This is a genomic window from Serratia sp. JSRIV002 (assembly GCF_019968725.1).
Taxonomy (GTDB): domain Bacteria; phylum Pseudomonadota; class Gammaproteobacteria; order Enterobacterales; family Enterobacteriaceae; genus Chania; species Chania fonticola_B.
Genome location: NZ_CP074143.1, coordinates 1896274 through 2126959, shown reverse-complemented (window position 1 = coordinate 2126959; position 230686 = coordinate 1896274). Strand labels below are relative to the sequence as shown.

Sequence of the window (230686 nt, the reverse complement as noted above, 5' to 3'; positions counted from 1 at the left end):
CGTTAACTCAGGATGACCAATGAGGGCGCAGATTGTACCACCCAACGCGGATAAAAACTTACTTACCAGGCAGTAGAAGATAAAACGCCGCCTGGTCAGGCGGCGCTTAAAGCTCGATTAATCTTCAGTAGTATCAGCCACGAGCGGCCCTTTGCAGCTCACGCGCACGCTGTTTTTCCGCCCGCGCCATAAACCACCAGGCAATAAACCCGAGGATCCCCACCACCAGCAGGATCAGCGTCGCCAAGGCGTTAATCTCCGGGTTAACCCCCATCCGCACGCTGGAGAATACCAGCATTGGCAAGGTGGTAGCCCCAGGCCCGGCCACGAAGCTGGCAATCACCAGATCGTCCAACGAGAGAGTAAATGCCAGCATCCAGCCCGAGATCAGCGCCGGGGCAATCATCGGCAAGGTGATCACGGAAAACACTTTCAGCGGTGTAGCACCCAGATCCATCGCTGCCTCTTCTATTGAACGATCCAGCTCACGCAAGCGCGAACTGATAACGACCGACACATAGGCAGTACAGAAGGTGACGTGCGCCAACCAGATGGTAAACATCCCACGCTCAGAAGGCCAACCAAAGGAATGCCCCATCGCCACAAACAGCAGCAGCAGCGACAAACCGGTGATCACGTCTGGCATCACCAGCGGTGCGGTGAGCATAAAGGCAAACCCGGTCGCCCCCCGGAAACGCCCAAAGCGCACCATCACCATCGCGGCAATGGTGCCGAGGATCACCGCCGCCGTGGCGGAAGCTGCCGCAATGGTCAAGCTCAGACCAACCGCGCTGATCATCGCCGAATCATGGAACAGTTCGATATACCAACGGAACGACCAACCCGCCCATACGGTAACCAGCTTGGAGCTGTTGAACGAGTAGATCACCAGCATCAGCATCGGTGCATACAGGAAGGTGAAACCAACCACCAGAATCGCTATGCGCCACGGTGAGCGCACTACCGGCAAGTTATTCATCCCTGCCCTCCCATTTCCTTGTTCTGGTGCTTGTGGAACCAGAGAATAGGTACAATCAGCAACAGCAGCATCACGGTAGCAACCGCCGAGGCGACCGGCCAGTCACGGTTATTGAAGAACTCCTGCCAGAGCACGCGGCCAATCATGATGCTGTCTGGCCCGCCGAGCAGTTCCGGGATCACAAACTCCCCCACCGCCGGGATAAACACCAGCATCGAGCCGGCAATAATACCGCCCCGCGTTAACGGCATGATCACGCTGAAGAAGGTTTTCAACGGCTTGGCCCCCAGATCCAGCGAGGCTTCAACCAGCGAGTAATCAAGGCGCGTCAGCGCGGTATAAATTGGCAACACCATAAACGGCAGATAGGAATAAACGATGCCGATATACACCGCCAGATTGGTATGCAGGATCACCAATGGCTGATCGATTACCCCCAGCCACATCAGGAAGTTGTTCAACACCCCGTTGTTCTTCAGTATCCCCATCCAGGCATACACGCGGATCAGGAATGACGTCCAGGAAGGCAGGATCACCAACAGCAGCAGGATGTTGCGGGTCGACGGTTTACTGTGCGCCACCGCCCACGCCAGCGGATAGCCGATCACCAGGCAGCACAGCGTTGAAACCGCCGCGATCTGCAAGGATTGCAGATAGGCATCGATGTATAACGGGTCATCGGTCAGTTGCAGGTAGTTGGCAAAATTCAGCGCAATATCGAGTTTGCCGTCTGCCCAACTCATCAGATCGGTATAAGGCGGTACCGCCAAAGCCAGCTCAGACAGACTGATCTTGAACACGATCAGGAACGGCAGCATAAACAACAGCAGCAGCCACAGCAGCGGTAGCGCGATCACCAGTTTGCGACCATGGGCCATCTGCAAACGTTGGATAAACGCCTTAATCGGGCCGGGTACTCTTGCCGGAGGCTCCGGCGAACGTTCAGAAAGCAATGTCATGACAGTTACTCCTCACTTTCTCAACTACACCGTCAGAACCACACAGCTGTCGGTGTCCCAACACAGGCGCACTTCATCACCCCAGGTCGGCATGCCTTTGCGGAAGCGATGGCCGTTCTGCAACTGCGCACTGATCATCTGCCCGCTGAGTAACTTCACATGGTAGATCGACAGATCGCCTAGATAGGCGATGTTCACCACCTCACCCACCGCAAAGTTGCAGCCGTCTTCCGGCACTTCCTCACACAGCATGATCTTTTCCGGGCGCAGAGCGACCTGAATAGGCACACCGTCTACCACCGATGAATCAGGATCGACCTTAAGCGCATGGCGTAAACCAGGGCTTTGCAGGATCAATGCATCGTCCCGTCGCTCCTGCAACACGCAATCGAACACGTTGACCGAACCGATAAACTCGGCGCTGAAACGGCTGTTCGGGTGCTCGTAGATCTCTTCCGGCTCACCGATTTGCACAAACTTGCCGCGGTTCATGATGGCGATACGGCCAGCCATGGTCATCGCTTCTTCCTGATCGTGGGTGACCATGACGCAGGTCGCGCCCACGCGCTCCAGAATATCGACCACTTCCAGCTGCATGCGATCGCGCAGTTTTTTATCCAACGCGCCCATCGGTTCGTCCAGGAGCAACAGCTTTGGTCGTTTTGCCAAACTACGTGCCAGTGCCACACGCTGGCGTTGCCCGCCGGAGAGCTGGTGCGGCTTACGCTTGGCGTATTCCTGCATATGCACTAGCGTAAGCATTTCGGTGACGCGCTCGTTGATTTCCGCGCGCGGCATTTTGTCCTGCTTGAGGCCAAACGCGATGTTCTGCTCCACCGTCATATGGGGGAACAGCGCATAGGACTGGAACATCATATTGACCGGGCGTTGGTATGGCGGCACGTGGGACATGTCCTGACCGTCGAGGACAATTTGCCCTTCCGTCGGCTGTTCAAAACCGGCCAACATGCGCAGCAACGTCGATTTTCCACAGCCAGAAGGCCCCAACAGCGCAAAGATTTCGCCCTTGTAGATCGTCAGGCTGACGTCTTCTACCGCATTCTGGCCGTCAAAGGTTTTGGTGAGGTTACGGATTTCCAGCAGAGGGGTGAACACCTTCTGCGATTTGGCTAGCGGACGAGGGATAACGTCGTTCAATCGGGGTGCTCTCCGGCTAAAGCAGTACGAACAACCACAGCAATTGCCATGGCCCAAAATGGCAATGCAGGCGGGTTAACCCCGCCAGCTTGTCAATACCCTATGGATTTCGAGCTGCAGCTAGGCAACAAGCTTACTCATCCCCAGGAGCTTACTTTTGGGTAAGTGACTGGGGTGAGTAAGTGCAGTTAACAACGCTGCAGCTTGAAAGACGACGGGTATTTACTTCCCGCTTTTAACTTTAGTCCATGCCCGCGTAACTACACGGTCAAGTTTTGGCGACTGTACGTTCAGCGTGTAAAGTTTGGCGCGAATATCTGCCGGTGGGTAAACGTTCGGGTTATCACGCACCTCGGCATTCACCAGCGGCGTGGCGTCTTTTACCGCGTTGGCATAAAACACGTGGTTGCTGATATCCGCGATCACTTCAGGCTTGAGCAGGAAGTTCAGGAATTGGTAAGCCGCATCTTTGTTTTTGGCATCGGCTGGCATCGCAAACATGTCAAAGTAGGTCAGCGCCCCTTCTTTTGGAATGGAGTAGGCCACATTGACGCCGTTTTTGGCTTCCTTGGCACGGTTGGCTGCCTGCATGATGTCGCCAGACCAGCCAATGGCCACGCAAATATCCCCGTTAGCCAGATCGTTAATGTACTGGGACGAGTGGAAATAGCGGATATTCGGGCGCAGCTTCATCAACAGATCGTTGGCCGCACCGGTGTAATCTTCCGCACTGGTGCTGTTAGGATCTTTGCCCAGATAGTGCAAAACGGTGGCATAGACTTCGCTTGGCGCATCCAGGAAGGAGACACCACAGCTTTTCAGCTTCTCCAGGTTTTCCGGTTTAAGGATCAGATCCCAGCTATCGACCGGGGCATCTTTACCCAGCACCGCTTTGACCTTATCGACGTTATAACCGATACCGGTGGTCACCATCATGTAAGGGATACCGTACTTGTTCTCCTTGTCATTATGCGCAACCAGTTGCAGCATCTCGGGATCAAGGTTTTTGTAATTAGGTATCTTGCTCTTGTCCAGCGCTTCAAAAATACCGGCTTTGGACTGGCGCTCAAGGAAGTTGGAGGAAGGAACCACCAAGTCATAACCGGTGCTGCCCGCCATCAGTTTGCCTTCCAGAACCTCGTTGGAATCAAAGACGTCATACACCACTTTGATGCCGGTTTCTTTCTGGAATTTGGCCAGGGTATCCGGCGCAATGTAGTCGGACCAATTGTAGATGTGCAGCGTATTGTCTGCGGCCGACGCGGTGAAGCAAGCCGTCATCAGCAAGCCGCCAACCACACCCGATAACCACTTTTTACGTTGGGTGACCATCCGTAACTTCCTCCAAAACAAGGGGTAAATTTGTATCCTGAAAGGATACAACGCCTTTGATTAGCCGAGCGCAATCGTTGCGATCGCGAGTGAATAGCTATGCAGTTGATTGCATGCGATTTTCTCACCTGCCAGCCCACGAGGTCACAAACAGGAGCGTGAGCCTTTAGCAAGATCAGCAGCATAACCGGAGTTGCCAGACGGTGCCAGCCTCCAGGGTAAAAAACGCCGTTTATCGATTAATTATGCACGGGGTCTGTATGTGATGCGGCAATAACGGCCTAAAAGACGAGAAATATCTGGCAATAAGGGGAGAAACGCAGAATATCTGGTTGTGGAGGAAAGTTCGGGCTGCGTGCCGCCAGATCTGCGGCACACATAATGTACAGCGAAGATTAATGCAGCATCGGTTGGCTGGCTACGGCAGCCGGGTTCTCTTCTTCCTCACCCATAAACAGCAGATCGTTCGCCCTGGCTTCCAGGATCACCATCGAGATCTGTTCTTCGCCCTGTTGCATAAAGTGGGCAAACTGCTCATGGGCCACGCCCACGGCAATGCTCAAAGACTGGCAAACGATCAGCTTTGGCAGATTATCGTCTTGAATATCAACAAAGGCCTTGATGGTCAGCGAACTGGCATTGATTTGACTGAGATCGGCCACCAGCGGGATCAGTGCGGTTGGCTTCACTTCGGCCAACGCGGAAAACAGGATCACATTATCCACCAGATCGAGCTTGGCATCGAATACGCCGTCAAAGTTTTGCATGTGCGGCAGGTGTAACGCCTGGCAAGAGTCACATTCAAAAAACGAGATCCCCAACTGATCCAACCAACGTCGTAATAACGCTAAATCGGGGACGATGAGTGAATCCATAAATTACCAGCCTCACAGGGTTCAAAGACATGAAAAGGCGCATAGCTTACGGAATATTCAATCGAGATGCCACGATCAAAGCCGCTTAATTCACTAATGCGGCAACATTGCACGGCATATCCGCACCCGCGATCCCCCGTATACGCTTGGCGCAACAGAGGAAAGCGCCATTTCTCATCCGCCAGATTTCAGACGAAAGCCAGGTCGGGCTCGTTGTTCAATGTACTCAATCATCATGCCGGCAATATCCAACCCGGTGGTGGTTTCAACGCCTTCCAACCCCGGTGACGCATTCACCTCCATCACCAGCGGGCCACGATCGGCACGGAGGATATCAACCCCGGCAACATCCAATCCCAGCGTCTCTACGGCCTTGATCGCCGTAGCGCGCTCCTTGCCGGTAATATGCACTTTACGAGCCGTGCCACCACGGTGCAGGTTCGAGCGAAACTCCCCAGGCTTTGCCTGACGTTCAATCGCGGCAACGACCCTGCCGCCGACGACCAGGCAGCGAATATCACAGCCATTGGCTTCACGGATATACTCCTGCACCAGGATATGGGCGTTCAGGCCACGAAAGGCGTCGATCACGCTCTCCGCCGCCTGGCGAGTTTCGGCCAATACCACGCCGATCCCCTGCGTCCCTTCAACCAGCTTCACCACCAGCGGTGCGCCGCCCACCAGTTCGATCAAATCACCGGTGTCATCCGGTGAATGCGCAAAGCCGGTAATGGGCAGATCAATCCCCTGGCGCGCCAGCAGTTGCAGCGAACGCAGTTTGTCACGCGCGCGGGTAATGGCCACTGACTCATTGAGTGGATAGCTGCCGAGCAGTTCAAACTGGCGCAGCACGGCAGTGCCATAAAAGGTAATAGCGGAACCAATACGCGGGATCACCGCATCGTAATGTTCCAACCGGCGGCCACGATAATGAATGCTCGGTGCCGCCGGGTTGATATTCATATAACAAGACTGCGGATCGATAACATCGATACGGTGCCCACGCTGCTCTGCAGCCTCACGCAGTCTTTTACATGAGTACAGCGAACCATCGCGCGAAAGAATGGCAATTTTCACTCGTCACCCCTAAAGGCGTTATCACCTGCATTGGCAGGCATTCCCCATAGCCGCGTTTAGTCTTGCGGTCCCTGGTCTTGTTTATCTTTTGGCGGGGTACGCCGATCGTTCTGCGGCGGCTGGCCACCGCGCAGTAGCGGGCCGAACCCTTGAACCACACGCCAGACCAAAAACGCGGCTGCAGGAACCATCATGAAGACGCCTAGAAAGATCATGCCAACCGCCGCCTGCTGCGAAGCCAGCATACCCGGTAAGCGGACGTAGTCATGAATACTCAGATAAGAGAGTATCAACAACACCATGCCCAATCCTTCAAGCACCAGCACAGAACGCGGTAAGTCACCGAATGAACGCATATTTTTTTCTCCAGACTCACTGTGTCCAGTGTAGTAAATTCGCCATCGCTGCAACAGCTCTAGTTGATTAATCGGTTCTATAAATCAGACCAAGAGGCAGATCCTGCTTTTTTTTAGCTCAGCCAACGGGCATAGTAAGCGCCATGACGTGAGTGATTGCGCAACTGAAGTCTTTTTATGACGGAAGGAATGTCGTTACAATAACGGTTAATGATTAATAACAGACTAGGAGTGTTACATGTTTGCTGTAATCTTCGGGCGTCCGGGCTGTCCTTACTGTGTCCGTGCTAAAGAGCTGGCAGAGAAATTGACTGAAGAGCGTGACGATTTCAACTTCCGTTATGTTGATATCCACGCCGAAGGCATCACCAAGGCCGATTTGGAAAAAACCGTGGGCAAACCGGTAGAAACCGTGCCGCAAATCTTTATCGATCAGACCCACATTGGCGGCTGCACCGATTTTGAAGCCTACGCCAAAGAAAACCTGAACCTGTTCCAGTAAGCTTCAAGCTCGAACAAAAAAGGCCACCGAACTCAGGTGGCCTTTTTTACGATTAGGGTTTTTGCTGCCGATAGAACTGTTGCCACGCATGGAACACCATGCGCATTAATAAATACAACATCCCACCCAACACACACCAGAATACGGCGCTGACCGCATAAGCTAACTCCTGCCAAAACGAATGGCCGGGGGTCAACCAAAAGTGGCGAATGAGTAAACACAGCGGTACCGCACACAGTGCGCCAAGCAAGGGACACAGAATACGCTGCTTGCTCGACAAATAGCTGGCGATAAAACCGGGAATAATAAACAACAGCAGGCCGGTTTCACCATGATGCTCGGATTCTGTCACGCCGACGGCACCGCTCTTCAGGCCCAGAAAAACCAGACTAAACAGTAGAAAACAGCTAAAAATGCCCACCCAGTATCGATAACTTACCATCCACCTCTCCCCTCCATACCCGAAAATGACGGATATCGCGATGTGACCGCTGACTACATCGTAAAACACAGCCTATCGCACCGACCCTGCGACACACAGCCGAAACCGACAGCGCTGGCTGAACTTTTTCCTTGGTCAAAAAGGGTTAAATACGTATGCCGACACAGCTTTATGCTGGCTGTCATACGTGATAGCGACTAGAATAAGCGCCGCCATTCGATGGTTCGGATCGCCTTCCGATGGTTGGTTGTTATCTAAGCTTTATCCATATACTCTATGGCTGAATCTAACTCTTATAGTGTTCTTTATCAAGAACTTACTGGTAAACAATAAGTTATCCCCCGTGAACATAAACGTCGCAAGTTTGTTAAACGGTAACTACATCCTGTTACTGTTTGTGGTACTCGCCCTGGGGCTCTGCCTCGGAAAGGTTCGTCTTGGCTCCGTTCAACTCGGTAATTCCATTGGCGTTTTAGTGGTCTCGCTGTTGCTTGGCCAGCAGCACTTTGCCATTAACACCGAAGCGTTAAGCCTCGGTTTCATGCTGTTTATTTTTTGCGTCGGCGTTGAAGCGGGTCCCAATTTCTTCTCAATTTTTTTCCGCGACGGCAAAAACTACTTCATGCTGGCGCTGGTGATGGTCGGTTCAGCGATGGTGATCGCCATCGGACTCGGTAAGCTGTTCCACTGGGATATCGGCCTTACCGCCGGTATGCTCGCCGGTTCGATGACCTCCACACCGGTATTGGTGGGTGCAGGCGATACGCTACGTAATACCATCACCAGCGGCCCGGCACTGCTTGCAGCCCAAGACCATCTGAGCCTGGGCTACGCCCTGACCTACCTGATTGGCCTGGTCAGCCTGATTTTCGGCGCTCGTTATCTGCCAAAACTGCAGCATCAGGATCTCTCTACCTCTGCCCAACAAATTGCCCGTGAGCGCGGCCTGGATACCGATAGCCAGCGCAAGGTTTATTTGCCGGTGATCCGCGCCTATCGCGTTGGCCAGGAACTGGTCGCCTGGGCAGACGGCAAGAACCTGCGCGAGCTCGGCATTTACCGCCAGACCGGTTGCTACATCGAACGGATTCGCCGCAACGGCATTCTGGCCAACCCGGACGGAGATGCGGTGTTACAGGTCGGGGATGAAATCTCACTGGTCGGCTACCCTGATGCTCACGCACGCCTGGACCCAAGCTTCCGTAACGGTAAGGAAGTGTTCGACCGGGATCTGCTGGATATGCGCATCGTAACCGAAGAGATCGTGGTCAAAAACAGCAATGCGGTAGGCAAGCGCCTGAGCCAGTTGAAGCTGACCGATCATGGCTGCTTCCTCAACCGCGTGATACGCAGCCAGATTGAAATGCCGATCGATGACAGCATCGTGTTGAACAAAGGCGATGTGCTGCAGGTTAGCGGCGATGCCCGCCGGGTAAAAAGCGTGGCAGAGAAGATCGGCTTTATCTCCATTCATAGCCAGGTTACCGATCTGCTGGCGTTCTGTGCCTTCTTTATCATCGGCCTGCTGATCGGCCAGATCACCATTCAGTTCACCAGCAGCTTCTCCTTTGGTATCGGCAACGCCGCAGGGCTATTGATGTCCGGCATCATGCTGGGCTTCCTGCGTGCCAACCACCCGACCTTTGGTTATATCCCTCAGGGCGCGTTGAATATGGTGAAAGAGTTCGGCCTGATGGTGTTTATGGCTGGTGTAGGGCTGAGCGCAGGGGCAGGTATCGGCAATACCCTTGGCGCAGTAGGTGGCCAGATGCTGATCGCAGGCTTGATCGTCAGCCTGGTACCGGTAGTGATCTGCTTCCTGTTCGGTGCCTACATTCTGCGCATGAACCGTGCCCTGCTATTTGGTGCCATTATGGGGGCACGTACCTGCGCCCCGGCGATGGAAATCATTAGTGACACTGCACGTAGTAATATTCCTGCGTTGGGATATGCAGGCACCTACGCCATCGCTAACGTGTTGTTAACCTTGGCAGGCTCGCTCATCGTGGTGATCTGGCCAGGACTAATGGGGTAGCAAGGCGATCTGAGAAGTGCCGCTACGGCGAAATATTTTTTTATTTTTCTAGCAACGGGTAGAACTTTTCGATCGGGACATAGTCTGAATTAGTGCCACTGCTTTTCTTTGATGTCCCCATTTTGTGGAGCCCGTTAGTCCCGCCTTTTTAGGTTCAAGATTAGCGGGTTTTTTGTTGCCTGAAATTTACGCCTGACCTTCCCCCATTGATTTACACATCGGGATGTTAGTAATGAGACGCTGAAGGCCATTTGGACGCTAGCTAGCACGATCCATGAGATTTGGTGACCCAAATAAGCGGGGAGAAAGTTCAAATGGCTCCAGCCCGAAGAGAGCATGCGCCCAAGCCGGTGCTACGCGTTATCGGGCTTGAACGTAGAGCTATCCGCCTTGATCACGGGCTTTCGGGACTGCGACGGTGCCACAATCAACTGAGGGGCACAGCCTAAAATCCGTCGCCACTCAGACTCTGATGTAAAATAACGGCCTTATTTGATGTTCTGAAGAATGCTTTTCGGTACCCAGCCAATATCTTGATCCGAGAGTCGCTGGCACCATACCCAGCCATTTAAGAATTTTATCGCCAGCAACTCATCTCCTTCATTAACATCAAGTTCTTTGGCCGTATAGTCATCTTTCGCTATACCATGGCCAGGTTTGTCGCTTCGTTCTATCAGCTGTTCTGGCACCCATCCACCGGAATGATTAGCTATGGTACAGAAATACCAATTATCCCAACCTTCATCGCCCTCATATATGTCCCCTATCGTAAGCGAAGTTCCAGTTGTGAACGTTATAGGATCTGGATACTCACTTCGATGTCGCCCAGTTGCGATAAATTTCATGTTGTTCCTCATAAAACATCACCTACCTTCTTCCGATGCTTTCAATTATCTGTATGCATATACAGTTTGCAACTATTAATTTCATTGCAAGCTGATCACGCGAAGCTTGCTTAAACCTTAAATAAATCAACTGATTGATATATATAAATTTAATTCATTCGACGCACTGACACTTCCAACACCGAACGTTAGGGTAAGGCAATCGCGGACTATTAGGTTATATTCTTTCCCAGGCCGACAACCTCCACTACACCGGCCTGTAAATCTTTCCATTCATGCATCAGCAAGCATCAACATTTAACCCAGCTTATATTGATGCTGGTTGGGCAGATGACATAGATGATGTGATACGCTCAGGTACGCCTTATACTCAACCCTGTCGGTACGACACATAAATGCCGATCAGCACGTTTACACCAGCAGCATATTACTCATTGAGCAAAGTATCCAAAAAGAAATTAACGCATTTCTATATTAATGCAATATAAAATACCGAATGCAGGAGTGCGTGAAAGCTGGAGGAGACTTCTGTTACAAATAACGTTATCCGTAACATCATATTTTACACTAACAAAATTTAACCTATCGAGGTTATTGACAACACTATTCTTTTAATGACAACGTAGTGAAACACCGAGGTATTGTCGCTCCATAAAGGGCGTCTGACATCGGTTATAAATATCATTTACACTATGGAGGTGAGCATGTAAAACCAACACAATAACAGCACCAGGAATAAAACACCGAATTTTGGCAGTTTAATGATTATTTATGTGTCATTTCACAATCCCAAAAGGATTTATAGGATTGCATCATGAAAATGAGTTTCTTAGCTTACCTTTTTCTAGTTTTAACCAGCTTCTTTTTTTGTGAGCACTTAAGTGCAGCCAGCACTGGCACGCTTACGGTGAAGTTTGGTCAGACAACGGAGGATACGTTCAAGATAACTCACCCTGAAGCGGTAAATGTGGGGTTTAACAGCGAACTGAAAGGGAATATCTATAAAGAAACACCCGATAACAATAAGGACAAACGAAGCGATATCGTTTTTGAAAGTACTAAAGATGTTTTTGTCTTGTTTGATGAGAATAAAAATTTAGCCGCATTACACTTACAACTGAAAACCGATCAGTTTAGCGTTATCAGTGCAATTCTAGCTAAAAAATACACCACCGCCGTAAAGAAAACCTCGTTTATCGGCAGTGACTATATGGAACTCTACAACGCCGGTGTTTTGATTTATTTGATGGATCCTTTCTTCTTTTCCAATACCTCACTCTTCTTTATACGAACCGATGTGAGAAATAAAATCCTAAAAAACATCCCCACTAACCTGCTTGATGATGAGCTCAAGGTACTGAACTACCTTGTGGAGAAAAGCTTTCAATCAACAAAGTAATCAGATAAGTGCCCCTGCTATAATGCTGAACAATACCCTAACAGAATAGCGGGCGGAGTTAAAATCAGCATCCAATCACCAGAAAAGCTAAAAAACACAATAAGATATGCTTGAACTTGGGTGTAGCAATAGCGTGCTGGCGAGAAGCAATGATTCGGCCTCTATATCCATGGGCGAATCACTGCTCTGACCTAATTATTGTGATGCCTTTCACTCTCAACGCCATTCAGATCCAACGTTTCCCCATCAATGTTTTTCGAGCGGCACTACGAGCATATCAACCGCAATATGGTTGATCGTGCGGCGCGTACTGGATACCAAACGGCTCCACATATCGTGGTGGTGACCAAAAATCACCAAATCAATCCCCTTCTCACGGATGGCACTATTCAGCGCTTCACTGAGTTCACCACGGCCAATGATCACTTCACTGATGGGATACTCCGCCTGCTGCTGGATAGCGTTAAGCATATTCTTAACTCGTTCGGAGAAGGTCTTATCGGCATAGTTGAATTCGCCACTACCAAACTCGCTGTAGTGGTTAGCTTGCTCATCGATATAAATCAACGACAGCTTGGCCTGCAGTGTGTCAGCCAATTCAGACCCCTTTCGCACTAACAGCTCGGCATCGTCACTCAGATCGGTTGCAATAACGATATGTTGATAAGTCATATTGTCGGCCCTCCGTATTACCTAATACCCAGCCTGATAACCTACCTATTAATTCTAGTCTAGCCTGAGAGTGGTTGCTTATCCTCTTGTCATTTTACTGCTGGAACAATCCATCTCGGCACCAGGCACTACTGCAAAATCTGTAGGCAGCGCCCCAACGTTGTGAGCCCACTGCGGTCTCGGTTAACCGATTCACCTCTATCTCCTCTGCCCCATCTTCCATTACAAAAAAGTTCAGAAAATAAAGAAAATATAAGATGGTGTGATATACCCGGGAACTCCTTATACTCGGCCCTGTCGATAAGAAAAATCACCTGACCACCAACGACCACCCCTTTCCCCTCACATTCGACGCTTACTCTCAGATTAATCCAAATTAAGGCTTAATCATTTACCCATGATTGGCCCTGAGTGCCGGAAACGCCACGCACCATCATCAGGATAACGCAATGTCAATTTCTCCCTCTGCCCGGGTCGCAAGCAATAGCTTGATTGAACCGGGGGCGATTATCGGTGCGCGCGTCAGCATTGGCCCTTCCTGCATCATCGCAGCCGGCGTCGAGATTGGTGATGACACGGTAATAGCCTCCCATGTAAGCATTAACGGCCTCACCCGGATTGGCTGCAATAACGTTATCGGGCAGTTTTCCATCATCGGCGAAGTGAATCAGGATTTGAAATATGCTGGTGAAGCTACGGACGTGGTGATCGGCGACAGAAACAGGATCGGCAAGAATGCGACCATTCATCGCGGCACCACTCAAGGCTATCGGCGGACAACCATCGGTAATGACAACCTGTTCTTAAACAACGTCCATATTGGCCATGATTGTATTGTCGGCAATACTACGGTTATCGGTGATAACTCGGGGCTGGCCGGGCATGTTGAGCTGGATGATTTTGTGCAGATCGGCAATATGTGCGCGATACATCAGTTTTGTCTGCTGGGTGCCCATGCGCATATCGCCCATCAGTCCGGCGTGGTGCAGGATGTTCCACCTTTTGTCAGTGCCAGTGGCAACCACGCGGCCCCCATCGGGGTAAACGATTCAGCGGCAGCTTTCCAATCACTTAGTGAGCAGCAACAGCAGGTGATCCAAACCCTGTATAACATGCTTTATCACAATGCGTTGGCGATCAATGAGGTGAAACAGGAAGTGCAGCGCTTGAGCGAAACCTATCCGCTACTGCAATGGTTTACTTCTTTCTTCTCACGCTCAGCGCGCGGTATTATCCGCTAGGCGCTGCCATTGAATATTCAGATGGGCGCCGCATGCGGCGCCCCTACGTAGCGGAGTCTACAGTCGTTTATTTCGTTACCGCACGGCCAGTATTTTCGCTGGCAGACCAGATGCGATAGCGCACCTCGACGTCCTTCGGCACGTAAACCACGATCGGCAAGCGGCTGTTATAGCGCTGCATCGCGGCATCCCCCAGATGAGCGGCAACGAACTCCTGACGCTTGGTATTATCCGGGCAAGCCATCATGGTAGAGGCCGGAGCCGAGAGCTTCGGCAGTACAAAATAGTCATAACCCCAGCCGGCCAGCGTTTTACTCTCCAGATTGCCGCCCATCATGTGGCGGTTGCAATCCACTTCCAGCGTTTGGCCAATCAGCAGCTCAACCTTAAAGTTTTCTTCATTCTCCTGCTTGGGTAAATAAATGACCTGCCGGCTCATGCCCGGCTCCGCTTTCGGGAACGGTGCTACTTTTTCCAACGGCTGCATATTGAGATCGTCAGTACTTGCGGTGGTTGCAGCAACGGCGTTGACAGACGCGGCCATCAGCAGGCTGGTCACTACCATAGAAAGCTTGTTCATTTTTTATCCTTACAATTCATAACCTAAATACCTAATTACGCTAGCATACTTTACGCCGTTAAATTATAGGTCAATTCTGGATATCGTCCCCAAGCCGCTCGCCATCCATTAAGGTTTTCTTAAGACGGGATGATTACAGTAGCCTGATCCATTACCGCCTATGAGCCTTCGTGTGAACCCATCAAACGCCAAACAATCGTCATTAAATCAATCCTCAACGGCTAGCAAAATTCAGACTGACGCCCTTTACTCCTTGCCCGCATCCTTTTACCGTTGGCAAGCCTTTGGGCTGGTGGTGGCTGCGCTGTTGTTTATCTGGTTGTCACGCAATGAACAGCTGGATTGGGTAGTCAGTAATTATTGGTATGACGCCGCCAGCCAGCGTTTTCCGTGGCAGAACAACTACTGGCTGGATCTGATCAACCATCGGTTGTTAAAGATTTCGGTGATCGCCGGAGCGGTACTGGCGCTGCTTTGGGGAATTTATCGCCGTAACGCGCGGCTGATCGTCGCCATGCTGTTGATCGGCATTGGGCCGTTAGTGGTGGGGATCCTGAAGGCCACCAGCGCACACTCATGCCCCTGGGATCTGCTGGAGTACGGTGGCAAAGCAATGTCATTTCCACTGTTTGGCACCACGCCAGCGTTTCCGGGGCCTGGCCGTTGCTTCCCCGGTGGCCACGCTTCCAGCGGCTTCGCCGTGATGGCACTGTTCTTTCTGTTTTATCCGCAACGCCCGCGCCTGGCTTACTGGTGCTGGCTGGCCGGCATCACGCTTGGCATGCTGATGGGCTTTGGCCAGATCATGCGGGGCGCACATTTTCTTTCCCATAACCTGTGGGCCGGGTGGTGGGTTTGGTTCAGCCAGTTGGCTGTTTATTGGTGTATCAGCGGCTATTTTCGCCGTAAGACGAGGTAATACTTAATGGAGCAGTTGAACTATCTTCTTTTCGCCTGGATCGATGCCACCCCGGCCAGCCCAGAATGGTTAATCGATCTTGCCACCTTCATCGCACGGGATCTGATCGCCATTATCCCCCTGCTGATTGTCGGCTTGTGGTTCTGGGGGGCACATAGCCAACTGGCAGCACAGCGAGAAGTGGTAGCCAAAACGACCATTGCGCTATTATTTGCCATGAGCGCTTCAGCCGCTATCGGAGCACTGTTACCTCATGAGCGCCCGTTTGTCACCGGTATCGGCTATACCTTCCTGGCGCATGCACCAGACAGTTCTTTCCCTAGCAATCATGGCACTGCCATCTTCACCTTTGCCCTGGCCTTCCTGTGCTGGCATCGTGTCTGGTCAGGTATTTTGCTGATGGTCGCGGCCGTCGCCATTGCCTGGTCCCGCGTATTCCTTGGTGTGCACTGGCCACTGGATATGGTGGGCGGTTTCCTGCTGGGTTGTGTGGGTTGTCTGTTTGCCCAATTGGTGTGGAATCTGTTTGGAGATGCCATCGCCCAACGTCTAACGCGCCTATACCATTTCCTGTTTGCCTTCCCGATCCGTAAAGGATGGGTCAAGGAGTAATACCTGCCCGCAGGGGGCAAGCCCCCTGCCAGCTAGAGTATGCCTGTCGTCACGCGGAACTCCCGCATCTCCCCTGCTTTTAACATCACCGCCATCGGTGTTGCTGTACTCTCTGGGCTGCAACTGGCCGGCTGGACGAACGCCGTCGCCCGTGAGTTGGCTCGTGGCCGCCGTAAGACGGCATAGCTGAATTGGCCGGTGGCAAAACGGGTTACATACCTTCTGCCGCACGGTGCCAGCATAAAGAACTCGGCCTGATCAACATATAGCGAGAGATCGTCAGAACAAATGACCTGCTGCGGATTATCACGGATATTGAGCGCACAGCCCGGCAGATTTTGGCGGAAAACGGCCCCTTCCTCACAGGCATAGTTCATATGGCACATATAACTTAATGGCTGAGCCTGCTCAGCCAGGTTGTCGATCACCATTTCAATACTGAACTGTGTGCTGTTGGCGGCTAACTGAACGGCCGGTTGGATGCGGCAAGGGCCATCGGCAGTGCGGGCTCGTATAGCGATCGCTTCCTCTTCGACTTCCAGCCAGACATCAATCACCGGACCATGATTAGCAGGCAATCCTTGGTGAGAGGCAAAACAGCCACGGGCATCATTACGTCGAGGCTGCAGCTGGCTGGCTTTTGCTTTGAGAGACTGGCCATCAAACACCGCATCCCAAATCATCAAATCCTGGTAGGGCAACAACGTTAAGGTACCCCGCTGATTTTGCAGCACCAACGCGGCGATATCACCAGGAAACATAAACGCGGTCACCGTAAAACCAGCGCCGCGATACACTTCATTCGGCTCTATGCCGAACAATCCAGGGCTCAGATTAATGATCGTCTTCATCTTCTTTCCTCAGGGGCAGCCGTTGCACAGTGAACGGATTTGTCAATATACAGTCTATGTTATTTAAATAACATTTTCCAGCAAACACTGTGTTAGACGTTGCTGTAAAACTCCAGCTCTCCCTAAAAATTACTTTTAATACAGCTTGAAACATCAATGTTAGAAATGTTAGGATTATAACATCACTGACACCACAGAACGTTTTTACCCCCATAGAGGAAATGACCATGACTACTGAACAGATTGATTACGCTCGCTATATCGACCATACCCTGCTGGCTATGGACACCACGGACAGCCAGATCAACCAACTGTGCGAAGAAGCGCGTCAGCATAATTTCTATGCCGTTTGCGTTAACTCGGGTTATGTCCCGTTGGCCGCTCACCTGTTGCAGGATAGCAACGTTAAAGTATGCTCGGTTATCGGCTTCCCTCTGGGGGCTGGTTTGACCGTCTCCAAGGCTTTCGAAGCCAAAGCTGCCATTGCCGCTGGCGCCCAGGAAATCGACATGGTGATCAACGTCGGTTGGCTGAAAAGCGGCCTGAATGACGAAGTGAAGGCCGATATCGCCGCGGTGCGTGAAGTTTGCGCGGCTATCCCGTTGAAGGTAATATTGGAAACCTGTCTGCTCAGCGATGAACAAATCGTTGTAGTTTGTGAAATGTGTCGTGAACTGGATGTCGCTTTCGTTAAAACCTCTACCGGTTTCAGCACAGGCGGCGCTCGTGAAGACCACGTCAAACTGATGCGTGCTACCGTAGGCAGCGAGATGGGTGTCAAAGCCTCTGGCGCAGTGCGCGATCGCGCTACCGCAGGGAAAATGATTGCCGCCGGTGCAACACGTATCGGCACCAGCTCGGGCGTTGCGATCGTTTCTGGCGATGCGGCTGACACCGGTAGCTACTGATTTTCGCTAGCTCTATCTAGGTATAGCGACATCTAATGCGGGGTTGTGCCCTCAGTGCGAACTGGGTCTGCACGACTCCGCATTATTGTGTTGGAGCGAACGAAAGAAACTTTTGGCTCCTTTATCCCTTTCGGCCACACTTGAGAAACTTGGGGTATAAACCTGTAGGAAAAACTGATGGAAACCCGGCGCGACGAACGTATCAACCGGCTAGTTCAGGCTCTAAAGCGTTCTGACAAGATCCACTTAAAAGAAGCAGCCGCACTGCTCGGCGTCTCGGAAATGACCATCCGGCGCGATCTCAGTGCCGAACCTGCTGCAGTGGTCTTGCTTGGGGGTTATGTCGTAGCCGATCCGCGTATCAACGGGGTCACCAATTATTTTGTCTCCGACCAGAAAGCCAAACAGGTGGCGGAAAAGCGCCGTATTGGCATGCTGGCGGCACCGCTGGTCAACGAAAACGACACGGTTTTCTTTGACTGTGGCACCACCACCCCGGCCATTATCGACGCCATTGCCGATGAACTCCCCTTTACCGCCATTTGCCACTCACTCAACACCTTTCTGGCGCTGCAGGACAAGCCCAACTGCAAGGTGATCCTGTGCGGCGGTGAATTCAAACCGAGCAACTACATTTTCACCGCTGTTGGCCAACATAATGAGTTGGACCACATCTGCCCTAACGTGGCCTTTATTTCAGCGGCAGGCATCACTTTGCAGCACGGCGCAACCTGCTTCAACCTTGATGAACTGGCGATGAAACACAAAGCGTTGGACAAGGCGCAGCAAAAGATCCTGGTCGCCGACCACAGCAAATTTGCCCAAACCAAGCCTGCCTGCATCGGGCCGCTGGCATTGTTCGATAAGGTGATTACCGATCGCCAGCCTGACCCCGAGTTCATCGAGTTTTTCGACCAACACGCGGTCACTTTGCGTTTCTAATCTTGGCCTCACTGCCGATTTTATGCCGTGTCCCTGGTGCTACTTGAGGGACGCGGTTGCAAATTCTTCGTTAAACTCAGGCTTTTTTTTAAGCAATTAAACTGAAAATATTCCTATTGGCCGATAATTACAGGTTAATGGATTGCAACAACTTGCTCGCGTTATTATTCTGCGCAGAACATTATTGCAGTAATTTGCATCAAATCCCCCCCGGATAAAATGGCTCCTTACCCTCAGCAGCCTCGTTATGCTGACTTTTGTTTAAAAATTATCAGCTATTTTTAATCAAATTATCAGGATTTATCCTTATTCATATGATGATTAAGATCGTCTTATTACGGTCATCCGTTTCTAGCCACAGAAACAATCAAAATCATTAAATAAGTTTAAAAACAATAAGATAAGTTTTCCCCTCACAATAACCAAACGTGATCTAAATCACTAAAATAGCTTAATCCGGCATTTTCGCTAGATCCAAACCAGCACATAAAATATATTGCTCGCCCTGCCACACAAGACAGGTTTTTATCCGGTTAAACATCATACAAACCGGATAAAGGTTTTGGGATTAGTGAGAGTGGTTGCAGCATGATGTTTTGCACAAACGCGTAACATTTGCATGAAAATTTACAATAACAGCCTTTAACCGCACACATCACGCATTTGGGAGCAAGATCACGGTTGTTTCTGCTGTAAATCGTTATCTTGCCGCCAACAAAATCGGTGGGCAGTTGCTCCTCCGACAGAAACATCGGCGTTGACCCCGTTAACAGCAGAAACCATTTGGACAGGTTAGCAACATCATTAGCCTGATAAACAATTCAGAGGCGTAATTCAACCTCTAGTTGTAACAACTGATTTTACCACTGGCGGGATAGCAACTTATTTCACCAGCGGATTTTAAACTTAAGTTTTTCTTTTTATTTTAAATTATCGTGTTCACCTCGGAGATATTTATGGACACTACACAGACCGGCACTATCGCCTCTGCAGCCTCAGGTTCCAGCACGGCCTGGCGTAAATCAGATACCATGTGGATGTTGGGCCTCTACGGCACTGCCATCGGCGCTGGCGTCTTGTTCTTGCCAATCAACGCCGGTATCGGTGGTTTGATCCCGCTGATCATCATGGCCATCATCGCCTTCCCGATGACCTTCTTCGCCCACCGTGGCCTGTGCCGTTTCGTTTTGTCCGGCAAAAACCCAGGTGAAGACATCACCGAAGTGGTAGAAGAACACTTTGGTATCAGCGCAGGTAAACTGATCACCCTGCTCTACTTCTTCGCCATTTACCCAATCCTGCTGGTTTATAGCGTTGCGATCACCAACACCGTGGACAGCTTCATCACCCACCAATTGGGTATGGCCTCGCCACCACGCGCCATCCTGTCGCTGATCCTGATCGTTGGCCTGATGGGCATCGTGCGTTTCGGTGAGCAGGCGATCGTGAAGACCATGAGTATCCTGGTATTCCCGTTTGTTGGGGTGCTGATGCTGCTGGCGCTTTATCTGATCCCTAACTGGAGCAGTGCCATCTTCGAAAACGTCTCACTGGCCGGTTCTGGCGGCAGCCTGGGCCACGGCCTGGTGATCACCCTGTGGCTGGCAATCCCGGTTATGGTGTTCTCGTTCAACCACTCACCGATCATCTCCGCCTTTGCTGTAGCAAAACGCGAAGAGTACGGCGTGGACGCTGAGAAGAAATGTTCCCGCATCCTGGGCTACGCACACATCATGATGGTGCTGACCGTGATGTTCTTTGTTTTCAGCTGCGTGCTGAGCCTGTCCCCGGCGGATCTGGCCGAAGCCAAAGCGCAAAACATCTCCATCCTGTCTTACCTGGCTAACCACTTTAACAACCCGGTTATCGAGTACATCGCACCAGTCATCGCCTTTATCGCCATCACCAAATCCTTCCTGGGCCACTACCTCGGCGCTCGTGAAGGCTTTAACGGCATGATTGCCAAATCGATGAGAAGCCGTGGCAAGACCATCACCACCCACAAGCTTAACCGCATCACTGCCATCTTCATGCTGGTGACCACCTGGATCGTTGCCACGCTGAACCCAAGCATTCTGGGCATGATCGAGAACCTGGGTGGCCCAATCATCGCGATGCTGCTGTTCCTGATGCCGATGTATGCGATCCGTAAAGTGCCTGCCATGCGCAAGTACAGCGGCCACATCAGCAACGTATTTGTGGTCGTGATGGGCCTGATTGCCATCTCTGCCATCCTGTACACACTGTTCGGTTAATAGCGCTCAGCCGGTGCCTTATGGCACCGGCTATCTCGAATCTCCCCTCCTACCCCGCCGCGAACTCAAGCATGACCCATATGCCCCCTAAACGGCAGGCTGAGGGAATTAACTTCAAGAAGGAAGCGAGACTATGGTCAGCGTTTTCGATATTTTCAAAATTGGCATCGGCCCTTCCAGTTCCCACACCGTCGGCCCGATGAAAGCCGGTAAACAGTTTATTGATGATTTGCAGGCTGCCGGGCAACTCCACGATACAACGCGGGTGGCGGTTGACGTCTACGGCTCACTGTCACTGACGGGTAAAGGGCACCATACCGACATCGCGATTATTATGGGCCTGGCGGGTAATCTGCCCCATGATGTGGACATCGACAGCATCGCCGGCTTTATTCGTGATGTAGAACAGCGTGGCCGCCTGTTGTTGGCAAAGGGTGAGCACGAGGTCGATTTTCCACAGCTTGGTGGCATGAACTTCCATAGCACTAACCTGCCGCTGCACGAAAACGGCATGTCGATCAGCGCCTATGCTGGCGATCGGTTACTGCACAGCAAAACCTATTACTCCATCGGCGGCGGATTTATCGTTGATGAAGAAAACTTCGGTCAATCGGCCAACAATAGCGTCGCAGTCCCCTACCCTTATCGCTCCGCAGTGGATTTGCAGCAGCACTGCAAAGATACCGGGCTTTCGCTTTCCGGGTTGGTGATGCAGAACGAACTGGCATTGCGCAGCAAAGAAGAGATCGAAGCGCATTTTGCCGACGTCTGGCAGGTGATGCGTGCAGGTATCGAACGCGGTATGAATACCGAAGGGTTGCTCCCTGGCCCAATGAAGGTACAACGCCGTGCTGCCGCCCTGCGCCGCATTCTGGTCACCGGTGACAAGAACAATATCGACCCGATGAACGTAGTAGATTGGATCAATATGTTCGCGTTTGCGGTTAACGAAGAGAACGCTGCGGGTGGCCGGGTGGTGACGGCGCCCACCAACGGTGCCTGCGGTATCATTCCAGCGGTGCTGGCATATTACGACCAGTTTATCCGCCCGGTGAACACCAACTCCTACAGCCGTTACTTCCTGACTGCCGGTGTGATCGGCACGTTGTACAAGATGAATGCTTCAATCTCCGGTGCCGAAGTGGGCTGCCAAGGGGAAGTCGGCGTGGCCTGCTCCATGGCGGCAGCGGGTCTGGCGGAGCTGATGGGCGGCAGCCCGGCGCAGGTTTGTATCGCCGCAGAGATTGCCATGGAGCACCATCTGGGGCTGACCTGTGATCCACTGGCAGGACAGGTTCAGGTGCCTTGTATCGAACGTAACGCGATTTCTGCCGTAAAGGCAGTCAATGCCGCACGTATGGCACTGCGTCGCACCAGCGAGCCGCGTGTTTGCCTGGATAAGGTGATCGAGACCATGTACGAAACCGGCAAGGACATGAACTCCAAATACCGCGAGACATCTCAGGGCGGGTTGGCCATCAAGGTTGTAGCGTGTAATTGATCTGGCAGAAGGGGCCACTGTTGGCCCCTTATCAAACAAAGATTAGCCGAAAATACCGCCAAACCACTGGGTCAGCTTCATCATCACAAAGTCCCACATGCGGCTAAAGAAGTTCCCTTCCTTCACTTCCTGCATCACCACCAGCGGGTGCTGATCGATAGTTTTGCCATCCAGTTGGAAATCGATGGTGCCCACCACCTGATTTTTCGCCAGCGGTGCTTCCAGCGTCGGTTGGTTAAGCTTATAGCTGGCCTTCAGGTTTTTCATCTGCCCTTTGGGAATAGTGACGGCGGCATCCTTCGCCACGCCCAACGGCACCTCGCCCACGTCGCCAAACCACACTTTCTGCGTTACAAAGGCTTTATCGGCCTTGATCGGCGTTGCGGTTTCATAGAAGCGGAAGCCCCAGGTCAGCAACTTCTCGCTTTCGCTAAAGCGCACACGGTCACTCGGAGCCCCTAGCACCACTGAAATCAGGCGCATTGGGCCATCGGTGGCCGAGGCGACCAGGTTATGCCCGGCCCCGCCGGTGTAACCGGTTTTGATACCATCCACGTTCAGGTTGGTACTCCACAGCAGGCGGTTACGGTTTATCTGGCGGATCTTGTTGAAGGTGAACTCTTTTTCTTTATGCAACGCGTACTCATCCGGCACGTCGCGGATCAGCGCCTGGCTCAGCAACGCCATATCACGTGCGGTGCTGTACTGTCCTTCGGCATCCAGACCATGCACGGTCAGGAAGTGGGTATTTTGCAGGCCGAGGGACTTGCCGTAATTGTTCATCAAGCCAACGAACGAATCCTGGCTACCCGCCACGAAATCCGCCAAGGCGATGCTGGCGTCGTTACCTGACTGGATGACGATGCCTTTATTGAGTTCCGATACCGGCACCTGATCGCCGGGTTTGATAAACATCAAAGAAGAACCCCGCAGCACCGGGTTGCCGGTTGCCCAGGCATCTTTGCCCACGGTGACCAGATCGTCCGGTTTGATTTTACCGGCCTTCATCGCCTGGCCAATCACATAGCTGGACATGATTTTAGTCAGGCTCGCGGGATCCAGGCGTGTATCCGCATTGCCTTCTGCCAGGATCTTGCCGCTGTTGTAATCCATCAATACATAGGCTTTCGCATCGACCTGCGGTGCGGCCGGAGCCTCTGCTGCCTGTACGGTAGGCACAACCAACAACATGACACCTACACTGAGGGCCAATTTACCAAGAGGAGTAGAACGGTTATTTTTCATCATGACGTCGCCAGAGTGTCCATTCAAACCATTGAAATAGCGTTAACTTTCAAACATGTTCACGTTTTCAGCCAACCAGCGAGAGTGGCACCAGGCCGCGCTGCCAACCGCGAAATACCCAGCGGCTCCCATTTGGGCCAACGCGGCACCGAAAGTGCCCTCGTTGTGAGTTTATTAGATTGCTCTTATTTTTGCAGGGTTTAGGCTGATTTTTCTGCATTTTTACATAACTGTACGTTACCGCAGAGAAATTGGTTGGAAATCAGGCTATGTGCCAGGTTATGCAAACTTTCAACAAACCGTCGCCGCACTGTCATCAAAGTTACTTATGCTCTGCGCATTTCACCGTGGCAACTGGCTCGACGCCGCGAGTATCCGTTATCCTGTAGCCGCAGCATTCCTTGCCGGAGAAATATTGATGGATTTAGCCCTGTTCGACCTGGATGAAACCCTGATTGATGATGACAGCGCCAGCCTGTGGGTTCGCTGGCTGGTGACCGAAGGGTTCGCTCCGGCAGAATTGGAACGCCAAGAACAGTTGTTGATGCAATCCTATTATCAGGGACAACTGTCGATGGAAGATTATATGCAGGCAACGTTGGTTCCGCTGGCGGGCCTGAGTACCCAGACCGTCGACGGTTGGGTGCAGCGCTATATTCGTCGGGATATCCTGCCTCGCGTCTACCCCGCGGCACGCGAACGCATGCAATGGCATCGCGAACGCGGCGACTGCATTCTGGTGATTTCAGCAACCGGTGAACATCTGGTTGCCCCCATCGCCGAACAACTGGGGGCCGATGGCGCGCTGGCTATCGGTGTCGAAGTGTCAGAGGGCCGTTTTACCGGCAAGACCTACGGCACCATGACCTATCAGCAGGGTAAGGTCATTCGCCTGCAACAGTGGTTACAGCAACACCCTGAACTGCAATTTGCCCATAGCCACGGCTATAGCGACTCCATTAACGATAAAGCCATGCTGGAATACGTCGACAGCGCCACCGTTATCAACCCGAATAGCGATCTTGGCGCGCTGGCAGAAAAGCACGGTTGGGAAGTCTGCCTCTGGGAACGCTGATTTCAAGGTGACAAAAACGGCTTTGTAGCGTAGGTATGAGAGTTACTTTTATCCGTCGATGAGGAGGTGCTTTGTGCTGACCATTTGGGGCCGTGAAAATTCTAACAACGTCAAAAAAGTGCGCTGGTGTGCCGCAGAGTTAGGGCTAAATTACACCCATATCAACGCCGGAGGTGCCTACGGTAAGGTTAACGAAGAGCCCTATCGTTCGCTTAATCCCAACGGCCTGGTGCCGCTGTTGCAAGATGGGGATTTCGTGTTGTGGGAATCCAATACCATTGTGCGTTATCTGGCGGCCAAGTTCGGCCAGACGCCATTTTACCCACAGGACCTCCAGGATCGCGCTGCGGCTGAAAAATGGATGGACTGGAATACCTCAACCATCGCCGCCCCCCTCCGCAACGTGTTCTGGGGCATGGTTCGCACTCCGCCCGAAAAGCGTGATATGGCGCTGATTGAGGCTGGCATTGCTGAACTGGAGCAACACTTTGCGATCATCGAACGTACGTTGGCGGAGCAGCCTTTCCTCTCAGGCCAAGAGTTCGGCATCGGCGATATTCCGCTCGGCAGCTTTGTTTACGCCTGGTTTTCCATGCCGATCGAACGCCAACCTAGCCCGCATATGGAACGCTGGTATCAACGGCTGTGCGCACGCCCTGCTTACCAGCACGCGGTGATGATACTACTCACTTGATTACCAAGGTGTCTCAGATGGGGCACTTCTTACAACGCAGGGACGCAAAAGCATGTCATTGTTTTATTTACAGGTACGCAGAAACCATCTGACCCTGAAAAGCCTCGATACTCAGAAGACCGCCTCTAGAGTTGGCCCTTTCAGCACTCAACGGCTGCTGGTCGGCCAGTTTTTTATTGCCGAATACTGCCTGTATAATCTGGTACCAGAGTTTTTCCCTGGCTTTCTCAATCAGCTTAAGCGCCGCCATTTACGTCATGACATAGTGATCCATGCAATGGAAATGCTGGAAGGCGGCGTAAGCCAGGTAGAGCAGCGGATCCTGCAGGAAATTACCGTTGCAAGCTTTCCCAAAGGATATCACTCAGTATATGCGGACCCGCATCCCCTGAGTGATGATACGGTAAAACGCATTTTATTAATGAATTCTGACCAAATGCTTACCGCCGCCGATCTTAAACTCACCTAAATTTCAATATGTTGCATTTTTCCTTTGCTGTGCTTAAGTTAGTTGAACCATCCAGGAGGCACCATGAAAATCACCGTAACAGACGCACTACAGCCAGAAGATACCGAAGAGATTCGCAATCATTTGAAGACTTATAACCGCCAATTTGTCGGCGATATCCTGAACAAAAACATCGGGGTTTTTGTCTTGGATGATCAGGGTAATAAACTCGCTGGGTTAACCGGCAGTACCGTAGGCTGTTGGTTAAGCATCGATCTGTTGTGGGTTTCTGAGACATTACGCGGCGAAGGTGTAGGCAGTAAGCTCATCAAGAAAGCAGAACAGCAGGCAATAGCGGATGGCTGCAAATTTGCGCGTGTAGATACTTTCAGTTTCCAGGCTCGGCCATTCTACGAAAAACAGGGTTACCAATTGCAAATGACATTGCACAATGCGCCGGTAGAGCATGAACGCTATTTCTTCACCAAAACCCTCACAGACTGACAGGTAACGCGATGGAAACCCAAGCAATGGTAATCAACTGCGTGGCGTACAAGGCCGGAAAACGGCTGACCGACGTGACGATTGAGGATATCAGTGAAGTGGTCAAGGAGCCGGACACTTTTATCTGGCTGGGCTTGTGGCAACCGGAAGACGCGTTTATGCGCAAGATCCAGGAGGAATTCGGCCTGCACGATCTGGCGATCGAAGACGCCTTATGTGCCCATCAACGGCCGAAAATAGAAACCTACGGTGACTCGCTGTTCATCGTGGTGAAAACCGCACAGTGGATGAAAGAAGAAGTCGAATACGGTGAGACCCACTTTTTCGTTGGTAAAAACTTCCTGATCAGCGTGCGCCACGGTGCTTCCTCCAGCTATGCCCCAATCCGCGCCAAGGCAGAGGAAAACCCCAAGCAGCTTTGCCATGGACCTGGCTTTGCGCTGTATTCGGTATTGGATTTTATCGTCGACAACTATCGCCATATCGTCGGCAAGTTCGAAACGATGATCGAAGACATCGAGTCCAACATGTTCAGGTCGGAGTTTGACGAAACCGCCATCGAAAACGTCTACAGCCTGCGCCGCCACCTGCTCGGCCTGCGGAATGCCGCCCTGCCGATGGATGAGATCTGCAACCAGCTGATCCATCTGCATGAGGATGTGATCCCTAAAGAATTACGGGCCTACGTTCGCGACGTGCAGGACCATACCCGGCAGGTCGCCAGCACGCTAGATGATATGCGCGAAATGCTGACCAACGCCATGCACGTCAATCTGGCATTGGTGACCGTCAAGCAAAACGAAGTGGTTAAGCGATTGGCAGGCTGGGGGGCGATCCTGGCCATTCCAACGGTGATCTTCAGCCTGTACGGCATGAACTTCGCCGATATGCCCGAGTTGAAGTTCCCCTGGGCTTACCACACCACGCTGGGCGTCACCGTCGCCGGTTGCTTCTTCCTGTACCAAAAACTCAAGCGTTCCGGCTGGTTATAGATCGCCATCAAAACGGCCTATACTGCCAGGGTCGAGACTGCTGCTGGCAACGTTACGTTGGGGCGCTGCATGCGCCCGTCTGGCTTTGTCATCAATCTGGGCCGTTTTTGTTTACGCCACCAACATATAACGGTGTAATTTCCCGTTGCCCAAGTGTAAAATCCGCCCGTTTCTATTTTGGATTGAGCTATGTCACAAACTATGACCCCAAAAGCCCCCCGTGTCGGCTTTGTCTCACTAGGTTGCCCGAAAAACCTGGTTGATTCTGAACGGATCCTGACTGAACTGCGTAACGAAGGTTACCAGGTAGTGCCCCGCTATGATGATGCTGAGCTGGTGATCGTGAACACCTGCGGCTTTATCGACAGCGCCGTTCAAGAGTCACTGGAAGCAATCGGTGAAGCCTTGAACGAGAATGGCAAGGTGATTGTGACCGGCTGCCTCGGTGCCAAGGAAAACCAAATTCGTGAGGTGCACCCGAAGGTCCTGGAAATTACCGGGCCGCACAGCTACGAACAGGTTTTGTCCCACGTTCACCAATATGTGCCGAAACCGGAGCATAACCCCTTTACCAGCCTGACTCCGGCGCAGGGCGTGAAGCTGACGCCAAAGCACTACGCCTACCTGAAGATTTCCGAAGGCTGCAACCATCGCTGCACCTTCTGCATCATCCCATCGATGCGCGGCGACTTGGACAGCCGTCCGATCGGCTCCGTGCTGGATGAAGCCAAACGCCTCGTGGAATCTGGGGTGAAAGAGCTGCTGGTGATCTCACAAGATACCTCGGCCTACGGCGTCGATGTCAAACACCGTACCGGTTTCTGGAACGGCCAGCCGGTAAAAACCAGCATGGTCAGCCTGTGTGAACAGCTTTCCAGCCTGGGTGCCTGGGTGCGTCTGCACTACGTTTACCCTTACCCGCACGTGGACGACGTGATCCCGCTGATGGCTGAAGGCAAGATCCTGCCTTATCTGGATATTCCACTGCAGCACGCCAGCCCGAAAATCCTCAAGCTGATGAAACGCCCTGGCGCGGTTGAACGCACGCTGGAGCGCATCAAGCGCTGGCGCGAAATCTGCCCGGACCTGACGCTGCGCTCCACCTTTATCGTTGGCTTCCCAGGGGAAACCGAAGAAGACTTCCAGATGCTGCTCGACTTCCTGACCGAAGCCAAGCTGGATCGCGTTGGCTGCTTCAAGTTCAGCCCGGTAGAAGGTGCTGCCGCTAATGAACTGGCCGACCCGGTGCCAGAAGAAGTGAAGGAAGAACGCTTCCATCGCTTTATGCAGCTGCAGCAACAAATCTCCGCCCAACGCTTGCAAGACAAGATTGGCCGCGAAGTGCTGGTGCTGATCGACGAAGTGGATGAGGAAGGTGCCATTGGCCGCAGCATGGCGGACGCACCGGAAATCGACGGCGCGGTATACCTTAACGGTGAAGCCAATGTCAAAGTCGGTGACATCGTCAAAGTGAAGATTGAGAACGCCGACGAGTACGATCTCTGGGGTTCCAAGGTCTGATTTCGACCACCGAGGAAAACCATAAAGGGGTTAGCAGTAATGCTAACCCCTTTATTTATTGGTGAACTACCAGCTAGTTACTTTTCGTCTGGCAGAGCATAAGCAATGACATAGTCACCCCGCTCTGCGGCCTGACGAGCACCACCAGCACTGATGATAATGTATTGCTTACCGTTCTTCGGCGAGACAAAGGTCATTGGACCGGACTGGCTGCCCACTGGCAGACGTTCTTTCCAGATCTCTTTCCCGGTTGCCGTATCGAAGGCACGCAGGTAGAAATCCTGAGTACCAGCAAAGAACAGCAGGCCGGATTGAGTAGACAGACTCGCCCCCAGCGTTGGCATGCCAACTTCCATCGGCATACGCATTTTGATGCCCAGCGGCCCCGTATCCTGCACCGTACCTACCGGAACCTGCCACACCAGCTTGCCAGACTTCAGGTCTACCGCTGACATGGTGCCAAACGGCGGCTTCTGGCATGGAATGCCCAGTGGGGAAAGGAAGCGTTCACGGATCGCACCAAACGGCGTACCGTCCATCGGAACCAGACCCATTTCGATGCCGCTGGCGCCGGTCGGCACCTTGCTGCGTGGCACCATCGAGTTGGCCAGCCCCAAACGCATGTCGTTAACAAACATGATGGCATTGTTCGGATCCACCGAAACGCTGCCCCAGTTCATCCCGCCCAACGAGCCAGGATATTGTAGAGCACGGTCGATACCCGGCGGTGTATAGACGCCCTGGTGACGCATCCCTTTGAACTCGATACGGCACAGCAGTTGATCGAGCGGCGTTGCGCCCCACATATCTGACTCGGTCAGCGTCTGGTTGCCAATATTCGGCATTCCCACCGAGAACGGCTGGGTCTTGGAGTAACGTTCGCCAGGCACATTGCCTTGCGGCACTTCACGCTCTTCCACTTTCGCCACCGGCTGACCGTTCTCACGGTTGAGCATAAAGATCATGCCCTGCTTACTGGTTTGCACCAGCACGGGTGTCGTACCACCCTTGCCATCTGGCAGATCGTACAGTAACGGTTGAGACGGCAGGTCAAAGTCCCACAGGTCATGGTGCGTGGTTTGGAAATGCCAACGCACTTTGCCGCTGGTAGCATCAACAGCCACGATGGAAGAGCTGTATTTATCATCCAGCGCGGTACGCTCGCCGCCGAAGAAATCAGGCGTGGCGTTACCGGTCGGCAGATAGATCAGATTCAGTTTGGCGTCGTAAGACATTGCGGACCATACGTTCGGCGTACCGCGCGTATAGGTTTCACCCGCTGGTGGCAGCTTGGTAATGGCCGGATTACCCGGATCCCACGCCCAGGCAAGTTCACCAGTATGCACATCATAAGCACGCACCACACCAGGAGGTTCGCCGGTAGAGAAGTTGTCCGCCACGCGGCCACCCACCACCACCAGGTTACCCGCCACCAATGGGGTTGAGGTTTGCTGGTAATAACCCGGTTTAACTTCGCCCATGCCCGCTTTCAGATCGACGGTGCCGTTATCACCAAAGTCGGCGCAAGGTTTGCCGGTCTCGGCATCAATGGCAATCAAACGCGCATCGATGGTTGGCAGGAACAGACGGCGTTCGCACATGGCTGGTGCCGTAGCGTTAGCGGCAACCACTGGCGATGAGGCAGGCTGAGCCGCATTGTCGTAATAACCCAGGCCACGGCAGCGCTGCCAGTTAGGTGCTGAGGCTTTAGGATCGAAGGACCACAGCTGTTTGCCAGTATCGGCCTCCAAAGACAGCACTTTGCCGTAGGCGGTACAGACATACAGGGTATTACCGATCTGCAGCGGAGTATTCTGGTCTTCAGCGCCGGAACCGTTGCTTTGTGGAATATCGCCGGTATGGGCAATCCACGCCACCTTCAGCTTGCTGACGTTAGACTTGTTGATCTGATCCAGCGCGGCAAAACGGTCACCGTGGGTGGTATTCCCCCAATGTTCCCAGTTTTTCTGCTCACTACCGGCAGCCACCGGTTTAACCGGAATATCTTCCTTGGCCGCCACCAGTGGCGTAGGCACAAAGGTGTAACCAAATCCGGCCACCAGCGCAACCGCCAGCAACCCAGCCAAAGAATAGCTGACGAAGCCGCGAACCGGATGACCGGCACGTTTCTTCAACCATGGATAGGCCAACGCGGCCAGGAAGGCCAGCACGCCGAACATAAACAAGCGTGAGAACAACGGCCAGAAATCCAGACCAACGTCCCACAACGCCCAAATCAGGGTGAACACAAAGGCCAGCGCATACACCCATATGCCCGCAGGTTTGAGCTTGATCACCAGTACCGCAGCGATCAGCATCACCACTCCCATCAGCCCAAAATAGAGGCTCCCTCCCAATGAAGCCAGGTAAACGCCGCCGATTGCCAGCGCGAGGCCGATGACGCCCATCAGCCCCCCCAGCAGCCACATCAAGTAATTCCCTATACTTCGTTTATTGCCTGTCTTTGCCATATTCACTTTCTCCCACCGCTAGCAACGCGCAAATGTTGGCGCACTCACTGGTGTAATAAATAACCATCCCAAGATAACAACTCAACGGGGGTTAGGTTCCCCGCTGTACTACTGCTTACTACTCAAATGAATAAGCAACACTCATGCCCCCACCCCAGTTTCTGCCTGGAGCGGGTTCGAAATAGCGGCCATTGCCTTCGTTGACAATCACCGAGCCGACGTACTGGCGATCAAACAGATTGTCCACCCGGCCAAAAACGGTAAATTGCCAGTTCCCTACCGGGTAGCGATATCCGGTATTCAGCGCTGCCACGGTGTAGGACGGTGCCTGCTGTGAATTCTGATCGTTGGTCTGGATATCGCTCATGTAGCGCACTTCAGCACCGGCGAACCAACCTTGCGGCGGCGACCAGGCCAGCGAGGCGTACCCCATATTGCGGGCAATCCCCGGCAGGCGGTTGCCCTTCGGCACCTGCTTTGCGGCAGAACAGATGTTGTCACCGCAGACATCATCACGGTAAGTGGCATCCAGCAGCGTCCAAGCCATTTGCAGACGCCAGTCGTAGCTGAACTGTTGATCCAGCGCTAACTCCAGCCCACGGCGACGGGTTTGCCCCGCATTCTTGTAGCTGGTGCGCCCGTTGCTGCTCTCATCAACGACAATTTCGTTTTTGGTATCGGTTTGGAACAGCGCCGCGCTGAACAGGCCGTTGCCTACACGGGTCTTGCTTCCCAGCTCAACGGTATCGCTGGTAGCAGGTTTTAGACCGAGATTGAGCCCCGCCACGCCACCTGGGCGATAAGAGAGTTCATTGATGGTAGGGGTTTCAAAACCACGCCCGGCGGAAGCATACACATTCCAGGCCTTGGTCAACGCATAGTTGAGCGAGCCTACTGGCAGCCACTGGTGATAGCGGGCATCGCCACTGTCATCACCATTACTGCCGGTAATATAGCGATCGTTGGAGTCGAAATTGACGGTGCTGAAGCGTACCCCAGCATCCAGCGTCAAACGTTGGGTCAGGTTCCAGGACGTTTGCAGATAAGGGTCCACATTCCACATTAGGTTGCGTTCATCCCGCCGTAGATTCCCCTTGGTCCCCAATTCGTTAATGCCGTTGACTACCGTGAAATTCTCATAGCCTTTGCGCTGCTCGGTCATGGTTTCGTAGTCGAGCCCGCCCGTCACGCTGAAGGGCAACGTGGCGATTTCACCGCGATGAGTCCAGCGAGTATCGATGCCCTGGTAATGACGCGCCAGAGAGATCACTCCGCCGGGATGTTGTTCACTACGCTGCTGTACGGCTACAGGAATTGACTGATACTGCGTGGTTTCCCGCTCACCGGCGTAAGTCATGATGCTCAGATCGTCATTGGCGCTCATCTGGCGTTCATAGCGTAACCCGGCCTGGGTCTGAGAAATGGTTTTACGCGTGTTGTATTGATCTGCTCTTGGTGCCTGGCGCGGATTGTCGTGCCATTCGGCTTCGGTTAAACCACCGGGATCGTCGGCATTAATATCCACCGAGTTAAACAACAGCGTCAGCGTACTGACATCATCAATGCGCACACCCAAACGCGCGTTACCCAGGTTCTTGCGTGCCCCACTGTGGTCACGGAACCCTTCGGTGGTAAAACGCGTCGCGGAGACGGCGTAGTTCACGTCACCTGCGTGCGTGCCATCGCCGGTTGCACCGCTGGCTTTCATACCGTAGCGCCAGGTGCCGTCACTACCGCTATACATGCCCGCTTCAATCTTGTCCGGCTGTTGGCCGGTTTCGGTCTCTACGTTGATGACGCCGCCGGAAGCGTTGCCATACAGAGCGGAAAACGGCCCACGCAGGACCTCCACCTTATCCACTGAATTGAGATCGATATTCGACGTTTGCCCTTGGCCATCCGGCATGGTGGCAGGAATACCATCCACATAAATACGTACGCCGCGTACGCCGTACATTGAGCGCGAGCCAAAACCACGGATTGACAGTTGCAAATCTTGCGCATAATTCTGGCGATTTTGAATTTGCAGCCCCGGCACGCTACCCAGCCCTTCGGAGAGATTAATCTGCGGCCTGGCCTGACGAAGTTCATCGCCATTAAGCACGCTAACCGCAGCCGGAGTACTCAATTCTGAAAGACCGCTGCGCTTGGCCGTAACCACCATGGAAGATGGGTCCACTGCCCGATCGCTGGCCTGTACGTTTACCGTCATACACAGAGCGCAAGGTAACAGCGCAGAAATGGCGATAGGTGAGATCGCTGTATTTTTTTTATTAATAAAATTCATGTAAAAACTGCCATTAGACGCTTGAGAGGATAGGTACCTTTTAGAAAAAACCGAGCGTATGTTAATACTTATCGCAACAGTTTGAAAATAGCGGAGAGAAACTCAAATTTCCGTTAACTCGAATTTTACACAAATGATAAATATAGATGATGTATACAAGGAGGGGGAATATGAAGGATTTAGATTATTACTTTCAATATCAATGCGTAAAATTAATTTCCTTGTAATTTAGTCGAGTTTAATAATCAAACTGACAGATTAAAAATAAGCAAAGTTATTTTAGAGGGATACTGCCCCGCAAGCTGCGGGACAGTTTGATTGGGTTAACCGATCGGCATGCGATTCGGGTCTGGGTATTGATATTCAAACCCCAGCTCGTTACAGATACGGCTACCGTCCACCAGCCGCCCTTCTTGTTCATCTTCTTGCGCAAACTGCGGAGGTTGCAGATGCAGTTGCTCGGCTAGCGCCGGGTAGAAATCACGTTTGAGCGGATGGCCTGGCGCACAAAGATTATAGGTGTGCCCGCCCTTCGGCAGCTTCAGTAGCAGTTGAATGGCCGCGATCACGTCATCCTGATGCACCAGATTGACCCCGTGCGAACCGCCCTTGACGTCAACCTTACCCGCCAGGAAACGCCCTGGATGCCGATCCCCACCCACCAGCCCTGCCAAGCGCAAAACGTCCACCGACGTGTTGGGTAATTGATGCAGCCAAAGCTCCAACTCTTCCAGCACCCGGCCAGCCGACGTCACCGGCTTGAGCGGCGAATCTTCCCGAACGGTGCCGGTGGTTTCACCGTAAACCGACGTGGAGCTGGTAAAGATAATATGCGGCACACCAAACGCTATCGCGCTGTCTACCAGCATACGTACGGCATCAAAGTAGCTTGCGCTCCCCTCGACGGTGCGGCTGGCTGGCAGAGTGATCACCAACGCATCCGTGTACAACAGTTGTTCCAGATCGTGAGCTTCGCAAATCAGCTCCGGCGTCAGTTCTAGGCGATAACATTCGATACCACTCATCCGCGCGGCTTCTACCCCATCCGGAGTAGTTTTACTGCCAACCACTTCATACCCGTGGCCCATTAACGATAAAGCCAGCGGCATCCCTAACCAACCCAGACCCACAATGGCGACTTTTTTCATCAGTATGCCCCTAAGAATCGACTAACAAGCCCAACTTCACCGTTGCAGAGGACCCCTGGCCACACCGCAGGCGATAGTCGGATACTCCCCTAGGCTACGCCACCGCGCTGGTGGTTACAATCGGTTAACCTTAAGGTTGAGTAAAGCTGCGTCCGGCTAATAACTCACTCGCTTTCAATAAATTAAATTCATAACCACAAAAAAGGGTTGCAAGTTATACAACGGATAGTTTAGCTTAATTAGCACCTCAGCACTGGCTGACCCAATTTTAAAGAGAAATGACATGACTCGCGTTCAGTTCAACCACCATCATCACCATCATCCTGACTAGTCTTTCAGGCGATGTGTGCTGGAAGACGATTCTCGAATCTTCCAGTGGCGCGTAGAACGAACTAAACGCAAGAAAGAGCCCTCGGAAGATATCTTCCGAGGGTTTTTTTTTGGCTCCGGACAGACAGAAAATATAAATTTAATAACAAATTCATAAAATTACAGATTAAACAGAGGTTACCATGTTGGACAAAACACGTTTACGTATCGCCATGCAGAAATCAGGCCGCCTGAGCGAAGAGTCTCAGGAATTGCTGGCCCGCTGCGGCATCAAGATCAACCTGCAGCAACAACGCCTGATTGCCTTCGCCGAGAATATGCCGATCGATATCCTGCGCGTTCGTGATGACGATATCCCAGGCCTGGTGATGGATGGCGTGGTGGATCTGGGCATCATCGGTGAGAACGTGCTGGAAGAGGAATTGCTCAACCGCCGTGCTCAGGGTGAAGATCCTCGCTACTTCACGCTGCGCCGCCTGGATTTTGGGGGGTGCCGCCTGTCGTTGGCCACCTCGCTGGATAGCGAATACTCCGGCCCGCAAAGCCTGCAAGACTCCCGCATTGCTACCTCTTACCCACACCTGCTCAAGCAATACCTCGATAAACAAGGCGTTCGTTTTAAATCCTGCCTGCTGAACGGCTCGGTGGAAGTGGCTCCGCGCGCAGGCTTGGCAGACGCGATCTGTGACCTGGTGTCTACCGGTGCCACCCTGGAAGCCAACGGCCTGCGTGAAGTGGAAGTGATTTACCGCTCGAAAGCCTGCCTGATCCAGCGTGACGGTGAAATGCCGGAAGCCAAACAACAGCTGATCGACCGCCTGATGACCCGCATCCAAGGCGTGATCCAGGCGCGCGAATCCAAATACATCATGCTGCACGCGCCAAGCGAACGCCTGGATGAAATCGTCGCGCTGCTGCCGGGTGCCGAACGCCCTACCATTCTGCCACTGGCAGGCTCTCAGAACCGCGTAGCGATGCACATGGTCAGCAGTGAGACTCTGTTCTGGGAAACCATGGAAAAACTCAAAGCCCTGGGTGCCAGCTCCATTCTGGTGCTGCCAATTGAGAAGATGATGGAGTAACGCCATGCCAAACTTCAATACCGTCGTCAATTGGGGCAGCTGCAGCGCGGAACAGCGCGCGGAGTTGCTGATGCGCCCGGCCATTTCGGCTTCGGACAGCATCACCCGCACGGTGCGCGAGATCCTCGATAACGTGAAGGCCAACGGGGACCGCGCGCTACGTGAGTACAGCGCCAAGTTTGATAAAACCGAAGTCGCGGCATTACGCTTAACGGCAGAGCAGATTGACCAGGCCTGCGCCCGTCTGGGTGACGAGATCAAACAGGCGATGGCCGTAGCCGTCGCCAACGTGGAAACCTTCCACAATGCACAACAACTGCCAGCGGTGGACGTAGAAACCCTGCCCGGCGTGCGTTGTCAGCAGTTGACCCGCCCAATCGATTCGGTGGGTCTGTATATCCCTGGCGGTTCCGCACCGCTGTTCTCCACGGTATTGATGTTGGCGACCCCGGCACGCATTGCCGGTTGCCGCCGCGTGGTGCTGTGTTCACCACCGCCGATCGCCGATGAGATCCTGTATGCCGCCAAACTCTGTGGCGTGCAGGAAGTGTTCCAGGTCGGTGGCGCGCAGGCGATTGCCGCCATGGCGTTTGGCACGGATTCGGTGCCACGGGTAGCGAAAATCTTCGGGCCGGGCAACGCCTTTGTCACCGAAGCCAAACGTCAGATCAGCCAACGGTTGGACGGTGCGGCCATCGATATGCCTGCTGGCCCTTCCGAAGTGCTGGTGATCGCAGACAGCGGCGCGACCCCGGCGTTTGTCGCTTCCGATCTGCTGTCTCAGGCCGAGCATGGCCCGGATTCACAGGTCATTCTGTTAACCCCAGACGCCGCAATGGCCGAAGCGGTCGCCATGGCGGTTGAGCAACAGCTAGCACAACTGCCACGAGCAGAAACCGCTCGCCAGGCTCTGGCCAGCAGCCGCCTGATTGTGGCGAAGGATTTGGCCGAGTGTGTCGCCATCAGCAACCAGTATGGCCCTGAGCACCTGATTATTCAGACCCGCAGCGCGCGCGATCTGGTAGACAGCATCACCAGCGCTGGTTCGGTGTTCCTAGGTGACTGGTCGCCGGAGTCCGCCGGAGATTATGCCTCCGGTACCAACCACGTGCTGCCAACCTATGGCTATACCGCCACCTGCTCTAGCCTGGGGCTGGCGGATTTCCAAAAGCGCATGACGGTACAGGAACTGACGCCACAGGGCTTTATGACCCTGGCCCCGACCATTGAGATCCTGGCTGCCGCCGAGCAACTGGTCGCCCACAAAAACGCCGTGACCCTACGCGTCGCCGCACTGAAGGAGCAAGCATGAGCATCGAAGAATTAGCACGTAAAAACGTGCGCGAGCTGACCCCGTATCAGTCGGCCCGCCGCCTTGGTGGCAAGGGTGACGTCTGGCTGAATGCCAACGAATACCCGGTTGCGCCAGAGTTCCAACTGACCGCCCAGACCTTCAACCGTTACCCGGAATGCCAACCCGCGCTGGTGATTGAGCGTTACGCTGCCTACGCCGGGGTGAATAAAGAACAGGTATTGGTCAGCCGTGGCGCAGATGAAGGTATCGAACTGCTGATCCGTGCCTTCTGCGAGCCAGGCCAGGACACTATCCTGTTCTGCCCACCAACTTACGGCATGTACGCCGTCAGCGCCGAGACGTTTGGCGTAGAGCGCCGTACGGTCGAAGCCAAACAAGATTGGCAGCTCGATCTGCCTGCCATTGCCGCCAGCCTGGATAACGTCAAGCTGATCTACGCCTGCAGCCCGAATAACCCGACCGGCAACCTGCTGGATCCCAACGATCTGCGTAACCTGCTGGAGCTGGCCAAAGGCAAAGCTATCGTCGCCATCGATGAAGCTTATATCGAATTCTGCCCGCAAGCTTCAGTTGCTAGCTGGCTGAGCGATTATCCGCACCTGGTAGTATTACGCACGCTGTCCAAAGCCTTCGCCCTGGCTGGCCTGCGCTGTGGCTTTACCCTGGCCAATGAGGACGTGATCGCCCTGCTGCTGAAAGTGATTGCCCCGTATCCGCTCTCAACCCCGGTGGCCGATATCGCCGCCCAGGCGCTGAGCACCGAGGGGATCCGCGTTATGCGCCAGCGCGTCACCGAGATTGCCGCCAACCGCAGCTGGCTACAGCAGGCGTTACAAGACTGCGCCTGTGTCGAGCAAGTCTTCACCAGTGACAGCAATTACCTGCTGGTTCGCTTTACCGCCTCAAGTCATGTCTTTAAAACCTTATGGGATCAGGGCATTATCTTGCGAGACCAAAATAAACAGCCTGGCCTGTCCGGTTGCCTGCGGATCACCATCGGCACCCGTAACGAATGCCAGCGCGTCGTTGACGCACTCAATACTCTGCCCGGCGCATAGGAGCCAATGTGAGCCAAAAATATCTCTTTATTGACCGTGACGGCACGCTGATTGCTGAACCCCCGGAAGATTTTCAGGTCGACCGCCTGGATAAACTGGCGCTGGAGCCGGAAGTGATCCCTGCCCTGCTGGCCTTGCAGCAAGCCGGTTTCACCCTGGTGATGATCACCAATCAGGACGGCCTCGGCACCGCCAGCTTCCCGCAGGAAACCTTCGATCCACCGCACAACCTGATGATGCAGATCCTCAGCTCACAGGGCATCAAATTTGACGATATCCTGATCTGCCCGCACAAGCCGGAAGACCATTGCGAATGTCGTAAACCGAAGGTCGCTATGGTCAAAGGCTATCTGGAGCCGGGCGTGATCGACGTGGCCAACAGCTATGTGATTGGCGATCGTCAAACCGATATCCAACTGGCGGCCAATATGGGTATTCAGGGGCTGCTGTATCAGCGTCAGGCGCTGGGCTGGCAGGCCATCACCCAACAACTGACCAAACGCGATCGCTATGCGCACGTTAACCGCGTGACCAAAGAGACGCAGATTGACGTTAAGGTCTGGCTGGATCGCGAAGGCGGCAGCAAGATCAAAACCGGCGTCGGCTTCTTCGACCACATGCTGGATCAGATTGCCACCCACGGCGGCTTCCGGATGGATATTCAGGTGAACGGCGATCTGTACATCGACGATCACCACACGGTAGAAGACACCGGATTGGCGCTGGGCGAAGCACTGAGTAAAGCCCTAGGCGACAAACGCGGCATCGCGCGCTTCGGCTTCGTGTTGCCGATGGATGAATGCCTGGCCCGTTGCGCGCTGGATATCTCCGGTCGCCCGCACCTGGAATATAAAGCCGAGTTCAACTACCAACGCGTAGGCGATCTTAGCACCGAGATGATCGAGCACTTCTTCCGCTCGCTGTCTTACACCATGGGCTGCACCCTGCACCTGCGGACCAAAGGCAAAAACGACCATCACCGCGTCGAAAGCCTGTTCAAGGTGTTTGGCCGCACGCTACGCCAGGCGATCCGCGTTGAGGGCAATACGCTGCCTAGCTCGAAAGGAGTGCTGTGATGAACGTGGTGATCCTGGACACCGGCTGCGCCAACCTCGCCTCGGTCAACTATGCGGTGCAACGCCTGGGCTATCAGCCACAGGTGAGCCGCGATCCAGAGATCGTGCTGCGCGCCGACAAACTGTTTCTGCCTGGTGTGGGTACTGCACAGGCGGCGATGGACCAGTTGGAACAGCGCGACCTGATCGATCTGATTAAAGCCTGTACCCAGCCTGTGCTGGGGATCTGCCTGGGCATGCAGTTGCTGGCAGCCAGCAGTGAAGAAAATGGGGGTATCAAAACGTTAGGGATTATCGATACTCCGGTAACACAGATGACCGATTTTGGCCTGCCTTTGCCCCATATGGGCTGGAATCAGGTTACGGCGCAGGCCGGCGATCATCTGTTCCGCGGCATCGAGGATGGTGCTTACTTTTACTTCGTTCACAGTTATGCGATGCCGATATGCTCAAGCACCATCGCTCAGGCGAACTACGGCGAGCCCTTCACCGCCGCCGTACAAAAAGACAACTTCTTTGGCGTGCAGTTTCATCCAGAGCGATCTGGCAACGCCGGGGCGCAACTGTTGAAGAACTTTCTGGAGATGTAGGCAGCATGATTATTCCCGCTTTGGATTTGATCGACGGTAACGTAGTGCGCCTGCATCAGGGCGATTACGGCCAACAGCGCGACTACGGCAACGATCCGCTGCTGCGTCTGCAAGACTATCAGCAGCAAGGGGCGCAAGTTTTACACCTGGTTGATTTGACCGGGGCCAAAGACCCGGCGGCTCGCCAGATCCCGCTGTTGCGTAAACTGCTGGCCGGGGTAAGCGTGCCAGTACAGGTTGGCGGCGGTATTCGTAACGAACAAGACGTTGCCGCGCTGCTGGAAGCCGGAGCCACGCGCGTGGTCATCGGCTCCACCGCAGTCAAGCAGCCAGAGCTGGTACAGGGCTGGTTTGAACGCTACGGTGCCGATGCCATGGTGCTGGCGCTGGACGTACGCATCGACGCCGCAGGCCGCAAGAACGTGGCTATCAGCGGCTGGCAGGAAGACTCGGAGGCCACGCTGGAACAGGTAGTTGAGCAATATCTGCCGTTTGGCCTGAAGCACGTGCTGTGCACCGATATCTCACGCGACGGTACGCTGAAAGGTTCTAACGTGGGGCTGTATCAGGAAGTGTGCCAACGCTATCCGCAGATCGCCTTCCAGGCTTCTGGCGGCATCGGCAACCTGGACGATATCGCCCAGTTGCGTGGCAGTGGTGTGGAAGGGGTGATCGTCGGACGCGCCCTGTTGGATGGTAAATTCAGCGTTGAGGAGGCTATCGCATGCTGGCAAAACGGATAATCCCTTGTCTGGACGTCAAGGACGGGCAAGTGGTCAAGGGCGTGCAGTTCCGTAACCACGAAATCATTGGCGATATCGTGCCGCTGGCCCAGCGCTACGCGCAGGAAGGTGCCGACGAACTGGTCTTTTACGATATCACCGCCTCCAGCGATGGCCGGGTGGTTGATAAAAGCTGGGTATCACGGGTTGCGGAAGTGATCGATATTCCGTTCTGCGTGGCCGGGGGCATCAAGAGTGCCGAAGACGCCAGCCAGATCCTTTCCTTTGGGGCGGACAAGATCTCCATCAACTCCCCTGCGCTGGCCGACCCAACGCTGATCAGCCGCCTGGCAGATCGCTTTGGCGTACAGTGCATCGTGGTCGGGATCGACACCTGGTATGAAGCCGCAACCGGCAAATACCACGTCAACCAATATACCGGCGATGAAAGCCGCACCCGAGTCACCGAGTGGCAAACCCTCGATTGGGTGCAGGAAGTGCAAAAGCGTGGCGCTGGGGAGATTGTGCTCAACATGATGAACCAGGATGGCGTACGCAACGGTTACGATCTGGAACAGCTGAAGCGGGTACGTGAAGTGTGCAAGGTGCCGCTGATCGCCTCCGGCGGTGCCGGTACCATGGAACACTTCCTGGAAGCCTTCCGCGATGCCGACGTTGACGGCGCGCTGGCGGCTTCGGTATTCCATAAGCAAATCATCAATATCGGCGAACTGAAACGGTTCCTGGCAGAGAAAGGCGTGGAGATACGCGTGTGTTAACAGAACAACAGAAAGCTAAGCTGGATTGGGCAAAAACCGACAACCTGATGCCGGCAATCGTACAACATGCCGTTTCCGGCGAAGTATTAATGCTGGGCTATATGGATCAGGCAGCTCTGGACGTGACCGAGCAAACCGGCAAGGTGACGTTCTTCTCACGCACCAAGCAGCGCCTGTGGACCAAAGGCGAAAGCTCAGGCAACTTCCTTAACGTGGTCAGCATTACGCCAGACTGCGATAACGATACCCTGCTGATCCTGGCCAACCCAATCGGCCCAACCTGCCATTTGGGCAACGACAGTTGCTTCCATCCGGCAAGCAGCGATTGGGGCTTCCTGTACCAGCTTGAACAATTGCTGGCTTCGCGTAAAACCGCCAGCCCGGATAGCTCTTACACTGCCAAGCTGTATGCCAGCGGTACCAAGCGCATAGCTCAGAAGGTGGGCGAAGAAGGCGTAGAAACCGCCCTGGCCGCCACGGTGAACGATCGCGAGGAACTGACCAACGAAGCTTCCGACCTGATTTACCACCTGCTGGTGCTGTTGCAGGATCAGGAGCTGGATTTGAGCAAGGTGATAGGCCGCCTGCGCGAGCGGCACGAGAAGTAAGCGATGAAAGTTTACTTATAAAGTTTATATACCCTTATTATTTAGCGTTTTAGGACACACCTACAACACTAGGTAATGAGGGTAAATCCAACTGCATCGCGCCTTCAACTCTAAATTAATGCCTACTTCGCTCTTATTGCATCCCGGTACTGCAAAACTTTTCGCTCAAATAAAGAATAAACTATGGCAGCGCTTGCTAAAGTGAAGAAAATAAATGCCAGCCATAACAGGATGCAATTAAACGCCGTAACAGGGGGTTGGGTAAAATAACGAATTGTCAATAATACAGGCAAATTAGTAAGATAAGCCGCATATGACCACCTAGCCACGTGCGACGTTAATTTATTAAGCAGACCGGTAATATTCAGACTGTAACCAGCAACAATCAAACATGCAAACCCGATATTTGACATGTTAAAAAGGAATATTTTCAATGCAGTGCTTCTATCTATAATATCATCAGGTTTTACAGCAATATAGGCCGAGATAGGTATGAGTATTAATCCAATGCTAGCAAATTTATTAATCTTCCCATGAATAAACAACCACGAAAATACGACACCCACCATGATCGAATCTACTCTATAGAGTGATATCGTTCTAATTTCGTTAAATGTCATGCTGGTATACAAGGCAGCATGAACACGCAGGATCAAGGGGGCTAGCAGCATGATAAACATTGCGATTATCACACCGGCATTTTTATTTTTAGTTAGCAGTATTGAGAGCGACATGACTAACGGAGTGATAAAATAAAATACTTCCTCTACGGCCAAACTCCATGCCTCACCAAAAAAAGTGGGATGCGGAGAAAGCAGACTTTGCGTAAAACTACCAAATTCTAATATATTAGGGAAGTTATCCTCTCTTATAGTGGTAATCAAAGCAATATTGATAAATAAGAAAAGGAGGTAGCTTGGGTAGGTTCTCATCCATCGTCTAAACCAAAAACCGCCAATCCAATCAAAGGGTTTCTGTGAGGCTTCGATCTTTGAAAAAACGATCCTCCCAATAAGAAACCCAGAAAGAACAAAAAAAAGCTCAACCCCCATGAAACCACCAAATTTAAATAATTGGCTATCGGGAAAAACAGGTATAAGAAAAATGCGTCCATGAGAAAGTAAGACAAGACATATTGCTAAAGCTCTGCAAAGATCTAACCAGGGATTAAGTTTATGATTCATTTACATCGCCTAAGCATATAGTACACAACCACCAACCTAATACCGTTATTATTTTAGGCTGTCGGGGTAATCGATATAATAAAACCGCCAGGTATTAACCATGGCGGTTTTATTTTACTCAAACGTCAGGATTACTCCATCCATTCGGTATGGAATACGCCTTCTTTGTCGGTACGCTTATAAGTGTGAGCACCGAAGTAGTCACGCTGCGCCTGGATCAGGTTGGCAGGCAGCACCGCAGAGCGGTAGCTGTCATAGTACGCGATCGCCGCAGAGAAGGTTGGCGTTGGGATGCCGTTCTGCACCGCATAGGAAACCACGTCACGCAGCGCCTGCTGATACTCATCGGCGATTTGTTTGAAGTAAGGTGCCAGCAGCAGGTTGGCTATGTCGGCATTCTCAGCGTAGGCATCGGTGATCTTCTGCAGGAACTGAGCACGGATGATACAACCGGCACGGAAGATCTTGGCAATTTCGCCGTAGTTCAGATCCCAGTTGTTTTCCTTGGAGGCCGCTTTAAGCTGAGAAAAGCCCTGCGCATAGGAAACAATTTTACCAAGGTACAGAGCGCGACGAACTTTCTCGACAAACTCGGCTTTCCCGCCGCTGAAGGCTGCAACTTTCGGGCCGGTCAGGACTTTAGAAGCCGCTACGCGCTGGTCTTTCAGAGAAGACAGGTAACGTGCAAACACAGACTCGGTGATCAATGACAGTGGTTCGCCCAGATCCAGAGAGCTCTGGCTGGTCCATTTGCCGGTGCCTTTGTTGGCCGCTTCATCCAGGATCACATCAACCAGGTATTTACCCTCTTCGTCTTTCTTGGTGAAGATGTCTTTGGTGATGTCGATCAGATAGCTGTTCAGTTCGCCCTTGTTCCACTCGGCGAAGGTTTCAGCCAACTGCTCGTTGTTCAAATTCAGCGCCTGCTTCAGCAAGGAGTAGGCTTCTGCGATCAACTGCATGTCGCCATATTCGATACCGTTGTGCACCATCTTCACGTAGTGGCCAGCACCGTCGGCACCGATATAGGCTACGCATGGCTCACCTTCGGCCACAGCGGCGATTTTCTTCAGGATTGGTGCCACCAGCTCGTAAGCTTCTTTCTGGCCACCAGGCATGATTGAAGGCCCTTTCAGCGCCCCTTCTTCGCCACCGGAAACGCCGGTGCCAATAAAGTTGAAGCCCTGAGCAGACAGCTCGCGGTTACGACGGATAGTGTCCTGATAGTAGGTGTTACCACCGTCGATCAGGATATCGCCTTTATCCAGGTGCGGAGTCAGCGAGGCAATGGTCTTGTCCGTAGCTTCGCCCGCTTTTACCATCAGCAAAATGCGGCGCGGTGTTTCCAGCGATGCAACAAACTCTTCGACGGTGTAGTGCGGCACCAGGTTTTTGCCCGGGTTCTCTGCGATAACTTCGTCAGTCTTGTCGCCTGAACGGTTAAAGATAGAAACGGTATAGCCACGGCTTTCGATGTTCAAAGCCAGATTGCGGCCCATCACCGCCATGCCGACAACGCCGATTTGCTGTTTGGACATTAGGAACTCCTGTCTGAGGATGACACCTGTATCACGGCTCTTGGCCAACAGGTTTTTGATGTGGCCAACATGTTAACTCAGGATTGTGTTCGCTGGGTAGTGATTGGTGCGATAGGTCACATAATGAGTGTCAGCAGGTTGAATTTTGAGCCAATTCATTTCACCAAATGGAAAAAGTGGTACTGGATTGTCTACGGTGAACCAGTACCACTTTTAGCAAAATCAGCTTAGGTTAAACCTCAGCCTCTTTAGCCTGCAGCTCTTTAAACGCCTTCACTTTCTCGGCCAACAGTTGCTCGCTGTTACGGATCATGTCAGTGTATTGAGTATTGACAAATCCCCATAAAGTTGAATGTTGATCCTCGGCATAACCCACCATAAACGGTAATGTCGTCACAACTGTCAGGCCAGGAGCAGCTTCAAGATAGCGATCGATGGTGTTATTCGCCGAGTCGATATTCTTTTCATCCCACTGACTGATAAGCTCTATGCCTTGACGCGAATAAATATTCATTACCATGCTGGTCATGCGGTTAATATAAACATATTCGATGCCGTCAATCTCTTTTACTGCAAGGATACGGGTATCTTCATGCAAATGCGCAATAATACCAGCAAAGACATGCCAGTCCCATTCAGTTGAACGCAGATGCTTGACGACTTTATCAAGTTTGATGTCAAAATCAGCCGGGAACAGTACATCATCTTCACATATCATCGCCATTTCAGTTTTACGATCGGCCAGTGTTGACAACATGTATTTATAGCTCATTCCACATCCAATCCAACCGATCCGATGACGAACGCCTTCTACAATCTGAAAACCATATGTTGGCTTGCTCAAGAATGCTTGTTTACGAACAGGCGTTTCTGTCAGTGATAAACATAGTTTAGGAATATCCGTTTCATTATGAGGAATAAAATCAGCGCTCTCTTTATATTTCTGGAAATCAATCAGATCGTTTGCCAGCATATAACGCTTGAAGTAGACATCAAACTGCTTGTCTGAACGCGTAAAATCGGCAATATCCTGGCGACGGCGAGCATAGAAGTTATTGTCAGCCAACAGTTGAGCAATCTTGTCAGCCATGGCATTGACATCACCAACCGGTGCAAAATCGATTACATTAGCCAACATATCATGTTGTTGAATATCAGAACTGGTCTCACTGACAATTGGCGTTCCCAATGACAATGTTTCATACAATCGGGTAGTTTCTAGCAAAGCATCTTCATAATAATGAATATTGATAATCAACTTAGCACGCTGAACCAACCGGGTCAGATCCTGACCAAAGACTTCTGAAGCAATATGTACATTAAAACGTTTACTCAACTGACGCAGATAACTCTGGCGACGCTCACAATTTGGGTCACCATAGAACAAAACATCAATATCTTTTTCATCTTGTGCCGGTTGTAAATTATAACCTGTATGAGATAAATGATCTGCATAGTTGTCATAAGATGAAATAGGCATATAAAACAGTTTTTGATACGGTATGCCTTGCTGCAAAAGGTACTCAATATTGGTCAACGAATAATCAAATACGGCAATTGCATTATTCAAAATAGCGAAATATTCTGCCGTGAACCAACGAGGATTAATCGACTGTTCCATTTGGAAAGCCACATAGTTTTTCGGCAGTTCTGGGAACATTTGAGGACAAATGACGATGTGCATCTGTCCGCTATCCGCAACAGCAGAATAAGCATGTACAATAGTCACACCCAGTCCGAGGTCAACGAGTGATTTTTCTACACGATGCGCGACATACAACGTATGTCGAGAGGCAAGGATCACAACGTGCTGTGTATCAATATGCGTAAGTGGCATTGGTGTATCTGCAGTATTTTTTGCCACGCGCCGCAAACTGGCAGTCAACTCTGAGATATTGCCTGTGGCCAAAAGGCGCAAAGCCGTCTTGACCTTTCTACCCAAGGCATTGTATGGATGCGGATGATTGCGGAATGCGTACCATATTTTTGATACCAGTGAACGACTGTTATCTGAACGATGAGTGAAATAATGACGAGTCAGATCACGCATAACACCGAACTCACCACGAATTGCCCGCCCCAACATACGCACTGGCATGGTTAATTTCCAAGAAAGACTCTTGCGCATCATTAACATATCAGCATGCTGCTGATGCAAAGCCTCTTCCTTTTGACGTATTACCCTGTTTAATTCGTCAACGAGCAACTCACGTTCTGTATCTTGACTATACTGTGCATGCGCTTGAACCTGTTGTAAGGTAAGATCTTTATGTAATAAAGATTCTTGCAGAGTGATATTCTCCTCTATTTTCAATTGCAATTGACGCTTCTGTTGTTGCAACTCTTCTTCTAGAGAAACAATCAGTTTCTGTTTATCATTTATACTCTGATCTTGCTCATCCATAACACGAAATATTTCCGCGCGTATATTATTCTCCCGTTTGATACGCTCAGATACCAATTCGCCAACGGTCATAGCCATGCTGTTCATCCCTACCAAAGCATCAGTTTCAGATAAATAATAATTTAAATGATAATTCACAATGTCAATTTCCGCCGGGTTCAGCAAACGAAAATTTAAATACTCTGAATCAAATATCAAATCAAATGGAACAAGATAAGAGAGTAAATAGAATGCCATACGATTGGCACGTTCAGACTCACTTTTAGCATCGGCAATGAAAGAGTAAGAACTATCTCCTAGCACCTGAACTGGCTTTTGTAGCAGCAATCCCTCAAGACCTACGCTCGAGTTTATCGTCAAAACCTGCTTACAGCGAAACAGAAATTCAAGGCTATTCGGAGAATCATCTACGTTTACATTTCCATCCTTCAGTTGAAAACGGCTCCCTGGGTGAGGACGAATAAGCAAATGCTCATCAGAACACAGCGTTTTTGCGTAAGAAATCATCGATAAATTATTAAAGCCATAACTATAGGCGATAATATTAGAATCATCTTCAACCTGCATCGCCAGACCGAGATCGAACTCCGCTTCTTTATCTTCTGGCAAGCGTACTTGAGCGAAAAATCGATGCAACTCCGGCATTGTCAACTGAACTTGGTAATCGTCAGCAACTTTCAAATAGCGTGAATAGGCTTCCGTATTGCCATTAACACCAGAAAAGTCGACATAGCCAGTTCCCAGGTACATAGGTGTTCGTAGTGGCCCCACCTCAATATGAATGACCGGAATTGAGAGTTTACGAGCCACATTCTCCAACGAAGGGCAATTACAGATACTGAGGATAGCATCAATCTGTGAGTTCTGTGGCGACAATAACACCGCCTCAAGCTCAGCTTCCAACTCTGGTATACCCTGAGTCAGAAACGTATTAAAAGCACTCATAGGGTTATGTCGGTTGGAGTCTAATAACCGGGGGAAAAATTCACCGTCAAGCATCTTGAAGTCGTGTTTATCGAACAACTCTTGGCTCGGCGCTACATACCCTAGATTAGCCATGGTAGGCCCATCCAACTCCCAACGGCCTTGCTCAATCCATTGATTTGGAGGAAGAAGGTAATCTGTTCCGGTAATAAACAGACTCTTATCTTTTAAAGAGCCTAGCAACCGATAGAAAACCCATAAATAGGGGGCCCTAACCCCTCGAAAAGGGTATGGAGGTAAAAATACGGCAAGCATACAGCTATTCGTCCTCTAATTGGATCTGAATAGGGGCATGAATAACCCCACCTAATTCCCGCGGCGACCAAAACTTTAATCGCATCATAGGCCGACGTTGATCAAGTTCTTCACGCGGACCTTTACCCACATGAGCTAAACCACAGTGGACAAGATAATCACCCGAGTTAATTGGCAATTTAACCTTATAGACCACATGTTGCTCACCCGGATTCAACGTAATAGGCACTCCTGCACCAATGTTGCTATCGCCCCAAATATCGCCACCCTGTGCTTTTGAAATAGAAACACCTAGAGCGATATCCTCAATACGTTCGGAAGACCATAAAGTATAGTCAAAGGTTAACTCTTCCCCTGCTCGTACCAAAGGTTTGTCCGATAATGGAGTACCATCAGATTTATATATTATGAGGTTTTCAATTATCGCTCTGGCGCTACCAAAACGTTTTTCGCCAATTTCTGTATTCGTTTGCTCTATCTGAATTTCTTTGAGAGTTTCAGCATCTCTGATGCCTGTGTTACTGGCTAATGGGCGTTTTTCTTTGGGTTGTACCTGTGTCAGTAGCATCCCTTTTTCATAGGCGAGCACGGCAGCCAATACATCATGAGTATCCCCAACCAGTTGGCCATCACTCATTACTAGACAACGGTCTGCATACTCAAGAATACTACCTGTGGAGTGGGTTACCATAATGATGGTCACACCTTTGGCTCTCAGTGCTTCCATACGTTTATAACATTTGTACTGGAAACCGATATCACCAACAGCCAATGCCTCATCAACAATCAGTATTTCCGGCTCAACACATGCCTGAACGGCAAACGCCAGGCGGACGTACATTCCGCTTGAATAGGTTTTAACCGGTTGGTCAATAAATTCACCAATATCAGCAAAGTCAATAATCTCTTGGAAACGAGAGTCAACCTGCTCCCGCGTGAATCCAAGAACAGCCCCGTTAAGATAAACATTATCCCGGCCGGTAAACTCGGGATTAAAACCCGCCCCAAGCTCTAGCAAAGCGGCAATTCTGCCGTGAACTTGAATATCCCCCTCTGTGGGGGTCAAAGTTCCGCAGATCATCTGCAACAGAGTGGATTTACCCGCTCCATTACGGCCAATAATACCAACGGTCTCGCCCTTTTTAATACTAAAAGAAACATTTCTTAGTGCCCAAAACTCACGGAAATAGCGTCTCGACTCGCGACGGATCGCACGCTGTAGTTTGGGGGCAAAGAACTGTTTCAGACGATCACGTGGACGATCGTAAATCTGGTAGCATTTGCTCAATCCTGTGACTTCGATCGCTATCTCGTTAGAGGACATCAGCAAACCCCTTTCTGGTTTTCTGGAAAAAGACAAAGCCCAGCCAGGCTACAACCGCTGCGGCCAGGGTATAGACCCCTAAGCCTAGCCAATCAGGGATACGCCCCCAGATCAAGACATTACGAGATTGCTCAATGATAAAAGTGAGAGGATTCAACATTATCCAAATCCTGTATTTCTCAGGTAAAGCTGTAATTGGGAAAAAAACGGGTGACAAAAACATCATTACAGTGGTGATAATGACCGTTGTCTGACCTACATCCCGGATAAAAACACCTAATGATGCCAAGATCCACGCCAAACCGAGGCAAAAAACCACAAGAGGCAAGAAGACCAGCGGCAGAAAAATGATCGTCCAATGCAAAAAACCATTAAACAAGAAAAAGGCACAAAGAAGTACAATAAGACTGATCAGCGTATGGAACATTGCAGCACAAAGACCGATCACCGGCAGGGTCTCCAAAGGGAAAACCACTTTCTTCACATAATTGGTATTACCCAGAATAATTTGAGGCGCCCTGTTGATGACCTCGGCAAAAAAACCGTGAACGATCATGCCAACAAACAAAATGACAGCAAACTGAGTACGGCTTTCGTCGCCACCAACAGACCAACGAGCCTTAAAAACCACAGAAAAAACAAATGTATAAACTATCAGCATAAACAGTGGGTTCAAAAATGACCATGCTAACCCCATGGTAGAACCCTTGTATCGGCCGACAACCTCACGCTTCGTCATCTGTAGAATAAGAGATTTGAATCCCCAAATATTGCGAATCAAGGCCAATGGTGACAGAGGCAACGTTTTATGCGGATTGCTCATCAGTCGCCCCCATCAAATGCGCTGCTCGTTTCCCCTCAAAACCACACTCAGTAAAAAAAAACATTAGCAATACCTTAGAGTTAATTAGGACCACAAAATCACTACTACTGCCAACCGATCATTTTACCGCTTCTCTGCAGGAGAAGTCATGGGGATCGTTTTTAAACACTTTTGGTTGGCAATGTCTCGTTCCCGGTCACAAAACCATCCCCATTTGTTAAAATACGAAATCGCTGATTTTATGTGATAACCAAACAAATTCATATTCTTATAAGAACCTTTACCAAAGACATGCGTGATGTTGGCCCCTGGATAAAACAGAATGTCGGTCAAAGGTAACGCCCGCCGGCAAAGATCGACATCCTCCAGATACATAAAATACCGTTCATCAAACCCACCCAGTTGCTTCATCAACGCCGAGTCCATCAGCATGAAACAGCCTGAAACCGATGGAACAGCAAACGATTGATTATAATCAGCATTTTGAACCTCATAGATGACATCCAATTTGGCTCCCAAGCGAGGGAAAAAGCGGCGTAGAAATAGGTTGGCAGGCTTTGGAAGCAAACGGCAACTGTACTGTAGACGGCCATCGTCATAATAAATACGCGGCGAGACAAACTGGTGCCTTCCATCACGGGCAAAATGGTAAAGGCGCTCAAGCTCACCTTGTGCAAAACTGACGTCAGGGTTGCAGATTAAAAAGTAATCGCTTTTTTCTAGATAGTGCTCCATAGCCAGATTATGGCCATAGCCAAAACCCTTGTTTTGCTCGGTCGCGATGTAGCAGATACGCGGATTGCTCAGCGAGGCAGCCCAAGCGGAGCCTCCATTGTCGACCAACACAATCTTTTCAACGCATGCCTCATTTAACAAGGATGACAGCGTATCTTCCAACTGAGCATGACTATGTTCGTACAATACGATTGATGCAACTATTTGAAATTTTTCTGATTCTAAAGACATGCCGTATGAAGTTCCTGAACCCATAATTCTGACCATGGCACGCTACCATGCAGATCGGGCGGTGGTTGTACTCATCATTTGCCAACGCAGGTTAAAAAATAATAACCCAATGAGTAAGATGCCAAGGGATAATCTTATCTCTTTAATTACGTGCAGTTAAAGGGGGCATTACTGAAAAATTTATGGGTAGTTACCCTGGTACTGACCTATCGTTCACTTGCATTAGACAACCTTGCTTGCAATGGCTCTCATACCAAAACCTGGGTAACTACCTCTGGGAAAATGAGTTGGAGCACTTCTCACTCCGCATCCCATATACTCAATCAAACATTAGTTATCTACTATAGAAATAATCTGATTTTCTCCCAAAACGGATGCCTCAGAGGGTAGCACAATTAATCAAAACATCCGATAACAGTCGTAAGAATTGTTACATTACAACCTGTGCCGCAACGCAGAGAAAATTACAAGCCATTGATATTAATTAACTTTAAATGATTCACTCTCAATTTAAATGGGCACTTATTGGTCAACCGTTAATTCAGCACAACGTTGAGAAGCTAGAACAGTAGCAATAATAAAACCCAGCCCACCCATATCACAATTAAATAAAAATAACAATGAGATAGCTCTCAAATTAAAGCGTACTAGTCATTCCATTATTATAGAAGAATTACTTGCACACTTATCACAAAACAAAAAAGCCACACAGAATCACATTGCTGAAACTAACCCATTTCAACGATGGTGAGCCTGCATGGCTATGTCGCGATGGCGGCGCTTACGAATTGTGGCAATGAGCAATAACGAATTGAAGCTGTTCTTGCCACAGAGATAGCGCTACCCCCTCATTCTGAATCTTTTCACAATTCAAAACAGAATACTTAGGCCTTTTTGCCGGGGTTGGATACTGCTCAGTGGTAATACCATCCACAATAGGCATTTGTGCCAAGACCCCTTGATTCAGGGCTGATGAGAAAATAATCTCAGCAAACTCATTCCAGGCGACTTCGCTGTCACCGCAGAAGTGATAAATGCCACCAGGTGCCTCTTTCTGTAGCAGTGTGATCACAGCAGAAGCAATGTCACCTGCGTAAGTGGGACAACCTCGCTGGTCGGCAACAATACCTAACCGATCCCGCCCTTGCGCTAGCCGTAGCATAGTTTTTACAAAATTATTGCCATACTCACTGAACACCCATGCGGTACGAATGATCAACGCCTCTGGCTGCACTTGGCTAACCGCAAGTTCACCATTCAGCTTAGTCTGGCCATACACACCTAACGGATTGGTTGGGGCATCTTCAATGTAGGGCACTGTTGCTTCACCATCAAAAACGTAATCCGTTGAAATATGGACCAAGCGGGCACCAAGTTCCTTGGCCACCATAGCCAGATTTTTGGGGCCAATGTCATTAATCAACGCGGCAATATCGTGTTCTACTTCAGCCTTGTCAACTGCAGTATAGGCCGCAGCATTAACGATAAAATCTGGTTGGTACGTTGCAGCAACTTTTTTTACCTGATCAAGATCGGTGATATCCAGTGTGTTAGAGTCGGTCGCTAAAATATTCCAACCAGCAGGACAACGATCGCTAAAGCAACGCCCTAACTGCCCTTTCGCACCGGTAAGTAAAACTTTCATTACGCCAACTCCTTCAGTAGCTTCCCAAGTTTGTCTTTTTCAGACAGCAGTGGGTTGGCAATCGGCCATTCGATCCCCACGGCAGGATCGTTCCACAGCAAGCAACCTTCCTCGGCAGGATTGTAATAATCGGTACACTTATATTCAAAATCCGCAGTGTCAGAAAGCACCACAAAACCGTGCGCCAAACCAGGCGGTATCCAAAATTGGGTTTTATTCTCTTCAGAAAGAATGACCCCTTCCCAAGTACCAAAGGTTGGTGAATCAGGGCGAATATCAACAACGACGTCAAAAACCTCCCCGCGAACAACACGAACCAGCTTTCCTTGTGGGTTAACTTTCTGAAAATGCAAGCCACGCAGCACGCCATATGAAGAGCGCGAATGGTTGTCCTGTACAAAATCCAGATCGATGTCCAACATTTCCTGATAGCGTTTCTTTTCGAACGTCTCCAGGAAAAAGCCCCGCGCATCGCCAAATACCTTGGGTTGAATAATTTTCACACCATGGATTTTGGTATCTGTGACTTGCATTCTATTTCTCCACTATCAGTTGCGATAAATATTGCCCATAAAGGGTCTTACTAAGCAATTTGGCTTCTGCTGCTACTTGCTCACGTGTCAACCAGCCTTTGCGGTAAGCAATCTCTTCCAGGCAAGCAATTTTGAACCCTTGGCGATTTTCGATCGTATGCACAAACTGAGAGGCTTCAATCAGGCTGTCGTGCGTACCGGTATCCAGCCACGCAAAACCGCGCCCAAGCAACTCAACGTTGAGCGCCCCTTTCTCCAGATACATCTGGTTGAGCGTAGTGATCTCTAATTCACCACGGGCGGACGGCTTGACCTGCTTCGCCATCTCAACAACGTGATGATCATAGAAGTAAAGCCCGGTAACGGCCCAATTGGATTTAGGTTGCGCTGGCTTTTCTTCCAAAGACAAAGCGCGGAAGTCATCAGCAAACTCCACCACGCCAAAGCGTTCAGGATCCATGACCTGGTAGCCGAATACGGTTGCCCCCTGGTTACGCTCAACGACAGACGTCAACTTTTTGCCAAAACTCTGGCCAAAGAAAATATTGTCCCCTAATACCAGAGCACAACTGTCCCCATTGATGAACTCTTCACCAATCAGGAATGCCTGCGCCAAACCATCCGGGCTAGGTTGAATGGCGTAGCTCAATGAAATGCCAAAACGACTCCCATCACCGAGTAACCGTCTGAATGACGGCAGATCCTCTGGCGTAGAAATAATCAGAATGTCGCGGATCCCCGCCAGCATCAATACCGAGAGCGGATAGTAAATCATCGGCTTATCGTAGATCGGCAATAACTGCTTTGAAACACCACGAGTAATAGGATAAAGACGTGTGCCTGACCCACCCGCTAAAACAATACCTTTCATTTTCACACCTTAAATTAGCGGGCTAGACCCAGACGTTCGCCGGCATATGAACCATCTTTAACACGGCTCCACCAGACTTGGTTAGCCAGGTACCACTCAACCGTTTTTCTAATGCCGCTCTCGAAGGTTTCTTGCGGCTTCCAACCCAATTCACGATCAATTTTCGAGGCATCAATGGCATAGCGCATGTCGTGACCAGGGCGATCGGTAACAAAGGTGATCAGGTCTTCATACTTAGCCAGACTACCTGGCTTATTCGGCACCAATTCATCTAGCAAACGGCAGATCGTTTGCACGACTTCGATATTTTTACGCTCGTTGTGGCCGCCAATGTTGTAGGTTTCACCTACTTCACCTTCACAGACCACTTTGTACAGTGCTCGTGCGTGATCTTCCACATACAGCCAATCGCGCACTTGAGTACCGTTGCCATAGATCGGCAACGCTTTACCTTCAAGAGCGTTCAGAATGGTTAGCGGGATCAGTTTTTCCGGAAAATGGTAAGGACCGTAGTTGTTAGAACAATTCGTTACGATAGTTGGCAGGCCATAAGTACGTAACCAAGCTCTGACAAGGTGATCGCTTGAGGCTTTCGAAGCAGAGTACGGGCTGCTTGGTGCATAAGGTGTGGTTTCCGTGAACAGGTCATCGGTACCGTGCAGATCGCCGTACACTTCATCAGTGGAGATATGATGGAAGCGGAATGCTTGCTTTGCCAATTCACCTAGAGTGAGCCAGTATTGGCGGGCCGCTTCCAACAGGGTATAGGTACCCACAATATTGGTTTCGATAAATGCGGCGGGACCATCAATGGAACGATCGACATGGCTCTCGGCAGCCAGATGCATAACCGCATCAGGCTGGAACTCGGCAAAGACACGGTCCAGTTCCTGACGATTACAGATATCCACCTGTGCAAACTGGTAACGTTCGCTGCTGGCTAACGGCGCTAAAGATTCGAGATTACCTGCGTATGTCAGGCTATCCAGTACCAGAATTTGGCTGTTAGTGTCTTTGATAAGATGCCGTGCCACGGCAGACCCAATGAAGCCAGCACCACCGGTAATGATAATTTTCATATAACCCTCTAAACGGCACCGCGTGAACCTTTGCGGTCACACTAACGTCAATGATTTAACATTAACCAAAGGTTACTCTGTAGTAACTCTGAGGATAATGGCGAAAAAATAATCGCTTAAAAATCAATAGATTAGACAACAGGCATGCTAAGGAAGCGCAATATAATACAAGAACCCAGCATCATCCGCCATCAGAAACCACTTATACTGCTAGTAGTAACATTTTTAACCTTTATTACGTTAGGTTCATAATCTTCAAATAATAAAATATGCAAATTGCAGGCTTTACTAGCGTTCTCAACGTCATAGGTCAGTTTCAACCCTCTTGGCAGCCAGTATGTCATTATTCTGATTTTCTCTGTAACCGTCATACTTTGTTACACTATGAAGTATAATGGCTACATACATGCATGAGGCCAAAAATAGCCCCAAAATGCTATATGCACTGCAGATCATAAAAACACGCTACCGCCCTTGGCTCGACAGCTACCAACAGACTGAAATAACGTATAATTTTACGTTTTGTCCAACACCGATAGTGAGTACTCAACCGCTGCCTGAACGGAGGACTAACTCCTGATGGACAAGATTTTTGTAGCGTATGCTACCACCGAAGCTATCAAAACACCTGTACATTATCCACGCATTCGGATTTATCTTACAACGTTCGCTGCTTTATTAAGCTATGACAGTAATCTAATAGCAAATGTATTTAATAACATCAGATTAAGATAACTTGTATGCTTAAATCTTATAATTAAGACGGCATATTTATAGCTTGCTTATCATTTTAAGGCGAAAAAAAAGCCCAGAAATGGGCTTTTTAAATTGGATAATCGGTTCAGCTTTTACTGCAATATCCCTGCGGGTTGTTTTTCTGCCAGTTCCAGGTATCATGCATCATCTCGTCGATACCACGGCTAACTTCCCAGCCCAATTCTTGACGCGCCAAGTTGGCGTCGGCCCAGAAGGCTGGCAAATCACCTTCGCGGCGCGGCAAGATCTGATAAGGGATAGCAACACCGGAGGCTTTCTCGAAAGCATGCACCATCTCCAGCACGGAGAACCCAACACCAGCTCCCAGATTATAAGCTTTGAACCCTTCGACCTTCTTCAGATGATCCATGGCCATCAGGTGGCCTTCAGCCAGATCCATCACGTGAATGTAATCACGCACACCGGTACCGTCTTCCGTTGGATAATCACCGCCGAAAACACCCAGTTTCTCCAGCTTGCCAATAGCTACCTGCGAGATATATGGCAACAGGTTATTAGGGATGCCATTAGGATCTTCGCCGATCAGTCCAGACTCATGAGCACCGACTGGGTTGAAGTAGCGTAAAGCGATAATTGAGAACTGCGGCTCTGCCTTAGCGAAGTCTTGCAGGATCTGCTCAACCATCAGTTTGGATGTGCCATACGGGCTAGTCGTACCGCCAATAGGTGTGGTTTCAACATAAGGCACCGGAGAGTTAGCGCCATAAACAGTGGCTGAGGAACTGAAGATAAACTGATGAACTCCGGCACGACGCATCTCATCCAGCAGCACCAGGGTGCCAGAGACGTTGTTCTGATAATACTCTAACGGTTTGCGGGTGGACTCCCCTACCGCCTTTAGGCCAGCAAAGTGGATCACCGCCGAGATACGGTGGCTACCGAAGATGCGGTTCAGACACTCCGGATCTTGAATGTCGCCTTGGTAGAAGATGGCTGCTTTGCCTGTTATCTGCTCCACTCGGTGCAGTGACTCTTCGGATGAGTTCGATAGGTTGTCTAGGACGACAACCTCTTCTCCACGTTCAAGCAGGACCAGAACAGTGTGGGAACCGATGTAGCCAGCTCCGCCGGTGACTAGAATTGCCATTGTTACTCCTTTTGTGCACAAAGTGGGGGTGGAGAATGTTAGGTCAGCAGGTGACTTAAATGTACAGGAATGGCCTTAACATGTACCTCGACATCATCAAGATGAAACTAACATAGGATTTTTATACAGACATTCACGTTGGGAACAGAAGGCTACAAGCCTAGGCTATTGCTATAGTTTAGCTCCAGAGATACAACTCATACAATCCAGATAAACAGGCGGCAGTATAATTAGGCCTCTTAAGAAATTTGACAATAGCTGCAATTATACATGGTTAGAAGCCTAATAAATAACTACTTGACACAATAAAAACAATTACCCTCAGACACGACATTAAAATAACGAGAGAAGATAAATTTATAATTTTTGTTAAAACGGTTATTTAAAAATTCACCGTCAAGAGAGTAATTTTTTGCAGAAGTATTAAGTATAATCGGCGACATTCCTTTACTTATAAAAATATTACCCTCGACCTTAAATTTCTTCACTCCTCGCAAAACCAATGCATCTGTATTTGAGCGGACAATATTAGAGCTTATTATGACGTTATTGTCAGGAGAGTTATTTGATAACGCTTTATTACCTTCAAAATTTATACCTCGCGACTTGCCACCTGCAAATATTTTATTGTTATAAATATAAAACATTGATGGCGTATTCATGGTTACATCATTTAACCAAATATTTATAGCTGCATAACCTACAGAGTTAATTATCTTATTTTTACCGATTACGACATTCTTTACAAAGTGGAATTTATTTAAGTTAGGTTCAATATCTATAGCCCCAGGCATGTTACTTTTCGCCACATTAGTAAACACGTTATTAATTATATATATATTCTCCCCATCAATTACACTAACTCCATTCCTATTAGAGTTGTTCACGCCATCAAAAGAATTTGAAGTTATATAAATTGATTTATTGTGACGCTCTTCATTACCGATCCCACCACCAATATAAACTCCATCACCTTGGAATGAGATAAAATTAACATTATGGATAATTACATTTGATACGCCATGTAGACTAATCAAGTGTACATGCTCAGAGAACCCTTTATAATCCGAGCCACCTTTAATAGTTAAATCTTTAATTACAATATCATTTACCCAATCATTCTTGTCGCTGGAATAGGCAAAAAGCATACCTTGTGATGGCTTAAATACAGAATCATTCACTAATACCGTTTTACCATCTGGAGAACCATGAATCTTAGAGCCATTTTTTAATATGATTTGCGATCCTACAATGCAAGTTCCAGATGATAAAACAGCGATTTGATTATTGTCGATTTTATCCTGGATTTGATGACTAACATCTACTAAGTTATTACAGGTAATGTTAGGGTTTGCTAGCCCATAAAAACTAGCCAGTAAAATAGATATCGAAAATAAATATCGCATGATAATTCCAACTTTGTTTATTTAACTACCTGAAGATATATCTCTCAGGGATTTAAAAAATGAATCAGAATAGTCACCTAAGTTGTAAATAGATGAAATTGCTTTAGATGACATTTTTGAATAAGAACCACTAGTTATGCAAAAATTAATATCATCAGTAACTTGCTTAAAATCCGCTTCAGTTAACGAGTTTAAATGAAATGCTGAGATCTTATTTTCTGAATAAGAGGGAATATCGCCAACTGCTGTAACAACAGGTATTACCCCATATTGCATTGCTTCAACTACAGATGCAGCCATACCCTCTCGAGAGCTCGTCTGGAGGAAAAAATCTGCACCTGATAGAATTCTACCTATATCTTTCCGGTTGGCAACACCATTATAATTAACCACATCACCTAACTTAAGTTCGTTTATGGTAGAATAGCAATTCTTTAACTCCCCTTCATCTGGTCCATATATATCAAAAGTTGAGTGTGGATTAACCTTGTTATATGCATGGAATAATTTAATTGCTGAGGTAATGCCCTTAACTTTATTAAGTCTTCCTATAAATACGAATTTAATTACATCATTAACTTCTCTTGGCTCTATACAATTAGGCAATTTGAAGACAAAAGGAATTCTATATAAAGTCACTTTTCTTTTAGCTATCTTGTTTTTGATAAACTCTTCTGTCGAGGATGAATCAACAAATGCACTTTTACATCGTTTTAGTATGATTGCTGTGAAAAATTTATCTAAAAAATGAGCACTTCGTGAAGAGTGAAAAAACGGAACAATCTTTACATCTGGTTTCACTATTTGAATTAATAAGCTTAGGAGATGCGCCTTCCATAATGAGGAAACGATAATGTCGTCAGTTTGAAAATTAATTGATTTTTTTATTTTGTTTAAGTTAAAAACCTCCCACCACCTCATGTTCAAATTCACATTATTTGATTCCGAAATCCTATTCTTAAAAGCACAAAAAACATTTTCATCTGGCTTCTCTATTGAGATTAAATGATAATTTATAGATGAGCTATTTTTGACAACGGCAAGCTCATGCAATATTCCAACTTCAACCCCGCCTAATTTTAACCTAGGTGTTATTCTAATTACTCTCATCTTCATCCCGGAAGTCATTGAATGGTCTCAAGATATTTTTTTATCACATGTTTTTCATCAAAGTTTTCATATATGTGCTCATAAGATCTTTCCTTCATGATATCTATTTCACTCTCATCCAAGAGGATGAAGTCCTCAATTTTCTTGGCCAAGCTATCTGCAGAGCGCGCCTCGCATATAAAACCACTAAATTTGTCAATAACGGTATCTCTGCAACCAACATTATCTGTGGTGATAATAGCCTTTCCCATTGCACCGGCTTCAAGCAAAGACTTTGGAACTCCTTCTCTATAATAAGAAGGTAACACGACACAATCAAAATCTTTTATTGCTGCTGGGACATCATCCGTTTCACCGAGATAGACCAAGACTTGATTACTTTCCCACTCTTTTATTTTGCTCAAGGAAACCGCGGAAGGATTGTCTAATGGTATTGGACCGAGAAGATAAAATGTGATGTTTTTATATTTTTCTCGTAGTTTCATGGCTGCCTCCGCATATAACTCAACTCCCTTTTCAACAAGTAATCGAGCGACCATAACAAACTTCAAATTTTCCTTATCCGTTGAGATATACTTCTTAAATCTTGTCAAATCTACGCCAGAGCCAGGCAATCGTGCACATTTATCAGCTGTGATTATTCCAGACGCCAAGAATAATCTCAAATCTTCATCGTTCTGAAAAAATATTTTATTTGCCCTATTCTGAGATATTTTATAGAGTATTTTAAGTATCTTCGACTTTATACCACTCTCTATAAAAGCGTTCCCAAGCCCGGCAACATTATTGATGACATTAGCACTTTGTTTATGTAACGCCATCGTCCCGTAAATGTTAATTTTAGGTGTAAAGTTGTACACAAAATCGGGGTTTATTTTCCTATACAATAACCACAAAGATAGCAACGTTCGCGCATCATAGTAAGGATTCATTGAATTAGACATTATAAATATAGGGTAAACATCACACCCTAACTTTTCAAACTTATCTATATAACGGTCGTTACCAGCTATAATACTGACTTGATACCCCTTTTCCAAAAACATCTTAATTGTATTAAGCCTAAAATTATAAAGATACCAACCAGTGTTGGCCGAAAAAACAACTTTTTTCATCACTTCCTCCATCACCATCGACAAAATCCAGCATTAGCCTTACTTAGAAAAATACACTTCTTATTTTTTTCCATTGCAAAATTAAATTCTCCCATCGCATACTTAACTAAATATGAATCATAGTCAAAAAAACCCTGCCGCATATCATCTGCCAGAAATTTATAAAAACAGACAACCGAAAGTAGTACAGCTATCGCAACACTAAAAAGCCCTCTTCTACTCTTGAAGAATAACTCCCCATTCAAATAATAGGAGCCTAAAAAACAATAAAAAATAAAGAAATATGGATTAATACGTTGAAATACGGGGAATGAATAGAAAGATAAATGCGAACAAGCAGAGATAAACACCCCTGACCATAGCGCAGCTACTTTTACATCCTGCGGCTGTCGATTGAAAAGATAAAACATCATTACGCAAATATCTACTATCGCAAAAAAACCGAATTTTGATACGCTATTTTCGGCATAAAAATCAATTTTCCCAGCTATATATGAACCGACAAATCCAAAACCAGATAATACTGATGTTATAATGCTAGGAATAGAAAGTAAAAGGGTAGAAAACACACAAATACTCACCCCTGTTATAACGACTATTTTCTTTCTCTGCAAAATAACAGGATAGATAGCCAAGGTAATTATTGCTGAATAGTGAAAAAAACCAGCAATAAGGTTAAATATCGCGAAATATTTATATTTCCTTTCAAAAATAAAATTCAATCCATAAATACAAAGAACGACTGCAACTAATTGGCGCAATTGATCATTAATGATAGATATATCATTTATAGTGATAAACAAAGTTATAAACACTGTTCTGTTTATTTTTAAAAAGAATTGAGATATGGATACATATAACAACGTAAAAACGATAGTGTAAAAGACTATTACGGAGATATAAAAGTCATCGAAAATAGACTTGCATAAGAATAGAAAGACGCCAAAGAGAGGCTCAAAGCTCCAGAGAAAATCCTCAAACGTCTTTGCATCCTGAAAAACCACACCATAATTAACCCAATCAACCCCATTAAAATAACCATTGATAGTAAAAAAATAGGCTATAGTAAAACTGAAAATTGAATATTGGCGTTCATTCTTTTTATTAAAAAATGAAAGCGCACTGATCAATATTAAAATAACATATAATAAAGTCCAATACATGAGTTAAGCCTTATTGCTTTGAGCTCCATGATACAGGACCTCATTCCATAATTTCATAACACTATGAATACTATACATTTTACCTCGAAGATAAGCTCCGTTAGATAGACTCAACCTTCTGTTATCATCATCAATTAGAGATTGGAGTGAGAGAGCCAAAGCATCTATATCACCATTAGGGCAAAGAACCGCACAAGCTTCATTTAGAATTTCTTTAGGTCCTGCCTCACAATCAAAAGAAACCACAGGAAGTGAGCATGAGAGAGCCTCAACTAAAACCATTCCAAACCCTTCAAAATAGGAAGATAAACAGTATATGCCAGAAGACATATAATGCTGAACAACATCTATCGTTGATGGGATAAATACTACATTATTATCTATACCATACTCACTGACCAACTTCTTTAGGCTAGCCTCTTCATTACCAGAACCAACTATTTTTAATATCCACTCTCTATTGTTTTTAGCTATCAACGACCATGCTTTTATTAAGCGTTCAAATCCTTTCACTTTCTCTAATCGGCCGACACTTAAAACAACCTTTTTCTCAAGTATTGACATCTCTCTAGCAGGCATTTCGAATGATGAAGGATTAGGTATGACGGTAACAACACTTTCTTTCGCCCCTGCATTAATCCAGAAATTTTTGTCCCTCTCAGTAAGGGTAACAATGTCCCTCGCCCACTTGATAGACATAAACCTTGCTATCTTTCTGAAGTTACTTCCTAAGGTTTCAGTGAAAATAAAATGCTCCCAGCAGACTATATTTTTAACCCAAATTGACGATGGTAAGAAATATAGAAACAACATTGTATCGACGACGATGAAAAGCTCATCTCTCCCTTTTGAAGCAAGTTTATTTATAAAGTAAAATCTATGTAGTATATTTTTAAACCGCCCACCATCAACAGCTAAAGACCTAACTGAAATATTATCACTCAATGGAAAATAGCTTTTGTGATAATTTTTCAAAGTCATAATATGAACGTCATGGCCAGAAACTGCAAAGGCGTTTGCAATCATAGTCGTAACTTTTTCAGTTCCTCCGGATCGCTCCAGATTATCGATTAAGAAGGTGATTTTCATATTTTTTTCTTAACGTCCAGATTTTTCATGTAACTATATACACCTGATAACCGCGGAAAATATAAAGTCGCTAAGTATTTAAATTTATGCCCACGGAATTTAACTATTTTTATTATATCTCTTGATAACTTCTGCGTATCAGCATCAATATAAAAATATCCGTACACCTTATTATTTAAAAATTTCAAAAACTGGAAAGATTTAAGCAACGTTAGCGAGATGTTTTTTTTCATCGATTCATCATGTGGATACGCCCCGACAATATCTAGAAGTTTTCTCATGCCAAAAATAACATCTGTAATATCTTGCTGAACTATTTTTTTTGTTATGCTAGAGTTTATTTGTCTATACCCAATAGCGTAATGTTCTAATGGATATATCGTCTTCGCATTTATATATAAATAAGGCGTAAATGCCATATCCTCGTAGCGTCTGCCTACGCTGAAAGTCATGCCATTTAGCAAAGATTTTTTAAATACTCTACACCACACAAACCATTTGCTTTTTTTAAAGACACTAGTCAACTGTGATGAAGAATAAATAGAAGTGACTTCTTCGAATGATAAAAGGTCCATTAACTCTGTTTTATTTGATATTTTCTCTTCGAATTTGAATGCATCAACTTCTATAATATCACTATTTGTTTCCAGTATAGGCATCAATTTATCTAGTGTACCAGGTTGAAGAACGTCATCGCTATCTATGAAAAAAACATAGTTGCCATGGCATAATGATAATCCAGTATTTCTAGCAGCTGAAAGCCCTTGGTTCTCTTGCTCTATGGCCAATAACTTTATCGTAGCGAATTCTTTTATCAACGCACATACAATACTCCAACTACTATCAGTTGAACCATCATTTACTATGACGACCTCTATATCATAATTGCCTACCTGCGATAATACCGAGTCCAGGCATTGTCTGACATATGTTTCAACATTATAAACGGGGATGATTATCGATAACTCAGCCATTGATTAAAAATATCCTTTTTAAATAACCTTTCTTAAAGTTTATTGCCAGTAGTATCATTAGTGTAATGATTTCCGTTAATAAAATGGCTATAGCCCCCCCCTCAGCGCCAAAGTAAGCACACAAAGGAATTGAATAGCATATATGCACAACACTGGTTACAATAGGAATTTTCGCATAAAGATGATTATGCCCCATAGGCAAAAGAATATAGTTACAAAGAATCACTGATGTTGTAACCAAAAAAACCATAGGTGACATTATTTTTAATATAAATGAAGCATCTGGATACTGATTACCTAGAAGAATACTAGCAATTAAACCGGCAGACAAATAGAGGATGAAAGAAAAAATAAAGGTTATTGTGCCTTGTATATAAAGCAATTTTCTTAAGAAAGCAAACGCTAATATTGAGGATTGCTTCATCAACACATTTACTCTTGGATAGAATGCATTTCCTAATATCAAAAACACACCCAATAGTGCTTGCCTTATTCGGTCAGATGCAACGTAGTACCCTACTTGTTCTTTCGTACTGACAATGCCAAGAATAAATGGTGTACTCATCGTATACAGGCTTATTGCAACAGCACCAATGAAGAGTGGGAATGACTCTCTCATAGAAAAAATAACACTACCTAAACTAACTTTTGTTCTAATTATCATTTTAGTTTTAAATACTAAAATACACGATATCAACCCAGCCAGTAATGCCCCACCACCTTGAATTAATGCAGCCTTCCATGCATCGTCAACAGAAATAACGAACACAAAAATCAATGGTACAGTGCAACCTCTTGCAAGAATATATGAAATAGTAACTTTAGACATCTTTTCAATGCCCTGAAAGAACCAAGTAGGTAGAAGGACACTACCAATTAGTTGTAATGATAACGCATAAACAATACCTTTAATTTCATAAAAACCCTTGCTACAGTGTACGACTATGAAAATCGCAAAAATTGATAATATCAGAAGAATACTTTTTGCAATAATGGTTTCCCAGAAAACACCACTTACAAAATCGATGTCATCCCGATTTTTAGCTATCTTCCTCGTCGAGCTTAAATTAAAACCAAAATCAATAAATAAGGAAAAGTACTGAATTAGGGCAAGTCCGATACCTAAACTTCCATAGCCAGTTGGGCCTAGAACCCTCACTAAATATGGAAATGTAATCAATGGAATTATATAATTTGAACCTTGCAATACAAATAGTGATATGACATTACGCTTTAAGCTTGACATTTAGCTCGACCTGATAAAGGCCCCTAAGGGCCTTTTATTTTCATTTATCCTTAGTCTCATACTCATATTGATAATAACCATATGTATATTCCGAGGCTGCTTTTCTCACCATTGCGTTCAGTATTACCCCCTTAATATTAATACCATTATGCTCAAACCTCTGATGACTCACTACAATTTCTTTTAAAGTATTAACATCAAAGCGGGCTACTAATAATGAAGTTCCACAGTGCCTTCCAATGATTGCAGCATCTGTCACAGCGAGGATAGGTGGCGTATCGATGATAACCATATCATAATTTTCACAAGCCCATGTTACAAATTCGCTGAAACGATTGTGCATCAATAGCTCTGATGGATTTGGAGGTATGCTCCCTCGAGAAACAAAATTCAGCGTAGGAATAGCGGTTTCTTGAATAGCTTCTTCAATGCTAACCAGACTGGTGAGAATATCTGATAACCCTTTTTCACTACTAACACCAAATAATTCGTGGGCATATCCCTTTCTCATATCACCGTCAATAATGAGAACTTTCTGACCAGCTTGCGCAATGACAGCAGCTAAGTTTGCACTTACAAAGCTCTTTCCTATTTCAGGGCTAGCTCCTGAGATCATTAAAATATTATTTTTTGCTTCAAGCATTGCAAAATGCAAACTTGTTCTCAGACTTCTTATTGCTTCTACAGCTAAGTCCGCTGGATTTTCTAAGGCTAAAAGACTTACAGATCTTGTATTTTGTTTGAATTTCAAACGAGACAACATCTCTTTGTCTTTCTTTTTTTGCCATTGAGATAACGGTATCGTTGAGTAAACAGGAATACCAATTTCTTCAATCTGCTCTGGGCTTTCAATGCCTTTATGAAGTAAACTTCTAATAAATATTATGAACAAAGAAACGACAATACCAAAAATAAAGCTAACGGCTATAATTATAGCTTTCTTAGGCTTAACTGACTTTAATTGAGTTTCTGCACCGTCAATAATTCTAACATTACCCACCGTACTTGCTTTTTTAATACTCAGTTCTTGTTGCTTGTTCATAAGCTGCATATAGACTTCTTGCCCAGCCTGAACATCTCGTGTAAGTCTTAAAATCTCTTGTTGTGTTTTAGGCATCCCACTAACACGTTTTGCCAACTTCTCTTTTTCAGTCTCAAGCGTTTTTCTCTTTTCCATAAGAGCCCTATACGCTGGATGTTCCTTTGTATATAACTTTGATATTTCAGCCTCTTTAAACGTTAACTCATTTAGTTGAGATTCAACAGATACCATAGTATCTAATACAGACTTTGCCTCAAGTGATAAATCTACAGATTCATTTTCCCTTCTGAACTGATTTAATTTCCCTTCAGTTGAGTCTAACTCTGCTCTAATAATGGGCAACTGCTCTTTGAGGAACTCTAAACTTTTCCCTGCTTCCTCTGACTTCCTTTCGACATTTTGCTCTAAGTAATTATTGCTTATACTGTTTAATATTTTTCTTATTAATACCCTATCTTCACCTACAAGACTGAGAGCAAGTACACCTGTATCCTTTCCCTTATCTGCAACACTTAAATTTTCCAAGATATTATTTGCAACACTCAATGGCGGTTGCCTACTAAGCAGGAAAACAGCTGTTTTTTTGTTTTCTAACCGGGCATCACTTATTAATATTGAAACTCCATCCTTACTTTCTTTAATGCCCACTTGCCCGGTGAGTATTTTATTTCCATTCAATTCCAACGTGTAATTTTTTTCATTTTCAAAATTCAGTTTGAATTTTTCACCTAGGTACTCATCTGGCACGATAAAATCAGAGACTGCAACTTCTGAATCTTCCCTATTAACCAATCGAGAAAGCCCCTTCCCGATGACTGGAAAATGCTGTTCGGAAACTTGTATATCCAAATGTAAATCTTTAACTGTTTTTTCTATTACTCGCCTAGATTTTATGATTTCAATCTCAGCTGCCGATGCAGGTTGTGAACTCGGTAACATGTCGGAGATATTAGTTAATATTGAGTTTCCAACATTCTGCTCCACCTGAATTAAAGCATCTGCCCTATATATAGGCGTTGATAATATTATGTACAACACAGCAGCACATGTAAAAGAAGATGTTATAGCAATAATTAGCCATTTATAATCTAAAATAATTCCAATCATCCGCCCGATATCAATTGGATCATTAACATCAAGCTCATTGTTAGTAATATTACTCTTTTTAGACATCATAAATCCTGACTAGTGGCTTAAAAATTTAGCCCACTCCAGGGCCGTACGCTCAAGAATATCATACACATGTTCAAATGCTTCTTTACTCTTTCTATATGGATCAGGTATCTCAGTTTCATTTAACCAATGGCCAAACAACATAGTTTTACCTCTAGCTTCTGGAGCTATAGAAGTAACTGCCTCTATATGTGATTTCTCCATAACTAAAATAAGATCATATTGTTTGCAAAGTTCGGGAGTTAGTTGTCTTGCAATATGGCCATCAAGGGATAGAGCATGTTCCCTTGCTACGGCTGAAGCTTGACTATCAGCCGTTCTTCCAACTAAAGCACCAACACCCGCAGAATCAATCGTTTTGCTAGGAAAAGAAGTTCTAAGTAAACGCTCCCCTATAGGAGACCTACAAATATTCCCCACGCAAACAACCAGTATCGAATTAAACATTAGTTAGGCCAATTCCTCATCCAACGTACCGACTCCGTCATATTATTGACTCCAGTAATAGTAGGCACTAATTGACTTATAACACGGTTCCAGCGTACAACAGGTGCCGTTGTCACATATACGATATCATAAGGCTGTAAATGAAACTCTGTTCCCATCACTAGTGCGGCCGCGTCTGAAGTATTTAACTGGTAAATATTAGCTAACTTCTCGCCCTCTTTCCCACGTAGTGAACGTATTACAAACACACCTGTAGCATCAGACATAGCCTGGTCTAGGCCTTCCGCATTACCCAATGCCTCTGTCAGAGTCATACCACTTCGATCCATACGCAAAGTGCTCTGCTTCTTCACCTCCCCCATCACAAAGACTTTCAAGTCATCGTTGCGAGGAATATAGAGAATATCGCCAGGGTACAAGAGGTGGTTCTGCTTAAGATCGCCGTTTTGCATCAGCGCTTGAAGAGAAATACGTTGCTCTTTGCCATTATGCGTTAGGATCACATTGCGCCAGTCGGCGTTCTCAGTTAAACCGCCAGCACTGTTGATAGCGTCCAAAACAGTTAGTGGTACGTTTGTGATGGCCTGTTTACCTGAGGTTGCAACTTCTCCTGTAACATAGACCTTCTGAGAACGGAAAGCAGCGATGCTGACATCAACCTGTGGTGACTCAATATACTGAGCTAAACGAGTCATGATAACGGTGCGAATTTCAGCAATTGTCTTACCAGCAACTTTCACTTTACCAATATAAGGATAGAAAATTGTGCCATCCGAATTTACCCAGTTACCTGTATCACTTGCGCTACGGTACTGCCCTGCAGGGGTCGTCAGCTCTGGATGGTCCCATACCGTCACCATCAGAACATCACCGACACCAATGCGATACTCGTAGTTCTGAAGTTCAGTTTCTAAAGCCGTGTTTACCTGCGCCACAATCGGGTTTGGTCGCATTTTTTCAATCAACTTCGGCGTCATTGGGTAAACATTAACCAACTTGTCAATGTTAAAATCTGCGTCAGATTGCTTTACAACATCCTTGCCTGAAGTCGTGAGATGGGAGCCAGGTACCACCGTGCATCCACTGATGAAACTTGCAGAAATCAGTAGCGGTATCAGCTTAAATGTAACTTTTATCATCAAATTATTCACTATTATGAGAAATGCAATCCAACCTAATGTGCGAACATTATAAACGGAAAACGGCTCAATAATGAGCCAAAGTAGCAACAAAACAAACGATTAATCATTTGTTTGATGGTGTGCTTTCCGCCTCGCTCATCCCTGGCTTGTGGTTCGATTTTCGGATCCAGGTCAAAATTTTCCAAACCCGGGTAATAGACCAAAAATAGCCCGCAAAAACAACTAAAAACAGTCCTAACATCAGCAGTTCGGGAACACCTAACCTATCACCAATGACCCCGATTGCCGCTAATAGCGACGCAAATGCAACGATGGCGAAAAGTGTCTGTCGCGGTCCTAGGCCTGCTCTCATCAAAATGTGATGCAAGTGTTCACGGTCTGGCTTGAAAGGGCTATCTCCCCTACGGATCCTGCGCACCATGATTGTCGCCATGTCCATCAATGGTACAGCAATCACCCACAGTGCTGATACTGGTTGCATCACAGCTTTATCACCCTGGGTGGCTAAAACCAGCAGCCAGATAACGGTAAAACCGATCAGCGTACTCCCCGCATCCCCCATAAATACTTTGAATCGTTTCCCCATAGGAATGCCAAGATTCAACATGATATAGGGCAATGATGCTACCAACAAACATAAGCACCATTTTGAGAGTTCAGGGTTCCCCCCCAGCTCAAACACCACAGAAAGCGCACCAAAAGTAACGCATGACAACGCGACTAGTAAACCATCAATGCCGTCAACCATATTGAAAGCATTGATAGCTCCCCAAACCGCAAATAAGGTTACGAAATAACCAAACATCCCCAATGTTAGTTCGCTACCTGCAATGACATGACCAAGGCTTGCCAAATACAGGCCAGACCAGATCATAACCCCTGCCACCAAAGCCTGAATTCCAACCCGTGGCAACACAGGTAAATCAAACCGATCATCTAACACACCAACCACCAGCAGGATGGTGGCACAGACCATGTATAAAGTGAACTGAGGCATCCAATCTGGATGCAATGCATAAAGTACCCACAAAGCCAGGTAGATAGAAACCCCGCCGACTAGTGGAATATGTCCATTATGCTTTTTACGAGCATTTGGTTTATCGACTAAACCAACTGAAAAAGCTAACTTCCTCGCACCGAGCAGTACAAGAAATGCCCCTATGAAAACCACTATCAACTCTTGCATATTTTCACCATAATCAAGAAGTTGTAACACCCAATCCGAGTCGTACTACTACGCTACCGCTCTTGGCTCACCATCTACCAATGCACTGTAGTAAGGCGCAGCCATACTTGCTTATGTCATATTTTCTTGTGGGGGTTACCAATACTCACCTATCAAACCCGTCTTTCACTGATTCAAAATTCATCACAAGCATACAAAATCGCTACTAATGTCAAATTATGATGACAAGATTCTTATACTATTAACCGTTCGAAACAAGCCTTAGATAGGTCGTGAAATCCTTTTCAGAATAAGACTACTCGTTATGTTGCAAAATCCAGTTTTTTAGCATCAAAAAAATCGACAACTTATTGATTTTTAATTTTATTTTCAACTATTGAAGTATTCGTTCAGCCCGCAATACCAGCATTTAAAAGATCAACGCTGTTGGCTGACAAACGTCCTGGGGTACCTCTCAAAGCCAAGGAAAACCACCTTGAAAGAAAAAATAATTTGAAATGCAATTTCTTAGGGGAGACGTTAAAGAACGTAGGGTATCGCCTTGCAAATCACTCTCAGCAGTCAACAATGTGCGCAGCATTTGAAATTACGCCAGCTATCTTGCGACTACCGCTAGACTAGCTGGCGTTGATGAAAAGAAAATGACAAACTTTTTAAATAAATTTAATGTTAAAAAACAAACACCTACTGCGCATCAACCACTAAAAACGCGTATATTATCAATTTCTTGAGTATTGGCAGTATGAACGTTATAGCTTCAACTGCTCGGCCCATTCACGGAAGGCTTCGCCCTGCGTTGGGTGGCGTAAGCCATAGGTCACAAAGGCTTGGAGATAGCCTAGTTTTTCACCGCAGTTAAACGATTCCCCCACCAGTTCCATCGCTTCTACCGTCTGTTGTTTCATCAGGTCAGCAATCGCATCGGTCAGTTGAATTCGGCCCCAGGCACCTGGCTGAGTTTTTTCCAAAATCGGCCAGATGTCGGCAGAGAGCACATAGCGGCCAACAGCAGAATAATTGGATTTCAGTTTCACTTCACGGCTTGGCTTCTCAATGATCGACGTCATGCGTGAGCTTTCCCCTGGTTGCAGGGTCGTGGTCTCACATTCTGCCACCGAGTAGTCATACAGCACGTTTTCATCCGCAGGCTGCACCAGTACCTGGCTCAGCCCATTCTCTTCGAAGCGGGCAATCATATGCGCCAGGTTGTCTTTGTGCATATCCGCCTTGGCGTCATCCAGCAGCACGTCCGGCAGCACCACCACGAAAGGTGAATCACCTACCAGTGGTTTGGCACACAGTACCGCATGCCCCAATCCTTTCGGTTGCCCTTGGCGGATGTGCATCAGGGTTACGCCCTTCGGCGTGATGGATTTAACTTCATCCAGCAGCTGACGCTTCACGCGCGCTTCAAGCATCGCCTCAAGCTCATAAGACGTATCGAAATGGTTTTCGATCGCGTTCTTGGAGGAGTGGGTAACCAGAATGATTTCCTTGATCCCGGCAGCCACGCATTCGTTGACGATATATTGGATCAACGGCTTATCAACGATCGGCAGCATCTCTTTCGGGATCGCCTTGGTCGCAGGCAACATGCGCATACCCAGACCAGCAACAGGAATGACGGCTTTCAACTTCATCGACATGGTGTTCCTCTTAAAATCTCGTGGTCGTGCTAACCGGCTCAGGCAATTACTTGCTGTTCAGGGTCTGTTTCATCCACTGGGTGAAGTTTTCGCCTTCGGAAGGGTGGCGCAGGGCATACTGGACAAACGCCTTCATATAGCCCAGTTTGTCACCACAGTCGTGGGATTTGCCGCTCATATGGAAAGCTTCTACCGTTTCCTGCTCCATCAGCATGGCAATAGCGTCGGTCAGTTGGATTTCATCACCAGCACCCGGGGGAGTTTTCTCTAACAATGGCCAGATATCGGCAGAGAGAACATAGCGCCCTACTACGGCCAGGTTAGAAGGTGCATCTTCCCGTGCAGGCTTCTCTACCACCGCAGTCATTGGCGTACTTGCACCAGCGGCTAACGCCACGCCGCCGCAATCGACCACACCGTATTTGGAAACGTCCTCTTCCGGTACTGGCTCAACCATAATCTGGCTAAAGCCGGTTTGCTCAAAACGCTGGATCATTTTGGCCAGGTTTTCTTTCTGCAGATCGGCAGTAGAGTCATCCAATAACACGTCTGGCAACAGCACCACAAATGGGTTATCCCCAATCATTGGTTGAGCACATAACACCGCATGCCCCAATCCCTTGGCTTGCCCTTGACGTACCTGCATCACCGTTACATCTGGCGGGCAGATACTTTGAACTTCGGCAAGCAGTTGGCGTTTTACTCGAGCTTCCAACGTCGCTTCCAGCTCAAAGGAGGTATCGAAGTGGTTTTCGATCGCGTTTTTCGATGAGTGCGTGACCAGTACGATATCCTTGATACCCGCCGCAACGCATTCACTCACGATGTACTGAATCAATGGCTTATCGACCACAGGCAGCATTTCTTTAGGGATCGCCTTGGTTGCAGGCAGCATACGGGTGCCCAAACCTGCTACTGGGATAACGGCCTTCAATCTTTTTTGCATGAATTTTTTCCACCGACAAATAACAAGTAAGTGTAACAGAGCCAGGAAAAGTGGTAGAGCGTTACGCCAAAATGAATTTTTAACTATAAAAATCAATTAATTAAAATATTAAAGTGACGTTTTAGGCACGCTACCGCCCTTGGCTTGCAGCTACCAATGCACTGTAGACAATGTTTGAACTGGCAAGCGTGCAACCGACTCCACGCTCGTAGATGAACCTGAGGTTCTGTTCAGAATTTAATGAGAGGCAAGTCGCAGAGTAAGGAAAAGGCAGTGCCTTCCTGGCCAAGTGGTCAGTCTTGCTATCATTTATAGGATGCTAAGATTCTTATACTATTGACCCGGTGAAACAAGTCTTAGTGGCTGCATTAAGACCTTTTCAGAATAAGACTACTAAGGATACTCGATTTTTAAGATTTTACTCGTTTAACTACTTTATAACAAATTGATTATAATGCTTATTATCTAAGCGCGGAATTTATAAACAGCCATTTATTCTATGTTTTCTGGTGCTTACCCCTAAAGACCAGATCCTGACACTGTCTAATTATTATACTAACGTAGATTACCCGCACCTCGTGCGGATTTAGTGTTGAAATCCCCTCCCTCAGCGTCCATCATTCTCAAAGCGGCATAAGCCGTCGAACTAAAAGGTGAAATTAGGCGTATGGAATGGATCGCAGATCCAACAATTTGGGCCGGCTTGGCCACCCTGGTTGTACTGGAAATCGTACTGGGCATTGACAACCTGATCTTTATCGCCATTTTGGCGGAGAAATTACCTAAGAAACAACGTGATAAAGCCCGCATTGTCGGTCTTTTACTGGCGCTGGTGATGCGCCTGTTGCTGCTGGCCTCGATATCCTGGCTAGCCACCCTGACCAAACCGCTGTTTGTGGCCATGGGGCACGCTTTCAGTGGCCGCGACCTGATCATGCTGGTCGGGGGTATCTTCCTGCTGTTTAAAGCTACTATGGAGCTGAACGAGCGGCTGGAGGGTAAAGACGAGGAACACCATGGGACACGCAAAGGTGCGCGTTTCTGGCCAGTGGTCGCGCAGATTGTGGTACTGGATGCCGTCTTCTCGCTGGATTCGGTGATCACCGCAGTCGGAATGGTCGATCATCTGGCCGTGATGATGATCGCGGTGTGTATCGCCATTGGTTTGATGTTGCTGGCCAGCAAACCGCTCACGCGCTTTGTGAATGCTCATCCCACCATTGTTATTCTGTGTCTCAGCTTCTTGCTGATGATTGGTTTCAGCCTGGTGGCCGAAGGCTTTGGCTATGCCATTCCGAAGGGCTATCTCTACGCAGCGATCGGTTTCTCGGTGATGATCGAAGCCTTGAACCAGTTTGCCCAGTTTAACCGCCGCCGTTTCCTTTCCAAGGTGCGGCCTTTGCGTGAGCGTACCGCAGAAGCCGTATTGCGCATGTTAAGCGGCAAGCATGAAGAGGCCGAGATCGACAGCCATTCGGCACATCTGCTGGCAGACAGCTATAACGAGAATGGTGAAATCTTCAACCAGCAGGAACGCCATATGATCGAGCGGGTGCTGGGCATGGCACAGCGTACCGTCAGCAGTATCATGACTTCGCGGCACGATGTGGAATACCTTGGGCTTAACGGCCCGCTGGATAAATTGACGCAGCTGTTGGAGAAAAACCAGCATACGCGCATCGTGGTAACCGAAAATAGCGCCAGCGATGAGCCATTAGGGGTGATCCACACCATTGATGTGCTGAAACAGCAGTTGCAGCAATCACCGCTGGATCTGCGGGCCTTGGTGCGCCAGCCACTGATCTTCCCGGAGCAGTTAACGCTGCTGTCTGCGTTGGAGCAGTTCCGCCAGGCCAAAACCCACTTTGCGTTTGTGGTGGATGAGTTTGGTTCGGTCGAAGGGGTGGTGACGTTAACCGACGTGATGGAAACCATCGCCGGTAATCTGCCAGAGGCCGATGAAGAGGTGGATGCACGCCATGATATCCAGCAAACCAGCGAAGGTTGCTGGATTGCCAATGGCCATATGCCGCTGGAAGATCTGGTGCTGTATGTGCCACTGCCGATAGAAGAAAAGCGGGAATATCATACCTTGGCAGGCTTGCTGATGGAGCACTGCCAGCGCATTCCACGCGAAGGTGAGCAACTGAAAATTGGCGACTATCTGTTTGAACCGTTGGAAATCAGTAGCCACCGCATCGTGAAGGTGAAGATCACGCCGTTAGTGACACCTAACGAAGAGGACGAAGAGTAAATCTTTACTGGGCACCCACTTGAGGTGCCCAGCATTGATGTCAAACGGGCACAGCATGCCTACATAGCTTACAGGTGCACTGGCACCAGCAACTCCGTCGCCACAATCACCACCACCAGCCCGACAATCACCGGTACCGAGGTACGTTTCACTACTTCGAACGGTGAGATTTTTGCCATACCAGAAACCGCTACTACTACGCCAGAAACCGGCGAGAGCGTACGGCCCAGGTTGGAAGCTTGCAGCATCGGGATCACCAGGTAAGCCGGGTTAACCCCCATCTGTGCCGCCAGTTTCGGGATCAGTTCAACAAACGCATAGAACGGCGCATTACCAGAGCCGGTCGTCATCGCCGCCAGCATGGTGATCACCACCAGCACCAACATCATGATGATACCGCCGGTGCCAAACGACTGTGCCAGGCTGATCAAGCCGCTGATGAAGCCAACGGTGCTCAAGCCTTGGGCAAACACCCCAGCTGCCACCAACAGCATCACCACGCTGGCAAACGCATCGGCCATGCCACGGTAAGCCACTTCTAAACCGGCGAACACCGTTTTGGCGTTGAAGCTGCGGATAAACTCGATCACCGCGGCCATGAACATACAAATCACCAATACGGTAATGATGTGCAGCTCCGGCCCCCATTTACCATCAAAGACCAGTACCCCCAGGATCGGGGTAAACGGCAAGATGGCGTAAAAACCGGGCGCATTGGTAGTGATTTCACTCACGTCCATGATGTGGTGCTGTTCGTTGGCTTTACGGTCGAGATAGCGTTGCCAGAAGAAGTGGGCAATCGCCATACAGATAATGGCAGCGATAGAGATCGGCAGCGTGGTTTTGAAGGCGAAATCCACCAGCGGCATTTCGGCCGCCTTGGCGGCCAGCACCACATCACCCGAAGTAGGCGAAAGGATAATGGCTGCAGGAGAAGCACAGATAGCTGCCGCCGCACCGCGGCTGATCCCCACGTTAACCATCAGCGGGAACAGCGTTGCCATCAATAGCACGCCAAGCCCTGTCGCAGAAGAGACGGCCAGTGACATCAGGCAGGCAACAAAGTAGGCCGCAATCATCAGTAAATAGGGGGAATTGATCATCTGCAATGGACGGGACGCCAGCTTGACCACCACGTCATTGGCGCCAATGTGCGTCATGTAAGCGGCGAAGCCACACAGCATCATGATCATCATGCCGAGATCGCCACCGCGGCTCATCAGCAGGATTTTGACATATTCGAAAATATCGGTGGCGCGCCACCCGGTCGACGTCGCACTGGCGGGCAGCAGATTTTTGCCCATAAATGCACTCACCGCCAGCAGCACCAGGCCGCCAACCATTAACACCCCAGTGGCAGAATAGCCCTTGATGATGTAACGGCCAACGAACACCGCTACCAAGGCTCCAATCAGAAGTTCCATTATTATTCCTCGATTTAATTATTTTACTTCAGCTCATCGCCCGATAGCAGCCGATTGACGCCACACTCTGCCGAAAAGCACTACAAGATATTATGACATTCATCAATGTTACAGGGGGAAACTATCAACAAATCGTGAAATTCCCAGCCAGGTCGCTTTGGCGATAACCTTCCACCGGGCGGGTAGATGTCGGAAGCCGCAGCCAGACAGCCCAGAGCAAGCAAACTGACCATCAAACAGGAAAATAATTGATTTAATTTCAATAAATTAAATGACTCATCTCTTCCCTATCTTACATACAGCCGACATAACATTGTGATCATGATCTGAATTTGTAGAATCTTTACGTCAGATGTTAACGATGTGTGAGTTTGATCAAACAAATGTTTTCTCCAGTTTGGTTATATGATCGCCAATGTTCACGTTGTCATTTTTAGTCATGTGTTAAATTTTATTTTCAACCACATGAAAAATATAACTTAAATAAATATTAACCTTTTTATTTTCATAAAAATGACAACGTCAACATTGATTTCGTATCGCTATCAAGCATAACAATGGAGAGGAAAATGAGTCAGTTACCCGAAAAGATGAGCGCGGTGGTTTGCCATGGCCCGCAGGATTACCGGTTTGAACAAGTCCCTACCCCGCTACCTAAAGCGAAGGAGTTGGTGATCAAGGTCGAAGGCTGCGGGATCTGTGCCGGCGATTGTAAATGTAAAAACGGTGCCCAGATGTTTTGGGGTGAAAACCCTTGGGTAAAACCGCCGGTCGTGCCCGGCCACGAATTTTACGGCCGCATTGTTGCCATGGGAGAAGGCACAGAGCAGAAGTACAAGATCGGCGAACGCGTCATTGCCGAGCAGATCGTACCCTGCTGGGAGTGCCGTTACTGTAAGTCCGGCAGCTATTGGATGTGTGAGACGCACAATATCTACGGCTTCCAAAAGGACGTGGCCGAGGGGGGAATGTCGGAATACATGCGTTTTTCCGCCAATGCCATCGTGCACAAGATCCCGGAAAGCCTCAGCCATGAAGATGCCGTGCTGATCGAGCCGATGGCCTGTGCTATCCACACCGTTGCCCGTGGGGATATCCAGTTAGACGACGTCGTAGTGCTGGCCGGTGCCGGGCCGTTGGGGCTTTGTATGGTACAGGTTGCCAAGCTGAAGACGCCGAAAAAGCTGATCGTGATTGATGCCATCGACGAACGTTTGGAACTGGCAAAAGCCTTCGGTGCCGACGTGGTCATCAACCCGCTCAAGGAAGATGCCGATAAAATCGTCAAGGCGTTAACCGACGGCTACGGCTGTGATGTTTACATCGAAGCAACCGGCGCACCGATTGGTGTTACCCAAGGATTGCAGATGATCCGTAAGCTCGGCCGCTTTGTCGAGTTCAGCGTGTTTGGTAAGGAAACCACCGTAGACTGGTCAATCATCGGCGATCGCAAAGAGTTGGATATTCGCGGGGCGCACCTGGCACCTTATAGCTATGAAATTGCCATCGATCTTTTTGAACGGGGTCTGGTGACCTCCAAAGGCGTGGTGACCCACAGTTATTCATTAAAAGAATGGGATCAGGCATTCGCACTGGCCGATTCAACGGATTCCATCAAGGTTATTTTAGTTCCTTAATATTGAGTGATTAGTTTTAAGCAAACAATGATAACGCCCTTTGATGGCGAGGCCGACTTCTGGCCGATAACGACCTAATTATTATAAATAACACTGAAAGAAAAATACCGCCCCTACAACAGGAGAATAAACTATGTTTTCATTATTCAAGAAAACCTTACCCGTGATGCTCGCCGGCGGCATGCTGCTGGCCAGCCAATCGGCATTAGCTAAACAGATCACCATTGGCGTTTCATTCCAGGAAATGAATAACGACTATTTTGTCTCCATGAAACAGGCATTAGAGCAGGCCGCCGGTGATATTGGCGCCAAACTGTATATTGCAGATGCCCATCATGACGTCTCAAAGCAGATTAATGATGTGGAAGATATGCTGCAAAAGAAAGTCGATATTTTACTGATTAACCCGACAGATTCGGTTGGCGTGCAGTCGGCGGTGATCTCGGCCCACAAGGCCGGGGCAGTGGTCGTGGCGATCGATGCCCAGGCCGAAGGCCCGTTGGACTCCTTTGTCGGTTCGGAAAACTATGATGCCGGTTTCCAGGCGGGTGAATACCTGGCCAAATCCCTGGGCAACAAAGGCAAAGTGGCGATCCTGGACGGTATCCCGGTGGTGCCGATCCTGGAACGCGTCCGTGGTTTTGAAGACGCCATTAAAAAGCACCCGGAAATGAAGATTGTCACCAAGCAGAACGGTAAGCAAGAGCGTGATACCGCACTGACCGTGACCGAAAACATGCTGCAATCTACTCCCGACCTGGCCGGTATCTTTAGCGTCAACGACGTAGGTGCCCTGGGCGCATTGGCAGCCATTGAGAGTAACGGTGCCAAGGTCAAATTGGTCAGCGTCGATGGCCAGCCTGAAGCGATTAAGGAGATCCTGAAACCAAACTCACCGTTTATCGCCACCTCCGCCCAGTTCCCACGCGACCAGGCACGCATTGCCTTGGGGATTGCTCTGGCCCGCTACTGGGGTGCCAACGTACCAAGCACCATTCCGGTGAAAGTGAAGCTGATCGACAGCAGCAACGCCAAAGGCTTTAGCTGGTAAACGCCCGGCCTCGAGTTTGATGACCACGCGGCAGTGCTGCTGAATGTGTAGTTTGCCTCAAACCAACGCATTGATTATCAAAGCGGGCGCAAAATACGGCGCCCCTACAACACAACGAGCCGGTTGAGGTTTGTACCCGACCTATTGATTTCGCAACGGTAGGTATAAAACCCGGAGGAGTTAACCGTGACGGCGTTATTAGAATTAAAACAGATCAAGAAGTCCTTTCCGGGCGTGAAGGCGTTGGACGGTATTGACCTCACCATTCAACACGGCCAAATACACGCCTTGCTTGGGGAAAACGGAGCCGGTAAATCGACGTTGGTGAAAATCCTGTGCGGTATTCACCAACCGGATTCTGGCGAAATAATCATGGAGGGCACCAGCCGCCAGTTTGATAATTATCGGCAGGCCATTAACGCCGGAGTGGGGATCATATTTCAGGAATTCTCGCTTATTCCTTATATGAACGCCCTGGACAATATTTTCCTCAATCGGGAAATCAAGAACCGCTGGGGATTAATAGACCGTAAAGCCATGCGAAAAAAAGCCGAGGCTATTTTCAAACGGCTGACGGTGAATATCGATCTGGATTGCCCAGTGGCGCAGCTGAGCGTGGCGCAGCAACAGTTTGTCGAGATTGCCAAGGCGCTGTCGCTCGACGCACGCGTATTGGTTCTGGATGAACCGACAGCCACCCTGACACCGGGTGAAGCCGATCACCTGTTCAGCGTAATGAACGATTTGAAACTGCTAGGCGTCGGCATGATTTTCATCTCGCACCACCTGGATGAAATCTTCACCATCTGCGACCAGATCACCGTCTTGCGCGACGGCACCTATGTGCAAACGCTGCCCACGGCCGACACCAACGTGGATGAACTGGTGAAGCTGATGGTCGGGCGCAAAATCGAAAATGCCTTCCCGGTGAAATCGCACCCTGTCGATACCTCGGTTCGCCTGCTGGAAGCCAGCATTCAGCGCACCAAGCATCAGCAGGAAGATCGCTTCCACCTGTTCAAAGGCGAGATCCTGGGATTTGCCGGATTAGTGGGCTCGGGCCGTACAGAGACGATCTCCGCATTGATCGGTGCCAGCGCATGCTATCGCAAGCAGGTCACCCTTGGCGGGCAACCAACCACCCTGCGGAACCCGGCTTTGGCATTGAAGCAAGGCATTGGCCTGCTGCCGGAAAGCCGTAAAACCGAGGGGCTGGTGCTGCCCTTTTCCGTGGCGCAAAACATCACCCTCAACCGCCATGAGCGGTTCGGCAAGATATTCGTTAACGCCCGTAAGGACGACGATATCGTTCAGCGCCTGATCCGCGCGGTAGGCGTGAAAACCCCGGACGCGGATACCGCCGTCAGCACCCTGAGCGGCGGCAACCAGCAAAAAGTGGTCATTGCCCGCTGGCTGAACAATGACTGCAACATCCTTATTTTTGATGAGCCTACCCGTGGCATTGACGTCGGCGCCAAATCCGAAATCTATCAGCTGATGCAACAGCTCACGCAGAAAGGCATTTCTATCATCATGATTTCATCCGAGTTACCGGAAATCATCGGCGTTTGCGATCGCGTGCTGGTGTTCCGTGGCGGCCACATTGTTGCCGAATTGGCAGGGGATGAAATCGAGTCTCATAACATCATGCTTCATGCAACCGGGAGTGCATTATGATCGGAATTGAACAATCCCCACCTACCCACGCGGCCCAGAAGCAGAGCCTCGGCAAACGCTGGGAGAAGTTGCTGCACCACCCCGCGATGCTGCCTTTTATCGGCTTCGCCATTCTGTTCCTGCTGATGAGCGGGCTTAATGACAGCTTCCTGACGGTCAACAACCTGACCAACGTGGCACGCCAGGTGTCGATCAACGCCATTATTGCGGTGGGCATGACCTGCGCAATTCTTACTGGGGGCATCGATCTCTCGGTCGGGCCGGTGATGGCACTGTCCGGTTCCATTGCCGCTGGCTTGATGCTGGGAGGGATCCCTATTCCTCTGGCGATGGTCGCCGCACTGGCGATCGGCGCCCTGTTTGGCTTGGCCAACGGTGCCTGCATTGCCTATCTGCGCATGCCACCGATTATCGTCACCCTGGCCTCAATGGGTATCGCCCGTGGTTTGGCACTGCTGTACACCGGCGGCTACCCGATTTCTGGCTTGCCGGACATGTTCTCCTTCTTCGGCCGCGGTTCCGTACTGGGTATTCAAGTACCGGTGCTGATCATGGTTGGCGTTTATATTCTGGCCTACCTGATGCTTAACCATCTGCCGTTTGGCCGCTATGTCTACGCCATTGGCGGCAACGAAGAGGCCGCGCGCCTGAGCGGTATTCGCGTACCCCGTTACAAAGTCCTGGTGTATGTGGTGAGCGGAACGACCGCCGCACTGGCTGGGTTGGTACTCACCTCACGCCTGATGAGCGGGCAGCCCAACGCCGGTGAAGGTTTTGAACTGGATGCCATCGCCGCCGTAGTGCTTGGTGGGGCCGCCATCTCCGGTGGCAGAGGCGCCATTATCGGCACGCTGGTCGGCGCCATGATGCTTGGCGTACTGAATAACGGCCTCAACCTGATGAGCGTATCGCCTTACATCCAGAACGTGGTCAAGGGTGGCATTATCCTCGCCGCTATCTACCTCAGTTCCAGCCGCCGCAAATAAGCTAGGGAGAACCGATATGGGATATTTTCTGGGCATTGATATTGGCGGCACGCTGATCAAGGCAGGTCTATACCGGGCTAACGGTGAGGAAATTGCCGTAGCGGAGTGTGATGGGGAAACCGTTTCCCCGCAGCCCGGTTTCTCTGAGCGCGAGATGGAGGTTTTGTGGCGTGATCTTTGCCAAACCATTCGCCAGGTACTCAGCCTCGCGGGTATAACCGGCGATCGAGTGCGTGGCGTAAGCTTCTCATCACACGGCAAAGGGCTATATGCCATTGATAAGAAGGGCCAGCCGGTCCGCAACGGCATTGTTTCTTCGGATACTCGTGCCGGGGCGATGGTGGTTGAGTTACAGCAGCAGGGTATCGAAGCCGTCACCTACCCGCGTAGCCTGCAACCCATCTGGAACAGCCATCCGGCAGTGTTGTTACGTTGGTTGAAACAGCATGAGCCCGCGCAATATGAGGCGATTGATCGGGTGCTGATGGCCCATGACTACCTGCGCTTTCGCCTGACGGGTGAAGCGACGGCCGAGATCACCAACATCTCCGGCAGCAACCTGTTCAACCAGCAAACGGCCGACTACGACCCTGCATTGATGGCAGCATTCGGCATTGAGGAAGTGGCCGATAAAACCGCGCCGCTGCTAGGTTCCGCCGAGCTTGCCGGGCAAGTGACCGCCACTGCCGCTGCCCAATGCGGATTACCCGCAGGAACGGCGGTGTATGGCGGCCTGTTTGATGTGGTTGGTGCGGCCTTATGCTCGGGAGTGGTCGACGATCGTACCCTGAGTGCCGTTGCGGGTACCTGGTCGATTGCCACCTGTGTAACGGAAGACCTCCTCCCCTGCTCCCATCCCTTTGCCTGGGGGCGTTATTGCATGGAGGGCCGCTATTTTGTTCACGAAGGCAGCCCAACCTCGGCGAGTAATCTGGCCTGGTTCTTACGGCAGTTTTGCGACAACGACCATCAGCGCTATGCGCAGTTTAACCGTTGGGTACAAGAACGCAGCAAGCAACCGAGCGACATCACATTCCTGCCCTATCTGTTCGGCTCCAACCTCGGTAGCAATCTGCCGGGCGGGCTGATTGGCCTGAGCGGGCACCATGATATGGCCGATATCGTGCACGCGATCTATCAGGGTATCGTGTTCTCACATCTGGTTCATCAGGATCGCCTGGTGGCGCTAAATCCCCGCGTAGAGCGTATTCGCATGACCGGCGGCCCCACGCAGTCCGACGTCTGGATGCAGATGTTTGCCAACGCCGGTAATTTGCCGCTGGAGGTGGTGGACATCCAGCAAAGCGGCTGCCGGGCTGCGGCGATCTGTGCCGCCGTTGGCGCCGGGGAATACAGCAGCTTTACCGAGGCCGTGCAGGTCATTCAACCTGAAGTCCACACCTATTATCCCGAGGCGGCGGCTAACCGACGCTTACGCGATCGCTTTGCGGGCTACCTGAATATCGCCCAAGCATTAAATGAGGCTAACCAGCATGCAAACCACTAATACCGTCTCACTTGGGCTGTACGAAAAAGCCTTGCCAGCGGATCTTGATTGGGCACAACGCCTGGGTATCGCCAGCGAGTTGGGTTTCCAGTTTATGGAGATCTCCATTGATGAGCAGCCGGAACGTCAGCAGCGCCTGGACTGGGATCGTCAGCAACGGCTGGCACTGATCAACGCTCGTTTTGACAGCGGTATCACGGTGCCCAGCATGTGTTTATCCGCCCACCGTCGTTATCCGTTCGGCAGCCATGATGCCGCCATCCGCCAGCAGGCGCGTACGTTGATGGAAAAGGCGTTGGATTTCGCCGTCGACGTCGGGATCAGGAATATTCAGCTAGCGGGGTATGACGTCTATTACGAAACGGCCGATCGCCATACACGCCAGCGTTTTATCGAAGGTCTGCAATGGGCGGTAGAGCTGGCGGCCAAGGCACAGGTGATGCTGTCCGTGGAGATCATGGATACCACCTTTATCAACAGCATCAGCAAATGGCGCGAGTTTGCCCGGCAGATTGAAAGCCCGTGGTTTACCGTCTATCCCGATATCGGCAACCTCAGCGCCTGGGGTAATGACGTCGATTTTGAGCTGGAGCATGGCATCGACAAGATCACCGCCATCCATTTAAAAGATACCTTACCGGTGCTGCCTGGTACCACAGGGCAATTCCGCGATGTGCCTTTCGGCAGCGGCTGCGTGGACTTTGCCCATACGTTTGGCGTGTTAAAACGGCTCAACTATCGCGGCCCATTCCTGCTGGAAATGTGGACGCGCAACGATGGCCAGGATATCCAGCATATCACCCAGGCCAAGAGCTGGATCGAGCAGCAGATGAAACAGGGAGGCATCACATGTTAAGCGAGTTGAAGCAGCAGGTTTTGGCGGCCAATCTCAGCCTGCCGGGTTATGGTTTGGTGACCTTTACCTGGGGTAACGTGTCGGCGATCGATCGCCAACAGGGGCTGGTGGTGATCAAACCTTCGGGGATCGCTTATGAGGTGATGACGGTAGACGATCTGGTGGTGGTGGATTTGGACGGTGTGATCCAGGAAGGGCAGCGTAAACCGTCCTCGGATACCAATACCCATTTGGCGCTATATCGCGCCTTTCCCGAGATTGGCGGCATCGTCCATACCCACAGCCGTAATGCCACCATCTGGGCACAGGCTGGCCAGGCGATCCCGGCTCTGGGCACCACCCATGCCGACTATTTTTATGGTGACATTCCCTGTACCCGCCCTATGCGTGAGGACGAGATTGCTGGCGACTATGAGCGGGAAACCGGCCAGGTGATTATCGAGACGTTCCAACAGACGAAGCGCGATCCGCAACAGGTGCCGGGGGTGTTGGTCTATTCTCATGGGCCGTTCGCCTGGGGAAAAACGGCGGCGGATGCGGTGCATAATGCGGTGGTGATGGAGGAAGTGGCGGCAATGGCGATGGCCACGCGGCAATTGACTCCGACGATCCCGCCCATGCAACCCGCGCTGTTGGATAAGCACTTTTTACGCAAGCACGGTAAAAATGCTTACTATGGGCAGTAACAGGATGCGATTAGCCTGATAATTCAGCGAATTACCCCTCACCCTAACCCTCTCCCACAGGGAGAGGGGACCGATCGAGTTCGTTGATTGCCCTGAGTAAGACCTTGCCTTTCTTGTTTTTACTCCTTACTTTCCGAAGCTACGCGGGCTACGTATGTGCACCGTACAGCTCCCTCTCCCTGTGGGAGAGGGTTGGGGTGAGGGGCCATCACTCGACAAGCAACATCCCGGTAAAAAATTCCCGTCTTAATGGTTGATCGCTGTGATTATTTTTAATCGCATTAAACAATAACTCCGCCGCGATTTCCCCTAACACCTGCGTATCGTGATAAACCCCGGCAATATGCTGCCCATAATCCCGCGCCTTGGGCGGTTCATCGATCGAGAAGAATTTCACCCGATGGTAAATACCCAGCTGATGGCATAAAGAAATAGCACCCAGCGTGATAATACCGTTGAGGCCCACGATATAATCCGGCTGATGCCGTTCATCGGCAAGATATTCTTTCACCCGTGCCTCTTGTGAAATAAAATCATAGTCGCCATTGATAATGGTGATTTTACTCCCCTTCTCCTCCAGAGCATCAATAATCCCCTGGGTTCGCGCCAAGGTAATTTCCGAGTCGGCCGGACCACCCAGGATCAGGATATTACTTTCCGGCTGCTCGGCCAGATATTTCCCGGCCAGTTTGCCAATCTCTTGGTTGTTGAGGAAAACGCCACTAAGCTGTTGATTATAAATGTCCCTGTCGATCAGGATCAGCGGAGTGTGATAGCGTTCGGCCTGATCAAGGTAGGCGGGTTGATAGTGCCGATCGTCGCGTACGGCAGAGAGCAAGATGCCCCGAGCCTTATAACCGAACAGCGCCTGTACCGCCTGCATTTCAGCTTCTTCACTGCCGTCGGTATCAAACAGCATAATCTGATAGCCCTGCATGCGGGCAATACGCGATACGGTTTGGATCAGGTTGGAATAAAAAGGGTTATACATGCTACTGGTAACAATGCCGATAATTTGGCTGCTGCTTTTCTTTAATCCCTGAGCGAAAGCATTGGGAACATAATTAAGCTCTTTGGCAATAGCGTGAATTTTCTCGAGCGTTTCAGACTTGACCAGTTCGGGTTTATTAAAAGCACGGGAGACAGTGATATTGGTCACGTTGGCTCGGCGGGCAATATCCACAATGGTGGCATTAGAATTCGCTTTTGACACCGTCAATCCTTGCTTTATTCATTAACAGATCCCTTATTGTAGGGAAGCCATCAGCAGTATGCCAGATGAATATCAAAGGTATTGATTTTGTCGCTCGGGTGGCAAACCCGCGCTCATCCAACCTAAAGAGAGCGCGGGCAGTGTTTGATAAGGTCTACAGCTTATCGAGCAGTTTTTTCAGATCCTGGCCATCCTGGGACCCTTTATTCTTCTCCGCCCACTTGTTCAAGGCGTCTTTGGCACGATCCTGCAGCTTTTTACGCAATAGCTGATCGACCTGCAGTTGATAATTGAGCTGATCCCAAGGGCCATAGACGCGCAGAGGGATCGGCGTTTCGCGCAGTTGTGCGATTAACGCATTGTTGCCCTGCCAACCTCCCGTGACCAGAACGTTCATGGTTAAATCGCACTGTTTGCCAGGCATATTGAGCGTACCGCTGCCGGTCAGGTTCATCACCGGTGATTCTGCCTGTAACTCGCTGAGCGTGATCTGCCCCTTGCTCAAGCTGGCCTTGGCGCTCATTTGTTGCACCGTGGTGTAGCGCTGGTTGTTATCCTCACCGCGCACGCTACTGTCATTACGCGCCACAGCTTGCTGGATAAGCTGTTGAATATTCAAACCATGAAGCTGCGCATTCTGCATGGACAGTTCCGCCGTCCCTTGCCAGCGGCGCTCAAACGCCGTGGCGTTGAGGCGATCGCCACTCAAGTCGCCCTGCATGTTGAACGTGCCGGTCAGCGCCAATGGCATGTCGAAGGCCTTGAGTACCTCGCCCAGCTCAATGTGCCGTAACTGCGGCTGCAGTTTAATCAGCGGCTTATCAGTTCGCGCATCCATCGAACCAGGCAGGGAGAAATCACCGCCGGCCAACTTACCAGACAGCGTACCCACCGTCATTAATCCCTGTTGGTTGCTTGCCTGCACCGCCAACTGACTAATCAACATCCCACGGTAGGTAACCTGGTCCGCCTTCAGCTTGAGCTGTGCGTTGAAGTCACGTAACACCTGTAAATTCTGTTGTGGATCGTCCGCCTGATTGGCGATTACCGGGGATGCGGTCACCGGCTGCGGTAGCTTCTCCTCATCAGGGGTTTTTGTCTGCCAGCCCGAGAGCGCATCCAGATTGAGTTGTGTGGCACTGAGATCCAGGGTGTAAGCAGGCACGGGGCCGAACTGCGCGCTAGCACTCCCCGTCAACTGGCTATCATTGGCACTGAGCATCAGTTGACTCAAGACAATCTGCTGCGAAGCCTGCTGATAAACCGCCTGTACGCTCCCTTCCCCCTTGATGGCACCGGCAAGAATATCTGCGCCCTCAAGCTGGTAGCTAAACTGCGTGACCTGTGCACCTATCTGGCGGGGAAACTGTTGTAGATCGAGATTAGCCGCCAGGTTGAAGCTCAGATCGCGTTGGTCGCGATTCACCCGGCTGGAAAGCTCGATCTGCGCCTGATGCTGGTCATTTTGCTGCAGGGTTAAATTGATATCGCGAACGTTAATCTGCTCGTTGTTGGCTCGTTGCCAGATCAGCAGGCTGTCCACCACCCGCAGGTTGTCGATATCAAATTTCCACAGGGATCCCGAGCCATCATCCGCCTGGTTACCACCGGGGGCGATAGGGGCATCGGGCTGGTTTTGCTCTGCGCTGTCGGGTGTCAGGCGGATAACGGCATTTTTCAGCATCACCTGCTTAACGTAAAGCTGGTGGGAAAGGAGCGGCAGCAGTTTGACATCCAGACGCATATTATCTGCGCTAACCGCCGGAGCCGCTGCCCCTGGCGCCGTCAGCGTCATTCGCCCGGCAAGAATGCTCAACTGCGGCCAGACGTGCCAACGAAGGTCGCCTTCCAGCGTCAGATGATAGCCGCTGCTCTGCTCAACCTTCTTGATCATATAGCCACGGAAATCATTCGGATTAACCAACAGCACCAAGGCAGACATCCCCGCCACTAGCACCACCAGCAAAATCACCAAAGTCGTCAGTAGTCTTCTCATGCCATCCTCGTGTCAGCGTAATACCGGTTCGCTGTTAATCCTTGTCAATACGACTGGCCACGGCCCCTTGCTGATCCCTGTATTTCGCGTCCTGGCGGCTATTGTATGGCCGTGACGCAGGCCCGGAAAGCGGTTCAAAACTCAGCGCACCGATCAACATGCCAGGGCGTAGTGCCAACGGCAGCTTACCTGAATTATAGAACTCCAGCACAATACAGCCTTGCCAGCCTGGATCGATACGGTGTGCGGTAACGTGCACCATCAATCCCAGGCGGGCTAACGAAGAGCGGCCATCGAGCCAGCCAACCAGATCGTTGGGGATGGTGACCGACTCCAGCGTCACCGCCAGCGCCAGTTCACCCGGATGGAGGAAGAAAGCTTCGCCTTCCGGCAGCACGATTTCATCGCTCATTACGCGGTCTAGAGCGGCGCTCACTTCATCCTTTGGGCCACTGAGATCGATAAACGCAGCGGTATGGCCACGGAACACGCGGAACTGATTGCCCAGACGGACATCCACTGTGGCCCCGTTAATGCGCTCAATGGGAGGACGCGGTGAAATCACCAGTTTTCCGTTATCCAGCCAGGCTTCGATATCGCGGTCGCACAGTCTCATTATTTTCTCCATTCCATCAAGGCGCATAAACTTATACGAAAATTGCCACACAACGGGCTCAAGGTCTATGTCGGGACTCAAATAGTTCGTTAAAGACCAGCAAAAACAGGCTGGCCTGTTAAGGACTTATTCAAAGAATTGGCTGATTTTTGCCTTCAGGATATCTATCGCGATACGGTTTTTACCCCCGCGCGGTACGATAATATCGGCGTATTGCTTCGAAGGCTCAATAAACTGCAGGAACATTGGGCGGACGGTTTTCTGGTACTGCGCCATTACGGAATCCATGGAGCGGCCACGCTCATTCACGTCGCGCTTCATGCGGCGCATCAGGCAAATATCCAGTGGGGTATCGACAAAAATCGAGAAGTTCATTTCCTGGCGCAGGCGGATATCCGTCAATAACAGGATCCCTTCCAGGATGATGACTTTCTTGGGTTCGAGATGGATCGTCTCTTTCTTACGCGTATGTTCGGTGTAGCTATACAGCGGCAACTCAATCGCCTGGCCGGATTTCAGCATTTGCAGATGCTGGAACAGCAGGTTGTGATCCATGGCGCTGGGGTGGTCATAGTTGGTTTTGACCCGCTCTTCCATGGTCAGGTGCGTCTGGTCTTTGTAGTAACTGTCTTCCGGGATCACACCGATATGTTGATCGCCAACCTGATCGCGGAGTTCGCGGTATAACGTACTGGCAATAAGGCTTTTTCCGGAGGCTGATGCGCCAGCTATACCAATAATGACGCACTGATGCGACTTGTCAGTCATAAAATTAAAGACCTGATTTCATATGTGGGGAAAGGGGGTATAAAACAGGTCAATTATAGGGAGTTAGTGCTCTCGGCGCCAGCGTTTAGACGGTAAGGCAGGAGATTATCCCCACAAACCGGCGTAATTGACATACAGAGTATCTTTTGCCGGGGGATTTAAGATTTTTTACGCTACTGCAAATCGGCGACTCAGGGTACAATTCACGCCATCATCAAGACCGTCTTCGATCCTATTTCTTAGAGTACAACCGCACATGAACTGGCATTTTCTGACTTTTTTTGGTGACAGCATGCTGCTGCTGCCCTGCGCAGCCATCGTCTTTATTATTCTACTCCTGTCCCCTACCAGCAGAAAACCAACCTGGCAATGGATGCTGCTGTTTGGCGGCGTGGGTGCCGTAGTCTGCGTATCGAAGCTGGCGTTTATGGGCTGGGGTATCGGCAGCCGCCACTGGGATTTTACCGGGTTCAGCGGCCACTCGGCCCTGTCTGCGAGTATCTGGCCGGTTTTGCTGTGGTTACTCTGTGGGCGTTTCTCGTCGCCGGTCAGGCGTACTGCGGTGATCGTCGGCTATCTGTTGGCCGCCGTAGTCGGTTATTCACGTTTGGTGATCCACGCCCATTCCACTTCTGAGGTGATCACGGGTCTGGCGCTCGGCTTTATCGTCAGCAGCACCTTCTTAATGCTGCAACGTGGCACGCAGCCACCACGGCTGTCCTACCGCAAAATTGCCGTTACGCTGGCGCTGCCCCTGGTCCTGATCAATTCCGGCACTGCGGCACCGACCCAGGGGTTACTGGAAAGGATTGCCGTGACTATTGCGCCGGTAGAAAAACCTTTTGTGCGGGCTGATTTGCACAAAAAACCACAGGTTTCAGCACCTCAGAGTCGTTAATGACCCCTCACCCTAACCCTCTCCCACAGGGAGAGGGAACCGATCGAGTTAGGTTGAAAGTGTAGTGATTCTTCATCAGTACCAGCTGACTGACCCTGCTCATCCTGGTTAAAGTGACGGTCGAGCTGCCTGATCACCTTACTTACTTCCAAAAGAGCAGGGGCTATCAGCTCCCTCTCCCTGTGGGAGAGGGTTGGGGTGAGGGGACAAAGCGGGCACGTAATTCTGGGCGTATTAGAGCGCGCGGAAAGAGATCTCGGTAGGGATGGCTTCCCCCTGCCAGTACATCTGAGCCGCAACGCGCCCCGCCAGTTGACGGTACATTTCGGCAAACTCGCTGTCCGGGCGGCTGACCACGGTCGGTTGCCCGCGATCCAGATCTTCTCGCAACGAGATATGCAACGGCATCTGCCCCAACAGGCGGCTATGGTATTTCTGCACCAGCTTCTCTGCCCCACCGGTGCCGAAAATTGGCTCGTGATGCCCACAGTTGCTGCACACATGCATGCTCATGTTCTCAACGATACCCAATACCGGCACATGCACCTTTTCAAACATCACAATGCCTTTGGCGGCATCAAGCAGGGCGATATCCTGGGGCGTCGTCACCACCAGCGCACCAGTCACCGGGATATTCTGCGACAGGGTCAGTTGGATATCCCCGGTTCCTGGCGGCATATCCAGCACCAGATAATCCAGATCCGGCCACAGCGTATCCTGCAACAGTTGCAGCAGCGCCTTGCTAGCCATCGGCCCACGCCACACCATGGCGTTGTCGTCGGTCACTAGGTAGCCGATAGAGTTGGTCGCCAAACCGTGCGCCACGATCGGAGCCATATGCTGTCCGTCCGGCGAGGTTGGGCGTTCATGTTCAGTGCCCAGCATGTTGGGGATCGACGGGCCATAAATGTCCGCATCCAGGATACCCACTTTGGCACCTTCGGCGATCAGCGCCAGCGCCAGGTTGACCGCGGTGCTGGATTTCCCCACCCCGCCTTTGCCTGAGCTGACGGCAATAATGTTACGCACACCCTTCACCCCAGCCTGGTCGTTGGCGCGTTTCAAGGTGGTGATATCGTGCTTCAGCTTCCATTCGATAGCCTGAACGCCGGTCACGCGCAGCAGTTCGGCGCTTACCGATTCTTTCAGCGCCTCAAACCCACTTTGCCAGGCAAACGGCATGATTAACTCGATATGCAGGACATTGTCCAGCAGCGTACAGTGGTGAATGGCTTTCAGTGCGGTCAGGTTGTTTTTTAACGTCGGGTGTTCGAAGGCGGCCAATACTCCGGTCACCAGGGCGCGCAGAACTTCAGGGTTGGTCTGCTCAGGGGATTTGGCGTTCATCCCGGCTCCTTGATTTTGAATGGGTAGCAACCCGATAAGCATATCAGAACTGCAGGGTAACTCGCTCGTATAACCCGAAAGAAACCGCCCTAGCAGCAGAGAGCGCGATCGGGTAACATCAAAGACCCTTTTCACTCATTAAAGAAAGCAACTTTTCATTATGGCTCAAGTCGCGAAAAAATTATTGGTGACGTGCGCGCTACCGTACGCAAATGGTTCCATCCATCTCGGCCACATGCTCGAGCACATCCAGGCAGATATCTGGGTTCGTTACCAACGAATGCGCGGCAACGAAGTTCATTTCATCTGTGCGGATGACGCGCACGGTACGCCAATCATGCTCAAAGCACAGCAGATGGGTATCCCGCCAGAAGAGATGATCGCGGAAATGAGCCGCGAGCACCAACAGGATTTCGCCGGTTTTGGCATCAGCTATGAGAATTATCATTCGACCCATAGCGAAGAAAACCGTGAACTGTCAGGTATCATCTATGGCCGCTTGAAAGAGAACGGTCATATCAAGCGACGCACCATTTCTCAGCTTTACGATCCTGAGAAAGGCATGTTCCTGCCGGATCGTTTTGTGAAGGGTACCTGCCCGAAATGTAAATCTCCGGATCAATATGGCGATAACTGCGAAGTTTGTGGCGCAACCTACAGCCCAACCGAGCTGATCGACCCTAAATCCGTGGTTTCCGGCGCTACCCCGGAAATGCGTGATTCTGAGCACTACTTCTTCGACCTTCCCGCTTTCAGCGACATGCTGCAAGCTTGGACACGCTCCGGCGCGCTACAAGAGCAGGTGGCAAACAAGATGCAGGAATGGTTCGAATCCGGCCTGCAACAGTGGGATATCTCCCGCGATGCGCCGTATTTCGGCTTCGAAATTCCGGATGCCCCAGGCAAATATTTCTACGTCTGGCTGGATGCGCCAATCGGTTACATGGGTTCGTTCAAGAACCTGTGCGATAAACGCGGCGATCTGGATTTCGACGAGTTCTGGCGTAAAGACTCCACTACCGAGCTGTATCACTTCATCGGTAAGGATATCGTCTACTTCCACAGCCTGTTCTGGCCAGCAATGTTGGAAGGCAGCGATTTCCGCAAGCCAACCAGCCTGTTTGTGCACGGCTATGTGACGGTGAACGGCGCCAAGATGTCCAAGTCGCGCGGCACCTTCATTAAAGCTGGTACCTACCTCAAGCACCTGGATGCCGATTGCCTGCGTTATTACTACGCCGCCAAACTCTCTTCACGCATCGACGATATCGACCTGAATCTGGAAGACTTCGTGCAGCGCGTGAATGCCGATATCGTGAACAAAGTGGTCAACCTGGCTTCCCGTAACGCTGGCTTTATCAACAAGCGTTTTGCCGGGAAGTTAGCCGACCACCTGGCCGACCCTGCGCTGTACCAGACCTTTGTGGATGCTGCCACCAGCATTGCGCAGGCCTATGCCAGCCGTGAAACCAGCCGGGCGATCCGCGAAATCATGGCGCTGGCCGATCTGGCCAACCGCTATGTCGATGAGCAGGCTCCTTGGGTAGTGGCGAAAGAAGAAGGCCGAGACGCCGATCTGCAAGCTATCTGTTCGATGGGCATCAACCTGTTCCGCGTGCTGATGACCTACCTGAAGCCGGTTCTGCCTGCGTTGACCGAACGTGCCGAAGCGTTCCTCAACTGCGAACTGAGCTGGGATGGCATTGAGCAGCCGCTGCTGGGCCATCAGGTGAGCACCTTCAAGGCGTTGTTCAACCGTATCGATCTCGACAAAGTGAATGAAATGGTCAATGCATCAAAAGAAGATCTGGCCGCCAGCCAGAAGGTTGTCAGCGGACCGCTGGCGGACGATCCGATCCAGGACACCATCAACTTTGATGATTTCGCCAAAGTCGATATGCGTATCGCGCTGATCAAGAGCGCCGAGTTTGTTGAAGGTTCTGACAAGCTGCTGAAGCTGCAGTTGGATCTGGGTGGCGAATCACGCCAGATCTTATCCGGTATTCGCTCTGCCTACCCTGATCCTTCACTGCTGGAAGGGCGTTTGACGATTATGGTGGCCAACCTGGCGCCGCGTAAAATGCGCTTTGGCGTTTCCGAAGGGATGGTGATGGCGGCTGGCCCTGGCGGCAAGGAGATCTTCCTGCTCAGCCCGGACAGCGGCGCACAGCCTGGTATGCAGGTTAAGTAAGCTTCTGTAATATCGAGAAAAGTCCCCTCACCCTAACCCTCTCCCACAGGGCTGAGGTATCCCCAGAAAAAAATGAAAGGCACGATGAAGTGTGATCTACTGGTTGCGCTAACAAAACAGAAGAGACCTCATCGTGCCTTTACAAACAGTTTGCCAGAAATTTTTCTCCGCGTCTTTACGTGGTATCCATTCCTTTCGTATTAAGGGACTTACAGATATGGCCGCTGCACTCTGCAACGGCGCTGACCTGACGCTAACCAGCATCGGCCGCATGCTTCCAGGTAAGGCCCACGTCAAAAATAAAATCAAGCGAGCCGATCGAACCCTCGGTAATACCGCTCTTCATCGCGACCTGCCTCGCATCCAGCAACTGCTTACCGGTGCTATCACATCATTGATGCCGTTCTGCGTTATTGCTGTCGACTGGACTGGATGGCACGACAAAAACTGGCACTTGTTGCGAGCCAGCTTGATCTGTAATGGCCGTTCACTGCCGCTGATGAGCGAAGTCGTGCCTGCCAAACTGGCACAAAACAGTCAGGTACAGTGCGCCTTCCTTGACCGCCTGCACGCGGCCATTCCCGCTGGAAAGTCCGTCACGATAATCACGGATGCAGGCTTCAGAACTGACTGGTTCAGGCATATAAGCCAACTGGGTTGGTTTTTTACGGGCAGGGTCAAAGGTGTTATCTGCTTCCGTCCTGAAGGAAGCAAACACTGGATGAAAGTCAGTGAACTTCAGGCAGAAGCCAGCCCCCGGAAAGTCGGCAATGGTGTGCTTGCGCGTAAACCCAAACTCCCTTGCGGTGGCAGCCTTTATCTGCAAAAGCGTCCATCGGCAGGGCGGCATGGAAAAGGGACTGAGTCAAAAACAGAAAAAGAACATAGAAAAAGCGCGCAGGAACCGTGGCTACTGTTCAGCAACGTGGAAGGTCTGGAGCCCGCTCAGATAATGACACTCTATAGCCGTCGGATGCAGATAGAGCAAAACTTCCGCGATGAAAAGAGTCACCGCTTCGGGTATGGGATGAGGTATGGGCGGAGTCAGGGTAAAGGACGCCTGGAGGTGCTGAGTGTAGTGGCGGCCATGGCGAGCCTGGTGATGTGGCTGACGGGGTATATGGCAGAAAAGAAACAACTCCATCGCCATTATCAGGCCAATACGGTGAAAGACAGGAGAGTCCTGTCATATCTGAGGCTTGCCTGGGAGATATTACGAGACCGCCCCATAATAGTGAGAAGGATAAAAATAGTTAATGCGCTGAAAATATTAGGAAAGGAGTACAGTAATATGGTCATGGGATGTTGACCATATTACTGGGGATCACTCAGCCCACAGGGAGAGGGGACTGATCGAGTTCGTTGATTTTCCTGAGTCATACCCAACCTTTCTTCTTATTCATTTCTTTCCGATCTAGTAATACCTATCGAGTTCGTTGAGTTCTCTGAGTCATACCCAGCCTTTCTTCTTATTCATTTCTTTCCGATCTAGTAATACCTATCGAGTTCGTTGAGTTCTCTGAGTCATACCTGCCTTTCTTCTTATTTATTTCTTCCCGAAGCAGCACGGACTAATTATATGCTCCGGGCAGCCCCCTCGCCCTACGGGAGAGGGTTGGGGTGAGGGGTATCTCAGAAGCTAGAATGAGGGGAAACACGATCCTGCAAATGCCATAAAGTCACCTGTCTCACCCCCTCCCAATTAAGTAAAACCTCATCATTCCAAAAACGAATCACGGTAAAACCTTGCTGCTCTAGAAAATAGGTGCGCTGCTGATCATAAGCCACCTGCCCCGAATGCTGACCACCATCCAGCTCAACAATCAGCTTCGCCTGCCAACACGCGAAATCGGCAAAGAAAGGCCCAACCGGAAATTGCCGTCGGAACTTAAACCCAGCCAAGCGGCGATCGCGCAGCTGCAGCCACAAAGCTTGTTCTGCCTCTGTCATATCAGATCTTAAACGGCGCGCCTTAATCAGCGTGATTGCACTCTTCATCAGCCAAGATTAGCGCCACCAGCACCGTCGATCTCTCGGTTCCTGCCAAAACTGCGCACCCCATCCAAACCAATCGTTATATCACCTGAGAAAAATTCATAAGCCGGCGGATTCCCAATTGCCAGGCATCTGGTTATGATGCTGCATTGAACTAAATAGACGTCTAGACAGAAAGATATCTAAACATCCAATTTTAACGGGAACTCTTCACCTGCTTCGGAGCCAATAATGAAAACGATAAAGACCTCACTGCTCGCCCTCAGCCTGCTGACCAGCCTGCCCCTGCTGGCCGCTGAAGCCACGCTTGCCCCCGTTCCTGACGCTATTGCTCAGCATCAAGGGCAGATCCGTGTGGCGGTGATCCGTAACCTGGGTTCCGATGACAACACCACCCAGTTTTTGGCCGGAGCAATCCAGGAGGGGCGCAAGCTCGGTTTCAAGGTCGATACCTTCCTGAGCAACGGCGATGACGCGCGCTTTCAGGACTTCGTTAACCAGGCCATCAGCCAGAAATATGACGGCATCATTCTTTCTCAAGGCCGCGCGCCCTATTCCACCGATCTGGTCAAGCGCATCGCTGCGGCAGGTATCGCGGTGTCAGCCTTTGATACCGACGTTAGCGGCGAGATCCCCGGCGTCACCGTTTCCCAACAGGATGATGCCTCGCTGGCCAATGAATCCTTCGGCCAACTGATTAAAGACTTCGACGGCAAGGCCAACATTATCAAACTGTGGGTTGCAGGCTTCCCGCCGATGGAGCGCCGCCAGGCCGCTTACCAGCAATTGCTCAAGCAAAACCCGGGCATTCATGAGTTGGAATCAATCGGGGCAGTTTCCTCCGACGTTCAGGGCGATACCGCCAATAAAGTGGGGGCGGTGCTAGCCAAATACCCGAAAGGTAAAATCGATGCCATCTGGGGCACCTGGGATGCCTTCAGCCAGGGAGCCTATAAGGCGCTGCAAGAAAATGGCCGCACCGAGATCAAGCTCTACAGCATCGATATCTCCAACCAGGATCTGCAACTGATGCGCGAAGCCGGTAGCCCGTGGAAGGTCAGCGTCGCGGTAGATACCAAGTTGATCGGAGCCGTCAACCTGCGCCTGATTGCCAACAAGCTGGCGGGCGAGCCAACGCCAGCCACCTATCAGTTTAAAGCCGCCGCCATCCCGCAAGCCTTGCTGGTCAGCCAGACCGGTCCAATCAACGTAGCCTCGCTGGGTAAAATTATTCCAGGCTGGGGCAGCAGTGAAGACTTCATCCAACCCTGGTTTGCCACCCTGCAGGCCAAATCCGGTAAATAATGCTGTTTTACCGAGGGGCTACAGACGTAGCCTCTTTTTTTTAAACAATTTTTCCGTTCGCCCCTTCTCAGCACCACAAAATACGCTACTGTAGTTGCATTGACGTAATAACTGTATGCATCAACAGGTTTGGTTATGAAGGGATTCCCCCCACTGATTAAGATATTGCTGGCAAGTTCGCTGGTGCTGACCATAGGCCGTGGCGTCACGCTGCCCTTTATCACCATTTACCTGACCGAGCACTTCCACCTGCTGCCGAAAAGCGTGGGGATTATCTTGGGCGTCAGCCTGACTATCGGCATCATCAGCAGCTTTTATGGCGGTTATCTGGTCGATCGCTTTAATAAAAATCCGCTGATCCTGCTGGCCATCCTGCTATTTTCGCTGAGCTTTTTTGCTATCCCATGGGTCTCGCACCCCGCTGGCGTTATCCTGGTACTGGCCATCTTACATACCGCCTATGCGGTGCTCAGCATCGCCATCAAGGCCTGCTTTGCCAGTTGGCTGCCGGTAAATCAGCGTATCAAGGCCTTCTCGATCAACTATACGCTGGTGAACGTTGGCTGGGCCGTCGGCTCATCATTGGGCGTGATGGTAGCCGGTTACAGCCCACTGCTGCCGTTCTACCTGTCCGGCGGGTTGGCGTTACTGACTGTGATAACCCTGAGCTTCCGCCTGCGCAGCTATCCATCGCCACCGATGGAAGACACCGGCAACACTCCACCATCGGTTCTCAACTTCCGCCAGACGTTGAATGTGCTACGCGGCGATCGGCGGCTGATTTATTTCACCCTTGGCAGCACGTTAGGCGCGGTGGTATTTGGCCAATTTACCGGCTATCTGTCGCAGTATCTGATCCTCGTTAGCGATGCCGAATTTGCTTACAAAGTGATTGGCGTGGTGATGATCGTCAACGCCTGCATCGTGATCGCCCTGCAGTATCTGCTGAGCCGCGGTATGCGCCAGGACAACATGTTGCGCTGGCTGATGCTGGGCACGCTGTTCTTCGTCCTGGGGCTGATCGGCTTTATGCTGGCAGGGCTTTCGATATGGCTATGGGTGCTGGCCATGGCGATTTTCACCCTGGGGGAAATCATCGTCATTCCGGTTGAATATATGTTTATCGACTTTATCGCCCCGCCGCACCTGAAAGGCAGCTATTACGGCGTACAGAGTCTGAGTAATCTGGGTGGTGCCATCAACCCGGTGATGTGCGGTTTCCTGCTGAGCTATGCGCCACCGCCGGTAATGTTCCTGGTGTTGATCGCCGCCGCGTTGTTCAGCCTGCTGTTCTTCTTCCTCGGCCATCGGTTAGCGGAACAGCAAAAGCCACTAGCCAGCCTGAGCAGCGCGGAATAGCCTGGCCCGCTACACTTAAGGCGGGCCACAATCTTGCCAAAATGGCATGATAGGCATAGCGAGAATTCATGATGCGTTTTGTGGCGTAGCTCACAGTTTAATTGTATGATGAATGCGTCAACATCAACGAGAATGCACTATGGGCAACCTATTTAACCTGTGTTGGAAATATGTCAGGGCGATCGTGCTGATCTACCTCAGCCTGTTCGCCGGTAACGCCATTGCGGCGCTGCTGCCGATCGCCATCCCCGGCAGCATTATCGGGATGTTGATCCTGTTTGCCTTGCTCTCCTCACAAATTTTACCGGCCAAATGGGTCAAGCCTGGCTGCCATCTGTTTATCCGTTATATGGTGCTGCTGTTCGTGCCAATCGGCGTCGGCATCATGAAGTATTACGACCAGATAGTTGACGATCTGGCTCCGCTGATCGTGTCTTGCCTGATCAGTACGCTGCTGGTGTTTGTGGTGGTTGGCTATACTTCACATTACTTCCATCGCGAGCGTCCCATCCTCGGTAAAGCAAAAAATGCGGAGGATGAACAATGATGCAAAATATCTGGTGGTCCTTGCCGCTGACCCTGGTGGTATTTTACGCGGCACGCAAGCTGGCGCAAAAGCTCAACATGCCATTGCTGAACCCATTATTGGTCTCGATGGCGGTGATTATCCCGCTGCTGTTGCTGACCGGCATTCCTTATGAACGCTATTTTCAAGGCAGCAAAATCCTCAACGATCTGCTGCAACCGGCGGTGGTCGCCCTTGCTTTTCCGCTATACGAGCAGATCCATCAGATCCGCGCGCGTTGGAAATCCATCATCACCGTCTGCTTTATTGGCAGCATGACCGCGATGATCAGCGGCGGTGCCATTGCCCTGCTGATGGGGGCCAAACCTGAAATTGCCGCCTCGATCTTGCCAAAGTCGGTGACGACCCCAATAGCCATGGCGGTAGCCGAGTCGATTGGCGGCATCCCGGCCATCAGCGCGGTGTGCGTGATTTTTGTCGGAATTCTGGGGGCGGTTTTCGGCCATTCGCTGCTTGGCCTGTTACGGATCAACACCAATTCATCGCGCGGTTTGGCGATGGGGACCGCCTCGCATGCGTTGGGTACAGCACGCTGCGTAGAAATGGATTACCAACAGGGCGCATTCAGTTCGCTGGCTCTGGTTATCTGCGGGATTATCACTTCGCTGACCGCGCCGTTCGTGTTCCCGATACTGCTGCGGCTGTTTGGTTAACGGCTAAAAACCTGCGATACGTCTCGCATTTATAAGTTTCATTGCAGCTGTTTCATTAAAAAATAGATATTAGTCACATTTTGTTGTGGGCCGGTTGCCTAGAATGTTAACCCGTTAACTTGTAGAGAGACTTCCTTATGCATTCTCGCTTTCACTCCGCCTACAGCGAATTGCCTGCGGCCTTGCAATCCGCCCTGCTGCCCTATTTAGATGCGCCTGATTTCGCAGCCATGTTCAAGGCCGAGCAGATTGCGGCGATCAAGCAACAGTGCGGGTTGGATGACGATGCTCTGGCCTTTGCTCTGCTGCCATTGGCGGCGGCCTGCTCGTTAACGCCGATTTCGCATTTCCACGTTGGGGCGGTGGCGCGTGGCGTCAGCGGCAACTGGTATTTTGGTGGCAACATGGAATTCCGTGGTGCACCTATGCAACAAACCGTGCACGCGGAACAGTGCGCTGTCACGCATGCCTGGCTGCGTGGCGAAGCCAAGCTGGTTGCGGTCACCGTCAACTACTCGCCTTGCGGCCACTGCCGCCAGTTTATGAATGAGCTTAACAGCGGCACCGAGTTGGAGATCCATTTGCCTACACGGGCAACCGCCACTCTGGGTGATTACCTGCCTTACTCCTTCGGCCCGAAAGATCTGCAAATCAGCGAGTTGCTGATGGATCCGGTCGATCACGGCTTCCAACTGACGCTGGATGATGAACTGGCGAAAGCGGCTCTGGATGCCGCCAACCGCAGCCATGCCCCTTACAGCACCGCCCATAGCGGCGTAGCGCTGGAAGCCGAAGACGGCAAGGTTTACGCTGGCCGCTATGCAGAAAACGCCGCGTTCAACCCTAGCCTGCCGCCATTGCAGGCCGCACTGATCCTGATGAATGTCTCCGGTGGTGATTGCCAGAAAGTACGCCGTGCCGTATTGGCCGAAGCGGAAGGCGCAATCCTGACCCAGTGGGATGCCACCCGCGCCACCCTGGCGGCCTTGGGCTGCGAAGACGTCCAACGCGTGACCTTCTGATCCCTCAGGCGGAGCCACCGTGCTCCGCCGCAATCCGGCTAAAAAACCAGCAACAAGCGACAATTCCTCATTATTTACTAACAAATGCTGTACATATTTTGCCGATATCTTAGGATCGGCAGTAATAAAGCTTACCCTAGGCAAAGAGTAGAAACTGATGGAACTGGAATACGAAAGCAAACGCCCTCTCTACATCCCCTACGCTGGCCCCATTCTGTTGGAATTCCCGTTGCTGAACAAAGGCAGCGCCTTTTCCGAAGAAGAACGCAGTAACTTCAACCTGCACGGCCTGCTGCCGGAAGCGATAGAAACCATCGAAGAACAGGTGGAACGTGCTTACCGTCAGTATCAGGATTTCAAGAACGATAACGACAAGCACATCTACCTGCGCAATATCCAGGACACCAACGAAACGCTGTTCTATCGCCTGCTGGATTCGCACCTGAGCGAGATGATGCCCATCATCTATACGCCAACCGTGGGCGAAGCCTGCGAGCATTTCTCTGACATCTATCGCCGCGCACGTGGGCTGTTTATCTCCTACCCGAACCGCGATCGCATCGACGATATGCTGCAAAACGCCACCAAGCAGAACGTTAAGGTGATTGTGGTCACCGACGGGGAACGCATCCTTGGCCTGGGCGACCAGGGCATCGGGGGCATGGGTATTCCAATCGGTAAGCTCTCTCTGTACACCGCCTGTGGCGGCATCAGCCCGGCCTATACCTTGCCGGTGGTGCTGGACGTGGGCACCAACAACCCGCAGCGCCTGAACGATCCGCTCTATATGGGGTGGCGTCATCCACGTATTTCGGGAGACGAATATCACGCCTTTGTGGAAGAGTTCATCCAGGCGGTGAAACGTCGTTGGCCGAACGTGCTGTTGCAGTTTGAAGATTTTGCCCAGAATAACGCCACGCCGCTGCTTAATCGTTATCGTGATGAGCTGTGCTGCTTTAACGACGATATTCAAGGCACCGCCGCCGTGACGCTGGGCAGCCTGATCGCCGCCAGCCGTGCCGCTGGCAGCCAACTGCGCGATCAAACCGTCGCCTTCCTGGGGGCAGGTTCCGCAGGCTGTGGGATTGCCGAACAGATCATCGCCCAGATGAAATCCGAAGGGCTGAGCGAAGAAGAAGCCCGCTCTCGCGTGTTTATGGTTGACCGTTTTGGCCTGCTGACGGATAAGCTGCCGAACCTGCTCGATTTCCAGAGCAAGCTGGTGCAGAAAAGTGCCAATCTGGATCAATGGCAGGTGGAAAGCGATGCGATCTCCCTGCTGGAAGTAGTGCGCAACGCCAAGCCGACCGTGCTGATCGGCGTCTCTGGCCAGCCGGGGCTGTTTACCGAAGAACTGATCCGTGAGATGCACAAGCATTGCCCGCGTCCGATCGTGATGCCGCTGTCCAACCCAACCTCCCGCGTGGAAGCCCGGCCAGAAGATATCATCAACTGGACCGACGGTGCTGCACTGGTCGCCACTGGTAGCCCGTTCTCACCGGTAACCTATAAAGACCAGCTGTTCCCGATTGCCCAGTGCAACAACTCCTATATCTTCCCAGGGATTGGCCTTGGCGTATTGGCTGCTGGGGCAAAACGGGTCACCGATGCCATGCTGATGGCCGCCAGCCGAGCCCTGGCCGACTGTTCTCCGCTGGCTACCGACGGCCACGGCGCACTACTGCCGAATATCGATGATATTCAAGGCGTATCCAAATGCATCGCGATGGAAGTGGGCAAAGCTGCTCAGTTGCAGGGTGTAGCTGTAGTGACGTCGGAAGAGGCGTTGTCTAAAGCCATCGAGCATAACTTCTGGCGTCCGCAGTATCGTATCTACAAGCGTACCTCGTTCTAAGTTCCTCACCGGGCCTGTTAGTCAGGCCCGGTTATCACGCCAAGACCAGATTTTGCTGAAAAATGCAGCGTAACACCTGCGGTAAACGGCTCATTGCTTGCGTCTGCCGGGCAGGTAAAGTAGCCTTGAGTCTTACTTTAGCCCTCGTTCGCGCAAGGCATCAACATGTGGAAACGCCTGATAATTAGCCTGTTCATCATCATTTCGGTGCTGATGCTGTCGGCTATCGCGCTCGATCGCTGGATAAGCTGGAAAACCGCGCCTTATATTTACGAAGAAATGCAAACGCTACCACACCGTCAGGTGGGGGTGGTGCTTGGCACCTCCAAATATTACCGTACCGGAGTGCTTAACCAATATTACCGCTACCGTATTCAAGGGGCGATCAACGCCTATAACAGCGGCAAGGTGAAGTACCTGCTACTGAGCGGCGATAATGCCCAGCAAAGCTACAACGAACCGATGACCATGCGCCGCGACCTGCTGGCCGCTGGCGTTGCGCCTAGCGATATCGTGCTCGACTATGCCGGTTTCCGTACCCTCGACTCCATCGTCCGTACGCGCAAGGTGTTCGATACCAACGACTTCATCATCATCACCCAGCGATTCCACTGCGAGCGCGCCCTATTTATCGCCCTGCATATGGGTATCCAGGCGCAATGCTATGCGGTACCTTCGCCAAAAAATATGATGACGGTGCGTGTGCGTGAGATCTTTGCCCGCCTGGGTGCCCTGACCGATCTGTATATCCTCAAGCGTGAGCCCCGCTTCCTTGGCCCATTAATCCCGATATCTGCGATGCACAAGGTGCCGGAAGATGCACCGGGTTACCCGGCGGTGTCGCCGGAGCAGTTGGTGGAGCTGGAACACAAGCTGGCGGCAGAAAAGCTTAAGGCTCAGGTGAAGGTAAAGACTCCTTAGGTTTGCTCTAATACTTCACCACCCTGTTGCCGACTGTTTGTACAAAATTTGTGACGCCAGAATTGTTTCATGTATCCTACAGTAAAAATATTGTGAGAGGCTTAGTAATGAACCTAGTATTCCGCGAAGCAACATTAGAAGATGCACAGTTACTACTAGACTGGAGAAATGATGAAACAACAAGAGTATCGAGCCATAATATGGGTCTACTCACTTTATCTAGCCATGTTAAATGGTTAAAAGATAGTCTTAACAATAAACACAGGAAAATATTAATTGTTGAGCTTGGTGGTGTTGCTGTCGGTACTGTCCGGAAAGATGAACTTGACAACGGTTTGGTCGAATTATCATGGACAGTATCTCCTGAACACCGCGGTTTAGGCTTAGCAAAAGCAATTGTTTGTAAAGTCTGCCATGAGACTAAGGACAAACTTTATGCAGAGATTAAAGTATCTAATGTTGCCTCTTTGAAATCCGCGAAGGCCGCCGGATTCAGGATTTCTGATGAAATTGACGGCGTTTACCATCTCATTCGTTAAAAAATTTTAATATCAATAAAGTAGCCACTGTTGACTAAAAACGTCGATATTATCGTTTTATTTTTTGATTTAACCCGCGCAGTTAAAAAACGGCCAGCAGATGCTGGCCGTTAACGTAAAACACAAAACAGACTTATTTTTTCTTGGCGTACTTCAGGGAGTCCAGCGCTACCGCAAAGATGATAATGCTACCCTTGATGATGTACTGCCAGTAAGGGTTCACGCCGATATAGGTCAGGCCGTAGTTGATGACGGTAAAGATGATCACCCCGGTCACCACGCCCAGCACCGTACCTACCCCACCGGCGAACGACACCCCACCGACCACACAGGCCGCGATAGCATCCAGTTCATACATAAAGCCGAGGTTGTTGGTGGCGCTACCGATACGGCCTGCCTCCAGTAAACCGCCAAAGGCGTAGAACACCCCGGACAGCGCATAAATCATGATCAGGTTCAGCGGAACGTTGACGCCAGAGACTTTCGCCGCTTCCGGGTTACCACCGATGGCGAAGATATTCTTGCCAAAGCGGGTTTTATTCCACAGCACCCAGACAAAGGCGATCGCAATAATGGCGTAGAAGGTGATATAGGACAGCTTGAAGTCACCGAATCGCAAGAACCCTTGGGCAAAGGTGGAGAATTTCGGATCGAAACCGGCCACCGGTGAAGCCCCCACGTAATCGTAATACAGGGAGTTAATCCCATACACGATGATCATGGTGCCCAACGTAGTGATAAACGGCGTCACGTTGAGATAGGCGATAATCAAGCCGTTGACCAGGCCAATCACCGCGCCCACGGCGCAAACCAGCAAGATCACCAGCGGGATCGACCAGGTTTCCATATGCGGGAACACTTTGTTGACGTTATCCATCGATTGCAGCAGGGTCGCGGCAATTACCGCTGCCAACCCTACCTGACGCCCTGCGGAAAGGTCTGTCCCCTGCGTGACGATCAGCCCGGCCACGCCCAGCGCAATGATAATACGCACCGAGGATTGGGTCAGGATATTACTCAGGTTCATCAGGCTTAAAAAGGTGGGGTCCTGGATAATAATAATCGCCAGTAACACCAACAGGACCAGATAAATGCCACCTTCTTTAAAATAGGTGAACAAGGTTTTTTTATTCAGTGCGCTCATAATTACGATCCTTAAAGATGCAAGGAGGCTAGCCGCAATATTTCATTTTGCGAGGTCTGTTTGGTATTCACAATGCCCGCAACCTGACCATTACTCATCACCAATATTCTGTCGGTAATTCCCAAAAGCTCCGGCATTTCGGAAGAGATTATAATGATCCCCTTGCCCTTCTTCGCCAATTCGGTCATTAACTGGTAAATTTCAAACTTGGCCCCCACGTCGATACCGCGCGTTGGCTCATCCATCATCAGGATTTCCGGCTGTGTCAGTAGCCAGCGGCCAATGATCACCTTTTGCTGATTACCGCCGGAAAGCGAACCGATATTGGTATGGTGGCCCGGCGTTTTCACCCGCATGGCATCGATCACCCATTGGGTGTCGCTTTTCATCCGGTTATTATCCAGCAGGCCCATCTTGTTTTTGTATTGGCGAATATTGGCAATCAACGAGTTAAAGCCAATATTCAGGTAAGCATAAATACCGGTGGAACGACGCTCTTCCGTCACCAGGGCAAAACCGTGGTTGATGGCTTCGTTAGCACTGTTATTGTTGATATTTTTACCGTGCAGCTTGATGGTGCCGGCCACCTTTTCGCGGATGCCAAACAGGGTTTCCACAATGTCGGTGCGCTTGGCGCCCACCAGCCCGGCAATGCCCAGGATCTCTCCCTGATGCAGATCAAAGGAGATATCGCGGATCGAAGGCTGGCGCAAAGAGGTCAGGCCTTTCACCTCTAAAATCACCTCACCCGGCGTATTCTGACGATCGGGGAAACGCTGGCTCAGCGAACGCCCAACCATCATTGAGATAATCTTGTCCATATCCAGCCCTTCCAGCGGCTGGGTGGCGATCCATTGGCCGTCGCGCAGAATGGTGATTTCATCGCATAGCTGGAAGATCTCTTCCATCTTGTGCGAGATATACACGATGCCGCAGCCACGTTCTTTCAGCTTACGGATAATGGTGAACAGATGATTCACCTCTTTCTCGGTCAGAGAAGAGGTTGGCTCATCCATAATCACAATTTTAGCGTTGTAGGAGAACGCCTTGGCAATTTCGATCATCTGCATCTGGGATACCGACAGCGTGCCGACTTTGGCTCGGGGATCGATATCAATATCCAGTTCGTCGAAAATTTCCTTGGTGTCTTTGTACATCTTGTCCTGATCGACAAACAGCCCTTTGGTGGGATAGCGCCCCAGCCACATGTTGTCCATCACGGTACGTTGCAATACCAGGTTCAGTTCCTGATGTACCATCGAAACGCCCTGCTCCAACGCCTCTTTGGAACTTTTGAAATCGACTTCCTGCCCCTGAAACAGAATACTGCCGGAGTCTTTATTATAAATGCCAAACAGACATTTTAATAAGGTGGATTTTCCGGCGCCGTTCTCCCCCATTAGTGCATGAATGGAGTTTGGACGTACGCGTAAATTCACTTTGTCTAATGCCTTTACGCCGGGAAACGACTTACTGATATCCGTCATTTCCAGTAGCCACTCACGAGAGTTTTCGGCCATAAATAGTCCTGGCTAATTCTGGAACCAGCACTCTCCCAAGCTGGCTTGCAGCAGTGGAGAATTAACGGGTTCTTCTAATAAGTTCCCCCGCCTAAATTCCGGCGGGGGCATTTCTCTCTATCTCGGTTTATTTCACAAACTGAGACAGGTTATCTTTATCTACACCCACGTAAGGAATACGTACAATTTTATCGACGATCTTCCATTGGGTGCCGTCAGCAGCAGGTTTGCCCGCGGCCAGGTTCTTCGCCAGATCGAAGGTCGCCTTCGCCTGATTGTCGGCATCGTTCAGCACGGTACCGGCCATCGCCCCGGACTTCACCATTGCCAGTGCTTCTGGCAGGGCATCGACACCAAACACCGGAATGCTGCTCTTGTTATGAGCTTTCAAGGCTTCAACCGCACCCATGGCCATCGCATCGTTGTTAGCGATTACCACTTCGATCTTGTTGGCGTTAGGGCCAGACAGCCAGGCGTCCATCTTGTCTTTAGCCTGAGCGGTATCCCACATCGCGGTGTCCATCTGCAGTTGCTGAGTCTTATCGCCTTTTTCATTCAGCGTTTTGATCACGTAGGTGGTACGCGCTTCTGCGTCCGGGTGGCCTGGTTCACCTTTCAACAGCACATATTGGATCTGACCGTCTTTGTTCAGATCCCAGGCTGGGTTGGCTTTCCAGTGTTTGGCAATCAGCTCGCCCTGGATCACGCCAGACTCTTTAGAGTCGGTACCAACGTAATAGGCTTTGTCGTAGCTATCCAACGCCTTGCGGGAAGGTTCTTTGTTGTAGAACACCACCGGGATATCGTTGGCACGTGCCTTGTCAATCACCACCGGAGCGGCGGCAGGGTCCACCAGGTTGATCGCCAGCGCTTTTACGCCTTTGGCAATCAGTACGTCGATCTGGTCATTCTGCTTGGACTGGTCATTCTGTGAGTCATTCATCAGCAGCGTGACATCCGGAGAGGCCTTGGCATCTTTCTCGATCGCCTTACGCACCACCGACATAAAGTTGTCGTCATATTTATAAATCGTGACGCCAATGCGGGTATCAGCATGCGCAGCTGCGCCAAACATCATGCTTGCGGCCAGCGCGGCCAGGGTGAAAACCTTCTTATTCATTGTCTGTCTCCGGTTTGTAGAGGGTCGTACTCGGTATTAAGCCTTTAGCCACAATGCACACAGTTGGGCGTGGCAGTTTCAAAAGAATTCCTGTCATCCGTGTTGCTTGTTATTCCTGTGATGCTGTGTCAGCGCCAGATTAAAAGCTTGGCTGGCAAGAGCCTTTGCGCTGGAAAACGACTAGAGCATAGACGGCACTATGTTAATAATCTGTGAATTTTCTCACAGATTGAAAACGGTTACACACTATTAAATGTTCAGAGAGTGACCGAAGCCTCACTTTGCCACGGCGCTACAGAATGGCGGCGTACCAGCGTCGGCATAAACAGGTGTGAAGCCTGAGGTTCAAGCTGCCCGGCAGCGCCCTTCAGCGCCAGCTCGGTAGCCAGGGTGGCCATTGAAACGATCGGATAACGGATGGTGGTCAGCTTGGGGCTGGTATAGCGGGCAATGGGGATATCATCAAACCCCACCAGCGAGAAATGCTGCGGCACTGTGATACCGTTTTCTTTCAGTACCGCCATCGCACCGGCTGCCATGGCGTCGTTATAGGCGAATACGGCGCTCAGGTGCAGGTTGCGACCCAGCAGTTCAACCATCGCTGCCTCACCCCCCTGCAGGTCCGGTGAACCATAGGCACGCCAGCTATCCGGTGGGGAAAAACCTGCCGCGGCCATCGCCTGGCTATAGCCTTGCTGGCGCAGCGGGCCGTCTTCGATGGGGTGATCGGAGCCCAGATAACCGATCCGCTGATGCCCCTGCGAGAACAGCAAGCGCATGGCAACTTCTGCGCCAAACACATTGTTCAGGCCAACGCAGCGGTGCTCATAGCCCGTTACAATTCTGTTAATTAACACCATGCCCGGGATCTGATCCATAAAGGCGATCAGTTCCGCGTCACCTAACGCTTTTGCATGAACAATCAAGGCATTGCAGCGTTGACGGATCAACACCTCGATGGCATGGCGCTCTTTGTCCGCCTGATGGTAACTGTTGCCGATCAGCAGGTATTTGTGGTTTTGCTGCGCCACCGTGTCTACCGCTTTCACTAACGCGCCGAAGAACGGATCGGAGACATCCATCACCACCACGCCCAACGTTTCACTGCTCTGGGTAGCCAATGCCTGCGCGTTGGCGTTTGGCCGATAACCCAGTTCCGCCACCGCCTTCAGCACCTGTTCGCGGGTCTCTTTGCTGGTCAGGGCACTGTTGTTCAGCACTCGCGAGACGGTAGCGACGGACACACCCGCACGCTTCGCCACATCGCGAATGGTGGTTGAATGCACAGAATTCATGAAACGTCCCGAGGTCGACAGAGTAGACAGTGGCGCTATCCTACCCCGTTTGTCATCCTCCTCAGCGTGAATTACGTCACAGGAAAGAAAACGTTTACATACAATTTTTTAACCTACCTGCGCCAGATCTCATTTTGTCGGCTGACGTAGACTTTCGCCCGCAGCAAGGGAAGTCAGCTTGCGCCATAGCCATTCCATCGGGCCCTGCGCGAAGTACCGCAGCCACAGTGTGGAAAACAGCAGGTTAGCCAGCCACACCAAGGGAACGACCGCCAATAGCTGCAAACGGTCGAGCTGTTGATAGAGGCCAAAATGAAAGAACAGCGTGCTGCAAATCAGGGTTTGTAGCAGATAATTACTTAGCGCCATCCGCCCAACCTGGGTTAACCAGTGGCTGATACGCAGACGGGAAAGCGTTGGCCAAAAACCGTAGACCAGAGCCAGGTAGCCAATAGCCTGCAGCGGCGAGCCCAACTCACGCGGCACCTGCAGCAAAAAGCCACTCCAGCGATAATCCCAATTCAGCTGCCACTGCAGCAGCACACCGGGCAACTGGATCAGCAATGAAAGCGGTATCAGCCAGGCGGCCTGACGGCGGTAATAAGCAGGCGAATAGCTGTTACGCAGCCAACCGCTGCGCATCATGCCTGCACCAAACAGCATCAGCCCGGCCAGTTGCCAGCCATACTGCGCACCGATGGCTATCAGGCTGGAAGAGAGCAGATCCAGACGGCTGCGCCAGGCTTCCGGTCCGCCTTGCAGCTTCCAGAACTTCTCATACTGCAATTCGGCCACGCTCGGCTGCCAGAAACTGCCCGGCTCACCGTGAGAGATAAACCCTAGCAGCAACAACACCGCCACGCCGATCAGATACAACACCGCCCCTGTTTTCAACAGGGTGAAGGTATTCTGCGCGTCGCGGATCATCCTCCAGCACACCAGGCCGATCAGCCCGTAGGCCAGCAGGATGTCCCCATCCCATAAGAAAATGGCGTGCCCCAAGCCAATCAGGACCAGCCAGGATAACCGGGCACGGATCCAGACTTTGCCCCGCCGTAAAAGCAGTTGCAGACCGGCACCAAACAGCAGCGCGAACATGGCCAGGAACTTGACCTGAGCGAACAGATCCAACAGTGCCCAGGTCCAGACATCGCGTGTGGAGGGCATACCCAGATAGGCGGGGTTGAGATAGGCGGCTTTCGGCAGGCCAAACGCGCTGATATTCAGCAGCAGAATGCCAAGGATGGCGATACCGCGTACGCAGTCCAGCGTAGCAATGCGTGGTAGCCGGGGAGTTTCGTTAGCGTTCATGTTCTTCCGCTGTATTTCTATCAGTAAAAAGGCGCCCACAGGCGCCTTCATCGTCATAGCTCAGCCATCAACCGTGATGGTGACGCACCGCACGCAGGAACTCCTGGCGCGTATTCTGGCTGGACTTGAACAACCCACCCAGCGACGTGGTGGTGGTAGCACTGGTAGCGTCACGAATACCGCGAGCCTTGACGCAGTAATGTACCGCATCGATCGATACCGCCACGTTGTTGGTGCCTAACAGCGTTTGCAACGCCACCAGGATCTGCTGAGTCAGCCGCTCCTGTACCTGTGGGCGACGGGCAAAGAACTGCACGATGCGGTTGATTTTCGACAGGCCAATCACCGAGTCTTTGGGAATATACGCCACGGTGGCTTTACCATCGATGGTGACAAAGTGATGTTCGCAGGTGCTGGTCAAGGTAATATCACGCACCGTCACCATTTCGTCCACTTTCATCTTGTTTTCGATGACGGTGATCTTCGGGAAGTTGGCGTAATCCAGGCCGGAGAAGATCTCATCGACATACATTTTCGCAATACGGTGTGGCGTTTCTGCCAGGCTGTCGTCGGACAGATCGAGGTTCAACAGCTGCATGATTTCCGTCATGTGCTCTTTGATACGGCGCTTGCGCGTCTCACGATCCAACACTTCCCCACATAGCGGGGTTTCCAGGCCACGCGCTTCAAGCGCCGCGTGCACCAGTGCAGCTTCATTACTTAACGATGTCATGGCGATGTATCTCCAGCAGGCGGCCCCGGCAATATCCCCGTGGTCTTTCAAATTGCAGCGTTGTTATCGGCTGTTGGTTACTCGCCCCGAGTGATGAGGAGCAGTATACAGCGCCCCTACAAATCCAGGGAAAGAGCTAACTGCAGCTTGAAAGACGACGGATAGATAACGTGAACCCGATCAATATTTTCCCCCACTCTAGATGAGAGTGAGACGTTTATCCAGTGATTGTGTTTCATCCTGGTATGAAAAATCCGCATCCAGCCCGTAGCAGGCTGGCTGCGGCTATCCCACATTTTTTGTATGTATTTTACTCAAGATAACGTTGGCTTGCTGGCCGTGGCCCGCGCCGGGGTATTGATCACGAGCACACCGGCGATCAGCAGCCCCAGCACCGCTACATACAGCGCGGGTTCCAGGCGATGCGTCAGCGCCGTTGAAACCGCCGAGAGCATCGGGCCCACCAACTGACCGATGGCATAACCCGTGGTCAACAGCCCGGCCATATAGCGTGCGTGATTCGGAGCCAACTCCCTACCGTGCTGGATAGATAGCTGGACTACACTGAGGAACCCACCGCCGGTTAGCATGGCCCCTAATGCCAGGCCGGTAACGCCCGGCACCACTTCGGCACAAAGTACGCCCAGTGCCTGTACCCACAGCGTGATTGCCAGGCGGGTCTGCGTGGTGAGCCGATGACGGGTTGCAATCCCGATGATAATCCCCAGCACCGCCGCACCGCCAAAAATCGGCCAGACAAACTGGGCGAACAGGCTATCAGGGAAACGGGCCGCCGCCATCTGTGACAGGAAGGTCGCAGGCAGGATATAGCCAAAGCCCGCCAGGCTGTAGCTCCACACCAAACGCTTCAATGCCGGGGTGAGCACTAACGGTTCAGGCTTCACATCGGGGCGATGCAACTCCCCTGCCCTTGGCAAGTTAATGCTGATCGCGGCAATTAACACGAACGCCAATGCGCTATACACCAGCCAGGCCTGCGAAGCGCTCAAGCCCCAGCTGTTGATCGCCACCGCCAGCATGCCGCTGATGAATATCCCGGCCCCAGGCCCGGCAAAGACCGCAGCACTTAACGCGGGACGGCCATAATGCGCCAACCGCTCGTTAGTCCAAGCCGCCACCAACACCATCGACCAACCGCTGGCCCAACCAATCGCAAAGCGCACTGCACCATGCAGCCACTCGCCCGACACCAAGGCAGACAGCAGCGTCAGCGCCACTGCTCCCCACACGCCAAGCCACAGACGGCGCTCCACATGGCGGCTGGCACGCATCGCATCATAGGCACCGCACAGGTAGCCCAGGTAGTTCAACGCCGCCACCAGCCCGGCCCCGGTCAGGGTGAACTGGTGCTCAGCAATCATCAACGGCACCTGCGGGGTAAAGGCAAACCGGCCAATCCCCATCGCCACGATCAAAGCAATAAAACCACTCAAGGCTATTTTTAGCGCCATCGCTGTATCCAACCTGTTAAAAGAAAGTTGCGGCTAGCATGCCGCAGTATTACACTCACAAAAACTGAATAATACTCATCAAGTTCATCACGAAAAGAGAAGGTTATGGATCTCACCCAACTGCGCATGTTCTGCTGCGTGGCCGAAACCGGCTCCGTCGCCCGTGCCGCCGAGCAATTGCACCGCGTGCCGTCAAACCTGACCACGCGCCTGCGTCAGCTCGAGCAGGAACTGGGCACCGATCTGTTTATCCGTGAAAAGCAGCGCCTGCGCCTCTCGCCGATGGGCCATAATTTTCTCTGCTACGCCCATCGCATTCTGGCGCTCAGTGAAGAAGCCATGAGCATCACCCATGCCGGGGAACCGGCCGGTAACTTTGCGCTTGGCTCGATGGAAAGCACCGCCGCCACCCGGCTACCTACCTTGCTGGCAGCTTATCATCAGCGATTCCCGCAGGTTTCCCTTTCGCTGGCTACCGGCACCTCAGGAGAAATCATCGAGCGTGTACGCGCTGGTACCTTGGCTGCCGCCCTGGTAGATGGCCCGTTGCAACATGATGAACTGAACGGTTGCGTTGCTTTCCCCGAACGCATGGTGGTGATCACCTGCCTGGACCATCCGCCCATTCACAGCGCCCAGGATGTCAAAGGGGAAACCCTGTTTGCCTTCCGCGCCAGCTGCTCTTATCGCTTGCGCCTGGAGTCCTGGTTCAAGCGTGACGGTTCATTGCCAGGCACCATCATGGAGATCCAGTCTTATCACTCCATGCTGGCCTGCGTGGCCAGCGGTGCCGGGCTGGCGATGATCCCGTATTCGGTGCTCAATCTGCTGCCCGGCTACAAGCGGGTCAAAGTTCATGCACTCCCTGCCGACATTGCCGAAACCGCCACCTGGCTGTTATGGCGGCGTGATGCGTTTGGGCCAAACGTCCGCGCGTTAAAACAACTGATTATAGAACAGGCTGAAAGTTCGGAGGTGGATGCCGAGTCCATCCTCCTGACAGAGTAGCCAAAATCTGCACCACTAGAATTTAATGAGGAGAGAATCATGGAATTTATCAAAACCCGTGCTGCCGTAGCTTGGGGACCTAACCAGCCGCTGAAGATTGAAGAAGTCGATCTGATGCCGCCACAGAAAGGTGAAGTACTGGTGCGCATCGTCGCCACCGGCGTTTGCCATACCGATGCCTATACCCTGTCAGGCAAGGATCCGGAAGGCGTGTTCCCGGCGATTTTGGGCCACGAGGGCGGTGGTATAGTCGAAGCGATCGGCGAAGGCGTGACCAGCGTTGCCGTCGGCGACCACGTGATCCCGCTGTACACCCCAGAATGCGGCGAGTGCAAATTCTGTAAATCCGGCAAAACCAACCTGTGTCAGGCCATCCGCGCCACCCAGGGCAAGGGTCTGATGCCAGACGGCACCACCCGCTTCTTTAAAGACGGCAAGCCGATTTTCCACTACATGGGCACCTCCACCTTTGCTGAACGCACCGTAGTACCCGAAATCTCACTGGCAAAAATCAGCAAAGAAGCACCGTTGGAAGAAGTCTGTCTGCTTGGCTGTGGCGTCACCACCGGCATGGGTGCGGTGATCAACACCGCCAAGGTCAAGGCTGGCGATACCGTGGCTATCTTCGGCCTGGGCGGCATCGGGCTGTCGGCGATTATCGGCGCTCAGATGGCCGGTGCCAGCCGCATCATTGGCATCGATCTCAACACCAGCAAGTTCGATCTGGCTCGCAAGCTGGGCGCGACCGATCTGATCAATCCAAAAGATTACGATAAACCTATCCAGGACGTGATCGTCGAACTGACCGACGGCGGCGTCGACTTCTCCTTTGAATGTATCGGCAACGTCAACGTGATGCGTTCGGCGCTGGAGTGCTGCCACAAGGGCTGGGGTGAGTCGGTCATTATCGGCGTTGCCGGCGCCGGTGAAGAGATCGCGACCCGTCCGTTCCAACTGGTGACTGGCCGCGTCTGGCGCGGTTCTGCCTTTGGTGGCGTGAAAGGCCGCAGCCAACTGCCGGGGATCGTGCAGCGTTATCTGGACGGCGAATTCGCACTGAACGACTTTATCACTCATACCATGGGGCTGGAGCAGATCAACGAAGCGTTCGATCTGATGCATGAAGGCAAATCGATCCGTTCCGTGATCCATTTCGATAAATAAGCCAGGAGGCAGAGGATGACGATGTCATTAGAACTTCTCGAAGAGCACCGCATGTTCGGTGGTTGGCAACAACGTTACCGTCACGCGGCGCAGAGCCTGAATTGCAACATGACGTTCAGTATCTATCTGCCACCACCGCGCGACGATAACCCGCCGCCGGTGCTGTATTGGCTGTCGGGTCTGACCTGCAATGATGAAAACTTCACGTTGAAGGCCGGTGCCCAGCGCGTTGCCGCAGAATTAGGGTTGGTGCTGGTGATGGCGGATACCAGCCCGCGCGGCGATGAGGTGCCAAATGACGAAGGTTACGATCTGGGCCAGGGGGCGGGGTTTTACCTCAATGCCACTCAGGCACCTTGGGATCAACACTTTCGCATGTATGATTACATCAGCGATGAGCTGCCTGCGCTGATTAGGCAGCATTTCAGCGTCAGCGATCGGCAATCCATTGCGGGCCACTCGATGGGCGGCCATGGTGCGTTAATGATGGCAATGCGTAACCCGCAGCGTTTTCGTTCGGCATCGGCCTTTGCGCCGATCGTCAACCCTTGTCAGGTGCCTTGGGGTCGTAAAGCCTTTGCTGCCTATCTGGGGGATGACGAAACGCAGTGGCTGCAATATGACAGTTGCCATTTGCTGGCCAGCGGAGCGGAACCGCTGCCGATGTTGATCGATCAGGGAGATGGGGATCAATTTCTGGCAGATCAGCTGCAACCGGCCAAGCTGGCGGAGTTGGCACGCCAGCGTGACTGGCCGTTAACCCTGCGCATTCAGCCAGGTTACGACCACAGCTACTTCACCATCGCTACCTTTATCGAAGATCATCTGCGTTTTCATGCCGAGCATCTGTTTAAATAGTCGATATCCCCCTCACCCTAACCCTCTCCCTCAAGGGAGAGGGGACCGATCGAGTGAGTTTGAAAATGCAGTGACGCACCTTGGATGAAGGAGTGATCGAATTTGCTGAGATAGCTTCTTTAACTTCCAAAAGAGCAGGGACTTTCAGCTCCCTCTCCCTGTGGGAGAGGGTTGGGGTGAGGGGTCATCCCTTCAGCTTCGGATCCAATGCATCACGTAGCCCATCGCCCAACAGGTTAAAGGCCAGCACGGTAAAAAAGATTGCCAGGCTGGGGAAGATCGCCACATGCGGAGCAATCACCATATCCGCCCGCGCTTCATTAAGCATCGCTCCCCATTCCGGCGTTGGCGGCTGCGCCCCCAATCCCAAGAACGACAGGCTGGCAGCGGTAATGATTGAAGTACCGATACGCATGGTGAAATAGACCACGATCGACGAGATGGTGCCCGGCAAGATATGCCGCAGGATGATGGTCCAGTCCGAAGCGCCAATGCTGCGCGCCGATTCAATGTAGGTCAGATGCTTCAGCACCAGAGTATTGCCACGCACCAGGCGCGCAAACGCCGGAATGCTGAAGATGGCCACGGCAACAATCACGTTCGCCATGCCACTGCCCATGATCGCCACCACGCCAATCGCCAGCAGAATACCGGGGAAGGCAAACAGCACGTCACTGATACGCATCACGATGCGATCCCACCAGCCTTCGTAATAGCCCGCCAAGAGCCCGAGCACCGTGCCAATCACGCTGCCAACCAGCACCGAGAACACCCCGGCGGCCAAAGAGATCCGCGCGCCCATCAGAATACGGCTGAAAATATCCCGGCCCAGCGAATCCACCCCGAGCCAGTGCACCAACGAAGGCCCTTCATTGAGCCGATCGTAATCAAAGAAGTTTTCCGCATCAAAAGGCACCAGATGCGGTGCCAGCAGCGCAGCGGCCACCAGCAGCAACACAAACACGCCAGCCACCATTGCGACCTGCTGGCGACGAAAGCGCCGCCAGAACTCATGCCAAGGCGTACGCACCGCGTTGGGATTAATCACCGGCATTGCCTTGAGCGCGGCATTACGTCGCCAATATTTCATCATACGGCCTGCCTATTGGTAACGAATCGAAGGGTTGATTGCCGCATACAGCATATCCACCAACAGATTAATCAGAATAAACTCCAGCGAGAACAGCAGCACTTCGGCCTGGATCACCGGGTAATCGCGCATTTCTACCGAATCCACCAGCAAGCGCCCCAACCCCGGCCAGTTAAACACCTTCTCGACCACGATCGAGCCACCCAACAGGAAACCAAACTGTAGGCCCATCATGGTGATCACCGGGATCATGGCGTTGCGTAGCCCGTGTTTGACGACCACCAGTGACTCCGGCACGCCCTTGGCACGGGCGGTGCGCATGTAATCTTCCTGCATCACCTCAACGAACGAGGCGCGGGTGAAGCGTGCCATCACCGCCGCTACCGCAGCGCCCAGCGTGATTGAAGGCAGGATGTAATGCTGCCAGGTATCCGCTCCAACCGTCGGCAACCAACCGAGATTGACCGAGAACACCTGCATCAGCAGCATCCCCAACGCAAAGGCCGGGAAAGAGATGCCCGAAACGGCCAGCGTCATCCCCAACCGGTCCGGCCAGCGGTTGCGCCATACGGCGGAAATCATGCCGATCGCCATGCCAAAAATCACCGCCCACACCATGCTGGCGATGGTCAGCCAGAAGGTTGGCATAAAGCGCGAAGCGATCTCTTCACTGACCGGGCGTTTGGACACCATCGACGTGCCGAAATCGCCCTGCAAAATATTGACAAAGAAATGCACAAACTGCTGTGGCAACGGCTTGTCCAGCCCCAGATCCTGGCGCACCAACTGGACGACGGCTTCGTCGGCCTCCGGCCCCGCGGCCAACCGCGCCGGATCGCCCGGCAGCATATGGACAAACAAGAACACCAGCACGGCCACGATCAGCAGCGTCGGGATCAGGCCCAGCAGACGTTTTAGAAAATAATTAAGCATTGCGCATAAATCCCCCTCACACCGCCCTTCCCGTCAGGGAAAGGGCGGCGCTCAGCCCTTATTTCAAATCCGCGTTATCAAAGTTGAACGAGGTGTCCGGCATCACGTAGAAACCGCTCAGCTGTTTGTTGTTGGCAGACAGCAGGCGCTCGGTCACCAGGAAAATCCATGGCGCATCGGCCCAAATGCGATCTTGGGCATCTTTGTATAGCGCCTGCTTCTGGGCACGATCGGTGGTGGCCAACGCTTCGGCCAGATCCTTGTCCACCTGCGGGTTGCTGTAGAACGCAGTGTTGAACTGCTTAGGCGGTGCGGATTGGGTGGCGAACAGCGGCGTCAGCGCCCAGTCGGCTTCCCCAGTTGAGGCAGACCAGCCGGTATAGAACATGCGCACACCGGTATCCTTCACGCCGACGCTCTCTACCTGCGCCGCACGCTGGCCCGCATCCATCGCGGTGACGGTGACTTTAACCCCAACCTGCGCCAGCTGCTGCTGAGCAAACTGCAACACTTTCTGCGCGGTACTGTGGTTATGGGATGACCACAACGTGGTAGTAAACCCGTTCGGATAGCCCGCTTCTTTCAGCAGCTCACGCGCCTTGGCCGGATCGTATGGCCAAGCGTTGTAGAGGGTGGCAAAATCAATGGCCGGAGGCACCGGGCCTTGCGCCGGAACGGCAAAGCCGGAGAACGCGACCTTAATCAGCGCGTCCTTGTTGATCGCATAGTTCAGCGCCTGGCGCACCTTCGGGTTATCGAACGGTTTCTGCGTCACGTTCATGCTGATGTAGCGTTGCAGGATCGACGGCGCGGCCACCAGATCCAGCTTGCTGTTTTTCTCCAGCACCTTGGCTTGCTCATAAGGGATTGGGAAGGCAAAGGTCGCTTCGCCGGTTTGCAGCATTGCCGCACGGGTGTTGTTATCCACTACCGGCCGCCAGGTGATGCTGTCCAGCTTCGGTAAGCCCGCTTTCCAGTAGCCGTCGAATTTCTTCACTTTCACATAGTCGGTCTGGTTCCAGGTTTCGAACTGGTAAGGGCCGGTGCCCACCGGATGGAAACCAATCTCCTTGCCATACTGCTTGAGGGCCGCCGGGGAAATCATCGCCGCCGCCGGGTGCGCCAGATTGTTGATAAACGCCGAGAATGGCGCTTTCAGCACGATCTTGACCGTGGTGGGATCGACCACTTCGGTCTTATCGATCATCTTGAACAGGTTATAGCGTTTCAGGCGATTATCCGGGTTACTGGCACGATCCAGGTTAACCTTGACCGCTTCGGCATTGAATGCGCTGCCGTCGTGGAATTTCACCCCCGGCTGCAGTTTGATGGTGTAGGTCAGACCGTCTTTGCTGACGTCATAACTGTCCGCCAATACGTTCACCAGCTTCATATCCTTATCAAAGCCAAACAGCCCCTGATAGAAGGATTTGGCGACCGCCTGCGACAAGGTGTCGTTGGCATCGTACGGGTCGAGCGTGGTGAAGTTGGACGCTACGGCAATCACCGCATCCTTGGCAGCCCAAGCCGGGCCAGCAGCGGCAGCCAGCAGTACGGCGGCCAAAACATTACGCTTGAATGTGTGCTTAGTCATATTGCTTAACTCTCCTGAGGCAAGGCTAAAAAGCACCGGCGATAGGGTGGCGGGCCACAAAGTGCCCTGGCCCTACCTGCACTAAAGGTGCGGTAACGGGTTCATCGTGCAGCCCACGGATCGGGCTGGGTATTTCATCCACCAGCAACGGCTGGCGTTTATGCGCATGGGTTGGATCGGCCACCGGCACGGCGGCCATCAGCTTACGGGTATAGGCGTGCTGCGGGTTTTCGAACACCGCACGGCGTGGGCCGATCTCCACAATCTGGCCCAGGTACATCACCGCGACGCGATGGCAGACGCGTTCCACTACTGCCATATCGTGGGAAATAAACAGAAATGCGATGCCCAATTCACGCTGTAAATCGAGCAGCAGATTGACAATTTGCGCCTGAATCGACACGTCCAGCGCGGAGACCGCCTCATCGGCAATTACCACTTTCGGATTGAGTGCCAGCGCGCGGGCAATGCAGATACGCTGGCGTTGGCCACCGGAGAACTCATGCGGATAACGCCGCGCATGTTCCGGCTTCAGCCCTACCCGCTCCAATAGCCAGGCGACCCTTTTTTCTGCCTCCGCCCCACGAGCGACATTGTGCACCAGCAACGGCTCCATGATGGAGAAACCAACGGTGAGCCGTGGATCCAGGGAAGCGTAAGGGTCTTGAAAGATAAACTGAATATCACGGCGTAAATGCTGTAAGGCGGAGCCTTTCAAGCGGTTGATCTGTTGACCGTTGAAGGTAATGGTGCCGCGTTGGCTGTCTACCAGCTTTAACAGTGAGCGGCCAGTGGTGGATTTACCACAGCCGGATTCGCCGACCAACCCCAGCGTTTCACCGGGATAGAGATCGAAGCTGATATTTTCCACCGCATGCACACGGCGCGTGACGCGGTTGAGAATACCGCTGCGCAGATCGAAGCGCGTAACCAGATTTTCTACCTGCAGGATCGGCGCAGCTCCTGCGGGTATGGTGTCTTGCGGCTGGTCGTTATCGTCAACGCCAGCCAACGGAAATTTTGCCGGGAAGTCTTTATCTGCCATCGCACCCAGCTGTGGCACGGCAGCCAACAAAGCTTGAGTGTAAGGCTGCTGAGGAGCGGCGAACAACGCCCGCACAGCCCCCTGTTCCACTTTTTCGCCTTGATGCATCACCAGAACCCGATCGGCAATCTCCGCCACCACGCCCATATCGTGGGTAATGAAGATCACCCCCATCTGCATTTCCTGCTGCAACACGCGGATCAGTTGCAGGATTTGCGCCTGAATGGTGACGTCCAGCGCGGTGGTAGGTTCATCGGCAATCAGCAGCGCCGGTTTACACGACAGCGCCATGGCAATCATCACCCGCTGGCGCATCCCGCCAGACAGTTGATGCGGATAGCGGCCAAGGACGTTTTTGGCCTCGGGAATGCGCACCAGATCGAGCATACGCAGCGCTTCACGTTTGGCGCTGCGGTGATCCATCCCCTGATGCAGACGCAAAGATTCGGCGATCTGCTCCCCCACCGGAAACACCGGGTTGAGCGAGGTCATCGGCTCTTGAAAAATCATCGCCATATCGGCGCCGCGCAAGGTTCGCAGGGTGCTCTGTTTCGCCTTGGCCAGATCGAGCACCTGGCCGTTACGCCGGCGAAATTGCATTGTGCCGCTGGTCAACTCACCGCCACCCTGCTCTACCAGACGCATCAACGCCAGTGAGGTGACCGACTTGCCGGAGCCGGACTCTCCAACGATCGCCAGCGTTTCGCCACGGTCGACGTCGAAGTCCAGATGACGCACCGCCTCAATGACGTCGCCTTCTTGACGAAATTGCACGCACAGATCGCTCACTGCCAGTACACGCTCGGGCGGTAAAATCAGCCCACGTTCTGCCTGTGGCTGGATGGCCGTATCGGTCATTTGCCCTCCCGGCAAGCGTTCAGCGGTAGATACCTACGGAAGGGGCATCGCCGACGTAGCCGAAACCGCGATACATTCCTTCACTGTTAAACGGCAGTGCGACGTTGCCAAAACGATCGATGGCGATCAGCCCGCCGCTGCCACCCAGCGCCAACAGCTTTTCCATCACCACTTTATCGCAGGCCTGTTGCAGGGTTAGACCGGCATATTCAATCAGTGCAGAAACGTCGTAGGCCGCGACGGTGCGCATAAAGATTTCGCCAGTACCGGTGCTGGAGACCGCTACCGTGGCGTTGTTGGCATAGCAACCAGCGCCAATAATCGGCGTATCGCCAATGCGCCCTGCCGCCTTGTTGGTCATGCCGCCGGTTGAGGTGGCCGCTGCCAGATTGCCCAGAGCATCCAGCGCTACCGCCCCCACGGTGCCAAATTTGCGATCGGGATCCAGTGGGTCGCCGCTGAGCGCCGCTGCGCCATCGTGATCGAGCAACACCCGGCCCTGCTCAGCCTGAGCACGGTGCAGTTGGTCAAAACGCTCCTGGGTAAAGAAGAAATCGGGCTCGACCATTTCCAGGCCGTGATTGGCGGCAAATCTTTCTGCCCCTTCCCCACCAAACAGCACATGAGTGCTGTTTTCCAGCACTGCACGCGCGGCCAGCACCGGGTTGCGTATCCGGTTGACCCCGGCGACCGCCCCGGCATCACAGGTACGGCCATCCATCACGCAGGCATCCAGCTCATGGGTACCCTGGTGGGTAAATACCGCGCCCTTGCCTGCGTTGAACAGCGGGCACTCCTCCAGCAGCCTGACTGCCTCCGTTACCGCGTCCAGTGCACTGCCGCCTGCGGCCAAAATAGCCTGCCCGGCAGCCACAATGTCGGAAAGCGCCCGGATATAATCTTGTTCTTTCTCTGCACTCAATGCCGCACGGGTAATTGCGCCCGCACCACCATGAATGGCAATCACTGGTTTGCTCATTGACCTGACACCTGTTTCTATCCGCGGCAATTCAAGCAGGTACCGCATGAAAATGGAGAGAGAATTATTATTTCGTGTTTTTCGACTATATTTAGCCCGGCAATCGATGTAAAGCACAAACTGGTCGCCAAGCATTAAGCGTAGCCTGCTTAGACTGTTTTGTGCATAGAAAGAGCTAAACGGTATAAAAACAGTAGGTTATCTGGTTTTTTATTTATCGCTGACAGATTTAACCAGCCTATTGGCGGCAGCAGGAAATAGACCGGTCTGGCTCATGTTTAATAAGCGTTATCCCATGCCCCTTTCCGCTATTCCCCACTTACACGCCAATGAAAAATATTCAGAAACCCGAACCCGGTTGTTGCAGAAATTCCTGCTCCTCAAACGTAGATTCCCGGCCTAATATCTCGTTACGATGGGGATAACGTCCAAAACGATCGATTATGGCTTTATGACGTAATTCAAACTCCAACTGGTCACCATTATTTAATTCGCGAAACAACTCCAACGCCTGCTGGTGGATCAAGGCGGATTCGGAATGCATAAACGGCAGATAGAGGAAGCCGCGCTGCTCAACCGTCAGGTTTTCACATAGCCCAGTGGCGATCGCTTCCTGAGCCAGCACCAGCGCCATTCCGTCACAAGCAAAGGAGCGTGGTGTGTTGCGGAACAGATTACGGCTGAACTGATCGAGCACGATGATTTCCGCCAGTCTGCCTTTGATGGTTGCACGCCAATGTGCCAGTTCCCCCTGGGACGCCGCCTGCCACAGCTGGCCAAAGCGGGTGTGCAGCAAACGGTCGAACTCATCGTCCTTCTTAAACCACATGGCTGGGTCGATCTCTTCGAACCAAAAATCCAGTACGTGCTGATGCATGGCTGTCTCCTGTTATTGATTTCAATGCGTTAACCTGGTTTCTCCACCACGGCGTTATCTGCCATAATAGCCCCACTTTGCCGAAAAATTCGCGCACGCCGATTACGGAGTTTTGTTTATGGATCACTGTCATACTTCTGACCTCATTTCTCTTGAGCAGGCACTGGAGAAAATGCTCTCCCAGATCGCGCCACTGCAACAGAGCGAATCTATCGCCTTGACCAGCGCAGCCGGGCGCATTACTGCCACCCCGGTGGTCTCCCCTATCGATGTCCCGCCCTTCGCCAACTCGGCGATGGACGGCTATGCGGTACGTCTCAGTGACCTGAACGGCAACTCTCCGTTACCGGTAGCAGGTAAAGCCTTTGCCGGGGCTCCGTTTACGGATGCCTGGCCTGCCAACACCTGCGTACGCATCATGACCGGAGCGCCAATTCCCGCCGGTGCGGATGCGGTGATCATGCAAGAACAGGCTGAAGTCACCGAGGCTGGAGTGCGTTTCAACGCCCCGGTAACCGCCGGGCAAAATATCCGTTTGGCGGGTGAAGATATCCTGCGCGGGGCGAGCGTGCTGCCCGCCGGGATCACGCTGGGGGCCGCACAGTTGCCGTTACTGGCCTCATTGGGCGTAGCCGATGTGCAGGTGATGCGTAAATTGAAGGTGGCGGTATTCTCTACCGGTGATGAATTGCAGCCGGTCGGCCAGCCGCTGCAAGCCGGACAGATCTACGACACCAATCGCTTTGCCGTACGCCTGATGCTTGAACAGCTGGGCTGTACGGTGATCGACCTGGGGATTATTCGTGATAATCAGGAAGCATTACGAGCGGCCTTTATCCAGGCGGATAGCGAGGCCGACGTGGTGATCAGCAGCGGCGGCGTTTCCGTCGGTGAATCCGATTACACCAAGCAAATGCTGGATGAACTGGGTAAAGTCAGCTTCTGGAAGCTGGCCATCAAACCGGGCAAGCCTTTTGCTTTTGGCAAACTCCAGAACGCCTGGTTCTGTGGCCTGCCTGGCAACCCGGTCTCTGCGGCTTTGACCTTCTATCAGCTGGTGCAACCGCTGCTGGCCAAACTGGCCGGTCACACCGAATGGCAACTGCCACCACGCCTGAAAGCTCGCGCCCTGACGCCACTGAAAAAGTCGCCGGGCCGCCTCGATTTCCAGCGCGGCACCTTCACCAGCAATGCCCAAGGCGAGCTGGAAGTGAGCACCACCGGCCATCAGGGCTCCCACGTTTTCAGCTCATTCAGCCAGGGTAACTGCTTTATCGTGCTGGAACGCGAACGCGGCTCGGTGGCCGCTGGTGAGACAGTGGAGATCGAACCTTTCAATGCGTTGCTAAGGAACTGAACATGCTGCCGGAATTAACCGATGCACAAGCGCTGCGCTACAACCGCCAGATCGTACTACGGGGTTTTGACTTCGACGGTCAGGAAAAGCTGCAGGCGGCGCACGTGCTGATCGTTGGGCTTGGCGGGCTGGGCTGTGCGGCGGCGCCTTATTTGGCTGCCGCTGGCGTCGGCCATCTGACGCTGGTTGATTTCGACACGGTTTCCCTCTCCAATCTCCAGCGCCAGATCTTGCACCGGGATGATCGCATTGGTATGGCGAAGGTCGAATCTGCCCGCATTGAGCTGGGCTTCATCAATCCTCATATCCGTATTGACACCCTGGACACTCAGCTGGATGACGAGCAAATGGCGGCGCAGATTGCCGCTTGCGACGTGGTGCTGGACTGTACCGATAACGTGGCGACCCGCGATCTGCTCAACCGCCTGTGCCATGCACAGCGTAAACCGCTGGTCTCAGGGGCAGCCATCCGCATGGAAGGCCAGCTCAGCGTCTTTACCTATCAGCCGGAACAACCTTGTTATCGCTGCCTGAGCAGGCTGTTTGGCGAAAATGCGCTGACCTGCGTTGAGGCGGGTGTGATGGCACCTTTAGTCGGCACTATCGGTACGCTGCAGGCGATGGAAGCCATCAAGCTGTTGGCAAACTATGGCCAGCCTTTGGTAGGGAAGTTATTGATGTTTGATGCGATGAGCATGCAGTTTCGCGAGATGAAGCTGCCTAAGGATCCACGTTGTGAGGTGTGTGGTAAAGATGCGGCCCCTCACCCTAACCCTCTCCCAAAGGGAGAGGGGACCGATCGAGCTCGTTGATTCTTCTGCGTAATACCTATCGTTCTCTACTCATCACGTTCCGCAGCAGTACGGACTAACCCAGTACTCTGGACTGCTCCCTCTCTCTGTGGGAGGGTTGGGGGAACAGATCGAGTTCGTTGATTGCCCTGGGTAAAACCTTGCCTTTCTTGTTTTTACTCCCTACTTTCCGAAGCTGCACGGGCTAATTACCTACTCCGGGCAGCTCCCTCTCCCTGTGGGAGAGGGTTGGGGTGAGGGGCGTGCGGTAAAACTCGAAGGTATTAGTTGATACCCTGACTACGCAGATAGTCTTCGTAGTTGCCGGTAAAGTCGATCACCTTGTTCGGGGTCATTTCCAGAACGCGTGTGGCCAGCGAGCTAACAAACTCACGGTCATGGGAAACGAAGATCAAGGTACCTTCATACATTTCCAACGCCATGTTCAGTGACTCGATGGATTCCATATCCATGTGGTTGGTCGGTTCATCCATGATCAGGATGTTCGGGCGCTGCATCATGATCTTGCCGAACAGCATACGGCCCTTCTCACCACCGGACAGCACTTTTACGCGCTTCTTGATATCGTCCTGGCTGAACAACAGGCGGCCAAGAATGCTGCGTACCGCCTGCTCATCGTCCTTTTCCTGCTTCCACTGGCTCATCCAGTCGAACACGCTCAGGGTTTCATCGAACTCGTATTCGTGATCCTGTGCGTAGTAACCAATTTTGGCGTTTTCGGACCATTTCACCGTGCCGTGATCCGGCTGCAGGTCACCCACCAGCGTTTTCAGCAGGGTAGATTTACCGATACCGTTGGCACCCAGGATCGCCACCTTCTCGCCCACTTCAACCATCAGGTTGAGTTTGCTGAACAGCGGGCCGTTGTCGAAGCCTTTGGCCAGCGCTTCCACTTCCAGCGCGTTACGGAACAGCTTCTTGTCCTGTTCAAAACGGATGAACGGGTTCTGACGGCTAGAGGCTTTAACCTCTTCCAGTTGGATCTTGTCAATCTGGCGGGCACGAGAGGTAGCCTGCTTGGATTTGGAGGCGTTGGCACTAAAGCGGCTAACGAAGGACTGCAACTCGTTAATCTGCGCCTTCTTCTTGGCGTTGTCAGACATCAGGCGCTCACGAGCCTGGGTAGCCGCCGTCATGTATTCGTCGTAGTTACCTGGGTAGACACGCAGTTCGCCGTAGTCCAGATCCGCCATGTGAGTACAAACCATGTTCAGGAAGTGACGGTCGTGCGAAATGATGATCATGGTGCTGTTACGTTCGTTCAGCACCTGCTCCAGCCAGCGAATGGTATCGATGTCCAGGTTGTTCGTTGGTTCGTCGAGCAGCAGGATTTCCGGATCGGAGAACAGGGCCTGAGCCAACAGGACACGCAGTTTGAAGCCGGGAGCGATCTCGCTCATCGGGCCATAATGCTGTTCTACCGGAATACCTACGCCGAGCAGTAACTCACCGGCACGTGCTTCTGCGGTGTAGCCGTCCATCTCGCCATAGGCCACTTCCAGATCGGCCACTTTATAGCCGTCTTCTTCGCTCATCTCCGCCATGGCGTAGATGCGGTCGCGCTCTTCCTTCACCGCCCACAGTTCGGTGTGGCCCATGATCACGGTGTCCAGCACGCTGAACTGTTCAAAAGCGAACTGATCCTGGCGCAGTTTACCCAGGCGCTCATTCGGATCCAGGAACACGTTACCGCCGCTCGGCGCCAGATCGCCACCGAGGATTTTCATGAACGTCGATTTACCGCAGCCGTTGGCTCCGATCAGACCATAGCGGTTACCGCCGCCAAATTTGACAGAGATGTTTTCAAACAACGGCTTACTGCCGAACTGCATAGTGATGTTGTTAGTGCTTAACACAGCGCTCGCTCTTAATTTGATTGGGAATGTGATTTGGCGCGCATTATGCCATAACGCAACACAGAGATCGTGGGAAGTTTTGGTGAAGATTTGTTCGGCGCTCGGGGTATGGAGATATTCGCCAGCTAAATATCTCGTTCAGAACGAATTAACGGATAACCAAACCAGTCACTTTTTAGCCCATTTCCTTGACCTGATCTTGCAACATCGCAATAAATGCCCGTGAAGCTGCACTGCGGTAGCCCTCTTTGCGTTGCAACACTACGGCATGGCGTTCGGGCATGGGAACCGACAGCTTGATAGGCAGCAGCAGCGGATTACTCCGCGCTATGGCCTGCGGCAGAATGGTCGCGAGCTGGCCGTGGCGCACAATCTCGACGATGGCGCTAATCGCATTCGCCTCCATGGCAACCTGAGGATGGATCGCGTGCTGCTGGCAATATTCGTCCACGTAATGACGCGTGGCGAAGTCACCGTTGAGTAGCACCAACGGCACCTCCTGTACCTCCGCTACGCTCAAGGCAACGCGGCGCTTGGCAAGCTGATGCCCCTTCCCCACCATCAATTGCAGCCGCTCCGTGAACAGCCTGGTCGCGGCTATATCCGCAGAGTGAACCGGCTCGAAGGCAATCCCCAGATCCAATTGGTCATCGCACAATAACGCCTCCATCTTATCCTGCGTCATCTCACGGATGTTGAGCGTAATACCTGGGTAGCGCCGGAAAAAGCCGTCGACCAACGGGCCAATCAGGTAGGAGGTAAAGGTCGGCGTCATCGCCAAACGCAGGTTACCGCGTTCCAACGTCGCGACATCCTGAATGGCCCGCTTGCCGGCATCCAGATCCTGTAACGCCAGCCGGGCATAGCGCATCCACGCCTGCCCCGCATCGGTGAGTTGTACCCTGCGCCCGGAACGGTCGAACAGCTCTACCTGCAGCGTCTCTTCCAACTGTTTGATCTGCTGTGACAAGGTGGGCTGAGAAACATGCAGCACCTCCGCAGCCCGGGTGAAGTTCCCCTGCTCCGCAACCGCCAGAAAGTAACGTATGTGCCGCAGTAACATAACGCCTCAACTATTAGTTATCCCTATCGAGGTGATTATAAATGAGTCTTGGAACCTATAGCTAGAAAAGTCCATTCTTGCCTCTATTGAAAGCAAGCCACACATTGATGGAGTCACCATGCAAGAGGTTATTGACGGTTTTCTGAAGTTCCAGCGCGAGGCTTTTGTCGAGCGCACAGAGCTGTTCAAACGCCTGGCCACCAGCCAGAACCCACGCACCCTGTTTATCTCATGCTCCGACAGCCGATTGGTGCCGGAGCTGATCACCCAACGTGAACCGGGCGACCTGTTCGTCATCCGCAACGCAGGCAATATCGTGCCTTCTTTCGGGCCTGAGCCCGGTGGTGTTTCGGCCTCGGTGGAATATGCCGTTGCCGCGCTGGGCGTAGAGGATATCGTGATTTGCGGCCACTCCGATTGCGGCGCCATGACCGCCATCGCCACCTGCAAATGCCTGGATCACATGCCCACCGTAGCCAACTGGCTGCGTTATGCCGATGCCGCCAAGGCGGTCAATCAGGCCAATGAACACGCCAGCGAGCACGATCGTATTAATTCGATGGTGCGAGAAAACGTCATCGCCCAACTGACCAACCTGAAAACTCACCCTTCGGTCGCGCTGGCGCTCGATCGAGGCAATCTGCGACTGCATGGCTGGATCTACGATATCGCTACCGGCTGTATTGATGCATTAGATGGCAATACCCGCCGTTTCGTACCGCTGGCGAGCAACCCAAGCGTCACCGCCAGCCCAGCTATGCAACGTTTCTAATCTACCCAAACCTCTAGGAGTTAACATGACACAATCACTACATAGCGTTTCAGCACGCCAAAGCCTGACCGACGTCATCATGGACGCTAAAGTCCGTAAGGGCCTGACCTTCGAGGCGATTAACCAAGGCACCGGCTTGAGCCTGGCGTTTGTTACTGCCGCGCTGCTCGGCCAGCATCCGTTACCGGAACAGGCCGCCCGTGCAGTAGCGGCAAAGCTGGATTTGGATGAAGATGCGGTGCGCCTGCTGCAAACCATCCCGGTGCGCGGCAGTATCCCCGGCGGTGTGCCGACAGACCCGACCATCTATCGTTTCTACGAGATGGTGCAGATCTACGGTTCAACCCTACGGGCGCTGGTGCATGAACAATTTGGTGACGGAGTGATCAGCGCGATCAACTTCAAGCTGGATATCAAAAAGGTCCAGGACCCCGATGGCGGTGAACGTGCGGTGATCACGCTGGATGGCAAATACCTGCCAACCAAGCCATTCTAATAGTTATGTTATTAAATTATTAAGTTAATATAATCCAGCACCGGAACCCCGGCGCTGGATCACTCAACCATGAAAATAGCGGCTATCCGCTGGAGCCTCTTCACGCGGTTCCAACCCATAATCCCGCACCACCTCGGCCACCCGCAGCCGGTAGTATTCCAGCACCTCATGCCTGCCACGCGCCTGGGCCCGACGGTGTTGCTCCAGGTTGCGCCACTGCTGTACCGCCGCCTCGTCACGCCAGAACGACAGCGAGAGCAACTTGTCCGGCTCGCTCAGGCTCTGAAAACGTTCGATAGAGATAAAGCCGTCAATTTCTGCCAGCAACGGTTTCAGCTCCGCCGCCAACTCTAGATAGGTTTCCCGCTGCCCAACGGCAGCACGTAGTTCAAAAATCACCGCGATCATCATCGTTCTCCTCGGCAGTATAAAATTCGGGTACGCGCGCATTTTGCGAAACACGCCAGCGAAAATGGCTTAACAGTTCTGGCTTAAGGTGGTGTTTGGATAAATGGCCGATCCCCTCCAAGGCGATCAACCGTGCCCAACGTTCTCCCGGGCAGCGATGAGCACCATAACCGAAGGCAAAACTTTCCTGCGGCGTTTTCAACTGCACCAATACGCTCTGCCCCACCGCCAGCTCTTGACCATCAAGCAACGTAGCCTGTCGCGCAAACCTGCGGGTAGTCTGGATCGGCGGAGTTTGCAGCAACACCGCCAGGATCAACTCTTCTTCTGACTGATGAGGTTGATTTGCCAGCAACAGCGTCTGGCCGATTAATCCGGCGGTGCCTTCACAAGCCTGGAACAACAGCCCGATGGCATTGGCTATCGCCAGAGCACGATCGCCAATGTGTTGGCACAGTTGTTCAAACAACGGTCCATCAGCCAGTTGCATCCGGATCTGCAACTTCCCGGCAGCCGCCGCCCCCACAGCCATCTGCTCTGCGCTGCCGCCAGGAGCAATACAGCGCACAAAGTCCAACACCTCATCCACCAAGACAGATCGATCCTGATGGGCCACGCCCAATAAGTCAGCCAGTACGCAGATCGGCAAAGCGTAGTTAAACCGGGTGAGCTGCTCTGCCGTTGTCAAACTGGCCGCTAACCGTTGAGCCACGTAAACCGTGGTCTGGCGGATCTCATCATCGGTGATAGCGGCCAGCGCCACCTCGATCGCTCCCTTTAATTCACGCTGCACGGCACCATCATTCATACGTACCAGAGAGGCGAAAATCGATTGAGCGGGCGTCCCAATTAAAGCTGCGGGCACCGGCTCATCCGTGGGGCGAACGCCGAGTTGAGGATGGGTTAAGGCTTCACGCACCGCTTGCCGCGATGCAACTGAAAAGGGGCAGGCTGTCATGGCAATTTCCTTCCGATAAGCATAGAGAGCAGCCATTGTCGGGTTAGACGAGCAGCAATACTTCGGTTATTCTCGAAGTATGAATGACAATACGCTTGAAGACCGCCTGGCCGCACTGACGGCCGCTATCGCCGATCGCACCCGAGCGCGCATGCTGTGCCTGTTGATGGATGGGCGCGCCTATACCGCAACGGAGCTGAGTGCGGCGGTGGACGTCGCGGCATCCACAGCCAGCAGCCATCTGGCACGCTTGCAGGAACAGAACCTGATCGGCTGCGTCAAACAGGGCCGCAATCGCTTTTACCGCCTGGCGGGCAAACCGGTGGCCGACATGCTGGAAAGCCTGATGGCGTTGGCCGGCGTAGAACGCCCAACGGTCAAAAGCAGCACCCCGGCCTCATTACGTTATGCACGCACCTGCTATGACCACATGGCCGGTGAGATCGCGGTCCAATTACATCATCAGTTGCTGGCGCGGGCCTGGCTAATCGGGGATAACGACTATCAGCTCAGTGAGTCTGGGCAGGCTGCCTTGACACAGTTGGGTATCGACTGCTCCCCGGCCCCGACCCGGCGGCGCTTTGCCTGCGATTGTCTGGACTGGAGCGAACGCAAGGCCCATCTCGGTGGCGCACTGGGCGCTGCCATGTTAGCAGCATTTGAAAAACGCGGATGGGTTCAGCGCCAGCTAGACAGCCGTGAGCTGCAACTGACCGCCACAGGTCGAAAAGCACTGAGCGCACATTTTGGCCTGGCGCTTTGAATACCTGGCGCGCTAGCTTTACTGCCATACTCAATGAGTTTTCCTGTTGACGATCCCGTCGCTTCCGAGGAGTTATCATGTCCGATATTACCCTGTTCCCGATCGCCAAACGTTGGCCCGCCAAACATCCTGAACGGTTACAACTCTACTCGCTGCCGACCCCTAACGGGGTGAAAGTTTCCATCATGCTCGAAGAGATCGGCCTACCCTATGAGGCCCACCTGATCGACATCGGCAAAAATGAAACCTGGACGCCGGAGTTCCTGTCGCTCAACCCTAACGGTAAAATCCCGGCGATCCTCGATCCTGCTGGCCCGGACGGTAAGCCGTTTGCGCTGTACGAGTCCGGGGCAATCCTGCTATATCTGGCAGAGAAATGCGGCAAGTTGTTACCCAAAGACCCCGCCCAACGTTATGAAACCATCCAGTGGGTATTTTTCCAGATGGCGTCCGTGGGGCCAATGTTCGGCCAACTAGGCTTCTTCCACAAATTCGCCGGGCGCGAATATGAAGACAAACGGCCGTTTGAGCGCTACCAGAAAGAGTCCAAACGGCTGCTGGGTGTGCTGGAAGAGCGGCTGCAAGGGCGTGATTGGATTATGGGGTCGGAATATACCATTGCCGACATTTCCCTACTCGGCTGGGTACGCAACCTGATCGGTTTTTATGAAGCGCGCGACGTGGTGGAGTTCGACAATTTCCCCCTTGTTGGCCAATGGCTGGAACGTGGACTGGCAAGGCCAGCCGTACAACGCGGCATTAATATTCCTGCCCGCCAAGTCTGATAACCTATTGGGATTGCCAGGAAAGGCAATCCCTTTTCCCACCTCGCTCGTCATAAAAATGTCACTTTCCTGCTCTACTCTCCGATGTAACAAAATAATGCCAACAATATTTTTGTATTACGACAAGGAGCCCTACCCATGCAACAGTCCGTTTCTCTGATCGCCGGTGCCCTATTATCCGCTCTGTTATGCTCCACCGCCCTGGCTGACAACAATCAACTCAACAACCGCGCGGCTCGTGGCGATATTACCGAACCCGGCGGTGCACGCCGTTTGGCAAGCGATCAAACCGCCGCACTGCAAGCATCGCTGTCGAATAAAACCGCTAAAAACGTGATCCTGCTGATCGGCGACGGCATGGGCGATTCGGAAATCACCGGCGCACGCAACTATGCGGAAGGCGCAGGCGGTTACTTCAAAGGGATCGATGCTTTGCCGCTAACCGGCCAATACACCCACTACTCGCTGGATAAGAAAAGCCATAAGCCGGACTATGTCACCGACTCTGCCGCCTCGGCCACCGCCTGGGCTACCGGCGTCAAGACCTACAACGGCGCGTTGGGCGTAGATGTGAACGGCAAAGATCAACCGACGATTTTGGAACTGGCCAAGGCCGCGGGTAAAGCCACCGGCAACGTCTCTACGGCGGAGCTGCAAGATGCCACACCGGCAGCACTGGTTTCGCACGTAACCTCCCGCAAGTGCTACGGCCCAGAGGAAACCAGTGAGCAATGCGCCAGCAACGCGCTGGAAAATGGCGGGCATGGTTCTATCACCGAGCAGTTGATTAAAACCCGTGCCGACGTCACGCTGGGCGGCGGAGCAAAATCCTTCGCTCAGTTGGCGAAAAGCGGTGAATGGCAGGGGAAAACGCTGAAGGCCCAGGCCGCCGCATTGGGCTACCAATGGGTGGAGGATGCCGAAAGCCTGAACGCGATTAACCTCGCCAATCAGCAAAAGCCGCTGCTGGGCCTGTTTGCGCCAGGCAATATGCCTGTACGCTGGAAGGGACCGAAAGCCTCCTACCACGGTAATCTCGATCAGCCTGCGGTGACCTGCGAGAATAACCCAGAGCGCAGCGCCAATGTGCCAACGCTGGCAGCGATGACCGAGAAAGCCATCGAGTTGCTGAAGAACAACCCGAACGGTTTCTTCCTGCAGGTCGAAGGAGCGTCCATCGACAAGCAGGATCATGATGCCAACCCATGCGGCCAATTTGGTGAAACGGTCGATCTGGATGAAGCGGTACAAAAAGCGCTGGAGTTCGCCCGCGCCGACGGTAATACCCTGGTGATCGTCACCGCCGACCACGCTCACTCCAGCCAGATTATTGCCGCCAAAGCTAAAGCACCGGGGCTGACCCAATCATTAACCACCAAAGACGGCGCGGTGATGACCATCAGCTATGGCAATTCGGAAGAAGGCTCCCAGGGTCATACCGGGACTCAGCTGCGCGTTGCCGCTTATGGCCCGCATGCCGCCAACATCGTGGGGCTGACCGATCAGACCGACCTGTTCTTCACCATGCGCGACGCCATGAACATCAAGTGATCCACACGGGCACAGCATGCTGTGCCCCTCCCTATCTCCCTATCCCGCCGCCCAATTCACTATACCCCTAGCCCTTGCGGAGCATTTTTCGCCACGTCAATTATCCAAGTTTACCCTTGCGTAACTGCCGATGCGCGCCTATTATCAAAGAATAATCTTGGATTATTAAGTCCCATTTGACGGTTACCCGAATGTCGTCGCTGCAGGAGAATTAAACCAATGGATCGCGCCAATATCATTCACGATTTGCTGAACTGGATCGAAAACCACCTGGATCAACCGCTGCTGCTGGATAACGTGGCTGCAAAATCTGGCTACTCCAAATGGCATCTGCAACGTATGTTCCGCAGTACCACTGGCCATGCGCTTGGCAGCTATATCCGCGAACGCCGTTTGTCTAAGGCCGCACAGGCATTACGCGCTACCCCCCGGCCGATTCTGGACATTGCCCTGCAGTTCCATTTTGATTCCCAGCCTTCATTTTCCCGGGCCTTTAAAAAGCAGTTTGGTGAAACGCCGGCGGTCTATCGCCGCACGCCGCAGCAAGATGAAGTGGCGCTCTCCTCAGAGCACAGCTATCGGCACAGCACACCGAGCCTGCATTCACTCTACAAACGCCAATGCGTAGACGAAGGCTGCACCAACTGGGTCGGCCAGCGTTAAAAACAAAACGGCCAACGGGTGTCTAAACCCATTGGCCTTTTCAGCACCCGCTAAACGGGCGCAGCAGCGCTCTTAAGTATTGAACTGGCTGACGTCTTATCAGTTATATTCAAGGGTAAAGGTGGCAATCGACTTGATGGTGCCGCCCTTCATTTTTGCTGCGGTCTGGTAGTAACGCGCCTTGAGCGGCAAGGTGATGGTATTGGTCTGGTTGGCAATGGTATGCCCGGCATATACCGCCGTGCCGCTAGTGATTGGCGTTGAGTTTTTGCCGGTCAGCAGTTGGACACCAACGCCGCTGGCGGCATTGCTATCCTGTACCGGCTGGAGCACACCCGGTGCATTCGAGGTATCGCGGGTATAGTCAAAACGTACGTTCACCAGCCCCTCCCCTGTACCACCAGGCAACAGTTCCGTCCCCGAACCACCTACGCAGTTGATGTTAATCGAAAAGTCCTGCTCTGCGGCAGTACTGCCCACGCCTTTGAACGCCGCAGTAGCTACCGTACTCAGGTTGATCACCTTATTTTTGGAACCGGCGTCCACCGAACAGGATGAGGTGACGATAGTGATACTATTCGCCAATACGTGAGAGATCAGGATCGGTCTGGAAGGCCCCGTCCCATCCGCATAGTAAGAAGAGTACTGCCCGGGGGCTAACGAACCGGTACCGGTATTCTGGGCAATTTTGATCACCTCAACCACAAAATACCCCTCAGCCAGATACACCCCGCCGTTGCGGTAGATCTCGTGCGGGTAATAGGCACCTTCCTGCGAGCCGATCTGGCGATAAAGCCGCAGCCCCACCCCCGGTACGTTGGTAGTCCAGATTTTGTCACTGATCGAACTCGGCCCACCTTGTAAAATGCGGCCGTACAACGTGCTATTACCGCTGCAAGAAATATTGTTATCCCGACTGATATCGAATTTGCCAGTGGCCAGGATATCGCCCACCTTGGTATCCGGCGTAATCAATACCCTGCCGACGTTCATGATGATGTCCTGCGGCCTGGTCGTGTTAACCCGGCATTGAGCATAAGCCTGTTGCCCGGCCAACATCAGTAACATAAACAGCATGGCTTGTTTAGGGCGCTGGCGCATGGCGGTGAATTTATGGATAAGGTTGATCATTTGCAGCTCGCCTCGATAATTTCGTAATCAGTGCTGTTTTGTGCTTTGGCCTGGTAGTTCACGGCACACTGTTGTGTCGGCTGAGTCCCCCATTTCACCAATAGCAGCCCCTGTAACGCTTCGGAACGCAGATAGATACGGCTGCCCTGGCCGACGATGCCGACCACCTGGTTACGGGTATCCAATACTTCGGCACCAAAAGGTAACGCCGTGTTGTTCGGGCCTAACGCATGGATAATCAGCGCCTGGCCTTTGATGGTCTTGAACTCCAGCTTGGCAATCGCACCGGCATAAGGCGCAATTTGCTGGCTACTGCTTTCCAGCTCAACATCGCGTGACATGCCGTTAGGATCCAACGTGACGTTGGTCATACGGTAGGGAGCAACATAAGGCACCACCGCATAGCCGTTGTCATCGATTCGCACCCCAGGAGAGTTGGTGACGATGGCCCCTGCTGCATCCGGCGCTTCAACCAACACCATGGTTTGGCCACGTTGAGGCGTCATGGTCACGCCGCCGCTATGGGCCACAATGCTGCCGGAAGCCCCGATGGACGACTGGCGGAAATCGCGGCCATAGCTGTAAGAACCGTTCATGGTGGCGAAACGGCTGCGGTATTCCCCATTCACACTGGTATTGGTCCCGCCGCTCTGGTCGTTAGCCAAGGTGGCGCTGTAGCTGATGTTGTTATCCTCCCCGGTGGAGCCGTTAATCCCGATGCGGCTGCTGTCGTAGCCTTGGTCGTTATAAGCCAATGCGCTGTTCAGGCTGATGTTTTGCGAGCCAATGTTGAACGGGATCGAGAAATTCAGGAAGTAACGGGTTTCATCGTGGTTATAAGTATCGCTGGTACGCATGGCGGACAAACCGTAGGTAACCCGGCCAATGAAGTTGTTGTAACCCACCTGATACTGTTTGGAGGTACCGCCACGGTTCCAGTAATCGCGCACCGAACCGGTGATATACAGCGATCCCAGATTGGCACCCAGACCCTGATTCAACGTGAGCTGATATTCACTGCGCTGGCGGTTAACCGCATCGGCACTTAAGCCCCGGCTCTCGTTATCACGGGCATACACCGCATCACGCAGTGACAGATAGCCGGAAGTCGAGTAGCGGTAGGCCGCAATGGTGAAGTTGGTGTTGGTTTCCGACATCAGCTTGCTGTAGCTGATTTTGTAGCTCTGGCCGGACATATCGCCCTGTTTCAGGCGGGTGTTGGCCTGAGTCACGTCGACGGCAAAAGCCCCCAACGGTGTTGCCACCGCACTCCCCAGCAGCACAGCGCTGTAACCGTCACTCACGGTCGCACCGGTATAGCCGGTCAGAATATTGGTAAACCCGCGCTGATAAGTCACCTGGAACATCTCGGGCAAGGTATGTAAATTATCATCGCGAACTTGGCCTGCGGTTAACGCATAGCGCTGGATCCCCGGGCGCAACATCTGCGCCACCGAAGCATAGGGAACGCTAAACTGGCGCACAGAACCATCGGCTTCATTGACCGTCACGTCCAGATCGCCGCCGTAGCCGGTAGGGAACAGATCGTTTATCACGAACTCGCCCGGCGCTACCGTGGTTTGGTAGATCAACTGGTTGTTCTGGCGAATTTCTACCAGAGCGTTGCTTTGCGCCACTCCGCGCACTACCGGCGCATAGCCGTTAAGGGAGTCCGGCAACATGCGATCGTCGGTACTCAGTTGCGCACCGCGAAAACCGATCGAATCAAAGAAGTCCCCGCTGGTAAACGCATCCCCCAATGTCAGCATACCGCGCACACCCGGAATGGCACGCTGCGCATAGGTGGCCGTGTTCTGCCAATGGGTGCTTTCCTGACTACGCCAGTTCACGTTCGAGTCATGGCGCAGTTGCCAACCGGCAATGTTCACCCCGGCGTTCATCGTCAGATAAGCGTTGGTCGAGTCCGAGTAGCCACCGGAATTGGAGCTGTGCGAATTAAAGGCGTTGAAGTTATAGGACAGAAAACCAGCGGTGATGCCGCGATCCCAGAATTTCGGATCGACATAACCCCGTGCGGTACGGCGTAACGCGACCTGCGGAACGCTGACATCCATACGCAAGGTGCTAGTATTGAGGCGGTAAGACGCTTCCGGCACCCATTCCCCCAGCGGCTTGCAGCTGCTGGTCGTCACCGCCGGATCGCTGCCCATTGCCGCAGTATCGACGCCAAACTCTTCCAGAGACAGCAGGTTAAAGCAGGTATCGGCACTGTCTTTACCCGGCACGCTCTTGAATTCGATGTTCTTTTTGCCCTTCCATTCCCCATTGACGTAAACATCCAGAGAATATTTCCCCGCCAATACCGGGTTGCCGTCACGAAAGCGCGAAAGATCCACACCCTGCGCCTGGCCAACCAGGAAATTGCTGTTGAAAGTGGCTTCGACCGGTGCAGCGGCCTGGTTGGCATCGCTTTGAGCCGCTGCCAGGGAAAATGCCGGGGTGGTCAGGCAAAGGGCACTACCGGTCAACAGCAGGATGGATCTGTAATTGAAAAGTGCCGACTTGACGGCGGCAGAGATAGGTAACTCGTTCATATCCATGCATTCCTTTACCAAATTAAGCGTCCCCACCGGCTGACTTCACCTCGCGGCATGGGGCTTTCCAGGAGTTACTTTTGCTGATTTTTGCTGCGTTGAACCCGGCCACCAAAGTCATTGATGGTGGTGTACTCAATATCAGCGATGCGTGAACTGTCACCGGAAAAGGCCAGCGTTTTTTCCTGGCCTGGGGCCAGCATGTCGCCATGCGGTGCCAGCGCGACTTTCTTGCGATTGGCAACGGCATTGATTTCGGTGAAAGAAACATAAAACGGCGTGGGATTTTTCACTTTCACACCGCCCGCCACGAAGCTCCACTGCAGTTTTTCTGGCGCGTCATTGGCTACGCCGCTCAGACCTTCCGGCCGATAGAACAATTTCACACGGGTTCTGAAGGCCACCTGCAGGAAGTTTTCTGGCGTAGTGTCGGCGGCCGTTCCGGTCGGTGCAGGGGGAATTTCCAGCACGTTCAACCAGAACAGAGATTCTTTGTCTTGCGTCAATGCCGAAGTCGTCAGCGAAACACGCAGCGCCTGGCCGCCGTTAGGCTCAATACGGCTGATGGGAGGCGAAATAATAAAGGGAGCCTTGCTGTTTTCTGGCGTCGTTTCCGCGTTGCCCTCATCGATCCAGGCCTGGATCAACGCCGGCGAGGTCCCATTATTGGACAATTGGACGGTCACTTCCCGCTGTTTGGCCGGATAAATAACGCGAGTGCCGTTAACAATAACGCTGGCAAAAGCGCTGCTGCTGAAAAGCACAGCCATCAGCAATACGCTGTATTTCTTAAACGATGTTTTCATTTTAATATCACTACTATAGAAATACAGCGGGGGAAAAGTTTCCACCCGCCAGAATAAATACCCGATGCTTTCACCCCCTGTAATTAGAGGCTATCAGGGCGAAACTATTCGCCCCGAATGCTCACAGGGAGGAAACAACATTTAACTATAAAATGGACGGGTAATAACTTATTGGTAGATGATGGTGTATTGTACGTTTGAGGTTACATCACCGGCGCCCGCAGCGGCAGTTGCGAAATATTCCGCATAGTAGTTCAGGTCTGCTGAATCACCTTCATTGGCAACGGTAACCCACTGGGAGTTGGTCTGTGCGCCGTTGTTGGTGGCAGCCAGAATTGGCAGGAACTGGTTGTTGCTACCCAGCAGCTGGATTTGCACGTTGGTTGCGGCATTGGTTTTGGTTTGGTTATTCAAACGACCCGTTTTGAAATCAACGGTTGAACCTGGTTCGAAATAGGTTGCTACCTGGCCTTTAGAACATTTGGTCAGGTTAATTGCGAATGGAGTACGGCCCGCGGTGGCGCTAACCGCATTCAGGGTAGAAGAAGATACGGTTGGCAGAGTAACAGTAAAATCTTTACCACCTGGGGTGCTGATAGTACAGGTCTGGTCGGTCACTTTACCGTTGAAAGTAATAGTACCATCGGCAGCCTGTGCTGAAAGAGAAGGAATGGCGGTGGCGCATACAGTCAGTGCTAATACAGCGGACAGCTTAGAGATTTTCATATTTTCGACTCTCGGTGAATTAATACATCCGTTAAGTACATTCAACGATGCTACTCCCTGTCAGGAATGAAGCCCGATGAATCCATTGCCCGGCGAAATATAGTCCAAGAACATTCTCATTGATAAATCGTTTAAAACATTCATAACGCCCTTCATGATAGGAAAAAACTATCGACAAATACCTATCGATCGATATTGACGATTTACCCGGTTCGTAATAATCTTAATTAGTCAAGTTTAGCGGTCAAAAAATTCGATAAAACGCCGAAAAACCAGAATATAACTCTGTTAATGCGCTTTCAGCCATCTTGAGCGCAAGCCTGTTCCCTCTGAAATTTCAATCTTTTAGGGGAATTTACCACCAGGTAAGATGATTCTTTCTTTAATAAGATTATTACCAATAAACAGCCATTTTTTTCTTTGTTTATTGTTTAAAATCATACAGATAAATTTCAATCAAAGGATTGAGGAATGCGCAGCGATTTTAACGATAAAAATAACGGCATTAATTATGTTTTTCAGCCTATGTTTGCCAAATCGGGGCAACTGCTGGCCGTTGAATGTTTATCACGCTTCTCTTTTGATAGCGAATTTGCGCATTTCTCTCCAGAACAATTCTTCCAGCAGGCCGACCGGGAAACCCGCGTTGAGATCCTGCATCAACAAATTGAATTGATAGAAAAATACCGAGACTGGTTTCAACAACACCAGATCATTGCCACCATCAATGTCGACGACCATTCGCTGCAGGCGCTGGCAAACGGTGTGTTGGCCGATAAAATCCGCGCGATGAATTACCTGCATTTCGAAATCAACGAGAACGCCAGCAGACTGGTAAAAAACCGTGTCCATAACGATCCTTCTTTGAATAATTATTCATTTTGGCTCGACGATTTTGGTTCCGGCTATGCCGGGTTTTCCGCCTTGTATAACAGCCGTTTCCGCTTCGTAAAACTCGATCGACAACTGCTGTGGGACTTTATGAAAAAGCCCGGCGGTGAAGGGTTGATGCGCGCATTGCTGCGTTTTTTTCACCTGAATCATTACCGGGTGATTATCGAAGGAGTTGAAACGCATGAACAAAAAAAATGGTTGGACGAAATGCCTTATTATGCACTGCAGGGGAAGTTGTGGCAGGAATCCAGCATCAAAGATTTAAATCAGCTGCTTGCTGCTGAATACTTTTAACTCATTATGGGTATCCCCAATATGTCTAAAAACAATGTCCTGGTGATTAGTGAGTGTAAGTACAGCTATGTCGGGCTTTCAATGCTGTTGAAAAAGCATTATGGCAAGTACGATATCAAGCTGTTTTCGGACTTTATGCACGGTGGTGCGAAGGCGGAGAAAATTATCAAGCATGATATTGCGCTGATTTTCACCTCGCAAAATCTGGAACAAAGCGTCAACGTGATCGAAAGCCTGGTGTCTGTGCATCAGCAACACATGAGCTCAACGCGTATTCTGGTGTTTTATGATGATGAACGGGTGACCAAACTGTTGGCGATCCTGGGGATCTCGGTGGAACTGGTATCGGCACGTATGCCGCTTTATTTACTAGAAGAAAAAGTGGAAAACCTGTTGGCGAGTGAAGAGTCTGGGCAATTAAAGGTGCAGAAAACCCGCGAGCTCAGCCCAGCAGAAAGCGATGTGATCTTCAACCTGTTGCGCGGCGATAGTCTGCTGAACATTGCGGCCAAGCGAGGCACCCATCCGAAAACTATTTTTTCACAGAAATACAGTGCATTGAAGAAATTGCGTCTGCGAAATATGAGCACTATTTTCGTCACCAACGGCTGACTCAGGCGAGTATAGTAAAGGGGCGAGTTCATCGATTGAACGTCGCCCCTCGTCGATATACCACCATGCCCTCTCCCGATTATTTATACAAATCCGCAGTGCCGTAAACGTGGTTATTAACGGTAACCGAGGTAATGCGATAGGCACTTGCCCCCTGCCGTTGCGCATCGGCGGCGATCGCCTGTTCAAAGCTGCTCAACGTTGTCGTCTGGCTGGAAACCTCTCCGATTTTTTGCAGCCCTTGTGCAGCACTGCTTGTTACCGGCATGGCCGCCATGACACCGCTGCTGGCTGCTGCCAGCACCAAAGCCAAAATTACAGTTTTCATCATAAAATCCTCTCACTAGCTTGGTGATAACCGGCAGCAAAAGCCGCCGGAGGGATTATGCCTCTACTGACTCATTGCGTCTTTCTTCATGCCATCTTTAGCCATAGAGTCTTTCTTCATGCTGTCTTTGGCCATGTGATCCTTCTTCATGCCGTCTTTGGCCATAGAGTCCTTCTTCATGCAATCTTTATCCATGCACTCTTTTTTCATGCCCTGTTTTGCCATCCCATCGTGAGACATCTGGCTCATACCGTCCTTTTTCATCGCATCCTTGCCCATGCTATCGGCCGCATTGGCTCCGGTGATACCCAGCATCAGTGCGCTACACATCATCATGGCAAATAACTTTTTCATGGTATTTCCTTTTCTTGGTTAATCGGCACGCGTCGTGCCATGAAACTGCACCGGTGGCAATCAACTACCGCCAAACCAGTTGTAGCCTTGGTCTTCCCAGTAACCACCGGGAAAGTGGTTGGTGACTTCGATCACTTGAATATGTTTGGGATTCTTGTAACCCAGCTTGGTGGGCATCCGCAGTTTCATCGGATAGCCGTATTTACGCGGCAAAATCTGCCCGTCGTAGGTCAGCGCCATCAGCGTTTGCGGATGTAACGCCGTGGCCATATCGATGCTGGTGTAATAGTCATCGGCACATTTAAAGCCGATATAGCGGGCGTTAAGATCTGCGCCAATCGCCTTCAGGAAGGTGGCAAACGGCACCCCACCCCATTTGCCGATGGCGCTCCAGCCTTCGACACAGATGTGCCTGGTGATCTGGCTGATTTGCGTCATCTGGTGCAACTGTGCCAACGTCCAGGGTTGCTTGTGCAGTACCAGCCCCGCCACTTCCAGCCGATAATCGTCACCGTTGATATCCGGCGCCTGATCCTCGCTATAGAAGGCATTAAACGGGAATGGCCGAGTGATCATCGATTCGGCATACTCTGGTGCCAGATGGTTGGCATTGAACAGCCAGCCCTGAACCCGATCGTTGAAGCGTGAGATGCGGCTCAAGGCCTGATCTACCTGAGCATTATCACTGAGATCGCAGCCAGTCAGCATCGCCATCCCCCCCAGGGTCAAGCCATTGCGCAGAAAACGGCGGCGCGACGACGATGCCAACTGGCGCGCTAACAGACGTTGCGCTTCTTTAACGATATCCTGGCCTTCGCTCAGGCTGAGAGGTTCTTTTTCCGTTTTCATCGGTGTCTCCTTAGCGTCCACGCAACATGGCCAGCAACGTACGTGGCACCAGGGCCACCATCACCAGATGGATCACCACGAAGCCAACCAGCGCCGTCATGGCAAAAAAGTGGATATAGCGCGCCGCGTCGTAGCCCCCAAGCAAGGTACGTAGCAGAGGAAACTGCACAGACTTCCACAACACCAGCCCAGAAAGCACCATCAGGATGCTGACCACGATAGCCACCAGATAAGCCACACGCTGCACCATGTTGTAGTGGCGCAGATCGGCGTGTGACAACTTGCCGCACAGTGCGGCCCAGAGATCGGCCACAAACTGCTTGGGGCTGAGCGGCCAGAATTGGCGTTTAAAGCGGCCACTGAACAGGTTGATCAGCAGATAGCACAGGCCGTTGATGCCAAACAGCCACATACCGGCAAAATGCCATTGCAGCGCGCCCCCCAGCCAACCGCCTAGCGTCAGCTCGTTGATAAAACTAAAGTTAAACAACGGGGAAGCGTTATAAATGCGCCAACCGCTGGTGACCATAATCAGCATGGCAAGTGCGTTCAGCCAATGTGTCAGCCTTAGCCACAGCGGGTGGATAAGGGTCTGTTTCGCCGTGATCATCGCTTCTCTCCTGCCCCGTATTGGTTGAATGTCTGCAGTATTCAACGGATTTGTTCCCCAAGACCTCACGCAAAGTTAAATAAAATGTGATCACTTCCAAGGTGGGGGTTGTGTAGACTTCAGGTAGGCCAGTTAACCGCGGTAGAGAAAATGGAAAAGGCAAAACGAATTTTGATCGTCGAAGACGACGGACATATCGCCGAACTGTTGCAACTTCATTTGAGCGATGAAGGCTATGACATCAGCCATGCGGCCGATGGCAATCAGGGTATGGCAATGCTGGAACAAGGGGGTTGGGACGCGCTGATCCTCGATCTGATGCTGCCGGGTATCGATGGCCTGGAAATCTGCCGCCGCGCTCGCAATATGACACGCTATACCCCCATCATTATCACCAGCGCCCGCTCTAGTGAAGTCCACCGGGTACTGGGGTTAGAACTGGGTGCAGACGACTATTTGGCTAAACCCTTTTCCATGCTGGAGCTGGTCGCCCGCGTAAAAGCCCTGTTCCGCCGCCAAGAGGCGATGACCCGTAATCTCCGGATGGAAGCGGGAACGTTAAGCGTGAACGGGCTGGTGATCGATCCCATCGCCCGCGAAGTGTTTCTGAACCAGCAAACGGTAGAACTAACACCGCGCGAGTTCGACCTGCTGTATTTTTTCGCCCGTCATCCCGGCAAAGTGTTTTCCCGCCTCAGCCTGCTCAATCAGGTCTGGGGCTATCAACATGAAGGGTATGAACACACGGTGAACACCCATATTAACCGGCTACGGATCAAGATTGAGCGCAACCCGGCAGAACCCGAACACATCCTGACCGTGTGGGGCATGGGCTATAAATTCGCGGCTTCGCCGCAAGGGTAAAAGATGAAAAATCTCACGCTGACACAACGCCTGACTCTGGTTTTCGCCCTGCTGCTGCTCATCTGTTGTTCGATCTCCGGTTGGTTACAGGTGCGCAGCAGCACGCAATATAGCCAGGCGGTGATCCAACAGCTTTCCACCAATCTGGCGCAACATATCGCCACCAGCAACCCCCTGTTGAGTTCGCAGGGCTGGAACGATCGGTCGGTGCATACCCTGTTCGATAAACTGATGGCGGTTAATCCGAGCGTTGAGGTTTATCTGCTGGATAAACAAGGCAATATCGTCGGTAACGCGGCGCCTGCCGGGCACATGAAACGCCAAAAGGTCGATCTGTTACCGATACAGACATTGTTGAACGGGGCCGAAATGCCCCTCTATGGTGACGACCCGCGCAATCTTGATAACCAAAAAGTCTTCAGCGCCGCGCCGCTGCGGGTAAATGGCGAGATTGAAGGCTATTTGTACGTAGTGCTGCTGGGGGAGGATTATGATGCGCTGGCCAATAGCGCCCAGATCAACTCTGCCATTTATACCGCGCTGTGGTCGATGGGGCTGGTGGCGCTGTTCGGCCTGCTGGCTGGGGGCTTTGCCTTCCACTGGGTGACACGCCCGATCCGCCGTCTGACCCAGCAGGTTAGTGCGCTGGATGGCGACGGCATCTCAGCATTGCAAACCTATGCCAATGCCCCTGCGGAGAGTCATAGCCGTGATGAGGTCAGCCAGTTGCAGCAGGCATTCCGCCGTATGGCACAGCGCATTACCGAGCAGTGGCAAGCCTTGTCACAACAGGACCAACAACGGCGCGAGTTTATCGCCAATATCTCTCACGATCTGCGTACTCCATTGACCTCGCTGCATGGTTATCTGGAAACGCTGTCGGTGAAATCCGCCAGCCTGACCCCCACCGACCGTCAACGCTATCTGGAGATCGCCCTGGCGCAGAGCCGCAAAGTCGGGCGGTTGGCGCAAGAGCTATTTGAGCTGGCCAGGCTGGAATACGGCGTGGTGAAACCTCAGAAAGAACCTTTCTCTCTCAGTGAGTTGGTGCAGGACGTATTCCAGAAGTTCGAATTGGCCGCCGAGGCTCGCCAGCAGCGCCTGCTTGCCGATATTCAGCCGGGCATTCCCCAGGTGTTTGCCGATCTGAGCATGATGGAACGGGTGCTGACTAACCTGCTGGATAACGCGATCCGCCATACGCCAAGCGGTGGAGAGATCGAAGTGCGCCTGTGGCCGCAGGGTAATAAGGTGATGGTTCAGGTCAATGACAGCGGACCTGGCATTCCCTTGGAACTGCGCCCAGATCTGTTTATCCGCCCGTCAATTCTCAACCATGCCCGCCGCCATGCGGGGGGTTTGGGGCTGATGATTGTCAAACGCATTCTGCAGTTACACGACAGTGACATTACGCTAGTGGATCAGCCGCATGCTGGAGCCTGCTTTCGTTTCTCCGTGTCGGTACTTTAACTAAAGTACCGGCGGCCTGTCCCCAGGGAAGGGGGCTTACGGCATGTCGGCGTCCTGTACCTCTTCGGCACAGCGATTTAATTAAGCAACTCATAATAGGATAAGGCCCCTAATGTCGGCACTTTAACGACTTCATTGGCTGGCTCACCAAACTCCCTCTCCTGGCCTATCTCATCATTGACCACGTTGACCTGATAGGGAATGAGATTGGGGATAATGGCATAACCGCGGCTGTCAGTAACCACATCAACCTGCTCAGGGATCGTCGCATTGGGATGCTTTTTGCTATAAACCAGTGCGTTAGTGTCACCTAACGTTGGCCCTAAGGTAATCCCCGCCTGGTGGGCAACCAATGAACCTGAGCTGTTCGCCGAGTAAAGCGCATAGTTTGTTCCAGACTGGTATCTGATCGCAGATTCACCGGCGGCGTAGCGGTAATTGGCACTCGCCTGATAACTTGCCTTGCTCTGTTTGCCCTTGCGGCTAATCACCCGGTAGTTAAGGTTGTTATTTAAATGCCTACCGCTAACGCCAAGCTCAGTTTGATAGTGATCATAGGGGTTATAGCTGTATCCCAGATTCAGACTGGTGTTATCAATCCCCATTCTCTTTAAGGGTACCCTGAAGGTAATACCAAACAGCATTTCATTTTTTTGCGTAGGGTATTGATAGTATGACAGGTCAAGATCATAGGAAACGTTGACGGTGTTTTGCATAAACCTCAGCGAGTAGAACGTCCGCTTGCCTTGATCTTCTTTGTATTTTTCCTGGTTAATATTGAACGACAAGCTCTGTGAAGTACCAATCAACGCACTTATCGAAAAATCAAAACCATATTCTTTTTTATAGTAATCACAGCAATAATAATCTGTTTTAGCATTATAGGCATAACTATTGAAATCATTAAAGTGAGGCTGTAGATAATACTCGCCATTTAACCTGATGCTGGCATTCGCCTTGTTGAAATTAGCCACATACTGTAAACGCAACTTCTCACCGTTTACCTTGCCCTGCTCTGCCGATGTTATACTGCTGTACTGGTGATTAAAGGTGACATCACCGAATTGATTGAGTCTTTGACCAATACCTAATGAGTGGCTGTAGTAATTGGGCGATATCAGCGCTCCGCCAAATAAAGAGCTTTGTGCAGTGAGACCATATCCAGCGCCTCCCTGAAAGAAAATGGGATTAGACTCTTCCATTCTCTCACTACTCATAAACTTGCCGAATGAGACATCATATTTCCACATATTCTTATCCAGGATATTGTCCAGTCGACTCCAAGGTACATCATAATAAGCGATGCTACCGTCGCTTTCTCTCACCGTCATGGTAATAGAACCCGATTTGTCAAACAGTTTGATATTTCTCAGCACGAAATCCCCAGTTTGAACCATCGTGCGGTAAACCGGTTTGCCGTTCTGCCGGATCTCAACTTCAGCATCACTGGTGGCCACACCATATACCCAAGGCAACACTGGCCCCTGTGACGAAGGAAACATATTATCGTCAGATGACAATTTTATCCCACGATTAGGGAAGGGATCCAGATAGAAAGTATTATTGTAGCCCTCACCAAAATACAGACGAGAGTTTATCGCGGGGATGTCTCTTTCAGCGTAAAGATCGGAAAACCTTATCCGTTTCTGTGGCATACCCTCATTATCATGAAATTGCCGTGATCTTAATCGCCAATGTTGGTAGTTGATGCCAGACTCTAACTCAACGACTAAGTTATCTTTTCTTTTTCTTCTGATATAACGTTCTCCCTGATATTTTTTATAGTTAACATCATAGTTTATCAGGATAGCTGGAATACCCTCATCTCGATACTCGATAGCCAGGCGAGGATCGGCCTTGACCTCCGTTGACTCTAAGAATGTAAAAAAAAGAAAATTCACCTTATCAATTAAGGTAACGGTAATATTTAATGGATAAAGATCTTTAACTTTGATACAGCCGGTTTCTGGTACCTCACTCATGTTTTCTGGTGAGAGGATTTCCCATTCTATAAGCTTTTTTCTATCAAAACACGGAAAACCGTCCTCCGCCATGTCCAATTCAATATGACCGATATCCCGATCCCCTTGGGAGATATAAAAATACTCACCTGCATGGGCAAAACAGGCTGCTATGAATAGAATAGGAAAAGCGAATAAACTTTTATTCATATTGTTCGGGTGGGAATAATAGAATTTATAAAAATGCACCGGCAGTCATCATTAAACATGCCGGTACATTATTATTGAATTAAAACAGTTTACTTACCTTCGACGGAAGGCAGGATCGCATCCAATTTATCCAACTCACTCATCATGGCACGATAAACATAGAGTTTAGACTGAGCATGGCGCCCATCTAATTTGTTTGTTGCGCCAAGATCACGCAGCTTTTTGAGCAATTTCTGAGTATTTGGTTTGTTGGCATCTGCCTTGGGAATGGCGCTATATTCTGCAAAGAGATCCTGCCACTCTGCTTCCCAAGCCTCTTGCTGGTTGTACCCTGGCGTGATTGCAGTTCTGGTTTTAGCGGCAACGGAACCGCAATACTTATGTGCACCACCGCGTGTGCCGTAAATAACCCAGAGAGGCGATTTTTCCCGAGGATCATTGCCATATGACTGGATATCACTGACGCACTTGGTAACTTCATTACGCATATTTTGCTCTTGGCTGCTGATACCAGCAAAAGCATTCGCTGAGAACACCAGAGTACCGAGCATCAAAAGCCCAATTTTGCTTTTATTCATCTATATAGATCCTTCTAGAATAATTAATTAAAAACATGAATACGCCGTTCTTAAAGGCAGAAGGACCTTAATTTATAGCATTTATTAAGACAATAAAATTCAGCTAAAATGTTTTACTTTCGGATCTTTCATGAGAAATTCTTTAATATAACCAGTAAACTCTCAACTTAACACCGGAAACGATAATATTATCACGCTATTAATAACACCAGACTGGTCGTTTTATAGTCACTTGTAATGTAAAACAGCGAACGGTTCGCTTACCAGTGTTATATTATAAATCCTGGAATGAAGAATAAAACCAGAATAAAAGTGATTTGCACTGATTTAAGCCAGGTAGATTGACAGTGGAATTGTTTGAACTAACGCAACTGGCATTACCTGAGAAAGAGCTCTTCTCTCTCAGTGAGGTGGAGCAGGATGTATGCCCGAAATGGCAGTTTCATCCCAGTAGCGGGTTCTGAACGCCAACAGCAGCTGCATAAAGCCAACCTGATTCAGCCCCAACTTGCGCATAATATTCAGCTTATGGGTGCAGACGGTCTTATAGCTGCGCCCGATAACCTGAGCGGCATGCTGTGCATTGGCTCCGGCAACCATCAATCCCAGGATACGCCATTCACAACCTGATAATGGCCGCAGTTCCTGCAACAACAGTTGCCGCATCGCTGGGCTACGATAACTGGCGGTGGGATGAGCCGCCGAAATGGCTGCCAGTAAATAATTCACACTATCGCGCTTGGCCACTAATGAGAGGTGTTTTTGCGTTGCAAGCAGCGACAAAATATCCGGGTTGATGATATCGGTGAAAACCACCAAAGACGCCTTTGGCCAAAGCGTACCGAAGCTCAACACGAATCGCACTACCTGATAAATTTCTTCGGTATGATGGTAGAGCTCCATAATAACCGTTTGCTGTTCATTATCATTGAGTGATGAGACAATATCTTTCAGTCGACTTAGATGGCTGATTTTTTTATTTTTCGGGTCAATCAACGCCTGCAGGCCGATCTTTACCAAAGGATGGGGCTCAAAGAGAATAGACGTCTCGTTATAGAAGGCATACATAATTAATTATCCAATTGAAAATATTTTATTTTTTAGTTTATAAAAACCACCTGAAACCCGCGTTCCTTGCCGAATGGTCAATAAAATCCAATCTGGCTAATTAAATACAACTTTTATCCACGTTGATAAACTTATCGTTATAAATAATAAATTTCTGACCTTGCAGTTTGATACCCGGATGCGACAGCGTATCCCCTGGGCGTAAATACTCGGTGATCCCCTCTTCATCAGTGCTATCACAACCGGGTTTCAGCAGAAACTTAAAAAAGGTATTACCGGTGTTTTTGAGCGTACCGCGCTGCTTGTCAAGCTGGTAGTCAAACAGGGTGACACGCGGTCTGACCACCAGAATGGTATCCATTACCACGATCGGCTCCAGATTGGCACCGGCTTTGTTGCTCTGCCCGGTGGTCAGCAGGTTAGTCGGTACCTCGCGAAATGAGACACGATAATAACGCTCTTTATTATCCTTCGGCCCATGGTAGTAGAACTTGTAATATTCCCCCTGCCCTGCCCGCAGCGTCAGTTGCTTGGGGGCAAACAGCAATTCACCCTCTGCTGGTCGGGTTCGCACCTCTTGCTCCCCTGGCCGATCGATGGCACGAATGGAAACCTGATAAAACCGGGCGCTGGCGTTATTGTTCAACACCCGTTTGGCGACAAAGGACTGATCCTGATCCATCGCAAACGTCATGGTGCCCACGTTGATCGCCCCGGCGGTAAAGGGCAGGAAGATTAGCCATAGCAGCAGAGTTTTCACATCATCCCCTTAATTGATATTGCGCCAGGTTGCCTCAACGTGGATTTCACCGGCGGCATGCACATCACCATACCAGGCGTTACCTTCCACCGTTTTCAGCGAGATCGGTGCGTTCATCGGGATCCTGAACTTGACCTTGGTCTTGTTCATCACCCCCACGTCACCGGAAATATCGTTCCATGGTGTGCTGCTCCACAGGGCGTTGGTCATATCGTGCCACTGGCTGTCACAACCGGCATCAAACACCTGCTCCGTCCCCGTGCTGGTAGTAATACTAAGCTGGGCCGGGAATGGAACCTTCGTGGTATTGTCTGGCGAGGAGAAAATACAGTAGTTGATCCCTCCCAGTGACTGCGTTGGGCCGGTCGCCATAACCCTGACCTGATCGGCATTGGTCTTAGCGCTAGTGGTCACAATATAACCAAATTCCAACGGTGGCTCTGAAGGGCCAACATAGCCTTCCCGGTGCGGGCTGTTATCGAAATCCTCGGAAATAATGCTGATACTGAAATCACGAGGCTTGATGATCAGTTGGTTAGAAGTCGAGAACTCATACCAACCCGATTCCGGCGAGGTGGTGTTCTGGAAACGGAAGTTAATCAGATCGTGCGTACCGCCGTCGGTGATCCCCAGCTTGACCATCTGTTTGAAGAAGTTACTGGCAAAAAACACGTAAACGGCATTGCTGCTCTTCAACTCGTTAAACGTATAGTAGCTGCCGGTACCCGAGGTATTTTTCCAACTGTTGCCATTCAAACTGAATTGCAGATCGGCCGCATTAACCGCCGATGACAGTGCGGCATGGTTGATCGACGGAAAAATATGGATCGAGGTGTTACTGACGCTGCCATCCGTTTGCAGATCGTAGCTGACCATCTTGCACATGATACCGCTGCGGGCACCGACGGTTTGGTTGCGGCAGTCCGCATTACCTTCACCGATGATCGGTATCCCATCGCTGTTGACGAACACTTCCGATACCGCATTGGTATTGATGAAGCGCAGGTGTGCCGCTTTGCTATGGGTGACGTTACGTCGATACCAGGTGCCACGGGCCTGATCCTGGCAACGTTCGCCGTTGCTGGCATTGTAGACAACGTTGGTCTGACAACCGTTGATCTGCATGCTGAACGAAGTGCCCGCTCCCATCTGTTTCAGGTACTGATAAAAACTCGGTGACATCATGCCGTGCATCCATTTTGCCCCACCAGAGGTGACGACAGCACCGTAAAACCCTTTCTCATCGGTGGTTTCTGGCAAGATCAGGCTGGTATCCATGTCACAGCCGGCATACCAGTTGATGCAGCGCAGGCCAAGGAACGGGTTTTTAATTGGCGCATTTTCCAGCCACATATCAAAGCGGTTGTTAGCCGTCAGCCCATAATTATAGCCATTATCGACGTAACCCAGGCTCTGCTGGTAAATGGTGCCGGAACCCCCATATTTCAGGCCGGTCCATTTATTGGCACCGGTCATACGCGGATCTAGCCCCCCTGCCGGGGTCACAAAGAAGTTATCGTCCGCATTGTTCTCAACAAAGACAAACTTCATCGTGGCGGCATCTCCCAGATTGGTCGGGTTCACCGCCTGCGCCGGGGCGATGCTCAGCAGGCCGCCGATCAACAGCGCCAAACGTATGCTATTAGCCTTCATTGTTCATATCTCCTGGTTGGCCCACTTTGGCGTAGGACTTCAAGCCGCGGCAAACCACGTCGCCTACCCAGACCGCACCCTGTGCCTTGCTCAGATCCAGCGCCACCTCACAGCTTTGATTGTGGCGGTAGGTAAAATCGATTACCGGGAATTTCTTATCCACATCCATCACGAACTCCCCTTTTTCATCCGTACGGGTACGCCCGATATGGTTGTTGATATTGGCGTTGGCCAGCAGCGTGCCATCCTCGGCCTTGATACGGCCAAATACCGTGACCATCTGTTTGATTTGCGGTTCGATGACCGCCACGTTGCCCGGGTACAGCGTCAGGCTGTTCTTACGATTGGTGACGATATCGAAGCTTTCCGCCGAGTTTTTGTTGTTCATCAACTCCACCACATACTGACCATAAGGGGACAGGGGCAGATAGTTCTTGTCGCCGGTCAGCTTGACGACGCGGCCATCCACGCGCGCGGTCAGCATGCCTTCATTTTCCAGGCCGGTATTGATAATAATCCCTGAGTTACCTTCATTGCGTCCACTTGCCGCGATATGACGCCCCTGCCAACCGACGCTGCCGTTAGCGGTCAGGCTGGTATTCACGTAGCCGTCTGCGGAGCTGCTAACGTTGACGGTGCCGGTAGAATACTTGGTGTCAAAACGGGCGTAGGCACCGCCGTTAAAGCTGTTATCCCCGTTGGTATCCCCGGAGATGGCGCGCGACAAATTGGCCCCCACGGTTCGGATCGGCCCATCGGCAATCTCTTTACGCGCCGCAATATTGGCCGTGGTGTAGCCGTTCTGGTTAGAAACCCCGGCGCTGAACCAGTTGCCCAGTGGCAAGGAGAAATCGAGCGCAATGTACTTGCCGGTATTACCGCCGGAATGGCCATTATTGTATCGCTGTACCCCCGCACGTATGCCCAGCGTGCCGTAACGGCCGGTGAACAGATTCTGGTAGTAATCCACGTTGTAATAATGGCTGCTATTTTTCTTGTCGTCGTTATAACTGACGCTGAGCGTGCCGAGGTGAGGCACAATCGCCCCCAAGTTCAGCGAGCCGCCGATCGCCCGGTTATGGGCATCGTTTTGGCGCAGTTTGTTGCCGATCACCGTTTTTTCTTCGTTGGCCCACAGCGTACTGAAACCACCGGGCAGCGTGGCGCTCACGGTGTTGATCAGCGTCCAGGATCGGTCCGTGGCTACCATGCTCTGCGTGCTAACCTGCACCGCATCGATGATCGGTATGCTTAAACGGCCTTCCGCCACCGAAGTACTGTCCAGGGAATAGCCGGACAGCGCCCAGTTAAAGCGAGACAGGTTGCCAGAGGCTGAAGCCCCCAGCAGGTAGCTATCTTTAGCCTCAGCGAAGCGATCGTTGTCGCCATGCCACTCATCCATACGCACCATACCGCCCCAATACTGCCAGAACATCGGCGCACCCGCGGCGTGCAGCGGACTATAGAGTTTGTTAACCCGCTGCATACGGCGGCTGATCACCTGACCATTGACGATCACCTCAACCTGCACATCGTAAATACCGAAAGGCAGCGTGCCGGTATCCACTTCGTGGTTACCCATGGAGAAATTCTGTACGCTGAGCAGGCGGCCATCACGCGACAGGTGAACCTCCCCCGCCGAGGGGAAGAAAGCGACAATCGGCGTTAACGACTGGGTATTATCAAACACCGTCGAATTGGCACGGCTGCCATAGGACATGCCGTAGATTTTGCTCGAATTGATGGTGGTCACTGGACCCAACGATTGCAGGTTCCAACTGTCGAGCATGCCTGCGGCAAAGCGTCGGCCAGCGAAGTCACGCTCATACATCACCTTATACAGCGTCGAATCCTGGTTGCTGCTGCCAATCCCATAGACAGAACCGTTCACTTCCACATGATGCTCACGCAGAGAGGTGACGTTATTCAGCGATAAATAGCTGGAGGTAAAACCTTCACTGGCTTTGGTGCGGTTGTCGTAAACGCCCAGGTTATAGGCTAGCGTGCTGCTTATCTCATCAACACTCGACGCACCAATATCGCTGGCGCGCTCACGCAATACCGTCCCCAGGGCCGATTGCTTCACCACCAATTGCAGGTTCAACTGGCGGAAATCCAACGCCAGCCAAGCATCATCCGACAGCGTGATGCGTTGCTTATCGTCAAAGTTGGCATCATTGAGCGCATTGAGCTGCTTGGTGATCGCGGCGGTCAACTGTGCGCCACCCTCGTTATCTTCCAGGGTAATTTCGCTGATTTTCAGATGGTTATCATCAAGCACCAGCAATGCGCGCCCAATGCGTTGATCGTCTTTCAGGGTGCTGTTTTGTTCAAAATGCAGCAATAACGGGATGCTCATCCCCTCGCGCAATGCCATGCTGAAAGTCTGGGGGATCAACACGCCATCAATTTGGGTTAACCCGGCGGCAAGAGCCGACTGCCCAGGGATCATCACGGCCGGGATAACGCTCATCCCCACCGCTACTGATATCTTGAGTAATGCACTATCCAGTGCTAGTTTCACGTCTAACTCCTTGAACTATTATGCATCCCTTTACTGCAACATCCCGTGGCAGCCCAACTCAGTGTTATTTGACTTGAATAAATTGCTCTCCATACCAAAGCGCAACGTGGCTTTTCTTATCATTGATATCCACTTTGGACAGGCCACGATCTTTACCTGGCATGACAAAATAGTTTTCCTTGCAGTTGCTGCCTTCTTTCTTATTCTTGCAGGGGCCGTAGGCCACCATTTTGAAGGTGGCATTGCCGGTATTGGCGATTTTGTTATTGGCAAACTGATGATTAAAATTAACCTGACGTGGCGTAACCACTAAAATGGTGCCAATACGCGCCGAGGTGGTGGCCACGCCATTGCGTTTGGCGGTATTCTGCCCCGCATCGGTTAATGCCTGATCAAACCAGACAATCCGGTAATAGCGTTCTTGATTATCTTCTGGCCCCTTATAATAAAAACGGATCACGTCCCTGGCGTTGGCTGGCATCATCAGGCTGGCGGGTGACAACAGCATTTCGTCTTTCGTCGCCATCGGGATCACGGTGCCCGATTCCGTCGGGTCGGAAATCCTTTCTATTTTTATATTCACCAGGCGGCCGCTATCCGTCGTATTTTTAATTTCTTTACTTAGCGTCGCGCTATTACTGGGCATAAAGGAACTGATCGCACCAACATCCAGCGCCAAAGCGCTGTGGCACAGAGACAGCAACAGGGGAATAGAAAAATAGAAACGATTCATAGCGGTATTCCAAACTCTTTAGCTGACAAAAACAGGGGGTTTCCCCCCTGTTAGGACGCATTACTCTGGGGAAAAGATTATGCGGTAGTCCAGGTAGCGTTGAACTCTACGCTCACGTCACCACTCCAGATACCTTCAGGCAGGGTGCTGAAATCCGTCACCGCAGTTGTGCCATCAGCAGTTGCGCCGATAATGGTGAAAGTGAACTGGTCCTGCGCGCTGGTACGAACGGCTTTGTCGTAAGCTGCAGACAGTGCGCTCAGGTTACCACCCAGAACACCGGCCTTAACGTCGATCATGGTAGTTTGAGCGGTTTTGCCTACGTTAGCGCCGTTGTAGTCAACGCCGACTTCCAGGGTAGAACCCGAGGTGTCAAGCTGAGTCAGAGTATTGGATACCAACTTGGAGGTCAGTTTAAAATCGGTGGCGGTTCCTTCGCCCTCGATAGTCACGTCGAACAGACCTTTCTGGCTGTTGAAGCCTTTGATGCCTTCAGCATATTGGAAAGACAGGCTGCCGATTGGCGTCACAACCAACTTGCTGGTGGTATCTTTCTTGGCAGTGGCTGACCAGGTAGCCAAGGCTTGTGCGGTAACGTCTGCTGCCTGAGCGGTGCCCACTACTGCGAATGCTGAAACGATTGCCAGAGCAAGTGTGATCTTTTTCATGGTAAAACTCCCTAAGTTATAGATTTCTATTGTCCGTTAAATGTACCGATCTTTGTCATCTCCACTCACTCCGGTATTGCCAGTTGCTAGCGGGATAACGCCAAGTATTGATATGCAACGTGAGTATGCCTCTCGTCCTACTTGGCGAGAAAAATCTTAACCCAAATAAATCTTAATATAATCATTAACTAGTAAATGTGAAATGTTTAGATTTAAATCCTGCATTTAATCTTTTTAACACTCAATTAAGGATAGAAATCCCACCCACGCTAGGCGAGTAGCAGAATTATCCTAGATTAATTCGATCAAACATTAATCACGTTATAACTACCGTTATTCGGCGTCCATTCTGGTGAAAAATCAGCCTGTACAGTTATTGCCTGTCAGTTAAGGCAACCAATTTCCCCTCACCCCAACCCTCTCCCAAAGGGCGAGGGAGCTAGTACGGTGCCGTATTCAGGTGCAAAGGTGAGCGGCGACAAGGTTGATGCAGAGGCGGAGTGCCGTAATAAAATTGTGGCACGCTCGGTCCCTTCTCCTTTTGGGCGAGAGAGCTGGTACGGTGCCGTGTTCAGGTGCGGAGGTGATCTGTAACAAGGTTGATGCAGAAGCGGAGTGCCGTAATAAAATGGTGGCACCTTCGGTCCCCCTCTCCTTTTGTACGAGGGTGGCGGTACTACAGGTGCAGAAGTGAGCAGAGAGAGGGTTGAGACAGTGTGCCGTAATAAAGTTGTGGCACGTTCGGTCCCCTCTCCTTTTGGGAGAGGGCTAGGGTGAGGGGCATTACTGTTTCGGGATAGTGAGCCAGCGGAATAATAAGGGGGATAAATCACTGTAACGATCGTACTTGAGGGGAGATAACGTTAGTAAAGTGGTTAAATCTCAGGCCACGATGTTCTGGCTGTCGGTCGTTCACCCCGCCAGCCAATCAGCATCATTCAATTACAGGGAGGATTCGCTTTCCAGACCAGAGCAAAGTTCAATCTTATGCTCTCGCAAAATCTTGCAGCGGAGAAAAAATAGCCGTGAGATGCCAGAAATATACGACTTCACCTGATTTCCACGTATCAGCAACAGGTATTCATCCGGCTGGCATTGGATTTTTTGCCTTGCCACCTGCGCCAGCACATCATCGCTGAATGCCGGATCTGCCCGAACCGTGGAGTACGACATAAATACCGCGCAGTTACCCGATTTACCCAGATAGCTCTCTTGCCGGATACTTGGATTGAAAATATAGAACGCTATGCCTGCCAACACCACACACACGAAGCCCAGCATCCCCCAACCATAGCGCAAGGAAGCACGGGAGAACACCTTACCTACCACCACGGGTATGGTTTTAGCGACTGATACCGGCGGTTCGGCACCAAGGATCGGCGTATCCTTATCATCTTCACAAGACACAATCTGGATTTCGCTGTGCAGCATAAAACCCACCTTGGGAACCGTGACGATCACCTCCTCATCAATTCCCAGCGCCTTGATCACTCTACGTAACTTGCTCACGCACTGGTTAAGATTATTGTTACTGGAAATCATCCCATAATCATCCCACACCTTTTTGAAGATCACTTCACGGCTCACAGCATCGCCCTGGTGGACAATAAGTAACTGCAGCAAGCGCTTGGATGGGTTGGAGATGGTGACAGTATCGTCAAACAGATCGCTCAAACTCAGCGTTCCGCTATCGACATCGAAGATAATACGGTCATTAAGCTTATATTTCATTATATTCACGACTTTCACTATAAAAACAGACAGCCCAGGCATTAATCGTTAATAAAATCATTTAATTGAAATTAAAAAAAAGCCTTCGTGAACGTTTTTATCGCTAGTAAATAGACCGCGGGTAATTGTCATTAACTGTGGCATTTTTCCTTCTCCCTGGAATAAGAATTTTCTCATGACCAAAACAAAGATTATCGAAACACGCTGATTATTGATATATTGATTCGTTAAATTTCATAAGGATAGATTTTTATGTTGCCATAAATATATTTTTAGCGAAAAAATTCACCAAAACACCTTGCAGAGCCTGTTTTAATGTAAAAATATCGCAGATTTAACCATCACTAAGATCTTACAGGACTGGGAAAGTCGATGTTTTCGGCTAGCGTTGATAACCTTTATCATTTAAATCAATGGTTTTAACCTGTCACTCTGCCAGATAACCGCCTTGACATGACACTGACTTTACATAGCGATATAACCTGGTATTAACCATACTCATTAGGGTGTATATCAGCACCGCATTAAGGTGAATCCATAAAAATAACTCATTAACTTTTTATAGGTAAATATTATGTAGTAGCGGGCTGACGGTGCCACCGGCTGGCACCTGGACGTGATGGAATTATTGCGGCTCAATGCCTGGATTATCTGCTGTGGAGTCTGTAGCCACGATCTTGGGGCAGCGATAACCACCCCGGTGTTTATCAGATTGGCGGGATTGAAAGTCACTGCATCGCAGTAAGCAACGTAATATTTGCCTGCGTAATCGCCTCACGCGCCGCTTCCGGCAGGTGATCGTCAGTGATGATCACCTCAAAGACCGAAATCGGCAGCGCCAGATAGGTGGCCACTTTGCCATATTTGGACGTATCACTTAGCAAAATGCGACGGCGGCTGGCCTCAACGATGGCGTTTTTCACCACCACCTTATCCTCGTTCGGGGTAGACAAACCACGCATACTCCATGAAGAAGCAGAGATAAACGCCAGATCGATAAACAGATTACGTAAAGCCTGAGCCGCAGCGGCCCCCACGCAGGAACGGTTTTCCCGGCATACCGTACCGCCGGTGTGGATCAGCTTGCACTGGCTATGTTCCAGCAGATAGGCGGCAATAACAAAATCGTTGGTCACCACGGTGATATCGTCACGATCGCCGAGCTGACGAGCCAGGGCCAACGTGGTGGTGCCTGCATCCAGGTAGATGCAGCTGTTGGCCGGGATCTGCCGCGCGGCCAGTTGCCCAATGGCAGCTTTCTGCTGGCTGAACATCCCTTCCTTATCCTGATGCGAAGGCTCAATCGCCACTCGTTCGGCCGACTGCACACCGCCAGAAACGGGCAGTACGCTGCCCTGCTCTTCCAGTTTTTGCAGATCGCGCCGGATGGTCATGTGTGAGACCCCGAGCCTTTCGGTCAGTTCAGCTATGCTGACTGCGCCGCGCTCGGACACCAGTGCCAAAATTTGTTGGTGGCGTTCAACAGGTATCACGGTTCCCCCTCTGTGACTACGATGATAATAATTGTGATTTTACGTCAATTTTCGTGCGACGGTATAAAGCTTTTCAGGCTGTGAAGTCAGTCATAAACATAAAAAACATTTAAAAGCATTATGTTAGCAAGCGTAACCGTTTTTTCGACCGTCTGTTGCATTGTTAATAATTGTGAAGGTGATCACCGATATCCGCGTCAATAACGCTTACATTTAACACATCAAAACAAATAATCACTAAAATTAACAGAGGTGCATCATGGCACAACCAGGAAACTACGCAGTTTGTATCGTCGGTTTAGGTTCAATGGGCATGGGCGCGGCAACGTCCTGCATCAATGCCGGGCTGACTACCTATGGCGTCGATCTCAACCCTCAGGCACTGGCGGCGCTAAAGCAAGCCGGTGCCAAACAGGCCGCCACCAGCGCAGCAGACTTTGCAAACGAACTGGATGCGGTGCTGCTGTTGGTGGTTAATGCCAACCAGGTAAAACAGATCCTGTTCGGGGATAACGGCCTGGCGGCACAGTTGAAACCCAATACGCCGGTGATGGTGTCATCCACCATTGCTGCTGCGGATGCCAAGGAGATCGAACAGAAACTGTTGGCGTATAACCTGCCAATGCTGGATGCCCCGGTTTCCGGCGGTGCAGCCAAGGCCGCGGCTGGCCAAATGACCGTGATGGCCTCGGGCAGTGAGAGCACCTTTGCCCAGTTGCAACCGGTGCTGGATGCCGTAGCCGGGAAAGTGTACCGCATTGGCGACGAGATCGGCCTGGGGGCAACGGTCAAGATCATCCATCAATTGTTGGCAGGCGTACACATTGCCGCCGGTGCTGAGGCGATGGCGCTGGCCGCACGCGCCGGTATCCCGCTGGACGTGATGTACGATGTGGTCACCAACGCCGCGGGTAACTCCTGGATGTTTGAGAACCGTATGCGCCACGTGGTCGATGGCGACTACTCACCAAAATCTGCGGTAGATATCTTCGTCAAGGATCTTGGGCTGGTGGCCGATACCGCCAAAGCGCTGCACTTCCCGCTGCCATTAGCCTCCACGGCGTTCAACATGTTCACCTCCGCCAGCAACGCAGGTTTCGGCAAGGAAGATGACAGCGCAGTGATCAAGATCTTCGCCGGGATCGAACTGCCAAAGAATAAGGAGAACTCATAATGTTACTCGGAGTGATTGCAGACGACTTTACCGGTGCCACCGATATCGCCAGCTTCCTGGTGGAAAACGGTTTACCTACGGTCCAGCTCAATGGCGTACCGCAGGATGATACCCCTGTCGACTCGCAGGCGGTGGTGATCAGCCTGAAATCGCGCTCCTGCCCGGTCGACCAGGCGGTCGAGCAGTCGTTGCAGGCTTTAGCCTGGTTACAGCGCCAGGGTTGCCGCCAGTTCTACTTTAAATACTGTTCTACCTTCGATAGCACAGCCCAGGGCAATATCGGGCCGGTTACTGACGCCTTGCTCGATGCACTTGGCGAACAGCAAACGGTGATTTCCCCTGCGCTACCGGTAAATGGCCGCACGGTCTATCAAGGCTATCTGTTCGTGATGGACCAGTTGCTGTCGGAGTCCGGTATGCGCAACCATCCGGTGACGCCAATGACCGACAGTAATCTGATGCGGCTGATGGAGGCTCAGGCCAGCGGGCGTTGCGGGCTGGTCAACGCGGCAGAGATGGATCGTGGCGCCGGTGCAGTGCAGGAAAAACTGCAACAACTGGCACAGCTTGGCGTGCGCTACGTGGTATTGGATACCCTGAACGAACAGCATCTGCTGACACAGGGCGAAGCGCTGAAAACCATGAAGTTGGTCACCGGAGGTTCAGGGCTGGCGATCGGCATTGCCCGCCAATGGGCGCAGCCGGGCCAGGAAAAAGCCCAATCTGCCGGAGCACCACAGGGGAAGAAAGCCGTGGTCCTTTCCGGCTCCTGCTCTACCATGACCAACAAGCAGGTAGCGCGCTACCGCCAACAGGCTCCGGCTCAGAGCATTGATGTCTCTCGCTGCATCACAGCCGGCGATCGCAGCGCCTACGCAGCAGAGCTAAGTTCCTGGGTAGAACTGCAGGCCGCACAGCCACTGGCCCCATTGCTGTATGCCACCGCCGAACCGGAGCAACTGCAACGAACCCAGCAGCAATACGGCACCGAGGCCGCCAGCCAGGCGGTAGAAGCCCTGTTTGCCGAAGTGGTTAAACGCCTGCAACAACAGGGTTTCAGCCGCTTTATCGTCGCCGGCGGTGAAACCTCTGGCGTGGTCACCCAGGCATTGGGGATCCGCGGCTTCCATATCGGCCCTTGTATTTCTCCAGGCGTGCCTTGGGTACGCGCAATCGAACAACCGGTATCACTGGCCCTGAAATCGGGCAACTTCGGCGATGAAAACTTTTTCGCCAGAGCACAAACGGAGTTTTCAGTATGACGATGACCGCTGACACTGAACGGCTGGCAAGGGAAGAGATGGTGCGCCTGGGGGCTTCGTTCTTCCAGCGCGGCTACGCTACCGGTTCAGCAGGCAACCTTTCGCTGTTGTTGCCAGACGGTACCCTGCTGGCCACCCCAACGGGCTCTTGCCTGGGGGAGTTGCAGGCAGACAAGCTGTCGAAAGTCAGCCTGAGCGGTGAATGGATTTCTGGCGACAAGCCCTCGAAAGAGATCAGCTTTCACCGCGCGCTGTACCAGAACAACCCGGCGTGCAAGGCGGTAGTGCATCTGCATTGCACCTATCTGACCGCGCTTTCCTGTCTGCAAGGGCTGGATACGGCAAACGCCATCAAGCCGTTCACCCCTTATGTGGTGATGCGCGTCGGCCAGGTGCCGGTGGTGCCTTACTACCGCCCCGGCGATCTGCGGCTGGCGGAAGATCTGGGCAAGCTGGCCCCAAGCTACAAGGCTTTCCTGTTGGCGAACCACGGCCCCGTGGTCACCGGTGAGAGCCTGCGGGAAGCCGCGAACAATACCGAAGAAATGGAAGATGCGGCCAAGCTGATTTTCACCCTCGGCAACCGCCCAATTCGCTATTTAACCGATGATGAAATTGCCGAGTTACGGAGCTGAACCATGCCAAAATTTGCTGCCAATTTATCAATGATGTTTACCGAGCACTCGTTTCTGGATCGTTTTGATGCCGCTGCGGCGGCCGGATTTAAAGCGGTAGAGTTCCTGTTCCCTTATGATTACCCTGCCGATCTACTGGCGGATAAACTGCAACAAAATGGTCTACAGCAGGTGTTGTTCAATACCGCGCCGGGCGATGTGGGCGCAGGCGAATGGGGGCTGGCGGCATTGCCAGGCCGCGAGCAGGATGCCCGTGCGGATATCGATCGCGCTCTGGAATATGCCATCGCCCTCAAGTGCCCTAGCGTTCACGTGATGGCTGGCGTAGTGCCGCCAGGGGAAGATATTGCCCGCTATCGGGAAACCTTTATCAGCAATATCCGTTACGCCGCCGACGCCTTTGCCCCTCACGGCATCAAGGTGTTGATCGAAGCGCTCAGCCCACCGATCAAGCCCAACTACCTGTTCTCTAGCCAGCATCAGGCGGCAGAGCTGGTGGCCGCCATCGATCGCCCGAACGTGTTTATTCAGTTCGACTTCTTCCACGCGCAGCTGGTGGACGGCAATATCGGCAATCTGATCGCTTCATTGGCCGGGCGCTATGCCCATATCCAGATCGCCTCGGTGCCAGACCGTAATGAACCCGATGACGGTGAGCTGAATTATCCTTGGCTATTCGCCCAGTTGGATAAGGTGGGCTACCAAGGCTGGATCGGTTGTGAATATAAACCTCGTGGAGAAACGACGGCGGGTCTGGGTTGGGTGAAACCTTACCTGTAATCAAGCACTCGTAGCGCCAACACCAGTTTTAATAACATAAAAAATAAACGCACCCGTATCGCCCCAGGGCGATCGCGGTGCCGGACTCTTACCTGAATTAAAGGCTATGCTATGTCTCCAACTATGCTACTGATCATTGCCGTACTGGGTGTCGTACTGCTGCTATTGATGGTCATCAAGGCGAAGGTTCAGCCGTTTGTCGCCCTGCTGGTCGTTAGTCTACTGGTCGCGCTTGCCAGCGGGATCCCAACCGGTGAAGTCATGAAAGTGATGACCGCCGGGATGGGCGGTGTACTCGGCTCGGTGACCATTATCATCGGCCTGGGTGCCATGCTGGGTAGAATGATCGAACATTCGGGCGGCGCAGAATCCCTGGCGCAGCGTTTCAGCAAAGCGCTGGGGCCAAAGCGTACCATTGCCGCGCTAACCAGTGCCGCATTCGTCCTGGGCATTCCGGTGTTTTTCGACGTCGGCTTTATCATCCTGGCCCCGATCATCTATGGCTTTGCCAAAGTGGCTAAAGTCTCACCGTTGAAGTTTGGCTTGCCAATGGCCGGTGTGATGCTGACGGTCCACGTTGCTCTGCCGCCACATCCAGGCCCGGTCGCGGCGGCGGGGCTGTTGAATGCCGATATCGGTTGGCTGACCATTATCGGCCTGGTCATCTGTATCCCGGTGGGCGTTATCGGTTACTTCGCGGCAAAATATCTCAACCGTAAAGCCTACCCCCTCTCCATTGAGGTGTTGGAACAGTTGCAACTGGCAGCCCCTGAGCCAGCACCAGAGGGCAAAGCCCCACTCAGCGATCGGATCAATCCGCCGAGCGCCGGGTTGATTACCGCGCTGATCGTGATCCCTATCGCCATCATTATGCTGGGTACCGTTTCTGCAACCTTGTTACCTGCCGGTTCACCAATCCGTGATGCCTTGTCATTAATCGGCTCACCGGGCGTAGCGTTAATGATCGCCCTGGTGTTGGCGTTCTATCTGCTGGCTATCCGTCGCGGCTGGAGCCTGCAACACACCAGCGATGTGATGGGAGGCGCGTTACCGACAGCGGCAGTAGTCATCATGGTTACCGGTGCGGGCGGAGTGTTTGGCAAGGTGCTAGTCGAGTCTGGCGTGGGTAAAGCGCTGGCAGATGTGCTGACCACCATTGGCCTGCCGTTAATCCCGGCTGCATTTATCATCTCGCTGGCACTGCGTGCCTCGCAGGGGTCGGCTACCGTCGCCATTCTGACGACCGGCGGGTTGCTGTCCGAAGCGGTTATCGGGCTTAACCCGATGCAGCTAGTGTTGGTCACGCTCGCCACCTGCTTTGGCGGTCTGGGGTTATCCCACGTTAACGACTCCGGCTTCTGGATTGTCACCAAATACCTTGGCCTGTCAGTGGCCGATGGCCTGAAAACCTGGACGGTATTAACCACCCTGCTCGGTTTAAGTGGCTTCGTCTTTACCTGGCTGCTGTGGCTGGTAGTGTAACTTCCCGGTATTGCTAGAGCCAAAGCAGTTCGGCTACAGTGGTGAGTATCTTGAGGCGTTGCTCCGGCAGCGCCTTTTCTCTTGTTCAGGAAGCGAGCCATGACCATTCACACCGTTGCCCCCACCTTGATCACCGAACGTCTGATCCTGGATGCCCACCGGCTGGAAGATTTTGACGATTTGGCCGCCATGTGGGCCGATCCTGCGGTGGTGCGCTATATCGGCAGTACGCCACGCGACAAGGAGGACAGCTGGGGCCGCCTGTTACGCTATATCGGCCACTGGAAATTGCTGGGTTACGGCTACTGGGCGGTGCGGGAGAAAAACAGCGGCAGGTATATTGGCGGCATTGGCTTCGCCGATTTTCACCGAGATATTCAACCCGCACTCGATGTCCCCGAAATGGGCTGGACGCTGATCACGGCTGCACACGGTAAAGGCTATGCTACCGAAGCCTTGAACGCCGCGCTGGTCTGGGCCAAAGAGAATTTCTCACAGGACAAAGTCGTTTGTATCATCTCGCCGGATAACCGCCCTTCGCTTGGCCTGGCGAAAAAAGTCGGCTTTGTGGCAAGCCACCGCAGCGAATACCACCAACTGCCAACGGTGGTGTTATACCGACCGCTCTGAGTCCAAGATATCCTGGATAAAATTATCCCGTAGCGCATCAGGCCGCTGCGGGTTCCACGCCAGCCCAACCTGCCACTGCGTCTGCTCGCCGCTCAACGGCAGAATGTCGACCCCAGCCGGAGCAATAAACGCAATGCTATGTGGCAACAGCGCCACGCCTATCCCCGCCGCCACCAGCGCCAGCAAGGTTTGGATGTCCTCTGCCTGCTGCACCACGTTTGCCCGCAGCCCCTGAGCGGCAATAAAACGCAGCGCTTGCTCACTCAACCCTCGGCCACGCGAAGGTTCCAACTGCAACAGAAGCAAACGGTGGAAATCCGCCAACAGGTTCTCCTCCTGCAACGCCATCGTTCGCGGTGCGGCCAGCACCAGCCGATCGTTCAGCAAAGGCAGTGCCTGCAGAGGAGCAACAACGGGCAAACGCACAAAGCCAGCCTGTAGATCGCCACTTAGCAACAATTGGTATTGCCGTTCCGAAGGAAGATCCTCCAGGCCCACCACCACCGTCGGAAAGCGCTGGCGAAAAGCTGCCACCCGTTGCGGGGCCAGATGAAAACTGGAAAGCCCAAAGCCTAAGGCCAGACGCCCGGTTTCCCCCTTCACTACCTGCAACGCATAATGATGAAACTGCTGGTAATGGGTCAATAATTCCCGCGCTCTGGGGAGGAGAGCTGTACCGTTGGCAGTCAGTTGTGCACCTTGCCGGCCCCGTTCAAACAGGCGGGTGCCCAACTGCAGTTCGATGGCTTGAATTTGCTTGCTCAACGCGGGCTGGGTGATGCACAGCCGCTCAGCAGCCAGGTGATAGCGCCCCAGTTCGGCCAAGGCAACAAAGGCACGTAGTTGACGATTATCCATTCCATTAGGTTATCAAAAGAGGATTTTAATTGATTATACAGTAATAGATACGGCTGCTGTAATTAACGGACAAAAAACCCCACAGGAGCTTGCTATGACCACGACCCTTCGTGCTGCGTCGGTACAATTTCAACACCGCGCCAACGACAAGAACTACAATCTCGGCGTTATGGAAGACTTTATCGCCCAGGCCGCCGCCGATAACGTGCAGGTCCTCGCCTTCCCGGAAATGTGCATTACCGGCTACTGGCACGTACGCCATCTGGCCGACAGCGAAATCACCGCTTTAGCTGAACCTATCGCCACCAGTCCTTCGTTGGCGCGCATCCGCCCACTGGCAGAACGGTACCAGATGGCCATCGGCGTTGGATTGATTGAGCAGGGTGAAGACGGCAAGTTGTACAACGCTTATGCGGTTTGCCTGCCGGATGGCCAAACTCATGTGCACCGCAAGCTCCATCCTTTTGAACACCCGCTAATCGCTAAAGGCGATAGTTATACCGTGTTTGATACCCCTTGGGGGGTACGCATGGGGATCCTGATCTGCTGGGACAACAACCTGGTGGAGAACGCCCGTGCCACCACGTTGCTGGGTGCCGATATTCTGTTCGCGCCTCACCAAACCGGGGGGACAAATTCACGCAGCCCGCACGGTATGAAGCCGATACCGCTGGCGCTATGGCAGCAACGTAAAGAAAATCCGACGGCTATCGAAGAGGCTTTTCGCGGCGAAACTGGCCGCGGTTGGCTACTGCGCTGGCTGCCTTCTCGCGCCCATGATAATGGCCTGTTTATTTTGTTCAGCAACGGCGTGGGGCGAGACGATGATGAAGTGCGCACCGGCAATGCGATGCTGCTGGACCCTTATGGCCGTATCCTGTCAGAGACCTGGGCGGCGCAGGACGCCATGGTCACCGCCGATCTGGATCTGAGCTTAATCCCCATGAGCAGCGGGCGGCGTTGGATCCACGGCCGTCGGCCAGAGCTCTATGGGCTGCTGACCGAGCCGCAGGGATATGAGCGCGATCCCCGTACGGCGCGTTTTTCATTGCAACCGACCACGGTATTGGGCAAGCCAAATAAATCGATGGGTTAACACGTTTGTCTGCAGTTTCAATCTGTTACTGGCAAAAAAAATCCGCCCCTAAGAGGCGGATTTTCATTGAGCATGGCCAGCAAGGCCACGCGCTCATGCCCGAAAGCATGGGGAAATCTTAGAAGCGGTAACCTACGCCCACGTTCCAGGTGCCAACGTCAACGCTGCGGATACGGCTCTGCTCGTAACCCACGTCCAGAGCAACCTGTTGCATTGGGTTGAACTGCAGACCAGCACCGTAGGTGAAGCCGTAGTCGCTGGTGTTGTTGTTGTCAGTACCGTTTTGAGCGTTGGAAGTGAATTTACCATAGCCCACACCGATCACACCGTAGATGCTCGCCCAATCGTTGAAACGATAAGCCGGGCCGGCAGTGATGGAGTTGTATTGTGCTTTGTTGTAGAAGCCGTCTTCAGAACCGTTCTTTTCCAGATGGGTGAAAGAACCGATCACACCCAGTGGGCTGTTGTCGTACTCGTAACGGTACTTCAGGTTGAAACCGTCGGCCTTGTTGGCAACGCCTTGGAGATCGCCCTGGGCATAGCCAGCGGACACGGTGCTCTCACCAGCAAATGCGGTACCTGCTGTTACGGCCAATACACAAGCTGCTACTGCGGAAAGACATGCAATTTTTTTCATAACCACCTCAAACGCGTTTTATTATTAAAGTGCTTCAATTTCTCATACATTGAAAATATAGCAAAAATTAGCGTGAAACTCTGCCTTTAAATGAGTGTCTAAATCTTTGTATCGTGTAACAGAAGATTTCAAGAACACTATAGCATGCTAATTTCCCTACATTTTTCGCGAATTATACTCCTTTTTGTGACGCGAATCACCTATCCGAGTTCCAGAATACTCTTAAAAAAAGCGCACTTATTGCTTGCTTGAACCAAGTTGGCGCATATTTTTGACAGATTCCACTCGGCCCCCCGTTTTTCGCCAACACCTTGCTGCCAATTCCTTTACACTGTGCAACACCTGTACTCAATACCTTCCCAGACGTTGGGGAGCTCCATAAGGCCAGAAAGGATGTCTTCGTCTGTAACCACTAAAGCGTCTTCCACGCTGGTGCCCGTGTGTTTACTGATCATTGCAATGATCTCGATCCAGAGCGGGGCTTCATTAGCCAAAAGCCTGTTCCCGCTGGTGGGTGCCGAAGGCATCACCACCCTACGCCTGAGCATCGGTACGCTGATCCTGTTTATCATTTTCCGTCCGTGGCGCATGCGTTTCGCCGCCGGTAGCCGGTTGCCATTGCTGATCTATGGTCTGTCACTGGGGGCGATGAACTACCTGTTTTATCTTTCATTACGCACGGTGCCACTGGGCATTGCGGTGGCGCTGGAGTTTACCGGTCCGCTGGCGGTGGCAATGTTCTCTTCCCGCCGCCCGATCGATTTTATCTGGGTGGCGCTGGCGATTGCCGGATTGTGGTTTCTGCTGCCGCTTGGCCACGATATGGGCAGTATCGATCCCGTGGGGGCAGCCTGTGCGTTGGGTGCCGGTGCCTGCTGGGCGATATACATTATTTTCGGCCAGAAGGCCGGGGGAGATCACGGACCGGGCACCGTAGCCGTGGGGTCATTGATCGCCGCCATCGTATTCTGCCCGATCGGTGCCTGGCAAACCGGCAGTGCGCTGTTGAACGTGGATATTCTACCGGTAGCGTTGGCCGTCGCGGTGCTGTCTACCGCGTTGCCTTACTCGTTGGAAATTATCGCGTTACCCAAGATCCCCGCCCGTACCTTTGGCACCCTGATGAGTCTGGAACCAGCAATGGCCGCCCTTTCCGGCATGATCTTCCTCAACGAACACCTAAACCAAACGCAATGGTTGGCATTGGCCGCCATCATTACCGCCTCGATGGGGGCCACGCTAACCATCAAACCCAAGCCAAAAGTTGAAAGCCTCTCGTGAGCCCGCTGGCGCCTGGCAGCAAGCCCCCGGCGCCTCGCTCAAAAGGTTGTATGATTGCAAGCCAGTTAACTTTTTTCCTGAACAATAATAGACATACTCTCAGCAAGTCTTTTATTTATTAGGGAGCATCAGGATGATCTATGGCAGTTTGTACAACCCCCGCTTCGGGCGTGGTCTCTCACCCGCTTTAGCCAATATCCTCAATACCGTCCGTCAGTATGATTTGCCTAACCTGCCGTTGGGCCGGCACGAGATCGATGGTGATCGGGTGTTTATGAACGTGATGGAGCTAATGACGGAGCCAGCAGAAAGCAAACGCGCCGAGCTTCACCAGGAGTATCTGGATATCCAGATCCTGGAGCCACACAAGCCCGGATGCCAGATAGCTGGATCAAAAAACATCAAGAAAGTGGTGGTGAAAGTCCACTACGAACTGCTGCTTTGACGCTAAAGAGCCGGTCGCTTGACCGGCTTCCCCCTCACCAGACGCTATTCCACCGCAATTGGAGTATCGACCAGTTTAACGGCACGGTCACCTTGCAGCGTTTTTATCTTGTTTTGGTACTCTTTTACTTGTTCAGCATTTTTCAGCAAAGTGTAAGTCAGCTCGAAATCGGTACTCTTTCCGGGCTGTAACTGTTTGATTCGCCCCTGCTCACGTTCGATTTTTACCGGGTACGCATAGCTGGTCCCTGGCTCGATCCCGGTAACATAGCCCTGACGTTCAGTATCCGTGTTTTTCCACAACGTCAAAACCGGTAACTGGCGGGTATCAAAACCAATTGCCACTCCCCGATCCCCTTTCTTGTTGTTCATCATCGCCAAGGTTTTTCCTTGCGGATCACTGTAAGGCACGATGTTGAACACCATCTCATCGAAGCCTTTGGTAGGCCCCTGGTAAGTATGCCAGTCTTTCAAACCGCCCTTGGCATAATCATTAAACGGCGAAATCTCCTTGATTGCCGCACTGAACACGGCTCCCTCTTCCAGCAGCGGCTTACCGAAGTTACTGTGATAAATAATCTGATAGTCACGCGGATAATCAGCATGATTGGTTAGACGATCGTGAACCGTAAACTGCTGCGTGCCGGGAACGTAACGCAGCTCAGTCCAGGTTTCCAGATTACTTTTCTTAAAGGTATTCTCTTTCAGCAGGCCGCGGATACGGATTTCATACGGCGCTTTTTCAGCAATATCCACCACCACCTTGGAAGCCGGAGTATTTCCTGCACGGCCATGTAACGTATACAGTGTGCCGTTCTCTACGCCCGGATGCCCGGTCCATTCGTAGCCGCAGCGCACCATCATTTCGTTAAAGCCGTCAAGCCAACCCAGCCCGTTGCGACTCTCCAGGTTGATATAAGCCGGATTGACCACTTCGGTCACCGGCGAATCCCACCCCAGCCTTACGCCGGAACCGTTGACATGCAGAATATCCATACCGCGCGTTGGGCTAAGAGTGATGGTCAACCCCTCACTCGTCAGGGTAAGGACTTTCGATCCCTCTTGCTTGCCACCATGCAAAATTTGCTGTTGCAAGCTGAAACGCGGAGCGGGAATTTTCAGCTGTGAGCTGTCAATCCGCCAATTGCCAAGTTCAATACCGTTCTCACTGTCGGTCAATACGATAGTTTGAGCACCGGCATAGCCAGAAATCAAGGAGATAGCGAGCGAAAGTACAGTAAGCTTGTTCATTTATTGTTCCTTCCTGGTTAGCTGAATGGTTTTAGCAAAACCATCACAAACTAAGTTCTTAGCCCATTTTAAAATGCGATGAGGGTCACTTTTTCTACAATGAGCATGGAAAAAACAAAATTTTCGTGACTTATAGCGGGAAAAATTATGAATACTGAATCATATCTAACAAATTAATAAGATAAAGATCATGTTTATAGCTGAAGCAAGTTCAGCTTAGACAGAGTCCCATACCTAGTGAACATAAAAAGCTGAATCGAATAAAGCTCCCTAGCAGAGGCTAGCCAGAAAAGCCGCGGTTTCCGCCGGAGAGCGCAGTTGGATAAAACGAATATGGCGATTGGCGGCATCCTGCTGCTCTGCCAGATACTTTATACGATTCTTGCGGTAGGTTTTGAGGGTCCACAGGATGATCGACTCACGGCTAAAGAAAGACCGGCGAAAGCTCTCGCAATTGCCAGTATCGGGCCATAGCTCAGTCTGGTGCCAAGCCCGCACCGCTGCGCGGCGAACCGCCTGCCACAGCGTGCGACAGAGTCTGTAGTCAACCCAGACAACCCAATCAACGTCCCGCCATTTCACGGCTTTGGTCCGGGTATAGTTGCCATCCAATACCCACCCCGCAGGGGCTGATACCAACGCCTGTTCGACCAGATGCAAAAACTCGTCATCCGAGGCACCTTGCCAGTTTGGCCGCCAGTAAAGCTTATCCATCTCGATATAAGGTACGGCTAGCTTTTGCGCCAATTGGCGGGCAACGGTGCTTTTACCGCTGCCGCTGGTGCCCACCACGTTAATTTTCATGCTTTCCGACGATATCCATTTTAACTGACTTATAGACATCTTATATTACAATAGGTCTGCTGCATTTCACTCAAGAAGGTTTATAGAATTAACCTTAAATGTCAGTCTATGCTCAGATCCAATAAAACGTTTAACCCCCTCCGCATCGGGTAATGCTGATAAAGCTCCTTTTTGTGTCGTCGCCAGCGCGCCACAGGCGCTGGCTTGCGTCAGGGCTAATTTTAATTGTTCAAAATCAAGCAAACCATTTCCAAGAGAGATATTTGCCAATAGCCCAGCGATAAAGGCATCTCCTGCCCCCGTCGTATCTAAACTGTTCACCTTGTACGAGTCTACGTGTATGACCAAGTCTTGCCATAAGACAATAGCCCCTTGGATACCACAGGTGACAATTTTGAGGCTAGAAGGAAATCTCTTTAGTATTTCCAACGCTTTTTCATCATGAGTAGTACCGGTTATCCAGTATAATTCTTCCTCTGAAAGTTTTAAAATATCGGACTGATTAGCAAATTGCGTTACCGTTGCCAGCATCTCCTGTGGGTTTTCCCACATTGTCTCCCGCAGGTTGACATCAAAGCTCAACATGCCACCGCGTTGCTTTATTAAGCTCATCGCCTTGACCAAGGTCTCCCGGCTCTGCTTGGCAACCAGAGCCAACGAACAAAAGTGCAATATATCATCCTCAAAATCGGGTAGATTTTTAGAGGATAAAAACTGGTCGGCAGAAGGATTTACCAGAAATGTAAAACTGCGATCGCCATCATCCCCCAGCGCTACCAGCACGGTACTGGTATGATAGTGCTCATCAAATTGTATATACTGCGTTGCGACTCCCTCTGAATAGAGAGTTTGCTGGAGAAAGTGGCCAAATGGGTCATCACCGACTCTGCCAATAAAACCACAATCACATCCCAAACGAGCTGCCCCCACAGCAACATTTAACGGCGCACCACCAGCACAAGCTTTATATTGCCTATCTGGCTGAGGTAATAAGTCGATTACCGCATCGCCAATTGTCCACAGTTTCATAGTGTTTCCTTAACCACCCAATTTTAGAATAAATATTTGAAGCGCACCCTCATGCCATAGCGCATATCGGTGTCACCTGGATTTATCGTCGAAGCATCCAGCCAGGAAGCATAAGCCCCTAGGTAGGTATTAAAGTTTGGCATATCCATAATATTCGGCAGTTGCCAGGAGGTATGAATGGTGTGAATATCGTAGTTTCCCGGTGCCAGGATCGCGCAATCGCTGTCACAGTCAGCATTCACACTGTTCATATTGAAACGGTCGATTTTGTTATGCGCGTAGATATAGCCCAGCTCAACGCGATGCCATAGCGCATTGATACCGGCGCTGAAGTTCTTTTCATCCGTCGCATCAAGATATGCGGTGCTCAGGTTCACCACCGCCCCGTTCTGCGTATCGGTTTTCAGCGTATTCCAGCTCATGGTCATACCGTAGCCGGTACGCCTGGACTGGTCGACCCAAATGCCCTGCTGATTCTGATAGCCGTAGGCATTATTAACGAGGTTGCTCTCCAGCGCTGCAGCCACCGACCACTCGCCGGATTGCCACGCGGCAACAGGGCGCACGTAAACCACGTTTTTACGGCTATCCAGCGCGTTGCCGTGATAGTTCTGGTCGACAAACAGCGAACTGCCGTCCTCCACCAGCGTATTCACTTCAAAATACCAGTTATCAAGTGTTTTACTGAGCAGGAAGTTGCCGCCGCTGCTGCTGCGCCCGCGCCCCTCTTTCATCATGTAAATGTAACCGTAGCCGTCGGAATACAGGTCATTGGCCGTATTACCAGAATATTCAATAAAGGTATCCTGATTAAGCGGAAACATATCAAAGGCCTCAAAACGACCCATTTTAATCTTCCAGTCATCTTGCTGGCCGAAGAAAAATGCCGCATCATCAAGATTCATTTTGCCATTCATATCCGCCAGCGGCTGTACGCTGAAACCGGCATATTTCCCATTCGATCCTTTACGTAATCCATCAAAGCCAAGCAATATACGCCCGTTAATATCCCAGCGTTCTTTATCGCCCGGCGCCCAGTTTTTATTAGCGCTGGTTTTCAACGAGGTCAGGCTACCGGTACGGCTAGCGCCATCCATATTAAACTCAACGTCACCATAGAATTTTAATTCGCCATAGTCATTAAGCCGTAATGCCGGTTCGGTCGGCGTCGCGCTGGCCACCGTTACCGGTTTGTCCTGCCGTTTCAGCGCACGAATCTCCGTCTCCGCACGGACGGCCCGCTGCTCGGTCTCTTTCAGTCGCTGTTCCAAGTGCGCCAATCGCTCCTCGATAGATAGAGGTGCTTGAGCGTTCGCGCAAGCGCTTGCTAAAAACGTGAGCAAACATCCGACCCGGACTTTTTTTACCTGTAAACCATCATTATTTTTCATCGTTAATCCATTATTATTTAATTTATATTTATGGGTGAAACTCGATGATGAAGACAATAATTATCCACCCGCTATGACAAACGGGTTGTTAACACATTTAAATCTATGCTTTAAATCGTTCGGGATGCGGTACCCGCATGCGCAATACTTTATTTACCACATCCCTTGCATATAAAAATAGATTATTCGAGCTGCCAGGCCCCTGCCTCGGATAGGGAGGCCGAACCGCTCCAGGAAAATAACATTAGTTCACGGCGTGCAGCATCCGGGTAAATACGACTACTAAGGCACGCCTCACCATCATTAACAAAAACTTCCACGGAGGAGCTATCAAAAAACAACCGCAGTTTCAGCGATGCTCCGGCTGTCAACGGTACGCTTCGTACCCCGCAAAGGCCATACTGCGGATAACGGCGCTCCAGAACCAGACGCTGCATCTGCGCATCAACATAAACGCGCAGCCCCTCGCCGAAGCTGATGCCATACTGTTCTGCGCTGCTGTTAGCACAATCCCAGTTTAGGATCACCTCCATCGCTTCGCAGTTTTCTACCATCGTGGTCTGCTGATTTTTCAACGTACTCACTGGCCATGGGAACCATGCGCCGCGCAGACCTTCTACCTCTTTGGCCGGACGCATTTGCAGACGGTTATCTGCGCCGAGGCTCAGTTCTCGCGGAAGAGAGAGCATTCCCGCCCAGCCATCTTGCTGTTCGGGCAACGGCGATTCCCACATATCCAGCCAGCCGATAACGATGCGGCGGCCATCGGGAGTCAGGAAGCTTTGCGGTGCATAAAAATCGTGGCCGTGGTCGAGTTCAATAAACTCGCTTTTGCGAACAAACGGCTGCCCCGGCTGCCATTCACCGAGCAGATAGCCGCTCTGGAACAGATTACGGTTGTTGAAACCTTCAGCCGCCATCCCCTGAGGAGAAAACATCAGGATGCGTTTATCCCCGAGGGTGAAGAAATCTGGGCACTCCCACATATAGCCCATCTCTTTTTCCGCCTCATCAAGGACACCAGCATCGTGCCACTGATGCAGGTCCTCCGAACGGTACAGGCGCACCTGGCCGGTCTCGCCATCGCGAGCACCGACTATCATGTACCAGCTATCCCCTTCACGCCACACCTTCGGATCGCGGAAATGGTGCAGACCCGGCGGAGTATCTACCACGATCCCCTGACGCTCAAAACAGACCCCGTCGCGGCTAGTCGCAAGACACTGCACCTGATAAAGGTTAGCCTCATCGCTGGTGTCGCCATGGAATTTATGCCCGGTATAAATCAACGCCAGAGTATCGCCATCAACAACCGCTGAGCCAGAGAAGCAGCCGTCTTTATCTTCCGGGCCTTCCGGAGCCAACGCGACCGGCAGGTGCTCCCAATGAACCAGATCTTTACTGCGCGCATGGCCCCAGTGCATCGGCCCCCACTGCGTGGAATACGGATGATGCTGGTAAAAAGCGTGATACCAACCGTCAAACCAGACCAGACCGTTAGGATCGTTAATCCAGCCCGCGCGCGCGGCAAGGTGGTAGCGCGGATACCAACGCAAGTTCAGCGTTTCACGTTTAGCCTGCAGTTCCTGTTCAGCCTTGGATATTGAATACGTCATAGTCTTTACTCTTTTCAATCATATAGCGGAAGGTTGCGACATCAGAGGATCTGAAGATAACTTACTGGAGCGCAACAGGAAGATGGAGATAAAGGTGGTGCAGAACACCAGTAGTCCCATAATCAAATAGGACTGGGCAAAGCCGTATTTTTCGTAGCTATAGCCTGCCAGCGGCGACAGTACCGAGGCGATAACCGAGCTGGTGCAGGCGAACCCCACCAGATAGAGGGTGGCAGACAGGCGTTTGTCGAAATTCAAGCTGTTGTATTTAAAGATAGCGACCAGCAGAATCGGCAGTTCTACCGCGTGCAACAGTTTAGTGATGGAAATCAGCAGCGGCCCTTCGACCAGCCCGGAGGCCACCATACGCAACGCCATCACCATCCCGGCGAAAATCAGGCCATTTTTCGCACCGATGCGGTTAACCAACCACGGGGCGCAGAACATCCCGGCGGCTTCGAGGAATACCTGGAACGAGTTGAGGTAACCGTACATGGCGTTGCCTTCCTGCAACGTGGCGAATTGTGAAGAGAAGTAAACCGGGAACTGCTGATCGTAAACGCCGTAAATACAGGTACCGATGACGAAAAACACCAGCGCCCAGAAGCGCGGTAGCGTCAGCAGACGCAGCACGTCATCCAGCTTCACTTTGCCACCGGACACCGCCTCCTGCATCGCGTGCGGTGCAGAAGACACCCGCAGCCGCGCCAGCAGGATAAAGAACACCAGACCGGCACAGCTGGAGACTGCGAAGTTTAGTTTCGGGTTGATGTTAAACAGGAGCCCTGCGAAGAAGGTCGCTACCGCCCAGCCCAGCGATCCCCACATCCGCGCCTTGCCGAATTCGAACTGGCTCTGGCGCGCCACGCGTTCGGTATACGATTCCAGCACGCCGATACCGCCGTTAAAGGTTATGCCGATATAAATCCCACCGAATAGACTTCCGAGCAATATATTGATTTGTAACAGATAACTAAACAATAAATAGGCTGGTCCGGAAAGGATTAACAACCCGGTAAGGGTCCAGAGCAGGTTTTTACGCAGGCCGAGTTTATCCTGGATAAAGCCGTAGCAGATTTGCGCCAATAGCGCGGAGACGGACAACACCGCGTAGATAATACCGGTATCCCCCGCTTTCAGCCCTACTTCCTGGTGCAACCAGATCGAGAGCAAAGAGCCAGTTGAGGACCAGGACACGAAAAAGAAAAACAGTAATGCACTGAGTAGTGGGTAGCTATGAGAGTGATGCGCTTTCATTATGGCATTCTCGTATTGGAATAATGCTCGCATGGTAACGTTAACAAGTAAAAAACCGCTTGTCGTTTTGCTGAAATTCATGATGTTAATCACAAAAGTTAACGTTAACATCAAAAAAATGAGATCATGATCAAAAATCACTCGCTACGGTTCTTTTAATTTCTACGACAGAATAGCCGCTGAACCTTTTACATCAGCAACGTCGTCGTATAGCCTGTTGCCTGAAGGTAATGACGGGAGTAATAGATATGGCTTCTCTTAAGGATGTGGCGAAACTGGCCAATGTGTCGCTCATGACGGTTTCGCGCGCGCTCAATAGCCCAGAAAGGCTAAAGCCTGAGACCCTGGCACGCGTGCAGGTCGCCATCAAAGAGACCAATTACGTTCCGGACCTGTCAGCGAAAAAAATACGCGGCGCCCATGCCACGCCGAATACTATCGGGGTGCTGGCCCTCGATACTGTGACCACGCCATTCTCGGTGGAAATCACTCTGTCTATCGAAGAGACCGCCCGGGCGTATGGCTGGAACAGTTTCGTGGTAAATATGTTCTCTGACGATAACCCAGATACCATTGTCGACCTTCTGCTTTCACACCGGCCAGACGGCATCATCTACACCACCATGGGGCTACGTCAGGTGCCGCTGCCGACCAAACTACTCACCCTCCCGTGCGTGCTGGCCAACTGTGAAAGTTTGCACGATCCCGTAGCCAGCTATATTCCGGACGACGAACAAGGCCAGTTTGAGGCGGTGCAGGCTCTGCTCGCAGCAGGTAATCGTCAACCACTCTGCCTGCATCTGCCACAACACCATCTTGCCACCTTGCGCCGCCGTCAGGGATTGGAGCGCGCCTGCCGGCAAGCAGGTATCAACCCTGACACTCTCATGCATGTCTATATGGAGCATGGCGATGAGCACTACCTTGATATCCCGGCCATTGTGCTAGCACATATCAAACAGGGTAATCCGATGTTCGATTCGGTCATTTGCGGCAACGATCGTATCGCCTTTATGGTCTATCAGACGCTACTGGCGCAGGGCCTGCGCATCCCGCAAGATGTGTCGGTCGTGGGTTACGACAATATGGTTGGCATTGGCGAGCTATTCTTACCGCCGCTCTCGACGGTACAACTGCCGCATTACGAAATAGGTCGCCATGCTGCGCTGCATATTATCCAGGGCAAGACGCAGACTGATACGGTCAAAATACACGCGCCCTGGCTCAGCAGAGACTCAATCCATAGCAACCTGTGATTGTTCATAAAAGAGTTACGGCGCATACCCTGGTGATAATTGGCTATCAATATGAATTAATGGAAAAAGAAACCTAATTCAACGTTCAGAAACACTCTGCAATAATTGCGCATTGAAATATCCCTTCAATCGGTGTCTATTATTAGTGGGGGATCTCAACCGTTACCCTCTAAAAGCTTAAAAAACGTTTATTATCAATATCTCACGAATCGCCAAATATGTCATACGCCTTTCTGATGAAAATATCCAGCAGTTATCACCTATTTATTTAATCGCCCTTTTCGTCCTGCAAAATAAATTTAAGCTGCTATAATTTCTCCCGTAACAAAATAGGATTACACCCATCAAGAAGAGGATATCTATTATGAGTACCGCTAAACTGGTGAAAACGAAATCTTCTGACCTGTTGTACACACGCAATGATGTGGATGAGAAAACCAAGCAGGCCGCCATCAAGGCGCTGAACCATCAGGTTGTGCAGTTTATCGATCTGTCGTTGATCACCAAGCAGGCGCATTGGAACATGCGTGGTGCCAATTTTATTGCCGTGCATGAAATGCTCGACGGCTTCCGCACCGCCATCACCGACCATCAGGATACTTTTGCAGAACGTGTCGTACAACTCGGTGGCGTTGCGCTGGGTACGGTACAGGTGGTAAATGACAAAACCCCGCTGAAAAGCTACCCGACCAATATTCACAGCGTGCAAGATCACCTGAAAGCGCTGGCCGATCGTTATGCAGCCGTTGCCAACGACATCCGCCAAGCCATCACGGAAGTTCCGGATGAAGACACCGCAGACATGTTCACCGCCGCATCGCGCGATCTGGACAAATTCCTGTGGTTTATCGAATCCAACATCGAATAAAACCAGCCATCCTGGCGCGAAACAACAGGTTGTGGGCCTTGCCCCAGCCTGTTTTTTTATCTGCAAGCCGAGTTGTATAAAAAACAGGCTGGATTACACTGATGATGATCCAATCAGGATTGCAAGCATTCACAGGTTCAATAGTGAGGTGGGCATGGCAGGCGGATGGACAGCGGACGGCGCGGTGCAGGATCAAATCGACTCAACGGTAGATGATGCCGTACAACGTGCTCGCCAGGCGCTCGGCCACGGCGAAAGCGAACACTATTGCCAGGAATGTGGCACAGAGATCCCCGAAGCCCGACGTCTGGCGCTGCAAGGGGTGCGCTACTGCGTTAACTGCCAGGCGGAAATGGATAAAAAACAGGCTGCCAGCAGCCTGTTCAATCGCCGGGGCAGCAAAGACAGCCAGCTGCGTTAACCCTACTTCCCTTCAAAACACGCCTGTTTGCACCAAATGACATCGGACTATGGCTATAAAGTTAGAGTTAGTTATCATTATTGATCGATAATTGTTAATTATCGGTTGTTTCCCGGCTATTGTTTAGTTGATGATAGCTCAATTGCACCACCAAGGCCTCACTGCACCATTTTGGTGCCCGAAAGTGGTGCATAAAAATTATAATTGGCTATCCAAACCCAACATCATAACGCAACCCCTTGTTTTTATAATGATTGCAAACTTGGCACGATTCTTCCATAGCACAAAATGCAACATAAAAAATGGGTAATCCGCAACCTGTACAGGAATTCCTCTCATGAAGTCTATTTTTAAAGTTTCCCTGGCCGCACTTTCCCTGGCCTTTGCCGTTAGCTCTCACGCAGCAGACAAGCTGGTTGTCGCCACGGACACCGCTTTCGTGCCGTTTGAATTCAAACAAGGTGACCAATACGTCGGTTTCGATATCGACTTGTGGGCGGCGATTGCCAAAGAGCTGAAGCTGGATTACACCCTGAAGCCAATGGACTTTAGCGGCATCATTCCTGCGCTGCAGACCAAGAACGTCGATCTGGCGCTGGCCGGTATCACCATTACCGACGAACGCAAAAAAGCGATCGACTTCTCCGATGGCTACTACAAAAGCGGCCTGTTGGTGATGGTCAACGCTAACAACGACAGCGTGAAAGGCATCCAGGATCTGGACGGCAAAGTGGTGGCAGTGAAGAGCGGCACCGGCTCGGTGGATTACGCCAAGCAGCACATCAAAACCAAAGATCTGCGCCAGTTCCCGAACATCGACAATGCCTATATGGAACTGGGCACCAAGCGTGCTGACGCCGTGCTGCACGATACGCCAAACATCCTGTACTTCATCAAGACCGCGGGGGCTGGCAAGTTCAAAACCGTTGGCGACTCCCTGGAAGCCCAGCAGTACGGCATCGCCTTCCCGAAAGGCAGCGACGAGCTGCGTGAAAAGGTGAACGCCGCACTGAAAACGCTGCGCGACAACGGGACTTACAACGAAATCTACAAAAAATGGTTTGGTACCGAACCTAAGTAACTGATGAAGTTAATAAGCCAGTAAGTTATTAATTGAGCACAGGGGAGGTGTACCCGCCCCCTGTGCTTTGTTGTTATTGATCCCCTTGCTTGGGATCACCGGGAGATAACATTATGCAATTCGACTGGAGCGCCATTTGGCCCGCCATCCCAATTTTGTTAGAAGGCGCCAAGATGACCCTGTGGATTTCGGTCCTCGGTCTGATTGGCGGCCTGATCATCGGCCTGGTTGCCGGTTTCGCCCGTACTTATGGCGGCTGGATCGCCAACCATGTGGCACTGGTATTCATTGAAGTGATCCGCGGTACGCCGATTGTGGTACAGGTGATGTTTATCTACTTCGCCCTGCCCATGGCCTTTAGCGATTTCCGCATCGATCCTTTCACCGCCGCCGTGGTCACCATCATGATCAACTCGGGCGCCTACATTGCGGAAATTACCCGTGGCGCGGTATTGTCGATCCACAGCGGTTTCCGAGAGGCCGGCCTGGCGCTGGGGCTGTCACGCCGCGAGACCATCCGCTATGTGATCATGCCGCTGGCACTGCGCCGCATGCTGCCGCCACTGGGTAACCAGTGGATCATCAGCATCAAGGATACTTCGCTGTTCATCGTGATCGGGGTAGCGGAACTGACCCGACAGGGGCAGGAAATTATTGCCGGTAACTTCCGCGCGCTGGAAATCTGGAGCGCCGTTGCGGTGGTGTACCTGATTATTACCCTGATGCTTAGCTTCGTGCTGCGTCGTCTGGAAAGAAGGATGAAAATCCTGTGATTGAATTTAGAAACGTCTCCAAGCACTTTGGCCCGACCCAGGTGCTGCACAATATCGATCTGCATATCAAACAGGGTGAAGTGGTGGTGATCATCGGGCCTTCTGGCTCCGGTAAATCAACCCTGCTGCGCTGCATCAACAAGCTGGAAGAGATCACCAGCGGTGAACTGGTGGTCGACGGCCTGAGGGTGAACGATCCGAAGGTGGACGACCGCCTGATCCGCCAGGAAGCCGGTATGGTGTTCCAACAGTTCTACCTGTTCCCGCACCTGACGGCGCTGGAAAACGTGGCCTTTGGCCCAATCCGCGTACGCGGTTTGAAAAAGGCCGATGCCGAAAAGCTGGCACACACGCTGTTAGCCAAGGTTGGGTTGGCCGAGCGTTCTCACCACTACCCTTCCGAGCTTTCGGGTGGGCAGCAACAACGTGTAGCTATTGCCCGGGCGTTGGCGGTGAAGCCTAAAATGATGCTGTTCGATGAGCCAACCTCGGCGCTCGATCCGGAATTGCGTCACGAAGTGCTGAAGGTCATGCAGGATCTGGCCGAAGAAGGCATGACGATGGTGATCGTGACTCACGAAGTCGGCTTCGCTGAAAAGGTGGCCTCACGCCTGATCTTTATCGACAAAGGCCGGATTGCCGAAGATGGCAACCCTCATGACCTGATCAACAACCCGCCAAGCCCACGCCTGCGCGAGTTCTTGCAGCACGTTTCCTGAAGCGATAATAATAAGCCCCGCAAGGGGCTTTTTATTGATGGCAATGTTGCTCAATTACAGGTTCTGCCGTAGGGGCGCAGCATGTGCACCCGTTTAACCGCATCAGATACCAAACCTCAGTGGATCACATCGCTCTGTTTGACCGAGGTAAACGCCTGCATCAGCTTGACCACGTCCTGCATACCCACATTGACCTGATTGATTACCTCCCCGGCATCCTTGGCTAGCGCCACGCCCCCTCCCGCCTGTTCCACGCAGGTCACCATCTTGTTGATTGCCGCCGTTACCCCTTGCTGAATGGTTTTGGTGACTTGCTCAATCTCGCTGGCCGCTTTACGGGACTGTTCGGCCAAGGTACGCACCTCATTAGCCACTACGGAGAAACCGCGCCCATGCTCGCCCGCATGCGCCGCTTCGATCGAGGCGTTAATCGCCAGTAGATTGGTCTGGGCGGCAATTTTGCGGATCGCCTCAACCATATTGCCAATCTGTTGCGAACAGCGCCCCAAGTCGCTGACTACGTCCGAAGTCTGCCGTGCGGCCATCTCCACCTGCTGCATCCCCTGCACCGCCTGCTGCACAATGATCGCCCCTTGGGCAGCGGTTTTATCGGTCCCCATGGAGAGATGATGGACATTGCGCACCATTTCCTCTTCATGCTGCTGTTGGAAAGTCTGGCGGGTAATGTCCTGGGCGATTTTCACCACCTTTAATACCCGCCCTTCAGTGTCGATGATTGGGTTATAGCTGGCCTCCAGCCATACCCGCTCTCCACGCCGGTTGAGGCGTTCGAAACGCCCGGTCAAAAACTCCCCCTGTGCCAACCGTTGCCAGTGCTGATGATACTCGTCAGAGTCGGCGAACTCTGGCGTACAAAGTATGCTGTGCGCCTGGCCGCGTGCTTCTTCCAGCCGATAGCCCATCAGTTCGAGCATATTGTCGTTGGCATCCAGGATAATGCCGGTTGGCGAGAAGGTGATCATCGCCATTGAGCGATTCAACGCCGCTAACAGACTCTGATGCTCCTGAGCCTGAGTAATACGGCGGGTCACCTCGCTGGCAATCTTGATGATCTCCACCACCTCACCGTGCTTATTTAACACCGGGGTATAGGTTCCCTGCAGCCAGACTACTTCACCATCCTTGCGAATACGCCTGATATTATCGGTAATAGCTTCGCCGCTATTTAACTTTTGCCAATGCCGCTGATAGGCCGGGCTGGCGACATAGCGTTGATCGCAGAAAATACGATGATGCTGACCAATCACTTCCTGGCGCTCAAACCCCATCGTTTGCAAGAACAGATCGTTGGCACGTATTACGGTGCCGTCGGGCTTAAATACGATCATCGCTACCGCGTCTTCAATGGCTGCCAATTCAGCATGCCACGGGCTATTTGACTGACGGAGGTTTAAAAACATCGGGTAAATCCTTCTGGCAGATGGAGTTAACGGCAAGCACTCTCTATTTTTCTGCATTTCTTGCTCGCCTGTAAGCGCGCTATCGCCCTGAACATTGCGCACGACAATGCTCCAGATTAACTGGATAAAAACGGTTATTAAGCTATGTAATGATTGTTTTTTTAACTAATGAACAGCGTGGGAATTTATTAACAGTATTGAGGATAACGCAAGCCAGACGGAATGAAAGGAACGACAGAATAAATAATCGTTGCCGGCTCGATCGCCGGCAACGGTCGGGCAATTACTGCCAGCGTTCTGCCGCCCAGGCGGCTTGCTGCTCGGCATCAAGGAAGGTCCAGGCCACAAAGCGGCTAATCTTCTGCCCCTGTGCCATTTCGATGGTGCGCACCTCAGCGGCCCCGGCCTGCTTGAGCGCATAATAAATGGCAGGCAGCGTGGTGTTTTTCGAGATCAGCGAGGTGAACCACAGGCAGTTCTTCGCTTTGCCGACGCTCTCTTCCACCATCTTGCGCACAAAGGCCTCTTCGCCCCCTTCGCACCACAGCTCATTGTTCTTGCCACCGAAGTTCTGCACCGGCTTTTCTGCCACCGCCCCTTTGCCCAACTTATGCAACTTGAGGCGGGTGCTGGCGCGCGCTTCCTGCTCGGAACCGTGGAACGGCGGGTTACACAAGGTAGCATCGAAGCGCTCGGCAACGCCGATAATGCCGTTGAAGATACACTCCTGCTGTTTCTGCTGGCGCAAGCGCACGGTATTTTTTAACGTCGGGTTCATGGCCACGATCATCTTGGCAGCCCCCAGCGAGACCGGATCGGTTTCCGAGCCGGTAAAGCGCCAGCCATATTCGCGCTGGCCGATGATTGGATAAATGCAGTTAGCTCCCACGCCGATATCCAGGATCGCCACGCCTTTGCCACGTGGGATCTCGCCGCCGTTGCTGGTCGCCAGCAGATCGGCCAGGTGATGCAGATAATCGGCACGCCCCGGGATCGGCGGGCAGAGATAGTCGGCCGGAATATCCCAATGTTCGATGCCATAAAAGTGCATCAGCAAGGCGCGGTTGAGCATTTTCACCGCGGCAGGATCGGCAAAATCCACCGAGATATCGCCCCAGGCGTTGGGCTTCACAAAGGGTTCTAACCCCGGACAGGTGGCGATCAGGGTAGGGAAATCATAGCGTGAGCGATGGCGATTGCGCGGATGCAGGCCGCTTTTCTGCTGCGGGAAACTTTTCTTTTTTTCCACCGTGACGGGCTCTCTGAAAGGGTTTTCTGGCGCGTAAGATAGCATAAAGCCCGGCGAGGCGCTTGCCGCTGAGGTGAAAAGCGCCAAGTTACACTAGAGTTGGCTGCGCTGTGCCCAGTAGGCCAGCAGGTGCAGGCTGGCAGAATAGTAATCCTCATCAGGTGCCAGGCGATCTTTTAGCGGCCCCCGATCCCCCACCGTCAGATCCCTGACCGCCCTCATCCCCTGACTTTGATTATAGTCGGAGCGCTGGCCGCTCAGCACATCTTGCCAGGCCGGTGTCGCCCGGCGATCAAAGCCGCGCCAAAAGCTGGCAAACGGACTCAGTGACAGGCTGTCAGCCTTGTCCCAATAGAGATAGAGCGGAACCCGCACCGCATCAAAACCAAATCTCGGCGCCCAGTCGCTGGCAGGAGCCATTTGCCCATTGGCCTGAAGCGTAACCCAGTCGCTGGGCAGATGCTGTTTGCCAAAGCGCATTCTGCTGACCATCGTCATGCTATCGTCGATGAGCTTTTTCCACGCTGGCAAATGGCTTTCCTGGTAAAACGCGTGCCAGGCAGGAAAGACAAAATAGGAAGGATTAACGATCACCGAACCGTTTTGCCTGAAACCGTTAGCACCAGGTAACATCACCCGATATCCGGCATAGTCGATCACGGTATGTTTGAGCAGGGCTTGCTGAATCTGCGCCGAGGAGGTCAAGTAGGCAGGCACATTCCAGCGTTTCCCCGCCTTCAACAAAGCCCAGGCGATTAAGATATCGCCATCGGTGGCATTATTTTTATCGGCTATCGGCACAGCTTTCCCCGGCTCATAGCGCCAGGAAAACAGGCCGATATCCTGGCGATACAGGGTGTTGCGGGTCCATTGCCAGAGGTTGTCAAACGCGGGGCGGTCGTCATTGTAAACCGCCAGCAGCATGGCGAATCCTTGCCCCTCGGTATGGCTGACATTGTTATTGCCGGTATCGACAATCCGCCCATCAGCTAATAGAAAACGCTGTTTGTATTGCACCCAACCGCTGTCGGCAGCCTGCGCACCAAGGGAAAACATCAACCCCAGCCAAAGCAGGAGTACGTGGAGCCTACCAAACCTGCTTTTCGTCATCATGTTTACCTGCGTTGCTCGTTTCTGTAGCAAAAGACCAGGGTGTTATCCTTGGCCGGGCTGTGCCAGCGCAGGGAAACATGCGGTTCTCCGCCCTGAGCCAGCAGCCAGGCGTCATAGGCCCCCTCAAGCACCGTGGCAAAAGAGAGTGCCCAGACGTCCTCGTTGGCCGGATCGGCACTGTGCGGGTAGGCATAATGAGTCAGGATCATCTGTTCGCCATTCGCCTCAATCTGCACCCTGCCCCAGTCAAACTGACGTAGTAAGGCATTGAGAGCATCCTCCAACTCTCCCACCGTTTCCGCCTCAGGTAATGGCAGCTTCTTCGCCAGGTTGCTCCCCATCAAACGCAGAAAATCGCGGCTATCCGCAGCATCAGCAGAAGCCAGGATGCCGGAGAACACCACTTCGATCAGATCCTGCCAACCCGCCTTAAACTGACGCTGGCGATAATAATCAAGCTCATACCAGGTAGTGTTACTATCTTGCATGGTTATTTTCCATCTAACAGATATTTAAAATAGAGCAAAGCCGTGCTCTCGGAATAGCTGCCGAAAGTGTCATAACCCAACTGCCCCCCAACCAACACGCTTGGCGTGACCTTATAGGTTCCCCCCGCCTTCAGGCTGTAACCAATGCCACTCTTGTCCTCGCTGGCATATCTGGCCTCTTTGCCGTACCCCTGGCTGACCAGGCTTTCCAGTTGAGACTGGAGATTCGGATCGTTCGGGTAGTACAGGCTTTCCTGATTGTTATAGGTCTGATAACCGACGTTGCCGCTCAGCATATAGGTGAAGTTATTCTGCTTTTTGGTGTACTCCACCGGCAGCGAGATGCTGAGATAGTCCTGCGGGCTGAAGTAACCCCCTTGGCCATAGCTGAAATAGCTGAGGTTTTTGTCAAAATCCATATAGTTGACGTTAACGCCCACCTTCAGCTCGCTATCATCATCCTTATAAGGGCGGATGTAGGCTCCAAGGATGCCGGTCACGCTATGGTTATCTGCCACGTTATCACCCACGTAGCTGTAATATCCCGCGCCACCGTAAGCTCCGAGTACGCCATCATCGTATCCAAGATTTACGCCGCCGCCGTTCTTGGTCACCGCCCCCCATTTCTTGCCGGTGATGGTATCTTCGGTCCCGACATAGGAGAGCAGGCTATCTTTTACCGCGCGGCGTTCAAGCGTCATATCCAGCGTTGAGTGCTCGGTCAGCTTGGGTGACCATTTCACGCCCCCCACCACCGAACTGATGCCGCTGCCCATTGGCGTACTGCCCACGTCCAGCTTATAGCTGTCGCCGCTTAACGCTAACGCCAGTTCAACCCCGGTATCTTGCTGCTGTCCCGGTGAGTCGGCATAGATATCGTTAGGGCCAAAGGTTTTCGGCTGCGTCACCAGGCCCGCCAGCGTCTGCCTTTCGTTAAAGGCCTGATCCTGCGCCACCGTGGCGGCGGCGCACTCTGGCGAAGTGGCGTCAATAGAACACAGGCTATCGCGGGTGGCATGCAGTTGCTGATAGCGCAGATCGGCGGCCTGTGCGGCAGCAATCGAGTTCTGTGAGGCAATGACGGAGGCCTGAGTTGCGGCCTCGATAGCCCTGGCCTGTTGCAGCGCCCCGGTACCAAAACGGCTGTTGGCGCTGTCGGATGGCGTCCCGGATTTCAGCATCACCGGCGTCACATCAACACTGAGCCTGCCATTATCGAACGGCATGCCTGACAGAGTGATCGGGCTTCTCACTTCCGTGATATTACTCAGGCCATTTTCACCACTACTGTTATCGCGCAGAGAAATGTTTCCCTGTACCCAGGTGGCAGTCTTGTCCTGCACCTCGTCCATCAACTTATCAATCTGCTGCAAGGTAGGATTTTTCACCACCGCCGCAGGAGCACTAGTGTAACCCGGGGCAGCAACCTGCCAAGGCAGCACCTCACCGTAAGCCGAGGAGGAGGTATTCACGCTCGACGATACCGTGCTCTGCGAGGCAAACGGGTTATCCGCCAGCCGCAAACCGCCAATCACTGCCGGCCCCCCGCCTGGAGCACCTGTTACGCCATTGACCCGGTTTTTCGCCTCGCGCAGAAACACCATCGCCTGTGGATAGTTGCCGTCCGCTTGAGCAACGCGCGCCGCCAGCAGCAACTGATCCGGCGTTTTAAGCGCAGGCAAGCCGCGCAGCAACTGTTTGGCCCGATCGACATCGCCTTCGGACAATGCGACCCCAACGGCACCTTCGCGCGCCCCCTGGTTCAGACTGTCTCGGCTGAGCAGGTAGTTGTAAACCTGCCCGGCCTCTTTGTTCATATTGCCAGACTGATAGAGTCGCCCCATCGCCAGCATGATATCGGTATTTTGCGGGTCGTTTTGCAGCGCGCCGATCAGCTTGTCATACGCGGCGCTGTACTGCCCCTGCAAACGCAGTTTATCCGCCTCATTGATCACGCTGCCGTTGCGCAGTTGGCCAATCTCGCGGGTTGAACTGCGCGCCCGCAGCGCCGGGTTATTCAGCCAGGCATCGGCCTCCTGGCTTAACCCAGCCTGATTGAGCACCGCGATCTGGGCCGCGTAATCGCCCGCATTCCCTTTAACCCCCAGGCGCATGTTGTCACGCACCAGTTGGACCGCCGTTGAGGTATCCCCCACCGTCATCAAATCTTTTGCCAGTTCCCCAAGGGCTGCGGGTTCAGTCGGCGGCTTCTGCGCCAGCTGCCGCAAGATGGCCGCTGCGCTGACCGTGTTGCCCTGGCGAAGATAACTTTCCGCACTGGCCCGCTGCTGGTTGGCCGATGCAGTGGCCGCCAGAGCCCGCATGCTGCTGTTCTGCCTCCCTTGCGGGATACGCGCCATCAGGGTGGAAACGTTCAGCCAGTCGTTACGTTCTGAGGCAAACAGCGCTGCCGCGTACAGGCTGTCTGGCGAAGCGCCAACCTGCATCAGCGGGGAGATCAAGGTTTGCGCCTGCAACTCTTGCCCCTGTTTGTTCAGGATGCGTGCCATATCCAGCCGCACCCAAACGTTCGATGGCTGCTTTTCCAGCGCCTGTTGCAGGATCATCATCGCTCGCTGCGGATCGCCATTCTGCATGGCAGCCTCGGCCTGCCTGCGCTGAGGATCGACATTCACTCCCGCCACTACCTGCGAGACTTTAGGCCGTTGATCGGCTGGAATAGTTTGCAGTATCTGCGCAGCTTCCGGACCTTTATCACGCTGTTGCTGCAGCAAATAATACAGCCCCAGCCTGGCATCATTATTCTGCGGATTTTGCGTCAGCAAGCCGCGATACATCTGCTCAGACGCTGTGAAATCCCCTTTCTTGCGAGCCAGGTCGGCCCGGAACAGCGTCGCCGCATTGCCCTTATCCCCGGTGGCTCGGTTCAAGGGCGCACTGATCGCCAAGGCTTCATCCAATTGCCCTGCGTTGGCAGCCTGCTTGGCTTTATCCAATGTCGCATAAAACGCCGCTTCCTGAGCCAACGCTCCCCACTGCGCACTCTGTGGGCCGCCCTGTTTTGCCGCCTGGGTGAGGTAGTTCTCTGCCTGCGCGAAGTCGCCGCTGCGCATCGCCGTAAATCCCATCCCGGCCAAAGCATCCGCATCATTCGGGTTGCTCGCCAGGATAGCGGCAAACTGATCCTTGGCGCCGCCCAGATCCCCTTTATTCAGTTCGGAGAACCCAACGCCTTTGGCCGAACCGGCAATAGTCTGCTGATAATAGCCAGCCACGGCCTTGTCCTCCGGGTGCCGTTGCTGATAGGCATCATACAGCGGCTTGTCTGCCGGCAGCGGAGCCAGCCACAGCAGCGCCTGTTTCAACGCCTGGTCCGCTTCATTATTGTTCGGGGCCATCGCTGCCAACATATCGATCCCCTCACGGCGGGTCGATTCCTGATAGGTCAGCACCTTGCCCAGTACCACGCGAGTTTGCGAGTCATTGGGTTGAATAGTTAGCCGCTGCTTGAGGCCATCAATCGCCTCCTGCCTGCCAGCGGGTGACCCCGCCAAGGTGAGGTAATACTCGTTGGCGAGGTTATCGATTGGTGTCTTGCCGTTGAACACCGCCTGATAGGCCGCAGTTGCCTGGGCAAACTCCCCCTTGGCCGCCAACTGCCGAGCCTGCGCTAACAGATTCTTGGAGACCGATGGAGCGGCTTCGGTGTTACTCAACGCCTGGAGACGGGGATCGTTGGGCGCAACTGCACTCAGTTTTTTGCGCCAGATTTCGGCTTTGGCCTTATCCCCGCCCTGCATGGCATACAGGGATAGCAGATACATTGCCTCGGCGTTGTTCTCGTCGATCAACAGGATTTTCTGCAACGCTCCCTGAGCCAGTTCGTCATGCGATTTGTCATGCCAGTAAGCCGCCTGTTGAAACAGGGCTTTCAGCGCCGGGTTATTGTCATCCGCCAGCGCCGACACCGAAAAAATCGTCAGCCCGGCCAGGGAGACCCAATACAGTTTCTTTTTCAGCAATAGGTTCATTGGCGGCTCCTGTCTAGCTTCTGGTCGAGACGTGCTTTAACGTTCATCTTCTGCATCTCTCCCCAGGCGTTTGGCGGCGTGCTTGCGTAGCAAAATATACAGCCCCAGCCCCAACACCACGGAAATCCCCAAACCAGTCAGGGATAAAAGCACCACATGTTTACTGGCATACCAGATAAAGATCAGATACCAGGGCAGTTCCCCGCTCGGGAACTGTTCGCCAACCTGGAAACTGCGTACGCCGTTCTGATCGGTGATCACCGCCAGATCGCCACGCACCCCAGCGTTGATCCGGGCCGATTTCAGATCGCCATAGATTTTGTTCAAGCCATCGTCGGAAGAGGCGCTAGCCACCACCACCACCCGTTGCGGATCCCAACCGGAACGGAAGCTGAAAAATCCACGCCAGTCCGTCAATGAGGAGAGATAGCGATCGGCGTCGATGCCCTGGGTTCGCCAGTTACCTTTCAGGTAGGACTGCAATTTTTCCAGCGTAGACTGCGCCTTCACCACCAGCCCGCCGCTATCGTTTAGCGCAAAAGGCACCTGTTGCAACAGCCGCTGATAGAAGGCGCTCTGCGCCAGTGAGGCGACCACCAGCACGTCTTTGCCCTTGAAATCGTCCAACTCGCTCTCGTTGCCCCGCAGGCCAAAGCGGATATCCACGTTGCCAATCGAGCTGCCGGTAGCCGCACCTGAGCGAGCGGTCAGGTTCAACAGCATGCGTACTTCGCTGGCCGTGGGTTTTTCCGCCATTAACAGCACGGTTTGCGAAAAATCTGCCAGCTTGGAGAATGGGAAGGAAGCCCCGACGTAATACGAGAGATTGGGCAACTCGGTGAAATGGTAGGTATCGCTCAGATCAATATACGAGTTGGGCCCGATATGGCTCTTGAGGGTATTACTATCCGCCGGATCGCAGGAGGTACCGTTTTTCGGCACGATAGAGAAATAAAGCTCCAGCATGTTGTCGCCGTAAATCAGATACGGTGGCAGGGCCAAGGTGTATTGTTCCTGGCGAATGTCGCCGCCAAACTGGTGCCACAGCAGCTCCAGCAGTCCGTGTTTGTTCACCGAAAGGTTACGCAGGAAGGTGCCGTTCAGCGTGGCGCTGAGCTGGGATTTATTCTCATCGATCCAGTTGTCGGTGGGGAAACGGTAGTTGATTTGCAGCGGGACGTTTCTGCCATCCCACATAAACAGGTCCGGGGCGGCACGAAAAGCAATGCGCACCGCATCATGGTAAACGCCAGTGACGGTCAGTTCCTCATTACTGGCCACCAGCTTATCAAAGCTGACCGGCTTGCTGGTATCGATCCAGCGCGGGGCGTCATAGGGCTGGCGCAGCGGAATAGTCACCGGCTTCACCGCCAGCGACGCGGTTTTCTCCGGCAACGGCTGGCTGACCAGACGATAGGCGGCCTGGCGCATCTCGGTGGCGTTACGCCCCATTACCAGCAGCAGCTTGTAAACCGGGTTCAGCGGATTATCAATCATCTGGATGGTAGGTCCATCGGCCTGTGGCAGAGTCAACTGGCCAATCTGCTCGCCGGGGCGCGCAAAGATAATGCCGTTCTGCTCAGGCAAGCTGTCCTGCAACACCTGGAAGTTCAGGTTGTTATGGCGCGTAATTTTCCCCAGATAAGAGCTGACGATAGCGGCTGCGGCCACCTCTTCCGGCCGTTTTTCCTGGCCGAAGATCACGTCCACCAGGGTGGGTTGCATGGCCTGAGGATCGAAGAACGGGTTAGGGAATCGGCCAAGGTTCGGGCTGATATTCAGCACCTGGTTTTCCAGATGCAACTGGCTGGTTGGCAGCACCTTGAGCCAATACTTATTGGCCGCCCCCTTTTCGCACAACATGGCCGCATTGCTGCCGTTGCCGATGCTGAAACTCAGGTTGTTGCGCGCCACAATCATCGCGGCAGGGATTGGCACCCGCAAACTCACCTTGGCTTCTTGCAATTGGTTAAGCTTCTGGGTGCTCAAGGGTTGTCCATTGAGCATCAGTTGCAGTTCGGTATCGGTTCCCATCAGCGCTGGGGAGATTTCGAGATCCAGCACCAGATTGCCGTCCGTCACCACCCAATCCGAGGGTAAGGTAAAGGTGAAACCGGACTGCTGCTGCCAGTTGCTCAACGTCAAGCCATTGCTCTGCCCCATCTCGCCCACGCTGAGCGTAGAAGCAACCGACTGGTTGAAAACGGTGGCCGGCGGCGAAGCGATATCAAGCGGAGCTGTTTGCTCAGCACTGCCCGGCACTGCACCCGCTGGTGGAGCATCAGTTGGGCGCGGCAAGGTCGGAAAACCTGGTACCTCAACACTCTCGCTGGCATAAGGCATTGCAGGCTGCGGATCGGCCGCTATCGCCAGACCAGAAAGCCCCATCCCCAACATCAGGCCGCTGACCAGGGCAATGAACGTAGATCTGCCTGTCGGCAACTTGGTTTTCACCCGACTCATAGGGCTTGTTCCTTATCCCGCTTTAACTCAGGCCGTTTCTGCTGCTTTTTGGCCCGCCGATCGCGCCAGGAAAAATAGAACAACTCGAAAATGCAGCGCAGGACGCCCAGCAACGAACGTAGTGGCCGATCCTGTGGGAAAGGTTTGGTCTGGATCCAGGCATCCGCGCGCGCCAATACCACCCGTACCAACTCCCGCCGTTTTTCAATCGGCATCTCTTTGAACATTAAGCGGGTCACCGACTTGTCGGCATCGATCAGCTCTACCGGGAAACTGACGGCGCCGGACTTGAGCGATATTTCCACCTCTTCGATCGGATCGTTGAGGAAACGTTCGTCCGGCGTTTTCAATTTGACCCCGCCCATCGAAAGATCCAGGGTTTCGGTACGCATCGCCGCGCCGCTGGCAAAATACAGCACCGCAGGCAAAGTGGCATCGATACGGATGGTTTTTCGGACCTGGCGTGTTTCCCGCGCTACGGCAATGGCGGCCAGCAGGATAATCATACTGAAGCTGGCCCAGGCGATGTTCAGCATAATAACCTGCGGGTTGGCTCCATAGTGATCCGGCATCAACAGGCGGATCACCCCCCAGGCGGTACCGATTAACAGCAAGGACACGGCGATAATATGCGGCCGGACAATATGGAAGTCGAAATAGTTAACGTCCAGCAACGCGCCTTTATCCGTCACGTTAAACTTGCCGTGCTTTGGCGAGATCATCGTCAGCAGGGTTGGTATTACCAGATGGAAACACATCACTGTCTCATAGATTTCCCCCCAGAACGAATAACGATAGCGCCCGTTGGCTCTGGAGTTGATATAGATAGACATCACCAGATGCGGTAACACATAGGCGAAAATCAGCCCGGCGGAGGAGGCAATGATATTGAGGTTGAACAGCAGATAAACCAGCGGAGCCACGCAGAATATCACCCTGGGTAAGCCGTACTGGAAATGCAGCATGGCGTTCAGATAGCATAAACGCTGCTGCCAGGTCAGGCCGCGCCCCAGCAAGGGATTATCCACCCGGAAGATCTGCGTCATGCCACGCGCCCAGCGGGTACGTTGGATCACGTGCAACCCCAAGCGTTCGGTAGCCAGCCCGGCGGCCAATGGCAATGCCAGGAATGCCGTGTTCCAGCCCCGGCGCTGCATCTTCAAAGCGGTATGGGCATCTTCGGTCACGGTTTCTACCGCAAAACCGCCCACCTCTTCCAGCGCCGAACGGCGGATCACGGCACAGGAGCCACAGAAGAAAGTGGCGTTCCAGTTATCATTACCCTGCTGCACCGGCCCGTAGAACAGTGCGCCTTCGTTAGGGACTTTGCTCGCCTCTGACAGGTTGCGTTCAAACGGATCCGGGGAATAGAAGTAGTGCGGAGTCTGGATCAACGCCAGGCGCTCATCCACCAGGAAGCTGCCGACCGTCGCCTGCAAGAAGGCGCGGGTTGCCACGTGATCGCAGTCAAACACGGTGATCAATTCACCCTGCGTCACTTTCATCGCGTTATTCAGATTGCCCGCTTTGGCATGGTGGTTATTGTTGCGGGTAATATAGCCTACGCCCGCATCGGCACAGAATACGGCAAACTCATTACGTTTGCCGTCATCCAGCACGTAGATTTTCATTTTGTCTTTCGGATAGTCAATGCACTGCGCCGCCAGGATGGTATCGCGCACCACGTCCATACTTTCGTTGTAAGTAGGAATATAGACATCTACCGTTGGCCATAGCGACGTGTCGTCGGGCAGCGGTTCAATAGTGCGTTTTAATGACCAGGTGGTCTGAATATAACCAAACAGCAATATCACCAGGGCATACAGCTCGGTGATAAACAGGGCAATACCTAGCACAGCCTCCAGAGTACTGTTGAAATGCAGGGTTTCTGTCGCGCGCCAGTAGATGTAACGTAATGACATCAGGGTCGACATCACAATCATTACCAGGGTAACTTTTTTGCTTTTACTTACCCCTAAGATAAATACGATCGCAATGCAGATCAGGCCAAAGATATACTGATTATCACTGCTCATGGGGGCAATGATAATCAACAGGATAAAAGGTAAGGCCAACAGCAGTAAGAAATAAAAGAGTATTTTATTCATAACCAACCAGACAATCCTTACGAAGAGCCATAAATAGACGTAGTATGATGATACGTCCCATCTCCAACACTAAGCCCTAAAATTACTGCGACCTTTTTACTGATCTGCTCAATATCAAATGCAGCAGCCGACACTGGGCTAATATCCATAATCGCCCGTTGCGATGCATTGGCCTCTGGGACACACTCATCGCGGTGGATGGTACCCAGTAGTTTGTCTTGCAAACGCTGCTCAAAGAAATGGGTCACATCCCTGCTCAACGTACGCCGCATGTCACTCTGGTTGACCACATAATACTCGCCGACCTCATTGCTGGCGGGCGCACTCATAAATTTATGCTGCTCAATAGTGGGCAATAAACTGAGCGATGCGGTATCGGCCAGCAACACCATAATGCGCATGTCCGCCGCGACCTGCATGGCCTGTACTGCTGCGTTACGCCCTGGCGGCATATCGGCAATTACCACCATGCCGGGGATCTTCAGCACCGCACTCAGGCCACGTTGGATAAACATTGGCTCATTGAGCAGATTGTCATCGAACTGAAGTCGCTGCTCATCGGTGACGTCACCGTAAGGTAAAACGAACAGGTTCGGCCCAACCTTGAGAATAAATTGGCTCCAATCGGATAAACTCGCCGACTGAGCAACAAAACCTCGGTTATCGGAAATAGGCACGCCAAAATGCAGCCTTAACGCATTCTGCGAGTCGAAGTCGACCACCAACACCTTACTGCCGCTACGGGCCAATGCATAAGCCAAATTAGCAGTAACCGTGGTTTTCCCTACCCCTCCTTTCGGAGAACAAACACAAACTAACGGCATGAGGCAATAGACTCTAAAAGTGGTTTGAGTAATGTATTGCGACCGGCATCCATCACCTCACCGGCAGTCGACATTTTCTTGCTGAACATCTGCTTGAAACGTTGATTCTCTGGCTGTGGGGCTGGCGATGGGGTGCTTGCAAGCGAATTAAAAGGGTTACCCTGAGCAGGAAGGGGACGTGAGCTTTCCGGCTGGGCATTTTTGGTAAGCTTAGGCTCCGCCGGAGGAGCGAAACGATCAAAATTATGAGGAATGTGGCCGGGCAAGGCGCTATTTTCTGTTATCACCGTCTTGGGTTGTACAGGTGGTTCGCCCGCTAAAGGTGCGCTGGAAAAAAGATCCGTACCAGCGATCGGCGTTGGCTGCGAGCTGTTGGTAGGGACACCCCCATTGCCTGCTACCTGCTCAACAATAGACCAGCGATACGGCGCCGATGCTACATCGTCTCGGGGAAACTCTTTATAATCAATCCCTTTGAGATTTGTCTTATCTTTAAATCCTTGGACATCATCATATTTACTCATAATCCCGACCTATAAGCTTACGCTTGGCACTGTATGAATACATACAAATCACGAATGTGAAATAGCGTGATCTATAACCCAAATACAGAATGGAAAATCGTCTATGTATTTTAAGCGCTTCTCTTCTTATGATTTAGATAGAGTAGCTTACAAGTCCTTTTTTACAACCAAGATGGAGCAAACCTCCGTCATCGATGGAAAGTCATGCAAGACCCCAAAAGCTGGTGAGCTGAGTGTAATCTACTTCTTTAAAGTTATACACTGAGTTTTAAACGTTTTTATCCCGTCTTATCACATATCCCACCAGCTTATGCCATAATTTAAGTGGTTAGTAATATATAGTCTGGTATTGGAGATTTTTTTACTTAAAATAACCAACATAACAGTGATAAATACTCGGAGCGAAGGTATTCACCCCGAGTAATAGCAGGTAATAAGGGAGATTATCGCAACCTGACCAGCCCATGCTCCAATGTCTCCACTTGGCCGGTAGCGACCAGGCAGCAGGCAACCTGCCGAGCGATAGGCTCGGGAATGGCAACCTCACCAGCCAGACAACGTTCCGTCCAACGCGCCGTAGTTGCGGCATCCTTGGCGGCAGGCACCTCAGCCAACGCATCCTGTTCTGGCCGTTCCAGCAAAATCTGCTGCTGACCACCGACGATATAGTGGATTTTTGGACAGCGTTGCGGATTGGCGTAAGCCTCCCCTTCGGTACCATGCATCAGCAATCCCCGTGCACCGATCTGGCAGAAAAATGAGGCAACGCGCTCGACGTATTCCGGATGAGAAACGCTGGCGATGCGCAGCACGTCCTGCTCACCAAATGGCGTCGCCAATTTTGCCAGGGTATGGGCGCTGTTACGCACGCCCATCTTCCAGCGCAGCCCAAGCTGTTTTTCCAACGCTGGCGCAAGCGCCGACACGGGGATAAACACCGCATCTCCGCCGTCCAAACGCCGTTGGGCAGTCTGGGGATCTTCAGACCACGGCACCCCAAGCTCACGGAAAATCTCTGCGCTGGTGACACGCGTGCTGTCGTTTACTACGCCGTGAACCAAGACCGGCAACCCTACCCTGGCCATTAACAGCGCCAGTAACGGCGTCAGGTTGGCCTGTTTACGAGCGCCGTTGTAACTGGGTAGCACCACCGGCATCGGACGGCCCTGTGGGGGTTGCAACCGCATCACCTGCTGTTGCATTGCCTGATAGAAGCCAAGCATTTCCTCCTCGGCCTCTCCCTTGATACGCATGGCAATCAGGATGGCTCCCAACTCCAGGGGCGGCACAGCATCGGCCAGCATCGCCTGATAGAGCTCAAAAGCCGTTTGCCGATCCAGATCGCGCGCATGGTTCTTGCCACGGCCTATTTCTTTGATAATTTTGCTGTAATCCATCGTTCGCCCTGCAGATAACATTTGCACTAAGCATACCTTATCCGCGACGGCGCTCAACCTCATCGGCAAGTTGCTGCTGGCAATCGTCACCGGCTCGCAGGCCGTCGATCACCCCGTCGATATCTTCAGCGCTGCGGTTCTGGCTCATTTTCCATTTCCCTTCACGCCGGGTGACGGCGATTTCGATGCCAATAATGCCTTTGATATTGGCGGCAATATACTCCGCAGGCGCATCGTCAAGACGCCAAGGTTGCGGCTGGTTACCTTCATGCACCGCCGTCAGTTCCGTCAGCAACTGACGCAACCAGGCGCTATCTTGCGTGACCGCTGGCGTTCCCCACATGTGTACGGCGGCATAATTCCAGGTCGGCACCGCTTTGCCAGTGCGCCGCTTGGTTTCATACCATCCCGGCGAGATATAGCCTTCGGCCCCTTGGAATACTATCAGGCATTCTTGCCCGGCTTGCAGCACCGACCAATGTGGGTTACCTCGCGATAAATGCGCCCTGAGTGTCAGTTGCCCTTGCTCATCGATATCTATCAGAAAGGGGATCGGATCCGCCATCAGCCCTTGGGGTCCCTGGCTAATGAGCATCCCCAGTGGGTTGGCACGCACCAAGGCTATCTGGGCGTCCAAATCGTCTTCACGGAATGACGCTATCTGGTACATGGCTGACGTTCTCCTTATTTTATTGCTGAGAGCTTGCGGATATAGCGAGATCTAGTGGATTAAGGCAGTATCCGCAAGCATAAAATAGAATGATGTATTCCCCGTCATACATGGCATGAAAAATGGGGATCTATGTCGCTATAGCAGCGATCGCCGTAGCAGTGGGGTTCCGGTGATAACTGATAAATTACAACGCAGCGCCGGGCAAACCGGCGCAATAATGCTTTAATCGCCCCTAGCTAGCTGCCGATGGGTGAAGATCAGCAAGACCAAAGCAACCAGCATCGCCAACAGGTTGTAACCCATGGCACCAGCAAAGGCGCTGGCATAATGCTGTGGATCTGCGCCCCCGGCCAGCAACGGAACAAAGAACATGCCGCTGGCCGCAATCCCCAGAGCACCGCCTACCTGCTGCACCGTTGACACCAAGCCTGCCGCCATACCGGCCTGATGCTCCTTCGCCAAGCCAAGCACCCAATTAAGCAATGGCGTCATACTCAATGCCTGACCAAAGCCCAAAATCATCAGGCCGGGTAAAAGTTGTAACGGATGGCTGAACGCTCGCCCCCATAGCACCTGCACCACCAGCAATACCATGCCACTGGCGTAGACCACCACCCCGCCTGCCAACACAATATTCCCCCAACGTTGCCCCCAGCCCGGAGCCAAAAAGGAGGCCAGCATAAAGGCGGCACTGGCCGGAGCAAACAGGCAACCCGCCTGGAACGGCGTCAGCCCTATTCCGGCCTGTAGCAGTAGGGCAAAACAGAGAAAGAATGAGGATGCGGTGGAGTAAATCGCCAGCACAATTACCGTGCCGCGGGCAAAGTGACCTTGGCGAAATAGCGCCGGATCGAGCACCGCATCACCGGAGTGACGGGCAAGTTGCCGTTCCCAACGCACAAACCAGGCTAACAGCGCCACTGCCAGCACCATCATCGGCACGGTCCACCAAGGCCAGTGACGCGATGGGCCTTCCAGTAACGGGAACAGTAGCAGCAGCAAACCGCCAGCGGCCAGCAGCAGACCTTTAGCATCCAGCCGCTGCGCCTGCTCCAGCCTTGACTCCGGAATACGTCGTGCCGCCATCACCGCCAGCACGCCAATCGGCAGGTTGATCAGAAAGATCATGCGCCAACTGCTGCCCAGAATATTGGCCTCGATAATAAAACCGCCCAACACCTGGCCACAAATCGCCGCCAGCCCCAGCGTCATCCCCAAACGAGCAAAGGCTCGCCGCCGCTGCTCCTCGCCATACAGTACGCGCAATAAGGCATAAATTTGTGGAAACAGCAGCGCCGCCGCCGCACCTTGCAAAAAGCGGGCAACAATCAGCACCCACAGCGAACCTGCCAAACCGCAAAGCGTCGAGGTCAGCGCAAAAGCCAACATGCCATAGCTAAACATACGCCGCCGACCGAAGCAGTCTCCCAAGCGTCCGCCAGCAATCAGCAAGATGCCGAAGGCCAGTTCATAACCAGCGATAATCAGCCCAACTTCAGCAAAGCTGGCGTTGAACTGTTGCTGGATCACCGGCACCGCTACGTTAACCACAAACAAATCGAACATGGTGACGAACCCACCGAGTAACAACACCGGCAGCCCCGGTAATCCGGCCTTTCTGTCAGACAAGGTATGCTCCATAACGCCTCCTGATAACATGATGGCGGCAGTATGGAACATGCTTTAAACTGTTACTATATAGCCAATTATACTATTACCAAGAGTAACAGGACCCGCCGATGCCACCACGTACCCTTAACCGCACCCGTCAAGAGCTGGCAGATTTCCTGCGTATGAAGCGTGAAAAACTCTCTCCCCAGGCCGTTGGCCTTCCGAGCGGCACGCGGCGGCGTACGCCTGGGCTAAGGCGTGAAGAAGTTGCCGCCTTGGCTGGCGTGGGCCTGACCTGGTACACCTGGCTGGAACAAGGGCGGGAAATCAATGCTTCGGTGGGATTTCTGGAGGATCTGGCGCGGGTTCTGAAGCTGGATGCGACCGAACGCTATCATCTGTTTTTACTGGCGCATCAGCGGCCCCCGGTAATAGCAGGCCACCAGTGGTGCCAGGTCACGCCGTTGGTACGCCGCTTGCTGGACGATCTTACCCTGCGCCCGGCCTATGTGATGAACCTGAGCTGGGATATTATCGCCTGGAACCCGGCGGCAGACCGCCTGTTTGCCATCGCTGAGCGTCAGCCACAGCAGCGCAATATGCTGTGGATGCTGTTTGCCGATCCCGAACTCAATCAACGGTTGATGGGATGGCAGGAGCAGGCGCCGCAAATCCTGGCCAGCTTTCGGCGTGATTACGCCCGCGCCCCGCAAGATGCCACCATGTTGCAACGCATTCAGGCTCTGAGCGAAGTATCCCCTCAATTTCGCCAACTGTGGCAGCAGCACGATATTCATGGCCGCTGCCAGGGGCAACGTACTTTCCTGGTTGCAGGGGCAGGTGAAGTGACGTTTGAACACGCCTCGTTTATTGTCGATGAAGACAACCACCTGCGGTTGGTCATGTACAGCGCACAGCCTGATTGTCCCGCCAGTGCCGCCTTTGAGGCAATGCTGTAATCAGCGGGTACGGCGGCGAGCAAACGGATTTTTGCGCTTTTTCTCTTTCTTGGCGGCCTCTGCCGCAGATTTCAATGCCGCCTTATGGGCTTTGTCCGCTTCCGGCACTTCGCGCTGTTCGATCGGGAACACCGGCAGCGCCGCCAACAGGCGTGAACCATAGCTCTTGGTCAACAGACGGCGGTCATAAATCACGATTTCACCGTGGCACTCGTTGCTTCGGATCAGGCGGCCCACCTGTTGGATCAGGTTAAACGACGCGCTTGGCAGGCTCTGCACCTCAAACGGATAACGATTGAGGGATTTAAGCCATTCGCCCTCGGTAAGGATCACCGGGCTGTCGATCGGCGGGAAGGCAATCTTGTGGATATGCACCTGGGTCAGCAGTTCACCTTTCAGATCCAAGCCTTCGGCAAATGACTGTAGCCCGACCAACACGCTGGCAGTGCCCTTCTCTACCCGCTTACGGTGTTCTTCCACCAGCCGGTAGCGTGGCTGATCTCCCTGCACCAGCAACATCAGACGCAGATCGGTGACATAGCTGAGGAAGGTCTGCATCGCACGGTGGCTGCTGAACAGGATCAGCATCCCCTTGTGCTGGCCGCTGGCCTGCTCGCCACGGAAAAAGCGCGCCATCTCTTCCAGATGCTCGGCCTCGTTGGCCATCGCCGGTTCAAAACGCATCTTGGGAATGACGATTTTACCCTGTTCGACGTGATTAAACGGCGAAGACAGCGTTTCAAAGCGATCGCCCGCCTTCTCGCTCAGCCCGCTCATCTCTTGCAGCCGTGAAAAACTATTCAATGAGCGTAACGTTGCCGAGGTGACCACCACGTGTGGCACCTTGCGCCACAGCAGTTTTTCCAACTGATCGCTGACGCGGATGCCCACGCAATGCAGATAAAGATGGGTAACGTTATCGCGTAGTTCACGCGCAATCCATTTGGAGATCGGCGCGTTGGAGGATTTATCCATCGCCGCCAGCCGCCACAGCTTGCTCATCGCTTCCAGGTAGCCCAGCGTGCGGCTCATCTGGATGATGGAACGATGCAACCGCACAATATCGTGCTTGCCGGTCTGCTCGGTGAGGTCGTTAAGAATAAATTCGGCCAGGCCGCGCAGGCCGTCCGTCAGTTTGAACAGGCGCGCGCAGATCTCGACCATTTCGGCAGGAAGTTCACCCATTTCGAAGCGATATTCGGCGTTGCCGCTGTCTGGCGGCAGATAGGCGTTGGCCTGGTGCTCAAAAATCTGGATCAGCTCGCGCAATTCTTCACAGTGGTTTTTTAGCCGTTCGCTATTGGCCAACCCCGGCGGGTTCTTTGGCCGGTACTGCGTCATGCACTGTTCCACCTGGCGCACGATCATATCGAGCTGGAGGTTGGTTGACAGCGCGGTGATCTCACCGTCAATCTCCAGCGCATCCCGTGCCACCTCCGGCAGATGATGGCCTTCGTCCAGCACCAGCAGCAACTCTTTCGGGTTCGGCAATACCGACTCGGTTTCCAGCGCCGCCATCACCAGCGCGTGGTTGGCTACCACCACGTCGGCGGTTTCAATTTCTTTGCGGGCGATGTAGAACGGGCATTCACGAATATAGTGGCAGTTGCGCCCCAGGCAGTTGGCCTTGTCGGTACTCAGCTTGCCCCATAGGGGGTCATCGATCGATAGCGGGTAGTGATCGCGCAGGCCATCCCATTCATGGCGCGCCAGGGCTTTCGCCAGCTTTTGGCACAGCGCCTGCTCTTCACCACTGGACGGCGCCAGCTCGTCTTCGTCCAGGTACAGCATCAGATCGCCCTGTTCGACCACGTCGGTGCTCATCGCCGCGAGATTACGCGGGCAAACATAGCGCCCACGGCCAAACGCGCCGGTGAATTTCAGATCGGGAATGATCTTTTTCAACAGCGGTAAATCTTTGCTGTAGATCTGATCCTGCAGCGCCACGTTGGCGGTACTGACCACCAACGGTTTGCTTTCGGCACGGCCAACGGCAATACCCGGTATCAGGTACGAGAGCGTTTTACCCACGCCGGTTGGCGCTTCGATCGCCAGATGGCGAGGGTAATCGCCGGCCAGAGTCTTCGCTACTTCAGCGATCATCTGTCGCTGAGGGGCACGGGAAATAAAATCCGGTATTTGCTGCTGCAGGGCTTTGTACCACTGGCCGATCTGATCTTTAACTGCGGGGGAAAGCGCCATTCAACTCTTATCTATACGAAATGATGGCGCTATTGTCCCACAGACCGCCCGCGGCGTCAGCCCGAGTTACGGTTGGCTTACCAACATTGCGAAACGCACCGCAATGCCCCCCTTCTCTCACAGTGAAACAGTGATTTTTTTGCGTATAACCTCGCATGTTTGCACAATAGGCCCCCCTCCTCTGAAACAAAAAACGCCTCTCCTGGATTATTTTTCACCCTTCGATATCCATTTACCTAACCTGTCATAAATACATCACACAACTGCGGTAAAAAATCTTCGCTGCGCTAACTCCGGCAGTAAAGTAAAACAGCGATACAGCTGATGATAAGCGTCTTTCAATCGTACAAAGCAGGGAACACCATGAAACCTAATCTTCTTGCCGTTATTGCGGCACTTTTTATTGCTCAGACCGCACAGGCAGCAGAGATCTACAATAAAGACGGTAACAAGCTTGATTTTTATGGCCGGGTAAAAGCACTGCACTATTTCTCTGACGATACCAGCAATGATGGTGATAAAACCTACGTACGTATCGGCTTTAAAGGGGCAACCCAGATTAACGATATGCTGACCGGCTACGGCCAGTGGGAATATCAGATCGCCGCCAACCATAGCGAATCGGATGGCACGAAAGACACTAAAACCCGTCTTGGTTTTGCTGGCTTGAAAGTGAAAAACTTTGGTTCATTTGACTATGGCCGTAACTACGGCGTTATTTACGACGTTGCTGCCTGGACGGATATGCTGCCGGAATTTGGCGATGACACCTATATCAAAACCGACAACTTTATGACCGGGCGCGCCAACGGCGTGGCTACCTACCGTAACAACGATTTCTTCGGCCTGGTCGACGGCCTGAAGTTCGCGTTGCAGTATCAGGGCAAGAACGAAAACGATGCCCGCGCCAACAGCAAAGCTAACGGCGACGGCTTCGGTCTGTCTTCCAGCTACGAAATCATCGATGGCGTCAGCGTTACGGCCGCCTATGCCTCCTCTAACCGGACTACCGGTCAGAAACAGAGCAGCTATGGCAAGGGGGATAAAGCCGACGTGTGGGCAACCGGCCTGAAATACGACGCCAACAGCGTGTATCTGGCCGCCACCTATGCGGAAACCCATAACCTGACGCCAATTTCCGGCACCGCGACCATTAATAATACCCCTACCTCAGTAAGCGGGTTTGCCAATAAAACCCAGAACGTGGAAGTGGTTGCGCAATATCAGTTCGACTTTGGCCTGCGCCCGTCACTAGCTTATGTCCAGTCCAAGGCTAAAGATATTGAAAATATCGGTGACACCGACCTGGTGAAATATATTGATGTGGGTGCTTACTATTACTTCAATAAAAACATGTCCACCTATGTGGATTATAAAATCAACCAACTCGATGACAACAACAAGCTAGGTCTAAAAAACGACGACGTGATTGCCGTGGCTTTGACCTATCAGTTCTGATTTACGCTGTGACACATAACCACTACTGCAATTTATAGCTACGGCTATTTCTGAAGTGACTTCGCCGGGCGAATTCGCCCGGCTTTTTCATCACGACTATTGCTCACAAATCCGACACAAACAGCTTAATACTTGCCTGATTGGCCAATCGCAGCTAGATATAGAGGTCTCATCGCTGCCTTTGGAACCGCCATGCCTATCGATAGCCAGTTCGAGTTTCACTCCGCCTTGCACTACAGCAGCATGCAGCTGGCGCAAATACTCAGCCACTGTTTTGAGAACTACATTGTTCCCTTTGTGATCGACGGCGAAACCTTTAGCAGCCGCTTTGCCGCCGAAGACCTCAGCCTGAACCACAGCATTGTCGTCACCCACCAGCAGCACCCGGTGGCGCTGGCCCTGATCGCGCGCCGGGGCCAACATAGCCGTGTGGCGGCCTTATCTATCCGCCCGGAAATGCGTGGCAGAGGGTTAGGCAGGACGTTGATGCAACGCATTATTGCGGATGCCCATACGCGAGGCGATCGCCGGCTTTCGCTGGAGGTGATCGCCGGTAATCAAGCGGCTCTGGCACTGTATCAACAGGTGGGCTTAGCCATCACCCGCACGCTATGGGGATTTCACGCCCCCTTGGCAACCCCGGAACCCTCGGCAACCTTGCAACCGATCGACCCGTTGGCACTTGCCCAGCAGATGACCGCCGACGGCCAACATGGCTTGCCGTGGTTAATTGCCCCAGAGTCGCTGTATAAACTGCCCGGCTCCCCGCGCGCCTTCACTCTGGAAAAGCAGGCTTTTGCTTTGGTTATGCCGGGCGCACAGCAGTGCCATCTGCGCATGATTTATGTGCCGCCAGCGCTTCGCGGCCAAGGCCAGGCGCGCCGTCTGTTGCAAGCGCTGCAAGCACAGTTTGCCCCACTGGCGCTGTCGGCCAATGTGTTTGTCCCAGACGACGTCGCTCCCTTCTTCCAGCACCTTGGCTGGCGTGAAGATCCTTTGCGTCAGTTTGAAATGACAATGGCGATCTGATGCTTTCCCCCTGAATTATTCAGGGGGAATATTCTGAGGCACGGGTTATAACAGTGTACGTAGCAGAATAAACATCAGCATACTCAGCACCACGACCGCCAGCGTATTGCGCAGGAAAACGGCCAGAACAATAGCGAATACGGCTCCCCATAGATAAGGGTTTTCGGGCAGTGCGCGCCACTCATCCCCGTTGAAGGCGATGATTGGTCCGCAGATGGCAGTCAGTACCGCGGGTACCGAGAAGCTCAACAAAGTTCTCATCCGTTGCGATAAGCGCACCGGTAGGCCAGGTGCCAGGAAACAGTAGCGGTTGAAGAAGACGATCACGCCCATCAACACAATGGTCAGCCAGATCATTCTTTCCCCCTGCTGCACAGCAGCCCAACCAACATCGCCACCACGGTGGTAATAATCAAAGCGCCAGGTACCTGATAATGGTGCAAGCCAATCGACAGCACCAAGGATGTCAAGACGCAGGCCAGCACCGGCAGATTACGTATCAACGGCACAATGATGGCGATAAAGGTCGCCGCGATTGAGAAATCAAGACCGTAGCTATCGAGATCAATGCTGCTGGCCGCCACTACGCCGAGCAAGGTGGCCAAGAACCAGCTCAAATAAAACGCCAGCCCTGCCCCCAGTGCATACCAACGGTTAAAGCGCGCTGGACCATGATCCCCCGTCAGAGCAAATAGCTCATCGGTCAGCAAAAACGCCAGTGCTACCCGCCACCGCAGCGGTAGCGGAGCAATACATTCCCGTAAGCGCAGACCGTAGAGGAAATGCTGAGCGGTGACAAAAAAGGTGGAGATCAGGATCGCCAGCATACCGGCACCGGTCTTGATCATCCCCATCGCCACCAGTTGCGAGGCTCCGGCAAAAACAATCGCCGACATCCCCAGCCCCTCGGCCGCCGTCAGGCCACTCTGGATCGCCATTGACCCCGCAAGTATCCCCCAGGGCAATACCGCCAGGCACAGCGGCAGAATCGACACGGCCCCTTGCAAGGCCGGACGCAGGCGCAACGTTGGCGGCTCCGTGAGTGTTGATTGGTAAGTCATTCTTTTCTCCTTCGAACGAAGAAGTAGCATAGCGCAGGAAAGAGAGCGAGTATTGTATACGCTTGCGTATTTATCTTAACGATTTGACATAGTCACCGGGCGTCACGCCGATGGACTTGCGGAAATGACGGTGGAAATGGCTCTGATCGTGAAAACCGCAGGCCAGTGCCGTTTCCAGCACGCCATTGCCCGCTTTCAACAGCTGGCGCCCTTTACGCAAACGCGCCTGGATCTGGTAGGCATGAGGCGGTAAACCGGTCACCTGTTGAAACTGGCGCAACAAATAATAAGGGCTCAGCCCGGCTTTCTCTGCCAATTCCAGCAGGGAAATATTGACCTCGGGGAAATCATCCAGAAAGGCTTTGATCCGCGCTATCTGGCTTTGTGCCTTACTTTGCACGGCAGGCACTATGCGGCTTTTACCGTGGCGCAGCATCAACCAGGTCAGCGCCGAAAACACCAATGTCTCTTTCACCAGACGGTTTTCATTACTGCGCATCATACCGAAGGCTAATCGCAACTGCCCGGCTAGCCCGGCGTCCTGCACCACGGGATTAGGGAAATAGGGCGTAGCCCCGGCGACGGTTTTCAAATCGCGGGATAAGAACGCCAGCAGTTCCGGTTTGGGATACATGGCCTGATAGGACCAGCCGTCTTCGCTGGCAGAGCTGCCGGTATGGATATCATCGGCGTTGACCAGGATCACACTGCCCAACGGCGCGACATGCTCGCCGCCAGTACGGTAAAAACGCTGGGCTCCCTCGTCAATCACACCTACGCAGAAACCCTCGTGACTGTGGCGGGAGAAGGTCTGGCGGCGATAGGTGGCCTGCAACACTTCCAGCCCGCCGAGATCGTCGACGTGCATGAAATTAGCCTGTTCCTGACGCCCTTTCCGGCTCATGCTCTTCGCCATGCTTACCTTCCCCGCTGAATGAAAAGCATTCTAGCACTCACCTGAACCAGGCGTTTGTACAAAATTGCTCGGATCCTCGGCAGGCTGGCTAATGGCCGCACTGCGCCAGGCGCTGTAGATCGCCAACAGCGGGGCCAAGGCAAACAGCAGGAACAGCCAATGAGCAGCGGAGGACGCGCCCTCGATCCCGCCCGGCGCGGTAAATCCGGCCAGATTGGTGACCATCCCCGCCAATGCCGCGCCAAACGCCGTGGCGAAGAGTTGCACCGTGGTAATGGAAGCCCCGGCAATATCCTTATCGGCCTGAGGGGCCACCTGCAAAATGCGCGTCAGCAGGTGCGGCCAACCAAAACCGATCCCGAAACCGACCAACGTCAAAGCCAGCACGATCGGCCCCAGTGCCTGCCAGTGGCCGTTAGAAGGAATTGGCATCAGCACTGCCAACCCCAGCAAACCAAGCAGCACCAGGATCGGCCCGCTGATTATCGCCAAACGGATCCCCACGCCGCGCCAACCGGAGCTAAGGATTTCCGACAGTGTCCAACCTGCTGCCATAGTGGCAGCAATATAGCCGGAAATCAGCGGTGACTGACCATGCAGGGTTTGCAAGAAGTAAGGCACAAAGATCTCGCTGGTCATGCCGATCACCAACAAAGTCACTGTCACGTACAGCGAAGCCAGCGCCGAACCACGACGCAGTGCCTGATGTGGCAGCAGGCGAGCGCGGGAATGTCCCTCACGCCGGATTAACCCAATCAACAACAGCAACGCCAGCACAATCCCGCCCACATTTAGCCAACCGCTATCTGCCAGGCTGCCAGCCGACACCACCAATACCGCGCCAGCCAGCAGCAGCAACTGCATCAGCGGTAACGGCGTTGGCCGCTGCTGCGGTTTACCCTTGGGCAGAATACGGAACGTAAAGGCGGCGTACAGCACCATAATCGGCAACAGAATACCGAACGCCCAGCGCCAGGCGTTCAATTCGGCAAAAATCCCGCCGACGGCTGGCCCCACCAACGTGGCAATCCCCCACATCGCGGAGATCAGCGCCATGGCGCGTGGCCAGAGTTTTTGTTCAAACACCAGGTTAATCATCGCGTAGGACAATGCAAAGATCAGGCCACCGCCAAACCCCTGTACCGTGCGGCCAATCAACATCACCGGCATGGAAGGGGCCAGTGCACACAGCATCGCCCCCACAATGAAGAACAGCGACGCCACCAGATAAGCGCTACGCGCCCCGTAGCCACTCAGCAAACGTGCCGATAGCGCCGAGCCTAATATCGAGGCCACCACAAACAGGGTGGTGTTCCAGGCATAGAGATCCAACCCACCGATGTCCTGCACCACCGACGGTAAAATGGTGGTCGCCACCAGAATATTGATCGCATGCAAAGCGACGCCGAGCGACAGTGCGATGGCACTGGCGGCATTTTTGCCGGAAAAGAGATCGCTCCAACGGCTGTTCTCATCGGTTATCACGGTTATCGTCCTGTTTTCAGAGGAATGGCATTGAGTTGATCTTGCTATTAGGCTAAATTTAACAAGCAATATCTTGGAATAATTAAGGGCGAGGCGCTGTAATATGTCAAGAATTAACTTGGAAAATGGCGAATGCACCGCACATTCGGTCAGTGACCGCTTGCTGAAGCTGTTGAAAACCCACGGTCCACAGCAAGCCTCAGAAGCGGGAAAGGTCCTCGGCACCACTGGTGAAGCCGCTCGTCAGCAATTCGTCAAGCTGGCAAAAGAAGGTCTGGTGGAAGCCAGGGCTGAGACCCGTGGCGTTGGCCGCCCGGTACAGCTCTGGCAGTTGACCGCCGCAGGTAACGCCCACTTTCCCGACGCCCATGCCGAATTAACCGCCCAACTGTTGCGCACGGTGCGTGACAAACTGGGTGAACAGGCGATGGACCTGCTGATCGACAGCCGAGAGCAGGAGACCCTAATTAATTATAAACAGGCGATGGTCGGTGCAGCCGATTTACGTGAACGTGTTGCTCGTCTGGCGGCCATCCGTTGCCGTGAAGGGTATATGGCCGAGTGGCGTGAAGAGAAAGACGGCGAGTTTCTGCTGGTGGAAAATCACTGCCCCATCTGCAGCGCCGCGGCGGTTTGCCAAGGGTTTTGCCGCGCCGAGCTGAACGTATTTACCGAGGTGCTGCAAGCCAAGGTTGAGCGCAGCGAACATATTCTTACCGGTGCCCGCCGCTGCGCCTACCTGATATCCCAGTCGTAATCCCTTGATTGTAGGCCAGGGACTGGCAGCCTCCCCCGGTACCACGACACCACTAAACGAGTAGAAAAGCATTGCTTATCGGCCATGCCTTAAGGTTTACTGAGTGTCCTAACGATTTTTCACCCTACCGAATAATAACCCATGCTGAGCCAACAAAATCGTCATCTCCTGCCGTTAATCGGGGCGCTGTTTACGTTATATATTGTCTGGGGATCGACCTACTTCGCTATCCGAGTGGGGGTGGCAAGCTGGCCCCCCTTGATGATGGCAGGCATTCGTTTTCTGATTGCCGGTATCATCCTGTTCGTTTTCCTGTTGCTGCGGGGCCATGCCCTGCCCACTCTGAAACAGTGGGTCGCCGCTGGCACCATTGGCATTCTGTTGCTGGCCGTGGGTAACGGCCTGGTCACGGTAGCCGAGCACCAGGATGTGCCTTCCGGCATTGCCGCGGTGATGGTCGCTACGGTTCCGCTGTTCACCCTCTGCTTCAGCATGTTTTGGGGGATCCGCAATACCAAGCTGGAATGGACCGGTATCGCCCTTGGACTGGTGGGCATTGTGTTGCTCAACACCGGCAATAACCTGGTGGGCAACCCGACCGGCGCGCTGTTAATCCTGTTGGCTTCCGCCAGTTGGGCCTTTGGTTCGGTACTCGGCTCACGCATTTCACTCCCTGCCGGGCCGATGGCCGGTGCCGCAGAAATGCTGGTGGCCGGCGTGGTGCTGACCATCGCCAGCCAACTGAACGGTGAGCATTTGGATAAAATGCCCACCTTCAGCGGCTTTATGGCGCTCGGTTATCTGATTGTTTTCGGTTCAATGCTGGCGATCAGCGCCTATATGTTCCTGCTGAAAAACGTACGCCCAGCTGTAGCGACCAGCTATGCCTACGTCAATCCGGTGGTGGCGGTGCTGCTCGGCGTCGGTTTTGCTGGCGAATCCTTGGGCCCGCGCGAGTGGCTGGCGTTGGTGATTATCGTCTCGGCGGTGGTGTTGGTGACGCTGGGTAAATACCTGTTTGCCCGCCCGGCCAAGGCACAACAGGTCAACTAAATGCCCCCCCCTTACCCTCTCCCAACAGGAGAGGGGACCAAATGTGCTACCTATTAACTCCCGCGTCTGAGCACTGCACCGCAACAAAACTTGAAGCAACATACCCCCAATTAAACGAGTGTTGTTTCACCCGCTGAAGGGGCTATAATTCCCGCTGTTCTGGACAACCTGCGAAATCATCATTATGCGGAAAAAAGCGTTCCTCATCGTCATCGCCTTATGCGCCTTCGGCTCTCTGGGCGGCGTGTTTCTGGCCGGGCTGAATATGTACACCCGTTCCACCACGCCACAAGAAGAGACCACAACCACCAGCGATGCCGCTACCGATAGTGCCCCAACGGCCACTATCCAAGCGAAATAACCCGCTTTATAACGCCGTGACGCCAGCGTTGGCCGCCAGCCTTTCAAGCTCGGCCACCCGCTGATAAGCAGTACGCGGCACCAGACTAAAATCGCCGATCAGCAGGCTTTCACTGGCCGTATGGTTGACCATGGCACTGGCCGCGGTGCGCAGGATTGCCAATTGGGAGTCTGGCGTTCCGGCCGCCGTGATCAACGGCAAACCCGGTACCGCAGCGGTACGGCCAATAATCTTCAGGCCAGCAACGGCTTGTGGCCGTGCCCGTTTCAACAGGGCAAAGCTGATACAGTCGATGGCCGCAATATCCGCCTGCCCCTCCAGGATCATCTCCAGTGAACGATAGTGGCTGCCAGAGGCGATCGCCTGGCGGAAAAAATGCCCTTCCTGCGCCAGCGGCGCAATCAAGGCTCGCAGACTGTTATACCCCGACTGTGAATCCCGGCTGTTATACGCCACCACGCGATCGCGGAAATCCTCAAGTCGCTCTGCCGGTTCCCCCTCACGCACCACCAGCCAACTGCTGTAGTTCGCTCCGCTGCAACCTTCCACACGGTAATGGTAAGTCCCCACCAACTGTACCTGTGGTAACACCGTCACCAATGGATAACCGCAAGTCTGGCTAAGTAGCAGATCCGGCCGTTGCCAGTGTTGCGGCAGATCCTGCGGCCAACTCAGCGTCTGGGGAACCTCCGCCATCCCCAGTTGCCGCAGCTTATCGCGTAGCGCCTGCCAGAACGGTTCCACCTGTTGGTGGCTAACGCCGTACATCGGTAAAGAGACTATCGCCATGGAAGTTACCCCGCAGAAGTTGAGACAGTCAGCCGTTGCTGACGCCAGGCGGTGAGGTAGCGTACCCAGCGTTCGAACAACATGTCGGTAATGATCGCCAACAACGCCACTACCACCGCTCCCTGGATCACATACGCCGTATTGAAGCCACTCAGGCCAATAATGATCGGCGTTCCCAGCGTTTTGGTGCCCACCGTTGAGGCTATGGCCGCCGTGCCGATATTGATAATCACCGAAGTGCGGATCCCCGCGACGATCACCGGGGCCGCCAACGGCAGCTCAACGCGCCACAAAATTTGCCAGCGGCTCATCCCCACCCCTTGAGCCACTTCACGCGTGCCCGCCGGAACCGACTCTATCCCGGTCAAGGTGCCTTGCAGGATCGGTAATAAACCATACAGCACCAGCGCAATAATCGCTGGCTGCTCACTAAAGCCCATTACCGGTACCGCCACCGCCAATACCGCAACCGGTGGAAAAGTCTGCCCAACGGCAACCACGGTTTCCACCAATGAGCGAAACTCCCGCCCGGCACCGCGCGTCACCGCAATGCCAGCGGTTACGCCAATCATTACCGCAATCAGGCTCGATACGGCTACTAGCGATAAATGCGCAACAACCAGCGAGAAAAAGCTGTCCTGCTGATACACCGGCCGCTCCAACTGTGGGAACCAAGCGGCAAACAGGCCGTGCAGATGGTTCATGCCGAAGACCAACGCCACTAGCAGAGCAAATGTCCACGGTAGCGGATCGCGCCACCAGCGCCTGATGTTCATGATAGCGCCTTGTGTGTAATCAAATCGCTGAAATGCAACACGCCAAGCGCTTGCCCCTGTTCGTCAACCACCGGCAAACGTTCGCAGCCTCGGGCAACAAACACCGACAGCGCCTCACGCAGGCTCATCATGGCCTGGATGGGTTCCCCTTCCGCCTCACCCGGCCGCACCCTTTCGGCTACCGTGCCCAACGCCAACAGCTTGATCCCCCTATCGCTGCGGCCAAAGAAGTCACGCACAAAATCATTCACCGGGTTGGTCAGCAACGCCAACGGAGTGCCCTGCTGCACCACTCGCCCCTGATCGAGCAGCACGATCCGATCGGCCAACCCCAGCGCCTCATCGATATCGTGCGTCACCAGTACGATGGTGCGGCCAGAAAGTTGATGAATACGGGCAATCTCAGCCTGCAACGAGGCCCGGGTCACCGGATCGAGCGCACCAAAGGGTTCGTCCATGAGCAACACCTCAGGATCGGCGGCCAGCGCCCGTGCCACCCCAACCCGCTGTTGCTGTCCGCCGGAAAGCTGATGTGGATAGCGGCGGCGGAACAGCTCCGGCTCCAGTTGCAGCAGCTCCATCAGCTCAGTCACCCGATCGCGGATCCGTGCTCTTGGCCACTTCAGTAACTGCGGTACCGTGGCAATATTCTCTTCTACCGTCCAATGGGGGAACAGACCGATCGACTGGATGGCATAGCCCATTCGGCGGCGTAAATCCTGCGGTTTGAACTTATGGATCTCCTCACCGGCAAACCTGATCTTGCCTTTATCATGCTCGATCAGGCGGTTGATCATCTTCAACGTGGTGGATTTGCCTGAGCCGGAAGTGCCGATCAGCACGGTAAACTCCCCTTCCGCCATGCTCAACGAGAGATCGTCCACCGCCGGTTTCCCCTGAAAAATCTTGCTTACCCGGTCAAAGTTAATCATCTGGCAGTCACTTCCAACATTGAAATTATGAATTTAAACAGCGAATCGACGATCACCGCCATGGCGATCACCGGGATCACCCCGAGCAACACCAGATCCAGTGCGCTGCTGAGTAATCCTTGAAACACGATCGCACCAAAACCCCCGGCACCAATCAGCGCTGCCACCACCGCCATTCCCACGGTTTGTACCGCCAGGATGCGCACGCCGGTCAGGAACAGTGGCATTGCCAGTGGCAGCTGGACGCCAAAGAAAATCTGCCCGCGCGTCATTCCCATGCCGCAGGCGGACTCAATCACGCTGGCGGGCACGCTTTGCAAACCGGCGACCACGCTGCGCACCAGCGGCAACAGGGCATAGAGCACCAATGCCACAATCGCCGGGGCCATGCCGATACCGCTAATGCCTAAGTTCGCCAGCCAAGGTAGCGCCGCCGCCAGCCCGGCCAACGGGGCGATCAACAGGCCAAATAGCGCAATGGAAGGGACGGTCTGGATGATATTCAGCGTAGAGAAGATCGGGCCCTGCCAGCGGGTTGAACGAAAACACAGCACGCCCAACGGCACACCAATCAGCAGAGCCGGTACCATGGTAGCCAGCAAGATGGTCAAATGCTGTAGTAATGCAGCGTCAAATACCTCTTGCCGGTTGTGGTACTCCTTCAGCAGGGAAAGCTGGTCCAACTGATGGGTAAACAGCAGCAGCGCGGCAGGTAGCAGCACCAAGACGTTACCCAGAATACGCCACAGGTGCGAGGGAGTGATCCGCATCATGGCATCTGCGGCGATTAGGCCACTCAATGCTGCCATTAGCGCACAACCGCTGCTCCAGGAAGTACGTGCCAGCGGTGAGCCCTGCAATGCCAGTTGCTGCGCGGTATAGCCGCTCAACCAAAAGATCATCGCCAATAGAACAGCGGCAACGCAGGCGGTCAGCAGCGCCCGATTGCGCGTGGGGGTCAACAGGCTGAGCACGGCCAACGCCAATAATGGCAGCAGCAGCCACAGCGCGGGGCCATGCAACAGTGAAATCAGAGAGATACTCTTGCCAGACAGTAGGCGATTAGGAGCATAACTGAGGAACGGCAGGCCAAAGGCCGCAAGCAGCAGCAAAACAAACAGAGTCAGTAATACGCGGTTTTTCAAGACAATAATCAAAATCACTCCCCGGTACCCGGGTATCCCCTTGGTCTTTCAGGCGGTAATATTGCCGACTGGGTCGCTCACCGCTGCCCGGTCGGCGGGATCAAGGTTACTTAATCAACCCTTTCTGTTTCAGGTAATTGACCGCCACCTGTTTGGCATCCTGGCCTTCTACGGCGATCTGCGCGTTCAACTGCTGTAAGGTTGGGCCGTCGAGCGTAGCGAATACCGGTTTGAGCAGTTCGGCGATATTGGCGTACTGTTGCAGCGTTGCCTCACGAACAATCGGAGCCGGGGCGTAAATTGGCTGTACGCCCTGTGGGTCTTCCAACGTTTGCAGGCCCAGCGCGGCCACCGGGCCATCAGTCCCATACGCCATCGCCGCATTCACCCCAGAGGTTTGTTCCGCCGCCGCCTTGATGGTCACCGCCGTGTCACCGCCAGCCAGTGACAGTAACTGATCCTGATTAAGCTTGAAGCCATAAGCATTCTGGAAGGCCGGTAGCGCGTCCGGGCGTTCGATAAACTCTGCCGATGCCGCCAGTTTGAACTTACCACCGTCGTTGATCCACTTGGCCAGATCTGCCAGGGTTTTCAGATGGTTGGCCTGCGCCACGTCCTGGCGAACGGCGATCGTCCAGGTGTTGTTAGCCGGGGCGGCATCCAACCAGACGATCTTGTTCTGGTCATAGTCGAGCTTTTTCACCTTCTCGAACCCGGCCTGAGCGTTTTTCCACGCCGGATCTTTTTCATCGGAGAAGAAGAAGGCACCGTTACCGGTGTATTCCGGGTAGATATCAATCTCGCCGGAAGTGATGGCACCACGTAATACCTTGGTGGTGCCCAATTGCAGTTTATTGGTAGTTTTGATGCCGTTGGCTTCCAGCACCTGCACAATGATATTGCCAAGCAGCGAGCCTTCGGTATCAATTTTAGAACCCACGCGTACCGTATCGGCCGCCTGTGCAACACCGCAGGCTCCCGCCAGAACGGTCAATGCCAATGCCAAAAAACGTGCGCGTAATGGGGTAATAGCCATGCTTTATCCTCTTTGATGATACTTTCCGGCTATTTCGCCAGATCGATTGGAAAATCCTGCGCGGTATGGGTCCAGCCTATCACATGCTGCTTCTCGACTCTCTCCTGTTCAAACGGGTGTACTTCAACGGCAATCGGCGTCACGGCATGATCGACAAACCAGTTGCCATAGCCCTGCACCACAAACCCCTGGCTGCGTTGCCGGTAGGCCTGCTGCTCTGCCAGATAGACTTTTCGCAGCCCATACCAAGGCAAACCGGGTAAATCATGGTGCACTAAATGATAGTTCAGATTGAGAAACAGCAGTCGCCAAGGCCAGGAGGCCTCATTAATAATAGAACGTGCCTGCGGAGCGTCCACCGCGCGATGCTCATAAAACGAACGGATCTTGGTCAAACCCAGCGCCGGGTAGCTCACCACCTGCAGATAAAAGGCGGCAGAAATGCCCTGCGTTTGCAGCCAAGCAAGCAGAGCTACCAACAGTGCGCCGTGTACCAGCCACATCGTCAAGGTCCGCAGATCACCAGCCAATATGGCTTTCAGAGCGTTGGACAGCGTGGTGATAATGTCCCAGGCCGGGCCAAGCGTGACCCGGCCAATCAGGGTATTACGCACCTTGGCCAACAGAGGCAGCCAAACAGGAAATCGTTGCCACTGCGCCCGGCTGAAATAGTAACTTTCCGGATCTTCGGCAGGTTGGGTCAGATGATCGTCGCGATGATGCTGAATATGGCTGTCGCGGTACAGCCCGTAGGGATACCACACCGCCAGGGGAAGCAGGCCGAACAGTTGGTTGAGCCGCGGCCACCGGGTGGGATGGCCGTGGATCAGCTCATGCTGCAAAGAGAGATACCAGGTAGTCGCCAACGTCAGCAACGGTGCGCCCAGCCAGGGGCCGAGCAGCTGCCAGTAATGCACCACGCCGAACCAACTACCGTAAACCAGCAGCATAATGCCCCAGGTCGGCAGCTCCAACCGCCAGATCCATTGCCGGTTAAGCTGTTGGATCCAGGCTCGTTGTTCGCCATGCAGATAGTGACTATGGGGTTTGGCTGAGGGCATTTTCCGGCTCGCTGAGGCTATTTTTCTCAGTATCGGCGAAGCGGATCGGCGCTCAAAATAACAAAAGTGGTAAAGCAAAGTTAAAAATCAGCATCATGACGTTAGCTGCGTGGATAACAATCCTGGCGGGCAACAACAGGCTATGCGTTAACCTACCCTGCCTTGCCAACCTTCAGAGTCATTCCCCCGTCACGGCATAAGCTTGCAACCGCTCACGCCACCAGAGGCTGGCCAGCCCGCTGGCACTTTCTCGCCAGCCGAAGTAGGCGGTGTCGCTATCGCGCTCTGCCTCCACGCTTTTCGTGACCAACTGGCCGGTTTTCAGATAAGGTTCTGCCAGATAATGAGGCAGATAGCCACAGCCCAACCCGGCCAGCTGCGCCTGCAATTTGGCCTCAAAACTGAATACCGTCAGTTGATCCTGCTCATCCAGCACGTGCAGACTTTGCGGCGAATTCACCCGCGACGAGTCATGAACCACCACTGCGCGATGCTGGCGGATGCTGCTTTTCTGCAACGGTTCCGGCTGGGCGGCCAACGGATGGTGCGGGGCGACGGCAAACACATACTCCAACTGCCCTAGCGGGCTAAAAGCATAGCCCGCGCGCGAAGGCGGCTCACAAATCGCACCGATGATAATATCGGCACAGCCGTGTATCAGCGCCTCCCAAGAGCCAGCCAGCACTTCGTGGCTGAAACGCAGCCGGGTGTGGTGGTGATTACGGTAAAACTCATCAATCAGCGGTAGCAGCCGGGCAAAAGGGAACGATGCATCTACCGCCAGGGTGAGATCGCTCTCCCAGCCACTTTCCACATAGCGCGCCTGCTGTTCCAGATCTTGCGCAGCGCGTAGCAATATCCGCCCCTTTTCCAGCATCAGCTTGCCGGTGGCGGTGAACTTGGCCCGGTGGCCGGAGCGATCGAGCAGCGTGATCGCCAGATCGCTCTCCAGTTTCTGCACCATGTAGCTCAGGGCAGAAGGCGTTTTAAACAGCGCGGCAGCCGCTGCAGCAAATGACCCATGACGATCCAGTGCGTCCAGGATCAATAGCGCTTCCAGGTTTAGTCTCACCCCTTTCTCCCATAGATAAAAAAACTTAACAAGAAGGTAAAAATTCTACGCTATCTTTGAAAACGGCACCTACCTACCATTCATTCCATTGATACAGCGCATCCGTCTTATTCACGGTAATACAATTGGAAGGTACATTATGTCGAAGTTTCAACTACTTGATCCGAAAAATTCCGCACTCATCTTTATCGATCATCAGCCGCAAATGGCTTTTGGCGTGGCCAATATCGATCGCCAACAGCTGAAAAACAACGTGGTAGCGCTGGCCAAAGCCGGCAGCATCTTTAATGTTCCCACTATTTTTACCTCGGTCGAAAGCGAAAGTTTCAGCGGCTATTTCTGGCCGGAATTGCTGGCGGTGCATCCAGAACTCACCCCTATTGAACGTACTTCGATGAATTCCTGGGAAGATGCGGCATTCGTTAAAGCCGTCGAGGCCACCGGCCGTAAAAAACTGGTGATCTCCGCCCTGTGGACCGAGGTCTGCCTGACCTTCCCGGCATTGATGGCAATGGAAGCCGGATATGAGGTTTATGTGGTTACAGACACCTCTGGCGGCACCTCGGTGGATGCTCATGAGCGCGCTATCGATCGCATGGTACAGGCTGGGGCGGTTCCGGTGACCTGGCAACAGGTGCTGCTCGAGTACCAACGCGATTGGGCACGCAAGGAAACCTACGATGCGGTGATGGATCTGGTACGTGAACACAGCGGTGCCTACGGGATGGGCGTTGACTATGCTTACACTCTGGTGCATCACGCTCCGGCTCGCAACGGCAAGTAAAACCGCGCAGGGCTCACCTTGACTGACCGCAATACCCTCCCGGCCATGTGCCGGGATTTTTCAGGAGTTGGATCCATGTCCCATCAGCAACACGTTACGCTGGTGATCACTCACCATCTGACACCCGGCCAGGAACCAGCCTATGAAGCCTGGTTAAAACGCATCATGCCCGATGCCGCCCGGTTTGACGGCCATCTAGGCGTTAACGTCATTCGCCCCTCCGGTAGTGAACAGGCTTATACGGTGCTGGTCCGCTTCGATAATCTGGACAATTTATACCGCTGGATCCACTCGCCGCAGCGTCTGAAATATATCGAAGAAGTCACACCACTGCTGCTGGAGAGCGATCATATTGAGATCCGCCCCGGAGCCGAGTTCTGGTTCACACCAGCCAGCGCCAACGTACGCCCACCGGCCAAATGGAAACAGTTTTTAATCACCCTGCTGGTGATCTTCCCTTCGACCAATCTGGTGCCCTGGTTTTGGGGCAAGTTACTGCCGGGACTGAGCGGCACACTGGCTGGGCATTTACTCAATGATGCCAGCGTTGTCGCCCTGGTGGTCTTCCTGTGGATGCCGTTGGTTACCCGTCTGTTTCACCAATGGCTCACCCGCCATTAAAGGAAAACGTTATGAGTCACACCGCATCATTGATCATCAGCAACGGTAAATTCCATACCGTCGATCGCGAAAATCCCACCGCTCAGGCCGTGGCGATCAAGGACGGTAAGTTTCTGGCCGTCGGTAGTGAGAGCGATGTCATGCAATACGCCGGGCCGGAAACCCAGATCATCGACCTACACGGCCATACGGCGGTACCCGGCCTGAATGATTCACACCTGCACCTTATCCGGGGTGGTTTGAATTACAACCTGGAGCTACGCTGGGAAGGCGTGCCTTCGCTCGCCGACGCCTTACGTATGCTCAAGGAACAGGCGCTGCGTACTCCCAGCCCACAGTGGGTCAGAGTGGTTGGCGGTTGGACCGAGTTCCAATTCGCCGAGCGCCGTATGCCTACGTTGGATGAAATCAACGCCGCCGCCCCTGACACGCCGGTATTTATTTTGCATCTGTACGATCGCGCCCTGCTTAACCGTGCTGCGCTGAAAGTGGTGGGCTACACCAAAGATACGCCAAACCCGCCAGGGGGCGAAATCCAACGCGACGGTAACGGCAACCCAACCGGGATGTTAATCGCCAAGCCCAATGCCATGATCCTCTACGCAACCTTGGCCAAGGGGCCGAAGCTGCCGCTGGAACAACAGGTAAACTCCACCCGCCAGTTTATGCGCGAACTCAACCGCCTGGGCCTGACCAGTGCGATTGACGCAGGCGGCGGTTTCCAGAACTATCCCGAGGACTATCAGGTCATCGCGGAACTGCACGATAAACAACAGCTGACCCTGCGTATCGCCTACAACCTGTTTACCCAACGGCCAAAGCAGGAGTTGGAGGACTTCCAGCTGTGGACGGATATGCTCAAACCCGGCCAGGGAACGGACTTTTACCGCCATAACGGCGCGGGTGAAATGCTGGTGTTCTCGGCGGCCGACTTCGAAGACTTCCTGCAACCTCGCCCGGATTTGCCTGAAGGTACCGAGGATGAGCTGGAACGCGTGGTGCGCCATCTGGTGGAACACCGCTGGCCGTTCCGTCTGCATGCCACTTACGATGAATCTATCAGCCGGATGCTGAACGTGTTTGAGAAGGTTAACCGCGAGATCCCCTTTGCCGGTCTGCACTGGATTTTTGACCATGCAGAAACCATCTCAGAGCGTAATATCGAGCGGGTGAAAGCCCTCGGCGGCGGCATTGCCGTACAGCACCGCATGGCGTTTCAAGGGGAATACTTTGCCGAGCGCTATGGCATCGAAGCGACCAAACAGACGCCTCCGGTAGCTAAAATGCTGGCGGCAGAGTTGCCGGTTGGATTAGGCACCGACGCCACCCGCGTCGCCAGTTACAACCCTTGGACGGCGCTGTACTGGCTGGTTTCTGGCCGCACGGTCGGCGGTATGGCAATGTATGACGACCAGGCTCGTCTGGATCGTGAAACGGCATTGATGCTTTGGACACAGGGCAGTGCCTGGTTCTCTACCGAACAAGGCAAAAAGGGCCAGATCAAGGTGGGACAGCTGGCGGATATAGCCGTGCTGTCACAGGATTACTTCAGCGTACCGGAGGAGCAGATCAAGGGAATTGAGTCGGTCATGACCGTCGTGGATGGCAAAGTTGTCTATGCTGCGGGCAGTTTCTCGCCGCTCTCTCCGCCGCCGTTACCGGTATTGCCTGAGTGGTCACCAGTGGTCAACATATCGGGGCATTATCGCTCAGCACCGCCCACAACCGCCGGCAAGGTGGGTGCATTAAGCCAGCCACACCAGTGTTGTGGCCCTTGTGGCGTTCATGCTCATCAGCATGACATTGCCCGCCGTTCCAGCATTCCCATCTCCAACGAGAATGCCTTCTGGGGTGCCTTCGGCTGTTCTTGCTTTGCGTTTTAACCGTTCAAGGGCCTTGCATGTTGCCTAGTAGGTGCAACATGCAAGGCCCTACGGGACAGCACCGCTAGCCGCCTCTCGGTAACAGGATCAATCGCGGTTGATATCTAACCAGCGGCGCTGTTCGGCAGAGGCGGCAATCGCATCCAGCACGCAGGATACCTTCCAGCCTTCCTCAAAATCTGGCCACATCCGATCACCCGCGGTAATACCATTGACCAGATCGCGGATCTCCACCGTTTTCTGATCGTTAAAGCCGATACCATGCCCGGCGCTGATACAAAACGCAGCGTAATCCGGGTGTTTCGGCCCTACCATGATGGTTTTGAAGCCCTGCCGCTCCGCCGGTTCGTCATGACGATACAGTTTCAGTTCGGCCATGCGTTCCTGAGTGAAACTCAGGGTGCCCTTGGTGCCGGTGACCACATAGGTCAGGCCCATTTTACGCCCGCAGGCAATGCGTGAGGTTTCTATGGTGCCCATTGCGCCATTGGCAAAGCGCACCAGTGCGCTGGCCTGATCTTCGTTTTCGACTTGGCACATCTTGGCCGGGTTGTTCGGATCGGGCCGCTGTTTGATCAGGGTTTGCATATCGCCCGACACCGCGACGATATCCCCCACCAGATAATGTGCCATGTTCACGATATGAGCCGCCAGATCGCCCAACGCCCCCAACCCAGCGGTGGCTTTGCGGCAGTGCCAGTCGATCGGCGTACGAGGGTCGGCCAGATAATCTTCATTATGCGTACCGTAAAAGTGCACCACCTCGCCAATTTCACCGTTGGCGATGATTTCCCGCGCCAGTTGGCTGGTCGGGTTTTTCATATAGTTGAAGCCAACCAGAGTTTTGACCCCTTTGGCGCGCGCGGCCTGCACCATCTCGGCGGCGTCTTGCGCATTCAGCGCCAGCGGCTTCTCGGAATAGACATGCTTGCCCTGTGCAATGGCCGCCAGAGCCATCTCTTTATGCAGGAAGTTCGGGGCACAGATATCCACCACGTCTATGGCGGGGTCGGCCACCAGTTCGCGCCAGTCACCGGTTGAACGTACGAAGCCAAACTCCGCCGCACGCTGGGCTGCCAGCTCGGGTGTGACCTCCGCCAGCATCTCCAACACCAGCTCCCCTTTCAGCGGGAACACCGTGCCTGCCTGTGCATAGGCGATAGCATGACAGCGGCCAATATAGCCAGTACCGATCAATCCAACGCGTACCTGTTTCATCGTTTTCTCCCTTGCCTATTTTTGGAAAATAAAAATCATTATGTACTTATATGAAATTTAAATTTCACTAACAAGCCGATAATCAACTTTGCCCCGGATCCGTGACTGCCCTCATAAAACGCGGTGGATAAAGAACACAAAGTAAGCAAAATAGTGGGAAGGTACGGCTGGCATAATGCTAAACCCCGCTGCTATTATAAAGCCGAGCGTGTGGCCTTGATGCCACACTTTCGCCCCCTCAACAGAAGACTCCTCATGCCGCCGAAAATCTTGCTCAGTGCCTGCCTGGCCGGTTTCAACGTCCGTTATAACGCCTCCAGCAAAACCGTTATCGATACCACCTTACAGCAGTGGCAAAAGGAGGGACGATTAGTGGTGTGCTGCCCCGAATTGGCCGCAGGTTTCTCTACGCCGCGCCCACCAGCAGAGATTGCGGCCGCAGCTAATGGTGCTGAAGTGATAGCCAACCGGGCCAGAGTGATCGACGCGCAAGGGAACGACGTTACCGACCAGTATCTACTGGGTGCCCATCTGGCGCTGGATACCGCTCGCCTGCATGGCTGCCGCTTTGCCCTGCTGAGCGATCGCAGCCCTTCCTGCGGGAGCCAGACCATCTACAACGGCGCATTCAACGGCCAAACCCAGCCCGGTCGCGGCGTCACCGCTGAGCTGCTACGCCAACATGGCATCGAAGTATTTTCCGAGCATCAGGTCGACGCGTTGATCGAGCGTGTCCGGCTAGTCGAGCTGGGCCAGACGATCCGCTAACCGCTGACGCAGATGGGCAATGCCCTGCGGGTGCCGTACAAATTCATCCGCAGGCATCATTTGCCAGCACTGCCCCTCATTACCGAAGCGGATCGCCGCAATCTGTGCGAGGGTGATTTCCCCCACCATAAACCAGGTAGGCGGCGAGCCAGGCATGATCCCGGCGTAACGCTGCTGCCAGACAATTTGCCGTGCGGACAATAGAATGCCGAACTCCTCCTCGGTTTCCCGTTGCACACATTGCATCGGGGTTTCATCCCCTTCACGTCCGCCGCCGGGCAAGTCCCAGCAGCCGGGCCAGGGGATTGCCGGGTTGTCATCGCGCAGGTAAACCAGCACCTGGCCGCCGTACAGCAAGGCGATTTTCGCCCCGCCAAAGTCTTGGTCAATCATCTGCCCTGCCCCCTTTCAAACCGCAGCATACCAATATGCAAGATCGTTGAGGTATAGTGAAAACCTTCTTTGTCCTGACAGGCGAACAATAATCATGAACTCTGCTTTTTTAGTGACCGCGCAATGGCTTGAGCAACATATCAACGATGAGAATCTGACGCTGGTTGACGTGCGTATGGCGCCTGTCGGCCAGGTGCCGAAGCAAGACATGTTGGCCGAATTTGAGCGGGGCCATATTCCCGGTGCGGTGTATTTCGATATTGACGACGTCGCGGATAAAAATACGACGCTGCCGCATATGCTACCCACGGCAGAAGCCTTTGCCGCCGCCGTAGGTAAACTGGGCATTAATGACCAACAGACCATCGTTTTCTATGATGGAGGCAATCAGTTCTCTGCCCCACGCGGTTGGTGGACGTTCCGTAATTTCGGCGCGCAGAACGTATTCGTGCTTGATGAAGGTTTGCAGGGTTGGACATCACGCGGTAACGCCTTGGAGACCGGCCCTGCGCAGCCTACTCCTGCCACCTTCCGCGCGCACTTTAATGCCGAAGCGGTGGTGGATATGCAGCAGGTGGAACAAGCGATGAACGACCAACGGCAGATCCTCGATGCCCGTGCCGCACCGCGTTTCTATGCCCAAGCCCCGGAACCGCGCCCAGGCCTGCACCGTGGCCATATTCCGGGCAGCATCAATATTCCGTATGGCGATCTGCTGGAGAACGGACGTTTCAAATCACTCGAGGCGCTGAAAAAAACCTTCGATGAAAAAGGGGTCGATATCGACGCGCCCACCATCGTCAGCTGTGGTTCTGGCGTCACCGCCGCCGTACTAGCCTTTGGCCTGCAATCACTGGGCGCCAAGCAGGTGAAACTCTATGACGGTGCCTGGAGCGAATGGGGTGCGCTGAGCGGCAAGCAGCCGATCGCCCAAGATGAGTCAACTAACCACTAACAGAGAGGCTGTCGTGTTCAGGATCCGTCAAGCGTTGCCCGCTGACTTAGCAACCGTGAGGGAAATCGGGATTGCCAGCTACCTTGCTCACTTTGCCGAACTTTGGCAAAACCAGCAGGAGTTGCAGGCGTTTCTGTCCAAGGATTTTGCCGAACAAGCGTTGGAGCCCTCATTGCAGGACCGCGATACTTGCTGGCTGCTTGCCTATGAAGGGGAAACACCGGTAGGCTTTGCCAAGCTTAATTTCGACAGCATGCAGGCTGCGACCGCAACCCTCGGGGCCGAGCTGCAGAAGATTTATTTCCTGCCGCAGTTTGCCGGACGCGGCTATGGGGAGCAGCTATTTGCCGAAGTACAGCGACGAGCCGTTGAGAGAGGGCAACCCATCCTGTGGCTGGACGTGCTGAAAAGCAACGTGTCTGGCCAACGCTTTTATCAGCGGCAAGGCATGACGATCGTGGGTGAGGAGAGCTATACCAGCGTCAGCCAATCCGTGGCCATGTGGGTGATGGCAAAAAACCTATAGCCACTTGGCGTTATGGGTAAAGGAGATAGTCAGCCAGCGGTGCGGGCTATCTTCACCAATAGCGTCGGCTATCTGGTCACGGATTTTATCCAGCTTGTGTACGCCGCTGTGTTCCATCTCGGGCGGGATCACGATGTGGATCTCAATAAACAGCCCACGGCCAACGCGGGTGGCGTAATTGGAATAATCCAGGAAGCCATACTCCAGCGTCAGCTGCGCCATGATGGATTCCACCTTGGCATCCAGGTTGTCCGGCGTCATCTGCAATACCTCCTGAATGGCAGATTTTACCGTTTTGATCGGCACCGGGATCAAGACCAGCGTCAACAGTGCCAGCGCGACAGGGTCGGCATAGACGTTGAGGTATTCATAACGGGTGCCTTCCATTAGCCAGGAAAGAATAAAAGCCACTAATAACGCCGAACTGATGCAGGCCGACATCAGCCAGCTTTTGTTATCCAGCGCGATCAGTTCCGATTTAACCTGCTTATTCAGCCGGGTTTGCTTAACGTAGAGGGTAAAGCAGAAAAGGCTGACGGTAACGGCATAGACAATCGCCCAGCCCAGCTCGAGTTCGCGCCCTCCGTCGGCAATGCCTTTGACAGCGTTCACAAAGGCATACAGACACAGCAACGTCAGTAAACTGCCGTTAAATGCCAGCACCAGCGGTTCGACATGCCAGAACCCATACTGAAAACGGCGGCTATGGGGTTGCCCCAACAGGCGAGACACCAGCAGGGATAATGAACACATGCCCGCATCCAACGCCGAGAACATGCCGTCAAACACGATCGACATGGAACCGCAGACAATCCCAAACACGATCCCGGCACTGGCAATAAACAGCGTGCAGAAGATCGACCTGCGCAGTATTTTTTGTTCTATTGCCGTGCTGGTTAACACCGGCGGCAACGTGGTGGGTGCTGTCGTCATAATTCCCTTATTTCAGTCGGAAAGTTCGGGCATGTTCTACCGCCAGGCGGCATCGTACTGAGTATGATCGACAAATGCAGGGGGCACAAAAAAAAAGCGCCCTCAATGAGGACGCCTGATGTCGTGATACGCAGGATTATGCGCCGCGTATGCGCTGGGTCAGCCCTTTCAGGAAGTAGCGCAGCATCTGATCGCCACATGGGCGATAGTTTTTGGTGCCTTCTTTGCGGAACAGCGCGCTCAGCTCAGGCTTGGAGATACGGAATTCCACCGCGGTAAAAATCTGGTGCAGATCGACATCTTTCAGTTCAAACGCCACACGCAGCTTTTTCAGCACCAGGTTGTTGGTGATCGGCAGCTCTACCGCCGGTGCCGGGAATTTATCGTCTTTGCCACGCTTGAAGAACACCAGGCCATTGAGGAAATGGGCCATCACTTCGTCGGGGCAGTTGGCAAAACCCGGCTCGCCTTCCTTGATCATGTAGGTCCCCATGGCTGCGACATCGACGTCAAAACCGTCCAGCTTGACGATCTCTACCATCTTCGCGTCATTAATAGCCAGCATGTAGCGCACGCTGCGCAGCACATCATTGTTAATCATGGAATAGCCTTTCGCTTGTCAATCAGGAGAGGCGTGCAGCGCTGCACACCTTGCATGGCGGCAGTATAGGGATCCGGCGGGGGTTTCTCAATGGAATTTCCACGGGCAAACCAGGGTTTACCCGCAGAGGTTAATGATTTTTCGGGTAAAGCGGAATTTCTTCGCCAACGATATATTTGTTACGTAGCATGGCAGAGATCTTGTCCATCAGCATCACGATCATCACCAGGATCAGGGTGATAAACATCACAACGTCCCAGTTCCACAGCCGCATGTTCTCGGCATAGACCAGGCCGATCCCCCCTGCCCCAACAAAACCTAGCACCGCCGCCGAACGGGTATTGGACTCAATCTGATACAGGCTCAGCGCCAGAAAGGCCGGGAAGGATTGAGTGAAAATGCCGTAACGGTGTTTTTGCAGCCCATTGGCACCCACCGCCGTCAGCCCACGGCTTGGGGATTTATCCACCGCTTCGTGGCCTTCGGCATACAGTTTGCCAAGCAGGCCGATATCCTGCATTACGATGGCCAGCACCCCGGCCAGCGGCCCCATACCGACGGCACGCACGAAAATCAGACCCCAGATGGCCATATCGATGCCCCGCAGAATATCCAGCAGACGGCGTACCAGCGTCGCAATTGGCCGTAGAACAGGCGAGGACATCACGTTGCGCGCGGCAAGAAACGACAGCGGTAAAGCCAGCAGCGTTGCCGTAATGGTGCCAGCAAACACGATCGCCAGGGTGATAAAGATCTGTTGGAAATAATAGCCAAACGGCCAGTTGGCAAAGTCGTGCCAGACAAACATGCGCATAAAGTAGCGGCTAATCTGTTGGCAACCGTTGGCAAACTGCGGCCAGGAAATGCCAAACACCAGGAAGAAGAAAACGTAATACAACACAATCGCTACGGTAATCATGCCGAGGGTGCGTAGATAGCGCCCTTGGCGTGAGAAGATTTCCGGGTTCTGCTGCTTGAGCTGCTGCAAATTGGTGGTAGAGATCGGCTGAACGGACATTAGGCTTTCCCCTCGACAACGCGTTTACGTAATTCACCGGAGGCGTAATCCAGCAGCGAGACCACCACGATAATCAGCAGCAGCGTCATGCTGACCTGATCGTAACGGTCGAGTTTGATATTGGTCATCAGTTCCTGACCTATTCCGCCCGCCCCGACCAGGCCGAGGATGGTTGACTGGCGAAAGTTGATTTCCAGCCGCATAAAGCTGTAGGACAGGAAGATCGGTTTGACCTGCGGCCACAGGCCGAAACGCATGCGCTGTAACGGCGTGGCCCCACAGGCGGCCAGCCCGCGCACCGGCTTGTTGGAGGCGGTTTCGATCGATTCATAAAACAGCTTGGTCAGGCTGCCGATGGTGTGCAGCGCCAGCGCCATAAAACCGGGAATGGCACCGATGCCAAACGCCATCACAAACATCACCGCCCAGGCCAGCTCCGGCATGGTGCGCAAGAACGCCACCAGCGTACGAATGGCAAAGCGCAGCGTCGCCGGGCTGTGGGTATTATTGGCCGCCAGAAAGGCCAGCCCGCCCGCCACCAGCACGGAGAGGATGGTGGCCGCCAGCGCCAGCTGTAAGGTTTCCCAAATCAGCGGTAATTGGATATGCAACCGGTAGCCCCAATAGGCGAAGGAGCCTTCGGTATGGCCGTCGGCGAACAGCAGCGGCCAGTGCAGTACCGGGATGGTTTCTGCCAGATAGTCAAAGAAATGGGGGATCGACATCCAGACGGTATGCAGGTTGAACTCGGCAATATTGCCTGCGCCAAGATAAAGCGCTACCAGCCCGAGCGACCAGAGCAAGGTTTCACGCTTCTGCTTACTGCGGATCCGTTGGTAGTAGTGTGCGAAGTCTCTATTCAAAATCGCTTCCAATATTTTATGGCTGGATAAATAGGCCCCTCACCCCAACCCTCTCCCACAGGGAGAGGGTTGGGGTGAGGGGCCGGGAAGCAAGCCGCCTTAGCGGTCGCCCTTGGTCAGCTCACGCTTCATATCGATAATGGTCTGGTATTCCGCCAGCTTGACGTCGCCAATGTGCTGCTTGCCGCCCATCGCCTTGATAAAGCACTGATGGTTGTCGGTATCCAGCTTCTTGATGGCGGTAACCACCTTGGCTTTGAAATCCGCAGGCAGGGAGTTGCTCACCAGGATCGGGCCATTCGGGATCAGCGGCGACTGCCAGATAATGCGGATCTGCTTCATCAAATCCGGATGATCCATACGGATCATGCGGTTGAAGGCTCCGCTGGTATAGCCGGTGTTGTAATCGCCAATCATCGAGGCCCAGGTGACCGCACCTTCAAACTGGCCGTTCAACACGCCGAGTACGTCCTGCTCATGACCACCGGAGAAAGTGACGCTGGAGAAGAAGTCGTTGTATTTGTTATCCGGCGTGCCGCCAAACTGCTTCTTGAACACCTGGTTTGGCACCAGGAAACCGGAGGTCGAATCCGGATCCGCAAAGCCGAAGGATTTCCCTTTCAGGTCTTCCAGCTTTTTGTAAGGGCTGTCGGCTTTCACCACCACCACCGAGTGATATCCGCGTGACTGATCGGTATCATCCACCGCGATCCCCACCAGATCGACGGCCTTGGGATCCTTGATATACACCGAAGCAAACGACGACGGCGACATGCTCAACACCAGATCGATCTTGCCCCCGAGCAGGCCCTGGATCACGCCAGAGTAGTCGGAAGAGTTACGCAGCTTGGTGTCAACGTTCAGCTCTTTATCGAGAAAATCTTTCACACACTGGTTATCGCCAATCTGTTGAGTGGCGTTCTGCCCACCCAGGATCCCCAGGTTCAACTCTTTCGGCGCATCCGCTGCACCTGCATTAAATACCATCATTACGCCGGCCATCATGGTGGTCAGTGTGAATACTTTTTTCATTGCGCATGCCCTGTGTGTAAAGGTGACGTTCAAGTGATTAATGGATCTGATTGGCTTCTTCGCCATACAGTTGCTGCAAAATACGTTCGTTAAGCTGCGACGGGTGGCCGTCGAAAATGATTTTGCCCTGGGCGATACCAATCACCCGGGTG

208 protein-coding genes and 1 other annotated feature (1 of these 209 cut by a window edge) are annotated in these 230686 nt (G+C 52.3%); of the genes, 86 read left to right on the top strand and 122 right to left on the bottom strand.

The features are described 5' to 3' along the window. Window positions 1-133 precede the first annotated feature (133 nt). The 7 genes from potI to KGP26_RS09855 all read right to left on the bottom strand — a co-directional run bounded on the left by potI (window position 134) and on the right by KGP26_RS09855 (window position 6736). A complete protein-coding gene (gene potI / locus KGP26_RS09885; RefSeq protein WP_209522315.1) occupies window positions 134-979 on the bottom strand; it encodes a putrescine ABC transporter permease PotI in 846 nt (281 codons plus the stop codon). Beyond that, a complete protein-coding gene (gene potH, locus KGP26_RS09880) occupies window positions 976-1938 on the bottom strand; it encodes a putrescine ABC transporter permease PotH (protein WP_021804975.1) in 963 nt (320 codons plus the stop codon). Before potH ends, potI begins: the two co-directional genes overlap by 4 nt. A gap of 24 nt (window positions 1939-1962) precedes the next feature. Next, entirely contained in the window at window positions 1963-3096 is a 1134-nt protein-coding gene (potG, locus tag KGP26_RS09875) for a putrescine ABC transporter ATP-binding subunit PotG (protein ID WP_021804976.1), read from the bottom strand. A gap of 222 nt (window positions 3097-3318) precedes the next feature. Next, window positions 3319-4428 carry a spermidine/putrescine ABC transporter substrate-binding protein PotF gene (potF, locus tag KGP26_RS09870; protein ID WP_094982876.1) on the bottom strand — a complete coding sequence of 370 codons (1110 nt, stop codon included), beginning with the start codon at window positions 4426-4428 and terminating at the stop codon, window positions 3319-3321. Between the two features lie 395 nt (window positions 4429-4823). After that, window positions 4824-5303 carry a YbjN domain-containing protein gene (locus KGP26_RS09865; RefSeq protein WP_223665349.1) on the bottom strand — a complete coding sequence of 160 codons (480 nt, stop codon included), beginning with the start codon at window positions 5301-5303 and terminating at the stop codon, window positions 4824-4826. Window positions 5304-5477: 174 nt separating this feature from the next. Continuing rightward, window positions 5478-6380, bottom strand: coding sequence for a 30S ribosomal protein S6--L-glutamate ligase (gene rimK / locus KGP26_RS09860; protein WP_021804979.1), 903 nt, complete (start codon window positions 6378-6380; stop codon window positions 5478-5480). A 56-nt stretch (window positions 6381-6436) separates the two neighbouring features. Next, window positions 6437-6736, bottom strand: coding sequence for a YbjC family protein (locus KGP26_RS09855; RefSeq protein WP_021804980.1), 300 nt, complete (start codon window positions 6734-6736; stop codon window positions 6437-6439). Between the two features lie 238 nt (window positions 6737-6974). Here KGP26_RS09855 and KGP26_RS09850 point away from each other — a divergent pair, with 238 nt between their 5' ends. Then, window positions 6975-7238, top strand: coding sequence for a GrxA family glutaredoxin (locus tag KGP26_RS09850; protein ID WP_021804981.1), 264 nt, complete (start codon window positions 6975-6977; stop codon window positions 7236-7238). A gap of 52 nt (window positions 7239-7290) precedes the next feature. Here KGP26_RS09850 and KGP26_RS09845 read toward each other — a convergent pair whose 3' ends face one another. Further along, window positions 7291-7680, bottom strand: a complete 390-nt coding sequence (locus KGP26_RS09845) for an inner membrane protein YbjM (protein ID WP_021804982.1) — start codon at window positions 7678-7680, stop codon at window positions 7291-7293. Between the two features lie 343 nt (window positions 7681-8023). On the opposite strand from KGP26_RS09845, the gene KGP26_RS09840 reads away from it, so the two are divergent. After that, a complete protein-coding gene (locus tag KGP26_RS09840; RefSeq protein ID WP_037375189.1) occupies window positions 8024-9715 on the top strand; it encodes an aspartate:alanine antiporter in 1692 nt (563 codons plus the stop codon). Between the two features lie 488 nt (window positions 9716-10203). Here the strand turns inward: KGP26_RS09840 and KGP26_RS09835 are convergent, their stop codons facing one another. Next, a complete protein-coding gene (locus KGP26_RS09835; protein WP_223499208.1) occupies window positions 10204-10560 on the bottom strand; it encodes an SH3 domain-containing protein in 357 nt (118 codons plus the stop codon). Between the two features lie 814 nt (window positions 10561-11374). On the opposite strand from KGP26_RS09835, the gene KGP26_RS09830 reads away from it, so the two are divergent. Continuing rightward, window positions 11375-11959 carry a hypothetical protein gene (locus tag KGP26_RS09830; protein ID WP_037375030.1) on the top strand — a complete coding sequence of 195 codons (585 nt, stop codon included), beginning with the start codon at window positions 11375-11377 and terminating at the stop codon, window positions 11957-11959. A 246-nt stretch (window positions 11960-12205) separates the two neighbouring features. Here the strand turns inward: KGP26_RS09830 and KGP26_RS09825 are convergent, their stop codons facing one another. Beyond that, window positions 12206-12631, bottom strand: coding sequence for a universal stress protein (locus tag KGP26_RS09825; protein WP_021804986.1), 426 nt, complete (start codon window positions 12629-12631; stop codon window positions 12206-12208). A 449-nt stretch (window positions 12632-13080) separates the two neighbouring features. Here KGP26_RS09825 and lpxA point away from each other — a divergent pair, with 449 nt between their 5' ends. Then, window positions 13081-13872, top strand: coding sequence for an acyl-ACP--UDP-N-acetylglucosamine O-acyltransferase (lpxA, locus tag KGP26_RS09820; RefSeq protein ID WP_223665348.1), 792 nt, complete (start codon window positions 13081-13083; stop codon window positions 13870-13872). A gap of 67 nt (window positions 13873-13939) precedes the next feature. Here lpxA and eco read toward each other — a convergent pair whose 3' ends face one another. Continuing rightward, complete coding sequence (gene eco, locus KGP26_RS09815) at window positions 13940-14452, bottom strand: serine protease inhibitor ecotin (protein ID WP_094982881.1); 513 nt, start codon at window positions 14450-14452, stop codon at window positions 13940-13942. 160 nt (window positions 14453-14612) lie between these two features. On the opposite strand from eco, the gene KGP26_RS09810 reads away from it, so the two are divergent. Next, window positions 14613-15371: a phosphatase PAP2 family protein gene (locus tag KGP26_RS09810; protein WP_223538108.1), complete on the top strand. Its 759-nt coding sequence runs from the start codon at window positions 14613-14615 to the stop codon at window positions 15369-15371. 6 nt (window positions 15372-15377) lie between these two features. Further along, window positions 15378-15983 (top strand): undecaprenyl-diphosphate phosphatase, encoded by a 606-nt coding sequence (gene ybjG / locus KGP26_RS09805; protein ID WP_021804990.1) that lies wholly within the window; start codon window positions 15378-15380, stop codon window positions 15981-15983. 32 nt (window positions 15984-16015) lie between these two features. Here the strand turns inward: ybjG and KGP26_RS09800 are convergent, their stop codons facing one another. Then, entirely contained in the window at window positions 16016-16834 is an 819-nt protein-coding gene (locus KGP26_RS09800) for a hypothetical protein (RefSeq protein ID WP_223665347.1), read from the bottom strand. Window positions 16835-17061: 227 nt separating this feature from the next. Here KGP26_RS09800 and deoC point away from each other — a divergent pair, with 227 nt between their 5' ends. The 4 genes from deoC to KGP26_RS09780 all read left to right on the top strand — a co-directional run bounded on the left by deoC (window position 17062) and on the right by KGP26_RS09780 (window position 22440). Next, the gene (gene deoC, locus KGP26_RS09795) at window positions 17062-17742 is read left to right on the top strand and encodes a deoxyribose-phosphate aldolase (RefSeq protein WP_021804992.1); all 681 of its coding nucleotides are present in this window, start codon (window positions 17062-17064) and stop codon (window positions 17740-17742) included. A gap of 177 nt (window positions 17743-17919) precedes the next feature. Beyond that, window positions 17920-18684 carry a DNA-binding transcriptional repressor DeoR gene (deoR, locus tag KGP26_RS09790; protein ID WP_021179953.1) on the top strand — a complete coding sequence of 255 codons (765 nt, stop codon included), beginning with the start codon at window positions 17920-17922 and terminating at the stop codon, window positions 18682-18684. 956 nt (window positions 18685-19640) lie between these two features. Next, window positions 19641-20939 (top strand): HAAAP family serine/threonine permease, encoded by a 1299-nt coding sequence (locus KGP26_RS09785; protein ID WP_021179954.1) that lies wholly within the window; start codon window positions 19641-19643, stop codon window positions 20937-20939. A 133-nt stretch (window positions 20940-21072) separates the two neighbouring features. Then, window positions 21073-22440 carry an L-serine ammonia-lyase gene (locus KGP26_RS09780; RefSeq protein ID WP_094982883.1) on the top strand — a complete coding sequence of 456 codons (1368 nt, stop codon included), beginning with the start codon at window positions 21073-21075 and terminating at the stop codon, window positions 22438-22440. 42 nt (window positions 22441-22482) lie between these two features. Here KGP26_RS09780 and KGP26_RS09775 read toward each other — a convergent pair whose 3' ends face one another. Then, window positions 22483-23688 carry a serine hydrolase gene (locus KGP26_RS09775; RefSeq protein WP_037375034.1) on the bottom strand — a complete coding sequence of 402 codons (1206 nt, stop codon included), beginning with the start codon at window positions 23686-23688 and terminating at the stop codon, window positions 22483-22485. Window positions 23689-24103: 415 nt separating this feature from the next. On the opposite strand from KGP26_RS09775, the gene KGP26_RS09770 reads away from it, so the two are divergent. From KGP26_RS09770 to rimO, 6 genes are all read left to right on the top strand, one after another. Then, the gene (locus KGP26_RS09770) at window positions 24104-24760 is read left to right on the top strand and encodes an HAD family phosphatase (RefSeq protein WP_223665639.1); all 657 of its coding nucleotides are present in this window, start codon (window positions 24104-24106) and stop codon (window positions 24758-24760) included. A 73-nt stretch (window positions 24761-24833) separates the two neighbouring features. Further along, window positions 24834-25454 carry a glutathione S-transferase family protein gene (locus KGP26_RS09765; RefSeq protein ID WP_223665346.1) on the top strand — a complete coding sequence of 207 codons (621 nt, stop codon included), beginning with the start codon at window positions 24834-24836 and terminating at the stop codon, window positions 25452-25454. A gap of 52 nt (window positions 25455-25506) precedes the next feature. After that, the gene (locus tag KGP26_RS09760) at window positions 25507-25923 is read left to right on the top strand and encodes a YjaA family stress response protein (protein ID WP_223665345.1); all 417 of its coding nucleotides are present in this window, start codon (window positions 25507-25509) and stop codon (window positions 25921-25923) included. A 63-nt stretch (window positions 25924-25986) separates the two neighbouring features. After that, window positions 25987-26406: a GNAT family N-acetyltransferase gene (locus KGP26_RS09755; protein ID WP_223665344.1), complete on the top strand. Its 420-nt coding sequence runs from the start codon at window positions 25987-25989 to the stop codon at window positions 26404-26406. An 11-nt stretch (window positions 26407-26417) separates the two neighbouring features. Next, the gene (locus tag KGP26_RS09750) at window positions 26418-27398 is read left to right on the top strand and encodes a magnesium and cobalt transport protein CorA (protein ID WP_021179961.1); all 981 of its coding nucleotides are present in this window, start codon (window positions 26418-26420) and stop codon (window positions 27396-27398) included. 189 nt (window positions 27399-27587) lie between these two features. After that, window positions 27588-28919, top strand: coding sequence for a 30S ribosomal protein S12 methylthiotransferase RimO (gene rimO / locus KGP26_RS09745; RefSeq protein ID WP_021179962.1), 1332 nt, complete (start codon window positions 27588-27590; stop codon window positions 28917-28919). Window positions 28920-28996: 77 nt separating this feature from the next. On the opposite strand, the gene KGP26_RS09740 is transcribed toward rimO, so the two are convergent. The 3 genes from KGP26_RS09740 to KGP26_RS09730 form a co-directional block, all read right to left on the bottom strand. Next, window positions 28997-31390: a glucose/quinate/shikimate family membrane-bound PQQ-dependent dehydrogenase gene (locus KGP26_RS09740; RefSeq protein ID WP_209522327.1), complete on the bottom strand. Its 2394-nt coding sequence runs from the start codon at window positions 31388-31390 to the stop codon at window positions 28997-28999. A gap of 118 nt (window positions 31391-31508) precedes the next feature. Further along, window positions 31509-33602 carry a TonB-dependent receptor PqqU gene (pqqU, locus tag KGP26_RS09735; RefSeq protein WP_223665638.1) on the bottom strand — a complete coding sequence of 698 codons (2094 nt, stop codon included), beginning with the start codon at window positions 33600-33602 and terminating at the stop codon, window positions 31509-31511. Window positions 33603-34000: 398 nt separating this feature from the next. Next, a complete protein-coding gene (locus KGP26_RS09730; RefSeq protein ID WP_024528609.1) occupies window positions 34001-34825 on the bottom strand; it encodes an SDR family oxidoreductase in 825 nt (274 codons plus the stop codon). Between the two features lie 283 nt (window positions 34826-35108). Between KGP26_RS09730 and hisL the strand changes: the two genes are divergently transcribed. From hisL to hisIE, 9 genes are all read left to right on the top strand, one after another. Next, complete coding sequence (hisL, locus tag KGP26_RS09725) at window positions 35109-35156, top strand: his operon leader peptide (RefSeq protein ID WP_100396937.1); 48 nt, start codon at window positions 35109-35111, stop codon at window positions 35154-35156. Beyond that, window positions 35132-35267 (top strand) — a sequence feature (His leader region). It overlaps the preceding gene by 25 nt. Before the next feature lie 70 nt (window positions 35268-35337). After that, on the top strand, window positions 35338-36237 hold the full coding sequence (gene hisG, locus KGP26_RS09720) for an ATP phosphoribosyltransferase (RefSeq protein ID WP_021179966.1): 900 nt from the start codon (window positions 35338-35340) through the stop codon (window positions 36235-36237). 4 nt (window positions 36238-36241) lie between these two features. After that, window positions 36242-37549, top strand: a complete 1308-nt coding sequence (gene hisD, locus KGP26_RS09715) for a histidinol dehydrogenase (RefSeq protein WP_223665343.1) — start codon at window positions 36242-36244, stop codon at window positions 37547-37549. After that, the gene (hisC, locus tag KGP26_RS09710) at window positions 37546-38610 is read left to right on the top strand and encodes a histidinol-phosphate transaminase (protein ID WP_223665342.1); all 1065 of its coding nucleotides are present in this window, start codon (window positions 37546-37548) and stop codon (window positions 38608-38610) included. The genes hisD and hisC overlap by 4 nt, the downstream gene beginning before the upstream one ends. An 8-nt stretch (window positions 38611-38618) precedes the next feature. After that, a complete protein-coding gene (gene hisB, locus KGP26_RS09705; RefSeq protein WP_223665341.1) occupies window positions 38619-39686 on the top strand; it encodes a bifunctional histidinol-phosphatase/imidazoleglycerol-phosphate dehydratase HisB in 1068 nt (355 codons plus the stop codon). Further along, window positions 39686-40276: an imidazole glycerol phosphate synthase subunit HisH gene (gene hisH / locus KGP26_RS09700; RefSeq protein ID WP_021179970.1), complete on the top strand. Its 591-nt coding sequence runs from the start codon at window positions 39686-39688 to the stop codon at window positions 40274-40276. The genes hisB and hisH overlap by 1 nt, the downstream gene beginning before the upstream one ends. Before the next feature lie 5 nt (window positions 40277-40281). Next, window positions 40282-41019 (top strand): 1-(5-phosphoribosyl)-5-[(5-phosphoribosylamino)methylideneamino]imidazole-4-carboxamide isomerase, encoded by a 738-nt coding sequence (hisA, locus tag KGP26_RS09695; protein ID WP_059200341.1) that lies wholly within the window; start codon window positions 40282-40284, stop codon window positions 41017-41019. Then, window positions 41001-41777: an imidazole glycerol phosphate synthase subunit HisF gene (hisF, locus tag KGP26_RS09690; protein ID WP_021179972.1), complete on the top strand. Its 777-nt coding sequence runs from the start codon at window positions 41001-41003 to the stop codon at window positions 41775-41777. The genes hisA and hisF overlap by 19 nt, the downstream gene beginning before the upstream one ends. Next, window positions 41771-42385, top strand: coding sequence for a bifunctional phosphoribosyl-AMP cyclohydrolase/phosphoribosyl-ATP diphosphatase HisIE (gene hisIE / locus KGP26_RS09685; RefSeq protein ID WP_059200340.1), 615 nt, complete (start codon window positions 41771-41773; stop codon window positions 42383-42385). The genes hisF and hisIE overlap by 7 nt, the downstream gene beginning before the upstream one ends. Before the next feature lie 122 nt (window positions 42386-42507). On the opposite strand, the gene KGP26_RS09680 is transcribed toward hisIE, so the two are convergent. From KGP26_RS09680 to galU (KGP26_RS09565), 24 genes are all read right to left on the bottom strand, one after another. Further along, window positions 42508-43569, bottom strand: a complete 1062-nt coding sequence (locus KGP26_RS09680) for an acyltransferase (RefSeq protein WP_209527804.1) — start codon at window positions 43567-43569, stop codon at window positions 42508-42510. 131 nt (window positions 43570-43700) lie between these two features. Further along, the gene (gndA, locus tag KGP26_RS09675) at window positions 43701-45107 is read right to left on the bottom strand and encodes an NADP-dependent phosphogluconate dehydrogenase (RefSeq protein ID WP_094982895.1); all 1407 of its coding nucleotides are present in this window, start codon (window positions 45105-45107) and stop codon (window positions 43701-43703) included. Between the two features lie 232 nt (window positions 45108-45339). Continuing rightward, window positions 45340-48750 (bottom strand): hypothetical protein, encoded by a 3411-nt coding sequence (locus KGP26_RS09670; protein WP_094982896.1) that lies wholly within the window; start codon window positions 48748-48750, stop codon window positions 45340-45342. Window positions 48751-48754: 4 nt separating this feature from the next. Continuing rightward, on the bottom strand, window positions 48755-50074 hold the full coding sequence (locus KGP26_RS09665) for an ABC transporter ATP-binding protein (protein ID WP_094982897.1): 1320 nt from the start codon (window positions 50072-50074) through the stop codon (window positions 48755-48757). Beyond that, window positions 50064-50897, bottom strand: coding sequence for an ABC transporter permease (locus tag KGP26_RS09660; protein ID WP_209527812.1), 834 nt, complete (start codon window positions 50895-50897; stop codon window positions 50064-50066). Before KGP26_RS09660 ends, KGP26_RS09665 begins: the two co-directional genes overlap by 11 nt. A 123-nt stretch (window positions 50898-51020) precedes the next feature. After that, window positions 51021-51899, bottom strand: a complete 879-nt coding sequence (locus KGP26_RS09655) for a glycosyltransferase (protein WP_223665340.1) — start codon at window positions 51897-51899, stop codon at window positions 51021-51023. 745 nt (window positions 51900-52644) lie between these two features. Continuing rightward, complete coding sequence (gene rfbD, locus KGP26_RS09650; RefSeq protein ID WP_209527816.1) at window positions 52645-53508, bottom strand: dTDP-4-dehydrorhamnose reductase; 864 nt, start codon at window positions 53506-53508, stop codon at window positions 52645-52647. After that, on the bottom strand, window positions 53508-54041 hold the full coding sequence (gene rfbC / locus KGP26_RS09645) for a dTDP-4-dehydrorhamnose 3,5-epimerase (protein ID WP_071680801.1): 534 nt from the start codon (window positions 54039-54041) through the stop codon (window positions 53508-53510). Before rfbC ends, rfbD begins: the two co-directional genes overlap by 1 nt. A 1-nt stretch (window position 54042) precedes the next feature. Further along, entirely contained in the window at window positions 54043-54912 is an 870-nt protein-coding gene (gene rfbA / locus KGP26_RS09640) for a glucose-1-phosphate thymidylyltransferase RfbA (RefSeq protein ID WP_223665339.1), read from the bottom strand. A 14-nt stretch (window positions 54913-54926) separates the two neighbouring features. Further along, window positions 54927-55991: a dTDP-glucose 4,6-dehydratase gene (gene rffG, locus KGP26_RS09635; RefSeq protein ID WP_209527822.1), complete on the bottom strand. Its 1065-nt coding sequence runs from the start codon at window positions 55989-55991 to the stop codon at window positions 54927-54929. A gap of 841 nt (window positions 55992-56832) precedes the next feature. Continuing rightward, a complete protein-coding gene (galE, locus tag KGP26_RS09630) occupies window positions 56833-57855 on the bottom strand; it encodes a UDP-glucose 4-epimerase GalE (protein ID WP_223665338.1) in 1023 nt (340 codons plus the stop codon). A 293-nt stretch (window positions 57856-58148) separates the two neighbouring features. After that, on the bottom strand, window positions 58149-59261 hold the full coding sequence (locus KGP26_RS09625; protein ID WP_223665337.1) for a hypothetical protein: 1113 nt from the start codon (window positions 59259-59261) through the stop codon (window positions 58149-58151). Between the two features lie 21 nt (window positions 59262-59282). Next, window positions 59283-60377 (bottom strand): glycosyltransferase, encoded by a 1095-nt coding sequence (locus KGP26_RS09620; protein ID WP_223665336.1) that lies wholly within the window; start codon window positions 60375-60377, stop codon window positions 59283-59285. 8 nt (window positions 60378-60385) lie between these two features. Then, the gene (locus KGP26_RS09615) at window positions 60386-61486 is read right to left on the bottom strand and encodes a glycosyltransferase family 4 protein (protein ID WP_223665335.1); all 1101 of its coding nucleotides are present in this window, start codon (window positions 61484-61486) and stop codon (window positions 60386-60388) included. Window positions 61487-61497: 11 nt separating this feature from the next. Further along, entirely contained in the window at window positions 61498-62649 is a 1152-nt protein-coding gene (locus KGP26_RS09610; RefSeq protein ID WP_223665334.1) for an EpsG family protein, read from the bottom strand. A 3-nt stretch (window positions 62650-62652) separates the two neighbouring features. Continuing rightward, window positions 62653-63738, bottom strand: coding sequence for a glycosyltransferase family 4 protein (locus tag KGP26_RS09605; protein WP_223665333.1), 1086 nt, complete (start codon window positions 63736-63738; stop codon window positions 62653-62655). After that, complete coding sequence (locus tag KGP26_RS09600; RefSeq protein ID WP_223665332.1) at window positions 63735-64712, bottom strand: glycosyltransferase; 978 nt, start codon at window positions 64710-64712, stop codon at window positions 63735-63737. Before KGP26_RS09600 ends, KGP26_RS09605 begins: the two co-directional genes overlap by 4 nt. Then, on the bottom strand, window positions 64705-65958 hold the full coding sequence (locus tag KGP26_RS09595; RefSeq protein WP_223665331.1) for a flippase: 1254 nt from the start codon (window positions 65956-65958) through the stop codon (window positions 64705-64707). The genes KGP26_RS09600 and KGP26_RS09595 overlap by 8 nt, the downstream gene beginning before the upstream one ends. A gap of 40 nt (window positions 65959-65998) precedes the next feature. Beyond that, entirely contained in the window at window positions 65999-68173 is a 2175-nt protein-coding gene (gene wzc / locus KGP26_RS09590; protein ID WP_223665637.1) for a tyrosine-protein kinase Wzc, read from the bottom strand. 12 nt (window positions 68174-68185) lie between these two features. Further along, window positions 68186-68620, bottom strand: a complete 435-nt coding sequence (locus KGP26_RS09585; protein WP_223665330.1) for a protein tyrosine phosphatase — start codon at window positions 68618-68620, stop codon at window positions 68186-68188. Further along, window positions 68620-69759, bottom strand: coding sequence for a polysaccharide export protein (locus KGP26_RS09580; RefSeq protein ID WP_223665329.1), 1140 nt, complete (start codon window positions 69757-69759; stop codon window positions 68620-68622). Before KGP26_RS09580 ends, KGP26_RS09585 begins: the two co-directional genes overlap by 1 nt. Before the next feature lie 106 nt (window positions 69760-69865). Next, a complete protein-coding gene (gene wecA / locus KGP26_RS09575) occupies window positions 69866-70948 on the bottom strand; it encodes a UDP-N-acetylglucosamine--undecaprenyl-phosphate N-acetylglucosaminephosphotransferase (RefSeq protein WP_223665328.1) in 1083 nt (360 codons plus the stop codon). A 749-nt stretch (window positions 70949-71697) separates the two neighbouring features. Further along, the gene (gene galU / locus KGP26_RS09570) at window positions 71698-72594 is read right to left on the bottom strand and encodes a UTP--glucose-1-phosphate uridylyltransferase GalU (protein WP_021805038.1); all 897 of its coding nucleotides are present in this window, start codon (window positions 72592-72594) and stop codon (window positions 71698-71700) included. A 46-nt stretch (window positions 72595-72640) separates the two neighbouring features. After that, complete coding sequence (gene galU, locus KGP26_RS09565) at window positions 72641-73540, bottom strand: UTP--glucose-1-phosphate uridylyltransferase GalU (RefSeq protein WP_021180603.1); 900 nt, start codon at window positions 73538-73540, stop codon at window positions 72641-72643. 667 nt (window positions 73541-74207) lie between these two features. On the opposite strand from galU (KGP26_RS09565), the gene KGP26_RS09560 reads away from it, so the two are divergent. Beyond that, window positions 74208-75794 carry a TerC family protein gene (locus KGP26_RS09560; RefSeq protein WP_071680823.1) on the top strand — a complete coding sequence of 529 codons (1587 nt, stop codon included), beginning with the start codon at window positions 74208-74210 and terminating at the stop codon, window positions 75792-75794. Window positions 75795-75862: 68 nt separating this feature from the next. Here the strand turns inward: KGP26_RS09560 and dcuC are convergent, their stop codons facing one another. Further along, a complete protein-coding gene (gene dcuC, locus KGP26_RS09555; RefSeq protein WP_094982915.1) occupies window positions 75863-77221 on the bottom strand; it encodes an anaerobic C4-dicarboxylate transporter DcuC in 1359 nt (452 codons plus the stop codon). Window positions 77222-77787: 566 nt separating this feature from the next. Here dcuC and KGP26_RS09550 point away from each other — a divergent pair. From KGP26_RS09550 to araD, 7 genes are all read left to right on the top strand, one after another. After that, a complete protein-coding gene (locus KGP26_RS09550; RefSeq protein ID WP_024484881.1) occupies window positions 77788-78855 on the top strand; it encodes a zinc-binding dehydrogenase in 1068 nt (355 codons plus the stop codon). A 133-nt stretch (window positions 78856-78988) separates the two neighbouring features. Then, complete coding sequence (locus KGP26_RS09545) at window positions 78989-79906, top strand: ABC transporter substrate-binding protein (RefSeq protein ID WP_021180599.1); 918 nt, start codon at window positions 78989-78991, stop codon at window positions 79904-79906. A 186-nt stretch (window positions 79907-80092) separates the two neighbouring features. Further along, window positions 80093-81583, top strand: a complete 1491-nt coding sequence (locus KGP26_RS09540; RefSeq protein WP_223665327.1) for a sugar ABC transporter ATP-binding protein — start codon at window positions 80093-80095, stop codon at window positions 81581-81583. Next, the gene (locus KGP26_RS09535) at window positions 81580-82569 is read left to right on the top strand and encodes an ABC transporter permease (RefSeq protein ID WP_021805043.1); all 990 of its coding nucleotides are present in this window, start codon (window positions 81580-81582) and stop codon (window positions 82567-82569) included. The genes KGP26_RS09540 and KGP26_RS09535 overlap by 4 nt, the downstream gene beginning before the upstream one ends. Window positions 82570-82585: 16 nt before the next feature. Continuing rightward, window positions 82586-84076, top strand: a complete 1491-nt coding sequence (locus KGP26_RS09530; RefSeq protein WP_223665326.1) for an FGGY-family carbohydrate kinase — start codon at window positions 82586-82588, stop codon at window positions 84074-84076. Continuing rightward, window positions 84063-84932 carry an L-ribulose-5-phosphate 3-epimerase gene (locus tag KGP26_RS09525; protein ID WP_179248886.1) on the top strand — a complete coding sequence of 290 codons (870 nt, stop codon included), beginning with the start codon at window positions 84063-84065 and terminating at the stop codon, window positions 84930-84932. The genes KGP26_RS09530 and KGP26_RS09525 overlap by 14 nt, the downstream gene beginning before the upstream one ends. Beyond that, entirely contained in the window at window positions 84926-85618 is a 693-nt protein-coding gene (araD, locus tag KGP26_RS09520) for an L-ribulose-5-phosphate 4-epimerase (RefSeq protein ID WP_223665325.1), read from the top strand. The genes KGP26_RS09525 and araD overlap by 7 nt, the downstream gene beginning before the upstream one ends. Before the next feature lie 208 nt (window positions 85619-85826). On the opposite strand, the gene KGP26_RS09515 is transcribed toward araD, so the two are convergent. From KGP26_RS09515 to udk, 4 genes are all read right to left on the bottom strand, one after another. Further along, the gene (locus KGP26_RS09515) at window positions 85827-86831 is read right to left on the bottom strand and encodes a LacI family DNA-binding transcriptional regulator (RefSeq protein WP_059200312.1); all 1005 of its coding nucleotides are present in this window, start codon (window positions 86829-86831) and stop codon (window positions 85827-85829) included. Between the two features lie 154 nt (window positions 86832-86985). Then, window positions 86986-88827 carry an outer membrane assembly protein AsmA gene (asmA, locus tag KGP26_RS09510; RefSeq protein WP_223665324.1) on the bottom strand — a complete coding sequence of 614 codons (1842 nt, stop codon included), beginning with the start codon at window positions 88825-88827 and terminating at the stop codon, window positions 86986-86988. Between the two features lie 34 nt (window positions 88828-88861). After that, entirely contained in the window at window positions 88862-89443 is a 582-nt protein-coding gene (gene dcd / locus KGP26_RS09505) for a dCTP deaminase (RefSeq protein ID WP_021805049.1), read from the bottom strand. 126 nt (window positions 89444-89569) lie between these two features. Beyond that, window positions 89570-90211, bottom strand: coding sequence for a uridine kinase (gene udk, locus KGP26_RS09500; protein ID WP_021180590.1), 642 nt, complete (start codon window positions 90209-90211; stop codon window positions 89570-89572). 256 nt (window positions 90212-90467) lie between these two features. Here udk and KGP26_RS09495 point away from each other — a divergent pair, with 256 nt between their 5' ends. Beyond that, on the top strand, window positions 90468-91109 hold the full coding sequence (locus tag KGP26_RS09495) for a phosphatase PAP2 family protein (protein WP_121606387.1): 642 nt from the start codon (window positions 90468-90470) through the stop codon (window positions 91107-91109). A 234-nt stretch (window positions 91110-91343) separates the two neighbouring features. Here the strand turns inward: KGP26_RS09495 and apbC are convergent, their stop codons facing one another. Then, window positions 91344-92456: an iron-sulfur cluster carrier protein ApbC gene (gene apbC, locus KGP26_RS09490; RefSeq protein ID WP_223665323.1), complete on the bottom strand. Its 1113-nt coding sequence runs from the start codon at window positions 92454-92456 to the stop codon at window positions 91344-91346. A 160-nt stretch (window positions 92457-92616) separates the two neighbouring features. Here apbC and metG point away from each other — a divergent pair, with 160 nt between their 5' ends. Together metG and KGP26_RS09480 are read left to right on the top strand one after the other, a co-directional pair. Beyond that, window positions 92617-94647: a methionine--tRNA ligase gene (gene metG / locus KGP26_RS09485; protein ID WP_223665322.1), complete on the top strand. Its 2031-nt coding sequence runs from the start codon at window positions 92617-92619 to the stop codon at window positions 94645-94647. A 217-nt stretch (window positions 94648-94864) separates the two neighbouring features. Then, on the top strand, window positions 94865-95956 hold the full coding sequence (locus KGP26_RS09480; RefSeq protein ID WP_223664561.1) for an IS4 family transposase: 1092 nt from the start codon (window positions 94865-94867) through the stop codon (window positions 95954-95956). A gap of 323 nt (window positions 95957-96279) precedes the next feature. Here the strand turns inward: KGP26_RS09480 and KGP26_RS09475 are convergent, their stop codons facing one another. Beyond that, the gene (locus tag KGP26_RS09475; protein ID WP_235050757.1) at window positions 96280-96597 is read right to left on the bottom strand and encodes a DUF559 domain-containing protein; all 318 of its coding nucleotides are present in this window, start codon (window positions 96595-96597) and stop codon (window positions 96280-96282) included. 276 nt (window positions 96598-96873) lie between these two features. Here KGP26_RS09475 and KGP26_RS09470 point away from each other — a divergent pair, with 276 nt between their 5' ends. From KGP26_RS09470 to KGP26_RS09435, 8 genes are all read left to right on the top strand, one after another. Continuing rightward, the gene (locus KGP26_RS09470; protein WP_021805054.1) at window positions 96874-97947 is read left to right on the top strand and encodes a sugar ABC transporter substrate-binding protein; all 1074 of its coding nucleotides are present in this window, start codon (window positions 96874-96876) and stop codon (window positions 97945-97947) included. Window positions 97948-98082: 135 nt separating this feature from the next. Further along, the gene (locus KGP26_RS09465) at window positions 98083-99306 is read left to right on the top strand and encodes an MFS transporter (RefSeq protein ID WP_094983328.1); all 1224 of its coding nucleotides are present in this window, start codon (window positions 98083-98085) and stop codon (window positions 99304-99306) included. Between the two features lie 139 nt (window positions 99307-99445). After that, the gene (locus KGP26_RS09460; protein WP_059200306.1) at window positions 99446-99853 is read left to right on the top strand and encodes a CidA/LrgA family protein; all 408 of its coding nucleotides are present in this window, start codon (window positions 99446-99448) and stop codon (window positions 99851-99853) included. After that, complete coding sequence (locus KGP26_RS09455; protein ID WP_021805057.1) at window positions 99850-100545, top strand: CidB/LrgB family autolysis modulator; 696 nt, start codon at window positions 99850-99852, stop codon at window positions 100543-100545. Before KGP26_RS09460 ends, KGP26_RS09455 begins: the two co-directional genes overlap by 4 nt. 137 nt (window positions 100546-100682) lie before the next feature. Continuing rightward, window positions 100683-101567: a cytidine deaminase gene (gene cdd / locus KGP26_RS09450; protein WP_021805058.1), complete on the top strand. Its 885-nt coding sequence runs from the start codon at window positions 100683-100685 to the stop codon at window positions 101565-101567. A 157-nt stretch (window positions 101568-101724) separates the two neighbouring features. Then, complete coding sequence (locus tag KGP26_RS09445; RefSeq protein WP_021805059.1) at window positions 101725-103422, top strand: NAD-dependent malic enzyme; 1698 nt, start codon at window positions 101725-101727, stop codon at window positions 103420-103422. A gap of 165 nt (window positions 103423-103587) precedes the next feature. After that, window positions 103588-104343, top strand: coding sequence for an outer membrane permeability protein SanA (sanA, locus tag KGP26_RS09440; RefSeq protein ID WP_223665321.1), 756 nt, complete (start codon window positions 103588-103590; stop codon window positions 104341-104343). 107 nt (window positions 104344-104450) lie between these two features. Further along, a complete protein-coding gene (locus KGP26_RS09435; protein ID WP_218519612.1) occupies window positions 104451-104882 on the top strand; it encodes a GNAT family N-acetyltransferase in 432 nt (143 codons plus the stop codon). Window positions 104883-105015: 133 nt separating this feature from the next. Here KGP26_RS09435 and mglC read toward each other — a convergent pair whose 3' ends face one another. From mglC to KGP26_RS09400, 7 genes are all read right to left on the bottom strand, one after another. Next, a complete protein-coding gene (mglC, locus tag KGP26_RS09430; RefSeq protein WP_021805061.1) occupies window positions 105016-106026 on the bottom strand; it encodes a galactose/methyl galactoside ABC transporter permease MglC in 1011 nt (336 codons plus the stop codon). Window positions 106027-106037: 11 nt separating this feature from the next. Then, window positions 106038-107546: a galactose/methyl galactoside ABC transporter ATP-binding protein MglA gene (gene mglA / locus KGP26_RS09425; protein ID WP_094983262.1), complete on the bottom strand. Its 1509-nt coding sequence runs from the start codon at window positions 107544-107546 to the stop codon at window positions 106038-106040. Window positions 107547-107673: 127 nt separating this feature from the next. Beyond that, entirely contained in the window at window positions 107674-108666 is a 993-nt protein-coding gene (gene mglB, locus KGP26_RS09420) for a galactose/glucose ABC transporter substrate-binding protein MglB (RefSeq protein WP_021180577.1), read from the bottom strand. 257 nt (window positions 108667-108923) lie between these two features. Continuing rightward, window positions 108924-109961 carry an HTH-type transcriptional regulator GalS gene (galS, locus tag KGP26_RS09415; protein ID WP_223665320.1) on the bottom strand — a complete coding sequence of 346 codons (1038 nt, stop codon included), beginning with the start codon at window positions 109959-109961 and terminating at the stop codon, window positions 108924-108926. Between the two features lie 129 nt (window positions 109962-110090). Then, the gene (yeiB, locus tag KGP26_RS09410) at window positions 110091-111272 is read right to left on the bottom strand and encodes a DUF418 domain-containing protein YeiB (RefSeq protein ID WP_094983263.1); all 1182 of its coding nucleotides are present in this window, start codon (window positions 111270-111272) and stop codon (window positions 110091-110093) included. 67 nt (window positions 111273-111339) lie between these two features. Next, a complete protein-coding gene (folE, locus tag KGP26_RS09405) occupies window positions 111340-112005 on the bottom strand; it encodes a GTP cyclohydrolase I FolE (RefSeq protein ID WP_021180574.1) in 666 nt (221 codons plus the stop codon). A 314-nt stretch (window positions 112006-112319) separates the two neighbouring features. Then, the gene (locus KGP26_RS09400; RefSeq protein ID WP_223665319.1) at window positions 112320-113477 is read right to left on the bottom strand and encodes a YbfB/YjiJ family MFS transporter; all 1158 of its coding nucleotides are present in this window, start codon (window positions 113475-113477) and stop codon (window positions 112320-112322) included. A gap of 105 nt (window positions 113478-113582) precedes the next feature. Here KGP26_RS09400 and KGP26_RS09395 point away from each other — a divergent pair, with 105 nt between their 5' ends. Genes KGP26_RS09395 through fghA form a run of 3 tightly spaced genes read left to right on the top strand, consistent with a single transcriptional unit; the run spans window position 113583 to window position 116507 of the window. Next, complete coding sequence (locus KGP26_RS09395; protein WP_021805066.1) at window positions 113583-114485, top strand: LysR family transcriptional regulator; 903 nt, start codon at window positions 113583-113585, stop codon at window positions 114483-114485. A gap of 39 nt (window positions 114486-114524) precedes the next feature. Then, the gene (locus tag KGP26_RS09390) at window positions 114525-115649 is read left to right on the top strand and encodes an S-(hydroxymethyl)glutathione dehydrogenase/class III alcohol dehydrogenase (RefSeq protein WP_021805067.1); all 1125 of its coding nucleotides are present in this window, start codon (window positions 114525-114527) and stop codon (window positions 115647-115649) included. A gap of 15 nt (window positions 115650-115664) precedes the next feature. Beyond that, a complete protein-coding gene (fghA, locus tag KGP26_RS09385; protein ID WP_115159877.1) occupies window positions 115665-116507 on the top strand; it encodes an S-formylglutathione hydrolase in 843 nt (280 codons plus the stop codon). A 184-nt stretch (window positions 116508-116691) separates the two neighbouring features. Here fghA and gsiD read toward each other — a convergent pair whose 3' ends face one another. The 6 genes from gsiD to KGP26_RS09355 form a co-directional block, all read right to left on the bottom strand. Next, window positions 116692-117597, bottom strand: coding sequence for a glutathione ABC transporter permease GsiD (gene gsiD / locus KGP26_RS09380; RefSeq protein ID WP_024485755.1), 906 nt, complete (start codon window positions 117595-117597; stop codon window positions 116692-116694). Between the two features lie 12 nt (window positions 117598-117609). Then, window positions 117610-118530, bottom strand: coding sequence for a glutathione ABC transporter permease GsiC (gene gsiC / locus KGP26_RS09375; protein ID WP_094982927.1), 921 nt, complete (start codon window positions 118528-118530; stop codon window positions 117610-117612). 58 nt (window positions 118531-118588) lie between these two features. After that, complete coding sequence (gene gsiB / locus KGP26_RS09370) at window positions 118589-120124, bottom strand: glutathione ABC transporter substrate-binding protein GsiB (RefSeq protein ID WP_059200300.1); 1536 nt, start codon at window positions 120122-120124, stop codon at window positions 118589-118591. A gap of 25 nt (window positions 120125-120149) precedes the next feature. Then, complete coding sequence (locus tag KGP26_RS09365; protein ID WP_094982929.1) at window positions 120150-122027, bottom strand: dipeptide ABC transporter ATP-binding protein; 1878 nt, start codon at window positions 122025-122027, stop codon at window positions 120150-120152. Between the two features lie 19 nt (window positions 122028-122046). Beyond that, window positions 122047-123006, bottom strand: a complete 960-nt coding sequence (locus KGP26_RS09360; protein WP_223665318.1) for an isoaspartyl peptidase/L-asparaginase family protein — start codon at window positions 123004-123006, stop codon at window positions 122047-122049. A gap of 340 nt (window positions 123007-123346) precedes the next feature. After that, window positions 123347-123883, bottom strand: coding sequence for a DUF924 family protein (locus tag KGP26_RS09355; protein ID WP_209524067.1), 537 nt, complete (start codon window positions 123881-123883; stop codon window positions 123347-123349). Between the two features lie 118 nt (window positions 123884-124001). On the opposite strand from KGP26_RS09355, the gene moeA reads away from it, so the two are divergent. Both moeA and moeB read left to right on the top strand, forming a co-directional pair. Then, the gene (moeA, locus tag KGP26_RS09350) at window positions 124002-125240 is read left to right on the top strand and encodes a molybdopterin molybdotransferase MoeA (protein WP_223665317.1); all 1239 of its coding nucleotides are present in this window, start codon (window positions 124002-124004) and stop codon (window positions 125238-125240) included. Between the two features lie 2 nt (window positions 125241-125242). Beyond that, complete coding sequence (moeB, locus tag KGP26_RS09345) at window positions 125243-126052, top strand: molybdopterin-synthase adenylyltransferase MoeB (RefSeq protein ID WP_223665316.1); 810 nt, start codon at window positions 125243-125245, stop codon at window positions 126050-126052. A 263-nt stretch (window positions 126053-126315) separates the two neighbouring features. On the opposite strand, the gene KGP26_RS09340 is transcribed toward moeB, so the two are convergent. Both KGP26_RS09340 and cynR read right to left on the bottom strand, forming a co-directional pair. Then, entirely contained in the window at window positions 126316-127908 is a 1593-nt protein-coding gene (locus KGP26_RS09340) for an ABC-F family ATPase (RefSeq protein ID WP_021180561.1), read from the bottom strand. Between the two features lie 175 nt (window positions 127909-128083). Further along, window positions 128084-128971 (bottom strand): transcriptional regulator CynR, encoded by an 888-nt coding sequence (gene cynR, locus KGP26_RS09335; protein ID WP_037375059.1) that lies wholly within the window; start codon window positions 128969-128971, stop codon window positions 128084-128086. 118 nt (window positions 128972-129089) lie between these two features. Here cynR and KGP26_RS09330 point away from each other — a divergent pair, with 118 nt between their 5' ends. Both KGP26_RS09330 and cynS read left to right on the top strand, forming a co-directional pair. Further along, window positions 129090-129743, top strand: a complete 654-nt coding sequence (locus KGP26_RS09330; protein WP_021180560.1) for a carbonic anhydrase — start codon at window positions 129090-129092, stop codon at window positions 129741-129743. A 25-nt stretch (window positions 129744-129768) separates the two neighbouring features. Further along, a complete protein-coding gene (gene cynS / locus KGP26_RS09325) occupies window positions 129769-130239 on the top strand; it encodes a cyanase (RefSeq protein ID WP_059200294.1) in 471 nt (156 codons plus the stop codon). A gap of 63 nt (window positions 130240-130302) precedes the next feature. On the opposite strand, the gene KGP26_RS09320 is transcribed toward cynS, so the two are convergent. Together KGP26_RS09320 and KGP26_RS09315 are read right to left on the bottom strand one after the other, a co-directional pair. Continuing rightward, a complete protein-coding gene (locus KGP26_RS09320) occupies window positions 130303-130647 on the bottom strand; it encodes an antibiotic biosynthesis monooxygenase (protein ID WP_223665635.1) in 345 nt (114 codons plus the stop codon). Continuing rightward, the gene (locus tag KGP26_RS09315; RefSeq protein WP_223665315.1) at window positions 130628-131605 is read right to left on the bottom strand and encodes a cytochrome P450; all 978 of its coding nucleotides are present in this window, start codon (window positions 131603-131605) and stop codon (window positions 130628-130630) included. Before KGP26_RS09315 ends, KGP26_RS09320 begins: the two co-directional genes overlap by 20 nt. 79 nt (window positions 131606-131684) lie before the next feature. Between KGP26_RS09315 and KGP26_RS09310 the strand changes: the two genes are divergently transcribed. The 4 genes from KGP26_RS09310 to KGP26_RS09295 all read left to right on the top strand — a co-directional run bounded on the left by KGP26_RS09310 (window position 131685) and on the right by KGP26_RS09295 (window position 135367). Next, entirely contained in the window at window positions 131685-132368 is a 684-nt protein-coding gene (locus KGP26_RS09310) for a helix-turn-helix transcriptional regulator (protein WP_094982937.1), read from the top strand. A 77-nt stretch (window positions 132369-132445) separates the two neighbouring features. Beyond that, entirely contained in the window at window positions 132446-133153 is a 708-nt protein-coding gene (locus tag KGP26_RS09305; RefSeq protein ID WP_223665314.1) for a glutathione S-transferase N-terminal domain-containing protein, read from the top strand. A gap of 138 nt (window positions 133154-133291) precedes the next feature. After that, on the top strand, window positions 133292-134704 hold the full coding sequence (phoA, locus tag KGP26_RS09300; protein ID WP_223499161.1) for an alkaline phosphatase: 1413 nt from the start codon (window positions 133292-133294) through the stop codon (window positions 134702-134704). Window positions 134705-134923: 219 nt separating this feature from the next. Continuing rightward, window positions 134924-135367 (top strand): helix-turn-helix domain-containing protein, encoded by a 444-nt coding sequence (locus KGP26_RS09295; protein ID WP_021180553.1) that lies wholly within the window; start codon window positions 134924-134926, stop codon window positions 135365-135367. Between the two features lie 99 nt (window positions 135368-135466). Here KGP26_RS09295 and KGP26_RS09290 read toward each other — a convergent pair whose 3' ends face one another. From KGP26_RS09290 to KGP26_RS09275, 4 genes are all read right to left on the bottom strand, one after another. Next, on the bottom strand, window positions 135467-136498 hold the full coding sequence (locus KGP26_RS09290; RefSeq protein ID WP_059200288.1) for a fimbrial protein: 1032 nt from the start codon (window positions 136496-136498) through the stop codon (window positions 135467-135469). Then, entirely contained in the window at window positions 136495-139053 is a 2559-nt protein-coding gene (locus tag KGP26_RS09285; protein ID WP_223665313.1) for a fimbria/pilus outer membrane usher protein, read from the bottom strand. Before KGP26_RS09285 ends, KGP26_RS09290 begins: the two co-directional genes overlap by 4 nt. Window positions 139054-139127: 74 nt before the next feature. Next, the gene (locus KGP26_RS09280; RefSeq protein ID WP_021180550.1) at window positions 139128-139859 is read right to left on the bottom strand and encodes a molecular chaperone; all 732 of its coding nucleotides are present in this window, start codon (window positions 139857-139859) and stop codon (window positions 139128-139130) included. A gap of 168 nt (window positions 139860-140027) precedes the next feature. Further along, window positions 140028-140585 (bottom strand): fimbrial protein, encoded by a 558-nt coding sequence (locus KGP26_RS09275; RefSeq protein ID WP_021180549.1) that lies wholly within the window; start codon window positions 140583-140585, stop codon window positions 140028-140030. A 471-nt stretch (window positions 140586-141056) separates the two neighbouring features. Between KGP26_RS09275 and KGP26_RS09270 the strand changes: the two genes are divergently transcribed. Then, window positions 141057-141773 carry an EAL domain-containing protein gene (locus KGP26_RS09270; protein WP_223499160.1) on the top strand — a complete coding sequence of 239 codons (717 nt, stop codon included), beginning with the start codon at window positions 141057-141059 and terminating at the stop codon, window positions 141771-141773. A gap of 21 nt (window positions 141774-141794) precedes the next feature. Next, window positions 141795-142385 carry a LuxR family transcriptional regulator gene (locus tag KGP26_RS09265; RefSeq protein ID WP_223665312.1) on the top strand — a complete coding sequence of 197 codons (591 nt, stop codon included), beginning with the start codon at window positions 141795-141797 and terminating at the stop codon, window positions 142383-142385. A gap of 79 nt (window positions 142386-142464) precedes the next feature. Here the strand turns inward: KGP26_RS09265 and KGP26_RS09260 are convergent, their stop codons facing one another. From KGP26_RS09260 to KGP26_RS09245, 4 genes are read right to left on the bottom strand one after another with little or no spacing between them, the layout of a single operon-like run. After that, window positions 142465-142716 (bottom strand): YdgH/BhsA/McbA-like domain containing protein, encoded by a 252-nt coding sequence (locus KGP26_RS09260; protein ID WP_080673319.1) that lies wholly within the window; start codon window positions 142714-142716, stop codon window positions 142465-142467. Window positions 142717-142776: 60 nt separating this feature from the next. Continuing rightward, window positions 142777-143067: a pentapeptide MXKDX repeat protein gene (locus KGP26_RS09255; RefSeq protein ID WP_024527541.1), complete on the bottom strand. Its 291-nt coding sequence runs from the start codon at window positions 143065-143067 to the stop codon at window positions 142777-142779. Window positions 143068-143127: 60 nt separating this feature from the next. Continuing rightward, complete coding sequence (locus KGP26_RS09250) at window positions 143128-143916, bottom strand: molybdopterin-dependent oxidoreductase (protein WP_115159220.1); 789 nt, start codon at window positions 143914-143916, stop codon at window positions 143128-143130. A 10-nt stretch (window positions 143917-143926) separates the two neighbouring features. Continuing rightward, a complete protein-coding gene (locus tag KGP26_RS09245) occupies window positions 143927-144526 on the bottom strand; it encodes a cytochrome b/b6 domain-containing protein (protein ID WP_021805100.1) in 600 nt (199 codons plus the stop codon). A gap of 150 nt (window positions 144527-144676) precedes the next feature. On the opposite strand from KGP26_RS09245, the gene KGP26_RS09240 reads away from it, so the two are divergent. Beyond that, window positions 144677-145390: a response regulator transcription factor gene (locus tag KGP26_RS09240; protein WP_037375074.1), complete on the top strand. Its 714-nt coding sequence runs from the start codon at window positions 144677-144679 to the stop codon at window positions 145388-145390. A gap of 3 nt (window positions 145391-145393) precedes the next feature. Then, complete coding sequence (locus tag KGP26_RS09235; RefSeq protein WP_059200285.1) at window positions 145394-146860, top strand: HAMP domain-containing sensor histidine kinase; 1467 nt, start codon at window positions 145394-145396, stop codon at window positions 146858-146860. Window positions 146861-146937: 77 nt separating this feature from the next. Here KGP26_RS09235 and KGP26_RS09230 read toward each other — a convergent pair whose 3' ends face one another. The 10 genes from KGP26_RS09230 to ygbI all read right to left on the bottom strand — a co-directional run bounded on the left by KGP26_RS09230 (window position 146938) and on the right by ygbI (window position 160239). Beyond that, window positions 146938-149031, bottom strand: coding sequence for a fimbria/pilus outer membrane usher protein (locus tag KGP26_RS09230; RefSeq protein ID WP_223665311.1), 2094 nt, complete (start codon window positions 149029-149031; stop codon window positions 146938-146940). An 89-nt stretch (window positions 149032-149120) separates the two neighbouring features. Then, window positions 149121-149609 (bottom strand): hypothetical protein, encoded by a 489-nt coding sequence (locus tag KGP26_RS09225; protein ID WP_021805103.1) that lies wholly within the window; start codon window positions 149607-149609, stop codon window positions 149121-149123. Between the two features lie 402 nt (window positions 149610-150011). Next, complete coding sequence (locus KGP26_RS09220) at window positions 150012-150677, bottom strand: LuxR C-terminal-related transcriptional regulator (protein ID WP_021805104.1); 666 nt, start codon at window positions 150675-150677, stop codon at window positions 150012-150014. Window positions 150678-150777: 100 nt separating this feature from the next. Beyond that, window positions 150778-151437: a fimbria/pilus periplasmic chaperone gene (locus tag KGP26_RS09215; protein ID WP_021805105.1), complete on the bottom strand. Its 660-nt coding sequence runs from the start codon at window positions 151435-151437 to the stop codon at window positions 150778-150780. Between the two features lie 9 nt (window positions 151438-151446). Continuing rightward, window positions 151447-153090, bottom strand: coding sequence for a hypothetical protein (locus tag KGP26_RS09210; RefSeq protein WP_223665310.1), 1644 nt, complete (start codon window positions 153088-153090; stop codon window positions 151447-151449). Then, complete coding sequence (locus tag KGP26_RS09205; RefSeq protein WP_218520411.1) at window positions 153080-155563, bottom strand: fimbrial biogenesis outer membrane usher protein; 2484 nt, start codon at window positions 155561-155563, stop codon at window positions 153080-153082. Before KGP26_RS09205 ends, KGP26_RS09210 begins: the two co-directional genes overlap by 11 nt. Window positions 155564-155678: 115 nt before the next feature. Beyond that, a complete protein-coding gene (locus KGP26_RS09200) occupies window positions 155679-156347 on the bottom strand; it encodes a hypothetical protein (protein WP_021805108.1) in 669 nt (222 codons plus the stop codon). A 77-nt stretch (window positions 156348-156424) separates the two neighbouring features. Beyond that, on the bottom strand, window positions 156425-157015 hold the full coding sequence (locus KGP26_RS09195; RefSeq protein WP_021805109.1) for a common pilus major fimbrillin subunit EcpA: 591 nt from the start codon (window positions 157013-157015) through the stop codon (window positions 156425-156427). Window positions 157016-157957: 942 nt separating this feature from the next. Further along, window positions 157958-158746, bottom strand: a complete 789-nt coding sequence (locus tag KGP26_RS09190) for a winged helix-turn-helix domain-containing protein (protein ID WP_037375075.1) — start codon at window positions 158744-158746, stop codon at window positions 157958-157960. 728 nt (window positions 158747-159474) lie between these two features. Further along, complete coding sequence (ygbI, locus tag KGP26_RS09185; RefSeq protein ID WP_021805110.1) at window positions 159475-160239, bottom strand: DNA-binding transcriptional repressor YgbI; 765 nt, start codon at window positions 160237-160239, stop codon at window positions 159475-159477. Between the two features lie 259 nt (window positions 160240-160498). Between ygbI and ltnD the strand changes: the two genes are divergently transcribed. The 6 genes from ltnD (at window position 160499) to KGP26_RS09155 (ending at window position 166202) form a co-directional block, all read left to right on the top strand. Then, entirely contained in the window at window positions 160499-161413 is a 915-nt protein-coding gene (ltnD, locus tag KGP26_RS09180; RefSeq protein WP_021805111.1) for an L-threonate dehydrogenase, read from the top strand. Further along, complete coding sequence (gene otnK, locus KGP26_RS09175) at window positions 161413-162675, top strand: 3-oxo-tetronate kinase (protein ID WP_305801997.1); 1263 nt, start codon at window positions 161413-161415, stop codon at window positions 162673-162675. The genes ltnD and otnK overlap by 1 nt, the downstream gene beginning before the upstream one ends. A 2-nt stretch (window positions 162676-162677) precedes the next feature. Further along, window positions 162678-163310, top strand: a complete 633-nt coding sequence (otnC, locus tag KGP26_RS09170; protein WP_037375203.1) for a 3-oxo-tetronate 4-phosphate decarboxylase — start codon at window positions 162678-162680, stop codon at window positions 163308-163310. Window positions 163311-163313: 3 nt separating this feature from the next. Then, complete coding sequence (locus tag KGP26_RS09165) at window positions 163314-164090, top strand: HPr family phosphocarrier protein (RefSeq protein ID WP_021180527.1); 777 nt, start codon at window positions 163314-163316, stop codon at window positions 164088-164090. 111 nt (window positions 164091-164201) lie between these two features. Beyond that, window positions 164202-165572, top strand: a complete 1371-nt coding sequence (locus KGP26_RS09160; RefSeq protein ID WP_021805115.1) for a GntP family transporter — start codon at window positions 164202-164204, stop codon at window positions 165570-165572. Between the two features lie 99 nt (window positions 165573-165671). Then, window positions 165672-166202, top strand: a complete 531-nt coding sequence (locus KGP26_RS09155; RefSeq protein WP_021805116.1) for a GNAT family N-acetyltransferase — start codon at window positions 165672-165674, stop codon at window positions 166200-166202. Here KGP26_RS09155 and KGP26_RS09150 read toward each other — a convergent pair. Beyond that, window positions 166185-167060 (bottom strand): LysR family transcriptional regulator, encoded by an 876-nt coding sequence (locus tag KGP26_RS09150; RefSeq protein ID WP_223665309.1) that lies wholly within the window; start codon window positions 167058-167060, stop codon window positions 166185-166187. The genes KGP26_RS09155 and KGP26_RS09150 overlap by 18 nt on opposite strands. Before the next feature lie 94 nt (window positions 167061-167154). Here KGP26_RS09150 and KGP26_RS09145 point away from each other — a divergent pair, with 94 nt between their 5' ends. After that, window positions 167155-168156, top strand: a complete 1002-nt coding sequence (locus KGP26_RS09145) for a nitrilase family protein (protein ID WP_223665308.1) — start codon at window positions 167155-167157, stop codon at window positions 168154-168156. Between the two features lie 118 nt (window positions 168157-168274). On the opposite strand, the gene ompX is transcribed toward KGP26_RS09145, so the two are convergent. Next, the gene (gene ompX / locus KGP26_RS09140) at window positions 168275-168793 is read right to left on the bottom strand and encodes an outer membrane protein OmpX (protein ID WP_021180522.1); all 519 of its coding nucleotides are present in this window, start codon (window positions 168791-168793) and stop codon (window positions 168275-168277) included. 393 nt (window positions 168794-169186) lie between these two features. Between ompX and rhtA the strand changes: the two genes are divergently transcribed. Together rhtA and KGP26_RS09130 are read left to right on the top strand one after the other, a co-directional pair. Beyond that, entirely contained in the window at window positions 169187-170074 is an 888-nt protein-coding gene (gene rhtA, locus KGP26_RS09135; RefSeq protein ID WP_059200273.1) for a threonine/homoserine exporter RhtA, read from the top strand. Window positions 170075-170207: 133 nt separating this feature from the next. Next, on the top strand, window positions 170208-170519 hold the full coding sequence (locus tag KGP26_RS09130) for a YhcH/YjgK/YiaL family protein (protein WP_223665307.1): 312 nt from the start codon (window positions 170208-170210) through the stop codon (window positions 170517-170519). Window positions 170520-170563: 44 nt separating this feature from the next. Here the strand turns inward: KGP26_RS09130 and KGP26_RS09125 are convergent, their stop codons facing one another. The 6 genes from KGP26_RS09125 to KGP26_RS09100 all read right to left on the bottom strand — a co-directional run bounded on the left by KGP26_RS09125 (window position 170564) and on the right by KGP26_RS09100 (window position 177869). After that, window positions 170564-171769 (bottom strand): aldose 1-epimerase family protein, encoded by a 1206-nt coding sequence (locus KGP26_RS09125; RefSeq protein WP_094982947.1) that lies wholly within the window; start codon window positions 171767-171769, stop codon window positions 170564-170566. A 270-nt stretch (window positions 171770-172039) separates the two neighbouring features. After that, on the bottom strand, window positions 172040-172573 hold the full coding sequence (locus KGP26_RS09120) for an AAA family ATPase (RefSeq protein ID WP_223665306.1): 534 nt from the start codon (window positions 172571-172573) through the stop codon (window positions 172040-172042). 66 nt (window positions 172574-172639) lie between these two features. After that, window positions 172640-173602 carry an aminoimidazole riboside kinase gene (locus KGP26_RS09115; protein WP_115159212.1) on the bottom strand — a complete coding sequence of 321 codons (963 nt, stop codon included), beginning with the start codon at window positions 173600-173602 and terminating at the stop codon, window positions 172640-172642. Between the two features lie 23 nt (window positions 173603-173625). After that, window positions 173626-174993: a carbohydrate porin gene (locus KGP26_RS09110; RefSeq protein ID WP_037375082.1), complete on the bottom strand. Its 1368-nt coding sequence runs from the start codon at window positions 174991-174993 to the stop codon at window positions 173626-173628. Between the two features lie 182 nt (window positions 174994-175175). Continuing rightward, window positions 175176-176609 (bottom strand): glycoside hydrolase family 32 protein, encoded by a 1434-nt coding sequence (locus KGP26_RS09105; RefSeq protein WP_223501162.1) that lies wholly within the window; start codon window positions 176607-176609, stop codon window positions 175176-175178. An 18-nt stretch (window positions 176610-176627) separates the two neighbouring features. Next, window positions 176628-177869 (bottom strand): MFS transporter, encoded by a 1242-nt coding sequence (locus tag KGP26_RS09100; protein ID WP_037375204.1) that lies wholly within the window; start codon window positions 177867-177869, stop codon window positions 176628-176630. Between the two features lie 245 nt (window positions 177870-178114). Here KGP26_RS09100 and KGP26_RS09095 point away from each other — a divergent pair, with 245 nt between their 5' ends. The 6 genes from KGP26_RS09095 to glnQ all read left to right on the top strand — a co-directional run bounded on the left by KGP26_RS09095 (window position 178115) and on the right by glnQ (window position 182984). Next, complete coding sequence (locus tag KGP26_RS09095; RefSeq protein WP_223665305.1) at window positions 178115-179122, top strand: LacI family DNA-binding transcriptional regulator; 1008 nt, start codon at window positions 178115-178117, stop codon at window positions 179120-179122. Between the two features lie 364 nt (window positions 179123-179486). Further along, window positions 179487-179990, top strand: coding sequence for a DNA starvation/stationary phase protection protein Dps (dps, locus tag KGP26_RS09090; protein ID WP_021180512.1), 504 nt, complete (start codon window positions 179487-179489; stop codon window positions 179988-179990). Between the two features lie 154 nt (window positions 179991-180144). Beyond that, window positions 180145-180411: a DksA/TraR family C4-type zinc finger protein gene (locus tag KGP26_RS09085; RefSeq protein ID WP_021805127.1), complete on the top strand. Its 267-nt coding sequence runs from the start codon at window positions 180145-180147 to the stop codon at window positions 180409-180411. 337 nt (window positions 180412-180748) lie between these two features. Then, complete coding sequence (gene glnH / locus KGP26_RS09080) at window positions 180749-181492, top strand: glutamine ABC transporter substrate-binding protein GlnH (protein WP_021805128.1); 744 nt, start codon at window positions 180749-180751, stop codon at window positions 181490-181492. A gap of 113 nt (window positions 181493-181605) precedes the next feature. Then, window positions 181606-182265 (top strand): glutamine ABC transporter permease GlnP, encoded by a 660-nt coding sequence (glnP, locus tag KGP26_RS09075; protein WP_021805129.1) that lies wholly within the window; start codon window positions 181606-181608, stop codon window positions 182263-182265. Further along, the gene (gene glnQ, locus KGP26_RS09070; RefSeq protein ID WP_021180508.1) at window positions 182262-182984 is read left to right on the top strand and encodes a glutamine ABC transporter ATP-binding protein GlnQ; all 723 of its coding nucleotides are present in this window, start codon (window positions 182262-182264) and stop codon (window positions 182982-182984) included. Before glnP ends, glnQ begins: the two co-directional genes overlap by 4 nt. A gap of 116 nt (window positions 182985-183100) precedes the next feature. Here glnQ and KGP26_RS09065 read toward each other — a convergent pair whose 3' ends face one another. From KGP26_RS09065 to KGP26_RS09010, 12 genes are all read right to left on the bottom strand, one after another. Further along, window positions 183101-184405, bottom strand: a complete 1305-nt coding sequence (locus tag KGP26_RS09065) for a PAS domain-containing methyl-accepting chemotaxis protein (protein WP_218519634.1) — start codon at window positions 184403-184405, stop codon at window positions 183101-183103. 283 nt (window positions 184406-184688) lie between these two features. Next, complete coding sequence (gene rlmF / locus KGP26_RS09060) at window positions 184689-185654, bottom strand: 23S rRNA (adenine(1618)-N(6))-methyltransferase RlmF (RefSeq protein ID WP_021805132.1); 966 nt, start codon at window positions 185652-185654, stop codon at window positions 184689-184691. A 93-nt stretch (window positions 185655-185747) separates the two neighbouring features. Next, window positions 185748-186767: a glycosyl hydrolase family 8 gene (locus KGP26_RS09055; RefSeq protein ID WP_371824942.1), complete on the bottom strand. Its 1020-nt coding sequence runs from the start codon at window positions 186765-186767 to the stop codon at window positions 185748-185750. Between the two features lie 2 nt (window positions 186768-186769). Then, window positions 186770-187255: a cellulose biosynthesis protein BcsD gene (gene bcsD / locus KGP26_RS09050; protein ID WP_223665304.1), complete on the bottom strand. Its 486-nt coding sequence runs from the start codon at window positions 187253-187255 to the stop codon at window positions 186770-186772. A gap of 2 nt (window positions 187256-187257) precedes the next feature. Next, window positions 187258-191247, bottom strand: a complete 3990-nt coding sequence (locus KGP26_RS09045) for a cellulose biosynthesis protein BcsC (protein ID WP_223665303.1) — start codon at window positions 191245-191247, stop codon at window positions 187258-187260. A 36-nt stretch (window positions 191248-191283) separates the two neighbouring features. After that, entirely contained in the window at window positions 191284-193710 is a 2427-nt protein-coding gene (gene bcsB / locus KGP26_RS09040) for a cellulose biosynthesis cyclic di-GMP-binding regulatory protein BcsB (protein WP_223665302.1), read from the bottom strand. Further along, a complete protein-coding gene (gene bcsA, locus KGP26_RS09035; RefSeq protein WP_059200259.1) occupies window positions 193707-195818 on the bottom strand; it encodes a UDP-forming cellulose synthase catalytic subunit in 2112 nt (703 codons plus the stop codon). The genes bcsB and bcsA overlap by 4 nt, the downstream gene beginning before the upstream one ends. 17 nt (window positions 195819-195835) lie before the next feature. Then, window positions 195836-196642, bottom strand: a complete 807-nt coding sequence (gene bcsQ / locus KGP26_RS09030; RefSeq protein WP_037375089.1) for a cellulose biosynthesis protein BcsQ — start codon at window positions 196640-196642, stop codon at window positions 195836-195838. Beyond that, window positions 196633-197166 (bottom strand): cellulose biosynthesis protein BcsO, encoded by a 534-nt coding sequence (locus tag KGP26_RS09025; RefSeq protein WP_094982957.1) that lies wholly within the window; start codon window positions 197164-197166, stop codon window positions 196633-196635. Before KGP26_RS09025 ends, bcsQ begins: the two co-directional genes overlap by 10 nt. 443 nt (window positions 197167-197609) lie before the next feature. Continuing rightward, window positions 197610-198563 (bottom strand): DNA-binding protein YbiB, encoded by a 954-nt coding sequence (gene ybiB / locus KGP26_RS09020; RefSeq protein WP_223665632.1) that lies wholly within the window; start codon window positions 198561-198563, stop codon window positions 197610-197612. Window positions 198564-198600: 37 nt separating this feature from the next. Next, window positions 198601-199233, bottom strand: coding sequence for an FMN-binding negative transcriptional regulator (locus KGP26_RS09015; protein ID WP_218519639.1), 633 nt, complete (start codon window positions 199231-199233; stop codon window positions 198601-198603). Between the two features lie 225 nt (window positions 199234-199458). Continuing rightward, entirely contained in the window at window positions 199459-200877 is a 1419-nt protein-coding gene (locus KGP26_RS09010; protein ID WP_223665301.1) for an MFS transporter, read from the bottom strand. Between the two features lie 98 nt (window positions 200878-200975). Between KGP26_RS09010 and KGP26_RS09005 the strand changes: the two genes are divergently transcribed. Further along, the gene (locus tag KGP26_RS09005; protein WP_021180495.1) at window positions 200976-201806 is read left to right on the top strand and encodes a helix-turn-helix transcriptional regulator; all 831 of its coding nucleotides are present in this window, start codon (window positions 200976-200978) and stop codon (window positions 201804-201806) included. Here the strand turns inward: KGP26_RS09005 and dinG are convergent, their stop codons facing one another. Then, on the bottom strand, window positions 201807-204008 hold the full coding sequence (dinG, locus tag KGP26_RS09000; protein ID WP_059200254.1) for an ATP-dependent DNA helicase DinG: 2202 nt from the start codon (window positions 204006-204008) through the stop codon (window positions 201807-201809). Window positions 204009-204371: 363 nt separating this feature from the next. On the opposite strand from dinG, the gene ompC reads away from it, so the two are divergent. Both ompC and KGP26_RS08990 read left to right on the top strand, forming a co-directional pair. After that, window positions 204372-205466 carry a porin OmpC gene (ompC, locus tag KGP26_RS08995; protein ID WP_021805140.1) on the top strand — a complete coding sequence of 365 codons (1095 nt, stop codon included), beginning with the start codon at window positions 204372-204374 and terminating at the stop codon, window positions 205464-205466. A gap of 192 nt (window positions 205467-205658) precedes the next feature. Beyond that, the gene (locus KGP26_RS08990; protein WP_223665300.1) at window positions 205659-206495 is read left to right on the top strand and encodes a GNAT family N-acetyltransferase; all 837 of its coding nucleotides are present in this window, start codon (window positions 205659-205661) and stop codon (window positions 206493-206495) included. A gap of 45 nt (window positions 206496-206540) precedes the next feature. Here the strand turns inward: KGP26_RS08990 and KGP26_RS08985 are convergent, their stop codons facing one another. The 4 genes from KGP26_RS08985 to KGP26_RS08970 form a co-directional block, all read right to left on the bottom strand. Beyond that, window positions 206541-206852 (bottom strand): AzlD domain-containing protein, encoded by a 312-nt coding sequence (locus KGP26_RS08985; protein ID WP_021805142.1) that lies wholly within the window; start codon window positions 206850-206852, stop codon window positions 206541-206543. Next, the gene (locus KGP26_RS08980; RefSeq protein WP_021805143.1) at window positions 206849-207556 is read right to left on the bottom strand and encodes an AzlC family ABC transporter permease; all 708 of its coding nucleotides are present in this window, start codon (window positions 207554-207556) and stop codon (window positions 206849-206851) included. Before KGP26_RS08980 ends, KGP26_RS08985 begins: the two co-directional genes overlap by 4 nt. Window positions 207557-207626: 70 nt before the next feature. Next, window positions 207627-208472 (bottom strand): AraC family transcriptional regulator, encoded by an 846-nt coding sequence (locus KGP26_RS08975; protein ID WP_371824941.1) that lies wholly within the window; start codon window positions 208470-208472, stop codon window positions 207627-207629. 30 nt (window positions 208473-208502) lie between these two features. After that, a complete protein-coding gene (locus tag KGP26_RS08970) occupies window positions 208503-209957 on the bottom strand; it encodes an MFS transporter (protein WP_209523920.1) in 1455 nt (484 codons plus the stop codon). Window positions 209958-210060: 103 nt separating this feature from the next. Here KGP26_RS08970 and KGP26_RS08965 point away from each other — a divergent pair, with 103 nt between their 5' ends. The 3 genes from KGP26_RS08965 (at window position 210061) to KGP26_RS08955 (ending at window position 212128) form a co-directional block, all read left to right on the top strand. Then, window positions 210061-210714 carry a metalloregulator ArsR/SmtB family transcription factor gene (locus KGP26_RS08965; protein ID WP_223665299.1) on the top strand — a complete coding sequence of 218 codons (654 nt, stop codon included), beginning with the start codon at window positions 210061-210063 and terminating at the stop codon, window positions 210712-210714. Window positions 210715-210855: 141 nt separating this feature from the next. After that, window positions 210856-211767 (top strand): drug/metabolite exporter YedA, encoded by a 912-nt coding sequence (gene yedA, locus KGP26_RS08960; protein ID WP_223665298.1) that lies wholly within the window; start codon window positions 210856-210858, stop codon window positions 211765-211767. Window positions 211768-211951: 184 nt separating this feature from the next. Continuing rightward, the gene (locus KGP26_RS08955; protein ID WP_021805148.1) at window positions 211952-212128 is read left to right on the top strand and encodes a hypothetical protein; all 177 of its coding nucleotides are present in this window, start codon (window positions 211952-211954) and stop codon (window positions 212126-212128) included. A gap of 6 nt (window positions 212129-212134) precedes the next feature. On the opposite strand, the gene KGP26_RS08950 is transcribed toward KGP26_RS08955, so the two are convergent. The 7 genes from KGP26_RS08950 to KGP26_RS08920 form a co-directional block, all read right to left on the bottom strand. Continuing rightward, window positions 212135-212917, bottom strand: coding sequence for a phosphate/phosphite/phosphonate ABC transporter substrate-binding protein (locus KGP26_RS08950; protein WP_094982965.1), 783 nt, complete (start codon window positions 212915-212917; stop codon window positions 212135-212137). Window positions 212918-212922: 5 nt separating this feature from the next. Further along, on the bottom strand, window positions 212923-213693 hold the full coding sequence (locus KGP26_RS08945; RefSeq protein ID WP_209555310.1) for an ABC transporter permease: 771 nt from the start codon (window positions 213691-213693) through the stop codon (window positions 212923-212925). Further along, window positions 213690-214625: an ABC transporter ATP-binding protein gene (locus tag KGP26_RS08940; RefSeq protein ID WP_021805151.1), complete on the bottom strand. Its 936-nt coding sequence runs from the start codon at window positions 214623-214625 to the stop codon at window positions 213690-213692. The genes KGP26_RS08945 and KGP26_RS08940 overlap by 4 nt, the downstream gene beginning before the upstream one ends. After that, window positions 214622-215776, bottom strand: a complete 1155-nt coding sequence (locus KGP26_RS08935; protein WP_209555320.1) for an ABC transporter permease — start codon at window positions 215774-215776, stop codon at window positions 214622-214624. Before KGP26_RS08935 ends, KGP26_RS08940 begins: the two co-directional genes overlap by 4 nt. 100 nt (window positions 215777-215876) lie before the next feature. Continuing rightward, window positions 215877-216806, bottom strand: a complete 930-nt coding sequence (locus KGP26_RS08930) for an ABC transporter substrate-binding protein (protein ID WP_179248153.1) — start codon at window positions 216804-216806, stop codon at window positions 215877-215879. A gap of 29 nt (window positions 216807-216835) precedes the next feature. Further along, the gene (locus KGP26_RS08925; RefSeq protein ID WP_223499142.1) at window positions 216836-217867 is read right to left on the bottom strand and encodes a fatty acid desaturase; all 1032 of its coding nucleotides are present in this window, start codon (window positions 217865-217867) and stop codon (window positions 216836-216838) included. A 178-nt stretch (window positions 217868-218045) separates the two neighbouring features. Then, window positions 218046-218939 (bottom strand): LysR substrate-binding domain-containing protein, encoded by an 894-nt coding sequence (locus tag KGP26_RS08920; protein WP_059200243.1) that lies wholly within the window; start codon window positions 218937-218939, stop codon window positions 218046-218048. Between the two features lie 139 nt (window positions 218940-219078). Here KGP26_RS08920 and KGP26_RS08915 point away from each other — a divergent pair, with 139 nt between their 5' ends. The 3 genes from KGP26_RS08915 (at window position 219079) to KGP26_RS08905 (ending at window position 222227) form a co-directional block, all read left to right on the top strand. Beyond that, the gene (locus tag KGP26_RS08915; RefSeq protein ID WP_223665297.1) at window positions 219079-219723 is read left to right on the top strand and encodes a hydrolase; all 645 of its coding nucleotides are present in this window, start codon (window positions 219079-219081) and stop codon (window positions 219721-219723) included. Window positions 219724-219798: 75 nt separating this feature from the next. Then, the gene (locus KGP26_RS08910; RefSeq protein WP_094982970.1) at window positions 219799-220344 is read left to right on the top strand and encodes an antibiotic biosynthesis monooxygenase; all 546 of its coding nucleotides are present in this window, start codon (window positions 219799-219801) and stop codon (window positions 220342-220344) included. A gap of 11 nt (window positions 220345-220355) precedes the next feature. Continuing rightward, a complete protein-coding gene (locus KGP26_RS08905) occupies window positions 220356-222227 on the top strand; it encodes an amidohydrolase (protein ID WP_223538021.1) in 1872 nt (623 codons plus the stop codon). Between the two features lie 87 nt (window positions 222228-222314). Here the strand turns inward: KGP26_RS08905 and KGP26_RS08900 are convergent, their stop codons facing one another. Further along, window positions 222315-223445 (bottom strand): Gfo/Idh/MocA family protein, encoded by a 1131-nt coding sequence (locus tag KGP26_RS08900; protein WP_223665296.1) that lies wholly within the window; start codon window positions 223443-223445, stop codon window positions 222315-222317. 255 nt (window positions 223446-223700) lie between these two features. Here KGP26_RS08900 and KGP26_RS08895 point away from each other — a divergent pair, with 255 nt between their 5' ends. Continuing rightward, complete coding sequence (locus KGP26_RS08895; RefSeq protein WP_094982973.1) at window positions 223701-224213, top strand: DUF523 domain-containing protein; 513 nt, start codon at window positions 223701-223703, stop codon at window positions 224211-224213. On the opposite strand, the gene KGP26_RS08890 is transcribed toward KGP26_RS08895, so the two are convergent. Beyond that, complete coding sequence (locus KGP26_RS08890) at window positions 224184-224606, bottom strand: NUDIX hydrolase (protein ID WP_094982974.1); 423 nt, start codon at window positions 224604-224606, stop codon at window positions 224184-224186. The two genes, KGP26_RS08895 and KGP26_RS08890, sit on opposite strands and share 30 nt — an antisense overlap. Window positions 224607-224700: 94 nt before the next feature. On the opposite strand from KGP26_RS08890, the gene sseA reads away from it, so the two are divergent. Further along, the gene (sseA, locus tag KGP26_RS08885) at window positions 224701-225561 is read left to right on the top strand and encodes a 3-mercaptopyruvate sulfurtransferase (protein ID WP_021805162.1); all 861 of its coding nucleotides are present in this window, start codon (window positions 224701-224703) and stop codon (window positions 225559-225561) included. Between the two features lie 13 nt (window positions 225562-225574). Continuing rightward, entirely contained in the window at window positions 225575-226087 is a 513-nt protein-coding gene (locus tag KGP26_RS08880; RefSeq protein WP_037375098.1) for a GNAT family N-acetyltransferase, read from the top strand. Here KGP26_RS08880 and KGP26_RS08875 read toward each other — a convergent pair. The 6 genes from KGP26_RS08875 to phnC all read right to left on the bottom strand — a co-directional run. Beyond that, window positions 226082-227020, bottom strand: coding sequence for a cation diffusion facilitator family transporter (locus KGP26_RS08875; protein ID WP_021805164.1), 939 nt, complete (start codon window positions 227018-227020; stop codon window positions 226082-226084). The two genes, KGP26_RS08880 and KGP26_RS08875, sit on opposite strands and share 6 nt — an antisense overlap. Before the next feature lie 136 nt (window positions 227021-227156). Next, complete coding sequence (locus tag KGP26_RS08870) at window positions 227157-227621, bottom strand: DUF1456 family protein (RefSeq protein ID WP_021180467.1); 465 nt, start codon at window positions 227619-227621, stop codon at window positions 227157-227159. A 130-nt stretch (window positions 227622-227751) separates the two neighbouring features. Further along, window positions 227752-228639 (bottom strand): phosphonate ABC transporter, permease protein PhnE, encoded by an 888-nt coding sequence (phnE, locus tag KGP26_RS08865; protein WP_223665295.1) that lies wholly within the window; start codon window positions 228637-228639, stop codon window positions 227752-227754. Beyond that, complete coding sequence (phnE, locus tag KGP26_RS08860; protein ID WP_223665294.1) at window positions 228639-229502, bottom strand: phosphonate ABC transporter, permease protein PhnE; 864 nt, start codon at window positions 229500-229502, stop codon at window positions 228639-228641. Before phnE (KGP26_RS08860) ends, phnE (KGP26_RS08865) begins: the two co-directional genes overlap by 1 nt. A gap of 99 nt (window positions 229503-229601) precedes the next feature. After that, complete coding sequence (phnD, locus tag KGP26_RS08855; protein WP_021805167.1) at window positions 229602-230534, bottom strand: phosphonate ABC transporter substrate-binding protein; 933 nt, start codon at window positions 230532-230534, stop codon at window positions 229602-229604. Between the two features lie 37 nt (window positions 230535-230571). Then, window positions 230572-230686 carry the end of a phosphonate ABC transporter ATP-binding protein gene (gene phnC / locus KGP26_RS08850; RefSeq protein ID WP_021805168.1) on the bottom strand. Its footprint extends 719 nt past the window's final position, so the window shows 115 of its 834 coding nt (coding positions 720-834); its start codon lies off the right edge, out of view; its stop codon occupies window positions 230572-230574.

Bases quoted from the DNA above. Each gene is read 5' to 3' on its own strand.
- potI (WP_209522315.1), bottom strand. From the start codon at position 979: ATGAATAACTTGCCGGTAGTGCGCTCACCGTGGCGCATAGCGATTCTG.
- potH (WP_021804975.1), bottom strand. From the start codon at position 1,938: ATGACATTGCTTTCTGAACGTTCGCCGGAGCCTCCGGCAAGAGTACCC.
- potF (WP_094982876.1), bottom strand. From the start codon at position 4,428: ATGGTCACCCAACGTAAAAAGTGGTTATCGGGTGTGGTTGGCGGCTTG.
- KGP26_RS09865 (WP_223665349.1), bottom strand. From the start codon at position 5,303: ATGGATTCACTCATCGTCCCCGATTTAGCGTTATTACGACGTTGGTTG.
- KGP26_RS09855 (WP_021804980.1), bottom strand. From the start codon at position 6,736: ATGCGTTCATTCGGTGACTTACCGCGTTCTGTGCTGGTGCTTGAAGGA.
- KGP26_RS09850 (WP_021804981.1), top strand. From the start codon at position 6,975: ATGTTTGCTGTAATCTTCGGGCGTCCGGGCTGTCCTTACTGTGTCCGT.
- KGP26_RS09845 (WP_021804982.1), bottom strand. From the start codon at position 7,680: ATGGTAAGTTATCGATACTGGGTGGGCATTTTTAGCTGTTTTCTACTG.
- KGP26_RS09835 (WP_223499208.1), bottom strand. From the start codon at position 10,560: ATGAAATTTATCGCAACTGGGCGACATCGAAGTGAGTATCCAGATCCT.
- KGP26_RS09830 (WP_037375030.1), top strand. From the start codon at position 11,375: ATGAAAATGAGTTTCTTAGCTTACCTTTTTCTAGTTTTAACCAGCTTC.
- KGP26_RS09825 (WP_021804986.1), bottom strand. From the start codon at position 12,631: ATGACTTATCAACATATCGTTATTGCAACCGATCTGAGTGACGATGCC.
- lpxA (WP_223665348.1), top strand. From the start codon at position 13,081: ATGTCAATTTCTCCCTCTGCCCGGGTCGCAAGCAATAGCTTGATTGAA.
- eco (WP_094982881.1), bottom strand. From the start codon at position 14,452: ATGAACAAGCTTTCTATGGTAGTGACCAGCCTGCTGATGGCCGCGTCT.
- KGP26_RS09810 (WP_223538108.1), top strand. From the start codon at position 14,613: ATGAGCCTTCGTGTGAACCCATCAAACGCCAAACAATCGTCATTAAAT.
- ybjG (WP_021804990.1), top strand. From the start codon at position 15,378: ATGGAGCAGTTGAACTATCTTCTTTTCGCCTGGATCGATGCCACCCCG.
- KGP26_RS09800 (WP_223665347.1), bottom strand. From the start codon at position 16,834: ATGAAGACGATCATTAATCTGAGCCCTGGATTGTTCGGCATAGAGCCG.
- deoC (WP_021804992.1), top strand. From the start codon at position 17,062: ATGACTACTGAACAGATTGATTACGCTCGCTATATCGACCATACCCTG.
- deoR (WP_021179953.1), top strand. From the start codon at position 17,920: ATGGAAACCCGGCGCGACGAACGTATCAACCGGCTAGTTCAGGCTCTA.
- KGP26_RS09785 (WP_021179954.1), top strand. From the start codon at position 19,641: ATGGACACTACACAGACCGGCACTATCGCCTCTGCAGCCTCAGGTTCC.
- KGP26_RS09780 (WP_094982883.1), top strand. From the start codon at position 21,073: ATGGTCAGCGTTTTCGATATTTTCAAAATTGGCATCGGCCCTTCCAGT.
- KGP26_RS09775 (WP_037375034.1), bottom strand. From the start codon at position 23,688: ATGATGAAAAATAACCGTTCTACTCCTCTTGGTAAATTGGCCCTCAGT.
- KGP26_RS09770 (WP_223665639.1), top strand. From the start codon at position 24,104: ATGGATTTAGCCCTGTTCGACCTGGATGAAACCCTGATTGATGATGAC.
- KGP26_RS09760 (WP_223665345.1), top strand. From the start codon at position 25,507: ATGTCATTGTTTTATTTACAGGTACGCAGAAACCATCTGACCCTGAAA.
- KGP26_RS09755 (WP_223665344.1), top strand. From the start codon at position 25,987: ATGAAAATCACCGTAACAGACGCACTACAGCCAGAAGATACCGAAGAG.
- KGP26_RS09750 (WP_021179961.1), top strand. From the start codon at position 26,418: ATGGAAACCCAAGCAATGGTAATCAACTGCGTGGCGTACAAGGCCGGA.
- rimO (WP_021179962.1), top strand. From the start codon at position 27,588: ATGTCACAAACTATGACCCCAAAAGCCCCCCGTGTCGGCTTTGTCTCA.
- KGP26_RS09740 (WP_209522327.1), bottom strand. From the start codon at position 31,390: ATGGCAAAGACAGGCAATAAACGAAGTATAGGGAATTACTTGATGTGG.
- pqqU (WP_223665638.1), bottom strand. From the start codon at position 33,602: ATGACGGTAAACGTACAGGCCAGCGATCGGGCAGTGGACCCATCTTCC.
- KGP26_RS09730 (WP_024528609.1), bottom strand. From the start codon at position 34,825: ATGAAAAAAGTCGCCATTGTGGGTCTGGGTTGGTTAGGGATGCCGCTG.
- hisG (WP_021179966.1), top strand. From the start codon at position 35,338: ATGTTGGACAAAACACGTTTACGTATCGCCATGCAGAAATCAGGCCGC.
- hisD (WP_223665343.1), top strand. From the start codon at position 36,242: ATGCCAAACTTCAATACCGTCGTCAATTGGGGCAGCTGCAGCGCGGAA.
- hisC (WP_223665342.1), top strand. From the start codon at position 37,546: ATGAGCATCGAAGAATTAGCACGTAAAAACGTGCGCGAGCTGACCCCG.
- hisH (WP_021179970.1), top strand. From the start codon at position 39,686: ATGAACGTGGTGATCCTGGACACCGGCTGCGCCAACCTCGCCTCGGTC.
- hisA (WP_059200341.1), top strand. From the start codon at position 40,282: ATGATTATTCCCGCTTTGGATTTGATCGACGGTAACGTAGTGCGCCTG.
- hisF (WP_021179972.1), top strand. From the start codon at position 41,001: ATGCTGGCAAAACGGATAATCCCTTGTCTGGACGTCAAGGACGGGCAA.
- KGP26_RS09680 (WP_209527804.1), bottom strand. From the start codon at position 43,569: ATGAATCATAAACTTAATCCCTGGTTAGATCTTTGCAGAGCTTTAGCA.
- gndA (WP_094982895.1), bottom strand. From the start codon at position 45,107: ATGTCCAAACAGCAAATCGGCGTTGTCGGCATGGCGGTGATGGGCCGC.
- KGP26_RS09670 (WP_094982896.1), bottom strand. From the start codon at position 48,750: ATGCTTGCCGTATTTTTACCTCCATACCCTTTTCGAGGGGTTAGGGCC.
- KGP26_RS09665 (WP_094982897.1), bottom strand. From the start codon at position 50,074: ATGTCCTCTAACGAGATAGCGATCGAAGTCACAGGATTGAGCAAATGC.
- KGP26_RS09660 (WP_209527812.1), bottom strand. From the start codon at position 50,897: ATGAGCAATCCGCATAAAACGTTGCCTCTGTCACCATTGGCCTTGATT.
- KGP26_RS09655 (WP_223665340.1), bottom strand. From the start codon at position 51,899: ATGGTCAGAATTATGGGTTCAGGAACTTCATACGGCATGTCTTTAGAA.
- rfbD (WP_209527816.1), bottom strand. From the start codon at position 53,508: ATGAAAGTTTTACTTACCGGTGCGAAAGGGCAGTTAGGGCGTTGCTTT.
- rfbC (WP_071680801.1), bottom strand. From the start codon at position 54,041: ATGCAAGTCACAGATACCAAAATCCATGGTGTGAAAATTATTCAACCC.
- rfbA (WP_223665339.1), bottom strand. From the start codon at position 54,912: ATGAAAGGTATTGTTTTAGCGGGTGGGTCAGGCACACGTCTTTATCCT.
- rffG (WP_209527822.1), bottom strand. From the start codon at position 55,991: ATGAAAATTATCATTACCGGTGGTGCTGGCTTCATTGGGTCTGCCGTG.
- galE (WP_223665338.1), bottom strand. From the start codon at position 57,855: ATGGCAATTCTAGTCACCGGCGGAGCTGGCTACATCGGTTCCCACACT.
- KGP26_RS09625 (WP_223665337.1), bottom strand. From the start codon at position 59,261: ATGCGATATTTATTTTCGATATCTATTTTACTGGCTAGTTTTTATGGG.
- KGP26_RS09620 (WP_223665336.1), bottom strand. From the start codon at position 60,377: ATGAAGATGAGAGTAATTAGAATAACACCTAGGTTAAAATTAGGCGGG.
- KGP26_RS09615 (WP_223665335.1), bottom strand. From the start codon at position 61,486: ATGAAAAAAGTTGTTTTTTCGGCCAACACTGGTTGGTATCTTTATAAT.
- KGP26_RS09610 (WP_223665334.1), bottom strand. From the start codon at position 62,649: ATGTATTGGACTTTATTATATGTTATTTTAATATTGATCAGTGCGCTT.
- KGP26_RS09605 (WP_223665333.1), bottom strand. From the start codon at position 63,738: ATGAAAATCACCTTCTTAATCGATAATCTGGAGCGATCCGGAGGAACT.
- KGP26_RS09600 (WP_223665332.1), bottom strand. From the start codon at position 64,712: ATGGCTGAGTTATCGATAATCATCCCCGTTTATAATGTTGAAACATAT.
- KGP26_RS09595 (WP_223665331.1), bottom strand. From the start codon at position 65,958: ATGTCAAGCTTAAAGCGTAATGTCATATCACTATTTGTATTGCAAGGT.
- wzc (WP_223665637.1), bottom strand. From the start codon at position 68,173: ATGTCTAAAAAGAGTAATATTACTAACAATGAGCTTGATGTTAATGAT.
- KGP26_RS09585 (WP_223665330.1), bottom strand. From the start codon at position 68,620: ATGTTTAATTCGATACTGGTTGTTTGCGTGGGGAATATTTGTAGGTCT.
- KGP26_RS09580 (WP_223665329.1), bottom strand. From the start codon at position 69,759: ATGATAAAAGTTACATTTAAGCTGATACCGCTACTGATTTCTGCAAGT.
- wecA (WP_223665328.1), bottom strand. From the start codon at position 70,948: ATGCAAGAGTTGATAGTGGTTTTCATAGGGGCATTTCTTGTACTGCTC.
- galU (WP_021805038.1), bottom strand. From the start codon at position 72,594: ATGTCGATGAAGTTGAAAGCCGTCATTCCTGTTGCTGGTCTGGGTATG.
- galU (WP_021180603.1), bottom strand. From the start codon at position 73,540: ATGCAAAAAAGATTGAAGGCCGTTATCCCAGTAGCAGGTTTGGGCACC.
- KGP26_RS09560 (WP_071680823.1), top strand. From the start codon at position 74,208: ATGGAATGGATCGCAGATCCAACAATTTGGGCCGGCTTGGCCACCCTG.
- KGP26_RS09550 (WP_024484881.1), top strand. From the start codon at position 77,788: ATGAGTCAGTTACCCGAAAAGATGAGCGCGGTGGTTTGCCATGGCCCG.
- KGP26_RS09545 (WP_021180599.1), top strand. From the start codon at position 78,989: ATGTTTTCATTATTCAAGAAAACCTTACCCGTGATGCTCGCCGGCGGC.
- KGP26_RS09535 (WP_021805043.1), top strand. From the start codon at position 81,580: ATGATCGGAATTGAACAATCCCCACCTACCCACGCGGCCCAGAAGCAG.
- KGP26_RS09530 (WP_223665326.1), top strand. From the start codon at position 82,586: ATGGGATATTTTCTGGGCATTGATATTGGCGGCACGCTGATCAAGGCA.
- KGP26_RS09525 (WP_179248886.1), top strand. From the start codon at position 84,063: ATGCAAACCACTAATACCGTCTCACTTGGGCTGTACGAAAAAGCCTTG.
- araD (WP_223665325.1), top strand. From the start codon at position 84,926: ATGTTAAGCGAGTTGAAGCAGCAGGTTTTGGCGGCCAATCTCAGCCTG.
- asmA (WP_223665324.1), bottom strand. From the start codon at position 88,827: ATGAGAAGACTACTGACGACTTTGGTGATTTTGCTGGTGGTGCTAGTG.
- dcd (WP_021805049.1), bottom strand. From the start codon at position 89,443: ATGAGACTGTGCGACCGCGATATCGAAGCCTGGCTGGATAACGGAAAA.
- udk (WP_021180590.1), bottom strand. From the start codon at position 90,211: ATGACTGACAAGTCGCATCAGTGCGTCATTATTGGTATAGCTGGCGCA.
- KGP26_RS09495 (WP_121606387.1), top strand. From the start codon at position 90,468: ATGAACTGGCATTTTCTGACTTTTTTTGGTGACAGCATGCTGCTGCTG.
- apbC (WP_223665323.1), bottom strand. From the start codon at position 92,456: ATGAACGCCAAATCCCCTGAGCAGACCAACCCTGAAGTTCTGCGCGCC.
- metG (WP_223665322.1), top strand. From the start codon at position 92,617: ATGGCTCAAGTCGCGAAAAAATTATTGGTGACGTGCGCGCTACCGTAC.
- KGP26_RS09480 (WP_223664561.1), top strand. From the start codon at position 94,865: ATGGCCGCTGCACTCTGCAACGGCGCTGACCTGACGCTAACCAGCATC.
- KGP26_RS09475 (WP_235050757.1), bottom strand. From the start codon at position 96,597: ATGACAGAGGCAGAACAAGCTTTGTGGCTGCAGCTGCGCGATCGCCGC.
- KGP26_RS09470 (WP_021805054.1), top strand. From the start codon at position 96,874: ATGAAAACGATAAAGACCTCACTGCTCGCCCTCAGCCTGCTGACCAGC.
- KGP26_RS09465 (WP_094983328.1), top strand. From the start codon at position 98,083: ATGAAGGGATTCCCCCCACTGATTAAGATATTGCTGGCAAGTTCGCTG.
- KGP26_RS09460 (WP_059200306.1), top strand. From the start codon at position 99,446: ATGGGCAACCTATTTAACCTGTGTTGGAAATATGTCAGGGCGATCGTG.
- KGP26_RS09455 (WP_021805057.1), top strand. From the start codon at position 99,850: ATGATGCAAAATATCTGGTGGTCCTTGCCGCTGACCCTGGTGGTATTT.
- cdd (WP_021805058.1), top strand. From the start codon at position 100,683: ATGCATTCTCGCTTTCACTCCGCCTACAGCGAATTGCCTGCGGCCTTG.
- KGP26_RS09445 (WP_021805059.1), top strand. From the start codon at position 101,725: ATGGAACTGGAATACGAAAGCAAACGCCCTCTCTACATCCCCTACGCT.
- sanA (WP_223665321.1), top strand. From the start codon at position 103,588: ATGTGGAAACGCCTGATAATTAGCCTGTTCATCATCATTTCGGTGCTG.
- KGP26_RS09435 (WP_218519612.1), top strand. From the start codon at position 104,451: ATGAACCTAGTATTCCGCGAAGCAACATTAGAAGATGCACAGTTACTA.
- mglC (WP_021805061.1), bottom strand. From the start codon at position 106,026: ATGAGCGCACTGAATAAAAAAACCTTGTTCACCTATTTTAAAGAAGGT.
- mglA (WP_094983262.1), bottom strand. From the start codon at position 107,546: ATGGCCGAAAACTCTCGTGAGTGGCTACTGGAAATGACGGATATCAGT.
- mglB (WP_021180577.1), bottom strand. From the start codon at position 108,666: ATGAATAAGAAGGTTTTCACCCTGGCCGCGCTGGCCGCAAGCATGATG.
- galS (WP_223665320.1), bottom strand. From the start codon at position 109,961: ATGAATTCTGTGCATTCAACCACCATTCGCGATGTGGCGAAGCGTGCG.
- yeiB (WP_094983263.1), bottom strand. From the start codon at position 111,272: ATGAACGCTAACGAAACTCCCCGGCTACCACGCATTGCTACGCTGGAC.
- folE (WP_021180574.1), bottom strand. From the start codon at position 112,005: ATGACATCGTTAAGTAATGAAGCTGCACTGGTGCACGCGGCGCTTGAA.
- KGP26_RS09400 (WP_223665319.1), bottom strand. From the start codon at position 113,477: ATGGCGCTAAAAATAGCCTTGAGTGGTTTTATTGCTTTGATCGTGGCG.
- KGP26_RS09395 (WP_021805066.1), top strand. From the start codon at position 113,583: ATGGATCTCACCCAACTGCGCATGTTCTGCTGCGTGGCCGAAACCGGC.
- KGP26_RS09390 (WP_021805067.1), top strand. From the start codon at position 114,525: ATGGAATTTATCAAAACCCGTGCTGCCGTAGCTTGGGGACCTAACCAG.
- fghA (WP_115159877.1), top strand. From the start codon at position 115,665: ATGACGATGTCATTAGAACTTCTCGAAGAGCACCGCATGTTCGGTGGT.
- gsiD (WP_024485755.1), bottom strand. From the start codon at position 117,597: ATGAAATATTGGCGACGTAATGCCGCGCTCAAGGCAATGCCGGTGATT.
- gsiC (WP_094982927.1), bottom strand. From the start codon at position 118,530: ATGCTTAATTATTTTCTAAAACGTCTGCTGGGCCTGATCCCGACGCTG.
- gsiB (WP_059200300.1), bottom strand. From the start codon at position 120,124: ATGACTAAGCACACATTCAAGCGTAATGTTTTGGCCGCCGTACTGCTG.
- KGP26_RS09365 (WP_094982929.1), bottom strand. From the start codon at position 122,027: ATGACCGATACGGCCATCCAGCCACAGGCAGAACGTGGGCTGATTTTA.
- KGP26_RS09360 (WP_223665318.1), bottom strand. From the start codon at position 123,006: ATGAGCAAACCAGTGATTGCCATTCATGGTGGTGCGGGCGCAATTACC.
- KGP26_RS09355 (WP_209524067.1), bottom strand. From the start codon at position 123,883: ATGCATCAGCACGTACTGGATTTTTGGTTCGAAGAGATCGACCCAGCC.
- moeA (WP_223665317.1), top strand. From the start codon at position 124,002: ATGGATCACTGTCATACTTCTGACCTCATTTCTCTTGAGCAGGCACTG.
- moeB (WP_223665316.1), top strand. From the start codon at position 125,243: ATGCTGCCGGAATTAACCGATGCACAAGCGCTGCGCTACAACCGCCAG.
- cynR (WP_037375059.1), bottom strand. From the start codon at position 128,971: ATGTTACTGCGGCACATACGTTACTTTCTGGCGGTTGCGGAGCAGGGG.
- KGP26_RS09330 (WP_021180560.1), top strand. From the start codon at position 129,090: ATGCAAGAGGTTATTGACGGTTTTCTGAAGTTCCAGCGCGAGGCTTTT.
- cynS (WP_059200294.1), top strand. From the start codon at position 129,769: ATGACACAATCACTACATAGCGTTTCAGCACGCCAAAGCCTGACCGAC.
- KGP26_RS09320 (WP_223665635.1), bottom strand. From the start codon at position 130,647: ATGATCGCGGTGATTTTTGAACTACGTGCTGCCGTTGGGCAGCGGGAA.
- KGP26_RS09315 (WP_223665315.1), bottom strand. From the start codon at position 131,605: ATGACAGCCTGCCCCTTTTCAGTTGCATCGCGGCAAGCGGTGCGTGAA.
- KGP26_RS09310 (WP_094982937.1), top strand. From the start codon at position 131,685: ATGAATGACAATACGCTTGAAGACCGCCTGGCCGCACTGACGGCCGCT.
- KGP26_RS09305 (WP_223665314.1), top strand. From the start codon at position 132,446: ATGTCCGATATTACCCTGTTCCCGATCGCCAAACGTTGGCCCGCCAAA.
- phoA (WP_223499161.1), top strand. From the start codon at position 133,292: ATGCAACAGTCCGTTTCTCTGATCGCCGGTGCCCTATTATCCGCTCTG.
- KGP26_RS09295 (WP_021180553.1), top strand. From the start codon at position 134,924: ATGGATCGCGCCAATATCATTCACGATTTGCTGAACTGGATCGAAAAC.
- KGP26_RS09290 (WP_059200288.1), bottom strand. From the start codon at position 136,498: ATGATCAACCTTATCCATAAATTCACCGCCATGCGCCAGCGCCCTAAA.
- KGP26_RS09285 (WP_223665313.1), bottom strand. From the start codon at position 139,053: ATGAACGAGTTACCTATCTCTGCCGCCGTCAAGTCGGCACTTTTCAAT.
- KGP26_RS09280 (WP_021180550.1), bottom strand. From the start codon at position 139,859: ATGAAAACATCGTTTAAGAAATACAGCGTATTGCTGATGGCTGTGCTT.
- KGP26_RS09275 (WP_021180549.1), bottom strand. From the start codon at position 140,585: ATGAAAATCTCTAAGCTGTCCGCTGTATTAGCACTGACTGTATGCGCC.
- KGP26_RS09270 (WP_223499160.1), top strand. From the start codon at position 141,057: ATGCGCAGCGATTTTAACGATAAAAATAACGGCATTAATTATGTTTTT.
- KGP26_RS09265 (WP_223665312.1), top strand. From the start codon at position 141,795: ATGTCTAAAAACAATGTCCTGGTGATTAGTGAGTGTAAGTACAGCTAT.
- KGP26_RS09260 (WP_080673319.1), bottom strand. From the start codon at position 142,716: ATGATGAAAACTGTAATTTTGGCTTTGGTGCTGGCAGCAGCCAGCAGC.
- KGP26_RS09255 (WP_024527541.1), bottom strand. From the start codon at position 143,067: ATGAAAAAGTTATTTGCCATGATGATGTGTAGCGCACTGATGCTGGGT.
- KGP26_RS09250 (WP_115159220.1), bottom strand. From the start codon at position 143,916: ATGAAAACGGAAAAAGAACCTCTCAGCCTGAGCGAAGGCCAGGATATC.
- KGP26_RS09245 (WP_021805100.1), bottom strand. From the start codon at position 144,526: ATGATCACGGCGAAACAGACCCTTATCCACCCGCTGTGGCTAAGGCTG.
- KGP26_RS09240 (WP_037375074.1), top strand. From the start codon at position 144,677: ATGGAAAAGGCAAAACGAATTTTGATCGTCGAAGACGACGGACATATC.
- KGP26_RS09235 (WP_059200285.1), top strand. From the start codon at position 145,394: ATGAAAAATCTCACGCTGACACAACGCCTGACTCTGGTTTTCGCCCTG.
- KGP26_RS09230 (WP_223665311.1), bottom strand. From the start codon at position 149,031: ATGAATAAAAGTTTATTCGCTTTTCCTATTCTATTCATAGCAGCCTGT.
- KGP26_RS09225 (WP_021805103.1), bottom strand. From the start codon at position 149,609: ATGAATAAAAGCAAAATTGGGCTTTTGATGCTCGGTACTCTGGTGTTC.
- KGP26_RS09220 (WP_021805104.1), bottom strand. From the start codon at position 150,677: ATGTATGCCTTCTATAACGAGACGTCTATTCTCTTTGAGCCCCATCCT.
- KGP26_RS09210 (WP_223665310.1), bottom strand. From the start codon at position 153,090: ATGAAGGCTAATAGCATACGTTTGGCGCTGTTGATCGGCGGCCTGCTG.
- KGP26_RS09205 (WP_218520411.1), bottom strand. From the start codon at position 155,563: ATGAGCGTTATCCCGGCCGTGATGATCCCTGGGCAGTCGGCTCTTGCC.
- KGP26_RS09200 (WP_021805108.1), bottom strand. From the start codon at position 156,347: ATGAATCGTTTCTATTTTTCTATTCCCCTGTTGCTGTCTCTGTGCCAC.
- KGP26_RS09195 (WP_021805109.1), bottom strand. From the start codon at position 157,015: ATGAAAAAGATCACACTTGCTCTGGCAATCGTTTCAGCATTCGCAGTA.
- KGP26_RS09190 (WP_037375075.1), bottom strand. From the start codon at position 158,746: ATGAAATATAAGCTTAATGACCGTATTATCTTCGATGTCGATAGCGGA.
- ltnD (WP_021805111.1), top strand. From the start codon at position 160,499: ATGGCACAACCAGGAAACTACGCAGTTTGTATCGTCGGTTTAGGTTCA.
- otnK (WP_305801997.1), top strand. From the start codon at position 161,413: ATGTTACTCGGAGTGATTGCAGACGACTTTACCGGTGCCACCGATATC.
- otnC (WP_037375203.1), top strand. From the start codon at position 162,678: ATGACCGCTGACACTGAACGGCTGGCAAGGGAAGAGATGGTGCGCCTG.
- KGP26_RS09165 (WP_021180527.1), top strand. From the start codon at position 163,314: ATGCCAAAATTTGCTGCCAATTTATCAATGATGTTTACCGAGCACTCG.
- KGP26_RS09160 (WP_021805115.1), top strand. From the start codon at position 164,202: ATGTCTCCAACTATGCTACTGATCATTGCCGTACTGGGTGTCGTACTG.
- KGP26_RS09155 (WP_021805116.1), top strand. From the start codon at position 165,672: ATGACCATTCACACCGTTGCCCCCACCTTGATCACCGAACGTCTGATC.
- KGP26_RS09150 (WP_223665309.1), bottom strand. From the start codon at position 167,060: ATGGATAATCGTCAACTACGTGCCTTTGTTGCCTTGGCCGAACTGGGG.
- KGP26_RS09145 (WP_223665308.1), top strand. From the start codon at position 167,155: ATGACCACGACCCTTCGTGCTGCGTCGGTACAATTTCAACACCGCGCC.
- ompX (WP_021180522.1), bottom strand. From the start codon at position 168,793: ATGAAAAAAATTGCATGTCTTTCCGCAGTAGCAGCTTGTGTATTGGCC.
- rhtA (WP_059200273.1), top strand. From the start codon at position 169,187: ATGTCTTCGTCTGTAACCACTAAAGCGTCTTCCACGCTGGTGCCCGTG.
- KGP26_RS09130 (WP_223665307.1), top strand. From the start codon at position 170,208: ATGATCTATGGCAGTTTGTACAACCCCCGCTTCGGGCGTGGTCTCTCA.
- KGP26_RS09125 (WP_094982947.1), bottom strand. From the start codon at position 171,769: ATGAACAAGCTTACTGTACTTTCGCTCGCTATCTCCTTGATTTCTGGC.
- KGP26_RS09120 (WP_223665306.1), bottom strand. From the start codon at position 172,573: ATGAAAATTAACGTGGTGGGCACCAGCGGCAGCGGTAAAAGCACCGTT.
- KGP26_RS09115 (WP_115159212.1), bottom strand. From the start codon at position 173,602: ATGAAACTGTGGACAATTGGCGATGCGGTAATCGACTTATTACCTCAG.
- KGP26_RS09110 (WP_037375082.1), bottom strand. From the start codon at position 174,993: ATGAAAAATAATGATGGTTTACAGGTAAAAAAAGTCCGGGTCGGATGT.
- KGP26_RS09105 (WP_223501162.1), bottom strand. From the start codon at position 176,609: ATGACGTATTCAATATCCAAGGCTGAACAGGAACTGCAGGCTAAACGT.
- KGP26_RS09095 (WP_223665305.1), top strand. From the start codon at position 178,115: ATGGCTTCTCTTAAGGATGTGGCGAAACTGGCCAATGTGTCGCTCATG.
- dps (WP_021180512.1), top strand. From the start codon at position 179,487: ATGAGTACCGCTAAACTGGTGAAAACGAAATCTTCTGACCTGTTGTAC.
- KGP26_RS09085 (WP_021805127.1), top strand. From the start codon at position 180,145: ATGGCAGGCGGATGGACAGCGGACGGCGCGGTGCAGGATCAAATCGAC.
- glnH (WP_021805128.1), top strand. From the start codon at position 180,749: ATGAAGTCTATTTTTAAAGTTTCCCTGGCCGCACTTTCCCTGGCCTTT.
- glnP (WP_021805129.1), top strand. From the start codon at position 181,606: ATGCAATTCGACTGGAGCGCCATTTGGCCCGCCATCCCAATTTTGTTA.
- KGP26_RS09065 (WP_218519634.1), bottom strand. From the start codon at position 184,405: ATGTTTTTAAACCTCCGTCAGTCAAATAGCCCGTGGCATGCTGAATTG.
- KGP26_RS09055 (WP_371824942.1), bottom strand. From the start codon at position 186,767: ATGATGACGAAAAGCAGGTTTGGTAGGCTCCACGTACTCCTGCTTTGG.
- bcsD (WP_223665304.1), bottom strand. From the start codon at position 187,255: ATGCAAGATAGTAACACTACCTGGTATGAGCTTGATTATTATCGCCAG.
- KGP26_RS09045 (WP_223665303.1), bottom strand. From the start codon at position 191,247: ATGAACCTATTGCTGAAAAAGAAACTGTATTGGGTCTCCCTGGCCGGG.
- bcsB (WP_223665302.1), bottom strand. From the start codon at position 193,710: ATGAGTCGGGTGAAAACCAAGTTGCCGACAGGCAGATCTACGTTCATT.
- bcsA (WP_059200259.1), bottom strand. From the start codon at position 195,818: ATGAATAAAATACTCTTTTATTTCTTACTGCTGTTGGCCTTACCTTTT.
- bcsQ (WP_037375089.1), bottom strand. From the start codon at position 196,642: ATGCCGTTAGTTTGTGTTTGTTCTCCGAAAGGAGGGGTAGGGAAAACC.
- KGP26_RS09025 (WP_094982957.1), bottom strand. From the start codon at position 197,166: ATGAGTAAATATGATGATGTCCAAGGATTTAAAGATAAGACAAATCTC.
- ybiB (WP_223665632.1), bottom strand. From the start codon at position 198,563: ATGGATTACAGCAAAATTATCAAAGAAATAGGCCGTGGCAAGAACCAT.
- KGP26_RS09015 (WP_218519639.1), bottom strand. From the start codon at position 199,233: ATGTACCAGATAGCGTCATTCCGTGAAGACGATTTGGACGCCCAGATA.
- KGP26_RS09010 (WP_223665301.1), bottom strand. From the start codon at position 200,877: ATGGAGCATACCTTGTCTGACAGAAAGGCCGGATTACCGGGGCTGCCG.
- KGP26_RS09005 (WP_021180495.1), top strand. From the start codon at position 200,976: ATGCCACCACGTACCCTTAACCGCACCCGTCAAGAGCTGGCAGATTTC.
- dinG (WP_059200254.1), bottom strand. From the start codon at position 204,008: ATGGCGCTTTCCCCCGCAGTTAAAGATCAGATCGGCCAGTGGTACAAA.
- ompC (WP_021805140.1), top strand. From the start codon at position 204,372: ATGAAACCTAATCTTCTTGCCGTTATTGCGGCACTTTTTATTGCTCAG.
- KGP26_RS08990 (WP_223665300.1), top strand. From the start codon at position 205,659: ATGCCTATCGATAGCCAGTTCGAGTTTCACTCCGCCTTGCACTACAGC.
- KGP26_RS08985 (WP_021805142.1), bottom strand. From the start codon at position 206,852: ATGATCTGGCTGACCATTGTGTTGATGGGCGTGATCGTCTTCTTCAAC.
- KGP26_RS08980 (WP_021805143.1), bottom strand. From the start codon at position 207,556: ATGACTTACCAATCAACACTCACGGAGCCGCCAACGTTGCGCCTGCGT.
- KGP26_RS08975 (WP_371824941.1), bottom strand. From the start codon at position 208,472: ATGGCGAAGAGCATGAGCCGGAAAGGGCGTCAGGAACAGGCTAATTTC.
- KGP26_RS08965 (WP_223665299.1), top strand. From the start codon at position 210,061: ATGTCAAGAATTAACTTGGAAAATGGCGAATGCACCGCACATTCGGTC.
- yedA (WP_223665298.1), top strand. From the start codon at position 210,856: ATGCTGAGCCAACAAAATCGTCATCTCCTGCCGTTAATCGGGGCGCTG.
- KGP26_RS08955 (WP_021805148.1), top strand. From the start codon at position 211,952: ATGCGGAAAAAAGCGTTCCTCATCGTCATCGCCTTATGCGCCTTCGGC.
- KGP26_RS08950 (WP_094982965.1), bottom strand. From the start codon at position 212,917: ATGGCGATAGTCTCTTTACCGATGTACGGCGTTAGCCACCAACAGGTG.
- KGP26_RS08945 (WP_209555310.1), bottom strand. From the start codon at position 213,693: ATGAACATCAGGCGCTGGTGGCGCGATCCGCTACCGTGGACATTTGCT.
- KGP26_RS08940 (WP_021805151.1), bottom strand. From the start codon at position 214,625: ATGATTAACTTTGACCGGGTAAGCAAGATTTTTCAGGGGAAACCGGCG.
- KGP26_RS08930 (WP_179248153.1), bottom strand. From the start codon at position 216,806: ATGGCTATTACCCCATTACGCGCACGTTTTTTGGCATTGGCATTGACC.
- KGP26_RS08925 (WP_223499142.1), bottom strand. From the start codon at position 217,867: ATGCCCTCAGCCAAACCCCATAGTCACTATCTGCATGGCGAACAACGA.
- KGP26_RS08915 (WP_223665297.1), top strand. From the start codon at position 219,079: ATGTCGAAGTTTCAACTACTTGATCCGAAAAATTCCGCACTCATCTTT.
- KGP26_RS08910 (WP_094982970.1), top strand. From the start codon at position 219,799: ATGTCCCATCAGCAACACGTTACGCTGGTGATCACTCACCATCTGACA.
- KGP26_RS08905 (WP_223538021.1), top strand. From the start codon at position 220,356: ATGAGTCACACCGCATCATTGATCATCAGCAACGGTAAATTCCATACC.
- KGP26_RS08900 (WP_223665296.1), bottom strand. From the start codon at position 223,445: ATGAAACAGGTACGCGTTGGATTGATCGGTACTGGCTATATTGGCCGC.
- KGP26_RS08895 (WP_094982973.1), top strand. From the start codon at position 223,701: ATGCCGCCGAAAATCTTGCTCAGTGCCTGCCTGGCCGGTTTCAACGTC.
- KGP26_RS08890 (WP_094982974.1), bottom strand. From the start codon at position 224,606: ATGATTGACCAAGACTTTGGCGGGGCGAAAATCGCCTTGCTGTACGGC.
- sseA (WP_021805162.1), top strand. From the start codon at position 224,701: ATGAACTCTGCTTTTTTAGTGACCGCGCAATGGCTTGAGCAACATATC.
- KGP26_RS08875 (WP_021805164.1), bottom strand. From the start codon at position 227,020: ATGACGACAGCACCCACCACGTTGCCGCCGGTGTTAACCAGCACGGCA.
- KGP26_RS08870 (WP_021180467.1), bottom strand. From the start codon at position 227,621: ATGATTAACAATGATGTGCTGCGCAGCGTGCGCTACATGCTGGCTATT.
- phnE (WP_223665295.1), bottom strand. From the start codon at position 228,639: ATGTCCGTTCAGCCGATCTCTACCACCAATTTGCAGCAGCTCAAGCAG.
- phnD (WP_021805167.1), bottom strand. From the start codon at position 230,534: ATGAAAAAAGTATTCACACTGACCACCATGATGGCCGGCGTAATGATG.